Genomic DNA, 197364 nt, shown 5'->3' with positions numbered 1-197364 from the left:
CCCGTCGAGGCGGAGGCTGCCTTCGACGCCGAGCTCACCGGGGGTGGAGGCGAGCCGCTCGGCGGCCCACTCGGGGACCGGCTGCCCGAGGATCCTGGCCTTGGCGGCGGCGACCTGGGCCTCGTGCTCGGCGGGAGGCTGGGCGAGCAGCACAGGGTCGATCGCGCCCTCGTCGAGCTCCCGGCCGGGGGCGACGCGGTGCAGGTCGGCCCAGTGACACAACCCGCGCAGCTCCTCCGCGGCCGCAACGTCCTGCGCGACCCGGCGACCCCGGATGAACGCCAACGCGGCCGGGGCGTCCTGGCCCAGCACGTCAGGCTCCACCGGCTCGACCACCCCCGCCGCAGTCCTCCCACCGGCCGCGGCGACGGGGGTGGTGAAGAGCTCGAACGGCTCGGTGGTGGTGGTCTTCATGGGCAGGACGCTACGGAGGCCCACCGACAGTCCGTGGGAGTGGTGCAGACCGGTTTTCCCCAAGCAGGGTTGGGGATTCGTGGTTTCGACAAGCTCAACCACCGTGGCTGAGTCAGTTCGAACCGCACCTGGAACGCGTCCGGGAGGTGCCGTTGGAACTGATCGGCGCGTGGGGTGGTTTCGACGGGCTCAACCATCCCCACCTAGGGAGCCGCAGACCGGAGCTTCTCCAGCAGCGGCCCGGCGGCCTTGTCGAGGAACTCTTCCTGGTGGTCGCCGCCGACCTGGACGAGCGCGATGTCGGTGAACCCGGCCTCCCAGTAGGCGCTGACCGCGTCGACGATCTTGTCGAGGTCAGGGCCGCAGGGGATGCTCTCCGCCACGTCCTCGGGCCGCACGAACTGGGTGGCGCCGGCGAACCCGGCAGTCGTCGGCAGGTCGGCGTTCACCTGCCAGCCGCCGGCGAACCAGCGGAACTGGTCGTGGGCGCGGTCGACCGCGGCCTCCTCGTCTGGGTCCCAGCAGATCGGGATCTGACCGATCGCTCGGGCGCGCTCGCCGACCTTCGGGGCGCCCTCGGTGGAGTTCCACTCCGAGAGGAGCGACTCGTTGGGCTCGACGGCGATGACGTGGTCGGCGAGCGGGGCGAAGGTGGAGATGGACTCCGAGCCGCTGACCGCGACGGCGATCGGCACCGGCTGGTCCGGGAGGTCCCAGAGCCGTGCCGACTCCACGGTGAAGTACTCGCCGTGGTGGTCGATCAGCTCGCCGGTGTTCAGCTTGCGGATCACCTGGATCGCCTCGGCCAGCATCTCCTGCCGCGAGGCGACGGCCGGCCAGCCCATCCCGACGACGTGCTCGTTGAGGTTCTCGCCGGAACCGACGCCGAGGGTGAACCGCCCGTCGGAGAGCAGCCCGAGCGTCGCGGCCTTCTGGGCGACGATCGCGGGGTGGTAGCGCATCGTCGGGCAGGTCACGTAGGTCATCAGGTCGACCCGCTCGGTCGCGTGCGCGACGGCGCCAAGCACCGACCAGGCGTACGGCGCGTGGCCCTGGGCGGAGAGCCACGGGAAGTAGTGGTCGCTGGAGACCTCGAAGTCGAAACCGACCTGCTCGGCCGCTGCGGCGTACCGCACCAGCTCCTTCGGGCCGGACTGCTCGGTCATCAGCGTGTAGCCGAATCTGGTCATGCGGGTCCTCTCAGGGGGATCAGGAGCGTCGGGGTGGCGCGAGGTGCTGCGCCCAGTCATGGTCGACGAGCTCGGTGAGGTCGGTCGCGACGACGACCGCGCCGGCCTCCTCGAGCTCGGCGGTCGAGAAGCCGCCGGTCAGCACGGCGAGGCAGCGCAGCCCGAGCCGTGCGGCCGCCTCCACGTCGTACGGCGTGTCACCGACGACCACCGCTGTGTCCACGTCGAGGCGGTCGAGAGTGGCGACGAGGATGTCCGGCTGGGGCTTCGACTCCTCGGCGTCGTCGGAGCTGGTCTGCGCGGCGACGACCGAACCGATGCCGGCGGCCTCGACGGCGACCTCGGTGAAGCGGCTCTTGCCGGAGGAGGCGAGCCCGACGGAGAACCCGTCCTCGGCGAGCCGGTGGCACAGCTCGGACGCCCCTGGCAGCGCGGGGACCTGGTCGACCACCGCGGCGTACTCCTCCTCCCACGCCTCCCGGAGCGCGTCGCCGAGCTCCTTCTCGACGTCGTCGCCGGCGACGTGGGCGACGAGCTTGTCGCCGCCCATCCCGATGGTGCGGTGGACCCGGTGCACCGGGAGGGTGACGTCGTGGCGACGGAAGGCGCGGAACCACGCCATCGCGTGGTGGTAGGTCGAGTCGACGAGGGTGCCGTCCACGTCGAACAGCACGGCGGCGCGGCGGTCGGGCCGGTCGGCGGGGCCGGTCGGGTCGCTCATGGGCTGACAGTGCCCACGTGAGCGCCAGGTCAATCGGGAAGCGCAGTCAGTCGGACCCGTGCAGGTGGCGCGCCCGTCGGCGGCAGTAGTCGACCCCGAACATCCCGAGCCCGAACCCGGCGGCGCAGGTCCACAACCACCACTCGCGGTCGTGCTCCTCGAGCCAGCCGTGGAACGGCAGCAGCCCGAGCCCGGCGAGCAGGAACAGCACGGCACCGACCGCGACGAACCGCACGCCGCTGACGTCCAGGGGCTCCACGTCGGCCACCAGGTAGGTACGGTTGCCGATCTCGTGCACCTGGGTGCCGATGTCGTCGACCTGCGCGTCAGGGCGTGCCGCGGGGTCGGGAGTGCTCACGTCCGGACGGTATCCGAGGGCAGCCCCCGGCGTCAGGTCGCCCTCCTGCTCTGCGAGGATGGCCCAGCGCCACAGCGCGGTGGCTGCGCACGGCCGTTGCGGTCATCCCTGACCCGGCACGAACCAGCGTCGAAGAGGTGCCTCACCTTGGACAAGTTCTTCGCGATCACCGAGCGCGGCTCCACCGTCGGACGAGAGGTCCGCGGTGGCGTCGTCACGTTCTTCACGATGGCCTACATCATCGTGCTGAACCCGCTGATCATCGGCACCCAGACCGACGGGGCAGGCAAGTACCTCGGCGGCGGCGACAGCCCCAACCTCGCGCTGGTCGCGCTCGGCACCGCTGTCGTGGCGGGTGTGATGACGATCCTCATGGGTGTCGTCGCGCGCTACCCGATGGCGCTCGCCACCGGGCTCGGGCTCAACGCCTTCGTGACGTTCTCGATCGCCAAGGTCTTCACCTGGACCGAGGCGATGACGTTCGTGTTCCTCGAGGGCGTCATCATCCTGGTGCTGGTCCTGACCGGCTTCCGGACGGCCGTGCTCAAGGCGGTGCCGTCGTCGCTGAAGACCGCGATCAGCGTCGGCATCGGCCTCTTCATCGCGTTGATCGGCCTCGTCGACGCAGGCTTCGTCCGCCGCACCGGCGCCGGCCCCGTCCCGGTCGAGCTCGGCATCGGCGGCCGGCTCGACGGGTGGCCGACGGTGGTCTTCGCGTTCGGCCTGCTGCTGATCATCGCGCTCTTCGTCCTGCAGATCCGGGGCGCGATCCTGATCGCGATCCTCAGCACCACCGTCCTCGCGATCCTCGTCGAGTGGCTTGCCGACGTCGGCCCGACGGTCAACGGCGACGAGGTGAACCCGCGCGGGTGGAACCTCAACGTCCCCGAGCTCCCGGGCTGGGGCAACATCGCGAACCTGCCGGGGTGGAGCGACGTCAAGGACCTCTGGCAGCTCTCGATCTTCGACGACATCGGCGGGTTCGGCGACGCGATCGGCTCCTACGACGCGGCGGCGTACATCGCGATCGCCCTGCTGGTCTTCAGCCTGCTGCTCGCCGACTTCTTCGACACGATGGGCACGATGACCGCGATCGGCTCGGAGGCCGGGCTCCTCGACGAGCAGGGGCTCCCGCCGAGGACCGAGGCGATCCTCGTCGTCGACTCCATCGCGGCGGCCGCGGGAGGCGCCGCGTCGGTCTCCTCCAACACGTCGTACGTCGAGTCGGCCGCCGGTGTGGGGGAGGGTGCCCGCACCGGGCTGGCCTCGGTGGTGACCGGCGGGCTGTTCCTGCTCGCGACGATCTTCACGCCGCTCGTCGCGGTGATCCCCAACGAGGCCGCGACGCCGGCCCTCGTCCTGGTCGGGTTCCTGATGATGACCCAGGTCAAGGAGATCGACTGGGACGACATCGAGATCGCGCTGCCGGCGTTCCTGACGATCGCCCTGATGCCGTTCACCTACAGCATCACGGCTGGCATCGGCGCGGGGTTCATCGCGCACGTGCTGATCAAGGTGGTGCGCGGCAAGAGCCGCGAGGTGCACGGGCTGATGTGGGTGGTCGCGGTGATGTTCGTGGCCTACTTCGCCATCGAGCCGCTGCGCCGGCTCCTCGGGGTCGAATAGCTCACCGCACCCGGAAGCCGGACGCCCCCTCGGGCTCGACCTCGGTGACGTCGACGCCGGTCACGTCCGCACGCGGCGGTCCGGTCCGGCACCACTCGACGAGGGCGGCGACCGCCTCTTCCGAGCCCTCGAAGTGGCCGGCCACGGTGCCGTCCGGCTCGTTCGCGACCCACCCGCGCACGCCGAGCGCCTCCGCCTGGGTCCGGCAGCTGTCGCGGAACCAGACCCCCTGCACCCGGCCGCTGACGGTCACCCGCCGCGCTGTCTCCGGCATGGTTCCTCCTCCCGTTGGTCCACGGTTCCCCACCGTAGGGCGGATCGGATCCGCCGGCGCTGGGTAGGAAGTCGCCATGACCGAGCAGCCCCAGACCGAGCAGCCCCGGACCGGCCGGCCCACGAGCGAGCAGCAGGCCGACCACGACCGCGTCGACCGCCGTGCGGACCTCCTCCCCGAGGAGGCCAACGTCGGCAGCGACGAGCCGGAGGAGCAGGCGGCCGCGATCCTGGCGGAGAGCGACGAGCGGACCGAGGACCCGGAGGGGACCCGCCGCGAGTACACCCAGACGATGGACCGCGAGCGCGGCATGAACCAGGGGGAGGGGAACCTGTGACCACTCCGGCCCACGACCGGCTCGCGATCATCACCGGCGCCGACTCGGGCATGGGCAAGGCCACGGCCGAGCTCCTCGCCACCGAAGGGTTCGACGTCGGGATCACCTTCCACACCGACGAGGCGGGCGCCCAGGACACGAAGGCCGGCATCGAGGCGCGGGGTGGCCGCTGCTTCGTCGCGCGGCAGGACGTCAGCAGCCCGGACGGCGCCGACGTCGTCGACCAGCTCGCCGACCAGCTCGGCGGCGTCGGCGTCCTGGTCAACAACGCCGGGACCGGCGCCTCGGCGCGGCTCCTCGACACGGGGTACGACGAGTGGCGCAAGGTGCTCGCCACCGACCTCGACGGGCCGTTCCTCTGCTCCCAGCGGGCCGCGCGCCGCATGCTCGCGCAGGGCAAGGGCGGGCGGATCATCAACGTCACCAGCGTCCACGAGCACGTCCCGAGGTACGGCGCCGGCCCTTACTGCTCCGCGAAGGCCGGCCTCGGGATGCTCACCAAGTGCCTCGCGCTGGAACTGGGGGAGCACGGGATCCTGGTCAGCTCGGTCGCCCCTGGCGAGATCGCGACGCCGATGACGGGGATGGACGAGAGCGACGCCTACCACCAGGAGCGGCCGGGGAACCCGCTCGGCCGTCCGGGCCACGTGCACGAGGTCGCGTCGGTGATCGCGTTCCTCGCCTCGCCGCGCTCGTCGTACGTCACCGGGGCGTCGATCACCGTCGACGGCGGGCTCACGCTGATGGCCGCCCACGGGCACGACCAGGCCGAGGGCTGGCGCGACGCCTAGCGGCTGGGAGCAGGCAGCTCGACGCCCAGCAGCCCCGACGACCAGCAGCGACGTCTGACGCGTCACACCGGCGCCGTCCCGGTTTCTTTAGCAAGGGTAATGACCTAGACTAAGAACCATGGCTCCCACCCTCGAGCACGTCTCCCGCTCCGACAGCGGGCTGGCCTCGGTCCTCCGCGTCTCCGTGGCGCGGTTGAGCCGACGGCTCCGCGCCGAGCGCCCCGACGACCTCGGGATCAGCACGACCGGGCTCGCGGTGCTGGGGCTGCTGCTGCGCGAGGGCGACCACACGATCGGCCAGCTCGCGCAGGTCGAGCGGGTGCAGCCGCCCTCGATGACCCGCACCGTGCGGTGCCTGGAGGAGCTCGGCTACGCCGAGCGCCGGCCGCACCCCACCGACGGCCGACAGGTCGTCGTGCACATCACCGACGCGGGCCGCGAGCTGGTGCTCGCCGACCGGCGTCGACGCGACGCCTGGCTCGCCTGCCGGCTCCGTGAACTGACCCCTGACGAACGCGCCGTCCTCCGTGAGGCGGCCCCGATCCTCGAAAGGTTGAGCGCTTTCTGACCCGGCACACCTTCCTCGACGGCCTCCTGGGGGGCCGTCGATGAGCCCCACCTTCCGCGCTCTCGCGCACAAGAACTTCCGCCGCTACTACGCCGGCGGCCTCGTCTCCAACACCGGCACCTGGATGCAGCGGGTCGCCCAGGACTGGCTCGTCCTGGTGCTCAGCGGCGGCAGCGGTGCCGCGCTCGGCATCACCACCGGGCTGCAGTTCCTGCCGGCCCTGCTCCTGTCGCCCTGGGCCGGTGCCGTCGCCGACCGGTTCCCGAAGTACCGCCTGCTCCAGCTCGCCCAGCTCCTGATGGCCGGCCCCGCGCTGGTCCTCGGCCTCCTCGCGGTCACCGGGGTCGTGCAGCAGTGGCACGTCTACGTGATCGCGCTCGCCTTCGGCGTCGGCACCGCCTTCGAGGCGCCCGTCCGGCAGGCCTTCGTGAGCGAGCTCGTCGACCCCGAGGACCTGCCCAACGCGGTGGGGCTGAACTCGGCGTCGTTCAACACCGGCCGCATCGTCGGCCCTGCCGTCGCAGGCCTGATGATCGCCGCCTTCGGCTCGGGCGTGCCGGCGACCGGCGTGGTCATCCTGCTCAACGCCGCCAGCTACGGCGCGGTCCTGTGGGCGCTCCGCGGCATCGGCCGCTCGCTCACCGCGGTGCAGCCGGTCCCGCGCCACCCGGGGATGGTGCTCGAGGGGCTGCGCTACCTCCGCACCCGCCCCGACCTGATGCTGGTGCTCGCGGTGATGTTCTTCGTCGGCACCTTCGGGCTGAACTTCCAGCTGACCAGCGCCCTGATGGCCACCGAGGTCTACGGCAAGGGCGCGGGGGAGTACGGCGTGCTCGGCTCGACCATGGCCGTCGGCTCGATCGCCGGTGCGCTGCTCGCGGCGCGCCGCACCCGGGTCCGGCTGCGGCTCGTGATGGGCGCGGCGCTGCTGTTCTGCGCGGTCGAGGTGGTCATCGGGCTGATGCCGACCTACGGCGCCTTCGTCGCGATGACCCCGCTGATCGGGATCACCTCGCTCACCACGATCACCAGCGCCAACACGCTGATGCAGATCAGCGTCCCCGCCGAGCTGCGGGGCCGGGTGATGGCGCTCTACCTGATGATCTTCATGGGCGGCACCCCGATCGGCTCGCCGCTGATCGGCTGGCTGGGGGAGAGCTTCGGCGCCCGGTGGTCGCTGATCGGCGGCGGGCTGGTCGCCGGCGCGGGCACCCTCCTCTGCCTGGCGCTCTTCGCCCGGGCCGAGCGGCGGCGGCACACCGTCCCGGCGACCGACCTGGCGGTGCGGAGCGGCGAGGGGTGCCCGGTCCCGGCCTGAGCCGGCGCCGGGCCCGCCCACCTAGACTCGTCGGGTGAACCCGCGCTACCGGCGCCTGGTCATCCCGGGCGCGCTGATCCTCCTCATCGGCATCGTCGTCGTGAGCGCTGCGATCCGTGGCTGAGCAGCTCGACGAGGCGCTGGCGCGGGTCCGGGCGCTCCTGCTGGACGAGGGCGCCCTGGTCCGCGCCGTCGCCGCCGGACGGCGCAAGGGCGCGCGGCCGCAGTGGCGCCGCGCGGAGCTGCGGTACGTCGAGCTCAAAGGCGGCACCCACCTGCAGGTCACGACGTACGACGACACCCAGGCGTTCACCGCCAACCACGCCGGCGACGCCGCGGCGGCCGCGGTGGACGAGCTCCTCGACCAGCCGTTCGGCAACTGGCACGTGCGGAGCACCACCCAGGAGCTGCAGCTGCGGGTGACCAAGAAGGGCGAGGCGCTCGTGCACGCCCGCGCCACCGAGCCGACCGGCGAGGAGCCGGACCGGGGCCACGACCGGGCCAAGAACCGGCTGCTCCCCGAGGACGACCCGGTGCTCCGGGCGCTCGGGATCTCCGACGAGCGCGGCCGGGTGAAGCCGAGCCGGCAGGCGAAGTACCGCCAGGTCGAGGAGATGGTGCGCGCGCTCGGCGCCTCGGTCGACGACGCCACCGCGGCCGGTGCGCTCCGCACGCCGACCGACGAGGAGCCGCTGCGGGTGGTCGACCTCGGCTGCGGCAACGCCTACCTGACCTTCGCAGCGCACCGCTACCTCACCGCCGTGCGCGGGATCCCGGCCCAGGTCGTCGGGATCGACGTCAAGGAGCAGTCGCGGTTGCACAGCACCGCGCTCGCCGAGCAGCTCGGCATCGCGGACAGCACGACGTTCCTCCAGGGCGAGATCGGCTCGACCGACCCGGGGATGCGCCCCGACGTGGTGCTCGCGCTGCACGCCTGCGACACCGCCACCGACGACGCGCTGGCGCAGGCCGTGCGGTGGGAGGCCCCGCTGGTGCTCGCCGCCCCGTGCTGCCACCACGACGTCGCGGCCCAGCTGCGACGCCAGGAGGCCCCCGCGCCGTACTCCGTCCTGACCCGGGACGGCATCCTCCGCGAGCGGTTCGCCGACACCCTCACCGACGCGCTCCGCGCCGGGGTGCTGCGGTCGGCAGGGTACCGCGTCGACGTCGTCGAGTTCGTCGAGAGCCGGCACACCCCGCGCAACACCCTGCTCCGCGCGATCCGCACCGGCGCCCGCGGTGACCGCGCGGAGCTCGACGAGCTGACGTCGACGTGGCGTGTCCGGCCGCGGCTCCAGGAGCTCCTGGCGTGATCGGCCCGTCCCCGCTGCGGTTCCACGCCGTGGTGGCGGCGGTCGCCCTCACCGGCGCGGTGCTGCTCGCGGACGGCAAGGCCGACCCCGGCGAGCAGGTCGTCGCCTTCACCGACCCGACGATCGACGAGTCGAGCGGGCTGGTGGCGCTCGGGTCCACCCTGCTCACCGTCAACGACTCGGGCTCCGGCCCCGTGGTGCACGTGGTCGACGCCCGGTCGGGGGAGACGGTCGGCCGCACGACGTACACCTCCGACGAGGTGGTCGACGTGGAGGCGCTGGCCCTCGACGCGGACGGCTCGGTCTGGGTGGGCGACATCGGGGACAACGGCGGCCGACGCGCGTCGGTCTCGGTCTACCGGCTGCCGCCCGTCGAGCCGGGGGAGCGCACGGTGGAGGCCGAGCGGTTCGACCTCAGGTACGTCGACGGCCCGCACGACGCCGAGACGCTGCTGGTCCACCCGCGGACCGGAAGGCTCCTCGTCGTGAGCAAGGGGCTCCTCGGCGGCAAGGTCTACACCGCCCCGGAACGGCTCGCCGAGGGCGGGACCACCGTGCTGCGTCCCGTGGGCGAGGTGGACGGGATGGTGACCGACGGAGCGTTCCTCCCCGACGGCCGCCACGTGGTGGTGCGGACCTACTCCTCGGCCGCCGTGCTCGACGCCCGGACGTGGGAGAGCCTCGGCCGCTTCGGGCTGCCGCACCAGCGGCAGGGCGAGGGGCTCGCGGTCACCGACGGCGGCCGCGCGCTGCTGCTGTCCAGCGAGGGGCGGCGTGCCGAGGTGGTCGCCGTGGCGTTCCCGGACGAGCTGCTGCGGGCGATGGAGCCGCCGCCCGCCCCGGAGCAGGAAGGCACGACGAGCCGCGAGCCCACCGACCCCGCCGCCGAGGAGGACGACGGCTGGTCGGCGCGGACCTGGACCGGCGCCGCGCTGCTCGCCGGGGCCGTCGTCGCGCTGGTGTGCTGGACCGGTCGGTCCCGGCGCTGGCGCGCCCGCTGAACCGGGTCCTACGGTCGGGTGACCCACTCGGGAGGTCGCCATGGCTCAGCCGACCCGTCTCACCGTCGCCTCGACCGCCGCTGCCGTCGCGCTCACCCTCGCCCCGGCGCCCTGGGCCACGTCGGCCCCTCCGGGTGGCGGGCGCCCGGTGGCCGGAGCACCCGGCGGAGGCGACCCGTACTTCCCCTACTCCGGCAACGGCGGCTACGACGTCCGCCACTACCACCTCGACCTCGACTACCGGCCGCCCGCCGACCCGTCCGTGCCGCAGGGTCAGCTCAGCGGCCATCTCGAGGGCAAGGCCACGATCCGGCTGGTACCGACCCGGAAGCTCTCCTCGTTCAACCTCGACCTCCGCGGGCTCGACGTCCGCTGGGTCCGCGTCGGAGGGAAGCCGGCGCGGTTCACCCAGGAGCAGGACGACGCCCAGCGACGCTGGGAGCTGACGGTGCGTCCGCGCGGCGTGCTGCACAAGGGGAAGCCGGTCCACGTCGTGGTCATGTACGGCGGTGCGACCACCCGGCCGACCGACATCGAGGGGGTGCTCTACGGCTGGGTCACGACCGCCGACGGCGCGATCGTCGTCAACGAGCCCGAGGCTGCGATGACGTGGTACCCGGTCAACGACCGCCCGACGGACAAGGCGACCTACAGCTTCGAGATCACCGTGCCCGCAGGGCTGACCGCGGTCGCCAACGGGCTCCCGGCACGCAAGCCAGTCACCCGTGGCGGGACGACGACGTGGTGGTGGAAGGCTCCCGACCCGCAGGCGAGCTACCTGAGCACGGCCTCGATCGGGAACTTCGACCTGCGACCGACGTACCGCAGCGCGAGCGGGGTGCCGATCATCGACGCGGTGGACGCCGACCTGCCGCCGGCGGCGCTCGCCACCACGGACGCCAGCCTGGCGGAGCAGCCGCGGATGATCGACTACTTCGAGAGCCTCTTCGGCCGCTACCCGTTCGTCGCAGCCGGCGCGATCGTCGACGACGACAGCGTCGGCTACGCGCTGGAGACCCAGACCCGGCCGGTGTACTCCGGTGTCGCGAACGAGGGCACGGTCGCCCACGAGGTCGGCCACCAGTGGTTCGGCAACTCGGTGAGCCCCCGGCGTTGGCGGGACATCTGGCTCAACGAGGGGTGGGCGACGTACCTCACCTGGCTGTGGACCGAGCACGACGGGGGCGACACCGCGCAGGAGCAGTTCGAGGACGTCATGGCGATTCCCGCTGACTCCTCGTTCTGGAGCGTCGTCGTCGCCGACCCCGGCCCCACCGGGCTGTTCGCCGGTGCGGTGTACGACCGGGGCGCCGCCACGCTCCACGCACTGCGGCTACGGCTCGGCGACGACGACTTCTTCGCCGGGGCGCGGCTGTGGCTGCGGCGCCATGCGGACGGCACCGCGACCACCGAGCAGCTCGTCGACGTCTACGAGGACGTCTCGGGCGAGGAGCTCGACGACTTCTTCGGGACGTGGGTGCGGGAGCCGACGAAGCCGGCCGCCTGAGCGGCTCCCGGCCGCGTCAGAGCCGCTCGACGACGTGGTCGATGCAGGCGGTGAGCGCCTCGACGTCGGCCGGGTCGATCGCCGGGTACATCGCGATCCGCAGCTGGTTGCGGCCGAGCTTGCGGTAAGGCTCGGTGTCGACGATCCCGTTGGCCCGCAGCACCTTCGCGACCTGGGCGGCGTCGATCGACTCGTCGAAGTCGATGGTGCCGATGACCAGGGAGCGCTCCCCCGGCTCCTGGACGTACGGCGTCGTGTAGGAGGTCTTCTCCGCCCAGCCGTAGAGCGCCTCCGCGCTGCGGGTGGTCCGCGCGACCATCCCGTCGAGCCCGCCCTGCGCGTTCATCCAGTCGAGCTGCTCGGCCATCAGGAACAGCGTCGCGACCGACGGGGTGTTGTAGGTCTGGTTCTTCCGGCTGTTGTCGATCGCGGTCGGGAGGTCGAAGAACGCCGGCACCCAGCGGTCGGTCGCGGCGAGCTCGTCGACGCGCGCCAGGGCGGCGGGGGACAGCAGCGCGATCCAGAGCCCGCCGTCCGAGGCGAAGCACTTCTGCGGCGCGAAGTAGTAGGCGTCGACCTCGCGCAGGTCGACGGGGAGCCCGCCGGCGCCCGAGGTCGCGTCGATGAGCACCAGCGCGTCGTCGTCGGCCCCGTCGACCCGCTGCACCGGCGCCATCACGGCGGTGGAGGTCTCGTTGTGGGCCCACGCGTAGACGTCGACGCCGGTCTCGGCCCGCGGCTGGGGCCGGGTCCCGGGCTCGCTGGTGATCACCGTCGGCTCGGCGAGGAACGGCGCCTGCTTCGCCGCCTTGGCGAACTTGCTGCTGAACTCGCCGAACGACAGGTGCTGGCTCTTCTCCCGGATCAGCCCGAACGTCGCGATGTCCCAGAACGCCGTCGCCCCGCCGTTGCCGAGCACCACCTCGTAGCCATCCGGCAGCGAGAACAGCGACGCGAGCCCCTCACGGACGCGGCCCACGACGTCCTTCACCGGCGCCTGGCGGTGGCTGGTGCCGAGCAACGAGGTGCCGGTCGCGGCGAGGGCGTCGACCGCCTCGGTGCGGATCTTCGACGGGCCGGCGCCGAACCGGCCGTCGGCGGGCTTCAGGGACTCGGGCAGCTGGATCTCGGTCACGCGCGCCATCCTCTCACCGGGGTCGTGGTGGGCGGCAGGCCGTCCGCGCCTAGATTGGCCGGGTGACCGGGTTCGACGTACGCCGCACGCCGTTCGGCGACCCCCTCGTGCAGGAGCTGGTCGCCGAGCTCCAGGCGGAGTTCACCGTGAGGTACGGCGGCCCCGACCACACGCCCCTCGACCGCACGATGTTCGACCCGCCCGCCGGAGAGTTCTTCGTGGGCTGGTCGGGCGAGCGGCCGGTGGCGATCGGCGGGTGGCGGCGGAGGCCTGACGTGGTGGCGCTCGGCGGTTCCACCTCCGCCGAGATCAAGCGGATGTACGTCGTGCCGGCGGCCCGCGGGCGTGGCTTCTCACGGCTGCTCCTCGCCCACCTGGAGCGGAGCGCGGCCGCTGCCGGGGCCGACGTGATGGTCCTCGAGACGGGGCTCAAGCAGCCGGAGGCGATCGCGCTCTACGAGTCGGCAGGCTACGTGCCGATCCCCGGGTTCGGCCTCTGGAAGGACTCACCGACCAGCCGGTGCTTCGCGAAGCCGCTCGCCCCGGGTCTGCCGGTTCCCCGGGCGGGGTAGGGATCGGCCATGAGCACGAACCCCGCCGAGCCCGGACCCCACGACGAGCCGCACACCCCCGCAGCGCCCGACCCCGACCAGGTGCGCACCGACATCCCGGGGGTCGACCCCGACTGGCCGCAGACCGCGGTCGAGCCCGCCGAGGCGCCGGAGCCAGACGGTCAGGGCGGGGGGAACGTGTCCGAGGAGGGCTGATCCGGTCGTTGCCGCGGCGTCGCAGGAGGCGCAGGATGGCGGGACGACCGCACCTCTCGGGAGGGTCCATGAGCCGTCGCCGCGCCGCCGCCGTCCTCGCCTGCCTCGCCACCGGGCTGGCCACCGCCGCCCCGGCGGCCGCCTCACCGCCCGACGTGACCGACCACCTGCCCGACCGGATCAATCTGCCGCGCGGCTACCAGCCCGAGGGGGTCACCACCGACGGCCGGCGGCTCTACGTCGGCTCGCTGGCCGACGGGTCGATCCGCCGGGTCGACCCCCGCACCCGGTCCCACAAGACGATCGCCGCGGGCAAGCGGGGCCGGGTGGCCGTCGGCGTCGACCACGACGCGCGCCGCGGCCTCGTCTGGGTGGCGGGGGGAGCGACCTCGGTGGTCCGCGCCCACGACGCGCGCACCGGGAAGGTCGTCCGCACCTACCGGTTCCGCCCGCTGGCGGACCGGTTCCTCAACGATCTCGTCGTCACCCGTGCCGGCGTCTTCGTGACCGACTCGGTGAACCAGAGGCTCGCCGTGGTGCCGCTCCACGGGAGGAAGCTGCCGCCTCCTCGCGCGGCCCGCATCCTCCGGCTCACGGGGGCGCTGGAGCACGAGCCCGGGTTCAACCTCAACGGCATCGTGGCCTCCAAGGGGCGGCTGCTGGCGGTGCAGAGCAACACCGGCCGGCTGTTCCGGATCGATCCGGCGAGCGGGCGCACCTTCCGCGTCCGCACCGGCGGCTACCCGCTCACCGCCGGTGACGGGATGGAGCTCGACGGCCGGCTGCTGCACGTCGTACGCAACCAGCTGGACCTGGTCGCGACGCTCGAGCTCTCGCCGCGGCTGCGCCACGCGCGGCTGGTCGCCGAGCAGAGCAGCTCCGACTTCGACGTGCCGACGACCGTCGCGCTGGTCGGCCACTCGCTGTGGGCGGTCAACGCGAGGTTCGGCAACCCGGACCCGGAGAACGCCCGCTACTGGCTGACCCGGGTCCCGGCCCACTGACGCCGGTCACCCCCAGGCGGGGTCCCACCCCTCGACCTCGGAGGCCGGCCGCTCGCCCGGGCCGACGTACACCGCGGACGGGCGGATCAGCCGCCCCGTGCGCTTCTGCTCCAGGATGTGCGCCGACCAGCCACCGGTGCGGGCGCAGGTGAACATCGAGGTGAACATGTGCGCCGGGACCTCGGCGAAGTCGAGGACGATCGCCGCCCAGAACTCCACGTTGGTCTCCAGCACCCGGTCGGGGCGCCGCTCGCGGAGCTCGGCCAGGGCGGCCTTCTCCAGCTCCTCGGCGACCTCGTAGCGCGGGCTGGCCAGCTCTTTGGCGGTGCGCCGCAGCACCCGCGCCCGCGGGTCCTCGGCGCGGTAGACGCGGTGGCCGAACCCCATGAGCCGCTCGCCCTTGTCGAGCAGCCCCTTGACGTACGCGCGGGCGTCGCCCGACCGCTCGACCTCCTCGATCATCCCGAGCACCCGGGAGGGAGCGCCGCCGTGCAGCGGGCCGCTCATCGCGCCGATCGCCCCGGAGAACGCCGCGGCGACGTCGGCACCGGTGGAGGTGATCACCCGGGCGGTGAACGTCGAGGCGTTCATCCCGTGCTCGGCGGCGGAGCTCCAGTAGGCGTCGATCGCCTTGACGTGGTCGGGGTCCGCCTCGCCCTTCCAGCGGATCAGGAACTTCTCGGCGAGCGAGCTGCCCTTGTCGACCTCCCGCTGCGGGACGATCGGGAGCCCGAGGCCACGGGCGGCCTGCGCGGCGTACGACAGCACCATCACCGCGACGCGGCTGAGGTCCTCGCGGGCCTCCTCGTCGGAGATGTCGTAGGTCTGCCGCATCCCCAGCATCGGCGCGAGCATCGCGACGGCGGCCTGCACGTCGGCGCGGACGTCGCCGGTGTGGATCGGGATGTTGTAGGGCTCGGCGGGCGGCAGCCCGGGCTCGTACTTCCCGTCGATCAGCAGCCCCCAGACCTTCTCGAACGGGACCCGCCCCGCGAGGTCCTCGATGTCGACGCCCCGGTAGCGCAGGGCCGAGCCCTCCTTGTCCGGCTCCGCGATCTCGGTCTCGAACGCCACGACTCCCTCGAGCCCGTGGTGCACCTCTGCCATCCCGACTCCCCTCAGCTCGTGGCCACGTCTCCGCGGCCACCCGGCATTCTGCACCACGGTCGCCGGCGAGGTGACCGCCCTTACATTTGCTCCGTGACCGACCCCCAGCCCGAGCGACGGGTGAGCCTGGCCGAGCTGCGCGAGGAGTACCGCCTCGGCGGGCTCTCCGAGGACGAGCTCGACCCCGATCCCGTCGTGCTGCTGACCCGCTGGCTCGAGGACGCCGTGCGGGCCGGGCTCTACGACCCGACGGCGATGGTGCTCTCCACGGTGTCGGCGACCGGCCGTCCGTCGTCGCGGATGGTGCTGTGCAAGGGGCTGTCCGCGGAGGGGCTCGACTTCTTCACCAACTACTCCTCGCGCAAGGGGGAGGAGCTGGCCGGCCAGCCACACGTCGCGGTCGTCTTCCCGTGGCACCCGCTGCAGCGGCAGGTGCGGGTCGAGGGGATCGCGCACAAGCTCCCGGAGGAGGAGAGCGACGCCTACTTCGCCTCGCGGCCGAGAGAGTCGCAGCTCGGGGCGTGGGCGTCGCCGCAGTCGAAGGTGGTCGAGTCGCGGGAGGTCCTCGACCGGCGGTACGCCGACGCGGTGGCCCGGTTCGGGGACGGCCCGGTCGCCCGGCCGCCGTACTGGGGCGGGTTCCGGATCACCCCGGACACCTTCGAGTTCTGGCAGGGGAGGCAGGGGCGGCTCCACGACCGGTTCCGCTACCGCTGGGCGCCGACGCGGGACGTGTGGCAGGCCGAACGGCTCGCTCCCTAGGCCACAGCGCGGGGTCGGGCACTTCCTCCGAGGCCGGCAGCGCGGCGGCGGAGCCGACGAGCTCGGCCGAGCGTTGTTGTGAGTGAGTGCTCACTCACTTACTCTGGTCCGATGGTTCCTGCCGGCCGCCGTGCCACCCCGCTGCCTCCCGAGGAGCGTCGCGCCGCGATCGTCTCCGCCGTGATCCCGCTGCTCGAGGCGACCGGCGGCGTGCTGTCGACCAAGCAGATCGCCGACGCGGCGGGGATCGCCGAGGGGACGATCTTCCGCGTCTTCCCCGACAAGCGGGCGCTGCTCTACGCCGTCGGCCAGGAGGTGGTGACGCCCGCGGGGTGGCGCGAGGAGATGGCGGCGATGCTCGACCAGCACCCCACCCTCCACGCCAAGGTGCTGGCGGTCACCGAGCGGATGGTCGACCGGACCCGCCGGCTGATGCTGGTGGTCACCGCGATCCGGCGGAACTTCATGACCGACGGCCCACCCCCGGTCGCGCCGGACGGCCAGCCCGCGCTGCCGCCGTTCATGCGCGACTCCGGGGCGGAGCTCCACGCGGCGTTGAGCACGCTGGTCTTCGCGCCGCACCGTGACGAGCTGGCCACCTCCCCCGAGCACGCCGCGCGTGCGCTCCAGGCGCTCGTCGCCGGCACCTGCCACCCGGGAGCGCCCGCGGAGACGACGCTGACGCCGGTGGAGATCACCCAGCTGCTGCTGCACGGTGTCACGCGCGACGTGGTCGACGAGCTGCTCGCGGACGCGGCCTCGCTCGAGCTGGAGGAGGGGCGATGACGCTGGTCCGGCTGCTCAGGAGCGGGCTGGCGCCGTACCGCCAGCAGCTGGCGCTCATCGTCGGGCTCCAGTTCCTCGGCACGATGGCGTCGCTCTACCTGCCCTCGCTCAACGCCGACATCATCGACCAGGGCGTGGCCGTCGGGGACACCGGCCACATCGTGCGCACCGGTGGCGTGATGCTGCTGGTCTCGCTGGTGCAGGTCGTCTGCAGCGTCGCCGCGGTGTACGTCGGGGCGCGCACCGCGATGGCGTTCGGGCGCGACGTGCGCCGCGACCTGTTCCACCGCGTCCAGTCGTTCTCGATGCGTGAGGTCGACCGGTTCGGTGCGCCGTCGCTGATCACCCGCACCACCAACGACGTGCAGCAGGTGCAGATGCTCGTGCTGATGGCCGCGACGCTGATGGTCACCGCGCCGATCATGATGGTGGGCGGCGTGCTGATGGCGATGCGCGAGGACCTCGGGCTCTCGTGGCTGCTCGCGGTCAGCGTGCCGGCGCTCTTCCTCTCGGTCGGGTTCGTGGTCAGCCGGATGGTGCCCGGGTTCCGCGCCATGCAGGAGCGCATCGACGCGGTCAACCGGATCCTCCGCGAGCAGGTCACCGGCATCCGCGTGGTGCGCGCGTTCGTCCGCGAGCGCCACGAGACCGAGCGGTTCGCCGGGGCGAACGACGCGCTCACCGACGTCGCGGTGCGGGTCGGACGCTGGATGGCGGCGATGTTCCCGCTGGTGATGCTGGTGGTGAACCTCTCCAGCGCCGCCGTGGTCTGGTTCGGCGCCCACCGGATCGACGACGGCGCCATGCAGGTCGGCTCGCTGACCGCGTTCATCGCCTACCTCATGCAGATCCTGATGGCCGTGATGATGTCGACCTTCCTGCTGATGATGTGGCCTCGCGCCTCGGTGTGCGCCGACCGCATCACGGAGGTGCTGACCACCGAGAGCTCGGTCGTCCCGCCCGCCGACCCGCGACAGCTGGGGTCGGTCCGTGGCGCGGTCGAGCTCGACGCGGTGACGTTCGCCTACCCCGGCGCCGACGAGCCGGTGCTCCGGCAGGTCTCGCTCCGTGCCGAGCCCGGCACCACCACCGCGATCGTCGGCTCGACCGGCGCCGGCAAGTCGACGCTCGTCGGGCTCGTCCCGCGGTTGTACGACGTGACGGGCGGCGCTGTCCGGCTCGACGGGACCGACGTGCGTGACCTCGCACCCGAGGAGCTCTGGAGTGCGATCGGCCTCGTCCCGCAGCGCGCGTTCCTGTTCTCGGGCACGATCGCGGACAACCTGCGCCACGGGAACCCGGACGCCACCGACGAGGAGCTCTGGGAGGCGCTCGAGGTCGCGCAGGCACGGGACTTCGTCGAGAGGATGCCCGAGGGGCTCGCCGCGCCGGTCGCCCAGGGCGGCACCAACGTCTCCGGCGGGCAGCGCCAGCGGCTCGCGATCGCGCGGGCGTTGGTGAAACGGCCCCGGGTCTACCTCTTCGACGACGCGTTCTCCGCGCTCGACGTCGCCACCGACGCACGGCTGCGCCACGCGCTGCGCCCGGTGGTGGCCGACGCGACCGTGATCGTCGTCGCGCAGCGGGTCAGCACCGTGCTCGACGCCGACCGCATCGTCGTGCTCGAGGACGGCGCCGTCGTGGGGGAGGGCACCCACGGCGAGCTGCTGGAGAGGTGCACGACCTACCAGGAGATCGTCCGGTCGCAGCTGACCGAGGAGGAGGCCGCGTGACTGGGGGCTCGACAGGCTCGACCAGCCCCATGAAGGAGACCGAGCGGGTCACCGCCGGCCCGGGACCGGGGCGCGGCCCCTTCGGCGGCGGGATGGTCGGCCAGAAGTCGATGGCGTTCTGGCCGTCGTCGCGGCGGCTGGTCCGGCGGATGGGGCCGGAGAAGGTGAAGGCGTTCGGCGTCCTGCTGCTCGCCGTGGTGTCGGTGGCGCTCTCGGTCGTCGGCCCACGCATCCTCGGCGAGGCCACCGACGTGGTCTTCGGCGGGGTGATGGGGCGCCAGCTCCCGAGCGGCACCACGCAGGAGCAGGCCGTCGACCGGCTCCGCGTCGAGGGCGACGACCAGCTCGCGGACATGGTGGCCGCGATGGACCACGTCGTGCCCGGCCAGGGGGTCGACTTCGAGGCGGTCGCGGCTGTGCTGCTGGTCGCGGTGCTGGTCTACCTGATGTCGGCGCTGGCCGGGTTCGTCCAGGGCTACCTGCTCAACGACGTCGTGCAGTCGACCGTGCGCCGGATGCGCTCCGACGTCGAGGACAAGATCAACCGGCTCCCGCTGTCGTACTTCGACAAGCAGCCGCGCGGCGAGCTGCTGAGCCGGGTCACCAACGACATCGACAACATCAGCCAGTCGCTGCAGCAGACGATGAGCCAGATGGTGACGTCGCTGCTCACCGTCGTCGGCGTGCTGTCGATGATGTTCTGGATCTCCCCGACGCTCGCACTGATCGCCCTGCTCACCGTGCCGCTCTCGATGGTCGTCACCGGCCGGATCATGAAGCGCTCGCAGGGGCTGTTCGTCCAGCAGTGGCGCCGGACGGGGCGGCTCAACGCGCACATCGAGGAGACCTTCACCGGACACGACCTGGTCAAGGTGTTCGGCCGTCGCGGCGAGGTGGAGCGGACGTTCGCGGAGGAGAACGACGCGCTCTACACGGCGTCGTTCGGTGCGCAGTTCGTCTCCGGGCTGGTGATGCCGGTGATGATGTTCCTCGGCAACCTCAACTACGTGCTGGTCGCGGTGATCGGCGGGCTCCGGGTCGCCGGTGGCTCGCTCAGCCTCGGTGAGGTGCAGGCGTTCATCCAGTACTCGCGCCAGTTCACCCAGCCGCTCACCCAGCTCGCCTCGATGGTGAACCTGCTCCAGTCCGGAGTCGCGTCGGCGGAGCGGGTCTTCGAGCTCCTCGACGCCGAGGAGGAGCCGGTTGCCGGCGAGGTCGCCCAGCCGGCGCCGTCCGGCCGCGGCGAGGTGGTCTTCGACCGGGTCTCGTTCTCCTACGACCCCGAGCGCCCGCTGATCGAGGAGCTGTCGCTGGTCGTGCACCCGGGCCAGACCGTCGCGATCGTCGGTCCGACCGGCGCCGGGAAGACCACGCTGGTGAACCTGGTGATGCGGTTCTACGACGTGGACTCGGGCCGGATCACCCTCGACGGCGTGGACACCGCGACGATGGACCGCCGGCTGCTCCGCTCCCGGATCGGGATGGTGCTGCAGGACGCGTGGCTCTTCGAGGGCACGATCCGCGACAACATCGCCTACGGCCGTCCCGAGGCCACCGAGGAGGAGGTGCTCGAGGCCGCGCGGGCCACGTTCGTCGACCGGTTCGTCCACTCGCTTCCCGACGGCTACGACACCGTCGTCGACGAGAACGGCTCGAACCTGTCCGCGGGCGAGCGCCAGCTGGTCACGATCGCGCGGGCGTTCGTCGCCGACCCGGCGCTGCTGATCCTCGACGAGGCGACCTCGTCGGTCGACACCCGTACCGAGCTGCTGGTGCAGCACGCGATGGCGGCGCTGCGCGCCGACCGCACGTCCTTCGTGATCGCCCACCGGCTCAGCACGATCCGCGACGCGGACCTGATCCTGGTGATGGAGGAGGGGCGGATCGTGGAGCAGGGCAGCCACGCGGAGCTGCTCGCGGCCGACGGCGCCTACGCCGCGCTGCACGCCGCGCAGTTCGCGGCGGCCTGAGGCGGGGGTGGGAGAGGGAAAAGCAGACGGCCCGCAGGCGGGTGTTGCCTCCGGTCGGACTTGTCCGGAGCGCCTGCGGGCCGGGTGACTGCTTGGTATTGCCAGCGCGCACGTACGCGCCCTAGGCGGCACCGTGGCGGCGAAGCCGACACGGTCGCCCAGTGTTGCTGCGGGCGGGAGGGTGGCGGCGTACCGTCACGTCCGCCCTCGGTTGCGTGCGGCGCTCTAGCGAGCAGCCACCTCACGTGTCCGGTAAGAACTCATACCTTGGACCACCTCCTTCCTCGTGTACGACGAGCGTAGGCCGCCGCACCAAGCCCCACAACGGAAATACCGGGTCAGTCGGCCCGCACCGCCCGGGAGAGCCGGTAGCGCACGAACGACGGGACGGCGAGGGCGGCGACGACGGTCCCCACCACGACGAGGACACCACCTCCCGCCGCCGCGGCTGCGGTGCCGACCGCGGCGGCGGCCGCGCCGTGGGCCACGTCGGCGAGCCGCGGACCGCCGGCGACCACCACGATGAACACGCCCTGGAGCCGGCCGCGGACCTCGTCGGTGGCGGCGGTCATCAGCATGCTCGACCGGAAGGCGCTCGAGGCCATGTCGGCCGCACCACCGACCACCAGCATCGCCAGCGCGACCACCAGCATCGCGGTCGGTGCGTGCTCGGCCAGCCCGACCGCCACGCCGAACCCGGTCATCGCCGCGCCCCACACCAGGATCGCGACCACGACCGCCAACCCCTGCCGGTCGACCCGTGACACCCAGCCGCTGAGCACCCCTCCGACCACCGCGCCCGCCGGGATCGCGGCGAAGAGCAGCGCGAAGACGAGCCCGCCCTCGTCGGGGCCGCCGAAGTCGACGTGCGCGATCTCCGGGAACAGCGCCCGCGGCATGCCGAACAGCATCGCCACCACGTCGACCACGAACGACGTCAGCAGCACCGGGTGGTGGCGGAGGTACCCCAGCCCCTGCAGGACCGAGCGGAGCCCCGGCGCCCCGTCGGGCGCGCCGCTCACCGGGAGCCGCGGGAGCTTCACGACCGCCCCGAGGGTGGCGAAGAGCGTGACCGTGTCGACGAGGTAGAGCCACTCGTAGCCGAGCACCGGGATCAGCACGCCGGCGAGCAGCGGGCCTGCGATCGCTCCGGCCTGCATCACCGTCGTGTTGAGGGCGACCGCGGCCGGCAGCAACGTCGGGTCGAAGAGCCGCGGCAGCACCGCGCTCCGGGTCGGCTGGTTGACCGCGAAGAACGCCTGCTGGGCGGCGAACAGCCAGAGCAGCAGCCACACGTCCGTGTTCCCCAGGGCCGCCTGCACCCAGAACAGCCCGCTGGTCACGATCAGCCCGGTCGTCGTCACCACCAGGATCGAGCGCCGGTCGAAGGTGTCGGCCAGCGCTCCGCCGTACAGGCCGAAGACGACGAGCGGCACCAGGCCGAAGACGCCGGTGAGCCCCACGTAGGCGGACGACCCCGTGACCGCGTAGATCTGCGCCGGCACCGCGACCACGGTGAGCTGGGCGCCCACGACGGTCACGATGTTCGCGAGCCACAGCCGCCGGAAGTGCGCGTTGCGCAACGGCCGGGTGTCGGCGACGAGGCTGCGGAGGCGCGACACGTCGGTCGAACCTACAGCGGGCCACCAGGGTCCTCGGACCTCGAACGGCGGCGAGCCGCGGGGCAAGATGCGGTCAGGAGGTCGTGATGCGGATGCAGGAGCTGGACCGGTCGGAGTGCCTCGAGCTGCTGGGCTCGCGCACGGTGGGACGCGTGGCGCTGTCCGCCGCCGACGGGCTGACGATCCTGCCGGTCAACCACGTGGTGCACGACGGCACGGTGGTCTTCCGGACGCTGCCCTACGGCGTGATCGCGATGACCGCACCGGACGCCGAGGTGGCCTTCGAGGTCGACGACCTCGACGAGGAGACCCGCTCCGGCTGGAGCGTCGTCGCGACCGGCACCTGCCGGCGCGTGGAGGACCCCGGGCAGGTGCAGGCGGTGCGTCGCGAGGGCGAGCCCGAGCCGTGGGCGGAGGGGCAGCGGACCCTCTACCTGCGCATCGACGACCCGACCCTCACCGGCCGGCGGCTGCTGCCTTGATCCGGTCGTACCTCGCCAGCGCCTCCTTGCGCTCGGCGGCGTGGTCGACGATCGGGGCGGGGTAGCCGGGCACGCCGACCGGCTCGTGGACCTCCGGCGCCGGCACGTCCCGGAGCTCGGGCACCCAGCGCCGGACGTACGCGCCGTCGGGGTCGAACTTCCGCCCCTGCGTGGTCGGGTTGAACACCCGGAAGTACGGCGCGGGGTCGGTGCCGGAGCCGGCCACCCACTGCCAGCCGTGCTGGTTGGAGGCGAGGTCGCCGTCGGCGAGCCACTCCATGAAGTGGCGGGCCCCATGACGCCACCAGACGTGCAGGTCCTTGACCAGGAAGCTCGCGACGATCATCCGCACCCGGTTGTGGATCCGCCCCTGGCCACGCAGCTGGCGCATCCCGGCGTCGACGATGGGGAAGCCGGTGCGCCCCTCCTTCCACGCCTCGAACAGCGTGCCCGGGTCGTCGTACTGGAGCTCGGCGTACTCGGGGCGGAGGTCGGCCCGCGCGCTCTCCGGATGGCGCCAGAGCACGTCGGCGTAGAACTCGCGCCACGCGAGCTCCTTGCGGTACTTCGCCGCGGAGTCGGAGCGCCGGCGCGCGAGGTCGGCGAGCATCGTGCGGGGGTGGATCTCGCCCCAGCGCAGGTAGGTCGACATCTCGCTCGACGCTCCCGACGCGGGCTGGTCCCGCTCGTCGCCGTAGCGGTCGAGCCGGTGGTCGCGGAAATCCGCCCACGCCGCCAGTGCCGCCTGCTCGCCGGGCGTCGGCGGCTCGGTCCCGTCCGGGTAGGCCGCGTCGGGGATGCCGTCGCCGTCGACCCGGAGCCACCGGGTGCTGCGGGGCGGTCCGACCGGCCCTCGCCAACCGTGCTCGGCCCAGGCCCGGGAGAACGGCGAGTAGACGCGGTACGCCTCACCGCTGCCGTTGCGGACCCGCCCCGGGGCCACGGCGTACGGCGAACCGAGGCGCGCGAGCCCGACGTCCGCGCGCCCGAGCGCCTCCTCCACCTCGGCGTCCCGACGGGCACCGTAGGGCGCGAAGTCGGCGGCGACGTGCACCCGGTCCGCCCCGACCTCGGCGGCGACCGCGGGGACCACCTCGCGCGGGTCTCCGTGGCGCACCACCAGCACGCCGCCCATGGAGGCGTCGAGCGCCGTGAGCGAGCCGGCGAGGTAGGTGCGGCGGACGGCGCCGGCAGGCCCCCACAGGGCCGGGTCGACCACGAACAACGGGACCACGCCGTCGGCCTCGCAGGCCGCGAGGAGCGCGGGGTTGTCCGCGAGCCGGAGGTCGCGCCGGAACCACATCACCGCGGTGTTGGCCACCTCCTCACGGTGCCAGGCCACCGCAACCCGGGCGCGGGACCGCGCCCGGCCGGTGGGGTGGCCCTCGATGAGACAATGGAGCCGTGAGCGACCTCATCGACACCACCGAGATGTACCTCCGCACGATCTACGAGCTGATGGAGGAGGGCATCGTGCCGCTGCGGGCCCGCATCGCGGAGCGGCTGCACCAGAGCGGCCCGACGGTGAGCCAGACCGTGGCGCGGATGGAGCGCGACGGCCTGCTGACCGTGGAGGGCGACCGCCACCTCGAGCTCACCGACGAGGGACGCCGTCTGGCGACCCGGGTGATGCGCAAGCACCGGCTCGCCGAGCGGCTGCTCACCGACGTCATCGGGCTGCCGTGGGAGCTCGTGCACGCGGAGGCCTGCCGATGGGAGCACGTGATGTCCGAGGCCGTCGAGCGCCGGCTCATCGAGCTGCTCGACCACCCGACCGAGTCGCCGTACGGCAACCCGATCCCCGGCCTCAGCGAGCTCGGCTCGACCGGCGGCGAGGAGTTCATGGACGGCGTGGTCCCGCTCGACACGGCGGTCGCCTCCGGCGGCCAGCAGCGGGTGCGCATCGGTCGGATCAGCGAGGAGGTCCAGAAGGACGAGACGCTGATGAGCGCGCTGCGCCGCGTGGGTGCCGTCCCCGACCGCGAGGTCAGCATCGCCCAGGGGCCGGTCGGCGTCCTCGTCGGTGCCGGCGGCGAGACCGCCGAGGTCGACCTCGACGTGGCCCGCCACATCTTCGTCCGCAAGCTGGAGCAGGAGGCGGTGACCGCCTGACCCGCGGGAGACGCGCGTCCCTCGGGTCCCTCAGGTGCCGTAGCGGAGCGCGGCGCGGGCCTTCGCCTTCGCCGCCTGGACCTCGCGGTCCTTCGGGGGCGCGCTGGTCACCAGCGAGTCGAGCAGCCGCTGGGTCGCCTCGGCCACCTCGCGCACCGCACGGTCGAACGCCGCGGCGTTGGCCTGGCTCGGCCGGGTCGCCCCGCTGACCTTGCGGACGTACTGCAGCGCGGCAGCCTGGACCTCCTCGCTCGTCGCCGGCGGCTCGAAGTTGTGGAGCTGGCGGATGTTGCGGCACATGCGGCCAGCGTAGGGCGCAGGAGCCCCCCTGGTCAGCCCAGTCGTTCAGCCCAGCTCGACCAGCCGCACCCCACGGTCGACGACCGCCACCCGGCCGTCGTCGAGGGGCAGCGCCCGGGCCGCGTAGGCCGTCCACGGCCGCAGCGGGATCCGCCGCCCCTCGACCAGGCTCCCGTCGGCGCCGACGCGCAGCTCGACGAACGACGACCCGCTGCGCTCCCAGCTGTCGAGCGCGGCCACGCCGACGCCGGCGTCCGGCAGCCAGGTGAACGTGCGGGGGTCGTACGCCGCCGCGAGCTCGCCGACCTCGCCGAGCCCGAGCACCGCGACGCGCTCCGGGGAGGACAGGTCGCCCAGGTCGAACAGCGACGCCTGCGGGCCGCGGGTGGTGCCGTCCCGGTCGGCGTCCTGGCCGAGACCGAGGAGCAGGTCGTCGCCGACGGGGTGGAGGTACTGCGAGAAGCCGGGGATCTTCAGCTCGCCGAGCTTCCGCGGGCGTGCGCCGCTCAGGTCCACCGTGTAGAGCGGGTCGGTCTCCCGGAAGGTGACCAGGACCGCGAGGTCGTCGAACCACCGGACCGACTTGATCTCCTCGTCCGGGCCGAGCCCGCGGACCGACCCGACGGTCACCAGCCGGTCGCCCTGCTCGCGCAGCACGGTCACGCCGTTGTCCACCGTCTCCCAGCGCTTCAGGTGGGCCACGGCGACCCGGAGCGAGCCGTCGTGCTCATCGATGCTCCAGCGGTCGCGCACCGAGCCCTCGACGGTCCCGGACCCGACGTACGACGTGGCGGGGCCGTCCACCGCGAAGGCGTGGAGCCCCGTGGTGCGTCCGTCGTCGGAGGAGGTGCCGACGTAGAGCCGTTCGGTCGAGGAGTAGACGAGGTCGCCCGCGGTGGTCACGCCGGTCGAGGAGGCGGCGTCGGGGTCGCCGGACGGGAAGGTGACGACGCTGATCGTGCCGAGCCCGGCCGCGTCCTGCGGGTGACGGACGTCGGTGCAGTCGAGGAGCGGTTCGGGGTCGCCGTCGTCGGTGGCCACGGTGGGGAGCCAGTCGGCGATCGTGCTGTCCCGGACGATCTGCCGGTTCTCCCGGGTCGCCTCGGCGCGGCTGCGGTTCCGGTTCGGCGTCACGAAGTCGAGCGTCGGGTGGCCGGTGCTCATCGCCAGCCGCACGGCGCCCTCGTGCAGGCGGGCGGAGAGCAGCGAGCCGCCGTAGGTCCGGTCGGACTCGAGAGCGGGCCGGGACGGGTCCGCGATCGAGACCGTGAGCAGCCGGGTGTTCTGCTCGACCACCATGACGCTGTCGGTGACGAGGCGCCCGGCGTCCACCGGTCGCGGGCCGCCCCAGCCGCGCTCGTCCTGACCGAGGACGTGGACCGTGGTCCCGTCGACGAGGAGCTCGGGGAGCCCGATCGTGCGGGGGAGGAGCAGGGTGCCGACCTCGCGAGGGCGGTCGCCCGTCACGTCGGTGACCACCAGCTCGCGGCCCCGGACGTGGAGCACGAGGCCGTCCGCGGTCTTCGCCCGGTCGGGCTCGTCGACACCCTCCTCCTGGACGTTGGTGCCGGTGTCGCTGCTTCCCACCGCCTTGTCGGCGGCGGGGGTGGCCAGCTCCGCGACCCCGGAGGAGCGCTGTGCGGACACCAGGTCGCGGAAGCCCCAGCCCCACGTCCCCTCGAACCCCCACGGGCCGATCTCGGGCAGCGCCTGCTCGACGTACCAGTCCAGGAGCTCGTCGCAGCCGTCGAACGGCTCCAGCTCGGCGGCCGCCGCTGCGGCCGGCGCCAGGAACCCGCCGGTGGAGCCGGAGACGGCGGAGGTCAGCGGCGACGAGGCGAGGCCGGTGACCGTCACCGCGAGCGAGGCGGTCGTGACGAGGGCGGCGGTGCCGAGCACCAGGGTGCGGCGCATGGGGGCTCCTGGTCGGAGTGGGTGCAGTCACAGGTGGGACGCAGCGCCCCTGGGAACGGTTCCGGTGGTCTGCCACAGTGGCGGCACCCCACGTCCCGACGCCCAGCGATGGGTCAGCGAAGGAGCAGCCGTGCCGGAGCCCACCGGCGAGCGCCCGTTCGACGATGAGCGCCCGTACGACATCGTCCTGTTCGGCGCGACCGGGTTCACCGGCGCCCTGACCGCGGAGTACCTCGCCCGCAACGCGCCCGAGGAGTGCCGCTGGGCGCTCGCCGGCCGCAACCCCCAGAAGCTCGACGCGGCACGCGAGCAGCTCGCGGAGATCGACCCCCGGCTCGCCGACCTGCCGGTGCTGGTCGCCGACGTCAACGACGCCGACTCGCTCCGCGCGGTGGCCCGGGCGGCCCGCGTGGTGATCACCACCGTCGGCCCCTACCTCGAGCACGGTGAGCCGCTCGTCGCGGCCTGCGCGGCGGCCGGCACGGACTACGTCGACCTCACCGGCGAGCCCGAGTTCGTCGACCGGATGTACGTCGAGCACCACGCGACGGCACTGACCAGCGGCGCCCGGATCGTCCACGCGTGCGGGTTCGACTCCATCCCGCACGACCTCGGCGTGCTCTACACCGTCAAGCAGCTGCCGGCCGGGGTGCCGCTCAAGGTCCGGGGTGTGGTGCGGGCTGCCGGGATGGCCTCCGGCGGTACGTTCGCGTCGGCGCTCGGCCAGTTCGGCCGCCCCCGTCAGGTCCGCCAGGCGGCGCTCGACCGCAAGCAGGTGGAGCCCCGCCCCGAGGGGCGCAAGGCGCGGGCGGTCGCAGGTCGTCCCGGCAAGGACCCGGACCTCGGCTACTGGGTGCTCCCGCTGCCGACGGTGGACCCGTTCGTCGTGAAGCGGTCCGCGGCCGCGCGGGAGGACTACGGCCCCGAGTTCACCTACTCCCACTACGCCGGCTTCAAGCAGCTCCCGTTCGCGGCAGGCGCGGCGGTGCTCACCGGCGGGCTGGTCGCCTCGGCGCAGCTGCCGCCGCTGCGCAGGCTGCTGCAGGACCGGCTGCCGCAGGGCGAGGGGCCGAGCAAGGAGAAGCGCGAGCGGTCGTGGTTCACCGTCGACGTGGTCGGTGAAGGCGGCGGCGTCAAGGTGCACACCCGGGTCAGCGGTGGGGACCCCGGTTACGAGGAGACCGCCCGGATGCTGGCGGAGTCGGCGCTGTGCCTCGCCTTCGACGAGAACCCGGTGACCGCCGGGCAGGTGACCACCGCGCAGGCCATGGGCGAGAACCTCCTGGACCGGCTGATGAAATCGGGCATTTCGTTCACAGTGGTCCGAACCGATCCATAAAGTAATGACCATCGTCTCCTGCTCCGGAAGGCTCGATGGTCACCACCCCGCCGTCCCCGCGTCGCCGTGCCCGCACGGTGCGCCTCGCCACCGCGCTCTCCCTCGCCGTCACCGGCGGCGTGCTCGGGTCGGCGGTGCTCACCGGCGCCTCGGCTGACGTCGTCGCGGAGCCGGTCTCCGGCACCCCGGTCAGCGAGCCGCAGGTGGTGCTCGTGCAGCGGGTGGAGCGGCCGGTCGTCATCCGCGCGGAGAGCGGGCAGCGGCTGAGCGCCAAGGGGAACGACCTCTTCGAGATCAGCGCGCTGGGCAGCTTCGACGTGCCCGAGGCGGCGCTCCGCGCGTACAAGGCGGCCGCTGAGGCGACCAACGCATCGCACCCGTCGTGCGACCTGCCCTGGACGCTGCTCGCGGCGATCGGCCGCGTCGAGTCCGACCACGGCCGGTACGGCGGCTCGGTGCTCGGCAGCGACGGCGTCCCCCGCCCCGCGATCCGCGGCGTGGCGCTCGACGGCGTCGGGCCGGTCGCGGCGATCCCGGACTCCGACAACGGCCGGTTCGACGGCGACAAGGTCTGGGACCGCGCGGTGGGTCCGATGCAGTTCATCCCGACCACCTGGGCCGGCTCCGGGCGCGACGGTGACGGCGACGGGGTCGCCGACCCCAACGACATCGACGACGCGGCCCTCGCCGCGGCCGGCTACCTCTGCCCGTCCTCCGGCAGCATCAAGGCCGAGGGCGCGATGGAGCGGGCGATCTTCTCCTACAACCACTCCGACTACTACGTCGCGCTGGTGATGGCGTTCGAGAACGGGTACCGCACCGGCACCTTCACGATCCCGTCGCCCCCGCCGCCCGCGGAGGGCGAGGAGGCCGCCGAGAAGCCGGTCCGCAAGGAGCGCCGCGAGGCGAAGAAGGAGCGGAAGGACGAGGAGCGGCCGTCGCGGCCGAGCCGTCCCGAGAAGCCCTCCGAGGACGAGCCGTCGAAGGACAGGCCCTCCGAGCAGGAGCCCTCGAAGCCTCGGGACGACCACAAGAACAAGCCCGAGAACGGCGGCGACAAGGGCGGCGACAAGGGCGGGAAGGGTGACAAGGGCGGCAAGGGCGGCTCCGGCAACGGCACCTCGACCCCGGCCAGGCTGACCGGCACCCTGGTCGGCAGCGGCACCTCCTGGAGCATCGGCGGCCACGCCGTCGACTTCGGCCCCGGCCTCGACGCGGTCGGCGCCGACTGGGACGGGGACGGCGCCGCCGAGCCGCTGTCCGTCGAGCTGGAGGGGCTCGCTGCCGCCGGTGAGGTCACCGTCGAGCTGAAGAGCGGCACCAACCTCGTGGTCAAGCTCCAGGGACAGCCCTGGGGCTGATCCCCGACCACGTCACCCGCTGAGCCTGCGCGCCGCCGCGAGGATCGCGTCGGCGGAGCGGTCGATGTCGTCGTCCGTCGTGGTGGCGTTCGAGACCGCGACGCGGATCAGCCGGCTGCCCCGCCAGGTCGTCGCCCCCACCCAGCACGTGCCTTCCTGCTGGACACTCTCCACCAGCGCGTCGACGTCGGCCACCTCGTCGAACCCGACCAGCACCTGGTTGAGGACCACCTCGTTGCGGATCGTCGCGCCGCCGGCCTCCAGCCGCTCGGCCATCCGTCGTGCCTGGGCGCAGGACCGGTCGACGAGCGCCGCGACCCCGTCACGGCCGAGCTCGAGCAGCGCGGCCCAGACGGCGAAGCCGCGGGCCCGGCGCGACGACTCCGGCGTCACGTCGCCCAGGACGTGGGCGGTGCCGCCCGAGCCGGTGAGGTACGCCGCGGTGTAGGACATCGCCCGGGCGTGCGCCTCGGGGTCGCGGCAGAAGGCGAGCCCGGAGTCGTAGGGCACGTTGAGCCACTTGTGCGCGTCCGCCCCCCACGAGTCCGCGTCCCCGACCCCGCGGGTCAGGTGGGCGTGGCGCGGGCTGGCGGCCGCCCAGAGCCCGAAGGCGCCGTCGACGTGCACCCAGGCGTCGTGGGCGCGGGCGACCGGGATCGCCGCGGCGAAGTCGTCGCAGGCGCCGGTGTTCACGTTGCCGGCCTGCAGGCAGACGATCGTCGGCCGGCCCTCGAGCCCGGCGAGGGTGGTGGCGAGGTCCTCCACGTCGATCGCGCCGTTCGCGTCGGCCCGGACCGGGTGGAGCGAGCCGGTGCCCATGCCGAGCAGCCGCAGCGCGCGGTCGACCGTCGCGTGCCGCTCCTCGCCGGCGACGACGTGCACCCGGGGCGCCGACCAGAGGCCGTCCCGGGCCACGTCCCAGCCGGCGCGGGCGAGGACCTCGTTGCGACCGATCGCCAGCCCGACCGTGTTGCCGGCCTGGGCGCCGGTCACGAATGCCGCGGACGCACCGGCCGGGAGGCCGAGCAGCTCCTTCGCCCAGCTCCCCGCCGCCCGCTCCGCCGCCCCGGCCGCGGGGGAGAGGGTCTCGTTGTACGCCGGCTGGTCCCACCCGATCGTCAGGATGTCGGCCGCCGACGCCGCCGGGAGGGCGCCGCCGATGACGAACCCGAAGAACCGCGGACCGACCGTGCCGGTGATCCCGGGAGGTGCCGCCTCGAGCAGCCGGTCCAGCACCCCGTCGGGGTCCGTGGGCCCGTCGGGGAGCGGGCCCGCGAAGGCCGCGCGTACCTCCTCGGCCGGCACGCCGGTGACCACCGGCCGGTCCGGCACCGCGCGCCGGTGCTCGGCCGCGGCCCTGGCCGCACGGACGAAGAGGGGCTCGAGATCCGTCATGGGTTGACCGTGCAGTCCTGGGGGGGCCGGCGCAACCCCCGGGTCCTCGTCGGTGCCTCGCTCCGCGCCGGGGAAACCGTTGACCTCGAGTCGACTTGAACTCCTACCGTGACGCGATGACTTCCCACATCGACGAAGACCAGCGCGGCGAGCGGCGCGGTGAGAGCTCGGCCGGAACCGCGTCGACGAACGTGCGTGCCGTGGAGCAGGCATACCGCGCCTTCGAGCGGGGCGACCTGGACGGGTTCACCGCACTCATGAGCGACCGGTTCGTGTCCCGGCAGTCAGACGCCGTCCCCTGGCGCGGCAGCCATGTGGGACCCGCCGGTGTGGGGTCGATGTTCGCCCTGGTGGAACAGCACGCCAGGGCCGCTTTCTCGCCCGACGAGATCATCGACGGCGGTGACCGCGTGGTCGTCATCGGACGCGCTGAGATCACGCCGGTGACCGACGGGCGGCCTCGCGTCGTCCGCGAGCTGCACGTCTGGTCCGTCGAGCTCGGGACGCTGACCGGCCTCGACGTGTTCCTCAACGCCCCGAGCGACCTGCTCGCCGCCCTCGAGGGGTCAACCGAGAGGATCGGTGGCCTCGCGCAGGGCGCGGTGCGCGTCGCCGACGATGGGCTCCCCGTGCCCGAAGCAGGCGACGTCCACGTCGAGCGCAGCGAGCCGCTGCAGTGAGCGCCACGCCTGCGCCCGGTCGTGGTTGAAGGGCCCGAGGATCGCGGCACCCCCGTGCTCCGCGATCGTGTCCCCGGCCACCAGCACGCCCGGACCGGGCAGGTGCAGGGCGATGCTGCCCGGCGTGTGGCCGGGCACCGCGACAACCACCGCCTCACCCGCCATCGCGACGACGTCGTGGTCGGTGACCTCACGGACCGCCGTGCAGGGCGGTGCCGGTGCGAGGTCCGCCGCAACGACGGCGTGCAGCTCTTGTTCGGCCGCGGTGAGCTCGAGGGCGGGCACCGGCTCCTGACCGCGCACGAACGGCGCGTCGCCCGCTCCGGCGGCGACCGGTGCCCGCGCCCAGAGGGCCAGGTCAGCGGCCGATCCTGCGTGGTCGTCGTGGTAGTGGGTGAGCACGATCTGCCGGAGCTCCTCCCGCCGTACCCCGAGCACCTCCAGCGCACCCCTGACCGCGGGTGCGCTGCCGGGAGGCCCCGTGTCGACCAGCGTGGCTCCGTCCGGCTCGAGCCACACGTACGCGTTGCTGATGCCCAGCGGGAGCATGACGAGTCCGGGCACCACGTCGACGAGGTCCATGCCTCTCCTCTCGCGAGATCCTCGGTCAGGCGGTGCTGGTGACGACGCCCGCCACCACCACCGGCCCCAGGTACAGCAGCGGAAAGGGGATGTGGGAGTAGGCCCGGGAGCGGAGCACGGTGACCACCGCGCCCAGGAAGTACAGGACGAGGCCGGCCGCTGCGGCCACGCCGACCGCCGGCATCCACCGGCCGATCAGGAGACCGGCCGCGCCCAGTGCCTTCGCCGAGCCCAGCCAAGCCCACCAGCTGCGTGGGACGCCGTAGTCGGCGAGGTTGTCGACCACCCAGGACTGGTGGGTGAAGACGGCGAAGGCCGAGAACCCGACCCAGGCTGCCGCGACGAGGACGATGACGGTTGCGGTGAGGGACATCAGTGTCTTTCCTTTCCTTGGAGCTGCAGCTGGGGTTCGGCGGCCACGGAACGCGCAGCCACGCCGACCCGTGGGTCGGCCAGGAACGCGTCGATGCCGTCGAGCACCGAGGCGAACCGCCACGAACGAAAGAGGTCGAACCCGTGCTGGCCGCGGGGGAGCTCCACCAGCACGACCGGGCCGGAGGACTCGGCCCGCAGCTTCACGGCCAGGTCCCGGGCCGCCTGGACCGGTGTCCAGGTGTCCAGGTCACCGTGCGCCACGAAGCATGGCGGCGCGTCGACGGCGGACAGCACAAACGGTGTGGAGGGGACCGGCTCTGCCTCGGTCCGCCCGTAGTAGCGGCCGTAGTAGCCGTAGAGGCAGATGGTCGCCGACAGTCGCGACCCCGGGGCCGACGCGAGGAGGGACGTCAGGTGAGCCCCCGCAGAGCTCCCGGCCATCACCATCGTGGTCGGGTCGCCTCCGAAGTCCGCGGCGTGCTCGTGCGCCCAGGCGAGGGCGCTCCGGGCGTCAGCGAGGTGCTCCTCGAAGCCCGCCCGTGGGCGGAGCCGGTAATTGGCGCTGATGCAGACCCAGCCTCGATCCGCCAGGCGGTGCAGGAGCGCCCTCGCCTCCCAGTGCTTGCCGCCCGAGCTGTAGCCGCCCCCGTGGAAGTAGACCAGCACCGGGCCGCCGGCCGGCAGGTCGCGTCGGTGGTAGACGTCGAGGCGCTGGCGCCGGTCGTCGCCGTACCGTAGACCGGCGACGCGACGCACACGCCGGGGGCGGACGGGCAGTGGTGTCAAGGCCGCGCGCCAGGCCCACCACGTCGACGGTCGTGGAACGGCGACACCGGCTCGACGCAGCCCGTCGGCCACGGCGTCGCGAGCCTTGACCCCGCGGGCGGCCACCACGGCCAGCGCGGATGCGACCACTCCGGCCGCGCCCAGTAGGAGCGCCGACGACGCCGAGGCGGCGAGATCGCCGCCGGCCAGCGCGAAGCCGGTCGCGAGTGCCAGAGGGATTCCAGCGGCGACGTGGGGCACCTCGGTGACCGCCATCCCGAGCAGGTACGCCGATCGGGCCGCCCAGACCGGGCGTGAGGGCGGGGCGAGAGCCACCAGCGTGAACGCACCGACGACGACGACGTTGAGCAGGTATCCGACAGGCATGCGCATCCTCTACATCCGTTGAGGTGCGCTACTCTACGGCCGTAGAGGATCGACGCAAGGGGTTTGCCGATGGGAGTGGACCGACGTACGCGGATCGCGGACGCGATCATCGAGACGCTGGCGAGGGTCGGCAGCCGGGGGCTGACCCACCGCGCCGTCGACGAGGCGGCCGGGCTCCCGCCCGGCTCGACCTCCTACTACCACCGGTCCCGAGCCAGCCTGCTCGAAGCAGCCGTCGGCCGGCTCGCCGAACTCGACTCCACGGCGATGCCCCCGCTCGAGGGTCGGCCCCTCGGCGTGGTCCTGGCCGCGACGATCGAGGAGCTGCTCTCCACCGACCGGCGTCGACTGCTCGCCCGCTACGAGCTCTCGCTGGAGGCCGTCCGCCGCCCCGAGCTGCGCAAGCTCCTGGCGACGGGAACCCGCCAGGTGCGGGAGGTCGTCCGCGCACGACTCGTGGAGGACGGCGTCGCCGACGCCGAGCGGGTCGCCGCCGACCTGCTCGCCATGCTCGATGGACTGCTCTTCGCCGAGCTCACTGGCGAAGGTCCGGCACGGGTCCGCAACGAGCTGCAGTGCAGCATCGAGCGGGTGCTCGCCGGCTCACCCCGGCGCACGGCGACGTGAAACCCGTGGTGCCCCAGGTAGGAGTCGAACCTACGACCTTTCGCTTAGGAGGCGGCTGCTCTATCCACTGAGCTACTGGGGCGGGTCGTGCGAAGCCATCTTCTCAGTCATCGGGGACCCCGTGACGCACCGGGTGCACCACGGTCTCCCCGGTCCCGCGTCGGTGATTTCGGCAACTTTCGGTCCGCTTGGCATCATGGCGGGGAAGACTTCGGGGTCGGCCACCCGCTGACCGGACGGGACCCCGGCCGAACCGTTCTTCCCCGACCTCGAGGACACGTGCCCAGTGAGCTACCGCGGCAAGCACCGACGGGCTGTTCGACACCCCGTGCTGCGGGCGGTCGCGGCGACCACGGCGATGGTGCTGCTCGCGATCGCCGGCACCGCCTTCCTCGCCTACCGGCACCTCGAGGGCAACATCACCGTCTCGAACGGCTTCGACGACATCCTCGGCGACCGCCCCGACGAGGTCGACGTCGAGGGGCCGAGCAAGCCGCTCAACGTGCTCATCCTCGGCTCGGACACCCGGGAGGGGCAGCGCGAGGTCAGCGGCTCCAGCGCCGGCCTCTCCGACACCACGATCCTGCTCCACCTCTCCGCCGACCGGGAGCGGGCGTACGGCGTGAGCATCCCGCGCGACCTCCTGGTCGACCGCCCGGAGTGCACCGACCCCGACGACGGCTCGCCGATCGAGGGCGAGGAGCTCGCGCAGTGGAACGACGCCTTCGCGCTCGGCGGGGAGGCGTGCACGATCGCGCAGTTCGAGGAGATGGCCGGGCTCCGGGTCAACCACTTCGTGGTCGTCGACTTCGCCGGCTTCAAGACGATGGTGGACGCGCTCGGCGGAGTACCGGTCTGCGTGCCGCAGGAGGTCAACGACCCGATCGGCGACATCTACCTGCCGGCCGGGACCTACAAGGTGACCGGCAACCAGGCGCTCGACTACGTCCGCGTCCGTCACTCGATCGGCACCATCGACACCGGCGACATCGGGCGGATGAAGCGGCAGCAGGCGTTCCTCGCCTCGATGGTGAACACCGCGGTCTCCGCCGGGACGCTGTTCAACCCGGCGAAGCTGTGGAAGTTCCTCAACGCCGCCACGCAGTCGCTCACCGCCGACCCCGAGCTGAGCAAGATGGGCACGCTCTTCGACCTCGCCCAGGACGTCCGGAACATCGGGCTCGACAAGGTGCAGTTCTTCACCGTGCCTTTCGAGCCCTACGAGCTCGACCCCAACCGGCTCGTCCCCGCGCCGGAGGCGGAGCGGCTCTGGGAGCAGCTGCGCCATGACGAGCCGCTCCGCCGCAACCTCACCAGTGGCGCGACGAAGGCGTCCGAGGGCGACCCGTCGGAGCCGAAGAAGCGCCGCAACCCCGAGCAGGAGGCCCAGGCGGCCCGCGACGGGCTCTGCGCCTGAGCCCGTCCTCCCGGCCGCTCACCCCTCGGCGGCGGCCACCTGGGCCACGCGCTCCTTGCGGGCGCCCGGGGCGGCGTACAGCTCGAGGTACGCCGTGACCGCGCGGATGCCTTCCTCGACGAGTGCCGGCAACCCGTTGTGGTCGGCGGCGAAGGCCCACTCGAAGAGCCGGTCACCGATCTCGACGGCCACCTCGGCGATCTCCGGTGTCAGGTCCTCGCGGAAGAGCCCGGCCTCGCGGCCCATCTCGTAGAGCCGGGCGGCGACCCGCCGGTTGTGCTGCCGTGTGTACTCGCGGATCGCCGGGTTGCTGCGGCCGCGCATCCAGACGGCCACGAACGCGGGCCGCTCCCGGTAGGCGTCGGCGAACACCTGCATCGTGGTGCGCACGATCGCGGCGATGCTGACATCGCCGAGCTGCCGCACGTCGGTCCGGACCAGGGCGTCCATCGCGTCGAGGTCCCGCTCGACGAGGGCGAGCAGGATGTCGTCCTTGTCGGCGAAGTACTGGTAGAGCGAGGCGACGGGCACGCCCGCGGCCTCGGCGATCGTGCGGGTGCCGAGCGAGTCGACCCCGTTCGCGACGACCTGCGCGGCGGCGGCGTCGAGGATCTTCTCGACCCGGTCCCTGCTGCGCGACTGCTGCGGCACCCTGCGGAGCCTGCGCATGCTTTCTGACATCCCCCGTTGTTCCATGCACGCGATGGTAGTGGGCGCCCCGTGGCCGGACCGCCCGCCGAGCCGGTCAGCCCAGCCGCTGTCCCTTCCCGATCACGGTGACCCCGCCGTCGCTGACGGTCAGCCCTCGACGCCGGTCCTCCTCGTGGTCGACGCCGACCAGGCAGCCGTCGGGCACCACGACGTTCTTGTCGATGATCGCGTTGCGGACCACGGCGCCGCGGCCGATCGTGACGTTGTCGAGAAGCACGGAGCGCTGCACGGTCGCGTGGTCCGCGACGTAGCCGTGGGTGCCGATCACCGTGGTGTCGACCGACGCGCCGGAGACGATGGAGCCGGCACAGACGATCGAGTCGCGCACCGACGCCCCGGAGACGAACTTCGCGCCGGGGAGCTGGTGGTGCGAGCTGAAGATCGGCCACGCGTCGTTGTAGAGGTTGAACACCGGCAGCACCGAGACCAGGTCGACGTGGGCCTCGTGGTAGCTGTCGAGGGTCCCGACGTCGCGCCAGTAGTCGCGGTCCCGCGGCGTCGAGCCGGGCACGACGTTGCGCTTGAAGTCGTAGACCGCGGCCTTCCCCTCGTCGACGAGCATCGGGATGATGTCGCCGCCCATGTCGTGGCGTGACGACTGGTCCTTCGCGTCCCGCTCGAGGGCGTCGACGAGCACGTCGGCGGTGAACACGTAGTTGCCCATCGAGGCGAAGGTCTCTTGGGGGGAGTCGACGAGCCCCGGCGGGTCAGCCGGCTTCTCGAGGAAGTCCTGGATGGTGACGCCGTCCTCCGCGGTCTCGATGACGCCGAACGCCGACGCCTCGCGCCGTGGGACCCGGATGCCCGCCACCGTGACGCCGGCGCCGGACTCGATGTGCGCCTGCACCATCTGCGAGGCGTCCATCCGGTAGACGTGGTCGGCGCCGAACACCACGATGTAGTCCGGCCGCTCGTCGTTGATGAGGTTCATCGACTGGTAGATCGCGTCGGCGCTGCCCTGGTACCACCGGGGACCACGTCGCTGCTGCGCCGGCACCGGGGCGACGTACTGCCCGACCATCGACGACAACCGCCAGCTCTGCGAGATGTGCCGGTCGAGCGAGTGCGACTTGTACTGCGTCAGCACCGCGATCTTGGTGTACCCGGCATTGACGAGGTTCGAGAGCACGAAGTCGATGAGCCGGTAGGAGCCACCGAAGGGGACCGCCGGCTTCGCCCTGTCGAGCGTCAGCGGCATCAGCCGCTTCCCCTCACCGCCTGCGAGCACGATGCTCAGCACCCTGGCCATGACCTGACCCTAGCCGCGCGGTCTACCTTTGAAACCGTGCGAGCCGCGATCCTGACCCGGGAGTTCCCACCGGACGTGTACGGCGGAGCGGGGGTGCACGTCGACTTCCTGGTCCGCGAGCTCCGCCGGCTCGTCGAAGTCGACGTCCACTGCATGGGCGCGCCCCGGGAAGGGGCCACCGCGCACGCCGAGGACGACCCCCGGCTGGTCGACGCCAACCCGGCGCTGCGGATCCTGTCGGCCGACCTGTCGATGGTGGCCGGGGTGGCGGGTGCGGACCTGGTCCACTCGCACACCTGGTACGCCAACCTGGCCGGCCACCTCGCGTCGCTGCTCCACGACGTGCCGCACGTCCTGACCGCCCACTCGCTCGAGCCGCAGCGGCCCTGGAAGGCCGAGCAGCTCGGCGGCGGCTACCGGGTCTCGTCGTGGGTCGAGCGGACCGCCTACGAGGCCGCGGACGCGGTGATCGCGGTCAGCGAGGGGATGCGGGCCGACGTGCTCGACGTCTACCCCGCGGTCGACCCCGACCGCGTGCACGTGGTGCACAACGGCATCGACACCGAGTTCTACCGCCCCGACCCCCGTCGCGACGTGCTCGAGCGGCTCGGCGTCGACCCCGGCCGGCCGTACCTCACCTTCGTCGGGCGCATCACCCGGCAGAAGGGGGTGCCGCACCTGCTCCGCGCCGGACTGCTCATGGACCCCGAGCTCCAGCTGGTGCTGCTCGCCGGGGCCGCCGACACGCCCGAGCTGAAGGCCGAGACCGACGCAGCGGTCGCGCAGCTTCGGGAGAGCCGCGACGGCGTCTTCGTGGTCTCGGAGATGCTGCCCCGCGAGGACGTCCGCCAGGTGCTCACCCACGCGACCGTCTTCTGCTGCCCGTCGGTCTACGAGCCGCTCGGGATCGTGAACCTCGAGGCGATGGCCTGCGAGACGGCGGTCGTCGCCAGCCGCGTGGGCGGCATCCCCGAGGTGGTGGTGGACGGCGAGACCGGGCTCCTGGTCGACCTCGACCCGGCCGACCCCGAGGACTTCGAGCGCCGGCTCGCCGCCGCCGTCGACGAGCTCGTCCGCGACCCGGAGCGCGCCGCCCGGATGGGGTCCGCCGGACGGGCGAGGGCGGTCGAGCGGTTCGGGTGGGACGCGGTGGCCGAACGCACCGTCGCGGTCTACGAGGCTTGCCGGAGCGGCCGCAGAACCTAGACTCGTGCCCGGGTTCTCGTGGGAAGGGGTCCACGCTCATGCGGGTGGCGGTAGCGGGAGCGGACACGGTCGTGGGCCGCTGCGCCCTTCCGGGGCTCCGCGCGGCCGGCCACGAGGTGGTCGCCCTGGACACCCCTCCCGACGCGCTCCCCGACCTCGACGCCGCAGCCGGTGCCATGGCGGGGTGCGACGCGCTGGTCGCGCTGCCGGCGCAGATCCCCACCGGCCGCCGCGCCTTGCGCGCCCGCTCCTGGCGCGCCCACGACCTGTTGCGCTCCGAGGGCGTCCGCACGCTCACCGACGCCGCACGGCGGGCCGGGGTGCGCCGCGTCGTGCTCCAGAGCGTCTCCTTCGTGTACGCCGACGCGGCCGACGACTGGATCACCGAGGAGTCCCCGGTCTGCGTCACCACCGCCACCGAGCCGGCGTCGGTCGGTGAGCTCGCCGTGCAGCGGCACGCCGGGACCTGTCGGACCGGTGTCGTGCTCCGGATGGGGCTGGTCGTCGGCGACTCGCCGCTGACCCGGTGGTCGCTCCGCGCGGCTGCGGCCGGACGGCCGGTCGGGTTCGGCGACCCGGACGGCTACGCCCACCTGATCCACAGCGACGACGTGGGGCCGGCCGTCGCCGCGGCGCTCGACGCCCCGAGCGGGATCTACAACCTTGGTGCCGAGCCGGTGCGGCGGGCGGACCTCGCCGACCGGTGCGCCGCGGCGGTGGGCCGCGAAGGCGGCGGGTTCCTGGGGTCCTGGGCGACACGGCTGGGGCGCGAGCGGCTCGAGCCGCTACGCCGCTCGCTGCGCGTGAGCTCGGCACGGTTCTCCGACGTCACCGGGTGGAGCCCCCGGCGCGAGCGGCTCGACGCCGGCTGGTTCGAGGCGGCGGGGCTGCCCGAGCTGGTGGTCCCGTGAGCGACGAGCAGGAGCGTCCCGCCGCCGACGAGGGCGCGGGGGAGCGGGAGCCGGCCCGCGAGGAGGCCGCCCGCAGACGGCGCCGGGCGGAGGTGTTCGGCGAGGTGCTGCCGGAGTCCACGACCGACGACCGCGACCCCGCCGGCCGTCCTGGCGAGGGCTCGTCGGACGAGTGGCTCAGGCGCAACGTTCCTCCTCACCACGGCTGAGAGCGAGAGGGACGCGCGTCGGGTCAGGTGGTGGGCGGGGTGCTGCCGCCGCGGGCGACCAGGGCGTCGCGGATCTCGGTGAGCAGGGCGATGTCCTCCGGGGTGCCCTCCGGCTCGGGGCTCGGGAAGAACCGCTCCTTGGCCTTCGTGTAGGGCATCACGACGAAGAAGTAGAGGACGGCGGCGAGGATCAGGAACGCGATGAGGGCGGTCAGGAAGGTGCCGATCGGGATGCCGGTCCCGGCGACGCCGTCCTCCTTGAAGAGCTCGACGTTGTCGAAGTTCGGGCTCCCGCCGAAGACCTTCGAGACGAAGCCCATGATCACGTCGGTGAAGGTGGTCACCACGGTCGCGAACGCCGCGCCCATGATGAACGCGACCGCCAGCTCCACGAGGTTGCCGCGGAGGACGAAGGCCTTGAAGCCACTCATCGTGTGTCCTTTCAGGGAGAGGGTGTGTGCTGCCCAGTCAGCACCACGCTGAGCACGGACGCAACTGCACCCGCCGCGAGCGCCAGTGCGGTGTGCTCGTCGACGGCGAGCACCACGAGCCGGCCGCCCTGGAGCTCGGGGCCAGCCGGACCGCTCGCCGCCTGGGGTAGCGCGGCGACCGGCGCCCGCCGGGCGACCACCTCCGCCTCGCCACTCTCCGGTGAGGTCGCGACGACGTCGACCACGTCGCCGACCTCGAGCAGCCCGACCGCGCCGGCATCCGCGACCCGCACCGGCGCGAGCACCGCCCCCGGGTAGCCGTCGAGCAGCCCCGGGCCGACGACGCGAACGTCGGTCACCGGCTCTCCGGCGCGCAGCGGGGCGGCCAGCACCCGGCCCACCGCGTCGTGGGGTTCCCTCGCCGCGCCCTCCGGCACCGAGGCAGCGGCCGCCCTGGTGACGCGGACGTCCTGCTCGGTGAGCACGCTCCCGCCGGGGAGATCGGCGGCGGCCACCAGGAGCGGCTCGGTCGCCGGGGGCGGCGCGGAGGCCGCACGTACGGCCAGCAGCACCGCGAGCGCGGCGAGGAGCGCGGCCAGTCCCCGCCGGTGGAGCAGGACCCGGCGGCGGAGGCGGCGCAGGCCGGGCGGGAGCGGGAGGGGCGGCATGCCGACGCAGCGTAGGGAGAGTTCGGCCCCCGTGCTCGCGCTCTCCACAGCCTCGTCGGGCGGTCCCGGACGCGACGTGACCGACGGAATGTTTACGCGACGGCCGGTTGTTTGCGATGATTAGCAGTCGAGAGTCGAGAGTGCCAACCGGCGGCGCCGACCAGCGGAGCCGGGGACCAGGACCAGGAGGAGGCCGCCTTGCCGACCTACCAGTACTCGTGCACCGAGTGCGGACACTTCTTCGAGCAGTTCCAGAGCTTCTCCGAGGAGTCGCTCACGGTCTGCCCGGAGTGCCAGGGCCGGCTGCGCAAGGTGTTCAACGCCGTGGGGGTCGTCTTCAAGGGGTCCGGCTTCTACCGCACGGACAGCCGCAGCGACAGCGGGAGCACCAACACCAGCAACGGCAGCAGCTCGAAGCCGGCGGCGTCCTCCACGCCGTCGAGCGACAGCTCCTCCTCCACCCCGTCGTCCTCCTCGAGCTCGACCGCGACGAGCGGCAGCGCCGCCTGACGGTCCCGCCGTCGCGGCTCCCCGGGGACCCGCCGGGTGTGGGCCGCCGTGTCGGGGCGACCCGGCACAATGACGCGCGTGCCCGCACCCGTCACGCCTCCACCGACCGACGACGGCGCGACGCCCGGCGCAGTCCCCGGCGCTGAGGGGGTCGAGCCCCGCACCCGGTGGCGGGAGCGCAGCCCGTGGCTGCGCGGGACGGTGTACGCCGCAGTGGGGCTCGTCCTCGCCCTGGTGGCGACGAGCGTGCTGGCGGTCACGACCGTCCGGAGCTCGTTCCCGCAGACCGAGGGCACGATCGACGTCCCTGGCCTCTCCGCCGACGTGCGGGTCGTCCGGGACGACGCCGGGGTGCCGCAGATCTGGGCGGACACCCCCGAGGACCTGTTCTTCGCCCAGGGGTTCGTCCAGGCGCAGGACCGGTTCTTCGAGATGGACGTGCGCCGGCACATCACCGCCGGCCGGCTCTCGGAGCTCTTCGGCGAGGAGACCCTCGAGACCGACAAGGTCGTGCGGGCGATGGGGTGGCGCCGCGTCGCCGAGGAGGAGGTCGCCCGGCTCGACCCGACGACCGTGAACTACCTCGAGGCGTTCAGCGCCGGGGTCAACGCCTACGTCGCCGACCGGTCGCCCGGCGAGCTGTCGCTGGAGTACACCCTGCTCTCCCTCGGCGGGCTCGACGACTACGCCGTGGAGGCGTGGACGCCGGCGGACTCCGTGGCCTGGCTCAAGGCGATCGCCTGGGACCTGCGCGGCAACATGCAGGACGAGGTCGACCGGGCGATGGCCTCGAGCCGGGTCGATCCCGAGCGGGTGGAGGAGCTCTACCCGGCGTACCCCTACGCCCGGCACCGGCCGATCGTGACCGGCAGCCGGTCCGCTGCCCGGACCGGCACCGTCCCGTCGTACGGCAGGCACCCCGAGAAGGCGGCGGTGCGCGCGCTCGAGGCCACCGACCGGGCCCTCGACGCGGTGCCGACGATGGTGGGCACCGGCGAGGGCGTCGGCAGCAACGCCTGGGTCGTCGACGGCGACCACTCGACGACCGGGATGCCGATCCTCGCCAACGACCCGCACCTCGCGCCGACCCTGCCCGGGGTCTGGTACCAGATGGGGCTGCACTGCAACGTGGTCGACGACGAGTGCCCGTTCGACGTCGCCGGGTTCACCTTCGCGGGGCTGCCGGGGGTGGTCATCGGCCACAACCGCGACATCGCCTGGGGGTTCACCAACCTCGGGCCGGACGTCACCGACCTCTACCTCGAGGCCGTCGACGGCGAGCGCTACCTGCGCGGCAAGGAGTGGCGGCCGTTCCGCCGGCGCACCGAGACGATCGAGATCGCGGGGGAGGAGCCGTTCACCTTCACCGTCCGCACGTCGGTGCACGGCCCGCTGATCTCCGACGTCGCACCCGACTTCGCCTCGGTCGGCGCCAACGCGCCGGCGCCCGAAGGCAGCCCGGAGCGCGGGGAGGGCTACGCCGTGGCGCTCTCCTGGACGGCGCTGTCCACGACCCGCACCGCCGAGGCGATCTTCGACATGGCCCGAGCGTCGGGGTGGGACGAGTTCCGCGCCGCGGCGGCGAAGTTCGCGGCGCCGAGCCAGAACATGGTCTACGCCGACCGCGAAGGCAACATCGGTTACCAGGCGCCCGGGCTGATCCCGGTCCGCGGGCGCGCCCACGACGGCAACTGGCCGGCGCCCGGGTGGGACCCGGCCTACGACTGGACCGGCGACCACGTCCCCTTCGACGCGCTGCCGTCGGTGCTCAACCCGCCCGAGGGCTACGTCGTGACGGCCAACCAGGCGCCGGTCGGCCCCGACTACCCGCACCGGCTCGGCGAGGCGTGGGACCTCGGCTACCGGAGCCAGCGGCTCTTCGAGCTGATCGAGTCGCAGGAGAAGTTCTCACCGGACGACATGGCCCGGCTCCAGCTCGACACCCGCAACGGGCTCGCGCCGACGCTGGTGCCCTACCTCCTCGACGTCGACCCCGGCAGCCACTACTACCGCGCGGGGCAGCGGCTGCTGCGGCGCTGGGACTTCACCCAGCCGCCGGACTCGGCCGCCGCGGCCTACTACAACGCGGTCTGGCGCAACCTCCTCGAGCTGACCTTCGACGACGAGCTGCCGGCGTCGGTGGAGGTCGACGGCAACTCGCGGTGGTTCGAGGTGGTCCGCGGGCTGCTCGAGGAGCCGTCGGACCCGTGGTGGGACGACGTCGACACCGACGACGTGGTCGAGCGGCGCGACGACGTCCTCGTCGAGGCGGTGCGCGCCGCGCGGGACGAGCTGGTGCGGCTCCAGTCCCGCCGGGCCGACCGCTGGACCTGGGGCCACCAGCACAGGCTGACCCTGGAGAACCAGACCGTCGGGCAGTCCGACGTCGGGCTGGTCGCGCGGCTGGTCAACCGTGGCGACTGGGAGCTCGGCGGCGGCTCGTCGATCGTCGACGCGACGGGGTGGAACGCCGAGGAGGGCTACGAGGTCACCTGGGTCCCGTCGATGCGGATGGTGGTCTCGATGGCCGACCTCGACGACTCGACGTGGATCAACCTGACCGGTGCGAGCGGCCACGCCTTCCACCCGCACTACACCGACCAGACCGACCTCTGGGCCGAGGGGCGGACCCGGCCGTGGCCGTTCAGCCGCGAGGCGGTCGAGGAGGCCGGCGAGGACGTCCTCACCCTGGCGACGACGCGAAGGGAGTGACCCCCGACGGGGTGACCGCGGCGGCCACCGGCCGGTCGTGCGGCTCGGCCGGCACGAAGTCGACCAGCTCGCCCTCGTGCAGCAGGGTGCAGGTGAAGGTGCCGACCGGCACCCGACCCAGCGCCCGGTCGTAGGAGCCGCCGCCCCGTCCCAGCCGCATCCCGGAGCGGTCGACGGCCAGCCCGGGAGTGAGCACGACGTCGGCGGTCGCCACCGCCTCCGGCCCGAGGGTCGGTCCGACGGGCTCGAGCAGGCCACGCCCGGCGGACCGGAGCGTCCCGGTGTGCACGGCCCAGTCGAGGTCGAGGTCGGGCAGCACGACCGGGAGGAGCACCCGGCGGCCCGCGTCGAGGAGCGCCTCGAGGAGCGGCCCCGTCCCGGGTTCGGTGCCGACCGAGACGTACGCCGCGACGGTGGCGGCCCGGCGTACCTCCGGGGTGGCGAGGAGGTGGCCGGCGATCGCCTGCGCCGCCTCCTGGAGGTCGAGGAGCGAGAGCCGTCGGCGGGCGGTCAGCAGCCGGTCCCGCATCGCGATCTTCTGTGCCAGCGCCGGCGTGAGCTCGTCCACCCGGTCACGCTACTGAGTCACCCGGTGAGGGGAGCCGCGTCGCCGTGCACCACCGGTCAATACGATCGCCCCATGAGCGAGTCGGGGCTGCAGCAGGCACGGGACAAGATGGCCGCCGAGGGTGTGGACCCGGTGGCCATCGAGGTCTTCACCCACTACTACCGCCTGGTCGAGAGCGGCGAGACCGGGATGGTCCCCGAGTCGACGATCGACCCGTTGGACATGCCCGCGCTCGCCGACGCCGACGTGCCCGACGAGGTGGCGGCGGACGCCATCGGCAGGACCGTGGTGGTCAAGCTCAACGGCGGGCTCGGCACCTCGATGGGGCTCGACCGGGCGAAGTCGCTGCTCGAGGCGCGCGAGGGGCTGAGCTTCCTCGACGTGATCGCGCGGCAGGTGCTGGCGATCCGGAAGAAGTACGACGTCCGGCTGCCGCTGGTGCTGATGGACTCGTTCCGGACCCGCGAGGACACCCTCGCCGCGCTCGCGCCGTACGACGACCTCGCCGACGCCGACCTCCCGCTGGACTTCTTGCAGAACAAGGAGCCCAAGCTCCGCAGCGACGACCTCACCCCGGTCACCTGGGAGAAGGACCCGACGCTCGAGTGGTGCCCGCCGGGCCACGGCGACCTCTACACGGCGCTGCGCGGCACCGGGCTGCTCGACGCGATGCTGGACGCGGGCTTCACCCAGGTGTTCGTCTCCAACTCCGACAACCTCGGCGCGGTGCCCGACCCGCGGGTCGCCGGCTGGTTCGCCTCCAGCGGGGCGCCGTTCGCCATCGAGGCGGTGCGCCGGACGCCGAGCGACCGCAAGGGCGGCCACTTCGCGCGGCGCAAGAGCGACGGGCGGATCGTCCTCCGCGAGACCGCGCAGACGCTGCCCGAGGACCAGGAGGCGCTGCGGGACCTGAGCCGCCACCAGTACTGCTCGACCAACAACCTCTGGTTCGACCTGCGCGCGATGAAGGACGAGCTCGACCGCCGCGACGGGATCCTCGGCCTCCCGATGATCCGCAACGTCAAGACCGTCGACCCGGCCGACTCGTCCTCGCCCGAGGTGATCCAGATCGAGACAGCGATGGGTGCCGCGATCGAGGTGTTCGAGGGGTCGAGGACGATCGAGGTCGGCCGCGACCGGTTCGTGCCGGTGAAGACCACCAACGACCTCCTGGTGCTGCGCAGCGACTGCTACCGGCTCGACGACGACGCGGTGCTCCACCAGCAGCCCGACGAGGTGCCGTTCGTCGACCTCGACAAGCCCTACAAGCTGGTCGCCGGCTTCGACGAGCGGTTCCCCGAGGGCGTCCCGAGCCTCCGGCGAGCGCGGTCGCTGGTCGTGCACGGCGACTGGACCTTCGGCGGCGACGTCACCGTCGTCGGCGAGGCGGTCGTGGGCGAGGAAGGCTCGTCCGGCCGGGTCGAGCCCGGCACCGTCCTGGGCGCCTGACGCCCCCGACGGGCGGCCGTTAGGGTCCCGACATGGCTTTCACCCCCGTCTCCGGCGAGGAGTCCGTCACCGTCGAGCAGCACGTGGCGCGCGTCCTGGAGGCGGTGGAGCCGCTGCCGCCGTTCGAGCAGCCGCTGCTCGAGGCGGTGGGGCTGCCGATCACCGAGCAGGTGACCGCGCCGATGGACCTGCCGGCCTTCGACAACTCCGCGATGGACGGCTACGCCGTCGTGACCGCCGACGTCGCCGGTGCCTCCGAACAGCACCCGGTGCAGCTCCCGGTCGTGGGCGAGGTGGCGGCCGGGCAGACCAAGCTCTTCGCGATGTCGCCGGGCACCGCGGTGAAGATCATGACCGGCGCGCCCGTCCCGGCTGGTGCCGACGCGGTCGTGCCGGTCGAGTGGACCGACGGGGGCGCTGCCTCGGTGCGCGTCATGCAGCCGCCGCGGCCCGGGCAGCACGTGCGCCGCAAGGGCGAGGACGTCGTCACCGGCGACCTGCTCGTCGAGGAGGGGACCGTCCTCGGCTCCCGCCACGTCGGGCTGCTCGCCAGCGTCGGCCGCGCGCAGGTGCGCTCCCGCCCCCGGCCGCGGGTGGTGATCATGTCGACGGGCGCGGAGCTCCGCGAGCCCGGGGCGAAGCTCGCGAGCGACGCGATCTACGACGCGAACTCGTTCATGCTGGCCTCCGCGGTCCGGCGCGCCGGCGCGCTCGCCTACCGGGTCGGGATCGTCTCCGACGACCCCGCCGAGTTCTCCGACGCGCTCTCCGACCAGCTGGTGCGGGCCGACCTCGTCATCACCAGCGGCGGCGTCAGCAAGGGCGAGCACGACGTGGTCAAGGAGGTCCTCGGCTCGCTCGGCAGCATGTGGTTCGGGGAGGTCCGGATGCAGCCGGGCAAGCCGCAGGGGTTCGGCCACGTGGGGGAGGACCGGACGCCGATGTTCGCGCTGCCCGGCAACCCGGTGTCGTCGTACGTCTCCTTCGAGCTGTTCGTGCTCCCCGCGCTCCGCAGGCTGATGGGCCGCACGCCGTACCAGCGACCGGTGTCGCTGGCCCGGTCGGCGGCGACCTTCCGCTCCGCCTACGGCAAGCAGCAGTACGTGCGCGCGCGGTGGGCGCCCTCGGCGGCCGGCCCCACGGTCACGCCGGTCGGCGGCCACGGCTCACACCTCCTCGGCGACCTGGCCGAGGCCAACGCCCTCGTCGTGGTGCCGCCTGACGTCGACCTCGTGCGCGACGGCCAGCAGGTCGACGTGCTGCTGCTGGACCAGGAGTTCTGATGGGGGACGAGAGGCTCACCCACGTCGACGAGTCCGGCGCCGCCCGCATGGTCGACGTGTCCGGCAAGGACGTGACCGCGAGGGTCGCCGAGGCCGCCGGCCGTGTTCTTGTCAGCCCGACAGTTGTGGGGCTCCTGCGCGGCCAAGGGGTGCCGAAGGGCGACGCCCTCGGGGTGGCCCGGGTGGCCGGCATCATGGCCGCGAAGCGGACGCCCGACCTGGTGCCACTGTGCCACCCGCTCGCGGTCAGCGGGGTGACCGTGGACCTGGAGGTGGCCGACGACGCGGTGGAGATCCGCGCGACCGTGCGCACCTCCGACCGCACCGGCGTGGAGATGGAGGCGCTCACCGCCGTCAGCGTCGCGGCGCTCACCGTCGTCGACATGGTGAAGGCGGTCGACAAGGCCGCGACGATCACCGACGTGCGGGTGCTGTCGAAGAGCGGCGGCAGGAGCGGCGACTGGACGAACCCGGCGGAGCGGCCGTGAGCGACTACCCGGCCGCCGTCGTGGTGGCGTCGAACCGCGCCGCCGCCGGTGTCTACGAGGACACCACCGGCCCGGTGATCGTCGCCGCGCTGCGCGAGGCCGGGTTCGCGGTCGACGACCCCGTCGTGGTCCCGGACGGCGAGCCGGTGGGGGAGGCGATCCGGGCAGCCGTGCTCGCGGGTGCCCGCGCCGTGCTCACCACCGGTGGCACGGGGCTCACCCCGACCGACCGGACGCCGGAGGTCACCAAGGCGTTGCTCGACCGGGAGGTCCCGGGCGTCGCGGAGGCGATCCGTGCCCACGGCGTCGCCAAGGGGGTGCCGACCGCCGCGCTGTCCCGCGGGGTCGCCGGCGTGTGCGACACGGCGTTCGTGGTCAACCTGCCGGGGTCGCGGGGCGGCGTGAAGGACGGGCTCGAGGTCGTCGTACCCCTGCTGCGGCACGCGGTCGAGCAGATCGTGGGGAGCGACCATTGAGCCTGACCACGGGGGCGGTGCGGTGGCAGGACCTGCGGCTGCGCCACGGCGCGGTGGTGCTGCGCCCCCTGGTCCGCCGCGACCGCCGTGCGTGGCAGGAGACCCGGCGTCGCAACGCCGCGTGGCTCGCTCCCTGGGAGGCGACGCGGCCGCCCGGTGACCCGCTGGCGCCGCTGTCGTTCGGCGGGATGGTGCGCGACCTGCGGCGCCAGGCCAGGCAGGGCAGGGCGTTGCCGTTGGCGCTGACCGTCGACGGCGAGTTCGCCGGGCAGGTCACGGTCAGCAACGTCGTCGGCGGGTCGGCACGGTTCGCCAGCGTCGGCTACTGGATCGACCGGAAGCACGCCGGGCAGGGGCACATGCCGGTCGCGGTCGCGCTGACGATCGACCACTGCTTCCGCGGGATGGGGCTGCACCGCGTGGAGATCGCGATCCGTCCGGAGAACGCCGCGTCGTTGCGGGTCGTGGAGAAGCTCGGGCTGCAGGAGATCGGGTACGCCCCGCGCTACCTGCACATCGACGGCGCGTGGCGCGACCACCGGCTCTTCGCGGTCACCGTCGAGGAGGTGCCCGGCGGGTTGCTCCGCCGGCTCGTCGGACGCTGAACGCTCGGACAACGGGATGTGACGGCGAGTTGGCTGGCCACAACCGACACACCGGACACCATGCGTCACATCGGCCTCAGCCGCTCGTACGCTCTTCCTCGTGGAACTGTCCGGGCTGATCTTCGTCGCACTCGCTGTGGTCTGGGCTGTCGTCCTCATCCCCAAGGCCCTCCGTCACCACGACGAGGCCGCCCGCACGCGGGCCCTCGACACGGTCTCCGAGGACGCCCGCGTCCTCGCCCGCCGCGAGGTGGCCGACGACGGTCCGCGCCTCGTGGTCCAGAAGCCGAGGATCCCCGCACCGCGGACGGAGTCGCCGGCGATGCCGAGCGTCCCCGCGCCCCGTCGTCCCGTCGACCGCAAGCGGCTCGCGGCGGCCCACCGCGCTGCCGCCGCAGCAGCGGCCAAGCGCCGCCGCCGGGTGCTCGCGGTGCTGCTGCTCGCGACGCTTGCCGTCGGCGCGGGTTCGTACACCGGCACCCTGCAGCCGTGGGCGGCTGCGATCCCAGGGGCGCTCGTCCTCGGGTTCCTCGTGCTCGCCCGGGTGCTGGTGCGCTGCGAGCACGCTCGCTGGGAGCGGACGCTCGCCGACCTGCGGACCGCCCGGGCCGTCGAGCCGGTGGCCGAGGTCGTCGAGACCACCGTCACCGAGGTCGACCCGGTGGAGCACCCCGAGGCAGTCATCGAGGTCGTCGAGGAGCGCAACGAGCAGGGGTTCGCCGTGGTCTCCGGTCTCGACGACACCGCGTCGTTCCCGGTCGGACTGCTCGCCGACCCGATCCCGGCGAAGCAGGAGCTCTGGGACCCGGTCCCGGTCACCCTCCCGACGTACGTCACCAAGCCGCGGGCCACCCGCTCGGTCCGCACCATCGACCTCAACGCTCCCGGCGTCGCGAGCTCGGGGCGCAACGCCGCCGACAGCGCCCTCGTCGCGGAGGCGGCGACCGCCACCCAGGGCCCCGAGGACCAGCGCGCGGTGGGAAGCTGACGGGGCGATTCGGACCCGTGCGAAGCGGGTGATATCTTCGCTGTCGGTCGGTCCGCCGGCCACCTGGGGCTGTGGCGCAGTTGGTAGCGCGTCTCGTTCGCAATGAGAAGGTCAGGGGTTCGAATCCCCTCAGCTCCACCCGGTTCTCCTCCGCCTGGCAGTCCCTCGTTCAGGCCGTCAGCTCCGCGGCCACGGTCCGCAGCGCCGCGCTGAACACCGGCTCACCGAGGTCGAGCGCTGCCTCGAGCTGGTGCGTCGCCGCCGGCCGCTCGCCGCGGGCGAGGTCGATGAGCGCCGCCTCCACGTGCGCCCAGGCGCTTGCGCCGTCGAGGCCGAGGGACTCCGCGCAGTGCTCGTGCGCCGACCTCAGCCGCATCCGGTCGGTCCCGATCCCGGCCTTCCAGATCCGCACCGCCTCGGCCAGGTGCTCGTCGGCCCGCAGGGTGGTCTCGGTGGGCTGCCATGTCTCGTACGCCGTGGCCGCGGCCGCCAGTGCGGAGACCTCCGTCCCCAAGGCCGCGACGTCGGCGTGACGGCCGGCGCGGGCCGCCCGATGGAGGGCCTCGGAGCAGGCGGTGAGGCGGAGGTGGCGGTCGTCGCGGTCGCGCACCAGTTCGTAGCCCTCGCGCGCCAGCACCGCGGCGCCGTCGCGGTCGCCCTGCGCCGCCGCGAGCCGGGAGCGGGCGAACCGGGCGTCGGACTCCCACCAAGCCGGCAGCGGCATCGTGATCCGGTCGAGGCAGCGCCGTGCCTCCTCGAGGTCGCCGAGCAGCCGGTGGGCCTCGCTCCGGACTGTCCAGAGGTAGGCAGCCGCGCGCTCGTTCCCGATCTCCGCGAAGAGCGGCTGGGCCTGCAGGGCGAGCTCGAGCGCCCGCCCGGCCTGCGAGGTCTCGAGCAGGCTCAGGGCGGCATTGGTCAGGCAGCGGGCCCGTTGCCATGCTCCGGCGGGCACCAGCGGGTCGGCGATGACCGACAGGTTCAGCGCGACGGCGTCCTCCGCCCTGCCCACGCGGTCGCCGAGGGCCGCGCGGGAGGCCTTCAGGTCCGGCACCCGTTCCGGGGCGAGCTCCGCGGCGTCGGTGATCGCCTTGTCGAGGACCTCGACGGCCCGGTGCGCGAGCCCGGCCGCCTCGAAGGTCGAGGCGCGGTCGACGGCCAGGTCGACGACGGCCTGCGGCCCGTCGCCCCGGGTGAGCTGCCGGACCTCGCGCACCAGCGCCGCCGCCAGGCGGGGCGACTCCCACCCCAGGACGACCAGGGCGCGGCGGCTCGCCCTCTGGTTGATGCCTCGGTCGGGGCACTCCAGCCGGCTCGTCGCGACCGCGCGGAGCACCTCCTCGGCGGCGGTCACGGCGTCCTGCACCACGCGGGTGAGGGAGAGCCGGGCCTGCACTGCGGCGGCGGTGTTGCCGGCCGCGGTCGCGCTGGCGGTCGCCGCCCGGTAGGAGGCAACGGCCTCGTCCGGCTGCCAGCGGTTCTCGTGGACGGTCGCCAGCTGGCCGTGGACGACGTTCTCGTTCCACGGGTCCGGCGGGTTGCCGGCGTGGCGTGCGACGAGGGCCTCCGCGGTCTCCTGGGCCTCGACCAGCCGGTCGCGCCGCACGAGGTGGTCGACGCGCAGGCTGGCCACCCAGAACGCCAGCCGCGCGTCCGCGGCGGCGTGCCCGTCGGCGTCGTCGAGCCAGTCGTCGGCCGTCTCCCAGTCCTCCATCAGCCCGGCTGCCCGCGCGCGGTAGTACGCCGCCCACCCCTCGAGCACCGCGGTGCGTCGCTCGCCGGGGAGGGCGACGAGGGCGTCGGCGAAGGAGCGGGCCACGAGGTCGCACCGGCGGTACTCCTGGCGGGCGGCGCGGTCGGCCAACCAGCCGTCGAGCCGGTCGAGCGCCACCGCGGGGTCGTAGGCGACCGCGGCGGCGACGGTCTCGAGGAGCGCGTGGTCGACGTCCTTCCGGATCGCCCGGTCCGCCGCCCGGAACCGGCGCGGGTTCGCCCGGCGCAGGACCGGGGCGACCAGGTCCAGCGCCCCCTCGTCGCGGCAGCCGTCGCGGTAGCGGCCCTCCCACAGCTCCCACACCGTCCTGCGCAGGTCGGCGAGCGAGCGGCCCTCGAACCCCTGCTCCTCCCACAGCTCGAGGAGGGGGCGGCGGAGCTCGTCGTGGAGCGTGAAGCTGGAGCCGGCGCCCTCCTTCACGAACGGCGACCCGACGAGCCGCGCGTAGCCCCCGGCGAACCGGTCGTCCTCGGCCGTGGTGCCCGTGAGCGCGGCCAGCAGCTCTCGGTCCACGATCCGCGGGACCACCGCGAGCATCAGCAGCCGGCGGAGCAGGTCGTCCCGGCGTGCCCAGGAGTCGAGGAGCCGACCCGCGAGCTCGACGTCACGCAGCTCGACGAGCTCGCTCGCTGAGGCACGCTCGGCCATCAGCCGGTGTCCTTCATGATCTCGGCGACCTGCATCGCCTTCACCAGCGACTTCCCGGCCTCGATCGCCTTCTGCACGACGTCGATCTCCTCGTCGCTGAACCCGTCGTAGCCGTGCACCTGGAGGAACGCGCGGACGTGGTCCGGTCCCCAGCTCTTCAGCGTTGCCACCGGTTCGAGGCACTCCTGTTGCTCGGGGGTCAGCGGCTCGAGCAGCTGGTCCACGTCGGTGCCGGCGATCAGCAGCAGCAGGCGGTGGTGCTCCCAGTCGCTGAGCAGCCGCCGGCGCAGCAGGTCGCGCAACAGCCATCGGCGCATGTCCTGGTCGGCCGCGTCCACGGTGTCGAGGAGCAGCACGACCGGCCGCCCCTGGGCGGCGCGCAGGAGGTCGGAGAAGAACGCCTCCTTGCACAGCTTGCGCACGTGCCGGTCGAGGGGCTCGGTCCACTCGGGGAAGGACAGCGTCTCGACGTGCTGGACGTGGATGTTCTGGATCACGCCGGCGGCCTGGGCCTCGCCGCTGACGGAGGCGCCGCTGAGGTCGACGGCTCCTTGCACCGACTGCCACGCCTGGACGAACTGACCGGTGTCGCGGATCGTCCGGGCGTGGTTGAGCTTCTCGAACGTGGGCAGCGGGACGGGGTCGTCGGCCTCGCCCAGGTCCTCGGCCAACCGGGTGACGACGTCGATCTCGTCGGTGACCGGCTCGGTGTCGAAGTCGAAGAGCGCCACCGGGACCGGCGGGTCGACGACGTACTCGCACTGGTAGCGCAGCTTGCGCAGCAGCGCGGTCTTCCCGCGCCCCTGGCGGTCGCAGACGACCATGACGCGCCGGCTCGACTCGAAGCGGAGCATCGAGGAGAAGACCTCGACCTCGGACTCCCGGTCGACGATCTGGGACGGCTCAGGGCTGCCCACGGGACGCCTCCTCCCGCATCGCCTCCAGCACCCGCACGAACGCGTCCATCAACGTGGGCTCGCGCGAGACCGCGTCGACGTACGCCGCGAGCTCCGGCTCGTCCAGAGGCGGCTCCAGCCCCTCCCCGCGTGACCGGAGGAAGGCCGCCACCTCCTCCCGGTCGAGCTCCCCGAGCGTGACGCTGGCGTCGGCGACGGCGCTGACCGCGGCGAGGTGCTCCTCGACCCCGGAGAGGACCAGCACGATCGGTACGGAGTCCTTGCGCAGCTGGGGGATCAGCCGTGAGACCACCCACGCGCCCAGCGCCGGACCGGGGGTGTAGCCCTCCACGGCCACCATGAGCGGGGCGGCCTTGCGGAACGCCTCGAGCACGCGTTGCTCGTAGCGCGCGGTCTCGACGATCCGCTCGAACGCCAGCGCGGCCCGCGCACGGAGCCCGCCCTCCCCGTCGTGCCGGGGACCCGACGCCGGCTCGTCGAGGTGGGGGACCGCCTCGAGGACGCGCCACACGTCGCGCAGCGTCGTGGTCCGCTCGACCACGAGCTCCTCCTCGACGCCGATGCAGCGGTAGCCGAGGCCGACCACGCGGTCGCGGAGCTGCGCGACGAGGTAGCTGCGGCCGGAGCCCGGACGTCCGGCCACGACCAGCACGGCGGGCCGGTCGGGCCGGACCGGCTCGAGCAGGGTGCTCAGCTCCCGCGACCGGCCGACCGGCACGGGCGAGGAGAGGACGGTCATGGGGTGCCGGGGCCTGAGGGTGACGGCGGGTCGGCGCTGCCGACGATCACGCCGGCGACCTGCCCGCCGGTGATCGTGGCGCCGCGGGCGTCCACCGCTCCGACGTACTCGCCCATGAGCTGCCAGCGGGTGCGGCCACCCTCCTCGGCCTCCAGGAGCGCGGTCACCTCGTCACGGAGCTCCGCGTCCTCGGTGAGGAGCTCCTCGACGACCGCCCGGAGCGGATCGGCGAGCCGGTCGGGCTGCTTCTCGAACAGGTCGACGACCTCGGCGTCGGGCGTGCCGCGGGTCTTGCCGCGGATCCGTTCCCAGAGCTTGCGGGCCACGCCGACGAGGCCGTCGGCGGCCGCGGAGCCGGCCTTCTCGCTGAGCTCGTCGGTGAGCTTCTCCGCGCCCTTCTTGACCAGGGGCACCAGGAACGCGGTGACGACGGAGGTGGCGAGTGCAGCGGTCTCGATCACGGGAACCTCCTGCGGACGGCCTGGTGGGCCTGGTGCGGGGTCGTGCCGGGCCGAGCCGCGGCGCCACCGGGGTGGAGACCGTCCCTCAGGCCAGTCTGAGCAGCGGGTCCTGGACTGGACAGGGCCCGGAGGTCACCGCTCGGGGGACGTACGACCGTGGCGGAGGAAGCGGTCGGGAGCCGCGTGGGCGGCTCGCGCCGCCTGGCACGGTCGCCTCGCACCACGCCCTTCGCGTGAAGTGAGGCTTGCCTTACCCTTTCGCCATGACTGCCACCGTCCCGGAGCTCCGGGGCGTCCTGCTGGCCCACCGGCTGGCGGACCACGGACGACGCCCGGCGCTCCTCGGTGCCGGGTTCTCGCTGTCGTACGGCGAGCTGGCGGACCGGGTGGAGGCCGCGAGGGCGCGCCTCGGCACGACCCGCCGACTGGTCCTTCTGGCGGGGGGGAACGACGTCGAGACCGTCATCTGGTACCTCGGAGCGCTGGCCGGAGGCCACCCCGTCCTCGTCGCGGACCCGACGAGCGACCTCGCGCAGCTGGTGGCCGCCTACGACCCTGACGTCCTCGTGGAGGGTGGAGCCGTCACCGAGCGTCGGGTCGGGACGGTCCACGAGCTGCACCCGGACCTGGCGCTCCTGCTGTCGACCTCGGGCAGCACGGGCTCGCCCCGCCTCGTCCGGCTCAGCGCCGGCAACGTGCAGGCCAACGCCGAGTCGATCGCGGAGTACCTGGAGATCCGTGCGGACGACGTGGCGGCCACGACCCTCCCGCTGCACTACTGCTACGGGCTCTCGGTCCTCCACAGCCACCTGCTCCGCGGCGCCGCTGTCCTCCTGACCTCCCTGTCCGTGGTCGACCGGTGCTTCTGGGAGCTGTGCCGGAGCCACGGCGTCACGTCACTGGCCGGCGTCCCCTACACCTTCGAGCTGCTCGACCGCGTGGGATTCACGGGCCAGGAGCTGCCGACGCTGCGCTACCTCACCCAGGCCGGCGGCAAGATGCCCGCCGAGCGCGTGCGCCGCTTCGCCGAGCTCGGGCGGCGTCGCGGGTTCGACCTCTTCGTGATGTACGGCCAGACCGAGGCCACCGCCCGGATGGCTTACCTGCCACCTGAGCTGGCGGCGAAGAGTCCGGAAGCCGTGGGCGTCCCGATCCCTGGCGGCAAGCTGCGCATCGAGCCGGCGGGCGCTGAGGTCGGCGAGCTCGTCTACTCGGGACCGAACGTGATGCTCGGATACGCCGAGCGCCCCGCGGACCTGGCGCTGGGACGAGTGGTCTCCGAGCTGCGGACCGGAGACCTCGCGCGCCGGACCGCCGACGGACTGCTCGAGGTGGTCGGCCGCGCCTCGCGCTTCGTGAAGCTCTACGGCCTCCGGCTGGACCTCGACCGGCTCGAGAAGCTGCTCGCCGACGCCGGCCACCAGGCCCTCTGCGCCGCCGAGGGCGACCGGCTGGTGGTGGCGGTGGTCGGCGGACAGCCGCAGGCCGAGCAGGCACGGGCGGCGCTGGCCGCGGTGACAGGCGTCCCCGAGCACGCGCTCGACGTGCGTGTGGTCGACAGCCTGCCGCGGCTGCCCTCCGGGAAGCCCGACCACCGCTCCGTCCTGGCCTTGCCGCGAGGCGCCGTCGGGTCGGCCGTCGACGGTGGCGGGGACGACCTCGCCGCGCTCTTCGCGCAGGTGCTCGGACGCGACCAGGTCGGACGCGACGACACGTTCGTCTCGCTGGGCGGCGACTCCCTGTCCTACGTCGAGATGTCGCTGCGGCTCGAGGAGGCCCTGGGACACCTGCCGCCGGGTTGGCACACCACGCCGATCGGTCGGCTCCAGGCCGCACGCCGGCGCCGCAGAGGCGCCGCCGTCGAGACCAACGTGGTGCTCCGGGCGCTGGCCATCGTGGCCATCGTCGGCACCCACGGGAACCTGTTCGTGCTCACCGGCGGCGCCCACCTGCTCCTCGGCATCGCGGGGTTCAACCTGGGCCGCTTCCAGCTCGCGTCTCCGTCCCGGCGTGATCGGCTGACCCGGGTGCTGTCGAGCGTGGCGCGGATCGTCGTGCCCTCGGTGTTGTGGGTCGGTGGGTTCGCGCTGCTCGCGTCGGCCTACCCCTGGCAGACGGCGCTGCTGCTCAACGGCGTCCTGGGGCCGGAGGCGTGGTCCGAACCCGCCTGGCACCTGTGGTTCCTCGAGGCGCTGGTCGCGCTGCTGCTGCTGACCGCGGCCTTCCTGGCCGTGCCCGCGGTGCACCGCATCGAGCAGCGGTGGGGCTACTGGCTGCCGGTCGCGCTGGCCGGCCTGGGGCTGCTGGCCCGCTACGACGTCGTCTCGCTGCGGGGTGGTGACGAGATCCACCGCGCGCACGTCGTGTTCTGGCTCTTCGCGGTCGGATGGGCGGCGTCCCGCGCGACCACCGCCGTCCACCGTGGCGTGCTCACCGGGCTGCTGTGCGTCGCGACACCCGGGTTCCTCGAGGACACCGCTCGCGAGTCGCTGGTCCTCGCCGGAATGCTGCTGCTCGTGTGGGTGCCGCAGCTCCGGCTGCCGCGCACGCTGGTCCGGGCGTGCGGGCTCCTGGCTGGTGCCTCGCTCTACGTCTACCTGTCGCACTGGCAGGTCTACCCGCACTTCGAGCACGGTCGGCCGCTGCTCGGTGTGCTGCTGTCGCTGGCCGCCGGTGTCGCCCTCTGGCAGGTCGTCGAGCGTGGATGGTCAGGGCTCCGCGGGTGCGTGGGACGCCAGGGCCGTCACCACCGTGTCGCCGGCGACGAGCACCGGCGCCGCCCCGGGGACCAGGCCGATCCTGACCGGGGTCCCCGCGGGGTGGTGCACGCGGTGCTGGGTCCAGGCCCGGACCGTGCGCCCCGACGGGAGCCGCACCAGGTGCAGGATGAAGGCGCCGTGGTACTCCACCCGCTCGACGCGCGCAGCTGACACCGGGTCGGCGGCGACGGCGACCTCGTGCGGCCGGAGCATCACCTCCAGCGTGGTCCCGTCGGCCAGCGGCCGGCCGGTCACCGGGACGGTGCCGACCTCGCACTCGATCCCGGCGGCCGTCACCGTCGCCGGCAGGAAGTCCGCATCCCCCATGAAGGTCGCGACGAACCGACTGGTGGGACGCTCGTAGACGTCGTCCGGGGGCCCCACCTGCAGCACCTCGCCGGCCCGCACCACCGCGATCCGGTCGCCCAGGGAGAGCGCCTCGGTCTGGTCGTGGGTGACCAGCAGCGCGGCGCTCCCGGTCCGGCGGAGAGCAGCGAGCGTGTCGGCACGCACCTGGGCACGCAAGTTCTCGTCGAGGCTCGAGAACGGCTCGTCGAGGAGCACGACCGCGGGCCGCGGCGCCAGAGCGCGCGCGAGGGCCACCCGCTGCTGCTCACCGCCCGAGAGCTCGTGGGGGAGCCGCCCCTCGAGCCCGGCCAGGCCGACCACCCCCAGCAGCTCGGCGACGCGTGCTGCCCGCTGGGCGCGCGAGGCTCCTCCGAGCCCGAACGCCACGTTGCGGGCGACATCGAGGTGCGGGAAGAGCGCGTGGTCCTGGAACACCATCCCCACCCTGCGCCGCTCGGGGGGCCGGTGCCTGCGGCCGTCGTCGACCACCTGGCCGTCGATCTCCACGATCCCCGCGTCGGTGTGCTCCAGCCCGGCCACCAGCCGCAGCAGGGTCGACTTGCCGCACCCGGACGGTCCGACGACGGTGACCACCTCGCCGGCGCCCACCTCGAGGTGGAGCGAGCGCACGGCGTGCACCGGGCCGTAGCGCTTGTCGACGCCACGCAGCGCGAGTGCGGTCACCGGACCACCCCGCCCGATCGATCGACGTCGGCGGCCCCGGGGGGCCGACGGCCGGTGGTGAGCAGCGCCACCGGCACCACGGCCAGCGCCACGATGAGCAGGGCGGGCAGCGCCGCGCGGGTCCAGTAGTTCTCGGACGCCAGCTCGAACACCCAGACCGACAGCGTCGTGAACCCGAACGGGCGGAGCAGCAGCACGAGGGGGAGCTCCTTGACCGCATCCACGAGGACCAGCGTGGCAGCCACGGCCGCGCCCGACCGCACGAGGGGGAGGTGCACCCGGGTCAGGACCCGGAGCGGTCCGGCGCCGAGCGTGAGCGCTGACGAGGTCACCGAGAGCGGCACGCGGGAGAAGCTGGCATCGACGGCCTGGTACGCCGGGCCGGTGAACCGCACGACGTAGGCGACGAGGATGCCCAGCACCGACCCGGTCGCGAGGAGCCCCGTGCCGCCGTCGACCCCCAGGAGCTCCAGCAGCCGGTCCAGCCCCTGGAAGGCGGCGAGCACCCCGATGCCGATCACCGCCCCCGGCACGGCATAGCCCACCATCGTCAGCTGGGCCGCCCCGGAGACCAGACGGCCGCCGCCGAGCCGTTCGGCGTGCGCCATCGTCAGGGCGACCACCACGCACGCGGCCGCCGCGACGGCGGCGACGGCGGCGCTGTTGGACAGGTGCTCACCGAACCGCTCGTCGGTCAGCACCCCGTCCTCCCGGGCGGCCTCGACCGCCCACGTCGCCAGCCTGGCGACCGGAAGCACGAAGGCCGCGGCGACCACGGCTCCCGCCGCCGCGGTGGCGCTCCACCCCCGGCTCCCCGCCAGCCGTCGTCTTCCCAGGCCACGCCCCGCACCGCCGCGCTGGGCGTAGCGGGCGCGGCCGCGGAACGTCCGCTCCAGGGCCAGCACGCCGATCGCGAAAAGCAGCACGAGGACGGAGACCGAGATCGCCGACCCGATGTCGAAGCTTCCCTTCCAGGCCAGGTAGACCCCGACGGACACCGTCCGGACGTTGAAGTACTGCACGGTGGCGAAGTCGGTGAGCGTCTCCATCATCACCAGGGCCAGGCCGGCGGCCAGCGACGGTCGCGCGAGCGGCAGCAGCACGGTGCGGAACGCCCGCCGGCGGGAGGCGCCGAGCGTGCGTGCCGCGTCGTACGCCGACGGGGCGAGCTCGGAGAACGCGGCCCGCACGGTCAGGTAGACGTACGGGTAGAGGGTGAGCGTCATGACGGCGACCGCCCCAGCCAGGGAGCGCACCGGCAGGGGGCCGAACCCGTCGCCCAGCTGGGCCCGCAGCGCCGTCTGCACCGGCCCGGCGAAGTCGAAGGTCGAGAGGAAGACGAACCCGAGGATGTAGGCGGGCATCGCCATCGGCAGGACCAGCAGCACCTCGAGGAGCCTCCGTCCTGGGAACTCGTAGGCGGTGACGAGCCAGGCCAGCCCGGTGCCGAGCGCGCCCGTGCCCACCGCGACGCCGAGCAGGAGCCCGAAGGTCGTCAGCACCATGCGGCCGATGCCGCCGGGGAGGTCCAGCCCGCCCTGGCTCAGCGCGCGGACGGTCACCGCGAGGACCGGGCTGGCCACGAAGGCGCCGACCGCCAGGACCACCAGGGACCAGCCACGGCGGCCCGACCCCGGAGCCTTGCGCCGCGGTGCCGGGACCGGCTCCGTGAGGAGCTCAGCCATGGGAGCCGGGCGCGCTCACCGGTAGCCGGCTTCGTCGAGGACCGCGACGGCCTCGGCGTTGAGGGAGCCGTACGCCGCGGCGTCGACCGACATCCTCTTGAAGGTGCCGAACCCCGCGATCAGCTCGTCGGGCTCGACGTCGGGGTTGACCGGGAACTCGTGGTTGCCGTCGACGAAGTCGCTCTGCCCGTCGGTCGCGAGCCACTCGATGAGCTCCTGCGCGTCCTCTGCCGCGTCAGAGCCCTCGACCACACCGGCGCCGGAGATGTTGACGTGGGTCCCCTCGCCGTCCTGGCTCGCCCAGTAGGGCGCGACTCCGAGGTCGGGGTCCTCCTCGAGCATCCGGGCCAGGTAGTAGTGGTTGGTGATGCCGACCTCGCAGCCGCCGGCGTCGATGGTCTCCAGCAGCTCGATGTCGTTGCTCAGGACCTGCACGTCGTTCGCCACCCAGCTCCGCACGATCCTCAGCGCACGGTCCCGGCCGTGCAGGTCGATGAGGCTGGCGACGAGGGACTGGGTGTAGGACGCGGTCTCGTCGCGCATGCAGAGCCGCCCCTTCCACTTCGGGTCCCCCAGGCCGGCGTAGGTGTCGACCGGGTCGAACTCCGAGGGGTCGACCGCCTCGGGGTCGTACATCACGGTCCGGGCCCGCATGGCCAGCCCCACCCACCGGCCGTCGGGGTCGCGCAGGTCCTCCGGCACGGCCTCGTCGAGCACGGTCGAGTCCATGGGCGCGAGCACGCCCTGCTCGGCCGCGTTCCACAGCATCCCGGCGTCGACGGTCATGAAGACGTCCGCCGGAGTGTCCTCGCCCTCCGACTTCAACCGCTCGAGCAGCTCGGCGTCGTCACCGTACAGGAACTCGACCTCGAGCCCGGTCTCGTCGGTGAAGTCCTCGAAGGCCTCCTCCAGGTCGTAGTGGCGTGCGGAGTACACGTGGATGTCGGCGTCTGCCTCGGCGCCGAAGACGCCGCAACCCGCCGTGGCGAGGGCCATCGACCCGGTGAGCACGAGCGGGGCGAGCAGACGGCGGCGCATGGGCGCTCCTCGACGGGTTCGGTGGCATTGGCTGTGCCGCATGGTAAGGCTAACCTTCGTCGCTCGACACTGGCGGCCTCCGGAAACGGGCCGGCCTCGACGGTTCGGGCGTCCTCCGGTGGGCACACTGCACCCGTCGACCCGCCCCGTGGAGGAGCCCGTCGACCGCTGGGTCCGGACGGGCCCCACCACGGCCCGAAGGACCCCGATGACCGAACGCACCCCCGGCACCACCGCGACCACCGCCGCCGAGCAGCTCGCGGGGCAGATCGCCGGCAAGGCGCACCAGGTCTCGGAGCGCGCCCAGCAGGTCGTCGAGGAGGTCAAGCCCCGGCTGCGCGGCTGGCTGCACGCCGCCGTCGCCCCGGTCACCCTCGCCGCCGGGCTGGCACTCGTGGTGGTCTCGCCCCCGGGCGCGGCGCGGGTCGGCTCCGCGGTCTTCGCCGCCACTGCCTTGCTGCTGTTCAGCGTCTCCGCCGCCCTGCACCGGGGGCGCTGGTCGGTCGGCACCGGGCTGCTGCTGCGCCGGCTCGACCACGCCAGCATCTTCCTGCTCATCGCCGGCACCTACACGCCGTTCACGCTGCTGCTCCTCGAGGGGCGGCAGCAGGCGGTGATGCTGGGCGTGGCGTGGGGAGGTGCGCTGCTCGGTGCGGCGTTCCGCGTGCTGTGGACCGACGCCCCGCGGTGGCTCTACACGCCGCTCTACATCGCCCTCGGCTGGGCCTCGGTGTTCTTCGTCGACGACTTCCACGCCGGCGGCGGCGCCACCGTGCTGGCACTGATCGTGGTCGGTGGGCTGCTGTACACGGTCGGCGGGGTGGTCTACGGGTTCCGCCGCCCCGACCCGTTCCCCACGTGGTTCGGCTTCCACGAGGTCTTCCACCTGCTGACCGTGGTCGCGTTCGCCACGCACTTCACTGCGGTGTCGGTGGTCGCTTCGTCGCTGCGCTGAGGGGCCGGGGCGGATCGGGGGCCTAGAACCAGGGGGGCGCCACCACGACGTACAGCCCGGCCCCGGCGGCGACCGCCGCGACCACCGGGTGGCCGCGGACCGCGACGAGCAGCGTCAGCCCCAGGCAGGCCACGGCCAGCAGCGCCGGCGCGGCGACCTCCGGGTCCCGGTGGGCGAGCACGGCCCGGACGGTGAACGCGGCGAGCACCGCGACCCCGACGACGGCGCACAGCACCGCCGCCAGCCCCGGGTCCCAGCCCGTCGTGCCCGCGGCGACGAGCGCAGCCGCCGTGGCGGCAGCCGCCGTCGGCCGGTCGGCGAGCTGCGGGGCGACGACGCCGCCGAGGGTCAGCGGCACCAGGAGCGTCGCCACCGGCAGGGAGCTGACCAGGTCGCCCACGAGCATCCCGGTCGTCACCAGGACCGGCCAGGCGACGAAGAGGGTCACCGCCGCACCGAGGTAGTACCCCTGGGTGCCCCGTGGCCCGGACCCCTCGTCGCCGACCGCCCGCCCGCGCGCGAGCGCCCAGGGGGCGTCGGTGAGCATGACGGCAGCCGCGAGCCGCCGGCGCAGCGGCGCGTCCCGCCACTGCGGCACCATCGAGACCGCGTAGGCACCGAGCCGCAGGTTCACCAGGAGGCCGACGACCGCGGCCGCGACCCACCCGGATCCCTGGCGGAGCACCTCGAGCACGGCCACGTGCGCCGCGCCGCCGTAGATCGCCCACGTGCCCAGCCAGGCCGACAGCGGGTCCGCGCTCGCCGCGACCGAGGCGCCGACGAGGAGCCCGAACGGCACGAAGGCCGGCAGCAGCTGGGCCATCGCGAGGGCACCGGCCCGCAGGTCGGGGCGCAGGGCACCGGCCGGGGCGGTCGACGTGGTGACCGACATGAGGACCTCCGTGGCGGGGCCGCCGCAGGGCACGGCGGCCGGTGGGCCCACCGTGCGGGGCACCTCTTCCACCCGGCTTCCACCTCCCTTTCACCGCGCGGAAGTGCCGGGGAAGGGTGCCGCTGCAGGGTGCTGGCCATGGACACACCACGGATCGGCGACGTCGCCGAACGGAGCAAGGACGTCACCGAGCGGGACATCGTGCTGTTCACCGAGATCACCGGCGACCGCAACCCGCTCCACCACGACCGCGAGCTCGCGGCAGCCAGCCGGTTCGGCGGCATCGTCGTTCAGGGCGGGGTGACCTCCGGCCTGCTCAACGCGCTCGTCGCCGAGCAGCTGCCCGGCCCGGGGAGCGTCTTCCTCGAGGTCCGCTGGCGGTTCCTCGCACCCGTCCGGCCCGGCGACCGCATCACGGCGCGGGCCGAGGTGACCGGTGTGCGGACCGACAAGCCCGTCACCACGCTCGCCACTCGCGTGTCCGACCAGGAGGGCCGCACCGTCCTCGACGGCACCGCCGTCGTCTGGCGCGACCCCGTCCTCACCGAGCTCGCCGGAACGGCCGGCGGCACCACCACAGAAGGGATCCACCCGTGACCGCAACCACCACGACCCGCTCCGACGAGGCCCGCAACGGCGTCGACGTCGCGACTCTCTTCGCCACCCTCGACGCCGTCAAGGGGCAGCCGGAGATCGCGAAGTTCCAGTTCCGCGCCGAGAACCGGTGGGTCTCCGGGACGCACAGCCGCACGACCGTCCACGGCTTCCACGGCGCCCTGCAGGAGCAGCAGCACAAGCAGGTGACGACCGTCGACTCCGACCACCCCGCCGTGCTGGTGGGGCAGGACGAGGGGCCGACGCCGGTGGAGTACCTGCTGCACGCGATCGCCGCCTGCCTCACCGCGGGGCTGGTGAACATCGCTGCGGCCCGCGGCGTGCGGCTCACCGAGGTCCGCTCGACCGTCACCGGTGACATCGACCTGCTCGGCATCCTCGGGCTCGGCGAGGACCGGGTCCGCAACGGCTACGAGCAGCTCCGCGTGACCATGCACGTCCGTGGCGACGCCGATGCCGAGACGCTGCGCCGCCTCGTGGAGCAGTCCCGCCGCCGTTCCGCGGTGTACGACGCACTCACCAACCCCACGCCGGTGGCCATCGACGTGGTCACCGACTGACCAGGACGACGGACACCTCGGGAACGGAGGGCGTGATGAGCCACTACGACGTGGTGGTGGTCGGAGGCCGGGTGGCCGGCGCCTCGACCGCGATGCTGCTGGCCCGTGCCGGGGCACGTGTGGCAGTGGTCGACCGCTCGGCGTACGGCAGCGACACGCCCTCCACCCACGCGCTGATGCGCGCCGGCGTGCTGCAGCTGTCGCGGTGGGGCCTCCTGCCCGCCGTGGTCGCGGCCGGCACGCCGGCGGTGCGGCGCACCACCTTCCACTACGCCGACGGCCGCACCGTGCCGGTCACGATCCGACCCTCCGCCGGCGTCGACGCGCTCTACGCGCCCCGGCGCGCCCTGCTGGACCGGGTGCTCGTGGACGCGGCCGCCGACGCGGGCGCACACGTGCTGCACCGCGTGACGGTCCTCGACCTGCTCCGCGACCGCCACGGCCGCGTCGGCGGGGTCGTGACGCAGGGCCCGTCGGGTCGCCTCGTGCTGCCGGCGGCGCTGACCGTCGGCGCCGACGGGCTCCGCTCCACGGTCGCGGCCCGGGCAGGTGCCGCCGTCCTCCGACGCGGTGTCCGCGGAGGCGCGACGCTCTACCGCTACGTCGAGGGGGTGGCCGCGGACGGCTACGAGTGGGCGTACGGCGACCGCGCCGCCGCGGGCGTCATCCCGACCGGCGACGGGCTCGCGTGCGTCTTCGTCTCCACCACCGCCGAACGGCTCCGGGGGCTGCGGCGCGCCGGCTCCGAGGCGGCGTTCACCACGCTGCTCCGCCGCGTCGCGCCGGGGCTGGCCGAGAACGTCCTCGCGGGACGGCCGCACGGGCGGCTGCACGGGTGGCGCGGGGAGCCGGGGTTCCTGCGCCGGTCCTGGGGGCCGGGATGGGCACTGGTCGGCGACGCCGGCTACTTCAAGGACGCGATCACCGCCCACGGGATCACCGACGCGCTCCGGGACGCCGAGCTGCTGGCCTCGTCGCTCCTGGACGTCCTCGGCGGCGGATCGGCCCGCGCGGCGGGCGCGGCCTACGAGGGCACCCGGCTCGCGCTCTCCGCCCAGCTCTTCGCCGCCACCGAGGCGATCGCCGGCTACGACTGGGACCAGCCCCGGATCGAGGCGCTGCTGCGCTGGGTCAGCTCCGCGATGAGCGACGAGGTGAACCACCTGGCCGGGCTGGACGGGCTGCCGCACCGGTCCACGCCGCCCACCCCGGTCGGCGTCCTCGCCCCCTGACAACCGGGCGAGCGGTCGGTAACGTCGCTCCCCGGAGGGAGACGACGACGGTGAGCGTTCGCATCCGGCTGCTCGGGGGCTTCCAGGTCACGGTCGGGGAGACGGGTGTCCCCGAGTCGGCATGGGTCCGGCGGCCGGCCACGGCGCTGGTCAAGCTCCTCGCCCTCGCGCCGGGTCACCGGCTCCACCGCGAGCAGGTCCTCGAGGCGCTCTGGCCGAGGCTGCCCGTCGAGTCGACGGTGCCCCGGCTGCACAAGGCCGCCCACTACGCGCGCCGCGCCATCGGCGCGAACGACGCGGTGACCCTCCGTCAGGACCAGGTGCGGCTGCTGCCCGACCGTGACGTCGAGGTCGACGTCGGGACGTTCCTCTCCGCGGGCCGCAGGGCACTGGCCGGCCACGACCCGGCGCTGGCGGCGCAGGCCCTCGAGCTGTACGGCGGTCCGCTGCTCCCCGAGGACCCCTACGAACCGTGGACCGAGGAGCCCCGGGCGCAGGTGGAGACGGTGCACCGGGAGCTGCTCCGGGTCGCCGAGCGGTGGGAGGAGCTCGTCGAGCTCGACCCGGCCGACGAGGAGGCGCAGCTCGCGGTCGCCCGGCGTCACATCGACCGCGGCGACCCGCGAGCCGCGCTCCGCCAGCTCGAGCGGCTGGAGCGGGCGATGAGCCGCGAGCTCGGGGCCGGTCCCGGCCAGCAGGTCGAGGCCCTGCGGCAGCGGCTGCTCCGCGCCCTGGCCGTGCCCGACCCCGCACCTCCAACCGGCACCGCGTCGCAGGTGGCGAGCCAGGCTCCTGCGGGCGCGCGGGCGAAGGAAGGCACGCGGCTGGTGGGGCGCCGTCGCGACGGGGACCGCATCCGCGCCAGGCTCGCCGCCGCCGACCGCGGCCAGGGCGGCGCGCTCGTGCTCCGCGGGCCGGCCGGCGTGGGGAAGAGTGCGTTGCTCGGGCTCGCCGAGGCGGCCGCCCGCCGGCTGGGGTGGCGGACCTGCCGCGGCAACGCGTCCGCGGTCGAGTGGTCGTGGCCCTACGCGCCCGTGCTCGACGCGTTGCGCAACCTCTGTCGGGCGCACCCGGCGCTCCTCGACGGGCTCGACGACGCCTACCGCGAGGAGCTGGACCGGGCCCTCGTCGGCAAGGAGCTGAGCTGGAACGGCGAGTCTGCCCACCAGCGGCTCTTCGTCGCTGCCGCGGAGCTCGTCCGGCTGGCGGCGGCCGGGCGGGGCCTGCTGCTGGTCGTCGACGACGTGCACGACGCCGACGACGCGTCGGCCCGGTTGCTCCATTTCTTGTCACGTTGTGCAGAACAGGAGCGGGCGCTCGTCCTGGTGGCCCACCGGCCCGCGCTCAGGCCCGAGCTGCGCGTCAGCCTCGCCGACCTGGGGCGGAGCCGTGACGGCACCCTCGACGTCGAGCCTCTCGACGAGGCGGCGACCCGGCGGCTGGTGGGGGCCGGCTTCCCGGGGTTGGACGAGGAGGTCGTGGACGAGGTGTGGCGGGTCAGCGGCGGGATCCCGTTCGCCGCCCTGGAGGCCGCGCGGGTCCGCGCCGAAGGGCGGCGGGAGGCGGTGCTGCCGTCCCTCCCCGCAGCGGTGATGACCACGTTGGCGAGGCTCGCCGTGCTCGGGACGGAGTTCACCACCGACGAGCTCCTGCTCCTCGCCGACGGCGGGGACGAGGAGGCCTACCGCCACCTGGAGATCAGCACCGCGTCCCTCGTCGTGGAGCCGACGGAGTGCGGGCACCGGTTCCGCCACCCGCTGGTGCGCGAGGCGGTCCTGGACTCGCTCGCCGCCCACGAGCGCGTGGCGGCGAGCCGCGTGGTCGCCGAGCGGCTGGCTGCCGCCGGGGCGGAGCCGGTCCGGGTCGCCCACCACCTCGTGCTGGCGGGCACCCCTGCCAAGGCGGTGCCGTTCGTGCTCCGCGCGGTGGAGACCGCGGGTGCGCTCGGGGCCTACCGGGATGCGCTCGCCCTGGTCGACGCGGTGGTGGACCACGCGGGTCCGGGGGACCGTGGCCACTTGCTCGCGAGGCGGGGCGACCTGCTGATGGCGCTGGGAGACCCGGGCGCGCTGGCGGCGTACCAGCAGGCGCTGCCGCACACCGAAGGGACCACGCGCAGGCTGGTGCGGGCGCGGCTGGCGCGCGTCGCCTGCATCACCGGCGACCTCGACACGGCCCGGTCGGCGCTCGCCGGGCTCGGCTCCGAGGGTGACCGTGCGGACGCCGCGATCATGCTGGCCCGCGGCTACGTGGCGCAGTTCAGCGGGGACACCGACGGCGCCTGGGACATCAGCAGCAGCGCCCGCGACCTGCTCGACGTGCTGGACGTCGCCGAGGAGAACTGGCAGCTCGTCGACCTGGTGGCGCTGCAGGGGCTGGTGGCCCACCAGCGGGGCGAGTGGTTCGAGCGGTTCCGCCAGGAGATGCACCGCACGCACGGGCGGGAGCGGCTCGCCGTGACCGTCTTCGACGCGCACCTCTGCGTCGCGGAGTACCTCCTCTACGGGCCGATGCCCTACGAGCAGGTGATCGACGAGGCGGAGGAGCTCCGGCGGCGTGCCGGCCGGACCGGTGCGCTGCGAGGGATCGCCTTCGCGACCGCGTTGATCGGCGAGGCTGCGCTGCTCCACGGCGACCTGACGACCGCGGAGCGGGAGCTCGCCGAGGCGGTGGCGCTGCACCGCGAGATCGACGCCCCGGCCGGGCACGCGCACAGCCTGCAGCGGCTGGCCGAGGTGCGGCTGCGCCAGGGCCGGCCAGTCGAGGCGCGAGAGCTGCTGGAGGAGGCGATCCCGCTGGCGCGGTGGACGGTGATCAGCATGCACCTGCTGCAGCGCATCTACGGCTCGCTGATCGACGCCGCCCCCCACCCGTCGACGGCGCTCGCGGCGCTCGACCGGGCCGAGGCGACGATCGGGGACCAGGACCACTGCCAGTTCTGCGACGTGATGCTGGCGGTGCCCGCCGCCCGGGCGTGCGCGGACGCAGGGGACCTGCCCCGGGCGCGCCGCTACCTCGCGCTCGCCGAATCGTCGGCGGCCCACTGGGACGGCACGGCCTGGACCGGCGCCGTGCTCGAGGCGGCCGCCCACGTGGCGCGTGGCGAGGGCAGGGACGACGAGGCCCGGGAGCTGCTGGCGCAGGCGGGCCGGCTCTTCGGGGAGGCCGGCCACGTCCACGACGCCGAGCGCTGCCGGGCCACCGCCACCAGGAGCCTCGACGTGGTGGAGACGGGCCACGGCTGACGCGCCGGCCACCCGGTCGGTGCTACGTCGCCAGCCGGGCGATCCGGCGCTTCGCGCGGCGCCGGACCTTCGGCAGCGCGTGGTAGAGGTGCTTTCCCGGGCACGCCGTCTGGTTGGTGTCCCGGTGCCCGTCGATGACGGGCAGCTCGACGCGCCTGCCGTCGCGGAACCGGTCGCTGCCCTCGGAGACCACCCGGACGCGGCCGCGCGGGTTCCGTCCGTACATGTGCAGCTTCCACGCCGCGATCCGCGCGAGCGCGTTGAGCACCTGGTTGCTCGGCACGGCGGTCTCGAAGTTGCCGATCACCGCGACGCCGGTCGACTTCCCGTTGAACCCGAGGGTGTGGGCGCCGCGCACGGCCTTCCGCGGCCCGCCCGCGCGGCCGACCCAGATCCGGCCGAACTTGTCGACGAGGAAGTTGTACCCGATGTCGGACCAACCGAGGCTCTTGGTGTGGTACCGGTACATCCCCCGGATCATCGCGGGGACGTCCTTGCGGGAGTAGCTGTTGCTGTTCGCCGTGTGGTGGACGTGCACCTGCTTGATGGTGGCGTTGTACGACGGCCCGCCGTTGCGCCACCGCTCCTTGGCGCCCCAGTGGCGCCGGCCGAGGAACTCGGGCCGGAGCGGGTCCGTGCGGGATCGTGAGCCGGCGGTGACGCGGGAGGTGCCGGCGGCTCCGACCGCGGTGTCGGCGGGGAGGGGCTCGGGGTGGAGCAGCACCAGCTGGAGGTCGGCGGGGCGTTGGCCGCGCACCCGCACCCGCACGCCGTCCGCCGGACCGGTCCAGGCCACGTCGGTGCCGTCCCTGGCCGCCCCCGACGCGGCCTCGGCGCCGTCGACGGGCAGGTGGACGTGCGGCAGCGGCTGCCAGGACTGCCAGGCGCCGTCGACCCGGGTGCTCACCTCCACCACCGGCTCGACCTCGCCGTGCCGCCACGTGGCGCCGACCATCGTGAACGTCGTCGTGTCCAGCCGGCCGGTCGTCCACTGCCGCGTCCCCTGCGGTTGCAGGAGGTCGTCGGTCAGCGGCAGGTCGAGGGCGGGCATCGTCGGGTCGCTGCCGGCGAGCCGCAGCACCCCGTCCGCACGGTCGTCCCCGTCGCCCTCGGGCAGTAGCCCGGTGCGCGCGGCGACGCCGACACCGGTCAGGGCGGCGCCGCTGCCCACCAGCGCGAGCAGCAGCGGGCGCCGGCGGACGGGCCGTTGATTCGGGTTGGGCATGGCTGTCCCCCTTCGTACCTCCAGCATCATGCGTAACACATCCGTCCCAGCGCGACCTCCCACGCCCGGGCGTGAGGGATCCCTCAGGCGCCGCGCGGGGCGTACATGATCACGGCGACGCCGGCGAGGCAGACCAGGGCGCCGAGCACGTCGTACCGGTCCGGACGGAAGCCGTCGACGACCATCCCCCACGCCAGCGAGCCGGCGACGAAGACGCCGCCGTACGCCGCGAGGATGCGGCCGAAGTGGGCGTCCGGCTGGAGCGTCGCGACGAAGCCGTAGGCGCCGAGGGCGAGCACACCGAGCCCGATCCACACCCAGCCGCGGTGCTCCCGGACCCCTTGCCAGACGAGCCAGGCGCCGCCGATCTCGGCGAGCGCGGCCAGGACGAACAGGGCGATGCTGCGGGCGACGTCCACGCCCGCACGGTAGCGGCGCCGGCCGACGGGCGAGCAGCCCGCTCAGCCCAGGTGCCGGTCGAAGAACCGCACCGTCCGGTCCATCGCGGCCAGGAACGCCGGTCCGAAGGCGTGGCCGTCGTCGTACCAGACCAGCCGCGAGTCGACGCCGGCCGCCACCAGCGCACGCTGGGTCGCGGTGGCCCAGGGGGGCGGGCAGGTGTCGTCGTCGCGACCGTGGACCATCAGCACCGGCTCGGTGATCCGGTCGAAGTAGGGACGCGAGGAGTTCTGCCGCCAGAAACGGGGGTTCTCGGCCGGCGTGCCGTGGAGCCTCGCGAGCTGGTCGCGCAGCCCGGAGTCGCCGGGGTCGGGGGCGATGAACTGGCGGTAGTTGTCGGCCTCCATCGACGACACCGACGCCCACGGTGCGGCGGCCTGGACCAGCCCCGGCTCGGCGACGAGCGCCTTGAGGATCACCCCACCGCCCATCGACCGGCCGAACAGGGCGATCCGATCGTCGGCGACCGGCACGTCGCGCGAGAGCCGCAGCGCCTTCACGGCGTTGATCACGTCGGCGGTGTAGCCGAGCCGCATCCGGGTCTGGAACCGTGGGTCGTCGTCGGACTCCGCGTGGTTGCGGTAGTCGACGTGGAAGGCGATGTAGCCGCGCTCGGCGAGGTAGCCGCGCTCCCGCGTCATCCCCTGGCCGCGCTCGTAGTAGGCCGGGTCGATGTAGCCGTGCGCGAGCACCACCGCGGGGAAGGGGCCGCGCCCCGTCGGCACGTTGAGGACCCCGCTGATCCGGTAGGACTCCTCGCCCCGCCGCGTCGTCGAGCGGCTGCGGTAGGTGACGTCGTACGACGTGTACGCCGCCGTCTGCTCCCGGACCGCGCCCAGCCGCAGCCGGTCGCCCCGGTGCTCCTGCTCCGCGAGGCCGAGCACGGAGACCGCCGGTGGGGGAGGCGTGGGAGAGGCGGAGGGGGTCTCGCCCCCGGTGTGAGGCTCCGGCGAGCCGGACGGCTCGTCGCCCGGCGTTGCGGACGAGGCGCTGGGGGTCTCCGGCGAGGCATCCGCTTCGTCGGAGCCGCCGCTGCACCCGGCGAGCAGCACGGCAGCGCAGCACGACGCCGCCAGGGTCCGCCAGCGAGAGGGCATCGGCGACTCCAGTCTCCGGTGTGGGCCGGTCCCACGGTAGCCGTCCCACCGGTGGCGGATGAGGGTCGGCCGCCGCCCTACCGCCGGCGCCGTCGAAGTGGTAGGCCGGGGTATGGACACCGCGGCGCTCCTGAAGGAGCTCGAACCCACCGTCGAGGCGAACCTCGACCGTCACCTCCGGGTCGCGCAGGACTGGATGCCCCACGAGTACGTCCCCTGGAGCGAGGGGCGCAGCTTCTCGATGCTCGGGGGCGAGCCGTGGTCGCTGGAGCAGTCCTCGCTCTCGCCGATCGCGCGCACCGCGCTCGAGGTGAACCTCCTCACCGAGGACAACCTCCCCAGCTACCACCGGGAGGTCGAGCGGGCGTTCGGCCGGGAGAGCGCGTGGGGCGAGTGGGTGAACCGGTGGACCGCCGAGGAGGGGCGCCACGCGTTCTGCATCCGGGACTACCTGCTGGTGACCCGCGGCGTCGACCCCGACGAGCTGGAGCGGGCCCGGATGCAGACGATGGAGTCAGGGTTCGACTCCGGTGACAAGCCGCTGCTCAACGTCTGCGCCTACGTGTCCTTCCAGGAGCTCGCCACCCGGGTCTCCCACCGCAACACCGGCAAGGTCACCGAGGACCCGGTGGCGGAGCGGTTGCTCACCCGCGTGTCGAAGGACGAGAACCTGCACATGATCTTCTACCGCAACATCGTCGAGGCGGCGCTGCAGCTGGCGCCAGGGGAGACGATGCGGGCGGTCACCGACGAGGTCATGGGGTTCCAGATGCCGGGCGCGATCATCCCGGGCTTCACCCGGAAGGCGGTGCAGATGGCCAAGGCGGGCATCTACGACCTCCGGATCCACCACGACGACGTCGTGATGCCGTTGGTGCGGCAGTGGCGGTTGCTCGAGCTCGAGGGGCTCGACGAGGACGGCGAACGCGCACGGGAGGAGCTGGCCGCGGCGATCGCGGAGCTGGACGAGCAGGCGCGCAGGTTCGTGGAGCGGCGCGAGGAGGCTGCCGCGAAGCGGGAGGCCCGCAGCGGACGGCCCGCCTAGGCGCGCCGCATGGCCGGACCGGACGTGGAGCCAGTCTCGCCGGAGGCACCGCCGCTGCCCGGACGCCCTGGTGTGCACACCCGGTCCGGCTTCCCGGGCGAGGCCCGCCGCCCGCGGCGGCACTGAGCAGCGCAGCCGCCGGACCGGCCGGACCTGCCGGGTCAGCCGGACCGGCCCACCGCGGTCCCCAGGGCGTCGCGCATCGCCTCGAGGTGGGCGGGGGTGGAGCCGCAGCACGCGCCGACGAGGTCGATCCCGAGGTCGGCGAGCAGCCGGGCGTGCGAGGCCATGTCCGCGGGTGTGGCGTCGTACTCGAAGTGGTCGCCGACGACCTGCGGGAGCCCGGCGTTGGACTGCGCGACGACGAGCACTCCGTCGACGCGGGCCTCGACGAGCTCCGCGGCGATGCTGGCCATCTCCTCCGGGCCGCGGCCGCAGTTGGCGCCGACGGCGTCGACGCCGGCCGCCGCGAGCTCGCGGACCGCGTCGCCCGGGCGGACGCCCATCATCGTGCGCAGGTTGGTGTCGAAGCTGAGGGTGGCGACGACGGGGGCGTCCGGGACGACTTGCCGCGCGGCCGCGACGGCCGCCTGCACCTCGGCGAGGTCGCTCATCGTCTCGATCAGCACGACGTCGATGCCGCCGTCACGCAGCCCGGCGAGCTGCTCGGCGAAGAGCTCCGTCGCCTGGTCGGCGTCCATCGTGCCGAGCGGGGCCATCAGCTCCCCGGTGGGGCCGAGGTCGCCGGCCACCAGGATCCCGTGCTCGTCGGCCACCGACCGGGCGATCCGGGCTGCCGCCTCGTTGAGCTCGTGGACGCGGTCCTCGAGGCCGTGCATCTGCAGCCGCGGCCGGGTGCCGCCGAAGGTGTTCGTGGTGAGGAGCCGTGCTCCCGCGCGGGCGTACGCCTCGTGGACGGAACGGATGACGTCGGGCCGGTCGACGTTCCACAGCTCGCCGGCCCCGCCGTCGTCGAGCCCCTGCTCCTGCAGAAGGGTCCCCATCCCGCCGTCGAGCAGCGTCGGGGAGCCGGACCCGAGCAGCGCCGCGAGCCGGTTCACGACCGCTCCGCCGGGCCGAGGGAGTCGAGGTACGCCGCCACCGCGGACGGGGGCCACTCGTCCTCCAGCGCGGCCACCACCCGGTCGAGCACCTGCGTCGGGTCGCCGTCGGCCGGCGTCCAGTCGCTGCGGCGCCAGCCGGCGAGGTAGTCGTCGGAGGCGGTCGACCCCAGCCGCATGGCGGCCTCGTCGATCGCCTCCTGGAACCGCGGAGCGAGCGGCGACTTCGTCACCTGGTCGCCCTCGCGGGCGACGACGAGGGAGGGGAGGTCGCGCCAGAAGGTCACCTGGTACTCAGCCACGCGGTGAGCCTAGACGCGCGTCGGGCCCTCGAGGCGGACCGCGGCCACCCCCTGGACACCGCAGCCGCCGACCACGGTCACCGGCCCGTCGCCGGCGGCGACGTCACGGACGGCCCGGGCGACGGCCAGCGCGCCCGTGGCCGCGCCGAGCACCGGCTCGCCGACGGGACGCACCACCCCCTCGCACGCGTGCGGGGGGAGCGACTCGAGGTCGCGCGCCGTCCAGCACCCGGTGACCGCCGCCAGCGCCGCCTGCGGGTCCCCGGACAGGCGCAGCGCGGCGGCGCCCTCGCCCAACCCTGACGCCGCGGCGTCGACGACCGGCCCGCGGGTCTCGGCGCCGACCGCCAGCACGTCGTCGGCCCTCCCGTGCTCCAGCAGCGACACGGCCTCGACCACCGCCTCGAGCCCGGCGTGCCGGCCGCAGGGGGAGACGACGGGCCCGGTCCGGCCGAGCAGCGTGGCGACGTACCCCGCGTGCACGCTGGCGACGGTGTTGGGGAACGCCATCGGGAAGACCCGGTCCGCGCCCTCGCGCGCGGCCACGCCGACGAACTCGGCGAGCGGGTCGACGCAGGCCCACGCCGACCCGAGGACGACGGCGGCGCGGTCGCCGCCGTCCTCGCCAGGGGCGACCAGCCGGGCGGCGGCGACCATCGCCAGCCGCGCGGTGCGCGCGAGCGGCCGGAGCCCCCGCATCGTCAGCGAGGCGGCGAGCAGCTCGTCGCCCACCGCTCCCACGCGTACGTCGAGCCCGTGGCCGTCGGGGCCGAACCCCGCCACACCGGTGACGCAGACGCTCGTGCTCACCGGACGCCCCGGAACACGGTGACGGCGTTGCAGCCGCCGAAGGCGTAGGCCTGGTCGACGACCACGTCGCCGGCGAGCGGACGTGGCCCGTCGAGGAGCACGTCCCAGTCGCAGTCGGGGTCCTGCTCGCCGACGCCCCAGGTGGGCGGCGCGGTACCGGTCCGCAGGGCCTGCACCGCGACGACGGCCTCGACGGCGCTCGCGGCACCCAGCCCGTGGCCGGTGAGCGACTTGAGCGACGACGCGGGCGGTCCGCCGGAGGGGCCGAACACCGTCCGCAGCGCGAGCACCTCGACCCGGTCGTTGGCGGGCGTGCCGGTGCCGTGGGCGCTGACCCAGGCGACCTCCTCCGGCGCCACCCCGGCGTCGTCGAGGGCGGCACCCAGCGCCCGGGCGGCGCCGCCCCCGTCGGGCCGGGGCGTCGTCGGGTGGTGGGCGTCCGCCGACAGCCCGGCCCCGGCGAGCTCGGCGAGCGGCTCGGCGCCGCGCGCCGCGGCGTGCTCGGCGGACTCGACCACGAGGCAGCCGGCGCCCTCGCCGAGCACGAGCCCCTGGCGGTCGCGGCCGAAGGGCCGGCAACCGTCCTCGGCGAGGGCCCCGAGCTTCGCGAACCCCAACAGGGCGGTGCGGCTGAACGCGTCCACCCCGACGGCGAGCACCACGTCGCTGCGCCCGGAGCGGATCTCGTCGAGCGCCCGGGCCAGGGCGTAGTTCCCGGCCGCGCACGCGCCGCCGACCGCGCTCACGCGGCCGCGGGCGCCTGTGAGCGTCGCGACCTGCTCCGCGAGGCCGTCCGGCGAGCCCTGCAGGAGCTCCTGCGCGCGGTGGCGGGGCGGAGGCGTGAGCGCGGCCTCCGCCGCGGGCCACGTGTCGATCCACGACGGCTCGCCCATGGTCGTGCCGACCACCAGGTCCGGCTGCGCGGCCGTCCCACCGGCAGTCAGCCGCGCGCGGGCCAGGGCCTCGCGGACCGCGGCCGCGGCGAGCCCGGCGGCCCGTCCCACGCACGGTCGCCCGTCCGGGGCGCGCAGGGGCTGCGCCAGGACCCCTGCGACGTCCTCTGCGGGGACCTGCGCGACGAGCCGGCCGTCCTCGCGCCGCGTGACCCCCGAGCGGCCGGTCAGCGCGGCGTCCCACGTCCGCTCCACGCCGGCGCCGAGGGGGGACACGGCGCCCAGCCCGGTCACGACGGCCCGGCGTGCGGCGCTCACGGCTGCCGGGCCCGTTCCCGGGCGACCAGCTCCGCCAGCTGCCGGACGGTCTGCACCTGCTTGACCTCCGCGTCCTCGAACCGGACGTCGAAGCGGGACTCGACGTGCACGGCGATCTCCATCGCGAGAAGCGAGTCGATGTCGGCCTCGGCGAAGGGGGTGTCCGGCTCGATCTGGTCGGGGTGGAGCTCGGCGATCTCGGCCACGAGCACGCGGACCTCGCTCGTCAGGGGCTCCAGCGTCGTCCCGGTCATCAGGCGACCTCCTCGGTGCGGTGGTGCCGGTCCTGCGGGCGCAGGTCGGGCGGGGGCGCGAAGACCGCAGCGGCACGCGCGGTGGCCCCGTGCTCGGCGGCCAGGCTCGCCAGCGGGTCGCCGCAGAGCCGGAGGTCGCGCGCCTCCGGGGTGGGCTTCCCGCCGACCAACAACGTGCGGCGCAGCAGGGTGGCCACGTCGGGCGGGTCGCTCCGCACGGCGGCGGCGAGCGCGACGACCACGCGGGTGCTGGCCAGGTGCTCCACCGGTCGGGTGGCCCCGACGGTGGCGGCCGCCGAGCCCTGGAGGACGAGCTGCTCGGAGAAGCTGGTGCCCACGCGCCAGCGGCTCGCGGTCCAGCAGGTCACCGAGAGCACGCAGCCGAGCGGTCGCCGGGCCAACCCCGCGAGGTGGGCGGCGCGGAGCCCCCGGTACGCCGCCCAGCCGGACGGCCGGCCGTGGCCGAGGTAGACCGCCGCGCCGAGCCCGGCCTCCAGCGCGGTGCAGAGGTCCTCGCGGGTGACCCGCTCGGCGCCCCAGCGGACCGACGGCGCGCTGTGGAGGTGGTGCTCCAGCCGCTCCGAGAGCCGTTGGTAGCGGGCGCTGCGCTGGCCGAGCACCGCCAGCGGGCCGGTGTCCGTGCGCCGCCGCACCGCGAGGGCGGTGGCGACGAGCTGCGCGACGCCCCCGGCGCCGGCAGGCACCCAGCCCACGGGCACGGCGGCCCCGTCGGAACCCCGCACGAAGACTCCGGGGAGCGCCGAGCGCGGGGAGCGGCGCCGGTCCGCGACGAGGAGCGCCCCGGCGGCACCGGGACCGAGCAGCGACGGCCACTCGTCGGGGTCGGGCACCGTCGTGCGCTCGTGGACCACCACGGGGCGGTCGCGGCCGTGCGCCTCGACGAGCGGGGCGAACGGCTCGACGAGGGCCGGAGGAGCGACCAGCACCCAGGCTCCGCGGGACCGGCCGGTCACGCCGCTCGTACCTCCTCGACGTAGGGGTCGTACGACGTGGTGGCGCTACCGGCCCTCAGCAGCTTGTAGTAGTCCTGCATGATGTCGCCCTGCTGCTCGGGGTTGAACGCCGAGAGCCCCTCGTCGACGTGGGCGTCGAGCGCCGCGGTGCCGCCGTAGTCGTAGCCCTCCGTCGCCTGGCCGAGGAGCGCGTGCGCCATGTAGACCGGCCCGGTGTGCTGGCCCTGCCAGACGTGCATGAGCTCGTGGATCAGCCAGCCCTCCTGGTCCGGATCGGTGTCGTCGTAGCTGTCCGGGAAGTGGATGATCCGCATCGTCACGACACCCGTCGGGCTGCCGGTGTTGTTGGCCGCGGCCCACGAGATGAAGGAGCCCTCGAAGACCTGGATGTCGTCGAGCGGCAGGGTGTCCTGGTAGACCAGTCGGGCGCGCTGCCGCTCGCCGTCGGTGAGCGGACGGAAGATCCCGAACACCTCGAGCAGGATCCCGACGACGGTGAACACCGCTCCGCCGAAGATCTCCAGGAGTCCGTCGAGGCACTCCTGGGCCCCAGCGCCGGCGTCCTTGAGCGCCTGCACGATGCGCCGCTTGTCGGCGTCGCTCAGGGTGAACGCCGGCTCGAGGATGTCCTTGACGCTCTTGCCGAGGTCGCGCATCGCCTGGATGAAGAGGGCCCCTGCGTTCTGCGGCTGCTGGGCGATGGCGGCGAGCAGCTCGACCATCGTGACGCCCGCGGCGAGGGCCGCCTCGAGGACGGCGACGACCGCGGTGAGCGCCTTGCCGACCGCCCAGGCGACGATCTCGACGATCGCGATCCCGGCCTTCACCAGCCCCTTGACCACCGAGATCAGGCCGGGGACCAGGTCCTTGGCGACCCAGGTCAGCAGGTAGCTGACGCTGTTCTTCAGCCGCACCCACACGTCGGCCAGCACTTCAAGGGCCTTGGCGCCCGCGGCCTTCGCCCAGTCGATGACGTCGCGCAGCCGGGTGCCGATGTCCTCGGCGATCCGCACGATCGCCTCGACGAGGTCCGCGCCCTTCTTGAGCGCCCAGTCGAGCGCCTCGTCCAGCGACTTGCGGACGAACCGGATCGCGAGCACCGCCTCGCGCAGGACGGCGTCGACGACCGCGGCGGCCTGGGAGACGGCCCATTCGAGGATCTCGGCGATCCTGCGGCCCGCGTCGATGATGCCGGTGATCATCCGCCTGAGGAGGAAGTAGGTGCCCTTGGCCGCCTCCTCGAGCAGCTGGGCCACCTTGATCCCTGCCGCCAGTGCGGCCTCGACGAAGCGCCGGGCGTTCCGGTAGGTGAAGGCGACGACGGAGTGCGCGATCTCGACCAGCGCCTTGCCCGCAGCGACGAGCGCCTTGATGACGTCGCGGATCGCGGAGACGACCAGGCCGGCGACCTCCTTGATGATCCGGACCACCGCGTAGCCGAGCTCCAGCGCGGCCTCGACGACGCGCTTGACGGCGTTGAGGCCGGCCTTCGCCAGCTCGACCACCAGCTCGCCGAGGGTCCTGCCGATCTCCAGCAGGGCCTTGGCGACCGCGAGCGCCAGGGCCACCGCACCGGAGACGATCACCTGGCACAGGTCGATGAACCCGCTCGCGATCTCGGCGACGGCGCGGACGACCTCGCGGAAGAACTGCGCGGCCCCGCTGAGCACGGCGCTGAGCACCTCGGTCACCGCCCGTCCCAGCGCGATCATCGCCTTGACCACGGAGCGCAGCAGCGTGAGCGTCTGCTGGGCCGCCGCGACCACGAGGTCGACGACCTGGCGGCCGAGGGCGAGCAGCGCTCCGACCACCTGCTGGAGCACGGTGCCGAGCGCCGCTGCCGCCTGCTGCAGCAGGTTGCCGATCGTCTTGCCGATGGAGAGCAGGGCGTCGACGACGCGACGCACCACGTCGGCGACCTGGGTGGCGAGCCAGGACAGGAGCTCGCTGAGCTGGTGGCCCAGGTTGTCGATCGCCCGGAGCACGGTCGCCAGCTGGGCGCCGACGAACCGCACCGCCTGCTCGAGGATCTGGAACATCGCCTTGCCGACGTTGCGGATGGCCTCGACCATCCGGCGCACGAAGTCGTAGCCGTGCACGAGCGCCGCCTCGAGCAGGTCGAAGATCCCCTTGCCGGCGTTGAGCAGCGCCTGGGCCAGGTTGGTGAGCTTGTCGACCGTCCAGCTGACGACCGCGCTGATCGCGTCCGCGAGGCTCTGGGCGGCGTTGACGACGGCGTCGACCACGCTCTCGATCGCCTCCTTGACCTCGTCGACGACGTCCTCGATGAACTCGACGACGGCGTCGTCGGTGTCCGGCTCGCCCTCGTCGTCCAGCGGTCCGTCAGGGGTGCGGATCTGGGCGCCCAGCTCTGCGACGTAGTCCCAGACCTCCTCGAGCGCCTTCTTGTCCGTTCTACCAGAAGGCGTGAGCACGAGGTCGCGCATCAACGTGCGTGCGTGTGCGGTCGGCAGCTGGCCGATCGCGTGGACGACCCAGCGTTCCTGGCCGGCGTCCCGGTACCCCTTCACGAGTGTCCGGCGCAGCTCGGCGTCGCGGTCCAGCGCGACGGCCTGGAAGAGCTGGCGGTGCTGGTCGATCGAGGGCAGCGTCCGGGCGTAGGCGGTGGCCAGCCGCTTGGCGGCGGGCTTGGAGCTCCGGAAGACCTGGCGGTAGACCGGTGCCACCTCGCTGGGCGTGGGGTGCAGCTCGTCGAGCTGCCCCGCCAGCAGGTCGGGATCGGTGGACACCTTGCCCAGGACGCTGAGGACTCGTTCTCCGGCCATGGAGGGCCTCCCGCCGAGAAGGGGCGCTCGGGACGCGCCCGGCTCCCTCCACTGTCAAGAGGATCTGAGGCGGCCAGCAATAGCCCCTTGAGGTCAGGGCATCAGCCGGACGTCGGGCTAGCGTGGAACGCTCGGGCCCAGCGGGTCATCTGCACAAGACCTCCACACGTCGTCCCCGGGAACCGACCGGTCGCGCTCGTAGCCTTCGACCATGACCTCCGCACGCCGCCGCATCCTCCTCGTCGAGGACGACCCGGTGATCAACCAGGCGGTGGCCGACCGGCTCGAGGCCGAGGCGTACGACGTGGTGCGCGCGTGGGACGGGCCGGGAGCCGTGGCGGCGCACGCCGAGCACACGCCGGACCTGGTGGTGCTCGACGTGATGCTCCCCGGCTTCGACGGCCACGAGGTCTGCCGCCGGATCCAGGCCGACCGGCCGGTACCCGTCCTCATGCTGACCGCGCGAGCGGACGAGGCCGACGTGTTGGTGGGGCTTGGCGTCGGTGCCGACGACTACCTCACCAAGCCGTTCCGCATGCGCGAGCTGGTGGCCCGGGTCGCGGCGCTGCTGCGCCGGGTCGACCGGGCGACCGAGCTGGCCGGCCGGCGGCCGCTGGAGCTCGGTGAGCTCCGCGTCGACGTGGCGGCCCGCCGGGTCTGGCGGTCTGGCGAGGAGGTGCGGCTGACCCCGACCGAGTTCGACCTCCTGGTCTGCCTCGCGGGCGAGCCTGGCGCGGTGGTGACCCGGGAGCGGCTGCTCGCCGAGGTGTGGGGGTGGCCCGGGGCGTCGGGGACCCGCACCGTGGACAGCCACGTGAAGGGGCTCCGCGCGAAGGTCGGCCCGGACGTGGTGCGGACGGTGCACGGCGTCGGCTACGCCCTCGAGACCGCGCCCGGCAACCGTGGTGGACGGTGACCGGACGGTGACTGCCTCGTGACGACCGAACCCCTGGCCCGGGTCGGCTCCCTCAAGGTCAAGCTCGGGCTGCTCGTCGCGGCCAGCGTCGCGGTCGCCTCGGGGGTCGCGACGCTCGGCCGCGCGGGCGGTGTCCCGGTCTGGCTCAGCATCCCGGTGACGGTGGCGCTGGCCCTGGCGGTGACGCAGCTGCTCGCGGTGGGGATGACCTCGCCGCTGCGCCAGATGACGGAGGCCGCGCGCCGGATGGCGACCGGCGACTACGCGGTCCGCGTCAGCGACACCTCCGGCGACGAGGTCGGTGAGCTGGCACGGGCGTTCAACACGATGGCGCGCGACCTCGCCACCGTCGACCGGCAGCGGCGCGAGCTGGTCGCCAACGTGAGCCACGAGCTGCGCACCCCGCTGGCGGCCCTGTGCGCGGTGCTCGAGAACGTCGTCGACGGCGTCACCCGCGACCCGGACTCGCTGCGGTCGGCGCTGGCCCAGGCGGAGCGCGCGAGCCGGCTGGTGGAGGACCTCCTCGACCTCGCCCGCGTCGACGCCGGCAAGGCGCCGTTGACCCCCGAGCCGGTCCGGCTCGCGCCGCTGCTCGCCGACGCGGTGGCCGAGGCGCAGGTGCTCGGCCGGGCGGTGGAGTTCGACCTGCGCGTCGAACCCTCCGACCTCGTGGTGCGCGCCGACCCCGCGCGGCTGCGGCAGCTCGTCGCCAACCTGCTGGACAACGCGTCCCGGCACAGCCCGGCCGGCGGCACCGTCGCGGTGGCGGCGGCACAGCGGGACCGCCGCTACCTGCTCGAGGTGCACGACCAGGGCCCGGGCGTCCCGGAGGCCGACCGGGAGCGGGTCTTCGAGCCGTTCGGCACGTTGAGCGGCGCCGACGGGGGAGGGGGCACCGGGCTCGGGCTCGCCATCGCCCGGTGGGTCACCGACCTGCACGGCGGCACCATCCGCTTCACCGACCCCGAGCCCGGGACCGAGGGGGCCCGGGTCCGGGTCGACCTGCCGCTCGAGCCGCCCGACCGACCCGCCACCCGCCAGGAGGAACCGTTGCCGACCGCCGTACCCCCGCCCGCGCCGGCCCCGGCGTCCCCGCCGCCCACCGGGCCCGCGGCGCCCGTCCAGCCACGGCCGCTGCTCGACGACCTGTTCGGTGGGTTCTGGCCGGACCGCGGGGTGCCGGCCCGGCTCGGGGTGCTCCTCGGCGCCGTGGGTGCAGGCGTGCTGGCCGCGGTGCTGCTGCCCTTCCGCGACAGCGGGATCGGCACGCTCCTCGTGCTGCTCGCGGCGGGCGGGGTCGTGCTGGCCGCCAACCCGCGGCGCCGCGAGCCGTTCACCCTGGCCTGCGCCGTGCTGTGCGTCGGGCTGGCGTCGACCACCGCGCTCCGCGACGCGGACTGGATCGTCGTGCTGTGCGTGCTGGCCGGCGCTGCGCTCTGCGTGGTCGGCGCGACGCGTGGCCGCACCCTGCTGGGGTTCCTGCTGACCGGGGTGGCCTGGCCGCTGGCGGGGCTGCGCGGGCTGCCCTGGCTCGGCCGCACGCTGACCCGGCTCACCGGGCTCGGCCAGGGAGCGGCGCTGCTCCGGACCGCGATCTGGTCGCTCCTCGGGCTGCTCGTCTTCGGGGCGCTCTTCGCCTCCGCCGACGCGCTGGTCGCCGAGTGGGTGGACGCGCTGCTCCCCGACCTCACCGTCGACACGTTCATCCTTCGCACCTTCGTCGCGGTCGCCGTCGGCGGCACGGTGCTCGCTGCGGCGTACCTCGCCCTCAACCCGCCGCAGGTCGACCGGGCCGACACCCGGCGCCGGCCGGTGTCCAACCGGTTCGAGTGGCTGGCCCCGGTCCTCGTCGTCAACGCGGTCTTCGCGACGTTCCTCGTCGCCCAGGCGACGGTGGTGTTCGGCGGACACGAGTACCTCCGGCGCACCACGGGGCTCACCTACGCCGAGCACGTCCACCAGGGGTTCGGCCAGCTCACCGTCGCCACCGCCCTGACCCTCCTGGTGATCTGGGCCGCGGCCCGCAAGGCGCCGGTGGCGACGGCCGCCGACCGGAGCTGGCTGCGCGCCTCGCTCGGGCTGCTCTGCGTCCAGACGCTGGTGGTCGTGGCCTCGGCACTGCACCGGATGCACGTCTACCAGGAGGCCTACGGGTTCACGCGGCTCCGGCTGCTCGTCGACGTCTTCGAGGGGTGGCTGGGGCTGCTGGTCCTCGCCGTCCTCGTCGCCGGGGTGACGCTCCGGGGGGCGTGGCTCGCGCGGTTCGCGCTGCTGAGCGGATCGGTCGGGCTGCTGGGGCTCGCCGCGGTCAACCCGGACGCCTGGATCGCCGAGCACAACCTCGACCGCTACGCGGAGACCGGCCGCATCGACTGGGGCTACCTCCGCGGCCTGTCCGACGACGCGGTGCCGGCGTTCGCCGACCTCCCCGACGACGTGCAGCACTGCGTGCTCGCCGGGCGCAGCCCCGCCGACGACGACTGGCTGGCCTGGAACCTCGGCCGCGCCCGCGCTGCCGACCCGCTCCGTGACGCCCCGCCGCTCCCGACGTACGGCGGCGCCTCCACCGGTGTGCTCGACGGGTGCCCCGGGGGCGACTGAACCGGGAAACCGGTGGCGCCCGTCGAGATGATGGTGCCGTGGAGCCGACCGAGGACTCGTGGCGTGCGCTGGCGCGGAGCTCGCCGCGGCGCTGGCGGACCGCGCACTTCACCCGCACCGACGACGAGGGCACGGTCGAGGCCTGGGTGCGGCGCCCCGGTGAGCTGCTCGTCCGGGACGGCTCGGGGCGGACGACGTACGAGCACGGGCTGCCCTACACCACCTCGACGGTGGTGGCGTCCGCCGCCGACGACGGCTCCGAGGTCCCGGAACCGCCCCGATCGCGGCTGCCGCACGAGGTGGTGCCGGCGCTACGGCCGGACGGGCTCGTGGCGCACCGGCCCGACCGGGTGCTCGTCGACTACGACGACCCGATGTACGGCGACTTCACCTGGGTGGCGATGCTCGACCCGGTCGAGCTCAGCGAGTGGACCCTGGTCGAGCGGGTGCGCGCGGACCGTGTCGCCGGCCGTGGGGTGTGGCGCGCGGTGGTCCGCGCGGCGGAGGGGTACGACCCCCGGTGCCCTTGCTGCCCGCTGCTGTGGTCGGTCGTCTCGGACGAGGAGGAGTACGGCGAGCGGGGCAACCCGCACGTCGACACGGCCGACTACCCGGAGGCCTACGACGTCGCGCTGGACGTCGTGACCGGCGTGGTCGTCTCGCTGCAGCCCCTGGGCGGCGCCGTGACGACCTGGCGTTCACCGTCGACCTCCTCGCGGTCGACGGTCCGGTGGACGAGGTGTTCGCCGGTCGCTGACCGGATCAGCCGCGGGCGGCGCCGTACCCCAGCAGCGCGGCGAGCCCGAGCGCGCTCCGCGGCGCGTAGGCGGTGCGCCACAGCCCGCCGTGGACCGCCGCGTGCGCCTCGTCCTGCCAGGGGTGGTCGTGCTGCGGGCCGCCGCCGGTGTGCAGGTCGTGGACGAGCAGGGCCGCCATGAGGACGTTCGCGGTCGCCGGCTCGAAGACTTCGACGCCGAACCGGTGGGCTCCGGCGTACGCCGCGGCCAGGGCCCGGTTCTTCACCACCGACCGGGTCCGGGTCGGCGGCGCGACGTTCATCGACACCGTCGTCCCCGCCGCACGCGCGGTCGTCGCCCGCCAGCGCTGGAGCCGCTTGGCCAGCGCGTAGTTCGGTCCCTGCTGCGGGACGAGGCTGTCGTTGACGCCCGGGTCCGAGCCGCGGACGTACGCGCGGTGCAGCAGCCGCCCACCGCTGAGCGTGCGCAGCGGCCGGCCGAGCAGCTTCGAGCGTGGCCCTCGGGAGTCGTAGCAGCGCGTGGCGTGGTCCACCGCCTCCTTCGGCACCACGAACACGTCGGTCGGGGTGGCGAGGAAGGCGAGCGACAGGTCGGGGAGCCGGTCGAGGAGCCGGCCGGTCAGCGCGTCGACCGCCACCGAGACGCGGACGTTGTCGGCGCCGTCGGCGTAGACGTAGTTGCCCAGCACCAGCGAGCCGTCGAGCCCCTCCAGCCAGGTGCCGATGGTCGGCACCTCCTGCACGAGGTCGGCGCCGGCGTCCTGCACCGGGTCGGTGCCGCCCTTGCGGAGCGGGACCAGCAGCGTGCCGGCCGACTCCCGGGCCGTGCTGACGACGCGCTCCCAGACCTGCGGCCGCGCGAGGTCGACGGCGGCCACCCGGGCTCCCCAGCGAAGCAATGCCTGCAGTGGCCCCATCTCGGCACCGGCGCCCAGGACCGCGACCGTGCGCCCGTCGAGCCGCAGCCACTCCGGGTGGTCGAGGACCTGCTGCACGGCTTCGGCGGCGCTGGGCTCGGCCACGCCGCTCTCGACCCACCGGTCCAGCTGGGCGCGGACCGCGTCGCCGCGCAGCCGCTCGCCGTGCAGGGGGAGCGAGAGCTCCCGCTCGGGTTCCGCCGTGCCGGCGACCTCGACGGTGCCGAGCGGTCCGCCTTGCTCTGTGGTGCCGTCGCCCTCCGCCCAGCTGGCGAGCGGCTCCTCGCCGTCCGCGGTGGCCACGACCATCCTGCTGTGCAGCGCGTCGGCGCCGTTCACGGCGACCGACAGCGCGGCGTCGCGGGACTGCATCCCGGCCTCGACGAGCCGCCGGAAGTGGACCAGGTACCCCGTGCGCCAGTTGGTCTCCCCGGCCGCGTGCCCCGCGCCGACCGGGTCGACCTCGCGGAGTGCGTCCGCGACCACCGCCCGGCCCACCTCGGAGGTGCTGCGGCCCCCGTCGGGCGAGGCCGGGAAGGCGACGCCCCTCTGCTCGTCGGTCATGGCCCCGAGGATGCCCGGGCGCCCCCGACTGATGCATGCCGTGGCCGGTCCGGCCGGTCCAAATGCGTTGGACGGCGTCGCCGCGTCGGTGCCACGGTGAGCTCATGGACGTGTCGTCGGCGGTCGCCTTCGTGGTGGCGGTGTTCCTGATCTCGGCGTCGCCCGGGCCGGCGATGGCGCTGATCCTGCGGCGCGCGGCGCTGCGCGGGTTCCGCAGCGCGGTGGCCACGGTGCTCGGCCTCGAGCTGGGGCTCTACCTGTGGGCGCTGGCCGCGGGCGCCGGGTTCGCCGCGCTGGTCGCCGCCTCCGAGACCGCGTACACGGTCCTGCGGGTGGTCGGGGCCGCGGTGCTGCTCTACCTCGGCGGGCGGGCGCTGCTCGCGGCCTGGCGCCACCGCAGGGGTACGGCCGAGCCGGTCGTCACGGCCACCGGCGCTCCCGACCGGCGGGCGTGGTGGTCGGCGTTCGGCGAGGGCGTCGCGGTGCAGCTGGCCAACCCGAAGGCGGCCGTGTTCATGATGGCGTTCTACCCGCAGTTCGTGCCGTCGGACCGGCCGCTGTTCCTCACCACGGCCGGGCTGGCGCTGGTGCAGGTCGCGCTGGAGACCGTGCTCTACCTCGCCCTCGCGGCGGGAGTGGCCAGGGCCGGATCGTGGTTCGCCCGCCCCGCCGTCCGACGGCGGCTCGAGGCGGTCAGCGGCTCGGTGCTGGTGGCACTCGGGATCCGGGTGGCCGCGTCCGGCCGCTGACCTGGCCCGGCGTCCGGGTCAGCCCTGAGGGGCGTCGTCGGACGGGCCGGTGACCACGGGCGCGTCGGCGCACTCCTCGGCGAGCGCCTCCAGCTCGTCCGCCTTCTCGGCGGCGGCCTTCCAGGCAGCCTTCAGCTCCTTGCGCTCGGCCTTGACCAGCGCCTTGAGCGCCTTCCGGTCCGCCCTGGCGACCTCGCGGGCCTCCTTCGCCTCCTGACGGGCGACCCGGCGGGCCTCCTTGAGCGCCGCGAGGGCTTCCTTGCGGGCGCTCTTGTCGAGCCCCTTCGCGACCTCGCGCGCGGCACGCTGCTCCGCGCGCGCGGCCTCCCGGGCCTCGCGGCGCTCGGTGGCCTTGAGGAGGGCGACCTGCTCGTGGGCCTGGCTGCGGGTGAAGGTGGTGAAGGCCCGCTTCGCGGCGGTCTCCTCGGCCTGTGCGACGGTCAGCGCCGCGCCGACGCCCTCACAGCCGTCGGCGACGTCCGCGTGGGCCGTCGTGGTGGTGCCGCCGAGGACGGCGGCGGCCAGGGTGGCCGTGACGAGGGCACGGCTCAGTTGCTTGGTCATGTGTGTCTCCTAGGTGTGGGAGCGGCGCCCGAGGTACCGCCCTTTTCATCCCTTTCGGGACTAAGGTACGGGTACTTGCCCATCGTCAGAAGCGGTATGCCGCTTTTCGCCGTGCGGCCCTGGTGAGCCGCCGGCCCACCGCCACGCTCCGGCTCAGCCGTCGCCGCTGAGCTTGGCGAGCCGGGTCCGGAGCAGCTCGACCCGGTGCGCGTTGCCGTGCAGCCCGATGTAGCGCTCGCCGTACAGGCAGAGGAGCGCGTCGTCGAGCCGGCGTACGGCGGTGGGCGGCTGGCGGTACCCCATCCGCTCGTTGATCGCGTCGCTGTCCACGGAGTCGAGCAGCGCGCCGAGCTCGTCCAGGGAGGTCACGGCGAGCTCGAGCAGCAGCCCGGCCACCCACTCGTAGTGGTCGGGACGCGACCAGCCGGCGTCGGGGTGGCGCTCGGCGAGGAGCTGCGCGAGGTCCTGCGCGTCGATGCGGGGGTCGGTGGTGTCCGCGTCGGCGGTCGCCCGTCCGCCGCCGCCCTGCAGCCGCTCCTGGATCAACGAGAACTCGCGGTCGGCCAGCTCCAGCAGCCCGGCCGCCAACGTGAACCGTCGCTCGAGGTCAGCACCGTGCTCCTCGGGGACCCGTCCCTTGTAGCGGATGGCGTGCTCGAACTCCGCCCACGCGTGCTGGAGCACGGTCCGGACCTGCACCTGGGCCGCACGACCCCCGATCGCGGCGTACGACGGTGCGGCGAGCCGGGCGTCGTCGAGCCGGACGAGGAGGTGGCGGCTGGCGTAGCCGAACCTGCCCTCGCTGGCGGTCTCGCGGCCCATGTCGCGGTCGTCGAGCACGACGAGCTGCTCGCCGAGGAGCGCCGCGACCGCCTCGACGTCGCGCTGCAGGTAGGTGATCACCCGCACCCCGAGCTGGTCGGTGATGTCGACGAGCGGGTCCGCGAAGAGGGGCGCGCCACCCTCCTCCCGTCCGGCCTTGGCGGCGAACGAGGCGACGCTCTTGGTGCGGGCGTCGATGCTCAGGTAGTTGATGCCCGCGTCGTCGAGCAGCGAGGTGACCAGCCCGGCGTACCGGCTGGTGGCCTCGTGGAGCACCGGCTGGAGCTCGGCGTACTCCTGCACGGCCTGCCGGACGACCCCCGCGCGGTCGGCGGCCGGCGCCGCCCGGTCGGCGCGAGGGCGCGGTGTGGGGGTGTGCCCCTCGGGCAGCGTCGGGGTGACGATGTAGCCGGTCGCCAGGTCGCCGTAGGTGGTGACCAGGTCCGGGCGGCGCGCGGCGAACAGCGCGATGTAGGCGCACAGGACCGCGTCGACCTGGTCCTCGACGCGGCGCAGGTCGCTCTTGCGGGTGGCCTTCTCCACCTGCTCGACGAGCGCCCGCCACTGCGCGTTGCCGGTGACGTGCATCGGAACCTGGGCGGCCGCGAGCCCCTCGAGGAGCCCGACCAACCGGCCGAGCTCCGAGGTGAGCTCGGCGAGCGTGCGGCCGGTGCGGTGCTTGTACTTCAGCGTCCGCCCCAGCCGGAACAGGGCGATCGTCGCGGGGTGCGGGTAGACCTCGAGGGCTCGCCGGAGCGACGTCGAGCCCGGGTCGAGGTCGAGCCCGAGGGCGTCGGCGATCCGTGCGCCGCGGGGAGTGTCCCGGAACTCGGGCTTGCGGGTGTTGGACGGGTGGGCGCCCGCGTCGAACGGCGCGAAGTCGCGGTTGAGCGCCGCCTCGCAGGGCCGGTTCCCCGTCTCGTTGACCACGACCAGCGGGGCGTCGATGGCGACCACGCACGGGCCGGTGGTGTGCGGCCCGAGCTCGGCGAGCAGCTCCTCGTCGGTGGTGGCCGCGGTGACGTGGACCAGCCGCCCCTCGGTGTCGAGGACCGCGATGCCGGTGGGGCGGCGCTCGCCCCAGGCGAGGTCGACCCCGACGTAGTGCATGGGTCCACCCTGCCGCATCCGCCCGACCGGTGGCGGGGGCGGTCAGGTGTGCACCGGGGAGAGCGGCTCCGGGACCGTGACCGGGGTCCCGCCGAGGTCGAGCACGGCGTCCATCCGGTCGAGCCCCACCGTGCCGTGGGTGATCCACACGATCGAGCGCCCCTCGGTAGCGAGCATCGTCTCCGCGACGTCGGCGGCGGTCGCCGCGTCGAGGTGCGCGGTCGGCTCGTCGAGCACCAGGACCGGACGGTCGGCGAGCAGCGCCCGGGCCAGCCCCAGCCGTGCGCGCTCCCCGCCCGAGACGTGCGCGCCGCCGTCGCCGAGGAGGGTGTCGAGCCCGTCGGGGAGCGTCTCGACCCACGGGCCCAGCGAGGCCGCGTCGAGCGCGGTGAGGAGCTCGGCGTCGCAGGCGCCGGGGCGGGCGAGCCGGAGGTTCTCGCGCAGCGTCGAGCCGAAGACGTGCGGATCGTCGTCGACGAGCCCCACGGTCGCACGCACGTCGTCGAGCCGGAGGGCGTCGGTCGCCACGCCGCCGAGCGCGAGCCGCCCCGACCGCGGGGCGAGGAACCGCATCAGGAGCGCCGCGAGCGTCGACTTGCCGCACCCCGAGGGCCCCACCACACCGAGCCGGTCGCCCGGAGCGAGGGCGAACGAGAGGTCGGTGAACGCCGGGTCGGCGCCCCAGCCCGCCGCGACCGACTCGGCGGTGACCACGGTCCCGCCGGACGGTTCTGCAGGCCGTGCCGGGTCGGTGACCGCCGGCGCCAGCTCCCGCAGCCGGGCCAGCCGTTCCGAGGCCGCGGCGGTGCGCACCGAGAGCACGCCGGCGTCGGCCAGCGGCGCGACCGCGTCGGCCAGCGCGAGGGGGAGCAGGAGGAGCAGGGCGAGCATCGGGCCGCTGACCTCGCCCACGGACAGCGCGCGGCCGCCCCACCAGGCGACGGCCAGCACGCCGGCGCCGGCGGCGAGCACCGCGGCGGCGCGTCCGGCGGCGGCGCCGCCGGTCGAGCGGCGCAGGGCCCGGGCCGCCGCGTGGCTCTCGGCGTCGACCGCGTCGAGCCGGCTCCCGACGGCCTGCCACAGCCGCAGGTCGGTGGCCCCCTGCAGGAGCTCGACGACCAGGGCGGAGAGCCGGCCGCGGTGGTGGACGAACGCGGGCTCGGCCCGGCGGGCCGCCCGTCGCGCGAGCGTCCAGGCGAGCACGCCACCGACCGCGGTGGCGGCTGCGACGGCGGCTCCGGCCGCCGGCAGCTGCCAGGCCGCGAACGCGGTCGCGAGGGCCCCGACGCAGACCGCGGTCGCCACCGGCCCGCGCACCCGGAGCTCGTGGTCGAGCAGCGCGTCCACGTCGTCGACGACGTGGCCGAGGAGCTCACCGCGTCGGCGGCCCAGCCGCCCCGGCGTCAGCGGGACGAGGACGTCGAAGACCTCGGCGCGGCGCTCGGCGAGCATGGCGAGCGCGGCGTCGTGGGAGACCAGCCGCTCGGCGTAGCGGAGGACCGGCCGGGCGAGGCCGAACGTCCGCACGCCGACGATCGCCACCATCAGCATCAGCACCGGCGGGTGCTCGGCGGCGCGGGCGATCAGCCACCCCGCGGTGGCGGTGAGCGCCACCCCGGAGGCCGATGCGAGGGTGCCGAGCGCGACGCCCAGCAGCGCTCCGTGGCGTACGGGCGGCGTGGCCGGTGCACCCGCACCGGACCGGCGTCCCTCGGTGGCGCGTGCGGGACGTGGGGCACGCCGGACGGCCGGGGCCGGGCGCGGCGGCGGGGCGGGCAGCGCGAGGACGTGGTCGGCGGCGGCCACCACGGCGTCCCGGTGGGCGACCACGACGACCGCGGCCCGGTCGCCCAGCCACCGCAGCGTCCCGAGGATGACCTCCTCGGTGCCGGCGTCCAGGTGGGCGGTCGGCTCGTCGAGGAGCACCAGCGGCCGCCCGGCCTCGACGGCCAGCACGGCACGGGCGAGCGCGACCCGGGCGCGCTGACCGGCCGACAGCCCCTCGCCGTCCTCGCCGACGACGGTCGCGAGCCCGTCTGGCATCGCGGCGACCACCTCGCCGAGCCCGACCCGCTCGAGCGCCCGCCAGAGCGCTGCGTCGTCGGCGGTGGGGTCGGCGAGCCGCAGGTTCTCGGCGACGCTGCCGGCGAGGAGCCACGGACGCTGCGGCACCCACGCGACCTGCTCCCGCCAGCCGGTGGACCCGTCGAGCGGCTCCTCGCCGACACGGACCGTGCCGGTGCTCGGCCGCAGGTCGCCGGCGAGGAGGGCGAGCAGCGTCGACTTCCCGCAGCCGCTGGGCCCGGTCACCGCGGTGACCCCGTGGCCGGCGACCCGGCCCGAGAAGGGGCGCAGCGCCGGCTCGGTGCGGCCCGGGTAGCGCACGCCGACCCCCTCGAGCCCGATGCCGAACCCCGGGTCCGGCGCCGGGACGGTTCCCCGGCCCGGGTGCGGCTCACCGCACTCCGCCAGCACCCGGTCGACCTCCTCGAAGGTCGCAGTGCCCTCGGCGGCGGCGTGGTACTCCGCGCCCACCCGCCGCACGGGCCAGTAGGCCTCCGGGGCGAGCAGGAGCACCACCAGGGCGGTGGTGAGCCCGATCGAGCCGCCCGAGAGCCGGAGCCCGACGCTCACCGCGACGAGCGCCACCGAGATCGTGGCCACCAGCTCCAGGGCGGCCGAGGAGGCGAACCCCAAGCGCAAGGTCTCCTTGGTGGCCTCGCGGTAGCGGTGGGTGATCGTCCGGATCGTGCCGGCCTGGTGGTCGCCCCGCCGGTAGGCGACCAGGGTGGGCAGCCCGCGGACGACGTCGACGAAGTGCCCCGAGAGCCGGCTGAGCAGCCGCCACTGCCGGTCCGCGCGCTCCTGCGTCGTCTTGCCGATGAGCACCGCGAAGATCGGGAGCAGCGGAATTGTCAGCACGACAATCAACGCGCTGAGCAGGTCCTGCGTGGCGATCGCAAGGACCGTCATCGCCGGGAGCGTGGCGGCGACGACCAGCGTCGGGAGGTACTTGGTCAGGTAGGGCTCGACGGCGGTGATCCCTCGCGTGGCGAGCACCGCGACCTCGCCGGAGCGGCGGCGGGACAGCTCGAGGTGGCTCAGCGACGTCACCGCCTCGAGGAGCCTCCGACGCATCGCCGTCCCGACCTCGGCGGCGGCCCGGGCGGAGAACGCGTCGCCGACCAGGCCGACGACCGCCCGTGCCACGGTGACGGCGGCCAGCCAGGCGCCGGCGACCACCGCGTCCTCCCAGCGACCTCCCGGGGCGCCCTCGAGGAGCCCGACGAGCAGCGCCGAGACGGCGAAGGCCTGCCCGACCAGCAGGACCCCGCCGACGACCTGGGTGAGGACGACGGCGGTCAGGGAGCGTCGTGCCGGCGCGAGGTGCGGGAGGACGCGGGGGTCGACGGGCTTCATCTCAGGCGTCGACCGGCTGGCGGTCCGCAGGGATGTGGTGCACCGAGATCCGCTTGCGGAACACCCAGTAGGTCCACCCCTGGTACATCAGCACGACCGGCGTGAAGACCGCCGCCACCCACGTCATGATCGTCAACGTGTAGTCCGTCGCCGCGGCGTTGGTGGTGGTGAGCGAGACGCCGTCGGCCAGCGTCGTGGGCATCACGTCGGGGAACAGCGCGGCGAACAGCCCGGCCACCGCCAGCCCGATGGTCAGGAACGTGCCGAGGAAGGCCCACCCCTCGCGACCCGCACGGGCCGCCGCGACGCCGGCGACCAGCGCGACCGCCGCGACGAGGAACAGCACCGCGGATCCGGCGTCCCCGGCCTCGAGCTGCGTCCAGGCCAGGAAGGCGACGGCGACACCGGCGGTCACGAGGCCGAGCCTCACCGCGGCGGCGCGGGCGCGGTGCCGGATGTCGCCGTCGGTCTTGAGCGCGAGGAACATCGCGCCGTGGGTGAGGAAGAGCAGCAGCGTCGTCGCGCCGCCCAGCAGTGCATAGGGGTCGAGCAGGGTCAGCAGCGAGCCGGTGTACTCCTTGTCGGCGTCGATCGGCACCCCGCGCACGATGTTGGCGAACGCGACGCCCCACAGCAGCGCGGGGACGGCGGAGCCGACGATGATCGCGAGGTCCCACCGGGAGCGCCAGGTCGCGTCGTCGCGCTTCGCGCGGTACTCGAAGGCGACGCCGCGGACGATCAGCGCGAGCAGGATGAGCAGCAGGGGCAGGTAGAAGCCGCTGAACAGCGTGGCGTACCACTCGGGGAAGGCGGCGAAGGTCGCTCCGCCGGCGACCAGCACCCACACCTCGTTGCCGTCCCAGACGGGGCCGATCGTGTTGATCACGACCCGGCGCTCCCGGTCGTTGCGGGCCAGGACGGGCATCAGCATGCCGACCCCGAAGTCGAACCCCTCCAGCACGAAGTAGCCGACCCAGAGGACCGCGATCAGCGTGAACCAGACGGTGGTCAGTTCCATGTCGTCGTCTCCCGGGTGGTCAGTAGGCGAAGGTGAGGGGCTCGTCGCTGTCGGCGCCGAGCTTCGGGTCGGGCGGCTCGGCGAACGGCTCGGCGCCCTTGCGGATGTAGGTGAGCATCAGCTTCAGCTCGACGACGGCGAGCACCGCGTAGACCAGGGTCAGCGCGACGAGCGAGGTCATCGCCTCGCCGGCGCTCACGCCGGGGGAGACGGCGAGCTCGGTCGTCATCAGCCCGTAGACGGCCCACGGCTGGCGGCCCATCTCGGTGAAGATCCAGCCGAACGAGTTCGCGGCGAGCGGCAGCAGCGGCAGCGCGACCGCCGCCCACACCCACGCCCGGTGCCCCGGCGTGCGCCCCTTCCGCGTCACCCAGAGGACCGCGGCGGCGAGGGCGGCGGCCGCCATGCCGAGCCCGATCATCAGCCGGAACGACCAGTAGGTGACCGGGATGACGGGGGTGTAGTCGCCCGCGCTGAAGTACGTCGCGCCCGGATCCTGCCCGTACTCCGCGACGTACTTCTCCCGGAGGTCGTTGATCCCCTCGACCTTGCCGTCGAAGGTGCCGGTGCCGAGGAAGGAGAGCAGGCAGGGGACGGTGACGGAGAACTTCTCCTCCCTGCCGTCGGGCGTCCCGATCGTGAACACCGAGAAGGGCGCGCAGGACTCGTCGGTCTCGTAGAGCGCCTCGGCCGCGGCCATCTTCATCGGCTGGACCTCGGTCATGATCTTGCCCTGCACGTCACCGGTCACCGCCACGCCGAGGCCGGCCACGAGCACCACCCAGGCGCCGACCCGCACGGCGGTCCGGTAGAGCGGCCGGTCGCCCTCGTCGCTGCGCTTGCGCAGCATCAGCCACATCGCGACGCCGAGGACGAACGCGCCGCCGGTGAGGTAGCAGGCGGCCAGGACGTGCGGAAAGGTGACGAGCTGGACCTTGTTGACCAGCACCGCCACGAAGTCGTCGAGCTCGGCACGACCGGTGTCGGGGTTGAAGGTGTAGCCGACCGGGTTCTGCATCCACGAGTTCGCGGCGAGGATGAAGTACGCCGAGAGCACGGTGCCGAGGTGGACCAGCCACATCGTCGCCGCGTGCAGCGCCCGGGGGAGCTTGTCCCACCCGAATATCCAGAGGCCGAGGAAGGTGGACTCGAGGAAGAACGCGAGCAGCCCCTCGATGGCGAGCGGGGCGCCGAAGACGTCGCCGACGAACCGCGAGTAGTCGCTCCAGTTCATCCCGAACTGGAACTCCTGGACGATGCCGGTCACCACGCCGAGCGCGAAGTTGATCAGGAAGAGCTTGCCGAAGAACTTCGTCAGCCGGAGCCACCGCTCGTCGCGGGTGCGCACCCAGGCGGTCTCGAACCCCGCGACGATCGCGGAGAGACCGATGGTGATCGGGACGAACAGGAAGTGGTAGACGGTGATGATCCCGAACTGCCACCGGGCGATGTCGAGCACGTCCAACGCGGGCCCCTCGTGGTCGGTAGGTACCTACTACGGTACGTAGTAATACGACACAGCGTAGTAGTACTACGCCGTGTAGTGAAAGGGTGGTCCGGGGGTTACGATCCGGCCATGGTCGTCGGAGGGTTCCCGGATGGTGTTTAGACCTCGGATGGGCGAGCTGGAGCGCGCCGTCATGGAGCACCTGTGGGGTGCCGCACCGGCCTGGTCGTCGGTCCGCGACGTGCACGCCGCCCTCTCCGGCGAGCGCGAGATCGCCTACACGACCGTGATGACCGTGCTCGACCGGCTGGCGAAGAAGTCGCTGGTCCGCCGCCGCAAGGAGGGGCGGGCCCACGTCTACGCCGCGGTGTCGTCGCGGGGCGCGATGACCGCCGACGTGATGCGCGAGGCGCTGGCGGAGTTCGGCGAGCAGGACCGGCGCACGGCGTTGGTCGCGTTCGTCGGCGAAGCCTCGGAGGAGGAGCGCGCGGCGCTGCGGGAGGCCCTCGCCGAGCTCGAGAACCGCTGACCGGTGGGCCCGACGTCAGCCGCCGCGGTCCTCGCGGTCCTGGCGCTGCTGCTCGCGGGTCCCGTCCCCGCGTTCCTCTCCCGGCGTACGGCGATCCGGCGGGCGCCGAGGGCGGCGACCGTGCTGTGGCAGGCGGTCGCCCTGGCTGCCGTCCTCTCCGCGACCGGCGCGACCCTGGCGCTCTCCACCGGGACCGGGCTGGGGGAGGGACGCGGTCCCGTCGAGCTGGTGGTGGCGGCGCTCGCCCTCGCGGTGACCGTCGTGGTCGTGGGGCGGCTGCTGCTCAGCGGCCACCTGGTCGGCACCCGGCTGCGGGCGCTGCGCCGGGAGCACCGGCGGCTCGTCGACCTGCTCGGCTCGCCCGAGGGCGACCACCTCGTGCTCGAGGACGAGACGCCGGTGGCGTACTGCCTGCCCGGCGTCCTCCACGGCCGGGTCGTGGTCACGCGGGGCGCGGTAGTGCGGCTGCCGGAGGAGCAGCTCGCCGCGGTGCTCGCCCACGAGCGCGCCCACCTGCACGCCCGGCACGACCTGGTGCTGGAGGCGTTCACCGTCCTGCACTCGGCGTTCCCGCGGGTGGTCTCCAGCGACCGCGCGCTGGCGGAGGTCCGGCTGCTCGTCGAGCTGCTCGCCGACGCGGCCGCGCGTCGCCAGCACGGCGCGGTGCCGCTGGCCCGCGCGCTGGTGACGCTGGCGGACGGGCCTCGGGTGGGTGCGGCCGCGGTGCCGGGCCGGGGGACCGGGGCCGGGGTGCCGGCGACGGCGGACGCCGGGCTGCGCAGCCGTGTCGAGCTGCTCGCCGACGACCGGTCGCACCGGCTGCTGGCCGCAGTGCTCTACACGGCCGCGGCGGTGCTGCTGGTGGTGCCGACGGTCTTCGTGGCCTACCCGTGGCTGGCCACGCTGGTGTGACGGGCGCTGGGAGGGCGCGACTGGGCGCTCAGGCCAGCGCGACCGGCGCGAACATCCGGCGGAGGACACCGGCGCGGGCGCGGCGGCTCCGCTTCGGCTGCTCCGGGATCGCCGCCGGCGCGGGCGCAAGGGCCTCGACGGCGACCGGCGCCTCGAGCCGTTGCGCGACGACGTGGACGGTGACGTGGTAGCCGTTCTCGCTCACCAGCGTGCCGCCCTGGAGCTCGACCTGGTCCTTCTCGACGAGGAGGGCGTGCGCCTCCCAGTGCGTGTAGTGGACCCGCTCGCCCCAGAGCCGCTCGAGCTCGGCGGCGACCGCGTTCTCGCTGTGGTAGGGGCCGAAGCCGACCATCGCGATCAGCCGGCGGTCCGGGTCGTCGGTGGAGTCGACCTCGACGGTGTGGAAGAAGGCGCTGGAGCCCAGCGCGTCGGCGAGGGTCCGCTCCATCGCCTCGACGGCGGCAGCCGGAGCCGCGGGCGCGTTCATCTTCAGCCCGGCCCGGATCTTGTAGAAGTCGCGCAGCTCCATGCTGTCCTCCTTCGGTGTCGTCCCCGTCGTGTGCACCCCACTCTGCGGCCGGTTCCCCCCGAAATCGAGGCATTGGGACGGCTTCGGGACAACTCGGGACTGCTCGCCGGGAGCGGTCGGACGTTGGTCCCGGGAGCGGCCGGGCGGGCCCGGTGGTCCCGTCAGATCCAGGAGCGGAACCAGATGCGGTCGAGCCAGTCCGGGGTGGTGAGCAGTTCGAAGGTGTACACCGGCCACAGCCACGCGAAGTGCAGCACGACCAGCACCACGAACGTGCCGACCACCGTCGCGCCGACCGCCCGCCGGCGCCGTGGCCCGGACGCCGGCCCGAGCACCCGGCCGAGGAGCAGGGAGATCGCGACGATCGTGAACGGCAGGATCGTCACCGCGTAGAAGGAGAAGATCGGCCGGTCGGCGTACCGGAAGAACGGCACCCAGGTGGTCAGCAGCCCGACGATCGCGACGCCGTACCTCCAGTCGCGCCGCGCGACCCAGGCGTACGCCGCGTGCAGCAGCGCGACGACGCCGCCCCACCACAGCACCGGCGTGCCGAGCATGACGATCTCGCGGATGCAGTCGCTGTCCGCCGGCGCCGTGCACCCCTGCGTGCCGGGGGCGATGTCGACCTCGGTGGCGACGACGACCGGGCGCTGCATGAACAGCCATCCCTGGGGCTTCGACTGGTAGGAGTGGGTGGCGTCGAGCAGCCCGGAGCTGTGGAAGGACCACATGTCCTGGTGGTAGTGGAAGAGGCTCCGCAGCCCCTGCACCAGCGAGGGGAAGAAGCCGTCGGGGTCGGTGCGGACGTAGTCGCCCCACGGCGGCCCGTAGGCGTTGTCGGAGAGCCGGGCCTCGTAGACGTCCGCGTGCGCGAGCCAGCCGCCCCAGGAGGCGACGTAGACGAGGAACGCGACGCCGACCAGGTAGCCGAACGCGGGCAGCCCGTCGACGACCGCGGAGCGCAGGAACGCCGTGCGCACCCCCAGCGCGCGGCGGGCGCCGCTGTCCCAGAGCACGACGAGGATCCCGAACCCGGCGAGGGGGATCAACGCGCTCCACTTGCACGACACCGCGCACCCGAACATCACGCCGGCGGCCAGCCGCCACGGCCGCCACCACAGGCCGGAGACCGGCCCCCACGCCCCGGACCACGTCGCGCGGGCCATCCGGGCGCGCGTCCAGTCGCGGTCCGCGACCAGGCAGGCCACCGCGCAGAGCAGGAAGAACGCGACGAAGACGTCGAGCAGCGCCAGCCGGGAGAGGGTGAACTGGAGCCCGTCGAAGCAGAGCAGGAGCCCGGCGACCGCGCCGAGCAGCGTCGACCCGGTCAACCGCCGGACCAGCCGCACCATGACCAGCACCATCAGCGTGCCGACCACCGCGCTGGCCACCCGCCACCCGGTGGGGTCGAACCCGAACAGCTGCTCCCCGGCCCCGATCAGCCACTTGCCCAGCTCCGGGTGGACGACCATCGTCGGGTCGTCGGTCTGCAGCCCCGGCCGCATCCGGCCGTCGAGGATCGCCTCGTTCGCGCCGTCGGTCCAGTTGCGGGCGTAGCCGTGCTCCCACAGCGACCAGCCATCCTTGGCGTAGTACGTCTCGTCGAAGGCGAACTCCGCCGGCGTCCCGAGCCGCCAGAACCGCAGGAACCCGGCGAGCGCGGTCACCATCAGCGTGACGCTCCACCCCCACCACGGGTCGCCGGTGCGCACCTCGAGGAACCGCTCGCGGGCCGTGGGGACGGGGTGCCCCTCGGCCGTGACCGACAGGGAGGTGGCGGGCTCCTCCGTCGTCGTCACCCGGTGCAGCCTAGAGGCGACCCGACACAATGACCGGCATGGACAGGCGGGACGCGGACGTGCAGGAGGGGCTCCTGGTGCTCGCCGGCACCCCCATCGGCCGTCCGGCGGACGCGCCGCCCCGGCTCGCCGAGGAGCTCGGCCGGGCCGACGTCGTGGCCGCCGAGGACACCCGCCGGCTCCGGCGGCTCACCGGCGAGCTCGGGGTCGAGCTGACCGGCCGGGTCGTCTCCTACTTCGAGGGCAACGAGGCCGCACGCACCCAGGGGCTGCTCGAGGCGCTCACCGCGGGGCAGCGGGTCGTGCTGGTCACCGACGCCGGGATGCCGTCGGTGTCCGACCCCGGCTACCGGCTCGTCGCCGCCGCCGTCGAGGCCGGGGTGCGGGTCACCGCCGTGCCGGGGCCGAGCGCCGTGCTCACCGCCCTCGCGGTGTCCGGGCTGCCGGTCGACCGGTTCACGTTCGAGGGGTTCCTGCCGCGCAAGGCCGGAGAGCGGGCCCGCCGGCTCGCCGAGCTCGCCGACGAGCCGCGGACGATGGTCTTCTTCGAGGCGCCGCACCGCACCGGGCCCGCCCTCGCGGCGATGGCGGAGGCGCTGGGGGAGGAGCGGCCGGCGGCGGTGTGCCGGGAGCTCACCAAGACCCACGAGGAGGTCGTCCGCGGCGGGCTCGGCGAGCTCGTCGCCTGGGCCGCCGACGGGGTCCGCGGCGAGGTCACGCTGGTCGTCGGCGGACGCACCGGCCCCTCCGTCGTACCGTCGGGGCCGGAGGAGGTCGCGGCGCTCGTCGCCGCGGAGGAGGCCGCCGGCACCCCGCGCAAGGAGGCGATCAAGGCCGTCGCGCAGCGCTCCGGTCTCCCGCGCCGCGAGGTGTACGACGCCGTCCACCGCCGACCGTCCGCACCCACCGTCCTTCCCGAGGAGCCGCCGACGTGACCGCCCGCCCACCCGCCCCCGAGCCGCTGCCGCACCCCGTGGTCGACAACCACTGCCACCTCGAGATGACCCTCGACGGCACCGAGGAGCTGACCGCGGCCGAGGCGCTCGACGCCGCTGCGACGGTCGGGGTGCCGCGCATCGTCCAGATCGGCTGCGAGCTGGAGAGCGCCCGCTGGTCGGTGGAGGTGGCCGCCGCCCACCAGCGGATCGTCGCCGGGGTGGCGCTGCACCCCAACGAGGCGCCCCGGCTCGCCGCCCAGGGCACCTTCGAGGAGACCTGGGCGGAGATCGAGCAGCTCGCGCAGGCGCCGCAGGTGCGGGCGGTCGGCGAGACCGGGCTCGACCACTTCCGGACCGGCGAGGAGGGGCGCGCCGCGCAGGAGCACTCGTTCCGGCTCCACGTCGACCTCGCCAAGCGGCTCGGCAAGACGCTGGTGATCCACGACCGGGACGCCCACGACGACGTGCTCCGGGTGGTCGACGACGAGGGTGCGCCCGAGCGGGTCGTCATGCACTGCTTCTCCGGCGACGCGGCGTTCGCCCGGGAGTGCCTCGACCGGGGGTTCTGGCTCTCCTTCGCCGGCACCGTGACGTTCCGCAACGCGGCGTACCTCCGGGAGGCGCTCGTCGCCGCTCCCGCCGACCGGCTCCTCGTGGAGACCGACGCGCCGTTCCTCACCCCGGTGCCGTTCCGGGGGCGCCCCAACGCCTCCTACCTGGTGCCGCTGACCGTGCGGGCGATGGCCGAGGAGCGGGGCGACGACCTCGAGGAGCTCTGCCGCCAGGTCGAGGCGAACACCTTCGCGGCGTTCGGTGGGGTTTGGTGAGGAACGTGAACCGGGCTCCGCTCTAGTCCACCGCCCGGTCCAGGACGTCCGTCCCGGCGTGTCCGGTGACAACTCTCACCTCAAGTGTGAAGACCCGCCCGTCAAACGGCCTCAAACGGCTCCACATGCAGCGACTCGGCATTCGACAGGTCCCGGGACTGCCGTTAGCGTCGTCGGGTCCGCCGGGAGTGGGAGCAGTTTTCCTCGGCGACACATGGGAGCTTCACGCACCGCAGCCGGGTCCCGGTCGCGGCCCGTGCTGTCGCGCCACGGCCCGGAGAGCACGACCATGGGAGACGCGTGCAGGTCATCGCACCCCTCACCAACCCAGCCGGCGAGCCTGACGGCTCGCCCACCGACTCCACCCGCACCGGCCGGTCCCGCCGCCGCTGGTTCACCTTCGCCGCCGCAGCCCTCGGGCTCGCGCTGGTCGCCGGCGTGCTGGCCACCCAGCTGCTGGGCCGCACCACGGTGACGCTGTCCCTCGACGGCGCCGCCCGCGAGGTGCAGACCGACGGCAGCACCGTCGCCGAGGTCCTCGAGGACCAGGGCGTCGAGGTCGGCGAGCACGACGTCGTCGCGCCGACCCTCGACACCGAGGTCGAGGACGGCTCGCGCATCGCGGTCCGCTTCGCGCGCCCGCTCGACGTGAACCTCGACGGCGAGAAGAGCCGGCACTGGGTCACCGCCACGGACGTGACCACGGCCCTCGACCAGATCGGGATCCGGCTCGGCTCCGCGAACCTGTCGGTCAGCCGTAGCGCGGGCATCACCCGCGACGGCATGGCGCTGACGATCGCGACGCCGAAGAAGCTCACCCTGGCCATCGCGGGCGCCGAGCCCGTCAAGCGCAACGTCGCCGCGCTGACCGTGGCGCAGGCGCTGAAGATGCAGAAGGTCAAGGTCGACCGCGACGACATCGTCAAGCCCGGGCTCGGCCGCCTCCTCGAGGACGGCGACAAGATCACCGTCACCAAGGTCCGCGTCGTCAAGCGGTCCGTCGACGACGAGGCGATCTCGTTCGACACCGTCACGCGCGAGGACGACTCGATGTACGAGGACGAGGAGCGCGTCGTGCGTCCCGGCCGCAGCGGCAGCCGCGACGTGACCTACCGCCTCCGCTTCGAGAACGGCGACGAGGTCGGCCGCAAGGTCCTCTCGGTCGGCAACGTCACCGAGCCGGTCGACGAGATCGTCGCGGTCGGCACCAAGGAGCGCGTCGAGACCGCCAACTTCGCCGGCGGCAGCACCGTGTGGGACTCCCTCGCGCAGTGCGAGTCCGGCGGCAACTGGGCGATCAACACCGGCAACGGCTACTACGGCGGGCTCCAGTTCAACCTGGGCACCTGGCAGGCCTACGGCGGCACCGGGCTGCCCAGCGAGAACAGCCGTGAGCAGCAGATCGCCGTCGCCGAGCGGCTCCGCGCCGCCACCGGCGGCTACGGCTCCTGGCCGCACTGCGCCTCGGTGCTCGGGCTGCCTCGCTGAGCCTCGTCGGTAGGCTCGCCGAGGAGATGAGCCAGAGCGATCCGCACGACCCCGCGACGTCCGCCGGTCCGAACCTTCTCGGGCCGGCGGACGTCCGCTCGTTGGCGGCGTCGCTCGACCTCCGCCCCACCAAGCAGCGGGGCCAGAACTTCGTCATCGACCCCAACACGGTCCGCCGCATCGTGCGCGCGTCCGGGGTCGGCCCCGACGACGTCGTCCTCGAGGTGGGCCCCGGGCTCGGCTCGCTGACGCTGGCGCTGCTCGGTGCCGTCCGGAGCGTCGTTGCCGTGGAGGTCGACCCCGTGCTCGCCGCCGCGCTGCCGGCCACCGTCGAGCGGTTCGCGCCCGGCCACGCCGACCGGTTCACCCTCGTGGAGGGCGACGCCATGCGCATCTCGGAGGTCCCGGGGACGCCGCCCACCGCCCTCGTCGCCAACCTCCCCTACAACGTCTCGGTGCCCGTGCTGCTCCACCTCCTCGCCCTGCTGCCCTCCCTGCGCCACGGGCTGGTGATGGTGCAGTCCGAGGTCGCCGACCGACTGGCCGCCCGCCCCGGCTCACGCGTCTACGGCGTGCCGTCGGCGAAGGCCGCCTGGTACGCCGACGTACGCCGTGCAGGGGCGGTCGGCCGCAACGTCTTCTGGCCCGCGCCCAACGTCGACTCGGGGCTCGTCGCCCTCGAGCGGCGCGACCCGCCGCGCACGACCGCCGGCCGCGAGCAGGTCTTCGCGGTGGTCGACGCCGCCTTCGCCCAGCGCCGCAAGACCCTCCGCGCCGCGCTCCGGGCGCTCGCCCCGGTCGAGGCCGTCGAGGTCGCGCTCGAGCACGCCGGGGTGCCGCCCGCCACCCGTGGCGAGCAGCTCGACATCACCGACTTCGCCCGGATCGCCGAGGGGCTCGCAGCGTGAGCGGCGCCGAGGTGCGGGTGTCGTCACCCGCCAAGATCAACCTGTCGCTGGGCGTCGGCCCGGTCCGCGACGACGGCTACCACCCGCTCGCCACCGTCTACCAGGCCGTCGGGCTGTACGACGAGGTGGTGGTCCGCGCCACCGACGGCTCGCCGGTGCTCACCGTCTCCGGCGAGGGGGTCGACGTGGCCGAGGTGCCCACCGACGGCTCCAACCTCGCCCTGCGCGCGGTGGCGGCGCTCGGCGACCACCACGGCCGCGAGCTCCCCGTCGAGCTCCACGTGCACAAGCGGATCCCGGTGGCCGGCGGGCTGGCGGGCGGCAGCACCGACGCCGCCGCGGCCTTGCTCGGCGCCGACGTGCTCTTCGGGCTGCACACCCCGCGCGAGGAGCTGCTCGGGCTCGCCGCGACCCTCGGCAGCGACGTCCCCTTCTGCCTCGTCGGCGGCACCGCGCTCGGCGGCGGACGTGGTGAGGTGGTCACCCCGGTGATGACCCGCGGCGAGTACTGGTGGGTCGTCGTGCCCGACTCCGGCGGGCTCTCCACCCCTGCGGTCTACCGCGAGTTCGACCGGCTGCACGGGGACGACCCCGCTCCCGACCCCGAGGTGCCCGACGAGCTGCTCGCCGCGCTGCGGGCGGGGGACGCCGTGCGGCTCGGCGCCGCCCTGGTCAACGACCTCGAGCCGGCCGCCGTCTCGCTCCGCCCCGACCTGCTGCACCTGCTGCGCGCCGGCCGCCAGGGAGCGGCCCTCGGCGCCCTGGTCAGCGGCAGCGGCCCGACCACCGTCTTCCTCTGCGACGGGCCGGTCCACGCCGAGGAGGTCGACCGCACGCTGCGGTCCGAGCAGGGCACCCGGCCCGCGATCGTCGTGAAGGGTCCCGTGCCGGGCGCCCGCGTCACGGGAGGCCACCGGTGAGCCAGCCGGCCCAGCCCGCCCGCGCCAACCTGGTCAACCTCGAACGGGTCTCGAAGGCCTACGGCATCCGCCCGCTCCTCGCCGAGGTGAACCTCGGGGTGGGTGCCGGTCAGCGCGTCGGGATCGTCGGCCGCAACGGCGACGGCAAGACCACGCTGCTGCGGATCCTCGCAGGGCGGGAGGAGCCCGACGCCGGCCGCGTCTCGCGGGCCCGCACCCTCCACCTCGGCTACCTCACCCAGGGCGACGAGCTCGACGCCGCGGCCACCGTCCGCGAGGCGGTCCTCGGCGAGCGGGCCGAGCACGAGTGGGCCGCCGACCCGACCACCCGGGAGGTCGTCGAGGTGCTTCTCGCCGGCATCCCGCTCGATCGGGGGGTCGAGGGGCTCTCCGGCGGCGAGCGGCGGCGGTGCTCCCTGGCGCGGCTGCTGCTCGAGGACCACGACCTCCTGGTCCTCGACGAGCCCACCAACCACCTCGACGTCGAGGCGGTCGACTGGCTGGCCCGGCACCTGTCCCGGCGTACGGCAGCGCTGGTGGTGGTCACCCACGACCGGTGGTTCCTCGACGCCGTGTGCGAGGAGACCTGGGAGGTGCACGACGCGACCGTCGACGTCTACGACGGCGGCTACGCGGCGTTCGTGCTCGCCAAGGCCGAGCGGCAGCGGCAGGCGGCCGCGTCGGAGTCACGGCGGCAGAACCTGGTCCGCAAGGAGCTCGCCTGGCTGCGGCGCGGGGCCCCGGCCCGCACGTCGAAGCCGAAGTTCCGCATCGACGCCGCCAACGCGCTGATCGACGACGTGCCCCCGCCGAGGGACCAGCTCGCGCTCCAGCAGTTCGCGACCCAGCGGCTCGGCAAGGACGTGCTCGACGTCGAGGACGTCGACCTCCGGCGCGGCGACCGGCTCCTGCTCTCGCGCGCGACCTGGCGGCTCGGCCCCGGTGACCGCGTGGGGCTGGTCGGCGTCAACGGCGCGGGGAAGACCTCGCTGCTCCGGCTGCTCTCGGGCGACCTGCAGCCCGATGCGGGACGCGTACGCCGCGGCCGCACCGTCGCGCTGGAGCACCTCACCCAGGCCGTCGACGACCTCGACCCCGAGACCCGCGTGCTCGCGTCGGTCGAGGAGATCAAGCGGGTCACCCGCACGGCCGGCGGCGAGGTGACCGCCACCTCGATGCTCGAGCGGTTCGGCTTCACCGGTGACCGGCTCACCACCCGCGTCGGCGACCTCTCCGGCGGCGAGCGGCGCCGGCTCCAGCTGCTCCGGCTGCTGCTGTCCGAGCCCAACGTGCTGCTCCTCGACGAGCCCACCAACGACCTCGACATCGAGACGCTCAACGTCCTCGAGGACTTCCTCGACGGCTGGCCCGGCACGCTCGTCGTCGTCTCCCACGACCGGTACTTCCTCGAGCGCACCTGCGACACCGTCTGGGCGCTGATGGGGGACGGGGCGGTCCGGATGCTGCCGCGGGGCGTCGAGCAGTACCTCGAGGAGCGGCGCGCCGCGGCCGCCGTACCCGCGGAGTCGTCCGCCCGGGCCCCCGTCCGCTCCGACGCCGCCACCCGCCGCGAGGCGCGCAAGACCCTGGCCCGCGTCGAGAAGCAGCTCGCCCGGGTCCAGGCGCAGGAGGAGGCTCTCCACTCCGAGCTCGCGGCCCACGCCACCGACTACGAGAAGCTGGCCGAGCTCGACGTACGGCTGCGCGAGGTCGTCGCCGAGCGCGAGGCCCTCGAGGAGCTGTGGCTCGAGGCCGCCGACGCCGCCGACTGAGGTGTTGAGCCGCCCTTCGTGGTGAGGGGAGCCGCCGCTGGCGGCGGTCCTCGGCGGTCCGGGGGCGAGGGGCGGCTCGACACCAAACGCACGGGGCCGGCGGGCTCAGGGGCGTTCGACGGAGAGCGCGAGGCGGCGGAGGAGGGCGGCGAGCTGCTGGCGTTCCTTGGCGGCGAGCGGGGCGAGCAGGGGGCGTTCGAGCTCGAGCAGGGCGGCGAGGGCGCCGTCGACGGTGGCACGGCCCTGGTCGGTGAGCCGGACGAGGACGCCGCGGCGGTCGCTGGGGTCGGGGAGCCGCTCGACGAGGGCGCGGGCCACGAGGCGGTCGACGCGGTTGGTCATGGTGCCGCTGGTCACCAGCGTCTCCCGGAGGAGCCGCCCCGGGCTCAGCTGGTACGGCGCCCCGGCACGCCGGAGGGCCGCGAGCACGTCGAACTCCCAGGGCTCGATGCCGTGGTCGGTGAACGCCGCGCGCCGGGCGACGTCGAGATGGTGGGCGAGGCGGCTCACCCGGCTGAGCACCTCCATCGGCGCCAGGTCGAGGTCGGGACGTTCCCGCCCCCACGCCTCGACCAGCCGGTCGACCTCGTCCTCCATGGGCGGAAAGCATACGCCCCGTCAAGAATCTTGACATCGAGAGAGTTGGCGAGCACGGTGGAGCAGGAGGTGCCGTCATGAGCCACCGTTGGGACCCCGCGCTCTACGCGCAGTACGCCGGCCAGCGCGAGCGTCCGTACTTCGACCTGGTGTCCCGCGTGGCCGCCGAGGCCCCACGGACCGTCGTGGACCTCGGCTGCGGGAGCGGCGTCCTCACCGCGACCCTGCGCAGCCGCTGGCCGGACGCCGAGGTGGTCGGAGTGGACTCCTCGCCGGAGATGGTCGCCGAGGCCGACCGGAGCACCGGGGTGGCGTACGAGGTGGCGGACCTCCGCGCGTGGCGCCCGGAGACCCCGGTGGACGTCGTCGTGTCCAACGCCGCCCTCCAGTGGGTGCCCGGCCACCTCGAGCTGCTCGACACGCTCGTCGGCCACCTGGCGCCTGGAGGCTGGCTCGCCTTCCAGGTGCCGGGGAACTTCGGCGAGCCGAGCCACACGCTGCGCCACGAGCTCCAGGCGGACCCGCGGTTCGCGGACCACCTGACCGACGTACGGGGCCCGGCGGCGCACGACGCGACCACCTACCTGCACCGGCTGCAGGGGCTCGGCTGCACCGTCGACGCCTGGGAGACGACGTACCTCCACGTCCTCGAGGGCGACGACGCCGTCTTCCGGTGGGTGAGCGGCACGAGCCTCCGGCCCACCCTCCAGGCGCTCCCGGAACCGCTGCGCACGGAGTTCGCCGAGGAGCTGCGGAGGTCGTTGCGGGCGGCGTACCCGGCGGGGCCGCACGGCACCGTCATGCCGTTCCGCCGGGTGTTCGTCGTCGCCCGCGCGGCCACGCCGGGGCCGACCCCGACCAGCCGGATCGCCTAGGCTGACCCCGCCATCCCCGGTTGGTCTGTCGGCAGGGCCCGCCGCACTTTGAATGCGGACAAAGCGACGTAGGTTCGACTCCTACCCGGGGAGCTGATCCACGAGCCTCGACGGGAGAACACGTGAGCCTGGACAACGCCTCGACCCCCGCGCACGAGGGACCGACGGCGGTGGTGGTCCTCGCCGCAGGCAGCGGGACCCGGATGAAGAGCCGGCGGATGAAGGTCCTCCACGAGCTCTGCGGCCGCTCGATGGTCGGTCACGTTCTCCACGCCGCCCTCGCCGTCGCCCCGCGCCACGTCGTCGCGGTCGTGGGCCACGGCCGCGAGCAGGTCGGGCGGCACGTCCTGGAGCAGGTCCCCGACGCGCTGCTCGCGGTGCAGGAGCAGCAGGACGGCACCGGCGACGCCGTCCGGGTGGCGCTCGACGCCCTGCGGGAGGCCGGCGCGACCAGCGGCACCGTCGTCGTCATGTCCGGCGACACCCCGCTGATGCAGGGCGAGACCCTGCGCGGGCTGGTCCGCGACCACGAGGCCGCCGGTCGGGCGGTGACGCTGCTGACCGGGCTGGTCCCGGACCCGTTCGGCTACGGCCGGGTCCTCCGCGACGCCGACGGCTCGGTCACCGCGATCGTCGAGGAGAAGGACGCCACGCCCGAGCAGGCGGCGGTGCGCGAGATCAACTCGGGGATCTACGCCTTCGACGGCGCGTTCCTCGCCGGCGCGGTCGGCCGGATCGGCAACGACAACGCGAAGGGCGAGTACTACCTCACCGACGTCGTCGCGATCGCCCGCGCTGACGGCGCGACCGTGGGTGCCCACGTGGTCGACGACGTCGCGCAGACGGAGGGGGCCAACGACCGGGCCCAGCTCGCCGGCCTCGCCGCCCAGCTCAACCGGCGCACCCTCGAGCGCTGGATGCGCGACGGCGTCACGGTGGTCGACCCGGCGAGCACCTGGGTGGACGTCACCGTCACGCTGGCGCCCGACGTCACGCTGCTCCCCGGGGTGCAGCTCCACGGCGCCACCACGGTCGAGGAGGACGCGGTCGTCGGCCCCGACACCACGCTGCGCGACGTACGCGTGGGGCGGGGTGCGAGCGTCGTCCGCGCCCACGGCGAGCGCGCCGTGGTGGGCGAGGAGGCGACGGTCGGGCCGTTCTCCTACCTCCGCCCGGGCGCGGAGCTCGCCGCGGGCGCCAAGGTCGGCGCCTTCGTCGAGGTGAAGAACTCCACGCTGGGCCCGGGCGCCAAGGTGCCGCACCTGTCGTACGTCGGCGACGCCTCGATCGGGGAGGGCACCAACATCGGCGCCGGCACGATCTTCGCCAACTACGACGGCGTCGCGAAGCACCGCACGACCGTCGGCAGCCACGCGCGGACCGGGTCGAACAACACCTTCGTGGCGCCCGTGACGATCGGCGACGGCGCGGTGACCGGAGGCGGCTCGGTGATCCGGGAGGACGTGCCTCCCGGTGCGCTCGCGGTCTCCGCCGGCCCGCAGCGCACCATGGAGGGGTGGGTCTTCCGCCGTCGTGCGGGCACCGCCGCCGCCGAGGCCGCGTCCCGAGCAGCGGGCCAGGAGGGTTCCATCACCAGCCCTGGGTGACAATCGACAAGGGCAGCGAACCACTCGAGGGAGTTCACGCGTGACCAGCATCAAGCGCACCACCGAGAAGAACCTGATGGTCTTCACCGGAAGGGCACACCCGGAGCTCGCCGAGGAGGTCGCGTCGCTGCTGGGCACCACGCTGATCCCCACGACGGCGTACGAGTTCGCGAACAGCGAGATCTACGTGCGGTTCCAGGAGTCGGTGCGAGGCTCGGACGCCTTCGTGCTGCAGAGCCACACCGCGCCGGTGAACGAGTGGATCATGGAGCACCTGATCATGGTCGACGCCCTCAAGCGGGCCTCGGCCAAGCGGATCACCGTGGTCATGCCGTTCTACGGATATGCCCGCCAGGACAAGAAGCACCGAGGCCGCGAGCCGATCTCGGCCCGGCTGATGGCCGACCTGTTCAAGACCGCGGGCGCCGACCGGCTCATCGCCGTCGACCTGCACACCGACCAGATCCAGGGGTTCTTCGACGGTCCCGTCGACCACCTGATGGCGATGCCGGTGCTGAGCGAGTTCGTCAAGGAGAAGTACGGCGACCAGCAGCTCGCGATCGTCTCGCCGGACGCGGGTCGTATCAAGGTCGCCGAGCGCTGGTCCAACCGGCTTGGCGGCGCCCCGCTGGCGTTCATCCACAAGACCCGTGACGTGACGCGTCCCAACGAGTCGGTCGCCAACCGCGTCGTCGGCGAGGTGGAGGGGCGGATCTGCATCCTGGTCGACGACATGATCGACACCGGCGGCACCATCACCAAGGCCGCCGAGGCGCTGGTGAAGGAGGGTGCGGCCGGCGTCGTCATCGCGGCCACCCACGCGATCCTCTCCGACCCGGCCGTCGACCGGCTCAAGAACTGTGGGGCCCTGGAGGTCGTGGTGACCAACACCCTTCCGATCCCCGCGGACCGGCACTTCGACAAGCTGACCGTGCTCTCGATCGCCCCGCTGATCAGCCGGGCGATCCGGGAGGTCTTCGAGGACGGCTCGGTCACCTCCATGTTCGACGGCCACGCCTGAGCGCCACCTCACACGGTCCCGAAGCAGGCGGGACCTTGACGGTGCAACAGAGCCGACCAAGCATCAGGTCTGGTGCGGCCGGGTGGCCGCACTCCTACTGGTGACTTGGGGGTCCCGTGAAGAAGCCTGTCAGCCTCGCCTTGTCCGCTGCGGTGGCATCCATCGCGTTCGCAGCTCCCGCGGCAAACGCCACGAACGGAGGCACCACCGAAGGGTGCACACCCGGCTACTGGAAGGTGCAGCAGCACCACGACAGCTGGCAGGAAGCCGGGCCCGGTGACAAGCTGAGGAGCAAGTTCGCCAAGGCGACCCTCTACAAGAGCACCAAGAACATGACGCTGCTGCAGGCCCTCCAGGGCGGCGGTGGCGGCGGGCTCGACGGCGCGGCGAAGATCCTCGCCCGCGCCGCGGTGGCGGCCTACCTGAACGCGTCGTACGACGACGGCGCAGGTCACCTGGCGTTCCCGTGGCGCCGCTACGAGCCCAGTGAGTTCGACCGGCCGGCCCTCGTGAAGTCGGTGAACGCCGCGTTCGCCTCGAAGAACCGTGGCACGATGCTGGAGCTCGCTTCCCGGCTGGACCGGGACAACAACCTGGGGTGCCCGCTCACCTGATCCTCGTGCGACGGGTCGGGCCGCTCCGGGTGGAGCGGCCCGATTCGCAATGCCTGGGCGGCCCCGCTAGGATTCTGCGGTTGCCTCGGCGAGGGAGACCTGGTGGCTCCGGCCTCCGGGCCCGCTCCGTGATCGACGCGGTCACGCTGTCCGTGCGGCCCTCCAGCCGCACGCCCCAGCGCGGCGTCAGGCCGCGCCCAGCGGGCCGGACCCCTCCCGACGTGCGACGCAGCGATCTCTCGCAGACCACGCAGTACGACCAGGAGGAGTAGCCCCCGATGTCCGAGACCAGGCTCCAGGCCGAGCCCCGCAACGAGTTCGGGAAGGGTGCCGCGCGCCGGATCCGGCGGGCGCACAAGGTGCCCGCCGTGCTCTACGGCCACGGCACCGACCCGGTCCACGTGACCCTCCCGGGTCACGACACGATGATGGCGCTCAAGCACGGCGGCGCGAACGCCCTGCTGAGCATCGAGCTCGAGGGCGAGACGCAGCTCGCGCTGCCCAAGCAGGTGCAGCGGCACCCGGTCCGCGGCGAGCTCGAGCACGTCGACCTGCTGATCGTCCGTCGTGGCGAGAAGGTCACCGTCGACGTCCCGGTGGTCACCGTCGGCGACGCCGCGCCGGAGACGGTCGTCACGATCGAGCACGCCACGATATCGCTCGAGGCCGAGGCCACCCACATCCCCGAGTCCGTCGAGGTCTCGGTGGAGGGCGCCGAGGCCGGCACCCAGGTCCTCGCGAAGGACCTGACCCTGCCGTCGGGCACCTCGCTGCAGGTCGACGAGGAGGCGCTGGTCGTCAACGTCACCGCTGCCGTCGAGCTCGAGGTCGAGACCGAGAGCGACGCCGTCGCCGAGGCCGGCGAGGAGCCGGAGAGCGGCGAGGAGACCGTGTCGGCCGTCGCCGGCGAGCCGGGTGAGGCCGGCGAGGAGAACCCCTCCGCGTGACCGAGGGTGACGCGTGGCTCGTGGTGGGGCTGGGCAACCCCGGCCCCACCTACGCGGGTCACCGCCACAACGTCGGCCACAAGGTCGTCGAGGAGCTCGCCGACCGCATGGGGTCGGGGTTCCGCAACCACAAGTCGGGGCGGGCCGTCGTCGTCGAGGGGCGGCTCGTCCCCGGTGGTCCCCGGCTCGTCCTGGCCGAGCTCCGCTCGTACATGAACGAGAGCGGCGGGCCGCTCAAGGCCCTGCTCACCTTCTACAAGCTGCCCGTCGAGCGGCTCGTCGTGGTCCACGACGAGCTCGACATCCCCTTCGACACCCTGCGCGTCAAGCGGGGCGGGGGCGACAACGGGCACAACGGGCTGCGCTCCGTCCGCGCGGCCCTCGACACCGGTGACTACTACCGGGTGCGCGTCGGCGTCGGCCGGCCCCCGGGGCGCCAGCCTGTCGCCGACTTCGTGCTCTCCGACTACTCGGCGGCCGAGCGCAAGGTGCTGCCCTTCCAGGTCGACCGTGCCGCCGACGCAGTCGAGAGCCTGGTCAACGACGGCCTCGAGATCACGCAGTCGCGGTTCAACGGCTGACGCAGGCCGCGAGCTCGCGAGCGGACCGACGATCGGTGTCACCGGATGACACCGATCGTCGGTCCGCTTCCTCCGTGGCCGGCTGCACCCGCGCGCCACGAGGGGCGGCTCAACGGGAGCTCGATCAGCCTGTCCGCGGTGTCTGATTCCAGGACCTTCGTCCTGGAAAGGGCCTTCTGGCGGCGTCGGAGGTCCCGATTCCCGCGTCGGACCTTGTAGCAGCTTGGGGGTTGGGGGAAGATTCTGGCCACGCCAACCAAACCCATGGGGGACTTGGGTGTTGGCAAGACCAGGGGACGATTCACGCATACCGGGGGGTAGTGCGCCATGCAGGGCGGTATCAGTGACGCTTCTGTCACGGACCAGGGGCTGGGGAGCCCCGCCGGGACAGCAGCGGTAGGCGCCATCGCGCGCGCCGACGACGGTGTGGACGCCGGGGGGCTCCGCACCACCATCCCGGGGGTCGTGCCCCGGCAGCTGGGCGCGGTGGACAAGGGCGGCACGGCCACCCTCTCCGCCCCTCCGTTCGAGCCGGTCGTCGCGGCGGGCGAGCCCGAGACGGTGGGTGTCTCCACCGTCCGGCCGTTCGCGCTGTGGCTGCGTGAGTGGGGGCTCCACCTCGAGGTCTTCACGGCGTTCGCCGCCGGGGCCGCCGCGGCGTTCGCCGTCGCGCCGCGCCCCTACCTGGCGCTGCTCGTGCTGACCGCCTGGGTGCTCGGCAGCTACTACCGCGGCCGGGCCGTGACCACACCGTTGACCCACCAGCTCCGCGCGGTGGCCGGCAGCGCGCTGCTGCCCTTCACCGCCGTCGCGGCCGGGGTCGGCTTCGCCGGGATCCCGAGCGACGAGGTGCCGCAGGCCTTCGCCGCCGTCGGTGCCGGCATCGCGACCTCGGTGCTCTGCCGGAGCCTGCGCTGGCGGCTCCAGGCCCCCGTGCGCGTCGTCGTGGTCGGTGACCGTGCGGCGGTCGCCACCGCGATCACCAGCTGGGCCCGGACCTCGCGGATGCACGTCGTCGGCGGGATGCTCGTCGAGCAGGACCTGCCGGCCCACTCGGCCCCGCAGGAGATCCTCGGCGTCCCCACGGTCGCCGGGCTGGAGTCCGCCCGCGGGCTCGTCGGCAAGCTCCACGCCGACCTGGTCGTCGTCCACCGTGGCGAGGGGATCACCAGCGACACCTTCCGCCGGCTCACCTGGGCCCTCGAGGCGAGCAACTGCAACATCGGGGTCATCGGGCTGACCGAGTCGGTGGCGCCGCACCGGATCTCGCCGGGGAGCATCGACCGGCTGGGCGTCCTCGACGTCCGCCCGCCGCGCCCCTCGACGGTCGTCCGCACGATCAAGGCCGGCGCCGACCGCGTCCTGGCCGCGGTGCTCCTGGTGTTCTTCGCGCCGCTGCTGCTCGCGATGGTGGCCGCGGTCCGGCTCGACAGCCGCGGGCCGGCGCTGTTCAAGCAGGTCCGGGTCGGGCGGGGCGGGAAGCCCTTCACCGTCTACAAGATGCGGACGATGGTGCAGGACGCCGAGGAGCAGAAGCAGAAGCTGACGCAGGACAACGAGTTCGACTCGGTGCTCTTCAAGATGAAGTCCGACCCGCGCATCACCCGGGTCGGGGCCTTCCTCCGCAAGTCCTCGCTGGACGAGCTGCCGCAGCTGCTCAACGTCCTCAAGGGCGACATGTCGCTCGTCGGGCCGCGGCCGCACCTCCCCGAGGAGATCGCGGCGATGGACTCCGACACGCTCCGTCGGCTCGCCGTCCGTCCGGGCATCACCGGGCTCTGGCAGGTCAGCGGTCGCTCCGACCTCACCTTCCAGGAGGCCGCGGCGCTCGACACCTACTACGCGGACAACTGGAGCCTCGCCGGTGACGTGGCGATCTGCGCCCAGACCCTCAAGGCCGTGGTCAGCGGCCGTGGGGCCTACTGAGCGACAGCGGGTCTTCCTGCAGCTCTGACAAGAAGAAGGGCACCTGCGCCGCAGGTGCCCTTCTCCGTGTCCGTCGCGCGACGAGGGTCAGATCCCCTTGCCGCGGTGGTGCAGGAGCTCCATCACCCGGTCAGGCTTCACCACACCCGCAGCCACCGCGGCGGCGAGGAAGGCCCGGGGCTCGGTCGGGTTGCTGCGAAGAGCACGGCCGGCCCAGCGGAGCCCGTCCTTGCGGTGGCCCATCGAGCTCTGCGCGAAGGCGATCTGTCCCTTCACACGGGCCGAGCCGCGCCGCGACCCCTCGAACTCCGGGTAGCGATCCAGGAGCCAGGTCAGCCCTGCGGCCATGGTCTCCCAGCGCCGGAAGAAGAATGACTGCTTGCCCCACCGCACCACGGTGAGCGGCGCACGCACGTTGGCGATCGGCTGGTCCTTCGCGGTGCGGAGCAGGAACTCGTAGTCCTCGCCGAACCCGCCCGGCACCGCCTCGTCGACGAGCCCGACACGGTCGAGCAGCGGCTGGCGGCGCATCAGGAACGTCGACGGGTGGAGCTCGGTGTGCCGGTCGCGGAGCATCTCCTCGAAGGGCACCTCGTCGAGCTCGAGCACCCGGTCGAACGTCTCGCCGTCGTACTCCACGCGGATGCCGCAGGTGACCATGACCGCGTCCGGCGACGTCGAGAGCCGTGCCACCTGGCGCGACACCTTGGTCGGCAGCCAGTAGTCGTCGTCGTCGCAGAAGGCGACGTAGGTGCCGGTGGCGGCCTCGATGCCGGTGTTGCGGGCACCGGCCAGCCCGGCCGAGTGCTGGTTCTCGATCACCCGGACGGAGCGGTGCGGGTCGTCGGTGCCCAGGCTCAGGTCCGGCTCCGACTGGTCGTAGACGAGGACGACCTCGACGGGGCCCGGGTAGTCCTGCACCCGGACCGCCTCGATCGCCTCCCGGACCATCTCGGGGCGGTTCCGCGTGGCGATGACCACGGACACGGGATCGTGCGTCACATCCAGCTCCTGGGGTAGCCGTACTTGAGCAGCAGGGGGAGCGCGACCGCGTTGACGCGGCGGAGCTCGCCGCGGTCGAGCGGGCGAGCGGCGCCGGTGGCGCCGGTGGCGCTGCCGGGCTCGTCGACCGCGCCGACGTGGTCGAGCCAGGGGGCCGCGGGCGTGGCGCCGAGGGATCCGTCCTGCGCGTCCGGGAGCTCCAGCGCCGGGAGCACGGCGGCCAGCGCCTGCGCGGGGTCGGCGTCCAGCTCCTCGTGGCGCAGCCTGGCGACCGGGACCCCGCGCCGGCGGACGACCTCGACGGCGGCGTTCTGCGCGACCCAGCGGGACGCGACCTGCCCGGGGGAGCCTGGCCCCGCAGCCGCCAGCGTGCGGACGTCGCGCACGACGTGGAGCACCCGGAGGTCGATCATCCGGTCGTGGGACAGCGCCACCAACGGCGGCGCGGACGGGCCCGCGTCGACGACGTACGGCGCGTCGGTCACCTCCCGCACCGCGTCGTAGAGCGCCCGGCGGGCGGCGGCGTAGCGGAGCACGTCACGGCGCAGGCTGCCGGTGAGCCGCTTGCGGCCGGCGAGCAGCACGGTGAGGTCGCGCCGGAACCGGCCGGTCGGCAGCGGCAGCGGGTCGGCGGCCGGGGCGCCGCTGGCCTCGACCAGACGGCGTACGTCGCACCAGAACGCGCACTCCGCGGCCGGCTTCCCGCACGAGCAGCCGCGGAGCTCGGTCAGCGAGCCCTCGTGGAGCAGGGGCGCGCCGGGGGGCTGCTCCTGCAGCAGCCGGGCGACGCGGGCGGTGGACGTCGGGTCGGCACCGGCGAGGTAGAGCACCGTCGTCGCGCCGGGGGAGGCGGGAAGCCGGCGCCGGTCGAGCTGGTCCACCAGCCGGGCCAGGTGCTGGGCGCTCGCGCCGGTCACCTCCGCCTCCGAGCGGGTCACCCGGGTGCCGGCCTCGCCGAGCGCGTCGACCTCCTCGTCGAGCCGCTCGGGGGTGTCGACGAGCTGCACCAGCTGCTTCTCGGCCGCCCACGCGGCGAAGTGCATCTGGTGGCCGTCGACGTGCTCGCCGTGGAGCGGGTCGCGGGGGAGGACCAGCGGGTGGTGGCCGGCGTTGCGGGCGCCCATGATCGTGCCGGGGCCGCCGTGGGTGACCACCACGTCGGAGGCGGCGAGCAGCGCGCTCAGCTCGTCGGGCGCCATCAGCTCGACGCCCGCGGCGACCTCGGGGGCACGGGTGTAGCCGTGCTGGACGGTGACCTGCTCCTCGGGGTGGCGGCGCTGCCAGTCGTCGGCCCAGCGCACCGCCCGCTCGAACGGGTGGTGGTCGGTGCCGACCACGACGGTGATCCGGCGGCCCGTCACAGCAGCGGCCCGATCGTCACGCTGTCGTCGTACAGCGGGGCCTGCTCGGGCCACTGGACCAGCATCAGGTCGGTGAACGGCCGCACGAGCCGGCCGGTCAGGGTGGCGCTGTCGATGCGGTCGAAGACCTCGATGTAGACGGTGCGGACCCCGGCCGCCCGGCCGAGGACGAAGTAGGGGACCGCGCTCGCGGCGCCGGTCGAGACGATCACCGTCGGCTTGAACCGGCGCATCACCGCGACCGCCTGGACGGTGTTGCGGAGCAGGTTCGGGATGTTGCGGGTCGTCGGGTGGTAGGACCAGGTGACGTGCTTCTCGTCACGGAGGGCGCCGACCGCGTCCGCGGTGTCGAACGTGACCCAGGCGCGCTCGTGCTCCTCCCACCACGGCCGCAGCGCGAGCAGCTGCGCGAGGTGGCCGCCGCTGCTGCCGACGAGCAGGATCCGCTCCCGCCGGGCCGTCGTGGCCCGGTCCGCATTCGCGGCGGTCATGCCGGCTGTCCCGGCGCGGCCGCCTCGTAGGCGTCGGTCGGCGAGTCGGGTGGTGCGTCAGGGGGCGGGTCGGTGGGGCGCAGCCCGAGGGCCGCTGCGACCATCATGATCGGCAGGCCGTTGGGAAGCATGCCGTAGTAGAGGAGCTCGACCAGCCCGACGAGCAGCACCGTCTGGGCGGCGGTGCCCACAGGGTCGATGCGTCTCCAGGCGCCGAGCAGGGCGATGGCGAAGAACGCGACGAAGCAGATGCTCGCGATGGGGCCGTGGGAGACCAGCAGCATCCAGATCTGGCCCTGGGTGCCGACGGGCGCCGCGCCGCTCTCGGCCCCGGCCTGCGGGGCGCCGTACCCGAAGAAGGGCGAGTCGGGGACGAGCTCGATCGCCTGCAGGTAGAGCGAGGCGCGGGTGTCGTTGCTGGTCGCGTCGGCCGAGCTGTCGAGCCGGCCCGCGAGCCGCTCCTGGATCGGGAGCACCATGTAGAGCGCCGACCCGAGCGCGGCGACGAGCGCGAGCGCACCGATCGCCTTGAAGCTCCCGCGCATCGCGAGCCGGACGGCCGCGTAGAGCAGCGCGATGCCGAGCCCGATGAACATGCCGCGGTTGAGCGTGAGGAGCGCCGGCACCGCCGACACCGGGAGCGCCGCCACCAGCCACCAGAACTTGCGCTCGCCTCGCACGTGCCACATGTAGACCAGCACGAAGGGGAGCAGCAGGGAGAACACGTTGCCCCAGTTGTTGGTGTAGAGGAACGGCGCGCTCGGCCGCGGCGCGACCTGGAGGAAGGAGTCCGGGTTGTACTGCGCGAACCGCCGCACCACCATGTGGTTGACCAGCTGGTTGTTGAGCAGCGAGTCGGTGAGCAGCCAGCTCGCCGGCGTCCGCCAGACCCCGCTCGGGTGGACGACGCCGAGGTAGCCGCCGGCGACGGTCACCAGCCACCAGACCGTCAGGCAGCCGGTGACGTAGCGCGAGGTGATCTGCTCGCGGGCGTTGTAGACGTAGATCGCGAGCACGGTCGAGGCCACGTACAGCAGGTAGCGGTAGGCGAACCCGACGAGGTCCATGCCGCCGCCGACCATGATCACCGAGCCGCCCGCCCAGAGCAGGAAGAGCAGCCAGACGCCGAAGCCGCGCGGCACGCGGAGCCGGACCTGGGCGAGGTAGAGGCACATGACCGCGGCGACCATGATCCACGCCACGTCGACGAGCCCGAGGACCCACCAGATCGGGAACCCGACGAAGAGCGCGGCGAAGGGCCAGCGCGGGAGCACACCCCCCGACGGAGGGGGCGGTGCGGAGTCCTCGGAGCGCACCAGCAGGCGTTGCGTCACAGGGCGGATCTCCAAGGTCGGCGAACAGATGCGGACTCGACTGGCTAGTCTAGTCGCGCTGCGGCGCGTGGTGGCGCCGCTTTCGACTCATTAGTCCGCTGGGGGAAGCCCGTGTCCGTTGGTGCCGACAACTCGTCCGTGGAGCTCGGACGCTACCTCACCGCGCTCCGACGGCGCTGGCTCACGGTCGTGCTCTGCGGGGCGATCGGCGCCGGCCTCGGGCTGGGCTACCTCGCGCTCCGGCCGCCGGAGGCGACCGCGACCGCGCTGGTCAACGTCAACGTCATCAGTGCCGAGCCGTTCAACTACACCCGCGAGCCGTCCGGGCTGCTCGACCCGCAGACCGAGGTGCAGCTCGCCCGCTCGGCCGAGGTGGTCTCGGGCGCCGCGCTCGCGATCGGTGACGGGATCCGGCCCTCGGAGGTCCGCGCCGGGCTGCGCGCCGAGCTGATCAGCGACGCGACCGTCCTGCGGATCTCCTACTCCGACGAGGACCGTGACGACGCCGTCACCGGCGCGGACGCGGTCGCCGAGGGGTACATCGCCTACCGGTCGGCCCAGGCCGAGGCGAAGCTCGACGCGATCACCTCGCAGCTGACCACCCAGCGCAACGAGCTCCGCGAGGCGCTCCGCGACGTCAACGAGCGGCTCGCCGCGGCCCGGCCGAACAGCCCGCGCGCGATCCAGGCCGACAGCGACCGGCAGCTGCTCAACCTCGAGCTCGACAGCCTGCTGCAGCAGATCAACGCCGTGAACGGCATCGACACCACCGGCGGCACGGTGCTCACGCCCGCCACCGCCAACGAGGTCTTCCTCAGCCCCAACCGGACGTTGCTCGTCCTGGGCGGGCTCGTCATCGGCCTCCTCGTCGGCGTCGTCGTCGCCTTCGTCCGCGACGCCCTCGACCGGCGTGTCGTGGACGACGTCGACCTGTCCCGGGCCGACGGCGGACGGTTGCTCGGCACCGTCCGGTCCACCCACCGTCCGGCCGGGATCCTCGACGGCGCGGCCCGCGACGACCTCGCGATCGTCCGCGAGCGGCTGCTCGCGGCCCTCGGCCACCACCGACAGGTCGCCGTCGTCGACGACCACACGGGGCGGCCGAGCAACGTCGCCGCCGGGCTCGCCGAGATGCTCGCCCAGCGCGGCGAGTCGGTCGAGCTGCTCCTCGTCGACCACCCCGACGACTACCTGACCACGCTCCGCGAGGACCTCGCGCTCGAGCCGGTCGCGGGCGGGGGTGCGGGCGGTGCCGTCCAGCTGCGCTCCACCCGGCTCGACTCGCTGACCGTGACCTCGACGCCCGCCGCCGACCTGCGCCCGGTCCCGGCCCGTGCCGGTGGTACGGCCGGACACGGCTCCACCGAGTCGGTCTGCCTGGTCGCGGTCCCGGCGGGTGCGCCGCAGTCCGCCCGCCTGACCGCCGTACGCCGGGCCGGGTCGGTGGTCCTCGTCGTGCCCCGCCGTCGCGCGCGGGTGCAGGAGATCAGGCGGGTCGCGGAGGAGGTCCGTGGCGTCGGTGCCCGGATCGTCGGCACCGTCCTGCTCCACCGCAAGGGCTGAGCCGTGGGCGCCGCCGACCTCAAGGACCGTTCGCCCCGCTGGGTGAAGGACCTGGCCAACGCGGGGACACGGCGCTACGCGCTGGCCACCGCGTCCCGGCGTCCCGCGCCGGACTTCCTGGTCATCGGCACCAAGCGCGGCGGGACCACCTCGCTGTTCAACTACCTGCTGATGCACCCCGGGGTGCTCGGCCTCTTCCCGCAGTCGCGGGGGAAGAAGAGCACCGACTACTTCTTCAAGGAGCGCCACCGCGGCGCCGCCTGGTACCGCTCGCACTTCCACACCCGGGAGCACCGGCGGCTGCTGACGCGCCGGCTCGGCTACGAGCCCGTCGGCGGCGAGGCGTCGCCGTACTACATGTGGGACCCGCGCATCGCGGCGCACGTCGCCGAGGTCGCTCCCGACGTACGCGCGGTCGCGCTGCTGCGGGACCCGGTCGAGCGGGCCTGGTCGCACTACCAGGAGCGGATCGAGAACGGCGTCGAGCCGTTGTCGTTCGAGGACGCCCTGGCCGCCGAGGAGGCGCGCACCGCGGGGGAGCTCGACCGGATGCTCGCCGACCCGACGTACTACTCCGAGGCGCACGACTGGTACACCTACCGCGCCCGCGGGATCTACCTGCCCCAGCTGAAGAACTGGCTGTCGGTCTTCCCCCAGGAGCAGCTGCTGGTGCTCCGCTCGGAGGACATGTACCTCGACGTGCAGGCGTTCTTCGACCAGGTCTGCTCCTTCCTCGGCGTCCCGAGCCACACGCTGCCGACGACCCGGCCCTTCAACGCGAGCCGGGCCACGTCCTTGATGCCGGAGGCCGCGCGCGCCGAGCTCACGGCGTACTTCGCCCCCCACAACGCCGAGCTCGAGGAGTTCCTCGGCAGGCCGCTCGGCTGGAGCTCCTGACCGGTTCGCCGCTTTCCGATTGATCCCGTCGAGAACAGGACTGTCGGCCCGTAAGGGATGAGTCGGATGGACCGCGACGAAACGCCCGGCCCCCCGTAGCGTTGTCCCGGGGCCGGGACCGTCCGAGGTTCCCCGGGCAACGGGCGCGTGGGGCGCCGAGACAGGGGTGGGGGATGCGGCGGTTCAAGGCTGCCCTGGCGGCGGGGGCCACGTTGGCGGCCGGAGCGGTCGGGCTCGTGCCCGGCGGCCCGGGCACCGCCTTCGCGGCGCCGACGGCGGCGGAGCTCGGCACGACGGCCGCCTCGGCCGCCGGCTCCTGCTGGGAGATCAAGCAGGCGAGGCCCACGGTGCCGAGCGGCGCCTACTGGCTGCTCACCTCGAAGATGGCCCAGCCGCAGCAGTTCTACTGCGACATGGTCACCGACGGCGGGGGCTGGGTCCTCGTGGGCAAGGGGCGCGACGGGTGGACCGACGACTACCACGGCAAGGGCAACGCCGCCGACCTGCTCACCCCGGACCTCGCGCCGATGTCGGCAACGACCACGCAGCTCTCCTCCCGTGTGGTCGACGCCCTCCTCGACGGCGGCCGCGTCGACGCGCTCGCCGAGGGGATCCGGCTCCGCCGGGCGACCAACACGGCCGGCACCGCATGGCAGGAGGCGCAGCTGAAGATGGCGCGCCGCGACCGCTGGGTGTGGAGCTTCGGCGCCGAGCACCCCGTCGGGTCCTACGTCATCGACGGCCGCACCGGCTCCGGCGGCACGACCGCGTCGTTCGGGACCGACACCGCCTACCGGCGGGTGGACACCACGCCCAAGCAGTCGAACGGCTACAAGCAGGGGTTCGCCTTCGGGGCCTCGGTGCGCGGCAGCAAGGCCGCCACGTCGTACCTCTGGAGCTCGGCGGACAACGGCGCCAGCGCGCTGCCCTACACCCAGGTCTACCTGCGGCCGCGGGTCACCTCGACCGCGGGGTTCACGGCCCTCCCGGACTCCGGGGTTCCGGGGTGGAGCGGCCCGGCCGTCCCGCGGTCGAACGCGCTGGTCTCGCCGTGGGGGGTGGCGGGCACCGCCGGTGCCACCACCGGTGAGAGCGACGTCGAGGTGCAGGCGTTCACCCAGTCCGGCAACCTGATGTACGTCGGCGGGAACTTCCGCTACGTGCAACGCGACGCAGCCGGCACGGGCCGGGTCGAGCAGCGGTTCCTCGCCGCCTTCGACGTCACCACCGGCGAGTGGGTCTCGAGCTTCCGGCCGGTGCTGAACGAGCAGGTGCGGGCCCTGGCCACGCTGCCGGACGGCCGTGTGGTGGCCGGCGGCGACTTCACCCAGGCCAACGGCCAGGCGGCCACCGCCCTGGTGGTGCTCGACCCGACGACCGGCGCGACCGCGCCGGGATGGACGCTGAAGATCGAGAACCGTCAGGCCAAGCAGGTGCTGCGGGTCCGGGCCCTCGACGTCGAGGGCGGCAACCTCTACGTCGGCGGCAACTTCACCCACTTCACCGGCGGCAGCAGCACCGTCGCCCGCTACATGAAGATGCTCGGCCGGGTCTCGGCCACGAACGGGACGCCGGCCACCGGGTGGAACCCGAACCTCAACGGCGCGGTCTACGCCGTGGACGGCTCCACCGACGGCAGTCGCGTCTACGTCGCCGGCCACTTCACCCAGGCCAACGGGGTGACGGCGCGCAACGCCGCGGCGATCATGAACACCGCGGGCGCGCCGCTCGCCACCCCGGCCTGGAACCCGGTGTGGAGCAACGCCAGCAAGACCTACCAGCAGGCGATCGACGAGGTCGGCGGCACGGTGTTCGTCGGCGGCTCCGAGCACAGCCTCTTCGGGTTCAGCACCTCCAGCTTCGCCCGGACGAGCGGTTCGATCATGAAGACCCACGGCGACGTGCAGGCGATCACCGACGCGGGCGGCATCCTCTACGCCGGCTGCCACTGCGACGGGTGGTCCTACCAGGACGCCTACACCTGGTCGACGCTCGGCAACGGGTGGACGCAGGCCGACACGTTGTCGTGGTTCGGAGCCTGGGACGCCGCCACCGGCGCCCGCATCCCGGACTTCACGCCGACCTTCACGATGCGGCTCAACCGGGGCGTGTGGGCCCTCGCCGTCGACACCCTCGGCAACGTCTGGGCCGGCGGCGACATCGCCACCGTCAAGACCCCCTCGAAGGCGGCGCAGTGGTCGGGCGGCTTCGCCCGCTTCCCGAAGGTGGACAGCACCGCGCCGGCGGCGCCGACGGGGCTCACCGCGAGCGGTCAGACCGCGGACAGCGTGACGCTCTCGTGGAACGGCGTGACCGACGCCGGGGGCGGGGTGCGCTACCAGGTGCTGCGCGACGACCGTCCGGTGGCCTTCACCAGCAATAACGTGAAGACGCTGACCGTCCCCACGGGTGGTGACGACAGGTTCTTCGTGCGGGCCGTGGACGGCGCAGGCAACTACTCCGCCACCACCCCCGTGCTGGACCTCCCGTAACGGGACCTCCGGTCCTCGGTGGGCCGTTCGGGCTCGGTAAAGCTGGCCCGAACGGCCCATCTACCACTCCACCTGGGGCCCTTACCTTGGGTCTGGGGTTCATTGGGGATTCGCCTGGGGGGTTGTCCATGCTCACGTCTGCTCGCTCGTCCGTGCGCTCGTCGAAGGCGCTGCTCGCCGTCCTGCTCGCCATGGCGGCACTCTGGTGGGGCGCCGCCCTGCCGGCCGACGCAGAGGTGACGGTCCGGGACACCGCCTCGCGCAGCTGGACCGTCAACGGCCGGGTGCTCGCCACCAAGATCGTCGGCAACGTCGTGTACGTCGGCGGCACGTTCACGACCGCCACGAGCCCGACGGGTCAGAACGTCACCCGTCGGGGGCTGGCCGCCTTCCGGCTGAGCGACGGGGCACTGGTCACCGGCTTCGCCGCCAACGTCAACAACGGAGGCTCGGTGCGCACGATCGTCAGCGACGGCTCGTCGCTGTGGGTCGGTGGCGCGTTCAGCAGCATCGGCGGGGTCAGCCGGGGCCGCGTCGCCAAGCTCAACCTGAGCACGGGCGGGGTGGACACCTCCTTCCAGGCGAACACCAACGGCATGGTGCGGGCGCTGGAGGTGCGCGGCAACGACCTCTACATCGGCGGGCAGTTCTCCACCGTCCGGGGCACCACCCGCAGCAACCTCGCCGAGGTCCGTGCCGCCACCGGCGTCGTCGACACCGCGTTCAACCGCGGTGCGAACGGCTGGGTCAGCGGGCTGCGGCTCAGCCCGGACGGCAACCGGCTCTGGGCCACCGGCAACTTCACCACCCTGGGTGGCGGCAGCCGCGTGGGGCTGGGCGGCGTGAGCACCACCAACGGCGCCGTGGCCGGGCCGAACTTCCCCGCCAGCGTGCGCCCGCAGTTCGGGCTCGACATCAACACCGACGGCAGCCGCATCTTCGTCGTCGGCCAGAGCAACGTGCTGGGCGCCTACCGCACCGACACCGGTGGCCGCCCCTGGCTGCGCCGCGCCGAGGGTGACACCCAGGCGGTGCGCTTCTTCAACAACGAGGTCTACTTCGGCTTCCACGAGGGCTACGAGGGCAACACCCGCCTCAAGGTGCTCGCGGCCGACCCCACGAACGGCGCCATCGACCCGAGCTTCCGGCCGAACGTCGTCGGGTTCTGGGGCGTGTTCGCCATCGACGCCACCGCGGCCGGGCTGGTCATCGGTGGCGAGTTCACCAGCGCCGGCGGTGTGACCGCCCGGGGCTGGGCGCGTTTCCTTCGCTGACCCTCCCACCCTGAGGAACACCATGTCGCACCCGTCGCACCCACGGGTCTCGCTCGCCCTGTTGACCGCGTTCCTGCTGGCGCTGTCCCTGGGTTCGGTCACGGCGCCCGCCGCTTCCGCGGCGGTGCACGTCGACGACACCCCGGAACCGGCCTGGCAGGTCGACGGCACGGTCTACGCCACCCTCGTGGTCGGCGACACCGTCTACGTCGGTGGCCAGTTCCGCACGCTGCTCGGCACCGGCGGCGCCACGCTGGCCCGGCAGAACCTCGCCGCGTTCTCGCTCGCGACCGGGGCGCCGCTCGCCGACTTCTCCGCCAACGCGAGCGGCGGCCCGGTGCGCAGCCTGCTCAGCGACGGCACGTCGCTCTGGGCCGGCGGCTCGTTCACCTCGATCGGCGGTGTCGCCCGCGGCAAGGTGGCCAGGCTCTCGCTGGCGACCGGCGCTGTGGACGCCACCTTCAACCCGGCGCCCAACGACACCGTGCGCGCGATGGCCCTCGACGGCCGGTCGCTCTACCTCGGCGGCGCGTTCACGACCGTCGGTACGACGACCCGCAACCGGGTCGCCAAGGTCGACGCGACCACCGGAACGGTCGACCCGGCGTTCAACGCGAACGCCAACAACAACGTCTTCGGGCTGGCGCTCGACGCCGCGAACCGCCGGCTCTACCTCGCCGGCAACTTCGCGACCGTCGGGGGCGTGTCCCGCAACGGGATGGCCCGGGTCGACGCGGCCACCGGCGCGCTGGCCTCGACGGTCTTCGCCTCGGCCGCCCGGCCCACCCTCGACCTCGAGCTGGCGCCCGACGGCTCCCGGCTCTTCGCGGCCGGCGGCGGCACCAACGCCGCCGGCTCCTGGAACACCGCCACCGGCGCCCGGCAGTGGCGCCAGACCGCCAACGGCGACATCCAGGCCGTGGAGCTCCACGACGGCACCGTCTACTTCGGGTTCCACGACGGGTTCCAGGGCGACACGACGATCAAGCTGCTCGCGGCGGACGCGACCACCGGCGCGCTCGACCCGGGGTTCCGTCCGACCTTCGACCAGTTCTGGGGCGTCTGGGCGCTCGACGCCAGCGACGCCGGGCTCGTCGTCGGCGGTGACTTCACCACGGTGAGCAAGGTGCCGGCCCGCGGCCTCGCGCTCTTCCCGCGGGTCGGCGGCGGGTCGCCCACCACCGAGCAGCTCCAGTGGGTGGACTCGACGACGACCTGGAAGTACTGGGACGGCGGCACCCGACCGACGGGGTGGCACACCACGACCTTCGACGACAGCGGCTGGCGCACGGGACGCCCGCAGCTCGGGTACGGCGACGGCGACGAGGAGACCGTCATCGGGTTCGGCCCCTCGACGACGTCGCGCTACCTCACGTCGTACTTCCGGACGACGTTCGACGTCACCAGGCTCGGCGACGAGGTGGAGATGCTGCTCGCCGCCGACGACGGCGCGGTGGTCTACGTCAACGGCGTCGAGGCGTTCCGCGACAACATGCCGACCGGCACCATCGGCAACACGACCCGGGCGTCGACCGGCCGCTCCGGCGGCGGCGAGAACGAGATGCGCACCTTCGCGCTCGACCCCTCGCTGTTCGGTCTCGGTCCGAACACGATCGCGGTCGAGCTGCACCAGGACACCGCCTCCTCGAGCGACGCCACCTTCGACGCCGACGTCACCGCCCACGTCCAGCCCAGCGCCGACACGCCACCGACGGCGGCGTTCACCGCGGGGGTCGACCGGCTGACGGTCGCCCTGGACGCCGATGGCTCCGCCGACGCCGAGGGGCCGATCGCGTCGTACCAGTGGAACTTCGGCGACGGCACGACCGAGACGTCGACGTCCCCGACCACCAGCCACACCTACGCCACCGAGGGCAGCTACACCGTCACGCTCCGCGTCACCGACGGTGCGGGCAACGTCGGGACCGCGGTGCGCACCGTCGCCCCGACGAGCGGCTCCGTGACCACCACGGCGATCGCGAACGGCTCGTCGTGGTCCTACCGCTACTCGACGACGGCGCCGGAGGCGACCTGGACGCAGACCGCCTTCGACGCCTCGGCCTGGGCGACCGGCAACGCGGTGCTCGGCTACGGCCACAGCAGCGTGGTGACCGACCTGGCGCCGTCGGCGACGACCACCGACCGCCCGGTCGCCGCCCAGTTCCGCCGCTCGTTCACCGTCGCCGACCCCACGAAGGTCGCCGGGCTCCGGCTGACGACGGTGGCGAACGACGGCGTGGTGGTCTACGTCAACGGCGTCGAGGTGGCGCGCAGCGGCATGCCGACGGGCACCGTCACCCACACCACCTACGCGACCGCGTCGCCGTCGACCGCGGTCGCCAACGCGGCCCCGGTCGTGGTCGAGGTGCCGGTGGGGCTGCTCGCCTCGGGCACCAACGTCGTCGCGGTGGAGAGCCACGTGCGGTTCCGGGGGAGCACCGACCTCACCTTCGACCTGCGCGCGGAGCTCACCTCCCTGCGCTGAAGGAGGCCGGCTGACACCGATCCGCGGGTCAGTCGTCGGCGATGTCGAACAGCGGGTTCATCACCAGGCCGTTGAAGACCTCGCTGTCCTCGACGAGCCGGTGGTCCGAGCCGACCTTCCCGCCGACCACGAAGGGGATCGTCGACTCCTTGAAGGTGACGTCGCCGATGTTGCCGACGCGGGTGGTGACGGTGGGCCGCCCGCCGCCGCTGCTGCTGATCTCGGTCACGACGGCGCTGACCGAGTCGCCCTCGCGGGTGCAGAGCACGCGGTACCAGCGGCCGGGGACGAGGTCGAGGTAGTTGCGGGCGTAGACCGTGCCCTTGGTGCCGCCCACCGTGCAGGCGGCGTGCCGGTTGTCGACCTCGACCTTGAAGTACACCGGCTGGCTGGCCAGCCCGCGCTGGACCAGGTTGTCGCCGTCGTCGGCGCCACCCGTGGTCCGCTCGTCGAGGAGGAAGTCGGCGCCCCAGGAGAACGACCGGGTGCCCGGGGAGAGCTGATCGTCCTCGTGGATGTTGTCGACGAGGACCACGGCCTGCGGGTAGCGCTTCGCGGTCGTGAACTCGGGGAAGTCGAGGGCCGGCTCGTCCTCCCAGCCCGGCACCACCGCGAGCTCCCCGCCGTTGACCGACTCGTGGTTGACGTCGACCTCCGCCGTGCCGACCTGCTCGATCTCGTCCCCGTCCTCCGGGACCTGGAGCAGCACCGTGGGGGCGTCGGGGAGGGCGACGTCCTCGGTCGGCGACGGGGAGGCCGAGGGCTGGTCCTTGACCGGGGCGACGGTCTCCTGGCACCCCTGGACCGCGAGCAGGGTGGCGCAGGCGAGGACCGCCAGCGGCCGCGCACCACGCCTCATGCCGGGCCCGTCCCGCCACCGGCGACCTGGTCGATCGCGTGGCGGAGCAGGTCGACCAGCTGCGCCGGGGTGACCCACTCCTCCTCCCAGCCGCCGGGGCCGGCTGCGAGGGAGCAGGCCCGCTCGGCCATGGTGGCGACGTAGACGCCGAGGACCAGCGGACGCGCCTCCCGCGGGATGCCGGCGGCGACCAGCTGCGGGGTGGCGAGCTCGAAGGCGCGCTGCACGGTCGGGACCTCGAGCCGGGCGCCGGTCTCGGTCTGCACGGTGACGTGCCAGTAGATGGAGTCCAGCCCCGCGACGGCGTCCGGCTCGCTGGACTCCCAGTCCCAGCACCACAGGACGCCTGCCCGGTCACGCGCGGAGTTCCACGGCGTCAGGTCGCCGTGCCAGCGGGCGGTGATCGGCAGCTCGACGTCGCCGGCCAGCAGCGCCTCGACGAGCCTCGTCAGGAGCGGGCGCACCTCGTTCGCGGCGGGGTCGGCGGGCAGCTTCCCGGCCCGCCGCTGCACCCCCAGGAGCTGGGCGCTGGTCCGCAGCGGCGCCCGGCGCACGACCGGTGCGAGCGCGGCGAGCTCCTGCGGCGTCGGCGGTGGTACGTCGGCCCGCACCCCCACGGCATCGAGGGGGAGCGGGCTGCTCACGAGGAAGAGGTGGTCTCCGTAGGTGCCGGTGGCGAGCAGCCCCGGGCTCCGGGCTGCACCGGTGGCGGTCGCCGCGAGGGCCGCCGACTCCCGGTGCACCGCCTCGTCACTGGCGGCGCTCCACCCGAGCTTCGCGAACCCGACCGGCGCCCCCTCGGCGTCGACCAGCTGGAGCGTCGCCTTCCGGTTCGCGCCGGTGCGGACGCCGACCGAGGCGCGCACCTCGTCGCGGCCGAGGGCCCGGGCGACGTGGGCGAGGGGGAGCGACGCCGCGTCGTCGGGGGTATGCACCTGCACCTGCACGCGGGGGAAGGGGAGCGCGCCGCCGGCACGGACGAGCCCGCCGAGCACGGTGCGCTGGAGGTTCGGGACGGGGCGGCGCAGCCCCCGGTAGTTGAGCAGCGCGCCGACCGTGACGGCCCGGTCGCCCGCGGGCAGCAGCATCGTGGCCCGGTCGAGCGTGGGCACCGCGTAGTACTCCTCGGCGACGGTCCACCCGGCGGAGGGCGCCCCGCGGCTGACCACGCGGACACCGCCGCCCTCGAGGGCGGGTGCCCACAGCTGTTCCACGAGGTGGCGCAGCGGCGCCGGCACCACGGCCGGTGATGCGCTCGTGTCGACCCCGGGTCCCACCGCGCCCCCTCCATCTCCGGCCCATCTCCAGCGCAGCCCAGCACAGCCCGTTGCAGCCCAGCGCAGCGCGACCGCAGTCTACGCAGCCACCCCCGCGGCCCAGGGGTGCCCCTTTCGGACAGATCGGGCCCGGGCCGCCACCCCGGCCGCCTAGAATGGATCGTTCCGCGTCACGCGCACGAGCTTTTGCAGGGGGCCCACCATCACCGCCAGCGACTCCGCCACGGAGGGGGTCACCAAGGAGCTCCGCGGCGCAGCCCGTGGGGGAGCGGTCACGCTGGCCGGTTCCACCACCAGCAGCGTCATGGGGTTCGTGCTGGTCGTCGTGCTCGCCCGCCAGCTGGGCGCCGAGGGCTCCGGCGTCGTCATGCAGGCCGTCGCCTCGTTCATGATCGGGCTGAGCCTCGCCCGGCTCGGGATGGACACCACCGCGGTCTGGATCATCCCGAGGCTGCGCACGGAGGCCCCCGAGGAGGTGCGCGGCGCCTGCTTCGGACTGCTGGCCAGCGCCGCGGTCGCCGGTGCGGCCGGAGCGGCGGTCTGGATGGTCGCCACCCTGCTCATCCCTGACACTAAGGTGGCCGAGGCGATCACCTCGATCGCCTGGGCGCTGCCTCTCGGCTCGGTGATGCTGGTGGCGCTGGCCGCCACGCGCGGGCTGGGCGGCGTGCTGCCCTTCAACCTGATCGGGAACATCGGGGTCCCGACGGCGCGGCCGCTCGCGGTGCTGGTGGTGACCGCCCTCGGCGGGTCGGTGATCGCCGCCGCGCTGGCCTGGGCGGCCCCGCTCGTGGTCGGGGTGCTCGCCGCCCTGCTGGTGCTGAGCCGCCAGGTGCGCCGCTTCGAGCGCCGTGAGCTGGCCCACGGCCGGATGCTCCCGACGGCGGCCCTGCAACGGCGGATCCTCGGCTTCGCGCTGCCGCGCACCCTCGCGTCCGCACTCGAGCAGTCGATCATCTGGTTCGACGTGGTCCTGGTCGGCATCATCGCCGGGCCGGCCGCCGCCGGCGTCTACGCCGCGGCGTCGCGGTTCGTGAGCGCCGGGGTCATCGTGCTGACGGCGCTGCGGATCGTGGTCGCCCCGCGGTTCAGCGCCGCCCTGGCGGCGGGCAAGCACGCCCTCGTGCAGGAGCTGTACGTCGTGACCGCCGGCTGGATCCTGCTCTTCGGCGCGCCGATCTACGTGCTCCTGGCGGTCTTCTCGCCGACGGTGCTCGAGCTGATGGGGCCCGACTTCGACGACGGCGTCCTGCCGATGCGGGTGCTCTGCCTCGGCGCGGTCATGCTGCTCGCCGGTGGCAACATCCAGTCGCTGCTCCTGATGTCGGGCCACAGCGGCTGGGGGGCGATCAACAAGGCCACGGTGTTCACCGTCAACGTGGTGCTCAACCTCGTCCTGGTGCCGCCGCTCGGCATCCTCGGCGCCGCGATCTCGTGGGCGGCGTGCATGTCGCTCGACACCACGCTCGCGATGGTGCAGGTCTTCCGGTTCACCGGCATCCGCCCGGCGGTCGGCCGCATCGGGGCGATCGTGCTCGCGGTGGTCGGGTGCGTCGGCGTGCCGTCGGTCGTGGTGGCGTGGCTGTGGGGCAACCACCTCGGCGCGCTGCTGGTGGCGGCTGCGCTGAGCGGCGTCTGCCTGCTGCTCTACTGCCGCTGGGACGCCGAGCGGCTGCGGATCTCCGAGCTCCGGGCGCTCCTGCCGGGCGGCCGGAGCCGGGTCACGCGCTCCGGCTGAGCCAGGGCGCCGTGACGCCCTGCTGGGCGAGGATCGGCTCCAGCGCTTGGCGGTCCTGGGCGTAGAACTCCTCGAGCTGCGCCCGCGCCCGCGCCGACAGCGCCGGCGGACGGCCGTCGTCGAACCGGCTCAGGACGGTCCGGTCGAGCCCGACGACCGCGGCGTTGTAGGCCCACCCGAGCGGCGACGGCTTCCGCGGACGGCGGAGCCGGAGGTCGGCGGAGTAGTCGTAGACGAAGCGGTTCTTGGTGCGCAGCAGCCGCAGCCGGAACGGGGAGTAGACCCCCTTGTTGGAGACGTACGACGTGGTGTCGGGCACGAAGGAGGTGTCCACCCCGAGGAACTCGAAGGCCGACCGGAGCGAGGGCTCGGGCTGGGCCGTGAGCGTCTTCTGCTCGAAGACCTTGAGCTGCTCGACGGGGTAGTGCTCGAGGTAGCGCGACAGGTGCTTGCCGTAGAGGCCGTAGTCGAGCACCTCGGCCGACCGCGGGTAGCGCGCGGTCAGGGTGCCCGCGACCAGTGCCTCGAAGGCCTCGTCGAGCGGCATCAGCGGCGCGAACCCGTGGCGCACGTAGTGGTAGTACGCCGACACCGCGCGGGCAACCGGCTCCCGGATCACGACCAGCAGCCGGGCGTCCGGGAGGTACTCGTGGAGCCGGGCCGGCACCTCCGGGTGGCCGAGGTAGTCCGGCCGCTTGATCCCGCGCAGCGTGCTGCCGACCGGGGAGGAGAACAGCTCCGGGAGCGTGGCGACGGCCTCGGGGCTGTAGAACGGGTCCTCGAAGTACCGGACCTCGCCCTCGGCGATCTCGATCGCCGGGTGCTGGGCGAGCTGGTCCTGGAGGAACGTGGACGCGGACTTCTGGGCTCCGATCACCACGAAGTCCGGCATCCCCGCTGACGTGTGGGCGGGTCGGCCCACCTGGTCCCCCTCGGTCATGGTCGTGGATCCTAGCGGCTCAGGACCGCTTCCAGATCTTGAACGAGGTCACCGAGACGGTGGTCTCGTCGAAGGCGGCGCCCGGGTTCGGGACGACCTTCGTCGAGGCGCCCTGACCGATCTGCAGGGTGATCCGGGGGTACCAGGTGCGCCCCTCGACCTCCATGATCCGGTTCCACCAGCCCTTGTCGGCCGCGGTGAAGGTGCTGATCTTGCGGCCGTCGATCCAGACCGTGATCGAGCCCGGCAGCTTCTCCACGGTGTAGGTGTGGACCGCGTTGGGGTCGAACCAGGAGTTCGACTTCAGCAGCAGCGGCTTCTTGATCGAGTCCTGCGTGGCGCCGTACTCGTTGTGCATCGTGATCGCGACGCGCTTCTGGTCGCCGGTCCACATGCCGCCCATCCACTCCATGACGTCGATCTCGCCGTCGGAGGCGTTGTTCGGGCGGAACCACAGCAGGCAGGGCCAGATCCCGGAGGCGTCCTCGAAGGAGCCGGTGACCTCGGCGCGGAAGTAGTTCGGGACCACGAGGTTGCCGGACTTGCCGACGATCTCACCGGAGGTGTACGGCCGGCTGTAGCCGGACTCCCGCTTGCCGAGGATCTTGAGCCCACCCGACCCGGCGGTGACGTTCTTCGCCATGTTGATCGAGTTGTCGTTGGACTGGGTCTGGTTGTTGTAGACCGTCCAGCCGGTGAGGTTGTCGAACGTCGTCGAGTAGCTCAGCGCCCAGCCCTTGGGGTCGACCGGCGTCGGCGTGGGCGTCGGCGTGGGCGTCGGCGTCTTGGTCGGGCTCGGAGTCGTGGTCGGCGACGGCGTGGGGGTGGTCGTGGGCGACGTGGTCGGGGTGGTGGTCGGGGTGGTGGTCGGGGTGGTGGTCGGGGTCCCGGTCGGCGTCTCGGTCGGGGTCTCCGTCGGGGTCTCCGTCGGGGTCTCGCTCGGGGTCTCCGTCGGCGTCTCGACCGGCGTCGGGGAGCCGGGCGCGGAGGCCGACCACTTGCGCAGCGGGGTGCGCAGCACCTTGCTGCGGCGGCCCTCGGAGCCGACGAGGATCTTGCGGCCGTCCTTGGTGACCTCGAGCGACTCGCCCTGCGACAGGCGGGGCTTGGTCAGGATCGTCGGGTACGCCGACGGCGAGCCGGCGAACACGTAGACGTACTGGTAGTTGGTCAGCACGATCGTGCGGCCGTCCGGGGTGAACGAGCCGGCGGTGACCTGCGGGGGCGCGGCGGCCACCCGGGTGAGCACGTTGGTCCGGGTGCGCGAGAGGCGGACCGGGGCGGCGTAGATGGCCGCGTCCTCCTTCTGGCTGCTGACCACGTAGACGCGGCCGGTGCGCGGGTGCACGAGGAACGCCTCGGCGTTGCGGCGGCCGTCCTCGAAGCGGAACCGGAAGGCGGTGGCGTCCACGGCGCGGTTCTTCAGCTTGCGGGGCTCACGGACGCGGTAGGCCACGACCTCGTTGCGGTCCCAGCTGTTGTCACCGATGTCGGCGACCCAGATCTTGTGGCGCGGCCCGGGCGCGATGTCCTCGACGTCGACGGTCCGGACGCCGCGCAGCCGGAGCGTGGCGCGGGTCTTGCCGTTGCCGGCGACGGCGTAGATGCGGGCCTTGTCGCCGCTGTCGTTGTGGGTCCAGAGGACCGGGCGGCGGTAGGTGCTGCGGGCGAGGCCGCTCGACTCCTGGATCCGCGGGTCCTTGATGACCCGGTCCAACGAGTACGACGCGACCCTCGCCGCGGGCTGCACCACAGGCGACGACGAGGTCGTGGTGACGGCCGCCGACGTGACGAGCGGCGTGGTGGCCGCTGCACACGCCGCGACGGCGATGCTCACGCAGATCTTGCGCACGGACTGCCTCCCAACAGTGGTGTGCCGGGCCCCTTGGCTCCCACCCGGGGCCTTCTCGAGCCGGAGCCCGAGGCGTCCGGCTTCCGTGCCGAACGCGACAAATACGACTTTAGGTCCCAAATCGCCCGGGACTTTGGTCTTTCAGGGGAAAAACGCGGCCGGACTGGACATTTGACTTATCGGCAGCGGTGGAGCGCGATATGAGAGGGTGTGCCGCATGACGCGCGACCTCCCCGATCCCGGCCCCGCAGTGGCCGACGACCACGCGTTCGCCGCCTGGCTCGCCACCTCGGCCGGCGAGGTGCTCCTGGAGGTCCGGGGCCAGGGGCTCGAGGGGCGCGCGCTCAAGGACGCGGGCGACCTCGCGGCCCACGAGCACCTCATGGCGCTGCTCGCCGAGCACCGGCCCGACGACGCGGTGCTGAGCGAGGAGGGGCGCGACGACAAGGAGCGGCTCTCCTCGAAGCGGGTCTGGATCATCGATCCCCTCGACGGCACCCGCGAGTTCTCCGAGCCGCCGCGTGACGACTGGGCGGTCCACGTCGCGCTCTGGGTCGACGGCGACCTCGCGGCGGGCGCGGTGGCCCAGCCGGCTCTGGGCCAGACCTTCTCCACCCTCGAGCCGCTGGTGGTGCCGCCCTCGACCGCGAGCCGGCCGCGCATCGCGGTCAGCCGCACCCGCCCCCCGGCGTTCGTCGAGCGGCTGGCCGAGGAGATCGGCGCCGAGCTGGTCCCGATGGGCAGCGCCGGGGTCAAGGTGCTCTCGGTCGCCCGCGACGTGACCGACGCCTACGTGCACGCCGGTGGTCAGTACGAGTGGGACTCGGCCGCGCCGGTCGTCGTCGCCCGGGCGGCCGGGCTGCACACCAGCCGGGCCGACGGTGCCCCGTTGCACTACAACCAGGACGACGTGCTGCTCCCTGACCTGCTGGTGTGCCGGCCGGAGCTGGCCGGGACGATCAGCGAGTTCGTCCGCCGCTACTGGGCGGAGAACCCGGAGGGCTGAGCGGCCCCCGGGCCCCGAGACGCGACGACGCCCCCGGCTCCTCAAGAGCCGGGGGCGTCTGTCCGGGTGTGGGGCCCGACCTCAGCGGGGCATCGGCATCCGGTAGATCGGGCTCTGCCGCCCCTCGCTGCCGACGAAGATCGAGCGACCGGACCGGGACACGGTCAGCGACTCGCCCTGCGCGGTCTTCGGCTTGGAGAGCTTGCGCGCCTTCCCACCGAGCTTGGAGTAGACGTATGCCGAGCCGTAGGTGCCGATCACGATCTTCCTGGCATCCCGGCTGAAGGCGGCCGCGGTGACGATGTCCGGCGCGGACGCGACGCGGGTCAGCTTGTTGATCGTGCCGCTGCGCAGCACCTCGGGGGCACGGTAGACCGCGGCGTTGCCGGAGGCCTTGCTGATCACGAAGAGCCGGCCCGTGCGCGGGTTGACCATCAGCCCCTCGGCGTCGTGGGCGCCGTCGGGGTAGTCGAGGTCGAAGCGGGTCGCCTTCACCGACTTCACCTTCAGGTTCTTCGGCTCCTTGATCCGGTAGACGGTGATGTGGCTGCGGCGCCGGCCGTTGTCACCGATGTCGCCGATCCACAGGGTGTTCCCCGGGCCGGAGCTGATGTCCTCCCAGTCGTTGGCCGAGGCGCCCTGGATGTTCACCACGGCGCGGGTCTTGCCCTTGCGGCTGATCGCGAAGAGCCGCGGGCCGTCGCCGCTGTCGTTGTGGGTCCACAGCAGCGGGCGCTTGTAGGTCGACCGGGAGAGCCCGCTGGACTCCTTCACCTGCGAGTCGGCGATGCGGCGGTCGAGCGAGTACTCCGCGGCGCCGGCGCCGGTGGCCGGGACCAGGGTCAGGGCGAGGGCGCCGGTGGCGGTCGCCACGGCGGTCCTGGCGGCGAGGTTCCTCATGAGGTTGCCTTTCCGGAGATGGGGGCGTGCGGGGGGGTCGGGGACAGGGCGGAGCCGGGTCCCCGGCCTCTCGGGGACGTGGCCCGTCGACCCGGGCCGCAGGAGCGGCCCGGGGAAGGGGGTCAGCGCATCGCCTCGCGCCACGCGGCGACGCTCGGCTGGTCGCGGAGCTCGAAGTCGCCCTTGGTCGTGGACTGGAAGTACGTGACCCAGGCTGAGTTGTGCTTGTCCAGGTACTTCGCCGTCGCCCGCAGCCAAGCAGCGCGGCCGGTGCCGGCGGAGTCACCGGGTATGCGCACTGTGCCCGTCTCGGCGACGCCGAAACGCTTGCCGGCCGCCTTCGAGGCCCGCACCACGGGGCCGAAGATCTCCCGCGGCGTGCGGTAGCTCTTGGCGTCGCCGTTCGCCCCGTTGTAGGGGTCCCAACCGAGCACGGAGACGAACCGCGGGCCGGGGTAGTAGTCGCGCCAGTCGAGCTTCGACCTCGGGTCGGCGGTCCAGCTCATCAGCACCAGCGTCGGGTACAGGTTGTCGCGGCAGTACGACGCCGCGATCCGCACGACCCGGCGGAACGCCTGGCGGAACTCCTTGGGGGTGAACTCGCCGCGCTTCACCTCGTCCTCGGGCTCGTGGAAGAGGCTGTAGAAGATCGGCTGCTTGCGCGGCGCGGTCTTGAAGTAGTTGCGCAGGGCGGCGTCGTGGCGGCCGGAGTTCACCTGCTTCGGGTCGAGCTTGAGCGAGGTGACGATCCAGCGCTTGCCGAACCACTGCGACCGCTCCTCCCACGCGTAGCTGCGCGGCATCCCGGTGTCCCAGGTGCGGATCACGGGGATCCGGGTGCCGAACCGCTTCTGCTCGGACTGCAGGTCCTGCTGGAGGTTGCTGTGGCCACGGGTGCTGAGCCCGATGCCGAACTTGGTCGTCTGGTTCTGCCACTTCGGCGCCTTGCGGCACGCGGCGGAGGCCTGCGAGGCCGGCGGCTGGTCGCCGATCGACACCACGGGCACCAGGGTGAGGAGGAGGAAAAGGGCGGCGAGCACGCCGACACGCTTCAACAGCACAGGGGGACGCTCCCAACGTCTCTCGAGGTCCGCCGGTGACGCTCCCAACGTCATGTGTGGGCGGGTCTTTGGTCCCGCCCCCGGCAGCCGCCGACCATAGCCAAGTCACGTTCGGGTTCGCAGCGCATCGCGAACGAAAGTAAAGTTTGTCCGGTTATGCACCGGCTGAGGATCGGTCCCGGTCTAGGTCGATTTGCTGATATCGAACGGACTGCGTTACCCCGACGCGTCCGGGGCGGGACGTCACTCCTCCGGAGGGTCGACGCCCTCCCGGTCGGCCCACTCCAGCAACGGGGCGAGGTCGAAGACCGCCTCGTCGATCCCTTCGTGGAGGTCGCCGAGCTCGGCGAACCGCGCCGGCACCGTCGCGATCGTGAGCTCGCGGGGCTCCACGTCGGCGACCTCCTCCCACCGGATCGGGGTGGAGACCGTCGCCTCCGGGTTGCCGCGCACGGAGTAGGCCGCGGCGATCGTGTGGTCGCGGGTGTTCTGGTTGTAGTCGACGAACAGCGCGTGCGGGTCACGGTCCTTGCGCCACCAGGTGGTGGTCACGTCGTCGGGCGCCCGGCGCTCCACCTCGCGGGCGAACGCCAGCGCGGCCCGGCGTACGTCCTGGAAGCCGTGGACGGGAGGGATGCGCACGTAGACGTGCATCCCGTTGCCCCCGCTGGTCTTCGGCCACCCGACCGCTCCCAGCTCGTCGAGCACCTCGTGGACGACGTGGGCGACCCGGCGGACGGTGGCGAAGTCGCACAGCGGCCCCGGATCGAGGTCGATGCGCCACTCGTCGGGCTTCTCGGTGTCGGCCCGTCGGCTGTTCCACGGGTGGAACTCGACGGTCGACATCTGCACCGCCCAGATCACGCTGGCCAGCTCGGTCACGCAGAGCTCGTCGGCGGTGCGGTCGAAGCGCGGGAAGTGCACGCGCACGGTCTCCAGCCACGGGGGCGCGCCCTGCGGCACCCGCTTCTGGTGCACCTTCTCCCCGGAGACCCCGGTGGGGAACCGGTGCATCATGCAGGGCCGCTCGTAGAGGGCCCGGACGATGCCGTCGCCGACGGAGAGGTAGTACTGCACCAGGTCGAGCTTGGTCTCCCCGCGCGCCGGGAAGTAGACGCGGTCGGGGTTGGTGACGCGGACGACCCGGTCGTCGACCTCGACCTCGACGGCGGGCGACTTCGAGGCCACCCGGGTCAGCCCTCCGTCTGCGGATCGGCGGTGTGGGCGGGGTGCCCCTTGCTCCGGCGCTCCTCCTTCATCCGCGCCTCGTAGAGGTGGCGGATGCCGCCGGTCAGCTCGCGGGACTCCCGCTCCACGTCGCGGAAGAAGTCGTAGTAGGTGTCGTCGAACTCCTCGACCACCTGGAAGGTCCAGCGGCCGTCGAGCACGTTGCGGCCGACCAGCTCGCGCGCCAGCTTGTCGGCGAAGTCGGGGTGCCCGGCGTCGCGCAGCATCTCCGCGGCCTCCTCGACGAGGAAGTCCGCCCGCCCCATCAGCTGGTGGAAGGTGTAGAGGTGCCCGCGGGCGCGCTCGATGTACTCGAACCCCTCCGAGAGCTTGCCGACCGCCTCGATCGTCTCGTCGCTCACCCCGGAAGGGGCCTGGTGCTCGGTGGCGCGGACCGGGTCGGACATGGACACCCTCGCTCTCGTTGGCTCGGCGACCGCCTTCGACGGCTGCGTAGACTCGATCTAACCCCCTCCCGCCAACGTGAGGGGGCTTTCGTGGTGTCCACCCGTGCGGAAGGTACGTCGTTGAGCCTGAACGGTCTGGCCGAGCTGGTGCTCGCCGAGCCCACGCTGCGGACCGCCGTCGAGGACGCCCGGGACGGCCGGGTGGCGACGCTCGACCTCACCGGCCCCGGCGCGCTCCGCCCGTTCGTGGTGAAGGGGCTGGTCGACGCCGGCCGCACCGTGCTGGCGGTGGCGGCGACCGCGCGGGAGGCCGAGGACCTCGTCGAGTCGCTCGGCTGCGTGCTCGACCCGGCCGACGTCGCCTACTACCCGGCGTGGGAGACGCTGCCGCACGAGCGGCTGTCCCCGCGCAGCGACACCGTGGGACGCCGGCTGGCGGTGCTCCGCCGGATCGTCCACCCCGGTGACGACCGCTCGAACGGCCCGGTGAAGGTGGTCGTCGCGCCGGTGCGCTCGGTGCTCCAGCCCCAGGTGCAGGGGCTCGCCGACCTCGAGCCGGTCGAGCTCGCGGTCGGCCAGGAGGTCGAGCTCGAGGACGTCGTCCGCCGGCTCGCCGGCGCGGCGTACCACCGGGTGGACCTGGTGGAGCGGCGCGGCGAGTTCGCGGTGCGCGGCGGCATCGTCGACGTCTTCCCGCCGACCGAGGAGCACCCGCTGCGCGTGGAGTTCTTCGGCGACGAGGTCGACGAGGTCCGCTCCTTCTCGGTCGCCGACCAGCGCACGCTGGACAAGGTCGACCGGCTCTGGGCGCCGCCGTGCCGGGAGCTGCTGCTCACCGACGAGGTCCGCGGCCGCGCCCGCGCGCTCGGCGAGCGCCACCCCGAGCTCCGCGAGATCACCGAGAAGCTCGCCGAGGGCCACGCGGTGGAGGGGATGGAGTCGCTGGCGCCGGTGCTCGTCGACTCCATGGAGCTGCTCGTCGACCTGATGCCCCACGACACCCACGTACTCGTGCTCGACCCCGAGCGGGTGCGGACCCGCGCGCACGACCTGGTGGCCACGAGCGAGGAGTTCCTCCAGGCCTCGTGGGCGGCCGCGGCGTCGGGCGGCAAGGCTCCGGTCGACCTCGGCGCGGCGTCGTACCGCACCCTGGGGGACGTGCGCGAGCACACGCTCGGGCAGCGCAAGGCATGGTGGCAGCTGAGCCCGTTCGGCGTCGACGAGGCCTCCTCGGACGAGGTGGTCTCGACAGGCTCGACCACCCTCGACGCGGGGGTGACGAGCCGGGCGATCCCGATCCGGCCCGCGGAGACCTACCACGGCGAGGTGGAGCGCGCGGTGGCCGACATCCGGGCCTGGCTCGCGACCGGCGGCCGGGTGGCCGCGGTCTACGAGGGGCACGGCCCGGCCGAGCGGATGGTCGAGGTGCTCCGCGAGCACGACGTCCCGGTCCGCTTCTCCGAGAGCCTCGACACCGCCGACGACGTGCCGCCGGGCGTCGCGGTGGTCACCTGCGGCACCTTGATGCACGGCCTCGTCGACGAGGCCCAGCACCTCGCGGTGGTGACCGGGGAGGACATCGTCGGGCAGCGCGCGTCCACCAAGGACATGCGCAAGATGCCGACGCGGCGCAAGAAGCAGATCGACCCGCTGGAGCTCAAGGCCGGCGACTACGTCGTCCACGAGCAGCACGGCGTCGGTCGCTACGTCGAGATGAAGCAGCGGATGGTGCAGGGCGCCACCCGCGAGTACCTCGTCCTCGAGTACGGCGCCTCCAAGCGCGGCGCGCCCCCGGACAAGCTCTACGTCCCCACCGACCAGCTCGACCAGGTGACCCGCTACGTCGGCGGCGACGCGCCCTCGCTCGACCGGCTCGGCGGCGCCGACTGGGCCAAGCGCAAGGGGCGCGCGCGCAAGGCGGTCCGGCAGATCGCGGCCGAGCTGATCAAGCTGTACGCCGCCCGGCAGGCGACCAAGGGTCACAAGTTCGGACCCGACAGCCCGTGGCAGCGCGAGCTCGAGGACGCGTTCCCCTTCGTCGAGACCCCCGACCAGCTGAGCACCGTCGACGAGGTCAAGCGCGACATGGAGCGCGAGATGCCGATGGACCGGCTGGTCTGCGGCGACGTCGGCTACGGCAAGACCGAGATCGCGGTGCGGGCGGCGTTCAAGGCGGTGCAGGAGGGCAAGCAGGTCGCGGTCCTGGTGCCGACGACGCTGCTGGTGCAGCAGCACTACTCGACCTTCGCGGAGCGGATGTCGACCTTCCCGGTCGTCATCAAGGGGCTGAGCCGGTTCCAGACCGACAAGGAGGCGAAGGAGACCCTCGCGGGCGTCGCCGACGGCTCCGTCGACATCGTCATCGGCACCCACCGGCTGCTGAACCCCGACATCGTCTTCAAGGACCTCGGGCTGGTCATCGTCGACGAGGAGCAGCGGTTCGGCGTCGAGCACAAGGAGCAGCTGAAGCGGATGCGCACCGCGGTCGACGTGCTCGCGATGTCCGCGACGCCGATCCCGCGCACGCTGGAGATGGCGATCACCGGGATCCGCGAGATGTCGACGATCACCACCCCGCCGGAGGAGCGCCACCCGGTCCTCTCCTACGTCGGCGCCTTCGAGGACCGGCAGATCGTCGCCGCGATCCGGCGCGAGCTGCTCCGCGAGGGCCAGGTCTTCTACATCCACAACCGGGTGCAGTCGATCGACAAGGCGGCCGCACGGATCCGCGAGCTCGTCCCCGAGGCCCGGGTGGTCACCGCCCACGGCCAGATGGGGGAGCACCAGCTCGAGCAGGTGATGGTCGACTTCTGGGAGAAGCGGTTCGACGTGCTCGTGGCGACCACGATCGTCGAGTCCGGGCTCGACGTCTCCAACGCCAACACGCTGATCATCGAGCGGGCCGACACCCTCGGGCTCAGCCAGCTCCACCAGCTCCGCGGCCGCGTCGGGCGTGGCCGCGAGCGCGCGTACGCCTACTTCCTCTACCCGCCCGAGAAGCCGATGACCGAGACCGCCCACGAGCGGCTCGCGACGATCGCGCAGCACTCCGACCTCGGCGGCGGCATGGCGATCGCGATGAAGGACCTCGAGATCCGGGGCGCCGGCAACCTGCTCGGCGGCGAGCAGAGCGGCCACATCGCCGACGTCGGCTTCGACCTCTACGTGCGGCTCGTCGGCGAGGCCGTCAACGAGTTCAAGGGCGAGGCCCCCGAGGAGGCCACGGAGATGCGCATCGAGCTCCCGATCGACGCGCACCTCCCGCACGACTACGTCCCCAGCGAGCGGCTGCGGCTCGAGATGTACAAGCGGCTCGCGGAGGTGCGCACCGACGACGACGTCTCCGCGCTCCGCGAGGAGCTCAGCGACCGGTACGGCGAGCCGCCTGAGCCGGTCCGCAGCCTCCTCGAGGTGGCGCGGTTCCGGGCGCGTGCCCGCCAGGCCGGGCTCACCGACGTCACCGTGCAGGGCAACTACGTGCGGTTCGCCCCGGTCGAGCTCCCCGAGTCGGGGCGCGTCCGGCTGCAGCGGCTCTACCCGCGCAGCGTCGTGAAGGACAACCTGCGTACGATCTTGGTGCCGCGGCCCAAGACCGCAGCGGTCGGCGGCCAGCCGCTGCGCGACGAGCCGCTGCTGGCCTGGGTCCGGGAGGTCGTCGACGCGGTGGTCGACCGGCCCGCCGTGCCGGCGTGACCCGAGTCCCGTGAGGTGAAGGAGAGCTGCTCGTGAGGGTGTTCCGCCCCCGTCCCCGGACCGCCACCCCCCGGCGCGCCCTCGCGCGCACCGGAGCCGTGGCCGCCGCGGCGGCGCTGCTGCTCTCCGGCTGCGGCTCCACCGCGCCCGGTGTCGCCGCCCAGGTCGACGGCCAGCGGATCACCGACGAGCAGGTCGACGACTTCGCGGAGGTGCTCTGCGCCCTCGGTGGGCTCCCGGGCACGGCGTCGGGCACACCGACCACCGAGGCCCGCTACAACGCGCTCTCGATCCTGCTGGTCACCGAGCTCGCCCGGCAGGTCGGCGACGTCGGCTCGGTCGACTCCGAGGACCTCGCCGCGGCCAAGCAGCAGATGACCGCCGGCCGCGACCAGGTGCCCGAGGACGCGCGCGACACCTTCGACGAGGTCGCGGGGGAGTACCTCGAGAGCCAGTTCGCGCTCATCGAGCTCGGTCGCGACTCCCTCGAGGAGCAGGGCAGGAGCGCCGAGGAGATCACCGACGACCAGGCGTTCCAGGAGGGCGAGCGGCTGCTCCAGGAGCACGCCGCGGAGATCGACATCGAGGTCGACCCCCGGTACGGCAGGCTCCAGGACGGCGCCCTGGTTCCCGACGACGGCTCGCTCTCGGTGCCGGTCTCGGAGTTCGCGAGGAGCGCGGCCGAGGCGCAGCCCACCGAGGAGCTGGTCAGCCAGCTGCCGTCGTCGCAGAAGTGCGGCTGACGCTCCCGTGACCGAGGGCAGCGCGCCGACCGGCGCGCGGTTCCTCGAGCTGGTCGAGGTGATGGACCGGCTCCGGGCCGAGTGCCCGTGGGACCGCGAGCAGACCCACCTCAGCCTGGTGCGCTACCTGCTCGAGGAGACCTACGAGACGATCGAGGCGCTCGAGACCGGCGACCGCGACCACCTCCGCGAGGAGCTCGGGGACCTGCTGCTGCAGGTCGTCTTCCACGCCCGCATCGCCGCCGAGCAGCCCGACGGCTTCGACATCGACGACGTGGCCGGTGGCATCGCGGAGAAGCTCGTCTACCGCCACCCGCACGTCTTCGCGGGCCTCGAGGTGGCCGACGCCGACGAGGTCGACCGCAACTGGCAGCGGCTCAAGGCGGCCGAGAAGCAGCGCACCTCCCCGGTCGAGGGGATCCCGCCGGGGCTGCCGGCGCTCGCCTGGGCCGACAAGGTCGCCGGCCGGCTGGAGACCGCCGGGGTCGACGTCGCGTCGTACGTCCGGGGCGAGGGGGTGGGCGCCCGGCTGCTCGCCCTCGTGCTCGAGGCCCGCGCCGCGGGGCTCGACCCGGAGCAGGAGCTCCGTGCGGAGACCCGCCGGCTGATTTCCGGCGCTTCTGGCTGACGTACGCCGCGAGCCGGGTCATGATCGGTCCGCCAACCTCGCGAATCCGGACGAAAGGCGCCCTGTGGCCCGCACCCCTCTCCGTCCTGTGGCCGGGCGGTCGCTCGTCCGCGCACTCCCCGTCCCGTTGCTGACCCTCGCCGTGCTGCTGGCCGTCGTGCTGGCCGTGGTGCCGGCGAACCCGGCCAGCGCGGCTGTCGCCACCACGCTCGAGGTGGCGGTGCCGGCCCGCGCCGTCGTCGACACCGAGGTGACCGCGCGGGCGGTGCTGCTCCGGCAGGACACCGGTGAGCCGGTCGCCGACGCCCAGGTGCGCCTCGAGCGGCGGAGCGGCGGACAGTGGTCGCGGATCGGTGCCGGTCGCACCGACGGCCAGGGGGTCGTGACCGCCACGTTCCGCGTCGAGCCGGCCGCCGCCGACAACGCCGTGCGCGCGGTCTACGCCGGCAGCGCCGAGCTCTCGCCGGTGACCAGCGAGGTGGCGACCGTGCGACCGCGCGTCCGGACCACCCGGCTGACCGTCAGCGGCCCCGCGAAGGTGGTCGACGAGAAGGTGGTCCGGCTGACGTTCCGCTGGCGGGCCGGGAACGGCGACCCCGTGCCCGGCCGGGCGGTGGTCCAGGTGCGCCAGGGCAAGGCCGGCTGGAAGCGGCACGAGCGGATCACCTTCGCCGCGGACGGCACCGCGTCGGTGCGCGTCGCACCGAGGGTCGACACCCGCTGGCGCGCCGTCGGCAAGGCCGGCCGCTGGTGGGCAGGGGACACCTCGCCGGTGCACAGGCTCGACAACGTGCCGCCGCTCTCGCCGGTCCGTTACCCGAAGGCCGCGCCGAAGCCCCGGGTGAAGCTGCCGAGCCAGAAGCGCGCCGTCGGTTCCGGCGCCAACGCCCGGGTGAGCCGGCTCAGCGGCAAGGTCTGGCGCTCGATGAAGGGGCGCAGCTGGCACCGTGGCTGCCCGGTCGGGCGCGGGAAGCTGCGGCTGGTCCAGGTCAACTACTGGGGGTACGACGGCTACCGGCACCGAGGGGAGCTGGTGGTGAACGCCGCCATCGCGGGCAAGACGGCCGGCGTGTTCACCGCGCTCTACCGGGACCAGCGGCGGATCCGGGCGATGTACCGCGTCGACCGGTTCGGCTGGTCCAAACGCGTCCGCGGCGCCGACGACTACCGTTCGATGGCCGCCGGCAACACCTCGGCGTTCAACTGCCGCGACGTGGTCGGGCGCCCGGGCGTCCGGTCGCCGCACTCCTACGGCCGGGCGATCGACATCAACCCGTGGGAGAACCCGTACCGCGCCAGCCACGGCTGGGTCCCCAACCAGTGGTGGGTCGGCCGCTCCCACCCCGACCTCGCCTGGCGCTCGAGCAGCCACCCGATGGTGCTGCTGATGCGCTCGCACGGGTTCCGGTGGACCTACGGCACCGGGGACGCGCACCACTTCGACGGCTGACGCCGGTCCGGGTCTGGTCCGGGCGGGCGAGCCTGGACCGGCCTCCCGGTCGGGTCGGTCTAGGCTGAGGAGCCGTACGTACCGCCCAGGACGAGGAGCACAGGTGGCCGCGATCGAAGCTGTGGGAGCACGGGAGATCCTCGACTCACGGGGCAACCCGACCGTCGAGGTCGAGGTGGCCCTCGACGACGGCACCGTCAGCCGCGCGGCGGTCCCCTCCGGCGCGTCCACCGGCGCCTTCGAGGCGGTCGAGCTGCGCGACGGCGGCGACCGCTACTCCGGCAAGGGCGTCACCAAGGCCGTCGACGCGGTGCTCGAGACGATCGGCCCCGAGCTCGTCGGCTTCGAGGCCTCCGAGCAGCGGCTCGTCGACCAGGCGCTGCTCGACCTCGACGGCACCGACAACAAGGCGAAGCTCGGCGCCAACGCGATCCTCGGGGTCTCCCTCGCGGTCGCCCGGGCCGCTGCGGACTCCGCCGACCTGCCGCTGTTCCGCTACGTCGGCGGCCCGAACGCCCACGTGCTCCCGGTCCCGATGATGAACATCCTCAACGGCGGGGCCCACGCCGACACCGGCGTCGACGTCCAGGAGTTCATGGTCGCCCCGATCGGTGCGGGCACCTTCGCCGAGGCGCTGCGCCAGGGGGCGGAGGTCTACCACGCGCTCAAGTCCGTGCTGAAGAAGCAGGGGCTCTCCACCGGGCTCGGCGACGAGGGCGGCTTCGCGCCCGACCTGGCGAGCAACCGCGCGGCGCTCGAGGTGATCGCGACCGCCGTCGACGCCGCCGGGCTGAAGCTCGGTGACGACGTGGTCCTGGCGCTCGACGTGGCGGCGACCGAGTTCCACTCCGACGGCGCCTACCAGTTCGAGGGCCAGTCGCGCAGCGCCGAGCAGATGCTCGCCTACTACACCGAGCTGTGCGACGCCTTCCCGATCGTCTCCATCGAGGACCCCCTCGACGAGGAGGATTGGGACGGCTGGAAGGCGATGACCGCGGCGCTGGGCAGCCGGATCCAGCTCGTCGGCGACGACCTCTTCGTCACCAACGTCGAGCGGCTCTCTCGCGGCATCGCGGAGGGCGCCGCCAACGCCCTGCTGGTCAAGGTCAACCAGATCGGCTCGCTGACCGAGACTCTCGACTCCGTCGACCTCGCGCACCGCAACGGGTTCCGCTGCATGATGAGCCACCGTTCGGGCGAGACCGAGGACACCACCATCGCGGACCTCGCGGTCGCCACGAACTGCGGGCAGATCAAGACGGGCGCGCCGGCGAGGTCGGAGCGGGTGGCGAAGTACAACCAGCTGCTGCGGATCGAGGAGGAGCTCGACGACGCGGCCCGCTACGCCGGCCGGGGCGCCTTCCCCCGCTACACCGCCTGAGCGGAGACGTCATGGCACAGGGAGCCTCCCCGGGCAGGGGACAGGGCGGCCGCGGACAGCGCGGTCGTCCCGCCTCCGCGGCCCGCCGCACCCCGGCGGGGCGCCCTGGCCAGCGCGGTTGGCGGAGCCGCTCGGCCGCTGCCGTCGCGGCGGCACCCCGACCCCGGCCGACCAGCCGCGCGGCGATCCTCGTGCTGGTCCTGGCGGTCCTCGCGGTCTCCTACGCCTCGAGCCTCCGCGCCTACCTCGAGCAGCGCGACCACCTCTCGTCGCTGCGGGAGCAGATCGCGGACTCCGAGGCCGAGATCGACGCGTTGCGCCGCGAGAAGCAGCGGTGGCGCGACGACGCCTACGTGGTCTCGCAGGCGCGGGCCCGCTTCGCCTTCGGCTTCCCCGGGGAGATCGGCTTCCGGGTGCTCGACGAGGACGGCAACCCGCTCGACCAGGAGGTCACGCTCTCCGACCCCAAGGCGCTCCAGGACGACGACCCGGAGTGGTGGGAGACCACGCTCGACTCGATCGAGACCGCCGGCAACCCGCCGCCCGAGGACACCGGGCCGGCGGAGAAGATCACGGTGCCCCCGCAGAAGCAGTCGGAGAACCAGGACCGGTGAGCAGCGCCGACGGGGGGCTGACCCCCGAGGAGCAGGACGTCGTGCAGGCACAGCTGGGGCGGCCGCCCCGTGCCGTGCACGCCGTCGGCCACCGCTGTCCCTGCGGCCACCCCGACGTGGTGACGACCGAGCCGCGGCTCCCGGACGGCACCCCGTTCCCGACGACCTTCTACCTCACCTGCCCGCGCGCCGCATCGATGATCGGCACCCTCGAGGGGTCGGGGCTGATGGCCGAGATGACCGCGCGGCTGGCGGAGGACCCCGAGCTGGCCCGTGCGTACGCCGAGGCGCACGAGCGCTACCTCGAGGCGCGCGAGGCGATCGGCCACGTGCCGGAGATCGACGGGATCTCCGCCGGCGGGATGCCCGACCGGGTCAAGTGCCTCCACGTGCTCGCCGGGCAGGCCCTCGCGCAGGGGCGCGGCGTCAACCCGCTCGGTGACGAGGTGCTCGACGCGCTGGGTGAGTTCTGGGCGGCCGGCCCGTGCGTGTAGCCGCCGTCGACTGTGGCACCAACACGGTGAAGCTCCTGGTGGCCGACCTCGACCCGGAGACGGGGTCGGAGGTCGAGCTGGTCCGGGAGGCGCGGATGGTGCGGCTGGGCCAGGGGGTCGACCGGACCGGCGAGCTCGCCGCCGAGGCGCTCGCGCGGCTCTTCGCCGCGGTCGACGAGTACGCCGCGCTCGTCGCGGAGCACGACGTCGGGGCGGTGCGGTTCTGCGCGACCTCGGCGGCCCGGGACGCCCGCAACGCCGAGGTGTTCCTCTCCGGGGTCGAGGAGCGGCTGGGAGTCCGGCCGGAGATCATCGCCGGCGCCGAGGAGGCCCGGCTCTCCTTCGACGGTGCCACCCGCGGGCTCGGCGACCGGCCGGCGCCGCTGCTGGTCGTCGACATCGGCGGCGGCTCCACCGAGCTGGTCCTCGGCAGTGCCCACGGCCGCGTCGAGGCCGGCCACTCGCTCGACATCGGCTCGGTGCGGATGACCGAGCGCCACCTGCACGGCGACCCGCCGTCGTCGGCCGAGGTCGAGGCGGCTGCCGCACAGGTCGAGGCCGCGCTCGACACCCTGCCAGGAGCGGGCGTCGACCTCGCCCGCACCGCGACCGCGGTCGCGGTGTCCGGCACCGGGCTGACCGTGGCCGCCGCGGTGCTCGGGCTGCCCCGCTTCGACCGGGAGGTGCTGCACCACGCCGTCGTGCCGGCGGAGGGGGTGCACGACGCCACCGCGATGCTCCTCGGGATGACGGTCGAGGAGCGGCGCGCGCTGCCCTACATGCACCCCGGCCGCGCCGACGTCATCGGCGCCGGGGCGCTGATCCTCGACCGGGTGCTGCAGCACGCCGGCGTCGACGAGCTGCGGGTCTCGGTGAGCGACATCCTGGACGGCATCGCATGGTCGCTGGTCTGAACGGGCCCGGCCTCCCGCACCCGCTGACGGGGAAGCGGTTCCCCTCCCCGGTGCCGCCCGGCACCGGCTGGCCCGACGACCCCGCCGCCCCGGACACCCCCGCCGCCGGCACGGCCGCCGAGGTCGAGGTGCTCGCCGCCGGCACCGACCTCGACGAGCTCACCGCGCGCATCTCGGTCTGCCGGGCCTGCGACCGGCTGGTGGCCTGGCGCGAGAGCGTGGCCGCGGTCAAGCGGGCCTCCTTCGCCGGCGAGCCCTACTGGGGCAGGCCGATCGCCGGGTGGGGCGACGACGACCCCGGCGTGGTGATCCTCGGTCTGGCGCCGGCCGCGAACGGCGGCAACCGCACCGGCCGGATCTTCACCGGCGACAAGTCGGGGGACTGGTTGTTCGCCTCGCTCCACCGGGTCGGGCTCGCCGCGCAGGCCACCTCCGTGCATGCCGGCGACGGCCAGCAGCTTCTCGGGGCGAGGATGGTGGCCGCGGTACGGTGTGCGCCGCCGGACAACAAGCCCACACCCGCCGAGCGCGACACCTGCTCGCCGTGGCTCCACCGCGAGCTCTCGCTGGTCCTTCCCTCCGCCGCGGTCGTGGTCTGCCTCGGCTCCTTCGCCTGGGACGCCGGGCTCCGTGCGCTGCGGCTGCTCGACTACGCCGTGCCCCGCCCCAAACCGAAGTTCGGTCACGGCGTCGAGGTCCGCGTCGACCCCCCAGACGGTGTCGAGCCGCCCCTCGTGGCGGGCCGGGAGGACGTCGAGCCGCCCCTCGTGGCGCGCGGGGTGACCCTTCTCGGGTGCTTCCACCCGAGCCAGCAGAACACCTTCACGGGCAAGCTGACCGAGCCGATGCTCGACGCGGTCCTCGGACGTGCGAAGGAGCTGGCCGACGCGGCCCGCTAGGTTCTCAGCGGCGGCCCCCGTAGCCCAACGGCAGAGGCAGAGGTCTTAAAAACCTTGCAGTGTGGGTTCGAGTCCCACCGGGGGCACCAGGCTGCCGCCCGCACTCCCGGTGGGACTCGCGTCGTGTCGGGCCCTACTTCTGGGTCCAGAGCTTGAAGGAGGTCACCTTCACGTTGGTGGACTTGAAGGAGGAGTCCGGGTTCGGCACCACCTTCGTCTTGGAGCCCTGGCCGATCTGCAGGGTGATCCGCGGGTACCACGTGCGGTCCTTGACCTCCATGATCCGGTTCCACCAGCCCTTGTCGGCCGCGGTGAAGGTGCTCAGCTTCCGGCCGTCGACCCAGACGGTGATCGAGCCCGGGACCTTCTCGATCGTGTAGGTGTGCTCGGCCTCCGGCTTGAACCACGAGTGGTTCTTGAGGATCAGCGGCTTCTTGATCGAGTCCTGCGTGGCGCCGTACTCGTTGTGCATCGTGATCGCGACGCGCTTCTGGTCGCCGGACCACATGCCGCCCATCCACTCCATGACGTCGATCTCGCCGTCACTGGCGTTCTCGGGGCGGAACCACAGCAGGCACGGCCAGATCCCGGAGAGGTCCTGGAAGGTGCCGGTGACCTCGGCGCGGAAGTAGTTCGGCACGACCAGCTTGCCGCTGCGTCCCACGATCTCGCCGGAGGTGAACGGCCGGTTGTAGCCGGACTCGCGCTTGCCGGCGATGTTCAGCCCACCCGACCCGGCGGTGACGTTCTTCGCCATGTTGATCGAGTTGTCGTTGTTCTGGGTCTGGTTGTTGTAGATCGTCCAGCCGTCGAGGTTGTTGAACTTCGTGTCGTACTGGAGCTGCCAGCCGCTCGGGTCCGGCGACGGCGTCGGGGTCGGCGTGGGGGTCGGGGTCTTGGTGGGCGTCGGCGTGGGGGTCGGGGTCTTGGTGGGGGTCGGCGTGGGGGTCGGGGTCTTGGTCGGGGTCGGGGTCGGGGTGGGCGTCGGGGTCGGCGTCGGGGTCGGCGTCTGAGTCGGGGTCGACCCGTCGATCGGCACCTCGTACACCGGGCTCAGCAGCCCTTCGCTGCCCATCAGCAGCTTCGTGCCGTCCCGCGAGTAGGTGACCGACTCGCCGTCGAGGAGCACCGGCTTCAGCCCGACCTTCGCTGTGCCGCCGACGGTGGTGTAGGTGTGCGTCGACAGCCCGGTGACGAGGGTGAACTGAGCGCCGTCGGGGGCGAAGGCGCCGCCGCTCACGCCGGCCGGTGCGGTGGCCACCTTGGTGAGCTTGTTGGCCCGGGAGGTGCTGAGCCTCGCAGGAGCCTTGTAGATCGCGCCGCCGAGGAGCCCGGTGGTCACGACGTAGACCTGGCCGGACTTCGGGTGGACGAGGATCGCCTCGGAGTTCTGCGGGCCGTCGGGGTAGGTGAAGGTGTACTTCGTCGCGCTGACGGTCATGTCCTCCTCGAACGTCGCGGGCTCGTTGAGCTTGTAGACCGCGATGTTCGGCCGGTTGCGCAGGTCGTCACCGACGTCGCCCACCCAGAGGGTGCGGTTCGGCCCGGAGGCGACGTCCTCCCAGTCGACGTTGGTCGCGCCGCGCACGTTGAGGACCGCCTGGGTGCCACCGCGCGTGTCGATCGCGAACAGTCGGGCGCTGTCGCCCTTGTCGTTGTGGGTGAAGTAGAGGTTGCTGTCGCGGCTGCTGGCCGCGAGACCGCTCGAGCCGGTGATGTGGCTGTCCCAGATGAGGAACTTCGGCACGAGCTGGCCGAGGTCGAGGGCCTGTGGTGCGGCGCCCGCCGAGACGGCGAAGGCGGCGAACGGTGCGACGACCGCGGCTGCACAGGCAGAGGCGAGGATGCTGCGACGGATCAAGGCTGCCTCCCAACAGACTTGCGACGGCCCGAGGGTGTGCGACTCGGACCCGACTCCCAGGTGTGGGCCGCGACGTCAGGGGGCTGGCGTCCCGGCTGGCCGAGAAGGTACCCAGCCGGTGACGCGCGCAACACGCTGGTTCGGACGTTCGTCGCCGATCTCGCGAGAACGGCTCAGCTGAGCCATGATCGGGCCGGGTCGATCGGCGGGGAGGGCTACGCAGTTTTTCGCTGCGGGCCGCCGGCAGGCGCTGGTACGACGGTGCGCCGGGCGGCGAGGTGTCTCGAAGGCTACTCCTTCCCGCCCCTGGGCGGGCGGAAACCGGAGCCCTCTCGCTAGCATGCGGGCCCACCGGAAGGACCCCTCGTGCCGTTCTCCCTGCGTCCCGTCGACCCAGCCGCCGACGCCCCGCTCCTGCACCGCCGGGTCGTCGCGGACCGCGCCGAGTTCTGGGGGATGCAGGACGCCTCGGTCGATGACGTCGCCGCGATCTACGGCTGGATCCAGGAGCAGCCGCACCTCGCTGCGTACCTCGTCGAGAGCGCCGCCGATCGTCCGCTCGCGCTGCTGCAGACCTACGACCCCGCCGTCGACGAGATCGGTGCCTTCTACGAGCGTCGCCCGGGAGACCTCGGGGTCCACCTGCTCCTCAGCGACGACCCCGACCGCGCCGGCCGTACGGCGGAGCTCGTCTCGTTCGTCCTTGCGTGGCTGTTCTCCGACGCGACCGTGACGCGGCTGGTCTTCGAGCCCGACGTACGCAACGAGAAGTCGCGCGCCCTGCTCGCCCGCATCGGGGCCGTCGAGGGGCCGCAGGCCAGGATCACGACCGAGCACTCGGAGAAGGAGGCGCAGTTCTACTTCCTGCTGCGGCAGGACGCGCCGGCTCGACCCTGAACCAGGGTGAAGATGCGACGGCTCGACCCTGAACCAGGGTGAAGATGCGACGGCTCGACCCTCATCGGGCGTGAGGACGCGACGACTCGTCAGAGGCGGCGCAGGGCGGTGCAGAGCAGCGCGGGCTCGCCGAGCTCGTCGGTGGCGTCGAGGTCGACCTCGGCCTCGACGACCCAGTCGCGGTGGCCCTCGGGGTCGTCGAGGGTCTGGCGGACCTTCCAGCACCGCCCCTCGACGGTGACGTCGAAGAGGTCGGGGCCGCGCGCGTCGGGGCCGGTGCCGATCGAGTCGTGCTCGGCGTAGTACGCCTCCAGCGCCTCGTCCCAGGCGGACCGGGTCATCACGACCTCTCCCGGCGGCTCCCACCGCGCGGCGCTCTCGAGCTCGAGGGCGGCGAGCCCGTCGACGTCGTCGCGGGCGGCGAGGAGGACCCGCCGGAACACCGCGTTGCGGACCATCACGCGGAGCACCCGCTCCTGCTGCGAGAGGGTGCGCGGCGGCGCCGGCGCCTCCCGGTGCTCCACGACGTGAGCCGGGTCGGCCAGGGCCTCCCACTCGTCGAGCAGCGAGGAGTCGGTCTGGCGCACCGTCTCGCCGAGCCACTCGACCAGCTCGTCGAGCTCGGGGGAGCGGTGTGCCTCGGGCACCGAGTGGCGGAAGAACCGGTAGGCGTCGGTGAGGTAGCGGAGCACCAGCCCCTCCGACCGGGCGAGCTGGTAGCGGCTCACGAAGTCGGTGAACGTCATGCCGTGCTCGTACATCTCGCGCACCACGGACTTCGGGGTGAGCGCGTCCTCGCGGAGCCACGGGTGGGTCTGCCGGTAGATCTCGTACGTCGCGGTGAGCAGCTCGGCGAGCGGCTGGGGCCAGGTGATCTCGTCGACGAGCCGCACCCGCTCCTCGTACTCGATCCCCTCGGCCTTCATCTCCGCCACGGCCTCGGCGCGGGCGGCGTTCTGCTGCGCGAAGAGCACCTGCCGCGGCGGTTCGAGCACGCTCTCGATCACCGAGACCACGTCGAGGAAGTGCTCCGAGGACTCGGGGTCGAGCACGTCGAGGGCGGCGAGCGCGAAGTGCGCCAACGGCTGGTTCAGCGCGAAGTCGGGCGGCAGGTCGACGGTGAGGACGTAGCGGCGGCCGTGCTCGTCGACCTCGTCGAGCCGGGTCAGGACGCCGGAGGCGACGAGCGAGCGAGCCAGCCGGAGGGCCCGGCGGGCGAGCCGGAGCTGGTTCGGCCGCGTCTCGTGGTTGTCGGTGAGGAGCCGGCGCAGGACCGGGAAGGCGTCCTCCTCGCGCGCGACGACGTTGATCACCATCGCGTTGTCCACCTTCATCCGGGACACCAGCGTCTCCGGCTTGCCGTTGACCAGCTTGTCGAAGGTCTGCCGGGTCCAGACGACCGCGCCCTCGGGCGGCTTCACCCGCTGCACCTTCTTGAGCTTCTTCGGGTCGTCCCCGGCCTTGCGGACCCGTCGCTCGTTCTCGATGACGTGCTCGGGCGCCTGGACGACGACGTAGCCGAGGGTGTCGAAGCCGGCCCGTCCCGCGCGGCCGGCGATCTGGTGGAACTCCCGGGCGCGGAGGATCCGCTGGCGGCTGCCGTCGAACTTCGCCAGCCCGGTCAGCAGCACCGTGCGGATCGGCACGTTGATCCCGACGCCGAGGGTGTCGGTGCCGCAGACCACCTTGAGCAGCCCGCGCTGCGCGAGCTGTTCGACGAGCCGGCGGTAGCGGGGCAGCATCCCGGCGTGGTGCACCCCGACGCCGTTGCGGAGCAGCGCCGAGAGGGTGCGGCCGAACCCCGGACCGAACCGAACGCCGGCGGTGTGCTCCAGGATCCGGTCCTTCTCCTCGCGCGTCACCAGCGAGGTGGAGCGCAACGAGGTCGCGTGCTCGACGGCGGCGGCCTGCGTGAAGTGGACGACGTACGCCGGCACCTGGCCGCTCGTCACCAGCTCCTCGACGGTCTCCTGCAACGGGGTGACCGCCCACTCGAAGCTGAGCGGAACCGGCCGCTCGGCGTCGTCGACGACGGCCGTGGCCCGCCCGGTCCGTCGGGTGAGCTCCTCCTCGAAGCGGGTGACGTCACCCAGCGTCGCGGACATCAGCAGGAACTGCGCCTGCGGCAGCTCGAGCAGCGGCACCTGCCAGGCCCATCCCCGGTCGGGCTCGGTGTAGTAGTGGAACTCGTCCATCACCACGAAACCGACGTCGGCGCGGGAGCCCTCGCGGAGCGCGATGTTGGCGAGCACCTCCGCGGTGCAGCAGATGATCGGGGCGTCGGCGTTGACCGCGGCGTCGCCGGTGAGCATCCCGACGTTGCCGGCGCCGAACAGGTCGACCATCGCGAAGAACTTCTCGCTGACCAGCGCCTTGATCGGAGCGGTGTAGAAGGAGACGCGGTCGGTGGCGAGCGCCGCGAAGATGCCGCCGGTGGCCACCAGCGACTTCCCCGACCCGGTCGGCGTCGCGAGCACGACGTTGCTGCCGCTGAGCAGCTCGATGAGCGCCTCGTCCTGGTGGGGGTAGAGGGTCAGCCCCTCGTCGGAGGCCCACCCCGCCACCTCGTCGTACAGCCGGTCGGGGAGCGCCTCGGGCGCCACCTCGCCGGCGGGCGGGACGCGGTCGGCGAGGGAGGAGGGGGAGGACATCGCCTCCACCCTAGGAGCGGGCCGTCACCCGCTCCGGTCGGGACCCGCCCGGTGCCCGGTGACGCGGATGACGACACGACGCTCGGCCTCCATGGCGCGGCGGTAGTCGTCCCAGTCGTCGTGCTCCCCGGAGATGCTGCGGTAGTAGCCGACGAGCGGCTCCATCGCCTCCGGGAGCGACACCACCTCGGCCTCGCCCTCGACGAAGAGCCACTGGCCGAAGAACCTCTCGGTCAGCACGCAGAGCTGCGCCCACGGGTCGCGGCGCAGGTTCCGCGTCTTGTACGCCGTCTCGCGGCTGCTCACCACGAAGCGCCCGTCGTCGTCCACGGTCACCAGGACCGGGCTCTGCTGGATCCCGCCGCCCGGGGTCCGCGTCGCGAGGACCGCCCGGTGGTGGGTGCGGACGAAGTCACGTGCCTGCTCGAGCTCCATGGAGCCACTGTGCCCGGAATGCCCGGCGGTCGACGACCGTTGACCCGGGGTGACCGACCTCAAGCTCTCCGTCCTCGACCTCGTGCCGGTGCGGTCCGGCCAGACCACCACCGACGCCCTCCGGGCCAGCCTGTCGCTGGCGCGGGTGGCGGACGGCGCCGGGTTCCACCGCTACTGGGTCGCCGAGCACCACAACATGCCGGCCGTCGCTGCGACGAACCCGGCGGTGCTGATCTCGATGGTCGCCGCCGCCACCGAGCGGATCCGGGTCGGCTCGGGCGGCGTGATGCTGCCCAACCACGCCCCGCTCGTCGTCGCCGAGCAGTTCGCGCTCCTCGAGGCGGCGCACCCCGGCCGCATCGACCTCGGCATCGGGCGTGCGCCCGGGAGCGACCCCGTGACCAACTGGGCGCTGCGCCACGGCGGGGGAGGCGTCGAGGCCGACGCGGTCTCGCGGTTCCCCGAGCACGTCGGCAACGTGGTGGCGATGCTGAGCCCGGCCGGTGTCGGGCTCGACCTGCGCGGGCGCACCTACGAGCTGCGGGCCACCCCGGTGGCCACCTCGGTCCCCGACGTCTGGCTGCTCGGCTCCTCCGACTACTCCGCGCGGCTCGCCGCCGAGATGGGGCTGCCGTACGTGTTCGCCCACCACTTCTCCGGTCAGGGCACGGCCGAGGCGCTCGAGCTCTACCGCACCGGGTTCCGGCCCAGCGACCTCGCCGACCGGCCGACGACGTTCCTCACCGTCAACGCCTGCGTCGCCGAGACCGCGGAGGAGGCCGAGCGGCTCGCCCGCCCGTACCTGCTCTCGATGGTCGCCCTGCGCACCGGCGGCGAGCTGCGCCCGCAGCTCACCGTCGAGGAGGCAGAGGCCGTCGAGCTCCCGGCCCAGCACCAGTCGCTGTACGACGGGATGCGCAGCCGGTGGGTCGTCGGGGACCCGGAGACGGCCCGGAAGCAGACCGAGGAGCTCGCCACCCGGTTCGAGGTCGACGAGGTGATGGTGCACCCCGTGGCGGGCGAGCACACCGACGCCGACCCGGGCCGCAACGTCGGCCGCGAGCGCACCCTGGAGCTCCTCGCCGACCAGCTCTCCGGGTAGCCGCGCCCGCCCCGGCGAGCGGGGATGGCAGGGTTGCCCCCATGACGTATGCGGTCGGAGTGGACGTGGGCGGCACGAAGATCGCCGCGGGTGTCGTCGACGAGCACGGCACGGTCGTGGAGAAGACCCGCGTGCCCTCGCCCACGCACGACCCGGTGCTGCTCCAGCAAGCCGTCGCCTCGGTGATCTCCGAGCTCAAGGTGCGCCACGAGATCGGTGCGGTCGGCGTCGGGGTGGCCGGCTTCGTCACCGCCGAGCGCCGCGGCATCTACTTCGCGCCGCACCTGCCCGAGGGGCTCGACACGATGGCCGACGCGATCGCCGAGCAGGTCGGGCTGCCGGTCGTGGTGGAGAACGACGGCAACGTCGCCGCCTGGGCGGAGTACGCCTACGGTGCCGGCCGCGGTGTCCCCGACCAGCTCATGGTCGCCCTGGGCACCGGCGTCGGCGGCGGGCTGATCCTCGGCGGCGAGCTCTACCGCGGCGGCCACGGCGTGGCCGCCGAGGTCGGTCACCTCACCGTCGTGATGGGCGGCCGTCCCTGCAAGTGCGGCCGCCGGGGGTGCCTCGAGCAGTACGCCTCGGGCACGGCGCTGCAGAGCGAGGCCCGCGCTCGCGCCGCCGACGGGCGGGCGCCCGCGCTGCTGGCCGCGGCCGGTGGCGACCCGGCGGCGGTGACCGGGGTGATGGTGACCGAGCAGGCGCGGGCCGGGCGCCCGGAGGCGCTGTCGCTCTTCGACGAGCTCGCCGCCTACCTCGCCAACGGCATCTCGTCGCTGGTGTCGGTCCTCGACCCGACGCTCGTGCTCCTCGGCGGCGGGCTCAGCGCCGCGGGGGAGCTGCTACTCGAGCCCACCGTGGCCGCCCTCGCGAAGGAGATCACCGGCCGCGGCGAGCGCCCGGCGCCCGAGCTGCGCGTCGCGGCGCTGACCAACGACGCCGGGCTGATCGGCGCCGCCGACCTGGCCCGGCGCACCCACGGCTGAGCTGGCGCCGGGGTGCGCGAGACGTGACGACTCGCCCCACGGTGTCTTCTAAGGAACAGTTCAGGGTCTCTCCCTAGACTCGACCCGGCAGCACCACGCACGGGGTCCCCGTGCACCGACGACCACCGCGGCGTCGGTCATGCCGGCGAGGAGTGACCACAGATGCAGAGCAGCAATCCCGTCTTCCGACGCACCGAGGGGTTCAACGGCCAGGGGCGCGCGCAGGCACGGAGCGGTGTCAGCTACCCCGCCTACGGCGCGCCGACCCAGACGGCCCCGGGCTACCCGCAGACCGACTGGCAGGCTCAGGGCTACCTCCCGCAGGCCGACCAGGGGCGGATGACCGTCGACTCGGTCGTCCAGAAGACCGCGATCACGATGGGCGTCGTCATCGTCGCCGCGGCGGCCACCTGGATCCTCACCGGCGACGTCCACGACGCCGAGTCGGCCAGCACCCTCTACACGCTCTCGATGCTCGGCGCGCTCGGTGGCTTCGCGCTGGCGATGGTCAACTCCTTCAAGCGCGTGGTCAGCCCCGCGCTGGTGCTCGCCTACGCGGTCCTCGAGGGGATCTTCGTCGGCGCCTTCAGCAAGGTGATCGAGGCGACGTTCGGCGACCCGAACAACCCGGGGCTCGTCATCGGCGCGGTCGTCGGCACCCTCGCCGCGGTCTTCGGCACGCTGGCGGCCTACAAGTTCTTCGACATCAAGGTCGGCCAGAAGTTCCGCACCTGGGTCGTCGCCGCGATGTTCGGCTTCGTCGCCGTCTCGCTGCTCGACTTCGTCCTGGCGTTCTTCGACAGCAGCTTCGGGGTCAACGGCTTCGGCGGCCTCGGCCTGGTGATGAGCTTCATCGGCCTCGGGCTCGGTGTCCTGATGCTGATCCTCGACTTCGACTTCGTCGAGCGCGGCATCGAGGCCGGGCTCCCGGAGCGCGAGTCGTGGCGTGCGGCCTTCGGCCTCGCGGTCACCATCATCTGGATCTACATCGAGCTGCTCCGGATCCTCGCGATCCTGCGCGGCAACGACTGACCGCACCGGCTCCACGAGGAGGGCGTCCCGGCTCCGGCCGGGGCGCCCTCCTGCACGTCCGGGGCTCCGCGCCGCTGCCTAGGATCGCCGCGTGCGCCTGTTGCTGATCCGCCACGGCCAGACCCCGAACAACGTCACCGGGGCGATCGACACCGCCGTCCCCGGTGCGCCGCTCACCCCGCTCGGCCACGCGCAGGCCCGCGCGGTGCCCGAGGCGCTGCGCGGGGTCGACGTGGCCTCGGTGCACGCCTCCACCCTGGTCCGCACCCAGCTGACGGCGGCGCCGCTCGCCGAGGCCGCCGGGGCGGAGCTGCAGGTCCACGACGGGCTCCGCGAGATCGGTGCCGGCGCGCTGGAGATGCGCGCCGACGAGAAGGCGGTGCGCAGCTACGCCGAGTGCGTCGCGGCGTGGATGCGGGGCGAGCTCGACCGCGCCATGCCGGGCGGCTCGACCGGCCACGACTTCCTCGAACGGTACGACGCAGCCCTTCGCGCCGCACTCGGCGACCACGGTGACGACGACACCGTCGCGGCGTTCAGCCACGGCGCCGCGATCCGGGTGTGGACGACCAACGCTGCCCGGCTCGACCCGGAGGTCACCGTCCGGCTCCGGATGCCGAACACCGGGATGGTGGTCCTCGTCGGCGACCCCGAGCGGGGGTGGCAGGTCGAGCAGTGGCCGACAGCCCCGGTGGGCGGCCCGTCGCTGGAGGACCGCCGCGCCCACGACGTCACCGGGGACACCCCGGAGGAGGCCGTCGACGAGGCGGCCGGCTGAGCTACTCCGGCTCGTTCCGGGCGTCCCCGCCCACCTCGAACGGGGTCGTCACCCCGGCGTACATCAGGTGCGCGACCAGCCCGTCCCTGGCGTGCTGAAGGTTGTGGCAGTGGTCCATCCAGACACCGGGGTTGTCGGCGACGAACGCGATCTCGAACCGCTCTCCATCCTTGACGTTGAGGCTGTCGAACCACCACGGGCTGCCGGTGGCCCGCTGGCCGTTGCGGGAGAGCACGACGGCGTGGTGGCCGTGCAGGTGCATCGGGTGGACGTCGCCGCTGCTGTTGTCGATCTCCATCGTGACCACGTCGCCCTCGGCCACCATGAACATCGGCACGTCGGGCCACATGTGGCCGTTGATCGTCCACCACAGCCCCGGCTTGCCCTGGAGGAACCCGGGGCGGCGACCGATGTGGTAGTCGAAGCTCCGGTCGGCGTCCGCCGGCGAGAACCCGAGGTCGGCGGGGGAGCCGTAGGAGAGCAGGTCGAGCTCGTCCTCGGGCTCCTCCACGGCCGGCGCCTCGGCGCCCTCCGGGCCGAGGACCAGCGCGGTGGCGGAGCCCACCTGCACGCGGACCGGCCGGCCGTCCGCGGGGACGGTCACCTCCAGGTCCGCCCGGCCGCCCGCGGTCACCGTCAGGTAGCGGTCCTCGACGGGGGTCGGCTCGTTGACGTCGGTCGCGTCGATCGCCAGCACCCGGTACGGCGCCCCGGTCCACGTCCGCACCGGGCCGTTGTCGGTGTTGACGACGCGGACCCGCACGGTGCTCCCGGGGTCGACGGGGACCGCGACGTCGCCCTCCTCGCCGTTGAGGGTCCGCCGGCCGGAGTAGGTGTGGGCGACGGCGAGGACCTCTTCGGTGGCCGTGGTGACGGCCCGGTCCTGCTTCCGCGGCTCGACCACCAGCGCGCCGTACAGCCCGCGGACGACCTGGCGGTGGGAGACCTGGTGGGAGTGGTACCAGTAGGTGCCCGCCTGGTCGGCGACCCAGCGGTAGGTGTGCTCCTCGCCGACCCCGACGGCGTCCTGGGTGACCCCGGCGACCCCGTCCTCGGCGTTCGGGACGTCGACGCCGTGCCAGTGCAGCGCGATGCCGTCGTCGACCGACTCGTTGCGCACCCGCACCTCGAGCAGCTGCCCCTCCCGGACGCGGATCGTGGGCCCGGGGGAGGTGCCGTTGAGGGTGTAGCCGTCGACCGTGCGGCCGGAGGCGAGCTCGATCTCCTCCTCCGCAGCGACCAGGTCGACCTCGACGTCGGCATCCCGGTCGGTGTCCTCGACGAGCTCCTCCACGCTGACCGCGGGCACGCTGGCCGACCCCGCGTCGTGGCCGCTGCCGTGCCCACCGTGGCCCCCGTCCCCGTGGCCGAGCTCGGGACCGCCGCCGTAGTCGACGTACCCCATGTCCATCACGCTGTAGGTGTCGGGCATGCGGCTCGCCTGCCACATCCAGGCGAGCGGCACGACGATGGCGAGGGTGGCGGCGACGGCAGCGAGCAGCCGCCAGCGGTGCTTGGTCAAGGTGAAGGTTCCGGGGAAGGTGCGGGGCGAGCTCGCGTCAGACGCGCGTCGGCTGCTGGGTCTGGCCCGGCGCCGTCGTGGTCGGTGGCGGGACCGTCTTCGACCTCATGAACGCCATCACCGCGAGCCCGAAGAGGAGCAGGGCGTTGGCGCCGTGGATCCCGCCGGCGATCGCGTAGCTGTGGCCAAGGAGCCCGAGCACGACCTGGACCACCGTGAAGAGCAGCACCAGCCCGGCCCAGAGGATCCCCTTGGGCACCTTCGCGAAGAACGAGACGATCAGGAGCAGGAGCGCCAGCAGCGGGATCACCATCATCCCGTTGATGCCGTGCATGATCAGCCCGGCCAGGCCGTCGAACTCCGCGTCCTCGTTCTCGAGCAGCGCCTTGTCGAAGGAGTTCCCCTCGTCGACCCAGAGCACGAGGGCCGCGACCCCGAACGCCATGGTCGCCGCCTGGACGACGACCTCCAGTGCGATCAAACCCGCCAAGAAGCGGTACACACCTCTCATTGCTGCCTCCGAGTGCACGTCGCGGGTGGTGGACCGGCTCAGTCTGCGCCATCGTCCAGGCGCTGTCCCCGGTATTTGGGCCCGCCCCCGCGGGCTCGGGCCAACCTCGGGCCCAAGGTCCGCACGGTTCGGGCCGCGTGACCCAGGGGGCCACTGCTCGTTCTGGCTCACGGGGGCCCTAGCGCCGGCGAGAGGTGGAGCGAGCGGTGGCAGCGAGAGGTTCAGCAGTGGGTCCGGCGACGGGCGGTGCGGGGCGCCGGTGGGCGGTCGCGGGTGTGGTCGCCGCCCTGGTGGCGGGCGTCGCGGCCGTCGGGGGACCGGCCACCGCCGAGCCGCCGGTGCCGGCCGGGGCGGCCGTCCGGTCCGAGCCCGGGGCGCTCCCCGACGGTCGCACCGTGATGCTGGTCGGCAACAACTGGGACGGCACCGTCACGATCGTCGACGCCCGGACCCGCAAGGCGCTGGGGACGATCGACGTGGTCCCCGACAAGCAGGCCGAGCTGCGGTCGATCTACCTGCGCCCCGACCGGCTGCTGCTCTACCTGGCGATCCAGCAGGTGGTCGCCGAGGGCCACGACCAGTACGTCGACGACATCTTCACCACCCGTGACGGCCGCTACCTGGCGGTCTCGCGGCCGAGCCTCGCCGACGTCGTGTGGATCGACCTCGCGAAGGCGGTCGCCGGCCGGAAGGACAGCATCGTCGCCGAGGCCTCGATGGACGGCTTCCGCACCGACCACATGGGCGTCTCGCCGGATCGTCGCCGGCTGCTCGTCTCGGACTCCACCGAGCGGCAGGTCATCGAGTTCTCGATGGTCGACGAGGTGCTGCCGGACGGCACGAAGGTGACGATGGGGCAGCGGCTCCGGACCTTCCCGTCCGGCGACACCCCGCACGAGAACAACTACTCGAAGGACGGGCGCCGGATCTACCACGCCTCGATCGGGCGCGTGTACACCCCCGGCGACTACGGCTACCTCGGCCCGATCGACGTCGACCTCGTCCACGACGCGATCAAGGCGGACCGCTGGCTCCAGGTGGTGCGGGAGGAGGACTTCTCGATCCTGCGCCGCTGGGACATGGGCCGCGAGCTCGAGGAGTTCGGCCGCGACGACATGAGCAGCGCCGTACGACCGGTCGCGATCACGCCCGACGAGAAGACCATGTACGCCCAGGTCTCGTTCTTCCACGGGCTCGTGGAGTTCTCGCTCGACGCCCCCGATCCGACAGGCGGCGGCGACTACGTCCTCGGCGGCGAGCCGGAACCGGCCGTCGGACGGGTCACCCGGCTGATCGACCTGCCGGTCAAGGAGTCGGTGCGGTGGCTCCCGCGGGAGAAGTACGTCCTCGACTCCGCCCACCACGGGCTGGCGATCAACGAGCGCGGCACCAAGCTGTGCGTGGCCGGGACGATGTCGGACTACGCAGCGATCGTCGACCGGTCGACCTTCACGCCGACCGTCCTGCAGGGCCGGGGGCGGTTCCTCACCGACCGCAGCTACTCCAAGCCCTACTGGGCCACCGAAGGGCCCGGGAACACCTGCTGGATGTCGATGAGCGGCAGCGACCTCGTCACCGTCATCTCCTTCGCCGAGGAGGAGGTCGTCGCGGAGATCCCGGTGGGGGACCACCCGCAGCGGGTGCGTGAGGGCACCGTCCGGGAGTCGGTGCTCCGCGGCTTCTGACGGTCGTCAGGACGCGGGCGCCTCGCTGACGGAGAGGTCGCCGTCGGGCTCGCCGTCGCCGTCCCGCTCCTCGCCCTCGGCCTCGTTCGGGGCCTCGACGTCGGTCTCGGGCTGGCGCCGCCGGCGCCGCAGCAGCACGAACCGGCTGCGCCCGCCGGACGGCTGACGCTCCTCCTCGACCGGCTCCACGGACGCGCCGGGGTGCCGGGCGGCCTCGAGGACCGCGATGTCGATCGGGAGCATCGCCTCGCCGCGGGCGTACTCCAGCGGGACGTCCTCCGCCGGCGCGAGGTCGAGCGCGGCGAGCACCGTCGGCAGCACCACCGACGCCATCCGGTGGTAGCCGGCGGCGGAGGGGTGGAACCGGTCGGGGCCGAAGAGCAGGTCGGAGAGGCGGCTGAACTCGGAGGCCAGGATCGAGGCCAGCGCCACGGTCCGGCCCCCGTGCTCGAGCACGCAGGTCGCCTGTGCGGCGGCCAGCCGGCGCGACCACACCCGGGCCACCTGCTTCAGGGGCGGGGCGAGCGGCTCGATGGTCCCGAGGTCGGGGCAGGTGCCGACGACCACCTCGACGCCGGCGTCGCGCAGCCGCCGGACCGCCTGGCCGAGCAGCCGCACCGACGTCTTGATCGTCACCGAGTGGGTGACGTCGTTGGCGCCGATGAAGATCACCGCGACGTGCGGCTCGGTCGGCAGCACCTGGTCGATCTGCCCCTGGAGGTCCTTGGTCTGCGCACCGACCTTGGCCGCGGAGTGGAGGTAGACCCGCCGGTCCGCCGCCTCCGCGACGCCGGACGCGATCGTGGCCCCGGGGGTCTCCTCGACGTCCTCGACGCCGTAGCCGGCCGCCGAGGAGTCGCCGAGCAGCGCGATCTTGAGGGCCGGCCCGGGGCGGCCGTGGCCGTACCACCCGGACGCGGGGGGCGGGTCGCCCTCGGCGTTCCCGATGGTGCGCCGGGCGAGCTGGGCCTCCGCGACGAGGAGCCCCCACAAGGATCCGCCCAGCACCGAGAGACCGCCCCCGCCCAACGCGGCGGCAGCGGCCATCCTGCGAGCGACGGTCCCCAGCGACCCCACCGGGTCCGAGGACCTGGAGGTCCCGATCGGCACGGTGTCACCATACAAACGGTGCTGTCAGTTCCGGTCAGCGCGGTCGGAGAACCCCCGATTAACGCTCAGCGGCCTTTTCGGCATAGACTCGTCAGTCGGCCCAACGTGGGTCTGCTGTGCGCTGCCTCGCGGCTGCCCGTCCAGGGCGCTCGATCGAGCGTCCCGGGTCCGGGATGAGGTGCGCGGAGCGGCTTCACGAGGTCCACCCGGGTGTCCGGCGTCGTACGACGCGGGGTGCTCGGGGCGGTTCGCGGGCCACCCGGTGGAACAGACGATACGACGGATTGCGGAGGACATGCCGAAGAAGGAAGGCGTCATCGAGATCGAGGGCACGATCGTCGAGGCTCTCCCGAACGCGATGTTCCGGGTCGAGCTGAGCAACGGTCACAAGGTCCTCGCTCACATCAGCGGCAAGATGCGGCAGCACTACATCCGCATCCTTCCTCAGGACCGCGTCGTGGTGGAGCTCTCTCCCTACGACCTCACCCGCGGTCGCATCGTCTACCGGTACAAGTGACACCCCTGCCCTGAGCGGGCGGGGACCAGCCGACACATCTGAAAGGCCTCCTCATGAAGGTCAAGCCGAGCGTCAAGCCGATCTGTGACAAGTGCAAGGTGATCCGTCGCCACGGCCGCGTCATGGTGATCTGCGAGAACCCTCGCCACAAGCAGCGTCAGGGCTAGCTCGATCGGCTCCGGCTCCCCGGCGCCGTACAACTGAACAACTTCCACACGTCGTGATCGCTCACCACCGCTGAGGTGGTGTCACCCCCGGTCTGGAGGCCGGGGCCCGGGCGGACCAGCAGGGTCTCCCGGGGCGCGACACGACCCGAAACCTCCAGGACAACGAAGGGACACGCCACTCATGGCACGCCTCGTCGGTGTCGACCTCCCGCGCGACAAGCGCATCGAGGTCGCACTCACGTACATCTACGGCATCGGCCGTACCCGCGCCCAGCAGCTGCTCGCCGACACCGGCGTCAGCCCGGACCTCCGGGTCCACCAGCTGGGCGACGAGGAGCTGGTGAGGCTCCGCGACGCGATCGAGTCGAACTACAAGATCGAGGGTGACCTCCGCCGCGAGGTCCAGGCCGACATCCGGCGCAAGATCGAGATCGGCAGCTACCAGGGCCGTCGGCACCGGATGAACCTCCCGGTCCGTGGTCAGCGGACCAAGACCAACGCGCGCACCCGCAAGGGCCCCAAGCGCACCGTCGCCGGCAAGAAGAAGGCCAAGTGACCCTCGGTCCCCGACCGGTCACGAGCCCTCTGCCTCTCACCAGAACTTCGTAGGAGAACCACATGCCTCCCAAGAGCCGTCAGGCTGCCGGCGCCAAGAAGGTGCGCCGCAAGGAGAAGAAGAACATCGCTCAGGGCGAAGCCCACATCAAGAGCACGTTCAACAACACGATCGTCACGATCACCGACCCCACCGGGGCCGTGGTCTCGTGGGCCTCGGCCGGCACCGTCGGCTTCAAGGGCTCGCGCAAGTCCACCCCGTTCGCCGCGCAGATGGCCGCCGAGGCGGCGGGTCGTCGGGCGATGGAGCACGGCATGAAGAAGATCGACGTCTTCGTGAAGGGCCCGGGCTCGGGCCGCGAGACGGCGATCCGCTCGCTGGGTGCGATCGGCCTCGAGGTCGGCACCATCCAGGACGTGACCCCCACCCCGCACAACGGATGCCGGCCGCCCAAGCGGCGTCGCGTCTGACCCGTCGATCGAAGCTAGGAGACTTTGAACCATGGCCCGCTACACCGGCCCCATGACCAAGAAGTCGCGTCGACTGGGTGTTGACCTCGTCGGTGGCGACATGGCGTTCGAGCGCCGCCCCTTCCCGCCCGGCCAGCACGGCCGCGGCCGGAGCAAGGAGTCGGAGTACCTGCTCCAGCTCCGCGAGAAGCAGAAGGCCCGTTACACCTACGGGATCCTCGAGAAGCAGTTCGCGCGGTACTACAAGGAGGCGTCGCGGCGTCCCGGCAAGACCGGTGACAACCTGCTCCAGCTCCTCGAGTGCCGGCTGGACAACGTGGTCTACCGCGCCGGGTTCGCCCGCACGCGTCGCCACGCTCGCCAGCTGGTCACCCACGGCCACTTCCTGGTCAACGGCCAGAAGGTGAACATCCCGTCCTTCCAGGTCTCGCAGTACGACGTCATCGACGTCCGCGAGAAGTCGCTGGAGATGACGCCGTTCATCGTGGCCCGCGAGACCTTCGGCGAGCGCGTCGTCCCCGGCTGGATGGACGTCGTCCCGAGCCGGATGCGCATCCTGATCCACCAGCTCCCCGTCCGGGCCCAGATCGAGATCCCGGTCCAGGAGCAGCTCATCGTCGAGTTCTACTCGAAGAAGTGATTGCCGACCGGTGGTCGCAGCCGCGGCCACCGGTCTCACCACCCCCATGGTCGGGACCCTCAAATAGCGGTCGGTCCCGGGAAGGAACACACAGTGCTCATCGCACAGCGCCCCACCCTCTCCGAGGAGGTCGTCGACGACTTCCGCTCCCGGTTCGTCATCGAGCCGCTGGAGCCGGGCTTCGGCTACACCCTCGGCAACTCCCTCCGCCGTACCCTCCTCTCGTCGATCCCCGGTGCGTCGGTCACCAGCATCAAGATCGACGGTGTCCTCCACGAGTTCTCGACGATCGAGGGCGTCAAGGAGGACGTCACCGAGATCATCCTGAACCTCAAGGACCTGGTCGTCTCCTCCGAGCACGACGAGCCGGTCACGATGTACCTGCGCAAGCAGGGCCCCGGTGAGGTCACCGGCGCCGACATCGCGCCCCCGGCCGGCGTCGAGGTGCACACCCCCGACCTGCGGATCGCCACCCTCAACGAGACCGGTCGCCTCGAGATGGAGCTGGTCGTCGAGCGCGGCCGCGGCTACGTCTCCGCGGCGCAGAACAAGGGCGCGGACAACGAGATCGGCCGGATGCCGGTCGACTCGATCTACAGCCCGGTCCTCAAGGTGACCTACAAGGTCGAGGCCACCCGAGTCGAGCAGCGCACCGACTTCGACAAGCTGATCATCGACGTCGAGACCAAGCGCTCGATGAAGCCGCGTGACGCCCTCGCCTCGGCCGGCAAGACCCTGGTCGAGCTGTTCGGGCTGGCCCGCGAGCTCAACGTCGAGGCCGAGGGCATCGACATCGGTCCGTCCCCGGTCGACGAGCAGCTCGCCGCCGACCTGGCGCTGCCGGTGGAGGACCTCAACCTCACCGTCCGCTCGTACAACTGCCTCAAGCGCGAGGGCATCCACACCGTGGGTGAGCTCATCAGCCGCTCGGAGCAGGACCTGCTCGACATCCGGAACTTCGGCGCCAAGTCGATCGACGAGGTCAAGCTGAAGCTCCACGAGATGGGGCTGTCGCTCAAGGACAGCGCGCCGGGCTTCGACCCGTCGCTGGCCCTCGCGGCGTACGACGACGACGACGACTCGTTCGTCGAGGACGAGCAGTACTGATCACCCACTACCCGGGTACCTGACACGGCCCGGGAGGAACGAGAAGCAGAATGCCTACCCCCAAGAAGGGCGCCCGCCTCGGCGGCAGCCCGGCCCACCAGCGGCTGATCCTCAGCAACCTGGCGACGTCGCTGTTCGAGCACGGGCGGATCACCACCACCGAGGCGAAGGCGCGCATGCTGCGCCCCGTCGCGGAGCGGCTGATCACCAAGGCGAAGAAGGGCGACCTGCACAACCGTCGCCTCGTCCTGCGCACGATCCGTGACAAGGGTGTCGTGCACACCCTCTTCACCGAGATCGCGCCGCAGTTCGCCGAGCGTCCGGGCGGCTACACCCGGATCACCAAGATCGGTCCGCGCAAGGGCGACAACGCCCCCATGGCGGTCATCGAGCTGGTGACCGAGCCGTACCAGCCCAAGCAGCGCTCGAAGGCGGACCGCCCCGCGGCCGCTGCCACCGAGACGCCGGCCGCGCCGGTCGTCGAGGAGGAGGTCGCCGAGGACACCACCGCGGAGGACGTGCTCGTCGAGCAGGTCGCCGCGGACGAGGTCGCCGAGGAGGGTGACGCCACCGAGGCCGCGGCCGAGGACGCCCCCGCCGAGGAGACTGGCACCGCCGACGACGCTGCCGAGGCCGGCGAGGCCGGCGAGGACGCCGACAAGGCCTGACCTCCGCCCGACCGGCACGCCGGTCGACCCGCACCACCGAGAGGCCCGTCACCCGTCAGGGTGCGGGCCTCTCGTCATGCCGACCCGTCAGGGGGACTGCGCGATGTCCAGGCGAAGGAGCCGGGCGGTGAGGTCGACGACGGGGCCGAGGAGCAGGATCACGGCCACCGTCCCCGGGCCGATCGGGGCGCCGAGCGCCCAGCCGGCCAGCGCGCCGCCGCCCTGGACGACGCTGTAGCTCCACCTGAAGGGCACCGGCGGGTCCCAGGCGAGGGCCGGGGCCTCGGCGGGGCCGGCGCCGAGGTGGGTGCCGAGGTACAGCGCGATCCCGGTCGCGAGCACCGGGAACGCCACCAGCACCATCAGGATGCGGAGCCAGAGCGCGTCAGGCTCGTCGAGGAGCCGGAGCCCGACGTCCGCGACCGCGCCGACGACGACGATCTGCGTGAGCGTCCCGACGCCCGGGCGGAGGCCGCGGAGCCAGGCCACGCCGACGAACGTCGCGGCGACGATGGCGTTGGCCAGGACGAACGCCATCCCGCTCGCCTCGGCGACCCCGGTGACGATCGTGGAGAAGCCGTCCGAGCCGAGCGCGGGGGTCAGCAGCAGCGCCACCCCGACGCCGAGCACGGCGCAGCCGAGGACGAGCTGGACGAGCCGTCGGGGGGTCACGGTGAGCGACCCTACGATGGGCGCCGTGTCCCGCACCGAGCCGCCCTGCACCCGCCTGCGGCTCGACCTGTCGTACGACGGGACCGGGTTCCACGGGTGGGCCGCGCAGCCGGGGCTCCGCACGGTCCAGGGCGAGCTCGAGCGCGCCCTGGCGACCGTCCTCCGCGTCGACGCGGTGCCGGTGACCTGTGCCGGCCGGACGGACACCGGCGTGCACGCCCGGGGCCAGGTCGTCCACCTCGACGTCGACGAGGAGCGGCTCGTGCAGGGCGCCGGCCGCAGCGCCGACCCGCCCGAGCAGGTGCTCCTGCGGCGGCTCAACGGCGTCCTGGACGGCGACGTGCGGATCCGGCGCGCCACGAGGGCGCCGGAGGGGTTCGACGCCCGGTTCTCGCCGCTGTGGCGGCGGTACGTCTACCGCGTCGCCGACCGGCCGGAGGCCGTGGACCCGCTGGTCCGGGGTCACGTCCTGACCTGGTCTCGCCCCCTCGACGACGCGGCGATGAACGACGCCGCCTCCGCCCTCCTCGGCGAGCACGACTTCGCGGCGTACTGCCGGCGGCGCGAGGGGGCGACCACCGTCCGCACCCTGCTCGAGCTCCGCTGGGACCGCTCGCCGGAAGGCGTCGCGCAGGCGACGGTGCGCGCCGACGCGTTCTGCCACAACATGGTCCGCGCGCTGGTCGGGTCGATGCTCGCCGTCGGCGAGGGACGTCGTACGACGGGGTGGCCGGCCGAGGTCCTCCACGCCGGCGTGCGCGACCCCGCGGTGCTCGTCGTGCCGCCGCACGGGCTGACCCTCGAGCAGGTCGCGTACCCGCCGGACGACGAGGTGGCCGCGCGGGCGGGCGAGACCCGGCGGACCCGGACGGTGGCAGGCGGGCCGAGCGGTGGATGAGCACTACTTCACCGCCGACCCCTCGGTGCCGTTCAAGCGGCTGCCGCTGCGGGCGGAGGTCTGGGGGCGTTCCCTGGAGCTCGTCTCGGGCTCGGGCGTCTTCTCCCAGGGGCGGCTCGACCCGGGGACCGCGGTCCTGTTCCGGGAGACCGAGCCGCCGGTGACCGACGGGCCGCTGCTCGACCTCGGCTGCGGCTACGGCGTGCTGGCGACCGCGCTCGCGCTGGAGTGCCCGGCGGCCGAGGTCTGGGCGGTCGACGTCAACGAGCGGGCCCTGCTGCTCGCCGCCGAGAACGCCGCCGCCCACGGGGTCGACGACCGCGTCCGCACGGCCTTGCCCGGGGCCGTGCCGGACGGGCTGCGCTTCGCCGAGCTCTGGTCGAACCCGCCGATCCGGATCGGCAAGGAGGCGCTGCACACGCTGCTGCGCACCTGGCTGCCCCGGCTGGCCCCCGGGGGCCGCGCGGTCATGGTGGTCGGGAAGAACCTCGGCGCCGACTCGCTGCAGCGGTGGCTGACCGACGAGGGCTGGCCGACGACACGGCTGGCGAGCGCCAAGGGATTCCGGGTGCTGGAAAGCCGGGCGGTGGGGTAAGGAGGAGCCATGCCTGCGTCGTACACGCCCGCCCCCGACCGCTACGAGTCGATGGAGTACCGCTTCTGCGGTCGGAGCGGCCTGAAGCTCCCGGTGATCTCCCTCGGTCTGTGGCAGAACTTCGGCGACGACCGCCCCGAGGAGGTGCAGCGGAGCATCCTGCGGCGCGCGTTCGACCGCGGGATCACCCACTTCGACCTCGCGAACAACTACGGACCGCCGTACGGCCGGGCGGAGGAGAACTTCGGGAGGTACCTCCGCGAGGACTTCGCCGGGCTCCGCGACCAGCTGGTGATCTCCACCAAGGCCGGGTGGGACATGTGGCCCGGCCCGTACGGCTACGGCGGCGGCTCCCGCAAGCACATGCTCGCCTCGCTCGACCAGTCGCTGCGGCGGATGGGGCTCGACTTCGTCGACATCTACTACCACCACCGCGCCGACCCGGAGACGCCGCTGGAGGAGACGATGACGGCGCTCGACCACGTGGTCCGCAGCGGCAAGGCGACGTACGTCGGGCTGTCGTCGTACTCCGCGAAGAGGACCGCCGAGGCCGCCCGCATCGCCCGCGACCTCGGCACCCCGCTGCTGATCCACCAGCCGTCGTACTCGATGCTCAACCGGTGGATCGAGGAGGAGCTCCTCGACACCCTCGAGGACGAGGGGATGGGGTGCATCGCCTTCACCGCGCTCGCCCAGGGGCTGCTCACCGACCGCTACCTCGGCGGCGTCCCGGAGGACTCGCGGGCGGCGCGCGAGGGCAGCACGCTCCCGAAGGAGCACCTGTCGGAGCAGGTGCTGTCGAACGTCCGGGCGCTGAACGAGATCGCGCGGTCCCGCGGCCAGAAGCTCGCCCAGATGGCGCTGCAGTGGGCGCTGCGCGACCCGCGCATGACCTCGGTGGTGATCGGGGCCTCGTCGGTCGAGCAGCTCGACATGAACCTCGACGCGCTCGACGGGCCGGCCTTCACCGACAGCGAGCTGGCGGACATCGACCAGCACGCCGTGGACTCCGGGATCAACCTCTGGGCGAGGCAGACGACGGACTGAGGTAGGAGTACCTGACGCGCCAAGGTGCGGTGGGTACAAGATGACCCCATGACCAAGTACGTCTACGACTTCTCCGAGGGCAGCAAGGACCAGAAGGACCTGCTCGGCGGCAAGGGGGCGAACCTCGCCGAGATGAGCAACATGGGGCTCCCGGTCCCCCCTGGTTTCACCATCAGCACGGAGGCGTGCCGGGCGTACCTCGGGTCCGCGGGTGAGGGGCAGCCCGGCACCATGCCGGAAGGGCTCGAGGAGGAGGTCACCGAGCACCTCGAGGCCCTCGAGCAGGCGATGGGGCGGAAGCTCGGCGAGCCGGACGACCCGCTGCTGGTCTCGGTGCGCTCGGGCGCGAAGTTCTCGATGCCCGGGATGATGGAGACCGTCCTCAACGTCGGGCTCAACGACCGCTCCGTCGAAGGCCTGGCCAAGCAGGCCGGCGACGAGCGCTTCGCCTGGGACTCCTACCGTCGGCTGCTGGCGATGTTCGGCAAGACCGTCCTCGGCATCGACGGTGAGCTGTTCGAGGGCGCCCTCGACGGGCTGAAGGAGGAGGTCGGAGCGGAGAGCGACCTCGACCTCGACGCCGAGCGGCTGCGTGCACTGGTCGAGACCTACAAGGGGATCATCGAGGAGCAGTGCGGCGAACCGTTCCCGCAGGACCCCCGCGCGCAGCTCGACCAGGCGGTCGCCGCGGTCTTCGACTCCTGGAACACCGAGCGCGCCGTCCTCTACCGCCGGCAGGAGCGGATCCCCGGCGACCTCGGCACCGCGGTCAACGTCTGCTCGATGGTGTTCGGCAACTGCGGCATGGACTCCGGGACGGGGGTCGCCTTCACCCGTGACCCGGCCTCCGGCGCCCAGGGCGTCTACGGCGACTACCTGCAGAACGCGCAGGGCGAGGACGTCGTCGCGGGCATCCGCAACACCGTCCCGCTGGCGGAACTGGAGAAGCTCGACAAGAAGTCGTACGACGAGCTGATGGAGATCATGCAGCGGCTCGAGGAGCACTACCGCGACCTCTGCGACATCGAGTTCACCGTCGAGCGCGGCAAGCTGTGGATGCTCCAGACCCGGGTCGGGAAGCGTACGCCGGCCGCGGCGTTCCGGATCGCGGTGCAGCTCGCCGACCAGGGGCTGATCACCATGGACGAGGCCCTCGAGCGCGTCACCGGTGCCCAGCTCGCGCAGCTGATGTTCCCGCAGTTCGACCCGAAGGCCGAGCGGAAGCTGCTGGCCAAGGGGATGAACGCCTCCCCGGGCGCGGCCGTCGGCAAGGCCGTCTTCGACTCGGCGACCGCCGTCGAGTGGGCCGAGCGCGGCGAGCAGGTGATCCTGGTCCGCCGCGAGACCAACCCCGACGACTTGCACGGCATGGTGGTCGCCGCCGGGATCCTCACCTCCCGCGGCGGCAAGACCAGCCACGCCGCCGTGGTCGCCCGCGGGATGGGGCGCACCTGCGTCTGCGGCGCCGACGACCTCGACGTCGACGTCCGGGTCGGGGAGTTCCGCACCCCGGACGGCACCGAGGTCCACGAGGGCGACGTCATCTCGATCGACGGCACCACCGGCGAGGTCTTCCTCGGCGACGTGCCGGTGATCGACTCCAAGGTGGTCCGCTGGTTCGAGGGGGACGAGGACGCCGCGGACGACGAGCTGGTCGCCGCGGTCGCCAGGATCATGGAGCACGCCGACGCCGCGCGCCGGCTCGGCGTACGGGCCAACGCGGACACCCCCGGTGACGCCGCGCGCTCCCGCCGGTTCGGCGCCCAGGGGATCGGGCTGTGCCGCACCGAGCACATGTTCCTCGGCGACCGCCGGGAGCTCGTCGAGCGGCTGATCCTGGCCGACTCCGACGAGGAGCAGGAGGCGGCGCTCTCCGCCCTGCTCCCGCTGCAGCGTCAGGACTTCGAGGAGATCCTCGAGGCGATGGACGGGCTGCCGGTGACGATCCGGCTGATCGACCCGCCGCTGCACGAGTTCCTCCCCGGCTTCACCGAGCTGTCGATGAAGGTGGCGGTCGCCGAGGCGGCCGGCAAGCCCAGCAAGCGCGACGTGCGGCTGCTCGCCGCGGTCCGCCGGATGCACGAGGAGAACCCGATGCTCGGGCTCCGCGGCGTCCGGCTCGGCGTGGTCATCCCGGGGCTCTTCACGATGCAGGCCCGCGCGATCCTCGAGGCGGCGGCCGCGCGGATCAAGGCCGGCGGCGACCCGTGCCCGGAGATCATGATCCCGCTGGTCGCGACCGTGCAGGAGCTGGAGCTGGTGAAGGCCGACGTGGTCGAGGTGGCCGGCGCCGTCGAGGACGAGCAGGGGGTGAAGATCCCCTTCAAGGTCGGCACGATGATCGAGCTGCCGAGGGCCGCGATGACCGCGGACGAGATCGCGGAGTCGGCGGAGTTCTTCTCGTTCGGCACCAACGACCTCACCCAGATGACGTGGGGGTTCTCGCGCGACGACGTCGAGGCGGCGTTCTTCTCGACGTACCTCGAGAAGGGGATCTTCGGGGTGTCTCCTTTCGAGACCCTCGACCGCCAGGGGGTCGGTGCGTTGGTGCGGGTCGCGGCCGAGCGTGGCCGCCGCACCCGGCCCGACCTGCACCTCGGTGTGTGCGGCGAGCACGGGGGAGACCCGGACTCGATCCACTTCTTCGAGGAGGTCGGGCTGGACTACGTCTCCTGCTCGCCGTTCCGCGTGCCGGTCGCCCGCCTCGAGGCCGGGCGGGCCGCGGCAGCCGCCAAGGCCGACTGACGGGGGAGGCCCGGCCGTCAGAGGAAGGCGGTCGGGTCGAACTCGTCGATGGGGATGATCCGGACCCGCGGCAGCCGCTCCTTGAAGGCGCGGACGTCGTACTCGAGGTCGAACGGCTCGAGCCCCCGCTCGATGAGCTCGGTGAAGCCGTGGTTGCGGAACTCGACGAACCCGACGACCCCGACCCGCCGATCCTCGTCGTCCAGGAGCGTGCCGACCTCGGTGATGAAGTCGCCGTCGTTGCTGACCAGCATCACGTCGGCGTCGCGGCGGGCGAGCTCGGTGAGGGTCCGCTGGATCGCGATGTCGACGACCTTCTCGTGCGGTGCCCCCGACAGCGGGATCGGCCGGTAGTCCAGCGCCAGCAGTGCCTGGACGAACGCCATCGGCAGCTCGTTGTTGGCGGCGAGGTAGAACAGCCCGGTGACCGGCTGCCCCCAGGCCTCCTGGACGAACTGCAGGAGCCGGTCCCAGCGCGGCCGCTCCTCCGACCGCGGGCGACGGCCGAGGATCGAGCCGCCGAGGGTGGCGTCGATGTTCTCGCCGTCGACGAGGACGTACGTCGTGCGCGGTGACGTCAGTGCGTGTTCCCCGTCCATCCTCGGAGACTAGTCCCGGCGGGAGGGAAATGCGTTCGACCTGCGGGCAGGGCGAGATGGAGGATGACCCCTCGTGGGCCACGTGGACGTCGCGAACGTGCGGTACGAGCTCCCGGACGGCCGGGTGCTCCTCGACGACGTCTCGTTCCGGGTCGGGGAGGGCGCGAAGGTCGCCCTGGTCGGCGCCAACGGCGCCGGCAAGACCACCCTGCTGCGCATCGTCACCGGCGAGCTCGCCCCGCACGCCGGCACGGTGACCCGCTCCGGCGGGCTCGGCGTCATGCGCCAGATGGTCTCGACGGGCTCGACCAACGGGAGAGCTCCGACCACCGTCCACGAGCTGCTGCTGTCGGTGTCGCCGCCGCGCGCCCGCGCCGCCGCGACGGAGGTCGAGCGGTGCGAGCTGGCGCTGATGGAGACCGACGACGAGGCCACCCAGATGCGGTACGCCGCCGCGCTGGCCGAGTGGGGCGACGCCGGCGGCTACGACCTCGAGGTCACCTGGGACGTGGTGTGCACCGCGGCCCTCGGGGCGCCGTACGAGCGGGTGAAGTACCGCGACCTGGCCACGCTGTCCGGGGGCGAGCAGAAGCGGCTGGTCCTGGAGTTCCTCCTCGACGGCCCCGACGAGGTGCTCCTCCTCGACGAGCCGGACAACTTCCTCGACGTCCCCGGCAAGCAGTGGCTGGAGCGCCGGGTCCGCGAGTCGCCAAAGACGATCCTCTACGTCAGCCACGACCGCGAGCTGCTCGCCAACACCGCGACCCGCGTCGTCACCGTGGAGCTGGGTGCGGCCGGCAACACCGTCTGGACCCACCCGGGCGGCTTCGCCTCCTACCATCAGGCGCGGCGCGACCGGTTCGCCCGGTTCGAGGAGCTGCGCCGCCGCTGGGACGAGGAGCACGAGAAGCTGAAGGCGCTGGTGCAGCGCTACAAGATCAAGGCTGCCTACAACGACGGCCTGGCCTCGCAGTACAAGGCAGCGCAGACCCGGCTGCGGAAGTTCGAGGAGGCCGGTCCGCCGACAGGTCAGCCGCGTGAGCAGCAGGTGCGGATGCGGCTCAAGGGCGGCCGCACCGGCAAGCGGGCGGTCGTCTGCGAGCAGCTCGAGCTGACCGGGCTGATGAAGCCGTTCGACCTCGAGGTCTGGTACGGCGAGCGGGTGGCCGTCCTGGGCTCCAACGGCTCAGGGAAGTCGCACTTCCTCCGGCTGCTCGCCGCGGGCGGGTCGGACCCCGACGTGGAGCACCGGCCGGTGGGGGAGCTGGCCGTCGAGCCGGTCCGGCACACGGGCCGCGCGCGGCTCGGGGCCCGCGTGCGGCCCGGCTGGTTCGTCCAGACCCACGCTCACCCGGAGCTGGCCGGCCGGACGCTGCTCGAGGTGCTGCACCGTGGCGACGCGCACCGCGACGGGATGCCGCGGGAGCAGGCGTCACGGGCGCTCGACCGCTACGAGCTCGCGCACGCCGCCGAGCAGCGGTTCGAGTCGCTCTCCGGCGGCCAGCAGGCGAGGTTCCAGATCCTCCTGCTCGAGCTGTCGGGGGCGACGCTGCTCCTCCTCGACGAGCCCACCGACAACCTCGACGTGGAGTCCGCCGAGGCGCTGGAGGAGGGGCTCGAGGCGTTCGAGGGGACCGTCGTCGCGGTCACCCACGACCGGTGGTTCGCCCGCGGCTTCGACCGGTTCCTCGTCTACGGCGCGGACGGCTCGGTCTACGAGTCGACCGAGCCGGTCTGGGACGAGGGGCGGGTCGAGCGGGTCCGCTGACCAGCGGGGACGGCGGACGGACCGGACGGGAAGGCCGCAGGGCAGCAGGAGCGGCCCCGTGCACGCCCCCCGCGTGGCACGGGCCCTGGGAGGCACCCACCGCCGCCCTGCGACCGGCTCGGGACGGTCAGTCGCCGCGGCGCTGGCGCGGGACGATGACCGAGCGGCCGCGGGAGCGGCGGACGGCGAACTCGTCGTCGTCGAGGAACTTGCGGGTCGGGCGGCGGCGAGCGGAGCGCTGGGTGCGCTCCACCCAGGCACCGAGAGGATGCGGGCTGTTCATGCCAGGGAAGGAGCCGTGCGGCCCTTCCCTGATACACCGGACCGGCCCACCGGTCCGGGCCGGTCAGGCCCAGCGCTCCTCGCGCGCGGTGAAGTCGAGCTGGTGCGCGCCGGTGTAGATCTGCTTCGGTCGGGCGATCTTCTGCTCCTTGTCCTGCACGAGCTCCGACCACTGCGCCAGCCACCCCGGCGTACGGCCGATCGCGAACAGCACGGTGAACATCTCCGGCGGGAACGAGAGCGCCTCGTAGATCAGCCCCGAGTAGAAGTCGACGTTGGGGTAGAGCTTGCGCTTGACGAAGTACTCGTCCTCGAGCGCGATCTTCTCCAGCTCCAGCGCGATCTCGAGCAGCGGGTTGACACCGGTGACCTCGAAGACGTCGTCGCAGGCCTTCTTGATGATCTTCGCCCGCGGGTCGTAGTTCTTGTAGACCCGGTGGCCGAACCCCATCAGCCGCTCGTTGCCGTCCTTCACGCCCTTGATGAAGTCGGGGATGTTCTCCTTGGTGCCGATGCGGCGCAGCATGCGGAGCACCGCCTCGTTGGCGCCGCCGTGCAGCGGGCCGTAGAGCGCGCCGATGCCGGCGGCGACCGCGGAGTAGGGGTCTACCTGGGTCGAGCCGACGGCCCGGACCGCGTTGGCCGAGGCGTTCTGCTCGTGGTCGGCGTGGAGGATGAACAGCACGTCGAGCGCCTTCGCGAGCCGCTCGTCGGCCTCGAACCGGTGCTCGCTCATCTTGAAGAGCATCGACAGGAAGTTCGCGGTGTAGGACAGGTCGTTGTCGGGGTAGACGAACGGCTTGCCCTGCGCGTGGCGGAACGACCAGGCGCCGAGGGTCGGCATCTTGGCGATCATCCGGACGATCTGGATGTGCCGGTTGTCGGGGTCCTTGATGTTGCTCGCGTCCGGGTAGAACGTCGACAGCGCCCCCACCGAGGCCATCAGCATCCCCATGGGGTGCGAGTCGTAGCGGAAGCCGTGCATGAAGCTCTTGACGTTCTCGTGCACGAACGTGTGGTACGTGATCTCGTGCACCCAGGCGTCGTACTGCTCGCGGGTGGGGAGCTCGCCGTGGATCAGCAGGTAGGCGACCTCGAGGAAGGTCGACTTCTCGGCCAGCTGCTCGATCGGGTAGCCGCGGTACTCCAGGATCCCCTTCTCGCCGTCGATGTAGGTGACGGCGCTGCGGCACGAGGCCGTGTTGGTGAAGCCGGGGTCGTAGACCGCCAGCCCGGGGGCTTCCTCGGAGGCCTTGATCTGCACCAGGTCGCCGGCGCGGATCGTCCCGTCGGTGATGGGCAGGTCGTACTTCTGACCGGTGCGGTTGTCCAGTACGGTGAGGGACTCGCTGGGGGTCTGCTGCTGGGCCTGGTCGGGCACGTCGGCTCCTGGGAGATCTTGGTGGATCGGCTCGGGCTTCCCGCCAACCTAGTCCCCTTGAGGAAACGGTGAGAAACCGCCCCTTGCCGGGGCCGTTTTGACCCTCTCGCGGCGCCCCGGTAGTCTTGACGGTCGCGGCTGCCCCCAGACGATCCCCGGGTGCTCACCCGTGCGTCCGGCGTGGCCCGCTGACGTCGCGCCGGTGGTCCGGAGCGGCCCGGCGACAACCCCGAACTTCGACGAAGAGGCAGTGAAGTGCGTACGTACAGCCCGAAGCCCGCTGACATCCAGCGTGAGTGGCACGTCATCGACGCGACCGACGTGGTCCTCGGCCGGCTGGCGGTGCAGACGGCGAACCTCCTGCGCGGCAAGCACAAGCCGACGTTCGCGCCGCACGTCGACGGTGGTGACTTCGTCATCATCGTCAACGCCCAGAAGGTCGCCCTCTCGGGCAACAAGCGGGTCAGCAAGCTCGCCTACCGCCACTCGGGCTACCCGGGCGGCCTGACCGCCACCGCCTTCGGCGACCTGCTCGAGAAGGACCCGCGCAAGGCCATCGAGAAGGCCGTGTGGGGGATGCTCCCGAAGAACCGCCTCGGTCGCCAGATGCTGAAGAAGCTCAAGGTGTACGGCGGCCCGGAGCACCCGCACCAGGCCCAGAAGGCCAAGCCGTTCGAGATCACCCAGATCTCCCAGTAAGCCACCCGCCCAGCAGCAGACCGATCGAGGAACCGTTTCGTGACTGACACGACCACCGAGCAGCAGGACGTCGAGGAGACCTACCAGGTCGACGAGCAGGGCGTCGCCTACACCTCCGAGAGCGCCGCCTCTGCGGACGCTCCCGCTCGTCCCGCGACGATCGCCCCGGCGTCGGCCACCGGCCGCCGCAAGGAGGCCGTCGCCCGCGTCCGCCTCGTCCCGGGCACCGGTCAGTGGACGGTCAACGGCCGCACCCTCGACTCGTACTTCCCGAACAAGCTGCACCAGCAGGTCGTGAACGAGCCGTTCGTCACCACCGACCTCGTCGGCCGGTTCGACGTCATCGCCCGCATCCACGGCGGCGGCATCACCGGCCAAGCCGGCGCGCTGCGGCTCGGCGTGGCCCGCGCGCTCAACGCGGTCGACGTCGAGGCGAACCGCCCCTCGCTGAAGAAGGCCGGGCTGCTGACCCGCGACGCGCGCGTCATCGAGCGCAAGAAGGCCGGTCTGAAGAAGGCCCGCAAGGCGCCGCAGTACAGCAAGCGCTGACGGTCGGTGGCCTCGTCCACCGGCGGGCGGGTCTTCGGCACCGATGGTGTCCGGGGGCTCGCCAACGGGCTGCTCACCGCTGAGCTGGCCCTGGACCTCTCCGTCGCCGCCGCCCACATCCTGGGCGAGGCGGGCGCGTTCGAGGGGCATCGTCCGCGCGCCGTCGTCGGCCGCGACACCCGGCTCTCCGGCGAGTTCCTGGAGGCCGCGGTGTGCGCCGGGCTGGCGTCGGCGGGCGTCGACGTCCTCCGGGTCGGCGTGCTGCCCACGCCCGGCGTCGCCCACCTCACCTCCGGGCTCGACGTCGACCTCGGCGTGGTGATCTCTGCGAGCCACAACGCGATGCCGGACAACGGCATCAAGTTCCTGGCCCGCGGCGGGGTCAAGCTCGCCGACGACGTCGAGGCGACGATCGAGAGCCGGCTCCGCGAGCCCTGGCAGCGGCCGACGGGCGCCGCGATCGGGCGGATCTCGACGTACTACCAGGGGATCCACGAGTACATCGCCCACCTGGTCGGGACCCTGCCCACCGGGCTGGAGGGGCTCAAGGTCGTCGTCGACTGCGCCCACGGCGCCGCGTTCGCCTCCGCCCCCGCCGCGCTCCGGACCGCCGGCGCGGAGGTCGTCGCGATCAACGCCGCGCCGGACGGCCACAACATCAACGACGGCTGCGGCTCCACCCACCTCGAGCCGCTGCAGCGCGCGGTGCTCGAGCACGGCGCCGACGCCGGCTTCGCGCTGGACGGTGACGCCGACCGGTGCCTGGCGGTGGACGCCGACGGCGACGTCGTCGACGGCGACCAGATCCTGTCGATCCTCGCGCTCACGCTCCGTGACCGCGGCCGGCTGGTGCACGACACCGTCGTCGCGACCGTGATGAGCAACCTCGGCTTCCTCCAGGCGATGGAGCGGGCCGGGATCCGGGTCGAGCAGACCAAGGTGGGGGACCGCTACGTCCTCGAGGCGATGAACGCCCACGGCTACACCCTCGGCGGCGAGCAGTCCGGCCACGTGATCCTCAGTGACCACGCCACCACCGGGGACGGCACGCTCACCGCGCTGATGCTGCTGAGCCGGATGGTCGAGACCGGCCAGGGGCTCGGGTCGCTCGCCTCGGTGATGACCCGGCTCCCGCAGGTGCTGGTCAACGTGCCCGACGTCGACAAGGCGCGCACCGACGACGACGCGCTCGCCTCGGCGGTCGCCGCGGAGGAGGCTGCGCTCGCCGGCTCCGGCCGCGTGCTGCTCCGCCCCTCCGGCACCGAGCCGCTGGTGCGCGTGATGGTCGAGGCCGAGAGCCACGACCGGGCCCGTGAGGTCGCCGAGCGGCTCGCGGGCGTGGTCCGCGAGCGGCTCGCGCTCTGAGAGGGTGCGCCCTTGATCGTCGAGGTCGACCCGCACGACGACGCGGCGCTGCGCGCCTGGCACGACGTCTACCTCGCCGCCGAGCGTCACGAGCGCCCGTTCGCGGTCCCGTGGATGTTCGAAGAGGTCCGCGCCCAGGTGCGGGCCCCCGCGGTGGCCGCCGAGCTGGTCAGCCTCGCGCTCCTCGAGGACGGCGTCGTGGTCGCCACCGGCGGGTTGCGGCTGCCGCTGATGGACAACCTCGAGGTCGCCTCGCTGCTGGTGCACAGCCACCCCGAGCACCGGCGCCGCGGCCACGCCACCGCGATGCTCGCGCACCTCGAGCGGCTCGCCGTCGAGCGCGGTCGGCGGGTGCTCACCTCCACCACCGACCACGCCTACGAGCTCGGCCCGACGGGTGCGGGCGACGCGGGTGTGGAGCTCCTGCGCCGGCACGGCTTCGACCACGCGCTCGGCGACGTGCAGCAGACCCTCGACCTCCCCGTGGACCCCGACCGGCTGGAGGCCCTGGGCCCTGTGCGCGCGCCGTACGAGCTCGTGACGACCACGGGCGAGCTCTGGGCCGACGTCCTGCCGTCGTACTGCCGGCTCGCGGGCACCCTCGTCACCGAGGCACCGACGGGCGACCTCGAGCAGGAGGCCGAGCTCTTCGACGAGGAGCGGGTGCGCGTGGAGGAGCAGCAGCTGCGCGAGAGCGGGCGCACGAGGATCCGGACGCTCGCGCTGGACCCCCGCGGCGACGTCGTCGCGTTCAGCGAGCTCGACGTCCCCCGGCACGACCCGGGGCGGGCCTACCAGCAGGGCACCCTCGTAGCCCGGGAGCACCGCGGCCACGGCCTCGGCACCGCGGTCAAGGTCGCCAACCTGCTGCGGCTGCGGGAGCTCGAGCCCGACCTCGAGCGCGTGATCACCTACAACGCCGAGGTCAACGAGCACATGATCCGGGTCAACGCCCTGCTCGGGTTCCGCCCGACCGCTCGGCTGGCGGAGATGCAGAAGCGGCTGGCCTGAGTCCTCCGCCCGACCTGGCTCAGGGCGTGCCGCCGAGCCCGGCATCGCGGGCGCGGGCGACCAGCTCGGCACGACTGCTGCTGCCGGTCTTGGCGAGCAGGTCGCTCACCCGGTTCTGCACGGTCTTGACGGTGAGGAACAGCCGCTCGGCGATCGCCGGGTTCGCCAGGCCACGGGCGACGAGCTCGAGCACCTCCATCTCCCGGGTGCTGAGGGTCGGGAAGGCGGCGCTCGGTCGGCGCTCCGTCGCGGCCTGCAGCACCTTGCCACCGATCGTCCCGTGCAGGACGGTGGCTCCCTCCGCGAGTGCTTCGATGGCGCGCACGATGGCGCCCTGAGCGGCGCCCTTCAGCACGTATCCGCGTGCTCCCGCGCGGAGGGCGCGATGCACCGACTCGTCGTCGTCGTGCATCGTGAGCACGAGCACGGCCACCTGCGGGTGGCGCTGCGCGATCTGGTGGGTGGCGGCGGCGCCGTCGACCCCCGGCATGTCCAGGTCGACGACCACGACGTCGCACGGGATGCGCTCGGTGAGGTCGAGCAGCGCTGCTCCGTCCTCGGCCGCGCCGACGACGTCGAGCCCCGCAGTCGAGGCCAGCAGGACGCGGAGCCCTTCCAGGAACACCGGATGGTCGTCCGCGATGATCACCCGCACCGTCATCCAGCCGCCCCCGTGAGCCGGGCGGTGAGGTGGACGCCGCCGTCCTTCCCCTCCTGGAGAGCCAGCACCCCGCCGAGTGCCGCCACGCGATCGGCCATGGCACGTCGCCCCACACCGGCGGGTCGACCCCGAAGGCCGATGCCGTCGTCGATCACGTCCAGCACCACGTCGGCCCCTTCCACCCGGAGCACGAGGTGACAGCTCCGCGCACGTGCGTGGCGATGGACGTTGCGGACCGCCTCCACTGCCACGCGGTACAACGCGCTCTCGGCCGCCGGATCGAGCGCCGGCAGCTCTGCCGGGACCGAGAGCCGCACCGGGAGCCCACCGGCTGAATACTCCATGACGACCTCTTCGAGAGCGGTGACCAGGTCGGTCTCCGCCAACGCCGACGGGCCCAGCTCCTCGAGGAACCGGCGCACCTCGGTGACCGCGTCCTCGGTGGCCGTACCGATGGTCGCCAGGAGGCGGTCGACGTCGGCGGGGGGTGCACCGGCAGCGACGAGGTTGCGAGCCGCCTCCGCACGCATCGCGATCGCGCCGAGCATGGGTCCGAGGGAGTCGTGGAGGTCGCGCTGCAGCCGGGCACGCTCGTCCTCGCGCACGGCCCGCAGCCGGTCGAGCCGGCGTCGGGTGTCGAGGTCCCACAACCGGTGCCGGGCCACGGCATAGGTGATGCTCACCGGGAGCACGAGCCACGCGAGCCCTTCGAGCACCTCCGCGGCCTCCCAGGCGAGTGCCAGGGGAGCGGTTCCAGCGACGAGCAGCAGGGCGGCGGCGACCGTGGCCAGCTGCTGCCTGGACTCCCGCGCCGCCTTGCGCCACCGCACGATCGGTGCCGCCACCACGGCCAGCGCCAGCGCCGGCTGTGCGGCGAACAGGACAGTGAGTGCCAGCTCGAGCTGGTCGCCCGCGCCGGCAGCGCCTACCGGGTTCTCGAGAGGCTCCAGCTGCTCGGCACCCAGCGCCCCGGGGAGGAGCGCGGTGACCAGGAACGCCGCCGAGCCCCAGGCGATGACGACCCACTGGAGAGGCCGCCACCGCGGGTGGGGGAGCCGCCCGTCGGGGAAGCGCAGGACCAGCAGCATCGCCAGGACCTGCATCGGCAGCCAGGACCAGTTCGTGAGCCAGCCGAGCACGCTCGCCCATTCGTGACCACGGTCGTGTGCGAGCACCGCCAGGGCGAACGTCAGCCGCGCCAAGACCCCCGAGGTCCCGGTCGTCACCAGCAACCAGCCGATCACCGACCTCGCGTCCTGGCGCACCAGAAGTGCTCCGGTGCCGCTGAGCAGCACCATGCCCACGACGAAGGGGGCCGCGGCCGCCGACCCGGCCGGGTCGGCGACGCCGAGGACCGGCAGCCGGACCGCGAGCCAGAAAACCGCCACACCCGCCACCGCGGTCACCACAGCGGCGGTGACCGCGACACCGCGGAGTTCGGCGCCCGTCATGGTCGGCGAGTCTAGGGTCAGCGTCGGGCGCCCGCTGAGAGGCCGATCCACGCGAGGGCGCCCCCCAGAAGAACGTTCGAGACCGGTCCCAGGACGGGGATCGCAACGCCTCCGAGCACGAGCAGGGCAGCCGCGGCTCGCGGGAAGACACGGTGCCGCCAGCCGCTCACCCCCACCATGGCCGCGCCCACCATGGCGACCGCACCGGTTGCGAGCAGGGGGACGAGGAGGATCGCGTCCGGTGTGCCGTCCACCATGGCCGGCTGCTGCGCGGCGAGGTACGGCGTGACGAAGGCCGAGACGAACCGGGCGCAGGCGTCCAAGGCCGCACCCGCTCCCGCGACGACGAGCGCCGTCGTCGACAGCCTGGAACCGGCGTCGTTCAGCGAACGCAGCCTCGGGTAGAGCTGGCTCAAGGCGACCAGGCACAGGGTCCACACGAGGTAGTGCGTGAGGTGGAGGCCGCTTGCGGCCACCTCTGAGTAGTCACGGCTGTCGAGGAAGAGTCGGCTGCCGAGCAGTGCGCCGTTGAGGGCCAGTACCACCCCTGTCGCGGTCAGAGCGTGGGCGACACCGGTCCGGCGTGCGGCGATGGTGGCGGGGTCGGAGATCGAGGAGATGATGGCCATGGAGTCCTCCTGGTCGTTCGGGGATGCCACGACCCTGGCGCTCCCGAGTTCCCGGCCACAGGAGGTCGATCTCCCGGATCTGCTCCTCTGCGCGTCGGCCGCTCGGGGTCAGAGCTTGCGGAGCCGGACCCACCGCACCGAGTGGTCGGAGGCCTTGCGGAGCACGAGGTTGGCGCGGCCCTTGGTGGGCGCGATGTTGTGCTTGAGGTTGGGCCCGTTGATCGTGTCCCACAGCCGGTGCGCCTCGACCACGGCGTCGTCGTGGCTGAGGTCGGCGTAGCGGCTGAAGTACGACGTCGGGTCGCGGAACGCGGTCTCGCGGAGCTTGAGGAACCGCTCGGTGTACCACCGCCGTACGTCGGTCGAGGAGGCGTCGACGTAGACGGAGAAGTCGAAGAAGTCGCTCACCGCCAGCCCGGGACGGCCGTCGACCCCGAGCCGCGCCGGCTGGAGCACGTTGAGCCCCTCGACCACGACGATGTCCGGCTTCCGCACCACGACCGGCTGGTCCGGGACGACGTCGTAGACCAGGTGGGAGTACGTCGGCGCGGCCACCTCGTCCTTGCCTGACTTGATGTCCATCACGAACCGGAGCAGCGCCTTGCGGTCGTAGGACTCCGGGAACCCCTTGCGGTGCAGGATCCCGCGGCGCCGGAGCTCGGCGTTGGGGAGCAGGAACCCGTCGGTGGTCACCAGCGCGACCCGGGGGTGCTCCGGCCAGTGCGCGAGCATCTGCTGGAGCACCCGGGCGGTCGTGGACTTCCCGACCGCCACCGATCCGGCGAGCCCGATCACGAACGGCGTCCGCGGGGGCTGGGCCAGGGTGGAGTCCGGCTGGCCGCCGAGGAACGCCTCCTGCGCCCGGTGGAGGGCGCCGGCGCTCTCGACGTACAGGCTGAGCAGGCGGGAGAGCGGCAGGTAGACCTGCTCGACCTCCTCGAGGTCGAGCTCGTCGCCGAGTCCGCGGACCCGCTCGATCTCCTCCTCGGTGAGCGGCTGCTCGGCAGCCGTCCCGAGGGCCGCCCACGCGCTGCGGTCGAGCTCGACGAAAGGGGTGCGGTCGTCGGCGGCGGACGGCATGGCGACCATTCTCCCCACCGACGTCCCGGCGTCGCGGGCGGGGCTGCGGGGAGCCGCGCCCGTAGACTCGCGCCCATGTGCGGGATCGTCGGTTATGTCGGTGAGCAGTCCGCGGAGTCCGTGGTGGTGGAAGGGCTCCGCCGGCTGGAGTACCGCGGCTACGACTCCGCCGGAGTGGTGCTGGTCGACGACGGCCGGCTCGTCGGCGACAAGCGCGCCGGGAAGCTCGCGAACCTCGACAAGGCGCTCGCCGAGGCCCCCCTGCCGCGCAGCACCATCGGCATCGGCCACACCCGCTGGGCCACCCACGGCCCGCCGACCGACCACAACGCCCACCCCCACAGGGGGCAGCAGGGGCGCGTCGCGGTGGTGCACAACGGGATCATCGAGAACTTCGCGGTGCTGCGGGCCGAGCTCGAGGGCTCCGGCGCCGAGCTGCTCTCCGACACCGACACCGAGGTCGCTGCGCACCTGCTCGAGCGCGAGGTGCTCGCCGGGTGCACGCTGACCGAGGCGATGCAGGCGGTCGCCCGCCGGCTCGAAGGCGCCTTCACCCTCGTCGCCGTGGACGCCGAGGACGACACCCGCGTGGTCGCGGCCCGCCGCAACTCGCCGCTGGTCGTCGGGCTCGGCGAGGGCGAGAACTTCCTCGCCTCCGACGTCGCGGCGTTCATCGGCCACACCCGGCAGGCGCTGGAGCTCGGGCAGGACCAGGTCGTGACGATCACCCGCGACGCGGTCGAGGTCAGCGACTTCTCCGGTGCACCCGCGGAGGGCAAGGAGTACCACGTCGACTGGGACCTGACCGCGGCCGAGAAGGGCGGCTTCGACTGGTTCATGCGCAAGGAGATCTTCGAGCAGCCGCGAGCGGTGGCCGACTCGCTCCTCGGGCGCCACGACGACACCGGCCGGCTCCAGCTCGACGAGATCCGGATGTCGGAGGACGAGCTCCGCGACGTCGACAAGATCATCATCACCGCGTGCGGCACCGCGTTCTACGCCGGGCTCGTCGCGAAGTACGCCATCGAGCACTGGACCCGGATCCCCTGCGAGGTCGAGCTCGCGCACGAGTTCCGCTACCGCGACCCGATCCTGACCCGCGACACCCTCGTCGTCGCGATCAGCCAGTCCGGGGAGACCGCGGACACCCTGATGGCGATCCGCCACGCCAAGGAGCAGCGCGCCAAGGTCCTGGCGATCTGCAACACCAACGGCTCCACGATCCCGCGCGAGTCCGACGCGGTGATCTACACCCACGCCGGCCCCGAGATCGGCGTCGCCTCGACGAAGGGGTTCACCACCCAGCTCGTCGCCTGCTACCTGCTCGGGCTCTTCCTCGCCCAGGTCCGGGGCACCCGGTTCGGCGACGAGATCGCCGCGGTGGTCGACGAGCTCGCGGCGATGCCCGACCGGCTGCAGCAGGTGCTCGACGACGCGGAGTCGGTCTACGGGCTCGCCCGCGAACTCGAGGGCGCCCGTTCGGTGCTCTTCCTCGGCCGGCACGCCGGCTACCCGGTGGCGCTCGAGGGGGCGCTGAAGCTCAAGGAGCTCGCCTACATCCACGCCGAGGGGTTCGCCGCCGGCGAGCTCAAGCACGGCCCGATCGCGCTGATCGAGCCGGGCATGCCGGTGTTCTGCATCGTCCCGCCCAGGGGCCGCGACTTCCTCCACGACAAGATGGTCAGCGGCATCCAGGAGGTCCGGGCGCGCGGCGCCAGGACGATCGTGGTGGCCGACGAGGGCGACACCTCCGTCGAGCCGTACGCCGACGTGCTGCTCCGGGTCCCGCGCTCCTCGACGCTGCTCCAGCCGCTGGCAGCGGTCCTCCCGCTCCAGCTCTTCGCATGCGAGCTGGCCACGGTCAAGGGCCACGATGTCGACCAGCCGCGCAACCTCGCCAAGTCGGTCACGGTCGAGTAGTGATCGTCGGGGTGGGCGTCGACGTCTGCGCCATCGGCAGGTTCGAGGAGTCGCTGCGGCGTACCCCCGGGCTCGCGGAGCGGCTCTTCACCCCCGGCGAGCGGTCGCTCCCGGTCGCCTCGCTGGCCGCCCGCTTCGCGGCCAAGGAGGCGCTCGCCAAGGCGCTCGGCGCGCCCGCGGGGCTGGAGTGGCAGGACGCGGAGGTGGTCCGCGAGAGCTCCGGCCGCCCGGTCCTCGTGCTCAGCGGCACCGTCGACGAGGCTGCCCGGCGGCTCGGTGCGGCCACCGCCCACCTCTCCCTCTCCCACGACGCGGGCGTGGCCACCGCCTTCGTGGTCCTCGAGTCATGACCACCCCACGACGCTGCTCGCTGCGCTCCCACCGCCGCGGGGACCCCGGATGAGGAGCGCGCACACCGTCGCGCAGGTGCGGGCCGCGGAGGCGCCGGTGCTCGCCGCCACCCCCGAGGGGGCGCTGATGAAGCGCGCCGCGACCGGGCTGGCGACCGCGCTCGCCGAGTTCCTCGGCCGCGTGTACGGCGCCCGCGTGCTGCTCCTGGTCGGCGCGGGCAACAACGGCGGAGATGCGCTGCACGCAGGGGCGACGCTGGCTCGTCGTGGGGCGTCGGTGGACGCGGTGCTCCTCGCCCCCGACCGGGCCCACCCCGGCGGGCTCACGGCGTTCCGCCACGCGGGCGGACGGGTGGTCGACGCCCCGCGCGGGCCCTACGACGTCGCGGTCGACGGGATCGTCGGGATCGGCGCCGCCGGCGGGCTCCGCCCCGAGGCCGCGTCGCTGGTGGCGTCGCTGGAGGGCACGCCGTTCGTCGCGGTGGACGTCCCCTCGGGCATCGACGTCGACACCGGCCGGGTCGAGGGGCCTCACGTGCGCGCCGACCTCACCGTCACCTTCGGCACCCACAAGGTCGGCCTGCTCGTCGACCCGGCGGCCCGCGCCTGCGGCGTGGTGCACCTCGTGGAGCTTGGGCTCGACCTCCCCGCCCCGGTGGTCGAGGCGTTGCAGGAGGACGACGTCCGAGGGCTGCTCCCGGTGCCCGCCCCGGACGCCCACAAGTACACCCGCGGCGTCGTCGGGGTCCGCGCCGGCTCGGACCGCTACCGCGGCGCGGGGGCCCTCTGCGTGTCCGGCGCGAGCACCGGGCTGGTCGGGATGGTGCGCTACGTGCCGGCCGACGCCGGGTCCGCGGTGGCGTCGCTGGTACAGGCCGACCACCCGGAGGTGGTCGTCGGCGAGGGGCGGGTGCAGGCGTGGGTGGTCGGGTCGGGCGCCGACGACGCCGCGGCCGAGCAGCTCCGCGCGGCGCTCGCCGACGGCGTGCCGGTCGTCCTCGATGCCGACGCGCTCGGGGTGGTCGACCGGCCGCTCGGGGTGCCGGCGGTGCTGACGCCGCACGCCGGGGAGCTCGCCCGGATGCTCGGCGTCGAGCGCGCCGAGGTCGAGGCCGACCAGCTCCGCTGCGCCCGCGAGGCCGCGCGCCGCTTCGACGCGGTGGTGCTGCTGAAGAACCGGCACACGCTCGCCGTCGACCCCGACGGTCGGGTCCGGGTCACGACGGTCGGGCCGCCCTGGCTGGCCACGGCCGGAGCCGGCGACGTGCTCGCCGGGCTGGTCGGGGCGCTGCTGGCCGCCGGGCTGGCGCCGTTCGACGCCGCGAGCGTGGGCTCCTGGCTGCACGGTGCGGCGGCGGCGCTCGCCTCGGGCGGCGGACCGCTCACCGCCCCTGACGTGGCGCGTGCGGTGCCGCGGACCTGCGCGAGGCTGCTCGGGGAGCCGTGACCCTCTCTGGGACGATGGCGGGCGTGACCACCGGGAGCTCGACCCTGCCCCGCGCGCGGCTCGTCGTGGACCTCGCGGCCGTGCGCCACAACGTCGCCACGCTGCGCGCGGCCGCCGCGCCCGCCGAGCTGATGGTGGTCGTGAAGGCCGACGGCTACGGCCACGGGATGGTCGAGGTGGCCCGTGCCGCCCGCGAGGCCGGTGCCCACTGGCTCGGTGTGGCGGTGCTCGAGGAGGCGCTCGCCCTGCGCGCCGCCGGCGACGAGGGGCCGCTGCTGTGCTGGCTCGGGACGCCGGGGGAGGAGCTCGCCCCCGCGGTCGCCGCCGACGTGGAGCTCACTGCCTACACCCCCGACGACGTCGCCGCCGTTGTCGCCGCCGCCCAGGAGGTCGGACGCACCGCCCGGCTCCAGCTCAAGATCGACACCGGCCTCGGCCGGGGCGGCGCCACCGAGGCCGACTGGCCGGCCCTGGTCGCCGCCGCGCTGCAGGCCCGCCAGGACGGGCACGTGGAGGTCACCGGGATCTGGTCGCACCTCGCCTGCTCCGACGAGCCGGAGCACCCGGCCAACGACGCCCAGGAGGCGGCCTTCCGGCGCGCCCTCGCGGTGGCCGAGGAGGCCGGGCTCCGTCCCCGGTGGCGCCACCTGGCGAACTCCGCCGCGGCGCTCACCCGGCCGACCAGCCGCTTCGACCTGGTCCGGTGCGGCCTCGCGGCGTACGGGCTCTCGCCGGTGCCGCAGCTGCAGAGCTCCGCGGAGCTGGGGCTCGTCCCCGCGATGACCGCCACCGCCCGGCTCGCGCTCGTGAAGCGGGTGCCGCCGGGGTCGGGGGTCAGCTACGGCCACACCTACGTCACCGACCGGGAGACGACGCTCGGCGTGGTGCCCGTGGGGTACGCCGAGGGGGTGCTCCGCAGCGCGTCCGGCGTGGCCCCGCTGCTCGCCGCCGGCCGGCGGACCACCGTGGCCGGCCGGGTCTGCATGGACCAGCTCGTCGTCGACCTCGGTGACGCCCCGGCCGCCGCGGGTGACGAGGTGGTGCTCTTCGGCCCCGGTCTCACCGGGGAGCCCACCGCGGAGGAGTGGGCCCGGGCGTGCGGGACGATCTCCTACGAGATCGTCACCCGGCTCGGAGGACGGTTCACCCGCGAGCACGTCGACAGCACCCAGGAGGACCCCGCACGATGAGCCGCAGACGCACCGCAGGGCTGCTGGCGGGCTCCGGGCTCGCCGTCGCCACGGGCGGCTACCTGGTCGACCGGTGGCTGGGTCAGCGGCGCCTGGCCCAGGCGCTCGCGGGGGAGCCCGAGCTCGGCTCCCTGCGCGGCACCGTGCACGAGGTGAAGGCCGACGACGAGGTGCTCCTGCACGCCGAGGTCGACGAGCGCGCGCCGTACGGCTCGGCGGGCGACGCCGGCCGCGAGCGCGTCACGGTCGTGCTCGTCCACGGCTTCTCGCTCAACCTCGACTGCTGGCACTTCCAGCGCCAGGCGCTGCGGGGCCGGCGCCGGATCGTCCTCTACGACCAGCGGTCCCACGGCCGCAGCGAGCGCTCGTCGACCGAGAACGCCACCATCGACCAGCTCGGCCACGACCTCGAGCAGGTGCTCGCCACCCTCACCGAGCCGGACGAGAAGGTCGTCCTCGTCGGCCACTCGATGGGCGGCATGACCATCGTCGCCCTCGCCGAGCAGCACCCCGAGCTCTTCGGCGACAAGGTCGTCGGGGTGGGGCTGGTCTCCACCACCGCCGGCGGCCAGCGCACCCACAAGATCGTGGCCAAGCACGTGCCCGACGCGCTCGGGAAGCGGGCGCTCGAGCGGGGGCTGCTGGTCGCCAACGAACGCGCGCGGCTCCTCGAGCTGGTGCGGGAGAACCGGTCGGCGCTGGGGCTCTGGCTCGTGCGGCAGTTCGCGTTCGGCTCGGGTCGGGTGCCCGCGGCGCACGTGGCCTTCGTCGACGAGATGATCCACCGGACGCCGCTCGAGGTGCTGGTCGAGTTCATCCCGCAGTTCGACGCCCTCGACAAGTTCCACGTCGTCGAGGCGTTCACCCGGGTGCCGACCCTGATCGTGTGCGGCACCGAGGACAAGCTCACCTCGATCGGCCACTCCCGCAAGCTGCACTCGCGGATCCCCGGCTCCGAGCTCCTCGAGCTCCCCGGAGTGGGCCACATGTCGATCATGGAGGCGGCCGACGAGGTCCAGGAGCGGCTCGACGCGCTGCTCGACGAGGCCGACCTGCGGGCCGTCGAGGCGGAGGGGCGCCCGTGACCCTCGAGGGGCTCACCGTCGTCGAGGTGGGGCCGGAGGCGGCCGAGACGGTCGTCGCGATCGTGCACGCCGCGTTCGGCGCCCGGCCGGCCCTCGACCCGCCCGCGACCGCGCTCGACGAGACCGCCGACACCGTGCGCGCCGCGCTCGCGGAGGGCGGCGGACTGTTGGCCACCCTGGACGGCCGACCGGTGGGGTCGGTGCTGCTGGTGCCGGAGCCGGAGTCGCTGCTGCTCCGCCGGGTCGCGGTGCTCCCCGACGCCCAGCACCACGGCGTCGCGCACGCGATGGCGGCGAAGGCGGAGCTGGTCGCCCGCGACCTCGGCATGGAGCGGACGCGCTGCCTGGCGCGTGCCGAGCTGCCCGGCACGGTGCGGTTCTGGCTCGGCCAGGGGTACGTCGAGGTGGCCCACGACGGCACCAGCCTCACGATGGTCAAGGAGCTCCCCGTCGTGGTCCCCGTCCCCACCGCCGAGGAGATGCACGAGCTCGGCCGCCGGGTCGCCGGGCTGCTGCACGCCGGCGACGTCGTGGTGCTCACCGGCGAGCTCGGAGCCGGGAAGACCACGCTCACCCAGGGGCTCGGGGAGGGGCTCGGCGTCCGCGGCGGGATCACCTCGCCGACGTTCGTGATCTCACGCGTCCACCCGCCGCTCGGCGACGGGCCGGCGCTGGTCCACGTCGACGCCTACCGGCTCTCCGGGGCCGTCGAGCTCGACGACCTCGACCTCGACGTCACCGTCGAGGACTCCGTCACCGTCGTCGAGTGGGGGGAGGGGCTGGCCGAGCTCCTCGCCGAGGACCGTCTGGAGATCACGCTCACCCGCAGCGTCGGGGGTCCGGAGGGTCCGGCCGACCCGGCTCCGGAGGCCCGCTCGGCTCGCGTCGTGCCGGTCGGAGCCCGCTGGGTTGGCGCGGGGCTCTCACGGCTGGTCGCCTAACCTCGGGGGCGTGCTCCTCGCCCTCGACACCTCCACGCCGCTGGTCTCCGTGGCGCTCTACGACGACGGGATCGTCGACACCGCGACCAGCGAGCGCCCGATGCAGCACGGCGAGCAGCTCGCACCGATGATCACCGCCGCCCTCGAGCGCGTGGGCGCGATCCGCCAGGACGTCACCGCGGTCGCCGCGGGCGTCGGCCCGGGTCCCTACACGGGGCTGCGGGTCGGGCTGGTCACCGCCCGCACCCTCGGGCTGGCCCTCGGCATCCCGGTCTACGGCGTCTGCAGCCTCGACGTCCTCGGGGTCGAGGCGGCCGACACCGCCGGTGAGCCGGTGGTCGCCACCATCGACGCCCGCCGCAAGGAGCTCTTCTGGGCGGAGTACGACGAGCAGGGCCAGCGCCTCGGCGAGCTGCACGTCGAGCGCCCCGCCGCGATCGCCGAACGGCTCGACCCCGGTCGCCTCGTGGTCGGCGCGGGGCCGCAGCTCTACCCGGAGGCGTTCGCGCGCACCGGCGCCCCCGAGCGGCCGTCGGCGGCGACCCTCGCGCTCGTCGTCGCCGAGGAGCGCGCCGAGCTCGTCGACCCCGAGCCGGTCTACCTCCGCCGCCCCGACGCGGTCGCCCCCGGCCCGCCGAAGAAGGTGTCGTGAGGCTCCGCCCGGCCACCGCCTCCGACGTGCCCGCCGTGACCGCCCTCGAGCAGGAGCTGTTCGGCGTCGACGCGTGGACGTGGAGCTCGGTGGCCGAGGAGCTGACCGGTCCACGGCGGACGGCGCTGGTCGCGGCGCAGGGCGACGACGTGCTCGGCTACGCGGTGACGCTGCTCGCCGGCGACGTGGTCGACCTCCAGCGGATCGGGGTCGTGCCGGCGGTCCGGCGTACCGGGGTGGCCAGCCGGCTGCTCACCGAGCTGATGGAGCACGGGCGCCGGGACGGCGCCGACCGCATGCTGCTCGAGGTCAGCGCGGGGAACGCGGGCGCGCTGGCGTTCTACGTCGCGGCCGGGTTCGTCGAGATCGACCGGCGGCCGCGGTACTACCGCGACGGCACCGACGCCGTCGTGCTGCGCGCGTCGCTGGGGACCGCGTCGTGCGGGAGGAGGACAGGGTGAGCGACGAGCCGCTGGTGCTGGGGATCGAGACGTCCTGCGACGAGACCGGCGTCGGCCTGGTGCGGGGCCATACCCTGCTCGCCGACGCCGTCGCGTCGTCGGTCGACGAGCACGCGCGCTTCGGGGGCGTGGTGCCGGAGGTCGCGTCCCGCGCGCACCTCGAGGCGATGGTGCCGACGATCGAGCGGGCCTGCGAGACCGCCGGCGTCTCCCTCGGCGACGTCGACGCGATCGCCGTGACGAGCGGCCCCGGGCTGGTAGGTGCGCTGCTGGTCGGCGTGGCCGCCGCGAAGGCGTTGTCGGTGGGGCTCGACAAGCCGTTGTACGGCGTCAACCACCTGGCCTCCCACGTCGCGGTCGACCAGCTCGAGCACGGGCCGCTCCCCGAGCCCTGCCTCGCGATGCTGGTGAGCGGAGGCCACTCGTCGCTGCTGCTGGTGGAAGACGTGACGACCGGCGTCGAGCCGCTGGGCTCGACGATCGACGACGCAGCGGGGGAGGCCTTCGACAAGGTCGCCCGGCTGCTGGGGCTGCCGTTCCCCGGCGGCCCGCACATCGACCGGGCGGCGCGCTCGGGCTCCTCGGTGGCGATCGACTTCCCGCGCGGGCTCACCTCCCGGCGCGACCTGGAGCGGCACCGGTTCGACTTCTCGTTCTCCGGGCTGAAGACGGCGGTCGCGCGGTGGGTCGAGGCCCGCGAGTCGTCCGGCGAGCCGGTGCCGGTGGGTGATGTCGCCGCGTCGTTCCAGGAGGCGGTCTGCGACGTGCTGGTGCGCAAGGCCCTCGACGCCTGCGTCGACCGCGGCGTCGAGGACCTGCTGATCGGGGGCGGGGTCGCGGCGAACTCGCGGCTCCGGTCGCTCGCCGAGGAGCGCGCCGCGAAGCACGGGATCCGGGTGCGGGTCCCACGCCCCGGGCTCTGCACCGACAACGGGGCGATGGTGGCGGCCCTCGGCGCCGAGATGGTGGTGCGGGGTCGCGAGCCCTCGACGCTCGACATCCCCGCCGACTCGAGCCTGCCGGTCACCGAGGTGCTGCTCTGAGGCTGGACACACGCGCGTGCCGGCCGGAGCTGGCTGCTCCGGCCGGCACGTGGTGCGAGGTGCTCCTGCTGGGAGTCAGGAGCTCCGGGGGAGGAGGATCGGGCTGGACTCGGAGTACTCGCCCTCCACGTCCATCACCTTGGCCAGCCCGCCGTCGGGGCTGAACCGCATCAGCGCCCAGCTCTCGCCCTCGTTGACGACGCCCAGCAGCGTGCCGTCGTCGTCCCACCCGAGGTTGGTGGCCGCCGCGGGGTGCTCCTCGGAGTTGACCCACTCGGCGAGGACGGTGCCGTCGGCCGCGTCGAGGATCGCGAGCGACCCGTCTCCGAACCCGTCGGCGTAGGAGTACCCCGCCGAGACCCGGGTGCCGTCCGGACTGAAGGCGATGACGCGGTGGTCGCAGCTGTGCCACTCGGGGCCGTCGGCGAACGCGTCGGCCCACACCTGGTGGCAGGCGCTCGGCTCGAGCTCGTCGATGCTCGTCATCCCGGCGACCTGCTTGTCGTCCGCGACGTCGCTGAGCGCCAGGAACTCGCTGAGCGGGTTGATCATCCCCTTCGACGTCAACGACCAGGCGCCGGGCGTCGGACCGCCGTCGTTGAGGAAGAACACGCAACCGCCCTCCTCGTGCTCCGGGTCGCAGCTCTCCGTGCCCTGGACGGCGACGAGCTGCGGGGACTCGATGTCGGCGGGGACCGGCACGGTGAACTCGTCGCCGGTGACACCGATGGTCTGCACACCACGCTCGGTCAGGTGCGCGACCACCGTGTGGTCCGCCGAAACGGCGAAGGTGCTCCCCGAGGTCGGCACCTCGTGGACGATCTGGCCCTCGACGTCGAGCAGCGCGAGATCGGAGCCGTCCGAGACCACGAACCCCTCACCGAGCGTGTCGAAGCTCGTCCACTCGCCGGCCACCTGGACGGTGCCGCCGTCCGGGAGGTGGATCTCCCCGTCGTACAGGTAGGGGACGCCGGGCTTCCCGCCGTCGGCGTCGACCTCGGTGGTGAGCACGCCGTCCTTGACGCCGCTGGACGCCACGGGCGTCGAGCGGTCGGGGGTCGCGTCGTCGCCGATCGTCAGCCCGATCGGGGCGGCCACGGCCAGGACGGCCGCGGCAGCCAGCCCCGACAGGGCGGTGCGCCGGCGGCGGATGCCGCGGGCCCGGCCCTGGACGTCCTCGAGGCTGAGGGGGTGGGTGGTGCCGAGCTCGTCGGCCCGGCGCTGCAGAGCCTCGGTGAGCCCTCGGTCCTCGGTCATCGCTCCTCCTGGGGCGAGAGGTGGGCGATCTCGCCCACGCGGGCGCGCATCGCTGAGAGTGCGCGGCTGGTCTGTGACTTGACGGTGCCGACGGAGACGCCCAGGATCTCGGCGGTCTCGGCCTCGCTGAGCTCCTCGTAGTAGCGCAGCACGATGGCGGCCCGCTGCTTCCTCGGGAGCGTCTGCACGAAGGCCCAGAGCTCGGCGTCGTGGGTCGCGCTCGGCGCGTCGGGGTCGGCCGGTCGGTCCGGCAGCTCGGAGGCGGTGGTCTCGCGCTTCTTCCAGGCGCGGCGCCACAGGGAGTTGTGCTCGTTGACGAGGATCCGCCGCACGTAGCCGTCCACGGCCTCGTGGCGCTGCACCTTGTCCCAGCTCAGGTAGAGCTTGGCGAGCGCGGTCTGCACGAGGTCCTCGGCGGTGTGCTGGTCGCCGGTGAGGAGGTACGCCGTGCGGAGCAGCGACGGCTGCCGGGCCTGCATGTACTCGGAGAACTCCCGGTCCCGCGCGTCCTTGTCCCGTGCGCCCACGGCGGCTCCCGTCTGCTCGTCAGCCTCGAGGACTGCAGCTCCCACGACCGTCACCATCCTTCCGCCGCTCGGGGTCCGGAGCCCCGGACCGACACCCTGTTCACGCCCAAGACGCGACCGGGGTGCGGAAGGTTGCATCAGGGTTGCCTCACGTGAGGGGACGGACCAGCAGCGCGGTGCCCTTCCCGGCCGCGCGGGTGAGGACGAGGGTCGCCTCCGCGTCGCCGCGCAGCGCGAGCCGCTTGCGCAGCTGCTCGGGGACGACCGCGACGCCGCGCTTCTTGATCGTCAGCCGGCCGATGCCGCGGTCGCGGAGGGCCGCCTTCAGCTGCTTCTCCTGGTAGGGGAGCTGCTCGACCACCTCATAGGCCCGCGCGTACGGCGTCGTGGTGGCACGGTCGGAGGCGACGTACGCGATGTGCTCGTCGAGCAGCCAGCCACCGACCTGCGCCGCGACCGCGGTGACCAGCCCGGCGCGGACCACCGCGCCGTCGGGCTCGTAGAGATACCTCCCCGCCGGCCGCACCGCACCGGGCCCGGGGTCGTCGGCCTCGGTGAGCGTCGCCAGGCCTCGTGGCGAGACCACCGTCGCGCGGTGTCGGGCGACGGCGAGCGGCGCAGCCCAGAGCACCGCCTCCTTCACGTCGCCGGCGAAGCTGACCCACTCCGCCTCGACCCCCTCGGGGACCAGGTCGTGCGGGATGCCGGGCGCCACCTTGACCACCGAGGGGCGGCGGAGCAGCTGCTCGACGAAGCTCCAGGGCGGTGTCCAGGCGGTGACGTCGAACGTCCGCCCCTTCGCCGAGCGGCGAGCCGGGTCGGCGAAGACGGCGCCGAACGGGGTCAGGTCGAGCGCGGTGCCGTCCGCCTCCTGCACGGCGCCGGGCAGCCCGAGCGCGTCGAGGTTCGCGGCGGCCACCGCCACCCGCAGCGGGTCGCGGTCGACGCCCGCCACCGTGGTGCCCGCCCGGGCCAGCGCGACCAGGTCCCCGCCGATCCCGCACCCGAGGTCGAGCACCGAGCCGGGCCTGGCCAGGGCGACCCGCGCCGCCCGGTGGGCCGCCACCTCGCGACGTGTGGACTGCTCCAGCCCGTCGGCGGTGAAGTACATCCGCGCCGCGTCCTCGCCGAACTTCTCGCGGGCCGCCGCGCGCAGCGTGGCCTGGGCCATCGCGGCGGCTGCCTGGTCCGGGTCGAGGGCCCGCCGGAGCCGCTCGCCGGCGCGGATCGGGTCGACCCCCTCGGCGTACAGCTGCGTGGCCGTGCCCAGCGCGACCTGACCGGGGTCGGTCAGCAGCCACCGGAAGGTCTCGACGTCCACCGCCGCATCCTCCCAGCCGGCCGAGCCGTCGCATCTTCCCGGGTGAGAGGTGCCGAGCCGTCGCATCTTCACGGGGGGCGCCGTGAATATGCGACGGCTCGGCGGGGGA

General features: G+C 73.3%; 180 protein-coding genes, 4 tRNA genes and 1 pseudogene. 108 read left to right on the top strand and 77 right to left on the bottom strand.

Annotation, left to right across the window (positions count from 1 at the left end; genetic code table 11):
* The 4 genes from FIP57_RS02920 to FIP57_RS02905 form a co-directional block, all read right to left on the bottom strand.
* Window positions 1-414: hypothetical protein (locus tag FIP57_RS02920; RefSeq protein WP_148571728.1), on the bottom strand; the 414-nt coding region annotated here is incomplete at its 3' end.
* Window positions 415-617: 203 nt separating this feature from the next.
* On the bottom strand, window positions 618-1604 hold the full coding sequence (locus FIP57_RS02915; protein ID WP_148571726.1) for an LLM class F420-dependent oxidoreductase: 987 nt from the start codon (window positions 1602-1604) through the stop codon (window positions 618-620).
* 19 nt (window positions 1605-1623) lie between these two features.
* The gene (locus tag FIP57_RS02910; protein ID WP_148571725.1) at window positions 1624-2325 is read right to left on the bottom strand and encodes an HAD family hydrolase; all 702 of its coding nucleotides are present in this window, start codon (window positions 2323-2325) and stop codon (window positions 1624-1626) included.
* 46 nt (window positions 2326-2371) lie between these two features.
* Complete coding sequence (locus FIP57_RS02905; protein ID WP_238993227.1) at window positions 2372-2683, bottom strand: DUF2530 domain-containing protein; 312 nt, start codon at window positions 2681-2683, stop codon at window positions 2372-2374.
* 147 nt (window positions 2684-2830) lie between these two features.
* On the opposite strand from FIP57_RS02905, the gene FIP57_RS02900 reads away from it, so the two are divergent.
* Window positions 2831-4309 carry an NCS2 family permease gene (locus FIP57_RS02900; protein WP_238993226.1) on the top strand — a complete coding sequence of 493 codons (1479 nt, stop codon included), beginning with the start codon at window positions 2831-2833 and terminating at the stop codon, window positions 4307-4309.
* Between the two features lies 1 nt (window position 4310).
* Here the strand turns inward: FIP57_RS02900 and FIP57_RS02895 are convergent, their stop codons facing one another.
* A complete protein-coding gene (locus FIP57_RS02895) occupies window positions 4311-4583 on the bottom strand; it encodes an acylphosphatase (protein WP_148571723.1) in 273 nt (90 codons plus the stop codon).
* Window positions 4584-4659: 76 nt separating this feature from the next.
* Between FIP57_RS02895 and FIP57_RS02890 the strand changes: the two genes are divergently transcribed.
* The 7 genes from FIP57_RS02890 to FIP57_RS02860 all read left to right on the top strand — a co-directional run bounded on the left by FIP57_RS02890 (window position 4660) and on the right by FIP57_RS02860 (window position 11418).
* A complete protein-coding gene (locus FIP57_RS02890; RefSeq protein WP_203231004.1) occupies window positions 4660-4920 on the top strand; it encodes a hypothetical protein in 261 nt (86 codons plus the stop codon).
* On the top strand, window positions 4917-5711 hold the full coding sequence (locus FIP57_RS02885; RefSeq protein ID WP_148571721.1) for an SDR family oxidoreductase: 795 nt from the start codon (window positions 4917-4919) through the stop codon (window positions 5709-5711). Before FIP57_RS02890 ends, FIP57_RS02885 begins: the two co-directional genes overlap by 4 nt.
* Window positions 5712-5829: 118 nt before the next feature.
* Window positions 5830-6279: a MarR family winged helix-turn-helix transcriptional regulator gene (locus tag FIP57_RS02880; RefSeq protein WP_148571719.1), complete on the top strand. Its 450-nt coding sequence runs from the start codon at window positions 5830-5832 to the stop codon at window positions 6277-6279.
* 40 nt (window positions 6280-6319) lie between these two features.
* The gene (locus tag FIP57_RS02875) at window positions 6320-7597 is read left to right on the top strand and encodes an MFS transporter (protein WP_148571717.1); all 1278 of its coding nucleotides are present in this window, start codon (window positions 6320-6322) and stop codon (window positions 7595-7597) included.
* A gap of 116 nt (window positions 7598-7713) precedes the next feature.
* Window positions 7714-8910: a class I SAM-dependent methyltransferase gene (locus FIP57_RS02870; protein ID WP_148571715.1), complete on the top strand. Its 1197-nt coding sequence runs from the start codon at window positions 7714-7716 to the stop codon at window positions 8908-8910.
* The gene (locus FIP57_RS02865) at window positions 8907-9911 is read left to right on the top strand and encodes a hypothetical protein (protein WP_148571714.1); all 1005 of its coding nucleotides are present in this window, start codon (window positions 8907-8909) and stop codon (window positions 9909-9911) included. The genes FIP57_RS02870 and FIP57_RS02865 overlap by 4 nt, the downstream gene beginning before the upstream one ends.
* 40 nt (window positions 9912-9951) lie before the next feature.
* Window positions 9952-11418, top strand: coding sequence for a M1 family metallopeptidase (locus FIP57_RS02860; protein ID WP_148571711.1), 1467 nt, complete (start codon window positions 9952-9954; stop codon window positions 11416-11418).
* 16 nt (window positions 11419-11434) lie between these two features.
* Here FIP57_RS02860 and serC read toward each other — a convergent pair whose 3' ends face one another.
* Window positions 11435-12562, bottom strand: coding sequence for a phosphoserine transaminase (gene serC, locus FIP57_RS02855; protein ID WP_203231003.1), 1128 nt, complete (start codon window positions 12560-12562; stop codon window positions 11435-11437).
* Between the two features lie 53 nt (window positions 12563-12615).
* Between serC and FIP57_RS02850 the strand changes: the two genes are divergently transcribed.
* From FIP57_RS02850 to FIP57_RS02840, 3 genes are all read left to right on the top strand, one after another.
* Entirely contained in the window at window positions 12616-13125 is a 510-nt protein-coding gene (locus FIP57_RS02850; RefSeq protein WP_148571708.1) for a GNAT family N-acetyltransferase, read from the top strand.
* Window positions 13126-13134: 9 nt separating this feature from the next.
* Window positions 13135-13320 (top strand): hypothetical protein, encoded by a 186-nt coding sequence (locus tag FIP57_RS02845; protein WP_148571706.1) that lies wholly within the window; start codon window positions 13135-13137, stop codon window positions 13318-13320.
* Between the two features lie 68 nt (window positions 13321-13388).
* Window positions 13389-14324, top strand: a complete 936-nt coding sequence (locus FIP57_RS02840; protein ID WP_148571704.1) for an NHL repeat-containing protein — start codon at window positions 13389-13391, stop codon at window positions 14322-14324.
* Window positions 14325-14330: 6 nt separating this feature from the next.
* Here the strand turns inward: FIP57_RS02840 and FIP57_RS02835 are convergent, their stop codons facing one another.
* On the bottom strand, window positions 14331-15431 hold the full coding sequence (locus FIP57_RS02835) for a citrate synthase 2 (protein ID WP_148571702.1): 1101 nt from the start codon (window positions 15429-15431) through the stop codon (window positions 14331-14333).
* A gap of 93 nt (window positions 15432-15524) precedes the next feature.
* Between FIP57_RS02835 and pdxH the strand changes: the two genes are divergently transcribed.
* The 4 genes from pdxH (at window position 15525) to FIP57_RS02815 (ending at window position 20682) form a co-directional block, all read left to right on the top strand.
* Complete coding sequence (gene pdxH, locus FIP57_RS02830) at window positions 15525-16193, top strand: pyridoxamine 5'-phosphate oxidase (RefSeq protein WP_238993225.1); 669 nt, start codon at window positions 15525-15527, stop codon at window positions 16191-16193.
* A 111-nt stretch (window positions 16194-16304) separates the two neighbouring features.
* Window positions 16305-16979, top strand: coding sequence for a TetR/AcrR family transcriptional regulator (locus FIP57_RS02825; RefSeq protein WP_148571700.1), 675 nt, complete (start codon window positions 16305-16307; stop codon window positions 16977-16979).
* Complete coding sequence (locus FIP57_RS02820) at window positions 16976-18712, top strand: ABC transporter ATP-binding protein (RefSeq protein WP_148571698.1); 1737 nt, start codon at window positions 16976-16978, stop codon at window positions 18710-18712. The genes FIP57_RS02825 and FIP57_RS02820 overlap by 4 nt, the downstream gene beginning before the upstream one ends.
* 29 nt (window positions 18713-18741) lie before the next feature.
* A complete protein-coding gene (locus FIP57_RS02815) occupies window positions 18742-20682 on the top strand; it encodes an ABC transporter ATP-binding protein (RefSeq protein WP_148571833.1) in 1941 nt (646 codons plus the stop codon).
* A 338-nt stretch (window positions 20683-21020) separates the two neighbouring features.
* Here FIP57_RS02815 and FIP57_RS02810 read toward each other — a convergent pair whose 3' ends face one another.
* Window positions 21021-22304, bottom strand: coding sequence for an MFS transporter (locus tag FIP57_RS02810; RefSeq protein WP_148571696.1), 1284 nt, complete (start codon window positions 22302-22304; stop codon window positions 21021-21023).
* Between the two features lie 86 nt (window positions 22305-22390).
* Between FIP57_RS02810 and FIP57_RS02805 the strand changes: the two genes are divergently transcribed.
* The gene (locus tag FIP57_RS02805) at window positions 22391-22786 is read left to right on the top strand and encodes a pyridoxamine 5'-phosphate oxidase family protein (protein ID WP_148571694.1); all 396 of its coding nucleotides are present in this window, start codon (window positions 22391-22393) and stop codon (window positions 22784-22786) included.
* Here FIP57_RS02805 and FIP57_RS02800 read toward each other — a convergent pair.
* Window positions 22761-24107 (bottom strand): cryptochrome/photolyase family protein, encoded by a 1347-nt coding sequence (locus FIP57_RS02800; protein WP_238993224.1) that lies wholly within the window; start codon window positions 24105-24107, stop codon window positions 22761-22763. The two genes, FIP57_RS02805 and FIP57_RS02800, sit on opposite strands and share 26 nt — an antisense overlap.
* Before the next feature lie 83 nt (window positions 24108-24190).
* Between FIP57_RS02800 and FIP57_RS02795 the strand changes: the two genes are divergently transcribed.
* Window positions 24191-24898, top strand: coding sequence for an iron-dependent transcriptional repressor DtxR (locus FIP57_RS02795; RefSeq protein WP_148571692.1), 708 nt, complete (start codon window positions 24191-24193; stop codon window positions 24896-24898).
* A 30-nt stretch (window positions 24899-24928) separates the two neighbouring features.
* Here the strand turns inward: FIP57_RS02795 and FIP57_RS02790 are convergent, their stop codons facing one another.
* On the bottom strand, window positions 24929-25198 hold the full coding sequence (locus FIP57_RS02790) for a DUF2277 domain-containing protein (protein ID WP_148571690.1): 270 nt from the start codon (window positions 25196-25198) through the stop codon (window positions 24929-24931).
* Between the two features lie 45 nt (window positions 25199-25243).
* Window positions 25244-27112, bottom strand: coding sequence for a beta-propeller domain-containing protein (locus FIP57_RS02785; RefSeq protein ID WP_148571688.1), 1869 nt, complete (start codon window positions 27110-27112; stop codon window positions 25244-25246).
* A gap of 130 nt (window positions 27113-27242) precedes the next feature.
* Here FIP57_RS02785 and FIP57_RS02780 point away from each other — a divergent pair, with 130 nt between their 5' ends.
* Both FIP57_RS02780 and FIP57_RS02775 read left to right on the top strand, forming a co-directional pair.
* Window positions 27243-28451, top strand: coding sequence for a saccharopine dehydrogenase family protein (locus FIP57_RS02780; protein ID WP_238993223.1), 1209 nt, complete (start codon window positions 27243-27245; stop codon window positions 28449-28451).
* A gap of 35 nt (window positions 28452-28486) precedes the next feature.
* On the top strand, window positions 28487-29812 hold the full coding sequence (locus FIP57_RS02775; protein ID WP_148571683.1) for a lysozyme family protein: 1326 nt from the start codon (window positions 28487-28489) through the stop codon (window positions 29810-29812).
* Between the two features lie 12 nt (window positions 29813-29824).
* On the opposite strand, the gene FIP57_RS02770 is transcribed toward FIP57_RS02775, so the two are convergent.
* Window positions 29825-31207: a pyridoxal phosphate-dependent decarboxylase family protein gene (locus FIP57_RS02770; RefSeq protein WP_148571681.1), complete on the bottom strand. Its 1383-nt coding sequence runs from the start codon at window positions 31205-31207 to the stop codon at window positions 29825-29827.
* 116 nt (window positions 31208-31323) lie between these two features.
* Between FIP57_RS02770 and FIP57_RS02765 the strand changes: the two genes are divergently transcribed.
* Window positions 31324-31887, top strand: coding sequence for a nuclear transport factor 2 family protein (locus FIP57_RS02765; RefSeq protein WP_148571679.1), 564 nt, complete (start codon window positions 31324-31326; stop codon window positions 31885-31887).
* Here FIP57_RS02765 and FIP57_RS02760 read toward each other — a convergent pair.
* Genes FIP57_RS02760 through FIP57_RS02750 form a run of 3 tightly spaced genes read right to left on the bottom strand, consistent with a single transcriptional unit; the run spans window position 31774 to window position 33996 of the window.
* Entirely contained in the window at window positions 31774-32469 is a 696-nt protein-coding gene (locus FIP57_RS02760) for an MBL fold metallo-hydrolase (protein ID WP_148571677.1), read from the bottom strand. The genes FIP57_RS02765 and FIP57_RS02760 overlap by 114 nt on opposite strands.
* A gap of 25 nt (window positions 32470-32494) precedes the next feature.
* The gene (locus FIP57_RS02755) at window positions 32495-32842 is read right to left on the bottom strand and encodes a DoxX family protein (RefSeq protein WP_148571675.1); all 348 of its coding nucleotides are present in this window, start codon (window positions 32840-32842) and stop codon (window positions 32495-32497) included.
* Window positions 32842-33996 (bottom strand): alpha/beta hydrolase, encoded by a 1155-nt coding sequence (locus tag FIP57_RS02750; protein WP_148571673.1) that lies wholly within the window; start codon window positions 33994-33996, stop codon window positions 32842-32844. Before FIP57_RS02750 ends, FIP57_RS02755 begins: the two co-directional genes overlap by 1 nt.
* A 69-nt stretch (window positions 33997-34065) precedes the next feature.
* On the opposite strand from FIP57_RS02750, the gene FIP57_RS02745 reads away from it, so the two are divergent.
* Window positions 34066-34623 (top strand): TetR/AcrR family transcriptional regulator, encoded by a 558-nt coding sequence (locus FIP57_RS02745; protein WP_148571671.1) that lies wholly within the window; start codon window positions 34066-34068, stop codon window positions 34621-34623.
* 6 nt (window positions 34624-34629) lie between these two features.
* On the opposite strand, the gene FIP57_RS02740 is transcribed toward FIP57_RS02745, so the two are convergent.
* Window positions 34630-34705: transfer RNA gene (locus FIP57_RS02740), tRNA-Arg, on the bottom strand.
* A 204-nt stretch (window positions 34706-34909) separates the two neighbouring features.
* On the opposite strand from FIP57_RS02740, the gene FIP57_RS02735 reads away from it, so the two are divergent.
* Window positions 34910-36040, top strand: coding sequence for an LCP family protein (locus FIP57_RS02735; RefSeq protein ID WP_148571669.1), 1131 nt, complete (start codon window positions 34910-34912; stop codon window positions 36038-36040).
* A gap of 18 nt (window positions 36041-36058) precedes the next feature.
* Here FIP57_RS02735 and FIP57_RS02730 read toward each other — a convergent pair whose 3' ends face one another.
* Together FIP57_RS02730 and glgC are read right to left on the bottom strand one after the other, a co-directional pair.
* Window positions 36059-36736 (bottom strand): TetR/AcrR family transcriptional regulator, encoded by a 678-nt coding sequence (locus FIP57_RS02730; protein WP_148571667.1) that lies wholly within the window; start codon window positions 36734-36736, stop codon window positions 36059-36061.
* Window positions 36737-36785: 49 nt separating this feature from the next.
* The gene (gene glgC, locus FIP57_RS02725; protein WP_148571665.1) at window positions 36786-38000 is read right to left on the bottom strand and encodes a glucose-1-phosphate adenylyltransferase; all 1215 of its coding nucleotides are present in this window, start codon (window positions 37998-38000) and stop codon (window positions 36786-36788) included.
* A gap of 36 nt (window positions 38001-38036) precedes the next feature.
* On the opposite strand from glgC, the gene glgA reads away from it, so the two are divergent.
* Genes glgA through FIP57_RS02710 form a run of 3 tightly spaced genes read left to right on the top strand, consistent with a single transcriptional unit; the run spans window position 38037 to window position 40326 of the window.
* A complete protein-coding gene (gene glgA / locus FIP57_RS02720; RefSeq protein WP_148571663.1) occupies window positions 38037-39206 on the top strand; it encodes a glycogen synthase in 1170 nt (389 codons plus the stop codon).
* 44 nt (window positions 39207-39250) lie between these two features.
* A complete protein-coding gene (locus FIP57_RS02715; RefSeq protein WP_148571661.1) occupies window positions 39251-40117 on the top strand; it encodes an NAD-dependent epimerase/dehydratase family protein in 867 nt (288 codons plus the stop codon).
* Window positions 40114-40326 (top strand): hypothetical protein, encoded by a 213-nt coding sequence (locus tag FIP57_RS02710; protein WP_148571660.1) that lies wholly within the window; start codon window positions 40114-40116, stop codon window positions 40324-40326. The genes FIP57_RS02715 and FIP57_RS02710 overlap by 4 nt, the downstream gene beginning before the upstream one ends.
* A gap of 23 nt (window positions 40327-40349) precedes the next feature.
* Here the strand turns inward: FIP57_RS02710 and FIP57_RS02705 are convergent, their stop codons facing one another.
* Together FIP57_RS02705 and FIP57_RS02700 are read right to left on the bottom strand one after the other, a co-directional pair.
* Window positions 40350-40757: an MscL family protein gene (locus FIP57_RS02705; RefSeq protein ID WP_148571658.1), complete on the bottom strand. Its 408-nt coding sequence runs from the start codon at window positions 40755-40757 to the stop codon at window positions 40350-40352.
* Between the two features lie 11 nt (window positions 40758-40768).
* A complete protein-coding gene (locus FIP57_RS02700) occupies window positions 40769-41425 on the bottom strand; it encodes an SAF domain-containing protein (protein WP_148571656.1) in 657 nt (218 codons plus the stop codon).
* A gap of 198 nt (window positions 41426-41623) precedes the next feature.
* Here FIP57_RS02700 and FIP57_RS02695 point away from each other — a divergent pair, with 198 nt between their 5' ends.
* On the top strand, window positions 41624-41935 hold the full coding sequence (locus FIP57_RS02695; protein ID WP_148571654.1) for an FmdB family zinc ribbon protein: 312 nt from the start codon (window positions 41624-41626) through the stop codon (window positions 41933-41935).
* 78 nt (window positions 41936-42013) lie between these two features.
* Complete coding sequence (locus FIP57_RS02690; RefSeq protein WP_238993222.1) at window positions 42014-44647, top strand: penicillin acylase family protein; 2634 nt, start codon at window positions 42014-42016, stop codon at window positions 44645-44647.
* Here FIP57_RS02690 and FIP57_RS02685 read toward each other — a convergent pair.
* Window positions 44619-45215 carry a 5-formyltetrahydrofolate cyclo-ligase gene (locus FIP57_RS02685; protein ID WP_238993221.1) on the bottom strand — a complete coding sequence of 199 codons (597 nt, stop codon included), beginning with the start codon at window positions 45213-45215 and terminating at the stop codon, window positions 44619-44621. The two genes, FIP57_RS02690 and FIP57_RS02685, sit on opposite strands and share 29 nt — an antisense overlap.
* A 72-nt stretch (window positions 45216-45287) precedes the next feature.
* On the opposite strand from FIP57_RS02685, the gene FIP57_RS02680 reads away from it, so the two are divergent.
* From FIP57_RS02680 to FIP57_RS02650, 7 genes are all read left to right on the top strand, one after another.
* Window positions 45288-46664: a UTP--glucose-1-phosphate uridylyltransferase gene (locus tag FIP57_RS02680; protein WP_148571650.1), complete on the top strand. Its 1377-nt coding sequence runs from the start codon at window positions 45288-45290 to the stop codon at window positions 46662-46664.
* 32 nt (window positions 46665-46696) lie between these two features.
* Window positions 46697-47947, top strand: a complete 1251-nt coding sequence (glp, locus tag FIP57_RS02675) for a molybdotransferase-like divisome protein Glp (protein WP_148571648.1) — start codon at window positions 46697-46699, stop codon at window positions 47945-47947.
* Window positions 47947-48435: a cyclic pyranopterin monophosphate synthase MoaC gene (gene moaC, locus FIP57_RS02670; RefSeq protein WP_148571646.1), complete on the top strand. Its 489-nt coding sequence runs from the start codon at window positions 47947-47949 to the stop codon at window positions 48433-48435. The genes glp and moaC overlap by 1 nt, the downstream gene beginning before the upstream one ends.
* Window positions 48432-48911, top strand: coding sequence for a MogA/MoaB family molybdenum cofactor biosynthesis protein (locus tag FIP57_RS02665; RefSeq protein ID WP_203231002.1), 480 nt, complete (start codon window positions 48432-48434; stop codon window positions 48909-48911). Before moaC ends, FIP57_RS02665 begins: the two co-directional genes overlap by 4 nt.
* Window positions 48908-49516, top strand: coding sequence for a GNAT family N-acetyltransferase (locus FIP57_RS02660; RefSeq protein ID WP_238993220.1), 609 nt, complete (start codon window positions 48908-48910; stop codon window positions 49514-49516). Before FIP57_RS02665 ends, FIP57_RS02660 begins: the two co-directional genes overlap by 4 nt.
* Window positions 49517-49616: 100 nt before the next feature.
* Window positions 49617-50504 (top strand): divisome protein SepX/GlpR, encoded by an 888-nt coding sequence (sepX, locus tag FIP57_RS02655; protein WP_148571645.1) that lies wholly within the window; start codon window positions 49617-49619, stop codon window positions 50502-50504.
* Between the two features lie 65 nt (window positions 50505-50569).
* Window positions 50570-50642 (top strand) — tRNA-Ala (locus tag FIP57_RS02650).
* A 31-nt stretch (window positions 50643-50673) separates the two neighbouring features.
* Here the strand turns inward: FIP57_RS02650 and FIP57_RS02645 are convergent.
* Genes FIP57_RS02645 through FIP57_RS02630 form a run of 4 tightly spaced genes read right to left on the bottom strand, consistent with a single transcriptional unit; the run spans window position 50674 to window position 55040 of the window.
* Window positions 50674-52923 carry a hypothetical protein gene (locus FIP57_RS02645; RefSeq protein WP_148571642.1) on the bottom strand — a complete coding sequence of 750 codons (2250 nt, stop codon included), beginning with the start codon at window positions 52921-52923 and terminating at the stop codon, window positions 50674-50676.
* Window positions 52923-53840 (bottom strand): hypothetical protein, encoded by a 918-nt coding sequence (locus tag FIP57_RS02640; protein WP_148571640.1) that lies wholly within the window; start codon window positions 53838-53840, stop codon window positions 52923-52925. Before FIP57_RS02640 ends, FIP57_RS02645 begins: the two co-directional genes overlap by 1 nt.
* Window positions 53827-54579: a P-loop NTPase family protein gene (locus tag FIP57_RS02635; protein ID WP_148571638.1), complete on the bottom strand. Its 753-nt coding sequence runs from the start codon at window positions 54577-54579 to the stop codon at window positions 53827-53829. Before FIP57_RS02635 ends, FIP57_RS02640 begins: the two co-directional genes overlap by 14 nt.
* Window positions 54576-55040, bottom strand: coding sequence for a hypothetical protein (locus tag FIP57_RS02630; RefSeq protein WP_148571636.1), 465 nt, complete (start codon window positions 55038-55040; stop codon window positions 54576-54578). The genes FIP57_RS02635 and FIP57_RS02630 overlap by 4 nt, the downstream gene beginning before the upstream one ends.
* Before the next feature lie 263 nt (window positions 55041-55303).
* Between FIP57_RS02630 and FIP57_RS24390 the strand changes: the two genes are divergently transcribed.
* The gene (locus FIP57_RS24390; protein ID WP_148571634.1) at window positions 55304-57970 is read left to right on the top strand and encodes an AMP-binding protein; all 2667 of its coding nucleotides are present in this window, start codon (window positions 55304-55306) and stop codon (window positions 57968-57970) included.
* Here FIP57_RS24390 and FIP57_RS02620 read toward each other — a convergent pair.
* The 3 genes and pseudogenes from FIP57_RS02620 to FIP57_RS02610 all read right to left on the bottom strand — a co-directional run.
* Window positions 57869-58777 (bottom strand): annotated as a pseudogene (locus FIP57_RS02620) (ABC transporter ATP-binding protein); the annotation flags it as partial. The gene FIP57_RS24390 and the pseudogene FIP57_RS02620 sit on opposite strands and share 102 nt — an antisense overlap.
* A 50-nt stretch (window positions 58778-58827) precedes the next feature.
* Window positions 58828-60516 (bottom strand): ABC transporter permease, encoded by a 1689-nt coding sequence (locus FIP57_RS02615; RefSeq protein WP_148571632.1) that lies wholly within the window; start codon window positions 60514-60516, stop codon window positions 58828-58830.
* A 15-nt stretch (window positions 60517-60531) separates the two neighbouring features.
* The gene (locus FIP57_RS02610; protein ID WP_148571631.1) at window positions 60532-61554 is read right to left on the bottom strand and encodes an extracellular solute-binding protein; all 1023 of its coding nucleotides are present in this window, start codon (window positions 61552-61554) and stop codon (window positions 60532-60534) included.
* Window positions 61555-61762: 208 nt separating this feature from the next.
* Here FIP57_RS02610 and trhA point away from each other — a divergent pair, with 208 nt between their 5' ends.
* Window positions 61763-62509, top strand: a complete 747-nt coding sequence (gene trhA / locus FIP57_RS02605) for a PAQR family membrane homeostasis protein TrhA (protein WP_148571629.1) — start codon at window positions 61763-61765, stop codon at window positions 62507-62509.
* A 22-nt stretch (window positions 62510-62531) separates the two neighbouring features.
* On the opposite strand, the gene FIP57_RS02600 is transcribed toward trhA, so the two are convergent.
* Complete coding sequence (locus FIP57_RS02600) at window positions 62532-63401, bottom strand: AzlC family ABC transporter permease (RefSeq protein WP_148571627.1); 870 nt, start codon at window positions 63399-63401, stop codon at window positions 62532-62534.
* Window positions 63402-63539: 138 nt separating this feature from the next.
* On the opposite strand from FIP57_RS02600, the gene FIP57_RS02595 reads away from it, so the two are divergent.
* Genes FIP57_RS02595 through FIP57_RS02580 form a run of 4 tightly spaced genes read left to right on the top strand, consistent with a single transcriptional unit; the run spans window position 63540 to window position 69053 of the window.
* Window positions 63540-63998 (top strand): MaoC family dehydratase, encoded by a 459-nt coding sequence (locus tag FIP57_RS02595; RefSeq protein ID WP_148571625.1) that lies wholly within the window; start codon window positions 63540-63542, stop codon window positions 63996-63998.
* Window positions 63995-64576 (top strand): OsmC family protein, encoded by a 582-nt coding sequence (locus FIP57_RS02590; RefSeq protein ID WP_148571623.1) that lies wholly within the window; start codon window positions 63995-63997, stop codon window positions 64574-64576. Before FIP57_RS02595 ends, FIP57_RS02590 begins: the two co-directional genes overlap by 4 nt.
* A gap of 35 nt (window positions 64577-64611) precedes the next feature.
* A complete protein-coding gene (locus FIP57_RS02585) occupies window positions 64612-65808 on the top strand; it encodes an NAD(P)/FAD-dependent oxidoreductase (RefSeq protein WP_203231000.1) in 1197 nt (398 codons plus the stop codon).
* Between the two features lie 50 nt (window positions 65809-65858).
* Complete coding sequence (locus FIP57_RS02580) at window positions 65859-69053, top strand: ATP-binding protein (protein ID WP_162529660.1); 3195 nt, start codon at window positions 65859-65861, stop codon at window positions 69051-69053.
* A gap of 22 nt (window positions 69054-69075) precedes the next feature.
* Here FIP57_RS02580 and FIP57_RS02575 read toward each other — a convergent pair whose 3' ends face one another.
* The 3 genes from FIP57_RS02575 to FIP57_RS02565 all read right to left on the bottom strand — a co-directional run bounded on the left by FIP57_RS02575 (window position 69076) and on the right by FIP57_RS02565 (window position 71834).
* Window positions 69076-70278: a peptidoglycan recognition protein family protein gene (locus tag FIP57_RS02575; RefSeq protein WP_148571617.1), complete on the bottom strand. Its 1203-nt coding sequence runs from the start codon at window positions 70276-70278 to the stop codon at window positions 69076-69078.
* A gap of 83 nt (window positions 70279-70361) precedes the next feature.
* Window positions 70362-70697: a YnfA family protein gene (locus tag FIP57_RS02570; RefSeq protein WP_148571615.1), complete on the bottom strand. Its 336-nt coding sequence runs from the start codon at window positions 70695-70697 to the stop codon at window positions 70362-70364.
* Window positions 70698-70739: 42 nt separating this feature from the next.
* A complete protein-coding gene (locus FIP57_RS02565) occupies window positions 70740-71834 on the bottom strand; it encodes an alpha/beta hydrolase family protein (protein WP_148571613.1) in 1095 nt (364 codons plus the stop codon).
* Between the two features lie 112 nt (window positions 71835-71946).
* Here FIP57_RS02565 and FIP57_RS02560 point away from each other — a divergent pair, with 112 nt between their 5' ends.
* Window positions 71947-72879, top strand: a complete 933-nt coding sequence (locus tag FIP57_RS02560; RefSeq protein WP_148571611.1) for an acyl-ACP desaturase — start codon at window positions 71947-71949, stop codon at window positions 72877-72879.
* A 161-nt stretch (window positions 72880-73040) separates the two neighbouring features.
* On the opposite strand, the gene FIP57_RS02555 is transcribed toward FIP57_RS02560, so the two are convergent.
* Genes FIP57_RS02555 through FIP57_RS02525 form a run of 7 tightly spaced genes read right to left on the bottom strand, consistent with a single transcriptional unit; the run spans window position 73041 to window position 80277 of the window.
* Window positions 73041-73940, bottom strand: a complete 900-nt coding sequence (locus FIP57_RS02555) for a homocysteine S-methyltransferase family protein (protein WP_203230999.1) — start codon at window positions 73938-73940, stop codon at window positions 73041-73043.
* The gene (locus FIP57_RS02550; RefSeq protein ID WP_148571610.1) at window positions 73937-74242 is read right to left on the bottom strand and encodes a virulence factor; all 306 of its coding nucleotides are present in this window, start codon (window positions 74240-74242) and stop codon (window positions 73937-73939) included. The genes FIP57_RS02555 and FIP57_RS02550 overlap by 4 nt, the downstream gene beginning before the upstream one ends.
* Window positions 74243-74251: 9 nt before the next feature.
* Window positions 74252-75052, bottom strand: a complete 801-nt coding sequence (locus FIP57_RS02545) for a beta-ketoacyl synthase N-terminal-like domain-containing protein (RefSeq protein WP_148571609.1) — start codon at window positions 75050-75052, stop codon at window positions 74252-74254.
* Window positions 75049-76263 (bottom strand): beta-ketoacyl-[acyl-carrier-protein] synthase family protein, encoded by a 1215-nt coding sequence (locus FIP57_RS02540; RefSeq protein WP_148571608.1) that lies wholly within the window; start codon window positions 76261-76263, stop codon window positions 75049-75051. The genes FIP57_RS02545 and FIP57_RS02540 overlap by 4 nt, the downstream gene beginning before the upstream one ends.
* A complete protein-coding gene (locus FIP57_RS02535; protein ID WP_148571607.1) occupies window positions 76260-76517 on the bottom strand; it encodes an acyl carrier protein in 258 nt (85 codons plus the stop codon). Before FIP57_RS02535 ends, FIP57_RS02540 begins: the two co-directional genes overlap by 4 nt.
* Window positions 76517-77491: a C25 family cysteine peptidase gene (locus tag FIP57_RS02530; RefSeq protein WP_148571606.1), complete on the bottom strand. Its 975-nt coding sequence runs from the start codon at window positions 77489-77491 to the stop codon at window positions 76517-76519. Before FIP57_RS02530 ends, FIP57_RS02535 begins: the two co-directional genes overlap by 1 nt.
* Window positions 77488-80277 carry a phage tail family protein gene (locus tag FIP57_RS02525; protein ID WP_148571605.1) on the bottom strand — a complete coding sequence of 930 codons (2790 nt, stop codon included), beginning with the start codon at window positions 80275-80277 and terminating at the stop codon, window positions 77488-77490. The genes FIP57_RS02530 and FIP57_RS02525 overlap by 4 nt, the downstream gene beginning before the upstream one ends.
* Window positions 80278-80488: 211 nt before the next feature.
* On the opposite strand from FIP57_RS02525, the gene FIP57_RS02520 reads away from it, so the two are divergent.
* Complete coding sequence (locus FIP57_RS02520; RefSeq protein WP_148571604.1) at window positions 80489-81193, top strand: response regulator transcription factor; 705 nt, start codon at window positions 80489-80491, stop codon at window positions 81191-81193.
* 18 nt (window positions 81194-81211) lie between these two features.
* A complete protein-coding gene (locus FIP57_RS02515; protein ID WP_148571603.1) occupies window positions 81212-83794 on the top strand; it encodes a DUF4153 domain-containing protein in 2583 nt (860 codons plus the stop codon).
* A gap of 762 nt (window positions 83795-84556) precedes the next feature.
* Here the strand turns inward: FIP57_RS02515 and FIP57_RS02510 are convergent.
* Complete coding sequence (locus FIP57_RS02510; protein ID WP_148571602.1) at window positions 84557-86032, bottom strand: hypothetical protein; 1476 nt, start codon at window positions 86030-86032, stop codon at window positions 84557-84559.
* Between the two features lie 104 nt (window positions 86033-86136).
* Between FIP57_RS02510 and FIP57_RS02505 the strand changes: the two genes are divergently transcribed.
* On the top strand, window positions 86137-86781 hold the full coding sequence (locus FIP57_RS02505; protein ID WP_148571600.1) for a LysE family translocator: 645 nt from the start codon (window positions 86137-86139) through the stop codon (window positions 86779-86781).
* 18 nt (window positions 86782-86799) lie between these two features.
* On the opposite strand, the gene FIP57_RS02500 is transcribed toward FIP57_RS02505, so the two are convergent.
* From FIP57_RS02500 to FIP57_RS02480, 5 genes are all read right to left on the bottom strand, one after another.
* Window positions 86800-87345 (bottom strand): hypothetical protein, encoded by a 546-nt coding sequence (locus FIP57_RS02500; RefSeq protein WP_148571598.1) that lies wholly within the window; start codon window positions 87343-87345, stop codon window positions 86800-86802.
* A gap of 153 nt (window positions 87346-87498) precedes the next feature.
* Window positions 87499-89277, bottom strand: coding sequence for a DUF429 domain-containing protein (locus FIP57_RS02495; RefSeq protein WP_148571596.1), 1779 nt, complete (start codon window positions 89275-89277; stop codon window positions 87499-87501).
* Between the two features lie 42 nt (window positions 89278-89319).
* The gene (gene cydD, locus FIP57_RS02490) at window positions 89320-92697 is read right to left on the bottom strand and encodes a thiol reductant ABC exporter subunit CydD (protein ID WP_148571594.1); all 3378 of its coding nucleotides are present in this window, start codon (window positions 92695-92697) and stop codon (window positions 89320-89322) included.
* Window position 92698: 1 nt separating this feature from the next.
* Entirely contained in the window at window positions 92699-93715 is a 1017-nt protein-coding gene (cydB, locus tag FIP57_RS02485; RefSeq protein WP_148571591.1) for a cytochrome d ubiquinol oxidase subunit II, read from the bottom strand.
* A gap of 19 nt (window positions 93716-93734) precedes the next feature.
* Window positions 93735-95180: a cytochrome ubiquinol oxidase subunit I gene (locus FIP57_RS02480; protein WP_148571589.1), complete on the bottom strand. Its 1446-nt coding sequence runs from the start codon at window positions 95178-95180 to the stop codon at window positions 93735-93737.
* A 133-nt stretch (window positions 95181-95313) separates the two neighbouring features.
* On the opposite strand from FIP57_RS02480, the gene FIP57_RS02475 reads away from it, so the two are divergent.
* A complete protein-coding gene (locus FIP57_RS02475; protein ID WP_148571587.1) occupies window positions 95314-95691 on the top strand; it encodes a BlaI/MecI/CopY family transcriptional regulator in 378 nt (125 codons plus the stop codon).
* Window positions 95692-95694: 3 nt separating this feature from the next.
* Window positions 95695-96603: a M56 family metallopeptidase gene (locus tag FIP57_RS02470; protein WP_148571585.1), complete on the top strand. Its 909-nt coding sequence runs from the start codon at window positions 95695-95697 to the stop codon at window positions 96601-96603.
* A 28-nt stretch (window positions 96604-96631) separates the two neighbouring features.
* Here FIP57_RS02470 and FIP57_RS02465 read toward each other — a convergent pair whose 3' ends face one another.
* Together FIP57_RS02465 and FIP57_RS02460 are read right to left on the bottom strand one after the other, a co-directional pair.
* Entirely contained in the window at window positions 96632-97132 is a 501-nt protein-coding gene (locus FIP57_RS02465; RefSeq protein ID WP_148571583.1) for a hypothetical protein, read from the bottom strand.
* 161 nt (window positions 97133-97293) lie between these two features.
* Window positions 97294-98931 (bottom strand): dolichyl-phosphate-mannose--protein mannosyltransferase, encoded by a 1638-nt coding sequence (locus tag FIP57_RS02460; RefSeq protein ID WP_238993219.1) that lies wholly within the window; start codon window positions 98929-98931, stop codon window positions 97294-97296.
* Window positions 98932-98969: 38 nt separating this feature from the next.
* On the opposite strand from FIP57_RS02460, the gene rsmI reads away from it, so the two are divergent.
* From rsmI to FIP57_RS02430, 6 genes are all read left to right on the top strand, one after another.
* Window positions 98970-99866: a 16S rRNA (cytidine(1402)-2'-O)-methyltransferase gene (gene rsmI, locus FIP57_RS02455; RefSeq protein WP_203230998.1), complete on the top strand. Its 897-nt coding sequence runs from the start codon at window positions 98970-98972 to the stop codon at window positions 99864-99866.
* The gene (locus FIP57_RS02450; RefSeq protein WP_148571579.1) at window positions 99863-100696 is read left to right on the top strand and encodes a TatD family hydrolase; all 834 of its coding nucleotides are present in this window, start codon (window positions 99863-99865) and stop codon (window positions 100694-100696) included. The genes rsmI and FIP57_RS02450 overlap by 4 nt, the downstream gene beginning before the upstream one ends.
* 300 nt (window positions 100697-100996) lie before the next feature.
* Window positions 100997-102184 carry a resuscitation-promoting factor gene (locus FIP57_RS24260; RefSeq protein WP_148571577.1) on the top strand — a complete coding sequence of 396 codons (1188 nt, stop codon included), beginning with the start codon at window positions 100997-100999 and terminating at the stop codon, window positions 102182-102184.
* A gap of 26 nt (window positions 102185-102210) precedes the next feature.
* Window positions 102211-103092 carry a 16S rRNA (adenine(1518)-N(6)/adenine(1519)-N(6))-dimethyltransferase RsmA gene (rsmA, locus tag FIP57_RS02440; RefSeq protein ID WP_148571575.1) on the top strand — a complete coding sequence of 294 codons (882 nt, stop codon included), beginning with the start codon at window positions 102211-102213 and terminating at the stop codon, window positions 103090-103092.
* Window positions 103089-104012: a 4-(cytidine 5'-diphospho)-2-C-methyl-D-erythritol kinase gene (locus FIP57_RS02435; protein ID WP_148571573.1), complete on the top strand. Its 924-nt coding sequence runs from the start codon at window positions 103089-103091 to the stop codon at window positions 104010-104012. Before rsmA ends, FIP57_RS02435 begins: the two co-directional genes overlap by 4 nt.
* Window positions 104009-105784 (top strand): ABC-F family ATP-binding cassette domain-containing protein, encoded by a 1776-nt coding sequence (locus tag FIP57_RS02430; RefSeq protein WP_148571571.1) that lies wholly within the window; start codon window positions 104009-104011, stop codon window positions 105782-105784. The genes FIP57_RS02435 and FIP57_RS02430 overlap by 4 nt, the downstream gene beginning before the upstream one ends.
* Before the next feature lie 105 nt (window positions 105785-105889).
* On the opposite strand, the gene FIP57_RS02425 is transcribed toward FIP57_RS02430, so the two are convergent.
* Window positions 105890-106381, bottom strand: a complete 492-nt coding sequence (locus tag FIP57_RS02425; protein WP_148571569.1) for a MarR family winged helix-turn-helix transcriptional regulator — start codon at window positions 106379-106381, stop codon at window positions 105890-105892.
* A 77-nt stretch (window positions 106382-106458) separates the two neighbouring features.
* Between FIP57_RS02425 and FIP57_RS02420 the strand changes: the two genes are divergently transcribed.
* The 8 genes from FIP57_RS02420 (at window position 106459) to FIP57_RS02385 (ending at window position 113952) form a co-directional block, all read left to right on the top strand.
* Complete coding sequence (locus FIP57_RS02420) at window positions 106459-107256, top strand: trans-aconitate 2-methyltransferase (RefSeq protein ID WP_148571567.1); 798 nt, start codon at window positions 106459-106461, stop codon at window positions 107254-107256.
* 13 nt (window positions 107257-107269) lie between these two features.
* Window positions 107270-107349, top strand: a tRNA-Gln gene (locus FIP57_RS02415).
* Window positions 107350-107378: 29 nt separating this feature from the next.
* Window positions 107379-108863 (top strand): bifunctional UDP-N-acetylglucosamine diphosphorylase/glucosamine-1-phosphate N-acetyltransferase GlmU, encoded by a 1485-nt coding sequence (gene glmU, locus FIP57_RS02410; protein WP_275266123.1) that lies wholly within the window; start codon window positions 107379-107381, stop codon window positions 108861-108863.
* A 40-nt stretch (window positions 108864-108903) separates the two neighbouring features.
* Window positions 108904-109884 carry a ribose-phosphate diphosphokinase gene (locus FIP57_RS02405; protein ID WP_148571565.1) on the top strand — a complete coding sequence of 327 codons (981 nt, stop codon included), beginning with the start codon at window positions 108904-108906 and terminating at the stop codon, window positions 109882-109884.
* A 116-nt stretch (window positions 109885-110000) separates the two neighbouring features.
* Window positions 110001-110498, top strand: a complete 498-nt coding sequence (locus tag FIP57_RS02400) for a hypothetical protein (protein ID WP_148571563.1) — start codon at window positions 110001-110003, stop codon at window positions 110496-110498.
* A gap of 278 nt (window positions 110499-110776) precedes the next feature.
* Complete coding sequence (locus FIP57_RS02395) at window positions 110777-111445, top strand: 50S ribosomal protein L25/general stress protein Ctc (protein ID WP_148571561.1); 669 nt, start codon at window positions 110777-110779, stop codon at window positions 111443-111445.
* Window positions 111442-112026: an aminoacyl-tRNA hydrolase gene (pth, locus tag FIP57_RS02390; protein ID WP_148571560.1), complete on the top strand. Its 585-nt coding sequence runs from the start codon at window positions 111442-111444 to the stop codon at window positions 112024-112026. The genes FIP57_RS02395 and pth overlap by 4 nt, the downstream gene beginning before the upstream one ends.
* 465 nt (window positions 112027-112491) lie before the next feature.
* Window positions 112492-113952, top strand: a complete 1461-nt coding sequence (locus FIP57_RS02385; protein ID WP_162529659.1) for a sugar transferase — start codon at window positions 112492-112494, stop codon at window positions 113950-113952.
* Window positions 113953-114039: 87 nt separating this feature from the next.
* On the opposite strand, the gene FIP57_RS02380 is transcribed toward FIP57_RS02385, so the two are convergent.
* From FIP57_RS02380 to FIP57_RS02365, 4 genes are read right to left on the bottom strand one after another with little or no spacing between them, the layout of a single operon-like run.
* Window positions 114040-114954, bottom strand: a complete 915-nt coding sequence (locus FIP57_RS02380) for a glycosyltransferase family 2 protein (protein WP_148571556.1) — start codon at window positions 114952-114954, stop codon at window positions 114040-114042.
* Window positions 114951-116315: a glycosyltransferase gene (locus tag FIP57_RS02375; protein WP_162529658.1), complete on the bottom strand. Its 1365-nt coding sequence runs from the start codon at window positions 116313-116315 to the stop codon at window positions 114951-114953. Before FIP57_RS02375 ends, FIP57_RS02380 begins: the two co-directional genes overlap by 4 nt.
* Window positions 116312-116806: a glycosyltransferase family protein gene (locus FIP57_RS02370; RefSeq protein ID WP_148571552.1), complete on the bottom strand. Its 495-nt coding sequence runs from the start codon at window positions 116804-116806 to the stop codon at window positions 116312-116314. Before FIP57_RS02370 ends, FIP57_RS02375 begins: the two co-directional genes overlap by 4 nt.
* Window positions 116803-118140: an O-antigen ligase family protein gene (locus FIP57_RS02365; RefSeq protein ID WP_148571551.1), complete on the bottom strand. Its 1338-nt coding sequence runs from the start codon at window positions 118138-118140 to the stop codon at window positions 116803-116805. Before FIP57_RS02365 ends, FIP57_RS02370 begins: the two co-directional genes overlap by 4 nt.
* 138 nt (window positions 118141-118278) lie before the next feature.
* On the opposite strand from FIP57_RS02365, the gene FIP57_RS02360 reads away from it, so the two are divergent.
* The 5 genes from FIP57_RS02360 to FIP57_RS02340 all read left to right on the top strand — a co-directional run bounded on the left by FIP57_RS02360 (window position 118279) and on the right by FIP57_RS02340 (window position 126851).
* Complete coding sequence (locus FIP57_RS02360; protein ID WP_162529657.1) at window positions 118279-119703, top strand: Wzz/FepE/Etk N-terminal domain-containing protein; 1425 nt, start codon at window positions 118279-118281, stop codon at window positions 119701-119703.
* A gap of 3 nt (window positions 119704-119706) precedes the next feature.
* Complete coding sequence (locus FIP57_RS02355) at window positions 119707-120600, top strand: sulfotransferase domain-containing protein (RefSeq protein WP_148571547.1); 894 nt, start codon at window positions 119707-119709, stop codon at window positions 120598-120600.
* Between the two features lie 173 nt (window positions 120601-120773).
* On the top strand, window positions 120774-123092 hold the full coding sequence (locus FIP57_RS02350; protein WP_148571545.1) for a fibrinogen-like YCDxxxxGGGW domain-containing protein: 2319 nt from the start codon (window positions 120774-120776) through the stop codon (window positions 123090-123092).
* 128 nt (window positions 123093-123220) lie between these two features.
* Window positions 123221-124366 carry a hypothetical protein gene (locus FIP57_RS02345; RefSeq protein ID WP_148571542.1) on the top strand — a complete coding sequence of 382 codons (1146 nt, stop codon included), beginning with the start codon at window positions 123221-123223 and terminating at the stop codon, window positions 124364-124366.
* A 22-nt stretch (window positions 124367-124388) separates the two neighbouring features.
* On the top strand, window positions 124389-126851 hold the full coding sequence (locus FIP57_RS02340; protein WP_148571540.1) for a PKD domain-containing protein: 2463 nt from the start codon (window positions 124389-124391) through the stop codon (window positions 126849-126851).
* A gap of 28 nt (window positions 126852-126879) precedes the next feature.
* Here the strand turns inward: FIP57_RS02340 and FIP57_RS02335 are convergent, their stop codons facing one another.
* Both FIP57_RS02335 and FIP57_RS02330 read right to left on the bottom strand, forming a co-directional pair.
* Window positions 126880-127710, bottom strand: coding sequence for a hypothetical protein (locus FIP57_RS02335; RefSeq protein WP_148571538.1), 831 nt, complete (start codon window positions 127708-127710; stop codon window positions 126880-126882).
* A complete protein-coding gene (locus FIP57_RS02330) occupies window positions 127707-128987 on the bottom strand; it encodes a hypothetical protein (protein WP_148571536.1) in 1281 nt (426 codons plus the stop codon). Before FIP57_RS02330 ends, FIP57_RS02335 begins: the two co-directional genes overlap by 4 nt.
* Before the next feature lie 202 nt (window positions 128988-129189).
* On the opposite strand from FIP57_RS02330, the gene FIP57_RS02325 reads away from it, so the two are divergent.
* Window positions 129190-130725 (top strand): oligosaccharide flippase family protein, encoded by a 1536-nt coding sequence (locus FIP57_RS02325; protein ID WP_148571534.1) that lies wholly within the window; start codon window positions 129190-129192, stop codon window positions 130723-130725.
* Here the strand turns inward: FIP57_RS02325 and FIP57_RS02320 are convergent.
* Complete coding sequence (locus FIP57_RS02320) at window positions 130709-131665, bottom strand: sulfotransferase family protein (RefSeq protein ID WP_148571533.1); 957 nt, start codon at window positions 131663-131665, stop codon at window positions 130709-130711. The genes FIP57_RS02325 and FIP57_RS02320 overlap by 17 nt on opposite strands.
* A gap of 19 nt (window positions 131666-131684) precedes the next feature.
* Window positions 131685-133517, bottom strand: a complete 1833-nt coding sequence (locus FIP57_RS02315) for a glycoside hydrolase family 16 protein (RefSeq protein WP_148571530.1) — start codon at window positions 133515-133517, stop codon at window positions 131685-131687.
* Between the two features lie 217 nt (window positions 133518-133734).
* Here FIP57_RS02315 and FIP57_RS02310 point away from each other — a divergent pair, with 217 nt between their 5' ends.
* Complete coding sequence (locus FIP57_RS02310; protein ID WP_148571528.1) at window positions 133735-134523, top strand: 3'(2'),5'-bisphosphate nucleotidase CysQ; 789 nt, start codon at window positions 133735-133737, stop codon at window positions 134521-134523.
* Window positions 134524-134604: 81 nt separating this feature from the next.
* On the opposite strand, the gene FIP57_RS02305 is transcribed toward FIP57_RS02310, so the two are convergent.
* From FIP57_RS02305 to FIP57_RS02290, 4 genes are all read right to left on the bottom strand, one after another.
* On the bottom strand, window positions 134605-135423 hold the full coding sequence (locus FIP57_RS02305) for a hypothetical protein (protein WP_148571526.1): 819 nt from the start codon (window positions 135421-135423) through the stop codon (window positions 134605-134607).
* A gap of 122 nt (window positions 135424-135545) precedes the next feature.
* Window positions 135546-136484, bottom strand: coding sequence for a glycosyl hydrolase (locus FIP57_RS02300; RefSeq protein WP_162529656.1), 939 nt, complete (start codon window positions 136482-136484; stop codon window positions 135546-135548).
* Between the two features lie 243 nt (window positions 136485-136727).
* Entirely contained in the window at window positions 136728-137672 is a 945-nt protein-coding gene (gene ligD / locus FIP57_RS02295) for a non-homologous end-joining DNA ligase (RefSeq protein WP_148571522.1), read from the bottom strand.
* A gap of 5 nt (window positions 137673-137677) precedes the next feature.
* Window positions 137678-138118: a hypothetical protein gene (locus FIP57_RS02290; RefSeq protein WP_148571520.1), complete on the bottom strand. Its 441-nt coding sequence runs from the start codon at window positions 138116-138118 to the stop codon at window positions 137678-137680.
* 120 nt (window positions 138119-138238) lie between these two features.
* Here FIP57_RS02290 and mfd point away from each other — a divergent pair, with 120 nt between their 5' ends.
* From mfd to FIP57_RS02240, 10 genes are all read left to right on the top strand, one after another.
* Window positions 138239-141811 carry a transcription-repair coupling factor gene (gene mfd / locus FIP57_RS02285; protein ID WP_148571518.1) on the top strand — a complete coding sequence of 1191 codons (3573 nt, stop codon included), beginning with the start codon at window positions 138239-138241 and terminating at the stop codon, window positions 141809-141811.
* A gap of 32 nt (window positions 141812-141843) precedes the next feature.
* On the top strand, window positions 141844-142554 hold the full coding sequence (locus FIP57_RS02280; RefSeq protein WP_148571516.1) for a hypothetical protein: 711 nt from the start codon (window positions 141844-141846) through the stop codon (window positions 142552-142554).
* 7 nt (window positions 142555-142561) lie between these two features.
* Complete coding sequence (locus tag FIP57_RS02275) at window positions 142562-143182, top strand: nucleoside triphosphate pyrophosphohydrolase (protein WP_238993217.1); 621 nt, start codon at window positions 142562-142564, stop codon at window positions 143180-143182.
* A gap of 64 nt (window positions 143183-143246) precedes the next feature.
* Window positions 143247-144632 carry a M15 family metallopeptidase gene (locus FIP57_RS02270; RefSeq protein ID WP_148571513.1) on the top strand — a complete coding sequence of 462 codons (1386 nt, stop codon included), beginning with the start codon at window positions 143247-143249 and terminating at the stop codon, window positions 144630-144632.
* Between the two features lie 103 nt (window positions 144633-144735).
* Window positions 144736-146013, top strand: a complete 1278-nt coding sequence (gene eno, locus FIP57_RS02265) for a phosphopyruvate hydratase (RefSeq protein ID WP_148571512.1) — start codon at window positions 144736-144738, stop codon at window positions 146011-146013.
* A gap of 11 nt (window positions 146014-146024) precedes the next feature.
* Window positions 146025-146627, top strand: coding sequence for a septum formation initiator family protein (locus tag FIP57_RS02260; RefSeq protein WP_148571510.1), 603 nt, complete (start codon window positions 146025-146027; stop codon window positions 146625-146627).
* Window positions 146624-147121 carry a DUF501 domain-containing protein gene (locus FIP57_RS02255; protein WP_148571508.1) on the top strand — a complete coding sequence of 166 codons (498 nt, stop codon included), beginning with the start codon at window positions 146624-146626 and terminating at the stop codon, window positions 147119-147121. The genes FIP57_RS02260 and FIP57_RS02255 overlap by 4 nt, the downstream gene beginning before the upstream one ends.
* A complete protein-coding gene (locus FIP57_RS02250) occupies window positions 147112-148035 on the top strand; it encodes a Ppx/GppA phosphatase family protein (RefSeq protein WP_148571506.1) in 924 nt (307 codons plus the stop codon). The genes FIP57_RS02255 and FIP57_RS02250 overlap by 10 nt, the downstream gene beginning before the upstream one ends.
* On the top strand, window positions 148020-148934 hold the full coding sequence (locus tag FIP57_RS02245; RefSeq protein ID WP_148571504.1) for a uracil-DNA glycosylase: 915 nt from the start codon (window positions 148020-148022) through the stop codon (window positions 148932-148934). The genes FIP57_RS02250 and FIP57_RS02245 overlap by 16 nt, the downstream gene beginning before the upstream one ends.
* A 13-nt stretch (window positions 148935-148947) precedes the next feature.
* Window positions 148948-149023, top strand: a tRNA-Leu gene (locus tag FIP57_RS02240).
* Between the two features lie 44 nt (window positions 149024-149067).
* Here the strand turns inward: FIP57_RS02240 and FIP57_RS23520 are convergent.
* A complete protein-coding gene (locus FIP57_RS23520) occupies window positions 149068-150795 on the bottom strand; it encodes a glycoside hydrolase family 16 protein (protein ID WP_148571502.1) in 1728 nt (575 codons plus the stop codon).
* A gap of 366 nt (window positions 150796-151161) precedes the next feature.
* On the opposite strand from FIP57_RS23520, the gene FIP57_RS02230 reads away from it, so the two are divergent.
* Complete coding sequence (locus tag FIP57_RS02230; protein ID WP_148571500.1) at window positions 151162-151692, top strand: GNAT family N-acetyltransferase; 531 nt, start codon at window positions 151162-151164, stop codon at window positions 151690-151692.
* Between the two features lie 89 nt (window positions 151693-151781).
* Here FIP57_RS02230 and FIP57_RS02225 read toward each other — a convergent pair whose 3' ends face one another.
* Together FIP57_RS02225 and FIP57_RS02220 are read right to left on the bottom strand one after the other, a co-directional pair.
* A complete protein-coding gene (locus tag FIP57_RS02225) occupies window positions 151782-154343 on the bottom strand; it encodes a DEAD/DEAH box helicase (protein ID WP_148571498.1) in 2562 nt (853 codons plus the stop codon).
* A 24-nt stretch (window positions 154344-154367) separates the two neighbouring features.
* Entirely contained in the window at window positions 154368-154778 is a 411-nt protein-coding gene (locus FIP57_RS02220; RefSeq protein ID WP_148571496.1) for a PPOX class F420-dependent oxidoreductase, read from the bottom strand.
* 49 nt (window positions 154779-154827) lie between these two features.
* Between FIP57_RS02220 and FIP57_RS02215 the strand changes: the two genes are divergently transcribed.
* From FIP57_RS02215 to FIP57_RS02200, 4 genes are all read left to right on the top strand, one after another.
* Window positions 154828-155880: an LLM class flavin-dependent oxidoreductase gene (locus FIP57_RS02215; protein ID WP_148571494.1), complete on the top strand. Its 1053-nt coding sequence runs from the start codon at window positions 154828-154830 to the stop codon at window positions 155878-155880.
* 41 nt (window positions 155881-155921) lie between these two features.
* Window positions 155922-156866: an ROK family glucokinase gene (locus FIP57_RS02210; protein ID WP_148571492.1), complete on the top strand. Its 945-nt coding sequence runs from the start codon at window positions 155922-155924 to the stop codon at window positions 156864-156866.
* A gap of 162 nt (window positions 156867-157028) precedes the next feature.
* Window positions 157029-157898: a Bax inhibitor-1/YccA family protein gene (locus tag FIP57_RS02205; protein ID WP_148571489.1), complete on the top strand. Its 870-nt coding sequence runs from the start codon at window positions 157029-157031 to the stop codon at window positions 157896-157898.
* Window positions 157899-157989: 91 nt separating this feature from the next.
* The gene (locus FIP57_RS02200) at window positions 157990-158676 is read left to right on the top strand and encodes a histidine phosphatase family protein (RefSeq protein WP_148571487.1); all 687 of its coding nucleotides are present in this window, start codon (window positions 157990-157992) and stop codon (window positions 158674-158676) included.
* 1 nt (window position 158677) lies between these two features.
* Here the strand turns inward: FIP57_RS02200 and FIP57_RS02195 are convergent, their stop codons facing one another.
* Window positions 158678-160198: a multicopper oxidase family protein gene (locus FIP57_RS02195; protein WP_238993216.1), complete on the bottom strand. Its 1521-nt coding sequence runs from the start codon at window positions 160196-160198 to the stop codon at window positions 158678-158680.
* A 37-nt stretch (window positions 160199-160235) separates the two neighbouring features.
* The gene (locus tag FIP57_RS02190) at window positions 160236-160679 is read right to left on the bottom strand and encodes a hypothetical protein (protein ID WP_203230997.1); all 444 of its coding nucleotides are present in this window, start codon (window positions 160677-160679) and stop codon (window positions 160236-160238) included.
* Window positions 160680-160936: 257 nt separating this feature from the next.
* Here FIP57_RS02190 and FIP57_RS02185 point away from each other — a divergent pair, with 257 nt between their 5' ends.
* Entirely contained in the window at window positions 160937-162394 is a 1458-nt protein-coding gene (locus tag FIP57_RS02185; protein WP_203230996.1) for a YncE family protein, read from the top strand.
* A gap of 6 nt (window positions 162395-162400) precedes the next feature.
* On the opposite strand, the gene FIP57_RS02180 is transcribed toward FIP57_RS02185, so the two are convergent.
* Window positions 162401-163504, bottom strand: a complete 1104-nt coding sequence (locus FIP57_RS02180) for an SGNH/GDSL hydrolase family protein (protein ID WP_238993215.1) — start codon at window positions 163502-163504, stop codon at window positions 162401-162403.
* Window positions 163505-163799: 295 nt separating this feature from the next.
* Between FIP57_RS02180 and infA the strand changes: the two genes are divergently transcribed.
* The 7 genes from infA (at window position 163800) to rplQ (ending at window position 167629) form a co-directional block, all read left to right on the top strand.
* A complete protein-coding gene (gene infA / locus FIP57_RS02175) occupies window positions 163800-164021 on the top strand; it encodes a translation initiation factor IF-1 (RefSeq protein ID WP_148571481.1) in 222 nt (73 codons plus the stop codon).
* Window positions 164022-164074: 53 nt separating this feature from the next.
* A complete protein-coding gene (rpmJ, locus tag FIP57_RS02170) occupies window positions 164075-164188 on the top strand; it encodes a 50S ribosomal protein L36 (protein ID WP_011757308.1) in 114 nt (37 codons plus the stop codon).
* Between the two features lie 181 nt (window positions 164189-164369).
* The gene (gene rpsM, locus FIP57_RS02165; protein ID WP_148571479.1) at window positions 164370-164744 is read left to right on the top strand and encodes a 30S ribosomal protein S13; all 375 of its coding nucleotides are present in this window, start codon (window positions 164370-164372) and stop codon (window positions 164742-164744) included.
* Window positions 164745-164806: 62 nt separating this feature from the next.
* Window positions 164807-165214: a 30S ribosomal protein S11 gene (gene rpsK, locus FIP57_RS02160; protein ID WP_148571477.1), complete on the top strand. Its 408-nt coding sequence runs from the start codon at window positions 164807-164809 to the stop codon at window positions 165212-165214.
* A 31-nt stretch (window positions 165215-165245) separates the two neighbouring features.
* On the top strand, window positions 165246-165854 hold the full coding sequence (rpsD, locus tag FIP57_RS02155) for a 30S ribosomal protein S4 (protein WP_148571474.1): 609 nt from the start codon (window positions 165246-165248) through the stop codon (window positions 165852-165854).
* Window positions 165855-165947: 93 nt separating this feature from the next.
* Window positions 165948-166961 (top strand): DNA-directed RNA polymerase subunit alpha, encoded by a 1014-nt coding sequence (locus tag FIP57_RS02150; protein ID WP_148571472.1) that lies wholly within the window; start codon window positions 165948-165950, stop codon window positions 166959-166961.
* Window positions 166962-167011: 50 nt separating this feature from the next.
* The gene (gene rplQ, locus FIP57_RS02145; protein WP_148571470.1) at window positions 167012-167629 is read left to right on the top strand and encodes a 50S ribosomal protein L17; all 618 of its coding nucleotides are present in this window, start codon (window positions 167012-167014) and stop codon (window positions 167627-167629) included.
* A gap of 87 nt (window positions 167630-167716) precedes the next feature.
* Here the strand turns inward: rplQ and FIP57_RS02140 are convergent, their stop codons facing one another.
* Entirely contained in the window at window positions 167717-168301 is a 585-nt protein-coding gene (locus FIP57_RS02140) for a YczE/YyaS/YitT family protein (RefSeq protein WP_148571468.1), read from the bottom strand.
* A 25-nt stretch (window positions 168302-168326) separates the two neighbouring features.
* Between FIP57_RS02140 and truA the strand changes: the two genes are divergently transcribed.
* From truA to ppdK, 4 genes are read left to right on the top strand one after another with little or no spacing between them, the layout of a single operon-like run.
* The gene (truA, locus tag FIP57_RS02135; protein WP_238993214.1) at window positions 168327-169199 is read left to right on the top strand and encodes a tRNA pseudouridine(38-40) synthase TruA; all 873 of its coding nucleotides are present in this window, start codon (window positions 168327-168329) and stop codon (window positions 169197-169199) included.
* Window positions 169192-169794 (top strand): class I SAM-dependent methyltransferase, encoded by a 603-nt coding sequence (locus FIP57_RS02130; protein ID WP_148571465.1) that lies wholly within the window; start codon window positions 169192-169194, stop codon window positions 169792-169794. The genes truA and FIP57_RS02130 overlap by 8 nt, the downstream gene beginning before the upstream one ends.
* A 9-nt stretch (window positions 169795-169803) precedes the next feature.
* Entirely contained in the window at window positions 169804-170841 is a 1038-nt protein-coding gene (gene mgrA, locus FIP57_RS02125; RefSeq protein WP_148571463.1) for an L-glyceraldehyde 3-phosphate reductase, read from the top strand.
* Between the two features lie 48 nt (window positions 170842-170889).
* Complete coding sequence (gene ppdK, locus FIP57_RS02120; RefSeq protein ID WP_148571460.1) at window positions 170890-173586, top strand: pyruvate, phosphate dikinase; 2697 nt, start codon at window positions 170890-170892, stop codon at window positions 173584-173586.
* Window positions 173587-173603: 17 nt separating this feature from the next.
* Here ppdK and FIP57_RS02115 read toward each other — a convergent pair whose 3' ends face one another.
* Entirely contained in the window at window positions 173604-174185 is a 582-nt protein-coding gene (locus FIP57_RS02115; RefSeq protein WP_148571458.1) for an NYN domain-containing protein, read from the bottom strand.
* A 73-nt stretch (window positions 174186-174258) separates the two neighbouring features.
* Between FIP57_RS02115 and FIP57_RS02110 the strand changes: the two genes are divergently transcribed.
* Window positions 174259-175953, top strand: a complete 1695-nt coding sequence (locus FIP57_RS02110; protein ID WP_148571455.1) for an ABC-F family ATP-binding cassette domain-containing protein — start codon at window positions 174259-174261, stop codon at window positions 175951-175953.
* Between the two features lie 127 nt (window positions 175954-176080).
* Here FIP57_RS02110 and FIP57_RS23025 read toward each other — a convergent pair whose 3' ends face one another.
* A complete protein-coding gene (locus FIP57_RS23025; RefSeq protein WP_162529655.1) occupies window positions 176081-176236 on the bottom strand; it encodes a hypothetical protein in 156 nt (51 codons plus the stop codon).
* 63 nt (window positions 176237-176299) lie between these two features.
* On the bottom strand, window positions 176300-177616 hold the full coding sequence (locus FIP57_RS02105) for a citrate synthase (RefSeq protein ID WP_148571453.1): 1317 nt from the start codon (window positions 177614-177616) through the stop codon (window positions 176300-176302).
* A gap of 255 nt (window positions 177617-177871) precedes the next feature.
* Between FIP57_RS02105 and rplM the strand changes: the two genes are divergently transcribed.
* Genes rplM through FIP57_RS02085 form a run of 4 tightly spaced genes read left to right on the top strand, consistent with a single transcriptional unit; the run spans window position 177872 to window position 181240 of the window.
* Complete coding sequence (gene rplM, locus FIP57_RS02100; protein ID WP_148571450.1) at window positions 177872-178315, top strand: 50S ribosomal protein L13; 444 nt, start codon at window positions 177872-177874, stop codon at window positions 178313-178315.
* 39 nt (window positions 178316-178354) lie between these two features.
* Window positions 178355-178864, top strand: a complete 510-nt coding sequence (gene rpsI, locus FIP57_RS02095) for a 30S ribosomal protein S9 (protein ID WP_148571448.1) — start codon at window positions 178355-178357, stop codon at window positions 178862-178864.
* A gap of 6 nt (window positions 178865-178870) precedes the next feature.
* Window positions 178871-180229 (top strand): phosphoglucosamine mutase, encoded by a 1359-nt coding sequence (gene glmM, locus FIP57_RS02090; protein ID WP_148571446.1) that lies wholly within the window; start codon window positions 178871-178873, stop codon window positions 180227-180229.
* A 12-nt stretch (window positions 180230-180241) separates the two neighbouring features.
* Window positions 180242-181240, top strand: a complete 999-nt coding sequence (locus FIP57_RS02085) for a GNAT family N-acetyltransferase (protein WP_148571444.1) — start codon at window positions 180242-180244, stop codon at window positions 181238-181240.
* Between the two features lie 19 nt (window positions 181241-181259).
* Here FIP57_RS02085 and FIP57_RS02080 read toward each other — a convergent pair whose 3' ends face one another.
* The 4 genes from FIP57_RS02080 to coaA form a co-directional block, all read right to left on the bottom strand.
* On the bottom strand, window positions 181260-181901 hold the full coding sequence (locus FIP57_RS02080) for a response regulator transcription factor (RefSeq protein ID WP_148571442.1): 642 nt from the start codon (window positions 181899-181901) through the stop codon (window positions 181260-181262).
* Window positions 181898-183352 carry a sensor histidine kinase gene (locus FIP57_RS02075; RefSeq protein WP_148571440.1) on the bottom strand — a complete coding sequence of 485 codons (1455 nt, stop codon included), beginning with the start codon at window positions 183350-183352 and terminating at the stop codon, window positions 181898-181900. The genes FIP57_RS02080 and FIP57_RS02075 overlap by 4 nt, the downstream gene beginning before the upstream one ends.
* A gap of 17 nt (window positions 183353-183369) precedes the next feature.
* A complete protein-coding gene (locus FIP57_RS02070) occupies window positions 183370-183981 on the bottom strand; it encodes a hypothetical protein (RefSeq protein ID WP_148571438.1) in 612 nt (203 codons plus the stop codon).
* A 108-nt stretch (window positions 183982-184089) separates the two neighbouring features.
* Window positions 184090-185061 (bottom strand): type I pantothenate kinase, encoded by a 972-nt coding sequence (gene coaA, locus FIP57_RS02065; protein ID WP_148571436.1) that lies wholly within the window; start codon window positions 185059-185061, stop codon window positions 184090-184092.
* Window positions 185062-185136: 75 nt separating this feature from the next.
* Between coaA and glmS the strand changes: the two genes are divergently transcribed.
* From glmS to tsaD, 9 genes are read left to right on the top strand one after another with little or no spacing between them, the layout of a single operon-like run.
* A complete protein-coding gene (gene glmS, locus FIP57_RS02060; protein WP_148571433.1) occupies window positions 185137-186981 on the top strand; it encodes a glutamine--fructose-6-phosphate transaminase (isomerizing) in 1845 nt (614 codons plus the stop codon).
* A complete protein-coding gene (locus FIP57_RS02055; RefSeq protein ID WP_148571430.1) occupies window positions 186981-187331 on the top strand; it encodes a holo-ACP synthase in 351 nt (116 codons plus the stop codon). The genes glmS and FIP57_RS02055 overlap by 1 nt, the downstream gene beginning before the upstream one ends.
* A gap of 49 nt (window positions 187332-187380) precedes the next feature.
* On the top strand, window positions 187381-188778 hold the full coding sequence (locus FIP57_RS02050; protein ID WP_148571427.1) for an NAD(P)H-hydrate dehydratase: 1398 nt from the start codon (window positions 187381-187383) through the stop codon (window positions 188776-188778).
* Between the two features lie 23 nt (window positions 188779-188801).
* The gene (gene alr / locus FIP57_RS02045; RefSeq protein WP_238993213.1) at window positions 188802-189968 is read left to right on the top strand and encodes an alanine racemase; all 1167 of its coding nucleotides are present in this window, start codon (window positions 188802-188804) and stop codon (window positions 189966-189968) included.
* Window positions 189965-191053 (top strand): alpha/beta fold hydrolase, encoded by a 1089-nt coding sequence (locus tag FIP57_RS02040; RefSeq protein WP_148571425.1) that lies wholly within the window; start codon window positions 189965-189967, stop codon window positions 191051-191053. The genes alr and FIP57_RS02040 overlap by 4 nt, the downstream gene beginning before the upstream one ends.
* Window positions 191050-191994, top strand: coding sequence for a tRNA (adenosine(37)-N6)-threonylcarbamoyltransferase complex ATPase subunit type 1 TsaE (gene tsaE, locus FIP57_RS02035; protein ID WP_148571423.1), 945 nt, complete (start codon window positions 191050-191052; stop codon window positions 191992-191994). Before FIP57_RS02040 ends, tsaE begins: the two co-directional genes overlap by 4 nt.
* A 10-nt stretch (window positions 191995-192004) precedes the next feature.
* A complete protein-coding gene (gene tsaB / locus FIP57_RS02030) occupies window positions 192005-192646 on the top strand; it encodes a tRNA (adenosine(37)-N6)-threonylcarbamoyltransferase complex dimerization subunit type 1 TsaB (RefSeq protein ID WP_148571420.1) in 642 nt (213 codons plus the stop codon).
* Window positions 192643-193107: a ribosomal protein S18-alanine N-acetyltransferase gene (gene rimI / locus FIP57_RS02025; protein WP_148571418.1), complete on the top strand. Its 465-nt coding sequence runs from the start codon at window positions 192643-192645 to the stop codon at window positions 193105-193107. The genes tsaB and rimI overlap by 4 nt, the downstream gene beginning before the upstream one ends.
* Window positions 193104-194150, top strand: coding sequence for a tRNA (adenosine(37)-N6)-threonylcarbamoyltransferase complex transferase subunit TsaD (gene tsaD / locus FIP57_RS02020; RefSeq protein ID WP_148571416.1), 1047 nt, complete (start codon window positions 193104-193106; stop codon window positions 194148-194150). Before rimI ends, tsaD begins: the two co-directional genes overlap by 4 nt.
* 75 nt (window positions 194151-194225) lie before the next feature.
* Here the strand turns inward: tsaD and FIP57_RS02015 are convergent, their stop codons facing one another.
* The 3 genes from FIP57_RS02015 to FIP57_RS02005 all read right to left on the bottom strand — a co-directional run bounded on the left by FIP57_RS02015 (window position 194226) and on the right by FIP57_RS02005 (window position 197255).
* Window positions 194226-195407: a hypothetical protein gene (locus FIP57_RS02015; protein WP_148571414.1), complete on the bottom strand. Its 1182-nt coding sequence runs from the start codon at window positions 195405-195407 to the stop codon at window positions 194226-194228.
* Complete coding sequence (locus FIP57_RS02010; RefSeq protein ID WP_238993212.1) at window positions 195404-195979, bottom strand: SigE family RNA polymerase sigma factor; 576 nt, start codon at window positions 195977-195979, stop codon at window positions 195404-195406. Before FIP57_RS02010 ends, FIP57_RS02015 begins: the two co-directional genes overlap by 4 nt.
* 103 nt (window positions 195980-196082) lie before the next feature.
* Window positions 196083-197255: a class I SAM-dependent methyltransferase gene (locus tag FIP57_RS02005; protein WP_238993211.1), complete on the bottom strand. Its 1173-nt coding sequence runs from the start codon at window positions 197253-197255 to the stop codon at window positions 196083-196085.
* Window positions 197256-197364 lie beyond the last annotated feature (109 nt).

Origin of the sequence: Nocardioides caldifontis, assembly GCF_008087345.1 — a bacterium.
In the GTDB taxonomy this organism is placed as follows: Bacteria; Actinomycetota; Actinomycetes; order Propionibacteriales; family Nocardioidaceae; genus Marmoricola_A; species Marmoricola_A caldifontis.
This window is presented reverse-complemented; position numbering and strand designations above follow the sequence as displayed.

Bases quoted from the DNA above. Each gene is read 5' to 3' on its own strand.
- FIP57_RS02745 (WP_148571671.1), top strand. From the start codon at position 34,066: ATGGGAGTGGACCGACGTACGCGGATCGCGGACGCGATCATCGAGACG.
- FIP57_RS02260 (WP_148571510.1), top strand. From the start codon at position 146,025: ATGGCACAGGGAGCCTCCCCGGGCAGGGGACAGGGCGGCCGCGGACAG.
- FIP57_RS02305 (WP_148571526.1), bottom strand. From the start codon at position 135,423: ATGAGGAACCTCGCCGCCAGGACCGCCGTGGCGACCGCCACCGGCGCC.
- moaC (WP_148571646.1), top strand. From the start codon at position 47,947: ATGGGGGACGAGAGGCTCACCCACGTCGACGAGTCCGGCGCCGCCCGC.
- FIP57_RS02220 (WP_148571496.1), bottom strand. From the start codon at position 154,778: ATGGAGCTCGAGCAGGCACGTGACTTCGTCCGCACCCACCACCGGGCG.
- FIP57_RS02860 (WP_148571711.1), top strand. From the start codon at position 9,952: ATGGCTCAGCCGACCCGTCTCACCGTCGCCTCGACCGCCGCTGCCGTC.
- FIP57_RS02075 (WP_148571440.1), bottom strand. From the start codon at position 183,352: ATGACGGGCGCCGAACTCCGCGGTGTCGCGGTCACCGCCGCTGTGGTG.
- ppdK (WP_148571460.1), top strand. From the start codon at position 170,890: ATGACCAAGTACGTCTACGACTTCTCCGAGGGCAGCAAGGACCAGAAG.
- FIP57_RS23025 (WP_162529655.1), bottom strand. From the start codon at position 176,236: ATGAACAGCCCGCATCCTCTCGGTGCCTGGGTGGAGCGCACCCAGCGC.
- FIP57_RS02475 (WP_148571587.1), top strand. From the start codon at position 95,314: ATGGTGTTTAGACCTCGGATGGGCGAGCTGGAGCGCGCCGTCATGGAG.
- FIP57_RS02730 (WP_148571667.1), bottom strand. From the start codon at position 36,736: ATGGAACAACGGGGGATGTCAGAAAGCATGCGCAGGCTCCGCAGGGTG.
- FIP57_RS02040 (WP_148571425.1), top strand. From the start codon at position 189,965: ATGAGCCGCAGACGCACCGCAGGGCTGCTGGCGGGCTCCGGGCTCGCC.
- FIP57_RS02595 (WP_148571625.1), top strand. From the start codon at position 63,540: ATGGACACACCACGGATCGGCGACGTCGCCGAACGGAGCAAGGACGTC.
- mgrA (WP_148571463.1), top strand. From the start codon at position 169,804: ATGCCTGCGTCGTACACGCCCGCCCCCGACCGCTACGAGTCGATGGAG.
- FIP57_RS02835 (WP_148571702.1), bottom strand. From the start codon at position 15,431: ATGGCAGAGGTGCACCACGGGCTCGAGGGAGTCGTGGCGTTCGAGACC.
- infA (WP_148571481.1), top strand. From the start codon at position 163,800: ATGCCGAAGAAGGAAGGCGTCATCGAGATCGAGGGCACGATCGTCGAG.
- FIP57_RS02815 (WP_148571833.1), top strand. From the start codon at position 18,742: ATGAAGGAGACCGAGCGGGTCACCGCCGGCCCGGGACCGGGGCGCGGC.
- FIP57_RS02210 (WP_148571492.1), top strand. From the start codon at position 155,922: ATGACGTATGCGGTCGGAGTGGACGTGGGCGGCACGAAGATCGCCGCG.
- FIP57_RS02535 (WP_148571607.1), bottom strand. From the start codon at position 76,517: ATGACCGGGACGACGCTGGAGCCCCTGACGAGCGAGGTCCGCGTGCTC.
- FIP57_RS02775 (WP_148571683.1), top strand. From the start codon at position 28,487: ATGGTCACCACCCCGCCGTCCCCGCGTCGCCGTGCCCGCACGGTGCGC.
- rpmJ (WP_011757308.1), top strand. From the start codon at position 164,075: ATGAAGGTCAAGCCGAGCGTCAAGCCGATCTGTGACAAGTGCAAGGTG.
- FIP57_RS02895 (WP_148571723.1), bottom strand. From the start codon at position 4,583: ATGCCGGAGACAGCGCGGCGGGTGACCGTCAGCGGCCGGGTGCAGGGG.
- FIP57_RS02585 (WP_203231000.1), top strand. From the start codon at position 64,612: ATGAGCCACTACGACGTGGTGGTGGTCGGAGGCCGGGTGGCCGGCGCC.
- FIP57_RS02760 (WP_148571677.1), bottom strand. From the start codon at position 32,469: ATGGACCTCGTCGACGTGGTGCCCGGACTCGTCATGCTCCCGCTGGGC.
- FIP57_RS02245 (WP_148571504.1), top strand. From the start codon at position 148,020: ATGGTCGCTGGTCTGAACGGGCCCGGCCTCCCGCACCCGCTGACGGGG.
- FIP57_RS02575 (WP_148571617.1), bottom strand. From the start codon at position 70,278: ATGCCCAACCCGAATCAACGGCCCGTCCGCCGGCGCCCGCTGCTGCTC.
- cydD (WP_148571594.1), bottom strand. From the start codon at position 92,697: ATGAAGCCCGTCGACCCCCGCGTCCTCCCGCACCTCGCGCCGGCACGA.
- FIP57_RS02505 (WP_148571600.1), top strand. From the start codon at position 86,137: ATGGACGTGTCGTCGGCGGTCGCCTTCGTGGTGGCGGTGTTCCTGATC.
- FIP57_RS02525 (WP_148571605.1), bottom strand. From the start codon at position 80,277: ATGGCCGGAGAACGAGTCCTCAGCGTCCTGGGCAAGGTGTCCACCGAT.
- FIP57_RS02910 (WP_148571725.1), bottom strand. From the start codon at position 2,325: ATGAGCGACCCGACCGGCCCCGCCGACCGGCCCGACCGCCGCGCCGCC.
- FIP57_RS02340 (WP_148571540.1), top strand. From the start codon at position 124,389: ATGTCGCACCCGTCGCACCCACGGGTCTCGCTCGCCCTGTTGACCGCG.
- FIP57_RS02610 (WP_148571631.1), bottom strand. From the start codon at position 61,554: ATGCGCCGCCGTCTGCTCGCCCCGCTCGTGCTCACCGGGTCGATGGCC.
- FIP57_RS02205 (WP_148571489.1), top strand. From the start codon at position 157,029: ATGCAGAGCAGCAATCCCGTCTTCCGACGCACCGAGGGGTTCAACGGC.
- FIP57_RS02320 (WP_148571533.1), bottom strand. From the start codon at position 131,665: ATGACCGAGGGGGACCAGGTGGGCCGACCCGCCCACACGTCAGCGGGG.
- FIP57_RS02345 (WP_148571542.1), top strand. From the start codon at position 123,221: ATGCTCACGTCTGCTCGCTCGTCCGTGCGCTCGTCGAAGGCGCTGCTC.
- FIP57_RS02705 (WP_148571658.1), bottom strand. From the start codon at position 40,757: ATGAGTGGCTTCAAGGCCTTCGTCCTCCGCGGCAACCTCGTGGAGCTG.
- FIP57_RS02225 (WP_148571498.1), bottom strand. From the start codon at position 154,343: ATGTCCTCCCCCTCCTCCCTCGCCGACCGCGTCCCGCCCGCCGGCGAG.
- FIP57_RS02115 (WP_148571458.1), bottom strand. From the start codon at position 174,185: ATGGACGGGGAACACGCACTGACGTCACCGCGCACGACGTACGTCCTC.
- FIP57_RS02495 (WP_148571596.1), bottom strand. From the start codon at position 89,277: ATGCACTACGTCGGGGTCGACCTCGCCTGGGGCGAGCGCCGCCCCACC.
- rplQ (WP_148571470.1), top strand. From the start codon at position 167,012: ATGCCTACCCCCAAGAAGGGCGCCCGCCTCGGCGGCAGCCCGGCCCAC.
- FIP57_RS02050 (WP_148571427.1), top strand. From the start codon at position 187,381: ATGAGGAGCGCGCACACCGTCGCGCAGGTGCGGGCCGCGGAGGCGCCG.
- rpsM (WP_148571479.1), top strand. From the start codon at position 164,370: ATGGCACGCCTCGTCGGTGTCGACCTCCCGCGCGACAAGCGCATCGAG.
- FIP57_RS02510 (WP_148571602.1), bottom strand. From the start codon at position 86,032: ATGACCGACGAGCAGAGGGGCGTCGCCTTCCCGGCCTCGCCCGACGGG.
- FIP57_RS02645 (WP_148571642.1), bottom strand. From the start codon at position 52,923: ATGGCCGAGCGTGCCTCAGCGAGCGAGCTCGTCGAGCTGCGTGACGTC.
- FIP57_RS02680 (WP_148571650.1), top strand. From the start codon at position 45,288: ATGAGCGAGTCGGGGCTGCAGCAGGCACGGGACAAGATGGCCGCCGAG.
- rpsD (WP_148571474.1), top strand. From the start codon at position 165,246: ATGGCCCGCTACACCGGCCCCATGACCAAGAAGTCGCGTCGACTGGGT.
- FIP57_RS02310 (WP_148571528.1), top strand. From the start codon at position 133,735: ATGACGCGCGACCTCCCCGATCCCGGCCCCGCAGTGGCCGACGACCAC.
- FIP57_RS02290 (WP_148571520.1), bottom strand. From the start codon at position 138,118: ATGTCCGACCCGGTCCGCGCCACCGAGCACCAGGCCCCTTCCGGGGTG.
- FIP57_RS02875 (WP_148571717.1), top strand. From the start codon at position 6,320: ATGAGCCCCACCTTCCGCGCTCTCGCGCACAAGAACTTCCGCCGCTAC.
- FIP57_RS02890 (WP_203231004.1), top strand. From the start codon at position 4,660: ATGACCGAGCAGCCCCAGACCGAGCAGCCCCGGACCGGCCGGCCCACG.
- FIP57_RS02635 (WP_148571638.1), bottom strand. From the start codon at position 54,579: ATGACCGTCCTCTCCTCGCCCGTGCCGGTCGGCCGGTCGCGGGAGCTG.
- FIP57_RS02395 (WP_148571561.1), top strand. From the start codon at position 110,777: ATGTCCGAGACCAGGCTCCAGGCCGAGCCCCGCAACGAGTTCGGGAAG.
- FIP57_RS02070 (WP_148571438.1), bottom strand. From the start codon at position 183,981: ATGGCCATCATCTCCTCGATCTCCGACCCCGCCACCATCGCCGCACGC.
- FIP57_RS02785 (WP_148571688.1), bottom strand. From the start codon at position 27,112: ATGCGCCGCACCCTGGTGCTCGGCACCGCCGCCCTCGTCACGACCGCC.
- FIP57_RS02820 (WP_148571698.1), top strand. From the start codon at position 16,976: ATGACGCTGGTCCGGCTGCTCAGGAGCGGGCTGGCGCCGTACCGCCAG.
- FIP57_RS24390 (WP_148571634.1), top strand. From the start codon at position 55,304: ATGACTGCCACCGTCCCGGAGCTCCGGGGCGTCCTGCTGGCCCACCGG.
- rpsK (WP_148571477.1), top strand. From the start codon at position 164,807: ATGCCTCCCAAGAGCCGTCAGGCTGCCGGCGCCAAGAAGGTGCGCCGC.
- FIP57_RS02370 (WP_148571552.1), bottom strand. From the start codon at position 116,806: ATGACCGCCGCGAATGCGGACCGGGCCACGACGGCCCGGCGGGAGCGG.
- serC (WP_203231003.1), bottom strand. From the start codon at position 12,562: ATGGCGCGCGTGACCGAGATCCAGCTGCCCGAGTCCCTGAAGCCCGCC.
- FIP57_RS02880 (WP_148571719.1), top strand. From the start codon at position 5,830: ATGGCTCCCACCCTCGAGCACGTCTCCCGCTCCGACAGCGGGCTGGCC.
- rsmA (WP_148571575.1), top strand. From the start codon at position 102,211: ATGAGCCAGAGCGATCCGCACGACCCCGCGACGTCCGCCGGTCCGAAC.
- FIP57_RS02015 (WP_148571414.1), bottom strand. From the start codon at position 195,407: ATGACCGAGGACCGAGGGCTCACCGAGGCTCTGCAGCGCCGGGCCGAC.
- FIP57_RS02755 (WP_148571675.1), bottom strand. From the start codon at position 32,842: ATGTCCCTCACCGCAACCGTCATCGTCCTCGTCGCGGCAGCCTGGGTC.
- FIP57_RS02805 (WP_148571694.1), top strand. From the start codon at position 22,391: ATGCGGATGCAGGAGCTGGACCGGTCGGAGTGCCTCGAGCTGCTGGGC.
- FIP57_RS02080 (WP_148571442.1), bottom strand. From the start codon at position 181,901: ATGACGGTGCGGGTGATCATCGCGGACGACCATCCGGTGTTCCTGGAA.
- FIP57_RS02350 (WP_148571545.1), top strand. From the start codon at position 120,774: ATGCGGCGGTTCAAGGCTGCCCTGGCGGCGGGGGCCACGTTGGCGGCC.
- glp (WP_148571648.1), top strand. From the start codon at position 46,697: ATGGCTTTCACCCCCGTCTCCGGCGAGGAGTCCGTCACCGTCGAGCAG.
- FIP57_RS02335 (WP_148571538.1), bottom strand. From the start codon at position 127,710: ATGAGGCGTGGTGCGCGGCCGCTGGCGGTCCTCGCCTGCGCCACCCTG.
- glmS (WP_148571433.1), top strand. From the start codon at position 185,137: ATGTGCGGGATCGTCGGTTATGTCGGTGAGCAGTCCGCGGAGTCCGTG.
- FIP57_RS02465 (WP_148571583.1), bottom strand. From the start codon at position 97,132: ATGGAGCTGCGCGACTTCTACAAGATCCGGGCCGGGCTGAAGATGAAC.
- rsmI (WP_203230998.1), top strand. From the start codon at position 98,970: ATGGACAGGCGGGACGCGGACGTGCAGGAGGGGCTCCTGGTGCTCGCC.
- trhA (WP_148571629.1), top strand. From the start codon at position 61,763: ATGACCGAACGCACCCCCGGCACCACCGCGACCACCGCCGCCGAGCAG.
- FIP57_RS02765 (WP_148571679.1), top strand. From the start codon at position 31,324: ATGACTTCCCACATCGACGAAGACCAGCGCGGCGAGCGGCGCGGTGAG.
- FIP57_RS02520 (WP_148571604.1), top strand. From the start codon at position 80,489: ATGACCTCCGCACGCCGCCGCATCCTCCTCGTCGAGGACGACCCGGTG.
- coaA (WP_148571436.1), bottom strand. From the start codon at position 185,061: ATGCCGTCCGCCGCCGACGACCGCACCCCTTTCGTCGAGCTCGACCGC.
- FIP57_RS02565 (WP_148571613.1), bottom strand. From the start codon at position 71,834: ATGCCCTCTCGCTGGCGGACCCTGGCGGCGTCGTGCTGCGCTGCCGTG.
- FIP57_RS02700 (WP_148571656.1), bottom strand. From the start codon at position 41,425: ATGCCGCCCCTCCCGCTCCCGCCCGGCCTGCGCCGCCTCCGCCGCCGG.
- FIP57_RS02770 (WP_148571681.1), bottom strand. From the start codon at position 31,207: ATGACGGATCTCGAGCCCCTCTTCGTCCGTGCGGCCAGGGCCGCGGCC.
- FIP57_RS02615 (WP_148571632.1), bottom strand. From the start codon at position 60,516: ATGGCTGAGCTCCTCACGGAGCCGGTCCCGGCACCGCGGCGCAAGGCT.
- FIP57_RS02420 (WP_148571567.1), top strand. From the start codon at position 106,459: ATGAGCCACCGTTGGGACCCCGCGCTCTACGCGCAGTACGCCGGCCAG.
- FIP57_RS02560 (WP_148571611.1), top strand. From the start codon at position 71,947: ATGGACACCGCGGCGCTCCTGAAGGAGCTCGAACCCACCGTCGAGGCG.
- FIP57_RS02500 (WP_148571598.1), bottom strand. From the start codon at position 87,345: ATGACCAAGCAACTGAGCCGTGCCCTCGTCACGGCCACCCTGGCCGCC.
- FIP57_RS02915 (WP_148571726.1), bottom strand. From the start codon at position 1,604: ATGACCAGATTCGGCTACACGCTGATGACCGAGCAGTCCGGCCCGAAG.
- FIP57_RS02790 (WP_148571690.1), bottom strand. From the start codon at position 25,198: ATGTGCCGCAACATCCGCCAGCTCCACAACTTCGAGCCGCCGGCGACG.
- glgC (WP_148571665.1), bottom strand. From the start codon at position 38,000: ATGGCCAGGGTGCTGAGCATCGTGCTCGCAGGCGGTGAGGGGAAGCGG.
- FIP57_RS02845 (WP_148571706.1), top strand. From the start codon at position 13,135: ATGAGCACGAACCCCGCCGAGCCCGGACCCCACGACGAGCCGCACACC.
- FIP57_RS02825 (WP_148571700.1), top strand. From the start codon at position 16,305: ATGGTTCCTGCCGGCCGCCGTGCCACCCCGCTGCCTCCCGAGGAGCGT.
- FIP57_RS02600 (WP_148571627.1), bottom strand. From the start codon at position 63,401: ATGTCGGTCACCACGTCGACCGCCCCGGCCGGTGCCCTGCGCCCCGAC.
- FIP57_RS02425 (WP_148571569.1), bottom strand. From the start codon at position 106,381: ATGGAGGACGAGGTCGACCGGCTGGTCGAGGCGTGGGGGCGGGAACGT.
- FIP57_RS02840 (WP_148571704.1), top strand. From the start codon at position 13,389: ATGAGCCGTCGCCGCGCCGCCGCCGTCCTCGCCTGCCTCGCCACCGGG.
- cydB (WP_148571591.1), bottom strand. From the start codon at position 93,715: ATGGAACTGACCACCGTCTGGTTCACGCTGATCGCGGTCCTCTGGGTC.
- FIP57_RS02750 (WP_148571673.1), bottom strand. From the start codon at position 33,996: ATGCCTGTCGGATACCTGCTCAACGTCGTCGTCGTCGGTGCGTTCACG.